Source organism: Lysobacter sp. MMG2 (assembly GCF_016735495.2).
GTDB lineage: Bacteria > Pseudomonadota > Gammaproteobacteria > Xanthomonadales > Xanthomonadaceae > Lysobacter_J.
On the sequence record NZ_JAERQY020000003.1, the window covers coordinates 172110 to 400667 of the forward strand.

At 68.6% G+C, this 228558-nt stretch carries 198 protein-coding genes (2 of these 198 running past the window's edge); 116 read left to right on the forward strand and 82 right to left on the reverse strand.

The genetic code is table 11. The features are described 5' to 3' along the window. The 5 genes from JI752_RS12745 to JI752_RS12765 all read right to left on the reverse strand — a co-directional run. Window positions 1-732, reverse strand: partial view of a stage II sporulation protein M gene (locus tag JI752_RS12745; protein WP_216964633.1) — the 5' portion only. Its footprint begins 279 nt before the window's first position; 732 of the gene's 1011 nt are visible here — the first part of the coding sequence; the start codon lies at window positions 730-732; the stop codon falls past the left edge of the window. A 154-nt stretch (window positions 733-886) separates the two neighbouring features. Beyond that, window positions 887-1567 (reverse strand): RDD family protein, encoded by a 681-nt coding sequence (locus JI752_RS12750; RefSeq protein ID WP_216964635.1) that lies wholly within the window; start codon window positions 1565-1567, stop codon window positions 887-889. Beyond that, on the reverse strand, window positions 1567-2073 hold the full coding sequence (locus JI752_RS12755) for an RDD family protein (protein ID WP_216964637.1): 507 nt from the start codon (window positions 2071-2073) through the stop codon (window positions 1567-1569). The genes JI752_RS12750 and JI752_RS12755 overlap by 1 nt, the downstream gene beginning before the upstream one ends. Before the next feature lie 117 nt (window positions 2074-2190). Continuing rightward, window positions 2191-2709, reverse strand: a complete 519-nt coding sequence (locus JI752_RS12760; RefSeq protein ID WP_216964639.1) for an RDD family protein — start codon at window positions 2707-2709, stop codon at window positions 2191-2193. An 81-nt stretch (window positions 2710-2790) separates the two neighbouring features. Continuing rightward, window positions 2791-3330 carry a gamma carbonic anhydrase family protein gene (locus tag JI752_RS12765; RefSeq protein WP_216964641.1) on the reverse strand — a complete coding sequence of 180 codons (540 nt, stop codon included), beginning with the start codon at window positions 3328-3330 and terminating at the stop codon, window positions 2791-2793. A gap of 116 nt (window positions 3331-3446) precedes the next feature. Here JI752_RS12765 and JI752_RS12770 point away from each other — a divergent pair, with 116 nt between their 5' ends. Then, entirely contained in the window at window positions 3447-4883 is a 1437-nt protein-coding gene (locus JI752_RS12770) for a coniferyl aldehyde dehydrogenase (RefSeq protein WP_216964643.1), read from the forward strand. 4 nt (window positions 4884-4887) lie between these two features. Here JI752_RS12770 and ltaE read toward each other — a convergent pair whose 3' ends face one another. After that, on the reverse strand, window positions 4888-5904 hold the full coding sequence (ltaE, locus tag JI752_RS12775; RefSeq protein WP_216964644.1) for a low-specificity L-threonine aldolase: 1017 nt from the start codon (window positions 5902-5904) through the stop codon (window positions 4888-4890). Between the two features lie 88 nt (window positions 5905-5992). Here ltaE and xth point away from each other — a divergent pair, with 88 nt between their 5' ends. After that, the gene (gene xth, locus JI752_RS12780; RefSeq protein ID WP_216964646.1) at window positions 5993-6760 is read left to right on the forward strand and encodes an exodeoxyribonuclease III; all 768 of its coding nucleotides are present in this window, start codon (window positions 5993-5995) and stop codon (window positions 6758-6760) included. A 269-nt stretch (window positions 6761-7029) separates the two neighbouring features. Here xth and JI752_RS12785 read toward each other — a convergent pair whose 3' ends face one another. Then, on the reverse strand, window positions 7030-7299 hold the full coding sequence (locus tag JI752_RS12785; RefSeq protein WP_216965346.1) for a GlsB/YeaQ/YmgE family stress response membrane protein: 270 nt from the start codon (window positions 7297-7299) through the stop codon (window positions 7030-7032). A 92-nt stretch (window positions 7300-7391) separates the two neighbouring features. Next, window positions 7392-8714 carry an AMP-binding protein gene (locus JI752_RS12790; RefSeq protein ID WP_254200832.1) on the reverse strand — a complete coding sequence of 441 codons (1323 nt, stop codon included), beginning with the start codon at window positions 8712-8714 and terminating at the stop codon, window positions 7392-7394. A 139-nt stretch (window positions 8715-8853) separates the two neighbouring features. On the opposite strand from JI752_RS12790, the gene JI752_RS12795 reads away from it, so the two are divergent. The 11 genes from JI752_RS12795 (at window position 8854) to rpmG (ending at window position 17647) form a co-directional block, all read left to right on the forward strand. Continuing rightward, window positions 8854-9453: a 4'-phosphopantetheinyl transferase superfamily protein gene (locus JI752_RS12795; RefSeq protein WP_216964650.1), complete on the forward strand. Its 600-nt coding sequence runs from the start codon at window positions 8854-8856 to the stop codon at window positions 9451-9453. 112 nt (window positions 9454-9565) lie between these two features. Further along, window positions 9566-10228 carry a 16S rRNA (guanine(527)-N(7))-methyltransferase RsmG gene (gene rsmG, locus JI752_RS12800; protein ID WP_216964652.1) on the forward strand — a complete coding sequence of 221 codons (663 nt, stop codon included), beginning with the start codon at window positions 9566-9568 and terminating at the stop codon, window positions 10226-10228. A gap of 197 nt (window positions 10229-10425) precedes the next feature. Continuing rightward, entirely contained in the window at window positions 10426-11241 is an 816-nt protein-coding gene (locus JI752_RS12805; RefSeq protein ID WP_216964654.1) for an AAA family ATPase, read from the forward strand. Beyond that, on the forward strand, window positions 11238-12149 hold the full coding sequence (locus JI752_RS12810; RefSeq protein WP_216964656.1) for a ParB/RepB/Spo0J family partition protein: 912 nt from the start codon (window positions 11238-11240) through the stop codon (window positions 12147-12149). Before JI752_RS12805 ends, JI752_RS12810 begins: the two co-directional genes overlap by 4 nt. 16 nt (window positions 12150-12165) lie before the next feature. After that, window positions 12166-12591 carry a DUF4279 domain-containing protein gene (locus tag JI752_RS12815; RefSeq protein WP_216964658.1) on the forward strand — a complete coding sequence of 142 codons (426 nt, stop codon included), beginning with the start codon at window positions 12166-12168 and terminating at the stop codon, window positions 12589-12591. Between the two features lie 22 nt (window positions 12592-12613). Beyond that, window positions 12614-13597, forward strand: coding sequence for an NAD-dependent epimerase/dehydratase family protein (locus JI752_RS12820; RefSeq protein ID WP_216964660.1), 984 nt, complete (start codon window positions 12614-12616; stop codon window positions 13595-13597). Further along, entirely contained in the window at window positions 13594-14334 is a 741-nt protein-coding gene (locus tag JI752_RS12825; protein WP_216964662.1) for a glycosyltransferase family 2 protein, read from the forward strand. Before JI752_RS12820 ends, JI752_RS12825 begins: the two co-directional genes overlap by 4 nt. Before the next feature lie 13 nt (window positions 14335-14347). After that, a complete protein-coding gene (locus JI752_RS12830) occupies window positions 14348-14689 on the forward strand; it encodes a lipid-A-disaccharide synthase N-terminal domain-containing protein (protein WP_216964664.1) in 342 nt (113 codons plus the stop codon). A 504-nt stretch (window positions 14690-15193) separates the two neighbouring features. After that, entirely contained in the window at window positions 15194-16930 is a 1737-nt protein-coding gene (locus tag JI752_RS12835) for a DUF885 family protein (RefSeq protein WP_254200835.1), read from the forward strand. 302 nt (window positions 16931-17232) lie between these two features. Further along, the gene (rpmB, locus tag JI752_RS12840; RefSeq protein ID WP_216964667.1) at window positions 17233-17469 is read left to right on the forward strand and encodes a 50S ribosomal protein L28; all 237 of its coding nucleotides are present in this window, start codon (window positions 17233-17235) and stop codon (window positions 17467-17469) included. Window positions 17470-17482: 13 nt separating this feature from the next. Next, on the forward strand, window positions 17483-17647 hold the full coding sequence (rpmG, locus tag JI752_RS12845) for a 50S ribosomal protein L33 (protein WP_115842766.1): 165 nt from the start codon (window positions 17483-17485) through the stop codon (window positions 17645-17647). A 211-nt stretch (window positions 17648-17858) separates the two neighbouring features. Here the strand turns inward: rpmG and JI752_RS12850 are convergent, their stop codons facing one another. Next, window positions 17859-20756 (reverse strand): TonB-dependent receptor, encoded by a 2898-nt coding sequence (locus JI752_RS12850; RefSeq protein ID WP_254200752.1) that lies wholly within the window; start codon window positions 20754-20756, stop codon window positions 17859-17861. 38 nt (window positions 20757-20794) lie between these two features. Beyond that, window positions 20795-21769 carry a helix-turn-helix transcriptional regulator gene (locus JI752_RS12855; protein WP_216964669.1) on the reverse strand — a complete coding sequence of 325 codons (975 nt, stop codon included), beginning with the start codon at window positions 21767-21769 and terminating at the stop codon, window positions 20795-20797. 126 nt (window positions 21770-21895) lie between these two features. On the opposite strand from JI752_RS12855, the gene cls (JI752_RS12860) reads away from it, so the two are divergent. Next, window positions 21896-23323, forward strand: coding sequence for a cardiolipin synthase (gene cls, locus JI752_RS12860; protein ID WP_216964671.1), 1428 nt, complete (start codon window positions 21896-21898; stop codon window positions 23321-23323). A gap of 79 nt (window positions 23324-23402) precedes the next feature. After that, complete coding sequence (locus JI752_RS12865; protein WP_216964673.1) at window positions 23403-26858, forward strand: PAS domain-containing hybrid sensor histidine kinase/response regulator; 3456 nt, start codon at window positions 23403-23405, stop codon at window positions 26856-26858. A gap of 3 nt (window positions 26859-26861) precedes the next feature. Here JI752_RS12865 and JI752_RS12870 read toward each other — a convergent pair whose 3' ends face one another. The 5 genes from JI752_RS12870 to acs all read right to left on the reverse strand — a co-directional run bounded on the left by JI752_RS12870 (window position 26862) and on the right by acs (window position 32402). Beyond that, window positions 26862-28190: a sorbosone dehydrogenase family protein gene (locus JI752_RS12870; protein ID WP_216964675.1), complete on the reverse strand. Its 1329-nt coding sequence runs from the start codon at window positions 28188-28190 to the stop codon at window positions 26862-26864. Between the two features lie 87 nt (window positions 28191-28277). Next, window positions 28278-28721: a VOC family protein gene (locus tag JI752_RS12875; RefSeq protein WP_216964677.1), complete on the reverse strand. Its 444-nt coding sequence runs from the start codon at window positions 28719-28721 to the stop codon at window positions 28278-28280. A 30-nt stretch (window positions 28722-28751) separates the two neighbouring features. Further along, window positions 28752-29576 (reverse strand): helix-turn-helix transcriptional regulator, encoded by an 825-nt coding sequence (locus tag JI752_RS12880; RefSeq protein WP_216964679.1) that lies wholly within the window; start codon window positions 29574-29576, stop codon window positions 28752-28754. Window positions 29577-29624: 48 nt separating this feature from the next. Further along, window positions 29625-30293 carry a response regulator transcription factor gene (locus tag JI752_RS12885; RefSeq protein ID WP_216964681.1) on the reverse strand — a complete coding sequence of 223 codons (669 nt, stop codon included), beginning with the start codon at window positions 30291-30293 and terminating at the stop codon, window positions 29625-29627. A gap of 156 nt (window positions 30294-30449) precedes the next feature. Beyond that, window positions 30450-32402: an acetate--CoA ligase gene (acs, locus tag JI752_RS12890; RefSeq protein WP_216964683.1), complete on the reverse strand. Its 1953-nt coding sequence runs from the start codon at window positions 32400-32402 to the stop codon at window positions 30450-30452. Window positions 32403-32645: 243 nt separating this feature from the next. Between acs and JI752_RS12895 the strand changes: the two genes are divergently transcribed. Both JI752_RS12895 and JI752_RS12900 read left to right on the forward strand, forming a co-directional pair. Further along, window positions 32646-34121, forward strand: coding sequence for a DcaP family trimeric outer membrane transporter (locus JI752_RS12895; RefSeq protein ID WP_216964684.1), 1476 nt, complete (start codon window positions 32646-32648; stop codon window positions 34119-34121). Window positions 34122-34133: 12 nt separating this feature from the next. Further along, window positions 34134-35801, forward strand: coding sequence for an MFS transporter (locus JI752_RS12900; RefSeq protein ID WP_216964686.1), 1668 nt, complete (start codon window positions 34134-34136; stop codon window positions 35799-35801). Between the two features lie 109 nt (window positions 35802-35910). Here JI752_RS12900 and JI752_RS12905 read toward each other — a convergent pair whose 3' ends face one another. The 5 genes from JI752_RS12905 to JI752_RS12925 form a co-directional block, all read right to left on the reverse strand. Then, on the reverse strand, window positions 35911-36333 hold the full coding sequence (locus JI752_RS12905; RefSeq protein ID WP_216964689.1) for an MmcQ/YjbR family DNA-binding protein: 423 nt from the start codon (window positions 36331-36333) through the stop codon (window positions 35911-35913). Between the two features lie 261 nt (window positions 36334-36594). Next, on the reverse strand, window positions 36595-40299 hold the full coding sequence (locus tag JI752_RS12910; RefSeq protein WP_216964691.1) for an indolepyruvate ferredoxin oxidoreductase family protein: 3705 nt from the start codon (window positions 40297-40299) through the stop codon (window positions 36595-36597). Between the two features lie 298 nt (window positions 40300-40597). Next, entirely contained in the window at window positions 40598-41734 is a 1137-nt protein-coding gene (nagA, locus tag JI752_RS12915; RefSeq protein ID WP_216964693.1) for an N-acetylglucosamine-6-phosphate deacetylase, read from the reverse strand. An 83-nt stretch (window positions 41735-41817) separates the two neighbouring features. Beyond that, entirely contained in the window at window positions 41818-42831 is a 1014-nt protein-coding gene (locus tag JI752_RS12920; protein WP_216965349.1) for an SIS domain-containing protein, read from the reverse strand. A gap of 55 nt (window positions 42832-42886) precedes the next feature. Next, on the reverse strand, window positions 42887-43630 hold the full coding sequence (locus JI752_RS12925) for a GntR family transcriptional regulator (RefSeq protein WP_216964696.1): 744 nt from the start codon (window positions 43628-43630) through the stop codon (window positions 42887-42889). 318 nt (window positions 43631-43948) lie between these two features. Here JI752_RS12925 and zwf point away from each other — a divergent pair, with 318 nt between their 5' ends. From zwf to eda, 4 genes are all read left to right on the forward strand, one after another. Further along, the gene (gene zwf, locus JI752_RS12930) at window positions 43949-45397 is read left to right on the forward strand and encodes a glucose-6-phosphate dehydrogenase (protein ID WP_254200847.1); all 1449 of its coding nucleotides are present in this window, start codon (window positions 43949-43951) and stop codon (window positions 45395-45397) included. Beyond that, a complete protein-coding gene (pgl, locus tag JI752_RS12935) occupies window positions 45381-46136 on the forward strand; it encodes a 6-phosphogluconolactonase (RefSeq protein WP_216964705.1) in 756 nt (251 codons plus the stop codon). Before zwf ends, pgl begins: the two co-directional genes overlap by 17 nt. A gap of 4 nt (window positions 46137-46140) precedes the next feature. After that, window positions 46141-47967: a phosphogluconate dehydratase gene (edd, locus tag JI752_RS12940; RefSeq protein ID WP_216964707.1), complete on the forward strand. Its 1827-nt coding sequence runs from the start codon at window positions 46141-46143 to the stop codon at window positions 47965-47967. Between the two features lie 175 nt (window positions 47968-48142). Next, entirely contained in the window at window positions 48143-48769 is a 627-nt protein-coding gene (gene eda, locus JI752_RS12945) for a bifunctional 4-hydroxy-2-oxoglutarate aldolase/2-dehydro-3-deoxy-phosphogluconate aldolase (RefSeq protein WP_345777352.1), read from the forward strand. A 58-nt stretch (window positions 48770-48827) separates the two neighbouring features. Here the strand turns inward: eda and JI752_RS12950 are convergent, their stop codons facing one another. From JI752_RS12950 to JI752_RS12965, 4 genes are all read right to left on the reverse strand, one after another. Beyond that, window positions 48828-49193 carry a hypothetical protein gene (locus tag JI752_RS12950; protein WP_216964709.1) on the reverse strand — a complete coding sequence of 122 codons (366 nt, stop codon included), beginning with the start codon at window positions 49191-49193 and terminating at the stop codon, window positions 48828-48830. A gap of 216 nt (window positions 49194-49409) precedes the next feature. Then, entirely contained in the window at window positions 49410-50726 is a 1317-nt protein-coding gene (locus JI752_RS12955) for a flavohemoglobin expression-modulating QEGLA motif protein (RefSeq protein WP_216964711.1), read from the reverse strand. A gap of 233 nt (window positions 50727-50959) precedes the next feature. Beyond that, the gene (locus JI752_RS12960) at window positions 50960-51991 is read right to left on the reverse strand and encodes a LacI family DNA-binding transcriptional regulator (RefSeq protein ID WP_216965358.1); all 1032 of its coding nucleotides are present in this window, start codon (window positions 51989-51991) and stop codon (window positions 50960-50962) included. A 130-nt stretch (window positions 51992-52121) separates the two neighbouring features. Beyond that, window positions 52122-53432, reverse strand: a complete 1311-nt coding sequence (locus tag JI752_RS12965) for a sugar MFS transporter (protein ID WP_216964714.1) — start codon at window positions 53430-53432, stop codon at window positions 52122-52124. 32 nt (window positions 53433-53464) lie between these two features. Between JI752_RS12965 and JI752_RS12970 the strand changes: the two genes are divergently transcribed. The 7 genes from JI752_RS12970 to JI752_RS13000 all read left to right on the forward strand — a co-directional run bounded on the left by JI752_RS12970 (window position 53465) and on the right by JI752_RS13000 (window position 64671). Next, window positions 53465-53656, forward strand: a complete 192-nt coding sequence (locus JI752_RS12970; protein ID WP_216964716.1) for a hypothetical protein — start codon at window positions 53465-53467, stop codon at window positions 53654-53656. A gap of 151 nt (window positions 53657-53807) precedes the next feature. Further along, window positions 53808-54815: a glucokinase gene (locus JI752_RS12975; protein ID WP_345777353.1), complete on the forward strand. Its 1008-nt coding sequence runs from the start codon at window positions 53808-53810 to the stop codon at window positions 54813-54815. A 130-nt stretch (window positions 54816-54945) separates the two neighbouring features. Further along, window positions 54946-57738: a TonB-dependent receptor gene (locus JI752_RS12980; RefSeq protein ID WP_216964719.1), complete on the forward strand. Its 2793-nt coding sequence runs from the start codon at window positions 54946-54948 to the stop codon at window positions 57736-57738. 118 nt (window positions 57739-57856) lie between these two features. Continuing rightward, window positions 57857-60241 carry a family 20 glycosylhydrolase gene (locus JI752_RS12985; RefSeq protein ID WP_216964721.1) on the forward strand — a complete coding sequence of 795 codons (2385 nt, stop codon included), beginning with the start codon at window positions 57857-57859 and terminating at the stop codon, window positions 60239-60241. 264 nt (window positions 60242-60505) lie between these two features. Then, on the forward strand, window positions 60506-61135 hold the full coding sequence (locus tag JI752_RS12990; protein WP_216964723.1) for a tetratricopeptide repeat protein: 630 nt from the start codon (window positions 60506-60508) through the stop codon (window positions 61133-61135). 176 nt (window positions 61136-61311) lie between these two features. Beyond that, complete coding sequence (ggt, locus tag JI752_RS12995) at window positions 61312-63012, forward strand: gamma-glutamyltransferase (protein WP_216964725.1); 1701 nt, start codon at window positions 61312-61314, stop codon at window positions 63010-63012. A 15-nt stretch (window positions 63013-63027) separates the two neighbouring features. After that, complete coding sequence (locus JI752_RS13000) at window positions 63028-64671, forward strand: putative 2OG-Fe(II) oxygenase (RefSeq protein ID WP_216964726.1); 1644 nt, start codon at window positions 63028-63030, stop codon at window positions 64669-64671. Here JI752_RS13000 and JI752_RS13005 read toward each other — a convergent pair whose 3' ends face one another. Together JI752_RS13005 and JI752_RS13010 are read right to left on the reverse strand one after the other, a co-directional pair. Continuing rightward, entirely contained in the window at window positions 64672-65817 is a 1146-nt protein-coding gene (locus tag JI752_RS13005) for an MBL fold metallo-hydrolase (RefSeq protein WP_216964728.1), read from the reverse strand. It lies immediately after the preceding gene. A 73-nt stretch (window positions 65818-65890) separates the two neighbouring features. After that, window positions 65891-67378: an AAA family ATPase gene (locus tag JI752_RS13010; protein ID WP_216964731.1), complete on the reverse strand. Its 1488-nt coding sequence runs from the start codon at window positions 67376-67378 to the stop codon at window positions 65891-65893. Between the two features lie 320 nt (window positions 67379-67698). Between JI752_RS13010 and JI752_RS13015 the strand changes: the two genes are divergently transcribed. The 13 genes from JI752_RS13015 to JI752_RS13075 all read left to right on the forward strand — a co-directional run bounded on the left by JI752_RS13015 (window position 67699) and on the right by JI752_RS13075 (window position 79536). Continuing rightward, window positions 67699-68610 (forward strand): AEC family transporter, encoded by a 912-nt coding sequence (locus JI752_RS13015; protein WP_216964733.1) that lies wholly within the window; start codon window positions 67699-67701, stop codon window positions 68608-68610. A 125-nt stretch (window positions 68611-68735) separates the two neighbouring features. Continuing rightward, window positions 68736-69368 carry a ParA family protein gene (locus tag JI752_RS13020; RefSeq protein ID WP_216964735.1) on the forward strand — a complete coding sequence of 211 codons (633 nt, stop codon included), beginning with the start codon at window positions 68736-68738 and terminating at the stop codon, window positions 69366-69368. Between the two features lie 72 nt (window positions 69369-69440). Continuing rightward, complete coding sequence (locus JI752_RS13025; RefSeq protein WP_216964737.1) at window positions 69441-69917, forward strand: histidine phosphatase family protein; 477 nt, start codon at window positions 69441-69443, stop codon at window positions 69915-69917. Then, window positions 69908-70519 carry a YceI family protein gene (locus JI752_RS13030; protein ID WP_216964738.1) on the forward strand — a complete coding sequence of 204 codons (612 nt, stop codon included), beginning with the start codon at window positions 69908-69910 and terminating at the stop codon, window positions 70517-70519. Before JI752_RS13025 ends, JI752_RS13030 begins: the two co-directional genes overlap by 10 nt. After that, window positions 70516-72561, forward strand: a complete 2046-nt coding sequence (locus JI752_RS13035) for a phospholipase D family protein (protein ID WP_216964740.1) — start codon at window positions 70516-70518, stop codon at window positions 72559-72561. The genes JI752_RS13030 and JI752_RS13035 overlap by 4 nt, the downstream gene beginning before the upstream one ends. 408 nt (window positions 72562-72969) lie before the next feature. Continuing rightward, window positions 72970-73158 (forward strand): hypothetical protein, encoded by a 189-nt coding sequence (locus tag JI752_RS13040; protein WP_216964742.1) that lies wholly within the window; start codon window positions 72970-72972, stop codon window positions 73156-73158. Between the two features lie 34 nt (window positions 73159-73192). After that, window positions 73193-73378 (forward strand): hypothetical protein, encoded by a 186-nt coding sequence (locus JI752_RS13045; RefSeq protein WP_216964743.1) that lies wholly within the window; start codon window positions 73193-73195, stop codon window positions 73376-73378. Between the two features lie 230 nt (window positions 73379-73608). Further along, the gene (locus JI752_RS13050) at window positions 73609-74055 is read left to right on the forward strand and encodes a hotdog fold thioesterase (RefSeq protein WP_216964745.1); all 447 of its coding nucleotides are present in this window, start codon (window positions 73609-73611) and stop codon (window positions 74053-74055) included. Between the two features lie 112 nt (window positions 74056-74167). Beyond that, entirely contained in the window at window positions 74168-74974 is an 807-nt protein-coding gene (locus tag JI752_RS13055; RefSeq protein ID WP_216965360.1) for a lysophospholipid acyltransferase family protein, read from the forward strand. A gap of 66 nt (window positions 74975-75040) precedes the next feature. Next, window positions 75041-76030: an alpha/beta fold hydrolase gene (locus JI752_RS13060; RefSeq protein WP_216964747.1), complete on the forward strand. Its 990-nt coding sequence runs from the start codon at window positions 75041-75043 to the stop codon at window positions 76028-76030. A 122-nt stretch (window positions 76031-76152) separates the two neighbouring features. Continuing rightward, a complete protein-coding gene (locus JI752_RS13065) occupies window positions 76153-76650 on the forward strand; it encodes a hypothetical protein (protein WP_254200757.1) in 498 nt (165 codons plus the stop codon). Window positions 76651-76756: 106 nt separating this feature from the next. Beyond that, window positions 76757-78829, forward strand: coding sequence for a tetratricopeptide repeat protein (locus JI752_RS13070; protein ID WP_216964749.1), 2073 nt, complete (start codon window positions 76757-76759; stop codon window positions 78827-78829). 80 nt (window positions 78830-78909) lie between these two features. Then, a complete protein-coding gene (locus tag JI752_RS13075; protein WP_216964751.1) occupies window positions 78910-79536 on the forward strand; it encodes a YbhB/YbcL family Raf kinase inhibitor-like protein in 627 nt (208 codons plus the stop codon). 57 nt (window positions 79537-79593) lie between these two features. Here JI752_RS13075 and JI752_RS13080 read toward each other — a convergent pair whose 3' ends face one another. Together JI752_RS13080 and JI752_RS13085 are read right to left on the reverse strand one after the other, a co-directional pair. Continuing rightward, window positions 79594-80433, reverse strand: coding sequence for an META and DUF4377 domain-containing protein (locus tag JI752_RS13080; protein ID WP_216964754.1), 840 nt, complete (start codon window positions 80431-80433; stop codon window positions 79594-79596). A 99-nt stretch (window positions 80434-80532) separates the two neighbouring features. After that, window positions 80533-81387 (reverse strand): undecaprenyl-diphosphate phosphatase, encoded by an 855-nt coding sequence (locus JI752_RS13085; RefSeq protein ID WP_216964756.1) that lies wholly within the window; start codon window positions 81385-81387, stop codon window positions 80533-80535. A 302-nt stretch (window positions 81388-81689) separates the two neighbouring features. Here JI752_RS13085 and glnA point away from each other — a divergent pair, with 302 nt between their 5' ends. From glnA to amt, 5 genes are all read left to right on the forward strand, one after another. Continuing rightward, complete coding sequence (glnA, locus tag JI752_RS13090) at window positions 81690-83099, forward strand: type I glutamate--ammonia ligase (protein WP_216964758.1); 1410 nt, start codon at window positions 81690-81692, stop codon at window positions 83097-83099. Window positions 83100-83202: 103 nt separating this feature from the next. Continuing rightward, the gene (locus tag JI752_RS13095; protein WP_216964761.1) at window positions 83203-83658 is read left to right on the forward strand and encodes a GNAT family N-acetyltransferase; all 456 of its coding nucleotides are present in this window, start codon (window positions 83203-83205) and stop codon (window positions 83656-83658) included. A gap of 182 nt (window positions 83659-83840) precedes the next feature. Continuing rightward, a complete protein-coding gene (locus tag JI752_RS13100; RefSeq protein WP_216964763.1) occupies window positions 83841-84608 on the forward strand; it encodes a TorF family putative porin in 768 nt (255 codons plus the stop codon). A 40-nt stretch (window positions 84609-84648) separates the two neighbouring features. Beyond that, entirely contained in the window at window positions 84649-84987 is a 339-nt protein-coding gene (locus JI752_RS13105; protein ID WP_216964765.1) for a P-II family nitrogen regulator, read from the forward strand. 247 nt (window positions 84988-85234) lie between these two features. Then, the gene (gene amt / locus JI752_RS13110) at window positions 85235-86611 is read left to right on the forward strand and encodes an ammonium transporter (RefSeq protein ID WP_216965362.1); all 1377 of its coding nucleotides are present in this window, start codon (window positions 85235-85237) and stop codon (window positions 86609-86611) included. Window positions 86612-86681: 70 nt separating this feature from the next. On the opposite strand, the gene JI752_RS13115 is transcribed toward amt, so the two are convergent. After that, window positions 86682-88058: an amino acid permease gene (locus JI752_RS13115; RefSeq protein ID WP_254200760.1), complete on the reverse strand. Its 1377-nt coding sequence runs from the start codon at window positions 88056-88058 to the stop codon at window positions 86682-86684. A 166-nt stretch (window positions 88059-88224) separates the two neighbouring features. Here JI752_RS13115 and JI752_RS13120 point away from each other — a divergent pair, with 166 nt between their 5' ends. From JI752_RS13120 to JI752_RS13160, 9 genes are all read left to right on the forward strand, one after another. Beyond that, the gene (locus tag JI752_RS13120; protein ID WP_216964769.1) at window positions 88225-88467 is read left to right on the forward strand and encodes a hypothetical protein; all 243 of its coding nucleotides are present in this window, start codon (window positions 88225-88227) and stop codon (window positions 88465-88467) included. A gap of 249 nt (window positions 88468-88716) precedes the next feature. Next, complete coding sequence (locus JI752_RS13125; protein ID WP_216964771.1) at window positions 88717-89754, forward strand: nitronate monooxygenase; 1038 nt, start codon at window positions 88717-88719, stop codon at window positions 89752-89754. Between the two features lie 125 nt (window positions 89755-89879). Next, window positions 89880-90224 (forward strand): HAD-IA family hydrolase, encoded by a 345-nt coding sequence (locus JI752_RS13130; protein ID WP_216964773.1) that lies wholly within the window; start codon window positions 89880-89882, stop codon window positions 90222-90224. A 94-nt stretch (window positions 90225-90318) separates the two neighbouring features. Beyond that, window positions 90319-91059 carry an endonuclease/exonuclease/phosphatase family protein gene (locus tag JI752_RS13135; protein WP_345777354.1) on the forward strand — a complete coding sequence of 247 codons (741 nt, stop codon included), beginning with the start codon at window positions 90319-90321 and terminating at the stop codon, window positions 91057-91059. Beyond that, complete coding sequence (gene clsB / locus JI752_RS13140; RefSeq protein ID WP_345777355.1) at window positions 91056-92288, forward strand: cardiolipin synthase ClsB; 1233 nt, start codon at window positions 91056-91058, stop codon at window positions 92286-92288. The genes JI752_RS13135 and clsB overlap by 4 nt, the downstream gene beginning before the upstream one ends. Next, window positions 92285-93265, forward strand: coding sequence for a lysylphosphatidylglycerol synthase domain-containing protein (locus tag JI752_RS13145; protein WP_216964776.1), 981 nt, complete (start codon window positions 92285-92287; stop codon window positions 93263-93265). The genes clsB and JI752_RS13145 overlap by 4 nt, the downstream gene beginning before the upstream one ends. A gap of 73 nt (window positions 93266-93338) precedes the next feature. Next, window positions 93339-98876 carry a HAMP domain-containing protein gene (locus JI752_RS13150; protein WP_216964778.1) on the forward strand — a complete coding sequence of 1846 codons (5538 nt, stop codon included), beginning with the start codon at window positions 93339-93341 and terminating at the stop codon, window positions 98874-98876. Next, window positions 98861-100585 (forward strand): response regulator, encoded by a 1725-nt coding sequence (locus tag JI752_RS13155; RefSeq protein ID WP_216964780.1) that lies wholly within the window; start codon window positions 98861-98863, stop codon window positions 100583-100585. Before JI752_RS13150 ends, JI752_RS13155 begins: the two co-directional genes overlap by 16 nt. Then, on the forward strand, window positions 100582-101265 hold the full coding sequence (locus tag JI752_RS13160; protein WP_216964782.1) for a HAMP domain-containing sensor histidine kinase: 684 nt from the start codon (window positions 100582-100584) through the stop codon (window positions 101263-101265). Before JI752_RS13155 ends, JI752_RS13160 begins: the two co-directional genes overlap by 4 nt. A 97-nt stretch (window positions 101266-101362) precedes the next feature. On the opposite strand, the gene JI752_RS13165 is transcribed toward JI752_RS13160, so the two are convergent. Then, window positions 101363-102712 (reverse strand): alpha/beta hydrolase, encoded by a 1350-nt coding sequence (locus JI752_RS13165; protein WP_216964784.1) that lies wholly within the window; start codon window positions 102710-102712, stop codon window positions 101363-101365. A gap of 280 nt (window positions 102713-102992) precedes the next feature. Here JI752_RS13165 and JI752_RS13170 point away from each other — a divergent pair, with 280 nt between their 5' ends. After that, the gene (locus JI752_RS13170; RefSeq protein WP_216964786.1) at window positions 102993-103406 is read left to right on the forward strand and encodes a cupin domain-containing protein; all 414 of its coding nucleotides are present in this window, start codon (window positions 102993-102995) and stop codon (window positions 103404-103406) included. A 9-nt stretch (window positions 103407-103415) separates the two neighbouring features. On the opposite strand, the gene JI752_RS13175 is transcribed toward JI752_RS13170, so the two are convergent. After that, window positions 103416-104357, reverse strand: a complete 942-nt coding sequence (locus tag JI752_RS13175) for a DUF2268 domain-containing putative Zn-dependent protease (protein WP_216964788.1) — start codon at window positions 104355-104357, stop codon at window positions 103416-103418. Window positions 104358-104509: 152 nt separating this feature from the next. Then, window positions 104510-105130, reverse strand: a complete 621-nt coding sequence (locus JI752_RS13180) for a hypothetical protein (RefSeq protein WP_216964789.1) — start codon at window positions 105128-105130, stop codon at window positions 104510-104512. 100 nt (window positions 105131-105230) lie between these two features. Between JI752_RS13180 and JI752_RS13185 the strand changes: the two genes are divergently transcribed. The 7 genes from JI752_RS13185 to JI752_RS13215 all read left to right on the forward strand — a co-directional run bounded on the left by JI752_RS13185 (window position 105231) and on the right by JI752_RS13215 (window position 110400). Then, a complete protein-coding gene (locus tag JI752_RS13185; protein ID WP_216964791.1) occupies window positions 105231-106295 on the forward strand; it encodes an ATP-binding protein in 1065 nt (354 codons plus the stop codon). Next, window positions 106292-107710 (forward strand): nitrogen regulation protein NR(I), encoded by a 1419-nt coding sequence (gene ntrC / locus JI752_RS13190; RefSeq protein WP_216964793.1) that lies wholly within the window; start codon window positions 106292-106294, stop codon window positions 107708-107710. Before JI752_RS13185 ends, ntrC begins: the two co-directional genes overlap by 4 nt. Window positions 107711-107825: 115 nt before the next feature. Continuing rightward, the gene (locus JI752_RS13195) at window positions 107826-108422 is read left to right on the forward strand and encodes a superoxide dismutase family protein (protein ID WP_216964795.1); all 597 of its coding nucleotides are present in this window, start codon (window positions 107826-107828) and stop codon (window positions 108420-108422) included. 84 nt (window positions 108423-108506) lie between these two features. Then, window positions 108507-109001, forward strand: a complete 495-nt coding sequence (locus JI752_RS13200) for a GNAT family N-acetyltransferase (protein WP_254200763.1) — start codon at window positions 108507-108509, stop codon at window positions 108999-109001. Between the two features lie 201 nt (window positions 109002-109202). Next, entirely contained in the window at window positions 109203-109499 is a 297-nt protein-coding gene (locus JI752_RS13205; RefSeq protein ID WP_216964797.1) for an I78 family peptidase inhibitor, read from the forward strand. A 38-nt stretch (window positions 109500-109537) separates the two neighbouring features. Beyond that, a complete protein-coding gene (locus JI752_RS13210; protein WP_216964799.1) occupies window positions 109538-109966 on the forward strand; it encodes a ribonuclease domain-containing protein in 429 nt (142 codons plus the stop codon). After that, entirely contained in the window at window positions 109963-110400 is a 438-nt protein-coding gene (locus JI752_RS13215; RefSeq protein ID WP_254200766.1) for a barstar family protein, read from the forward strand. The genes JI752_RS13210 and JI752_RS13215 overlap by 4 nt, the downstream gene beginning before the upstream one ends. A gap of 195 nt (window positions 110401-110595) precedes the next feature. Here JI752_RS13215 and JI752_RS13220 read toward each other — a convergent pair whose 3' ends face one another. Continuing rightward, on the reverse strand, window positions 110596-111861 hold the full coding sequence (locus tag JI752_RS13220) for a TCR/Tet family MFS transporter (RefSeq protein WP_216964801.1): 1266 nt from the start codon (window positions 111859-111861) through the stop codon (window positions 110596-110598). Between the two features lie 545 nt (window positions 111862-112406). On the opposite strand from JI752_RS13220, the gene gltB reads away from it, so the two are divergent. Together gltB and JI752_RS13230 are read left to right on the forward strand one after the other, a co-directional pair. Then, window positions 112407-116873, forward strand: coding sequence for a glutamate synthase large subunit (gene gltB, locus JI752_RS13225; RefSeq protein WP_216964803.1), 4467 nt, complete (start codon window positions 112407-112409; stop codon window positions 116871-116873). A gap of 172 nt (window positions 116874-117045) precedes the next feature. Next, on the forward strand, window positions 117046-118530 hold the full coding sequence (locus JI752_RS13230) for an FAD-dependent oxidoreductase (RefSeq protein WP_216965381.1): 1485 nt from the start codon (window positions 117046-117048) through the stop codon (window positions 118528-118530). 120 nt (window positions 118531-118650) lie between these two features. On the opposite strand, the gene JI752_RS13235 is transcribed toward JI752_RS13230, so the two are convergent. The 8 genes from JI752_RS13235 to JI752_RS13270 form a co-directional block, all read right to left on the reverse strand. After that, window positions 118651-118932 carry a GIY-YIG nuclease family protein gene (locus JI752_RS13235; protein ID WP_254200767.1) on the reverse strand — a complete coding sequence of 94 codons (282 nt, stop codon included), beginning with the start codon at window positions 118930-118932 and terminating at the stop codon, window positions 118651-118653. Window positions 118933-119182: 250 nt separating this feature from the next. Next, window positions 119183-119773, reverse strand: a complete 591-nt coding sequence (folE, locus tag JI752_RS13240) for a GTP cyclohydrolase I FolE (RefSeq protein ID WP_216964805.1) — start codon at window positions 119771-119773, stop codon at window positions 119183-119185. A gap of 195 nt (window positions 119774-119968) precedes the next feature. Next, entirely contained in the window at window positions 119969-121501 is a 1533-nt protein-coding gene (locus JI752_RS13245) for an efflux transporter outer membrane subunit (RefSeq protein WP_216964807.1), read from the reverse strand. After that, entirely contained in the window at window positions 121495-122247 is a 753-nt protein-coding gene (locus tag JI752_RS13250) for an SDR family oxidoreductase (RefSeq protein ID WP_216964809.1), read from the reverse strand. Before JI752_RS13250 ends, JI752_RS13245 begins: the two co-directional genes overlap by 7 nt. 79 nt (window positions 122248-122326) lie before the next feature. Beyond that, window positions 122327-125512, reverse strand: coding sequence for a multidrug efflux RND transporter permease subunit (locus tag JI752_RS13255; RefSeq protein WP_216964811.1), 3186 nt, complete (start codon window positions 125510-125512; stop codon window positions 122327-122329). Window positions 125513-125743: 231 nt separating this feature from the next. Beyond that, on the reverse strand, window positions 125744-126865 hold the full coding sequence (locus JI752_RS13260) for an efflux RND transporter periplasmic adaptor subunit (RefSeq protein WP_254200770.1): 1122 nt from the start codon (window positions 126863-126865) through the stop codon (window positions 125744-125746). A 71-nt stretch (window positions 126866-126936) separates the two neighbouring features. Then, window positions 126937-127887: an SDR family oxidoreductase gene (locus tag JI752_RS13265; protein ID WP_216964815.1), complete on the reverse strand. Its 951-nt coding sequence runs from the start codon at window positions 127885-127887 to the stop codon at window positions 126937-126939. Then, window positions 127887-128165, reverse strand: a complete 279-nt coding sequence (locus JI752_RS13270) for a hypothetical protein (RefSeq protein ID WP_216964816.1) — start codon at window positions 128163-128165, stop codon at window positions 127887-127889. Before JI752_RS13270 ends, JI752_RS13265 begins: the two co-directional genes overlap by 1 nt. A gap of 162 nt (window positions 128166-128327) precedes the next feature. Between JI752_RS13270 and JI752_RS13275 the strand changes: the two genes are divergently transcribed. Continuing rightward, complete coding sequence (locus tag JI752_RS13275; protein WP_216964819.1) at window positions 128328-129419, forward strand: LysR family transcriptional regulator; 1092 nt, start codon at window positions 128328-128330, stop codon at window positions 129417-129419. An 82-nt stretch (window positions 129420-129501) separates the two neighbouring features. Here the strand turns inward: JI752_RS13275 and recD are convergent, their stop codons facing one another. From recD to recC, 3 genes are read right to left on the reverse strand one after another with little or no spacing between them, the layout of a single operon-like run. Next, complete coding sequence (gene recD / locus JI752_RS13280; RefSeq protein WP_216964820.1) at window positions 129502-131328, reverse strand: exodeoxyribonuclease V subunit alpha; 1827 nt, start codon at window positions 131326-131328, stop codon at window positions 129502-129504. Continuing rightward, a complete protein-coding gene (recB, locus tag JI752_RS13285; protein WP_216964822.1) occupies window positions 131325-134966 on the reverse strand; it encodes an exodeoxyribonuclease V subunit beta in 3642 nt (1213 codons plus the stop codon). The genes recD and recB overlap by 4 nt, the downstream gene beginning before the upstream one ends. Continuing rightward, window positions 134963-138286 carry an exodeoxyribonuclease V subunit gamma gene (gene recC / locus JI752_RS13290; protein WP_254200773.1) on the reverse strand — a complete coding sequence of 1108 codons (3324 nt, stop codon included), beginning with the start codon at window positions 138284-138286 and terminating at the stop codon, window positions 134963-134965. Before recC ends, recB begins: the two co-directional genes overlap by 4 nt. Before the next feature lie 226 nt (window positions 138287-138512). On the opposite strand from recC, the gene JI752_RS13295 reads away from it, so the two are divergent. The 6 genes from JI752_RS13295 to JI752_RS13320 all read left to right on the forward strand — a co-directional run bounded on the left by JI752_RS13295 (window position 138513) and on the right by JI752_RS13320 (window position 142962). Beyond that, complete coding sequence (locus JI752_RS13295) at window positions 138513-139301, forward strand: ABC transporter ATP-binding protein (protein ID WP_216964824.1); 789 nt, start codon at window positions 138513-138515, stop codon at window positions 139299-139301. Further along, the gene (locus tag JI752_RS13300; protein ID WP_216964826.1) at window positions 139301-140050 is read left to right on the forward strand and encodes an MlaE family lipid ABC transporter permease subunit; all 750 of its coding nucleotides are present in this window, start codon (window positions 139301-139303) and stop codon (window positions 140048-140050) included. Before JI752_RS13295 ends, JI752_RS13300 begins: the two co-directional genes overlap by 1 nt. Before the next feature lie 103 nt (window positions 140051-140153). Next, entirely contained in the window at window positions 140154-140717 is a 564-nt protein-coding gene (gene mlaD, locus JI752_RS13305) for an outer membrane lipid asymmetry maintenance protein MlaD (RefSeq protein WP_216964827.1), read from the forward strand. Continuing rightward, complete coding sequence (locus JI752_RS13310) at window positions 140714-141394, forward strand: ABC transporter substrate-binding protein (protein ID WP_216964829.1); 681 nt, start codon at window positions 140714-140716, stop codon at window positions 141392-141394. Before mlaD ends, JI752_RS13310 begins: the two co-directional genes overlap by 4 nt. 2 nt (window positions 141395-141396) lie before the next feature. Continuing rightward, entirely contained in the window at window positions 141397-141672 is a 276-nt protein-coding gene (locus tag JI752_RS13315) for an STAS domain-containing protein (RefSeq protein WP_216964832.1), read from the forward strand. Between the two features lie 75 nt (window positions 141673-141747). Beyond that, window positions 141748-142962, forward strand: coding sequence for a VacJ family lipoprotein (locus JI752_RS13320; RefSeq protein ID WP_254200776.1), 1215 nt, complete (start codon window positions 141748-141750; stop codon window positions 142960-142962). Window positions 142963-143191: 229 nt separating this feature from the next. Here the strand turns inward: JI752_RS13320 and rmuC are convergent, their stop codons facing one another. Together rmuC and JI752_RS13330 are read right to left on the reverse strand one after the other, a co-directional pair. Next, a complete protein-coding gene (rmuC, locus tag JI752_RS13325; protein WP_216964834.1) occupies window positions 143192-144748 on the reverse strand; it encodes a DNA recombination protein RmuC in 1557 nt (518 codons plus the stop codon). 90 nt (window positions 144749-144838) lie between these two features. Continuing rightward, a complete protein-coding gene (locus tag JI752_RS13330; RefSeq protein WP_216964836.1) occupies window positions 144839-146008 on the reverse strand; it encodes a class I SAM-dependent rRNA methyltransferase in 1170 nt (389 codons plus the stop codon). A gap of 113 nt (window positions 146009-146121) precedes the next feature. On the opposite strand from JI752_RS13330, the gene JI752_RS13335 reads away from it, so the two are divergent. The 9 genes from JI752_RS13335 to JI752_RS13375 all read left to right on the forward strand — a co-directional run bounded on the left by JI752_RS13335 (window position 146122) and on the right by JI752_RS13375 (window position 154707). Further along, window positions 146122-146883 (forward strand): rhomboid family intramembrane serine protease, encoded by a 762-nt coding sequence (locus JI752_RS13335; RefSeq protein WP_216964838.1) that lies wholly within the window; start codon window positions 146122-146124, stop codon window positions 146881-146883. A gap of 60 nt (window positions 146884-146943) precedes the next feature. After that, entirely contained in the window at window positions 146944-147525 is a 582-nt protein-coding gene (locus JI752_RS13340) for a hypothetical protein (RefSeq protein WP_216964840.1), read from the forward strand. A gap of 76 nt (window positions 147526-147601) precedes the next feature. Next, window positions 147602-149269 carry a M28 family metallopeptidase gene (locus tag JI752_RS13345; RefSeq protein ID WP_216964842.1) on the forward strand — a complete coding sequence of 556 codons (1668 nt, stop codon included), beginning with the start codon at window positions 147602-147604 and terminating at the stop codon, window positions 149267-149269. Window positions 149270-149291: 22 nt separating this feature from the next. Further along, window positions 149292-150290 carry a hypothetical protein gene (locus JI752_RS13350; protein WP_216964844.1) on the forward strand — a complete coding sequence of 333 codons (999 nt, stop codon included), beginning with the start codon at window positions 149292-149294 and terminating at the stop codon, window positions 150288-150290. Continuing rightward, window positions 150287-151009, forward strand: coding sequence for an ABC transporter ATP-binding protein (locus JI752_RS13355; RefSeq protein ID WP_216964846.1), 723 nt, complete (start codon window positions 150287-150289; stop codon window positions 151007-151009). The genes JI752_RS13350 and JI752_RS13355 overlap by 4 nt, the downstream gene beginning before the upstream one ends. Window positions 151010-151019: 10 nt before the next feature. Continuing rightward, window positions 151020-151715, forward strand: a complete 696-nt coding sequence (locus tag JI752_RS13360) for an aspartate/glutamate racemase family protein (protein ID WP_216964847.1) — start codon at window positions 151020-151022, stop codon at window positions 151713-151715. A 284-nt stretch (window positions 151716-151999) separates the two neighbouring features. Further along, window positions 152000-153022, forward strand: coding sequence for a TIGR00266 family protein (locus JI752_RS13365; protein WP_216964849.1), 1023 nt, complete (start codon window positions 152000-152002; stop codon window positions 153020-153022). Between the two features lie 10 nt (window positions 153023-153032). Further along, window positions 153033-153437, forward strand: coding sequence for a DUF3052 family protein (locus tag JI752_RS13370; protein WP_216964852.1), 405 nt, complete (start codon window positions 153033-153035; stop codon window positions 153435-153437). Window positions 153438-153642: 205 nt separating this feature from the next. Further along, window positions 153643-154707: a patatin-like phospholipase family protein gene (locus JI752_RS13375; RefSeq protein ID WP_216964854.1), complete on the forward strand. Its 1065-nt coding sequence runs from the start codon at window positions 153643-153645 to the stop codon at window positions 154705-154707. 98 nt (window positions 154708-154805) lie between these two features. Here JI752_RS13375 and JI752_RS13380 read toward each other — a convergent pair whose 3' ends face one another. Then, a complete protein-coding gene (locus tag JI752_RS13380) occupies window positions 154806-155936 on the reverse strand; it encodes an acyl-CoA desaturase (RefSeq protein WP_216964856.1) in 1131 nt (376 codons plus the stop codon). 10 nt (window positions 155937-155946) lie between these two features. Beyond that, window positions 155947-157044: a ferredoxin reductase gene (locus tag JI752_RS13385; RefSeq protein WP_216964858.1), complete on the reverse strand. Its 1098-nt coding sequence runs from the start codon at window positions 157042-157044 to the stop codon at window positions 155947-155949. 95 nt (window positions 157045-157139) lie between these two features. On the opposite strand from JI752_RS13385, the gene fabR reads away from it, so the two are divergent. Continuing rightward, window positions 157140-157802 carry an HTH-type transcriptional repressor FabR gene (gene fabR, locus JI752_RS13390; RefSeq protein WP_216964860.1) on the forward strand — a complete coding sequence of 221 codons (663 nt, stop codon included), beginning with the start codon at window positions 157140-157142 and terminating at the stop codon, window positions 157800-157802. Window positions 157803-157807: 5 nt separating this feature from the next. Here fabR and JI752_RS13395 read toward each other — a convergent pair whose 3' ends face one another. Further along, window positions 157808-158284 (reverse strand): Lrp/AsnC family transcriptional regulator, encoded by a 477-nt coding sequence (locus JI752_RS13395; RefSeq protein WP_216964862.1) that lies wholly within the window; start codon window positions 158282-158284, stop codon window positions 157808-157810. 122 nt (window positions 158285-158406) lie between these two features. Between JI752_RS13395 and phhA the strand changes: the two genes are divergently transcribed. After that, window positions 158407-159300 carry a phenylalanine 4-monooxygenase gene (gene phhA / locus JI752_RS13400; protein WP_216964864.1) on the forward strand — a complete coding sequence of 298 codons (894 nt, stop codon included), beginning with the start codon at window positions 158407-158409 and terminating at the stop codon, window positions 159298-159300. A 218-nt stretch (window positions 159301-159518) separates the two neighbouring features. On the opposite strand, the gene JI752_RS13405 is transcribed toward phhA, so the two are convergent. Both JI752_RS13405 and JI752_RS13410 read right to left on the reverse strand, forming a co-directional pair. Then, window positions 159519-160931, reverse strand: coding sequence for an FAD/NAD(P)-binding protein (locus JI752_RS13405; protein WP_216964866.1), 1413 nt, complete (start codon window positions 160929-160931; stop codon window positions 159519-159521). Between the two features lie 133 nt (window positions 160932-161064). Next, window positions 161065-161781: a hypothetical protein gene (locus JI752_RS13410; protein ID WP_216964868.1), complete on the reverse strand. Its 717-nt coding sequence runs from the start codon at window positions 161779-161781 to the stop codon at window positions 161065-161067. A 161-nt stretch (window positions 161782-161942) separates the two neighbouring features. Here JI752_RS13410 and JI752_RS13415 point away from each other — a divergent pair, with 161 nt between their 5' ends. Further along, the gene (locus tag JI752_RS13415; RefSeq protein WP_216964870.1) at window positions 161943-163049 is read left to right on the forward strand and encodes a histidine kinase; all 1107 of its coding nucleotides are present in this window, start codon (window positions 161943-161945) and stop codon (window positions 163047-163049) included. Then, window positions 163046-163678 (forward strand): response regulator transcription factor, encoded by a 633-nt coding sequence (locus tag JI752_RS13420; RefSeq protein ID WP_216964872.1) that lies wholly within the window; start codon window positions 163046-163048, stop codon window positions 163676-163678. The genes JI752_RS13415 and JI752_RS13420 overlap by 4 nt, the downstream gene beginning before the upstream one ends. Before the next feature lie 13 nt (window positions 163679-163691). Here the strand turns inward: JI752_RS13420 and crcB are convergent, their stop codons facing one another. Further along, on the reverse strand, window positions 163692-164072 hold the full coding sequence (gene crcB / locus JI752_RS13425) for a fluoride efflux transporter CrcB (RefSeq protein ID WP_216964874.1): 381 nt from the start codon (window positions 164070-164072) through the stop codon (window positions 163692-163694). A 146-nt stretch (window positions 164073-164218) separates the two neighbouring features. Between crcB and JI752_RS13430 the strand changes: the two genes are divergently transcribed. Then, window positions 164219-165730, forward strand: a complete 1512-nt coding sequence (locus JI752_RS13430; protein WP_216964876.1) for an acetyl-CoA hydrolase/transferase family protein — start codon at window positions 164219-164221, stop codon at window positions 165728-165730. A gap of 270 nt (window positions 165731-166000) precedes the next feature. On the opposite strand, the gene JI752_RS13435 is transcribed toward JI752_RS13430, so the two are convergent. From JI752_RS13435 to JI752_RS13450, 4 genes are all read right to left on the reverse strand, one after another. Next, window positions 166001-166681: a YafY family protein gene (locus JI752_RS13435; RefSeq protein ID WP_216964878.1), complete on the reverse strand. Its 681-nt coding sequence runs from the start codon at window positions 166679-166681 to the stop codon at window positions 166001-166003. Window positions 166682-166745: 64 nt separating this feature from the next. Beyond that, the gene (locus tag JI752_RS13440; RefSeq protein WP_216964886.1) at window positions 166746-168152 is read right to left on the reverse strand and encodes an NIPSNAP family protein; all 1407 of its coding nucleotides are present in this window, start codon (window positions 168150-168152) and stop codon (window positions 166746-166748) included. 83 nt (window positions 168153-168235) lie between these two features. Beyond that, a complete protein-coding gene (locus JI752_RS13445) occupies window positions 168236-169585 on the reverse strand; it encodes an ATP-binding protein (RefSeq protein ID WP_216964888.1) in 1350 nt (449 codons plus the stop codon). Continuing rightward, window positions 169582-170250 (reverse strand): response regulator transcription factor, encoded by a 669-nt coding sequence (locus JI752_RS13450; RefSeq protein ID WP_216964890.1) that lies wholly within the window; start codon window positions 170248-170250, stop codon window positions 169582-169584. Before JI752_RS13450 ends, JI752_RS13445 begins: the two co-directional genes overlap by 4 nt. Before the next feature lie 167 nt (window positions 170251-170417). Between JI752_RS13450 and JI752_RS13455 the strand changes: the two genes are divergently transcribed. The 5 genes from JI752_RS13455 to JI752_RS13475 all read left to right on the forward strand — a co-directional run bounded on the left by JI752_RS13455 (window position 170418) and on the right by JI752_RS13475 (window position 175466). Continuing rightward, complete coding sequence (locus tag JI752_RS13455; RefSeq protein WP_216964892.1) at window positions 170418-170888, forward strand: hypothetical protein; 471 nt, start codon at window positions 170418-170420, stop codon at window positions 170886-170888. Between the two features lie 7 nt (window positions 170889-170895). Beyond that, window positions 170896-171954, forward strand: a complete 1059-nt coding sequence (locus JI752_RS13460) for an MBL fold metallo-hydrolase (protein ID WP_216964894.1) — start codon at window positions 170896-170898, stop codon at window positions 171952-171954. Between the two features lie 43 nt (window positions 171955-171997). After that, window positions 171998-173038: a class 1 fructose-bisphosphatase gene (locus tag JI752_RS13465; protein ID WP_216964897.1), complete on the forward strand. Its 1041-nt coding sequence runs from the start codon at window positions 171998-172000 to the stop codon at window positions 173036-173038. A 220-nt stretch (window positions 173039-173258) separates the two neighbouring features. Next, window positions 173259-174668, forward strand: a complete 1410-nt coding sequence (locus tag JI752_RS13470; protein WP_216964899.1) for a sigma-54 dependent transcriptional regulator — start codon at window positions 173259-173261, stop codon at window positions 174666-174668. Window positions 174669-174743: 75 nt separating this feature from the next. Further along, window positions 174744-175466: a 2OG-Fe(II) oxygenase gene (locus JI752_RS13475; RefSeq protein ID WP_216964901.1), complete on the forward strand. Its 723-nt coding sequence runs from the start codon at window positions 174744-174746 to the stop codon at window positions 175464-175466. A 42-nt stretch (window positions 175467-175508) separates the two neighbouring features. Here JI752_RS13475 and JI752_RS13480 read toward each other — a convergent pair whose 3' ends face one another. From JI752_RS13480 to JI752_RS13490, 3 genes are all read right to left on the reverse strand, one after another. Continuing rightward, window positions 175509-175943, reverse strand: coding sequence for a response regulator (locus tag JI752_RS13480; protein WP_206861921.1), 435 nt, complete (start codon window positions 175941-175943; stop codon window positions 175509-175511). After that, window positions 175943-177079 carry an ATP-binding protein gene (locus tag JI752_RS13485; RefSeq protein ID WP_216964903.1) on the reverse strand — a complete coding sequence of 379 codons (1137 nt, stop codon included), beginning with the start codon at window positions 177077-177079 and terminating at the stop codon, window positions 175943-175945. The genes JI752_RS13480 and JI752_RS13485 overlap by 1 nt, the downstream gene beginning before the upstream one ends. A 160-nt stretch (window positions 177080-177239) precedes the next feature. Further along, the gene (locus JI752_RS13490) at window positions 177240-178328 is read right to left on the reverse strand and encodes a PA0069 family radical SAM protein (protein ID WP_216964905.1); all 1089 of its coding nucleotides are present in this window, start codon (window positions 178326-178328) and stop codon (window positions 177240-177242) included. Between the two features lie 112 nt (window positions 178329-178440). On the opposite strand from JI752_RS13490, the gene cls (JI752_RS13495) reads away from it, so the two are divergent. The 4 genes from cls (JI752_RS13495) to JI752_RS13510 all read left to right on the forward strand — a co-directional run bounded on the left by cls (JI752_RS13495) (window position 178441) and on the right by JI752_RS13510 (window position 181672). Beyond that, the gene (gene cls / locus JI752_RS13495; RefSeq protein WP_216964907.1) at window positions 178441-179877 is read left to right on the forward strand and encodes a cardiolipin synthase; all 1437 of its coding nucleotides are present in this window, start codon (window positions 178441-178443) and stop codon (window positions 179875-179877) included. A 113-nt stretch (window positions 179878-179990) separates the two neighbouring features. After that, window positions 179991-180257, forward strand: a complete 267-nt coding sequence (locus JI752_RS13500; protein WP_216964909.1) for a hypothetical protein — start codon at window positions 179991-179993, stop codon at window positions 180255-180257. A 130-nt stretch (window positions 180258-180387) separates the two neighbouring features. Beyond that, window positions 180388-180861 (forward strand): hypothetical protein, encoded by a 474-nt coding sequence (locus tag JI752_RS13505; RefSeq protein ID WP_216964910.1) that lies wholly within the window; start codon window positions 180388-180390, stop codon window positions 180859-180861. Window positions 180862-180901: 40 nt separating this feature from the next. After that, on the forward strand, window positions 180902-181672 hold the full coding sequence (locus tag JI752_RS13510; protein WP_216964913.1) for a pyridoxine 5'-phosphate synthase: 771 nt from the start codon (window positions 180902-180904) through the stop codon (window positions 181670-181672). 18 nt (window positions 181673-181690) lie between these two features. Here the strand turns inward: JI752_RS13510 and JI752_RS13515 are convergent, their stop codons facing one another. From JI752_RS13515 to dnaA, 11 genes are all read right to left on the reverse strand, one after another. Continuing rightward, window positions 181691-182107, reverse strand: coding sequence for a biopolymer transporter ExbD (locus tag JI752_RS13515; protein WP_216964915.1), 417 nt, complete (start codon window positions 182105-182107; stop codon window positions 181691-181693). 168 nt (window positions 182108-182275) lie between these two features. Then, window positions 182276-182689, reverse strand: coding sequence for a biopolymer transporter ExbD (locus JI752_RS13520; protein ID WP_216964916.1), 414 nt, complete (start codon window positions 182687-182689; stop codon window positions 182276-182278). 15 nt (window positions 182690-182704) lie between these two features. Beyond that, on the reverse strand, window positions 182705-183124 hold the full coding sequence (locus JI752_RS13525) for a biopolymer transporter ExbD (RefSeq protein WP_216964918.1): 420 nt from the start codon (window positions 183122-183124) through the stop codon (window positions 182705-182707). A gap of 46 nt (window positions 183125-183170) precedes the next feature. Next, complete coding sequence (locus JI752_RS13530) at window positions 183171-183923, reverse strand: MotA/TolQ/ExbB proton channel family protein (RefSeq protein WP_216964920.1); 753 nt, start codon at window positions 183921-183923, stop codon at window positions 183171-183173. A 72-nt stretch (window positions 183924-183995) separates the two neighbouring features. After that, window positions 183996-184670: an energy transducer TonB gene (locus JI752_RS13535; protein ID WP_216964922.1), complete on the reverse strand. Its 675-nt coding sequence runs from the start codon at window positions 184668-184670 to the stop codon at window positions 183996-183998. 149 nt (window positions 184671-184819) lie between these two features. After that, entirely contained in the window at window positions 184820-186034 is a 1215-nt protein-coding gene (locus JI752_RS13540) for a tetratricopeptide repeat protein (protein ID WP_216964923.1), read from the reverse strand. Between the two features lie 129 nt (window positions 186035-186163). After that, a complete protein-coding gene (locus tag JI752_RS13545; protein WP_216964925.1) occupies window positions 186164-186967 on the reverse strand; it encodes a M48 family metallopeptidase in 804 nt (267 codons plus the stop codon). A gap of 124 nt (window positions 186968-187091) precedes the next feature. After that, window positions 187092-189557: a DNA topoisomerase (ATP-hydrolyzing) subunit B gene (gyrB, locus tag JI752_RS13550; protein WP_216964927.1), complete on the reverse strand. Its 2466-nt coding sequence runs from the start codon at window positions 189555-189557 to the stop codon at window positions 187092-187094. A 128-nt stretch (window positions 189558-189685) separates the two neighbouring features. Beyond that, complete coding sequence (recF, locus tag JI752_RS13555; RefSeq protein WP_216964929.1) at window positions 189686-190798, reverse strand: DNA replication/repair protein RecF; 1113 nt, start codon at window positions 190796-190798, stop codon at window positions 189686-189688. A 78-nt stretch (window positions 190799-190876) separates the two neighbouring features. Next, window positions 190877-191977 (reverse strand): DNA polymerase III subunit beta, encoded by a 1101-nt coding sequence (dnaN, locus tag JI752_RS13560; RefSeq protein WP_216964930.1) that lies wholly within the window; start codon window positions 191975-191977, stop codon window positions 190877-190879. Window positions 191978-192278: 301 nt separating this feature from the next. Further along, window positions 192279-193610, reverse strand: a complete 1332-nt coding sequence (gene dnaA / locus JI752_RS13565; protein ID WP_216964932.1) for a chromosomal replication initiator protein DnaA — start codon at window positions 193608-193610, stop codon at window positions 192279-192281. A gap of 526 nt (window positions 193611-194136) precedes the next feature. On the opposite strand from dnaA, the gene rpmH reads away from it, so the two are divergent. The 7 genes from rpmH to JI752_RS13595 all read left to right on the forward strand — a co-directional run bounded on the left by rpmH (window position 194137) and on the right by JI752_RS13595 (window position 200553). Then, window positions 194137-194277, forward strand: coding sequence for a 50S ribosomal protein L34 (gene rpmH, locus JI752_RS13570; protein WP_027083663.1), 141 nt, complete (start codon window positions 194137-194139; stop codon window positions 194275-194277). Window positions 194278-194334: 57 nt separating this feature from the next. Then, a complete protein-coding gene (gene rnpA, locus JI752_RS13575) occupies window positions 194335-194766 on the forward strand; it encodes a ribonuclease P protein component (RefSeq protein WP_216964934.1) in 432 nt (143 codons plus the stop codon). A 15-nt stretch (window positions 194767-194781) separates the two neighbouring features. Then, the gene (yidC, locus tag JI752_RS13580; protein ID WP_216964936.1) at window positions 194782-196455 is read left to right on the forward strand and encodes a membrane protein insertase YidC; all 1674 of its coding nucleotides are present in this window, start codon (window positions 194782-194784) and stop codon (window positions 196453-196455) included. A gap of 132 nt (window positions 196456-196587) precedes the next feature. Next, complete coding sequence (locus tag JI752_RS19455; RefSeq protein ID WP_256448141.1) at window positions 196588-196716, forward strand: hypothetical protein; 129 nt, start codon at window positions 196588-196590, stop codon at window positions 196714-196716. Beyond that, complete coding sequence (gene mnmE / locus JI752_RS13585) at window positions 196706-198052, forward strand: tRNA uridine-5-carboxymethylaminomethyl(34) synthesis GTPase MnmE (protein ID WP_216964938.1); 1347 nt, start codon at window positions 196706-196708, stop codon at window positions 198050-198052. The genes JI752_RS19455 and mnmE overlap by 11 nt, the downstream gene beginning before the upstream one ends. Before the next feature lie 87 nt (window positions 198053-198139). After that, window positions 198140-199414, forward strand: a complete 1275-nt coding sequence (gene ubiM / locus JI752_RS13590) for a 5-demethoxyubiquinol-8 5-hydroxylase UbiM (protein ID WP_254200778.1) — start codon at window positions 198140-198142, stop codon at window positions 199412-199414. Between the two features lie 92 nt (window positions 199415-199506). Next, on the forward strand, window positions 199507-200553 hold the full coding sequence (locus JI752_RS13595) for an energy transducer TonB (protein WP_216964941.1): 1047 nt from the start codon (window positions 199507-199509) through the stop codon (window positions 200551-200553). Window positions 200554-200950: 397 nt separating this feature from the next. Here the strand turns inward: JI752_RS13595 and JI752_RS13600 are convergent, their stop codons facing one another. The 5 genes from JI752_RS13600 to JI752_RS13620 all read right to left on the reverse strand — a co-directional run bounded on the left by JI752_RS13600 (window position 200951) and on the right by JI752_RS13620 (window position 206483). Continuing rightward, window positions 200951-202153, reverse strand: a complete 1203-nt coding sequence (locus JI752_RS13600) for an ABC transporter permease (protein WP_216964942.1) — start codon at window positions 202151-202153, stop codon at window positions 200951-200953. After that, entirely contained in the window at window positions 202150-202896 is a 747-nt protein-coding gene (locus JI752_RS13605; protein ID WP_216964944.1) for an ATP-binding cassette domain-containing protein, read from the reverse strand. Before JI752_RS13605 ends, JI752_RS13600 begins: the two co-directional genes overlap by 4 nt. A 4-nt stretch (window positions 202897-202900) precedes the next feature. Next, on the reverse strand, window positions 202901-204427 hold the full coding sequence (locus JI752_RS13610) for an alpha/beta hydrolase (protein WP_216964946.1): 1527 nt from the start codon (window positions 204425-204427) through the stop codon (window positions 202901-202903). Between the two features lie 86 nt (window positions 204428-204513). Next, window positions 204514-205707 (reverse strand): hypothetical protein, encoded by a 1194-nt coding sequence (locus tag JI752_RS13615; protein ID WP_216964948.1) that lies wholly within the window; start codon window positions 205705-205707, stop codon window positions 204514-204516. Then, window positions 205704-206483 carry a ferredoxin--NADP reductase gene (locus JI752_RS13620; protein WP_345777361.1) on the reverse strand — a complete coding sequence of 260 codons (780 nt, stop codon included), beginning with the start codon at window positions 206481-206483 and terminating at the stop codon, window positions 205704-205706. The genes JI752_RS13615 and JI752_RS13620 overlap by 4 nt, the downstream gene beginning before the upstream one ends. Before the next feature lie 90 nt (window positions 206484-206573). Between JI752_RS13620 and JI752_RS13625 the strand changes: the two genes are divergently transcribed. The 4 genes from JI752_RS13625 to panE all read left to right on the forward strand — a co-directional run bounded on the left by JI752_RS13625 (window position 206574) and on the right by panE (window position 210099). Continuing rightward, window positions 206574-207605 carry an ABC transporter ATP-binding protein gene (locus tag JI752_RS13625; protein WP_216964952.1) on the forward strand — a complete coding sequence of 344 codons (1032 nt, stop codon included), beginning with the start codon at window positions 206574-206576 and terminating at the stop codon, window positions 207603-207605. Beyond that, window positions 207602-208408, forward strand: a complete 807-nt coding sequence (locus JI752_RS13630) for an ABC transporter permease (RefSeq protein WP_216964954.1) — start codon at window positions 207602-207604, stop codon at window positions 208406-208408. The genes JI752_RS13625 and JI752_RS13630 overlap by 4 nt, the downstream gene beginning before the upstream one ends. Before the next feature lie 169 nt (window positions 208409-208577). After that, a complete protein-coding gene (locus JI752_RS13635) occupies window positions 208578-209081 on the forward strand; it encodes a hypothetical protein (RefSeq protein WP_216964956.1) in 504 nt (167 codons plus the stop codon). A 76-nt stretch (window positions 209082-209157) separates the two neighbouring features. Then, complete coding sequence (gene panE / locus JI752_RS13640; RefSeq protein WP_216964958.1) at window positions 209158-210099, forward strand: 2-dehydropantoate 2-reductase; 942 nt, start codon at window positions 209158-209160, stop codon at window positions 210097-210099. A 366-nt stretch (window positions 210100-210465) separates the two neighbouring features. Here the strand turns inward: panE and JI752_RS13645 are convergent, their stop codons facing one another. After that, a complete protein-coding gene (locus JI752_RS13645) occupies window positions 210466-212427 on the reverse strand; it encodes a winged helix-turn-helix domain-containing protein (protein ID WP_216964967.1) in 1962 nt (653 codons plus the stop codon). Window positions 212428-212642: 215 nt separating this feature from the next. Here JI752_RS13645 and JI752_RS13650 point away from each other — a divergent pair, with 215 nt between their 5' ends. Beyond that, window positions 212643-212963: a hypothetical protein gene (locus JI752_RS13650; RefSeq protein WP_216964969.1), complete on the forward strand. Its 321-nt coding sequence runs from the start codon at window positions 212643-212645 to the stop codon at window positions 212961-212963. An 8-nt stretch (window positions 212964-212971) separates the two neighbouring features. On the opposite strand, the gene JI752_RS13655 is transcribed toward JI752_RS13650, so the two are convergent. Beyond that, window positions 212972-213769 carry a TatD family hydrolase gene (locus tag JI752_RS13655; RefSeq protein WP_216964971.1) on the reverse strand — a complete coding sequence of 266 codons (798 nt, stop codon included), beginning with the start codon at window positions 213767-213769 and terminating at the stop codon, window positions 212972-212974. 160 nt (window positions 213770-213929) lie between these two features. Here JI752_RS13655 and hrpB point away from each other — a divergent pair, with 160 nt between their 5' ends. From hrpB to JI752_RS13685, 6 genes are all read left to right on the forward strand, one after another. Continuing rightward, window positions 213930-216452, forward strand: coding sequence for an ATP-dependent helicase HrpB (hrpB, locus tag JI752_RS13660; RefSeq protein ID WP_216964973.1), 2523 nt, complete (start codon window positions 213930-213932; stop codon window positions 216450-216452). A gap of 284 nt (window positions 216453-216736) precedes the next feature. Further along, complete coding sequence (locus JI752_RS13665; protein ID WP_216964975.1) at window positions 216737-217729, forward strand: sulfotransferase; 993 nt, start codon at window positions 216737-216739, stop codon at window positions 217727-217729. 149 nt (window positions 217730-217878) lie between these two features. Beyond that, on the forward strand, window positions 217879-218715 hold the full coding sequence (locus JI752_RS13670; RefSeq protein WP_216964976.1) for an AraC family transcriptional regulator: 837 nt from the start codon (window positions 217879-217881) through the stop codon (window positions 218713-218715). Between the two features lie 96 nt (window positions 218716-218811). After that, on the forward strand, window positions 218812-218949 hold the full coding sequence (locus tag JI752_RS13675) for a hypothetical protein (RefSeq protein WP_216964978.1): 138 nt from the start codon (window positions 218812-218814) through the stop codon (window positions 218947-218949). Then, a complete protein-coding gene (locus JI752_RS13680; protein WP_216964980.1) occupies window positions 218949-219839 on the forward strand; it encodes an alpha/beta hydrolase in 891 nt (296 codons plus the stop codon). The genes JI752_RS13675 and JI752_RS13680 overlap by 1 nt, the downstream gene beginning before the upstream one ends. 10 nt (window positions 219840-219849) lie before the next feature. Continuing rightward, the gene (locus JI752_RS13685; protein ID WP_216964982.1) at window positions 219850-220938 is read left to right on the forward strand and encodes a saccharopine dehydrogenase NADP-binding domain-containing protein; all 1089 of its coding nucleotides are present in this window, start codon (window positions 219850-219852) and stop codon (window positions 220936-220938) included. On the opposite strand, the gene JI752_RS13690 is transcribed toward JI752_RS13685, so the two are convergent. After that, the gene (locus JI752_RS13690; protein WP_216964984.1) at window positions 220890-221777 is read right to left on the reverse strand and encodes a methyltransferase domain-containing protein; all 888 of its coding nucleotides are present in this window, start codon (window positions 221775-221777) and stop codon (window positions 220890-220892) included. The genes JI752_RS13685 and JI752_RS13690 overlap by 49 nt on opposite strands. A gap of 109 nt (window positions 221778-221886) precedes the next feature. Continuing rightward, complete coding sequence (locus tag JI752_RS13695; protein WP_216964986.1) at window positions 221887-222582, reverse strand: Fe2+-dependent dioxygenase; 696 nt, start codon at window positions 222580-222582, stop codon at window positions 221887-221889. A 105-nt stretch (window positions 222583-222687) separates the two neighbouring features. Between JI752_RS13695 and JI752_RS13700 the strand changes: the two genes are divergently transcribed. Continuing rightward, window positions 222688-223098, forward strand: coding sequence for a hypothetical protein (locus tag JI752_RS13700; RefSeq protein WP_216964989.1), 411 nt, complete (start codon window positions 222688-222690; stop codon window positions 223096-223098). Between the two features lie 180 nt (window positions 223099-223278). On the opposite strand, the gene JI752_RS13705 is transcribed toward JI752_RS13700, so the two are convergent. After that, on the reverse strand, window positions 223279-224388 hold the full coding sequence (locus JI752_RS13705) for a hybrid sensor histidine kinase/response regulator (protein WP_216964991.1): 1110 nt from the start codon (window positions 224386-224388) through the stop codon (window positions 223279-223281). A gap of 228 nt (window positions 224389-224616) precedes the next feature. On the opposite strand from JI752_RS13705, the gene JI752_RS13710 reads away from it, so the two are divergent. Both JI752_RS13710 and JI752_RS13715 read left to right on the forward strand, forming a co-directional pair. Beyond that, on the forward strand, window positions 224617-225570 hold the full coding sequence (locus JI752_RS13710) for an aldo/keto reductase (protein WP_216965388.1): 954 nt from the start codon (window positions 224617-224619) through the stop codon (window positions 225568-225570). Then, the gene (locus tag JI752_RS13715; RefSeq protein ID WP_216964993.1) at window positions 225567-226544 is read left to right on the forward strand and encodes a DMT family transporter; all 978 of its coding nucleotides are present in this window, start codon (window positions 225567-225569) and stop codon (window positions 226542-226544) included. The genes JI752_RS13710 and JI752_RS13715 overlap by 4 nt, the downstream gene beginning before the upstream one ends. Window positions 226545-226661: 117 nt before the next feature. Here the strand turns inward: JI752_RS13715 and JI752_RS13720 are convergent, their stop codons facing one another. Together JI752_RS13720 and JI752_RS13725 are read right to left on the reverse strand one after the other, a co-directional pair. After that, the gene (locus JI752_RS13720; RefSeq protein ID WP_216965390.1) at window positions 226662-228086 is read right to left on the reverse strand and encodes a nicotinate phosphoribosyltransferase; all 1425 of its coding nucleotides are present in this window, start codon (window positions 228084-228086) and stop codon (window positions 226662-226664) included. Between the two features lie 118 nt (window positions 228087-228204). Then, window positions 228205-228558 carry the 3' portion of a pseudouridine synthase gene (locus tag JI752_RS13725; protein ID WP_216964994.1) on the reverse strand. 180 nt of this gene lie beyond the right edge of the window, so 354 of the gene's 534 nt are visible here — the last part of the coding sequence; its start codon lies beyond the right edge, outside the window; the stop codon is at window positions 228205-228207.

Genomic DNA, 228558 nt, shown 5'->3' on the forward strand with positions numbered 1-228558 from the left:
TATGACGATGGCGGTGAGTTCAGGCGCCGAATGCGCCGCGACGAATCGCCAGAACGGATCGCCATGCCCCACCGCCTGCAGGTGGCCTGCGACGCCGCCGATGATCACACCGTTGACCAGCACGACGACGATCGAGCCGATGCCCGCGAGCAGGCCGCTGGCGAAGGTGCGGAAGCCGATGCTGACGTTGTTCCAGATGTAATGGCCGAACATCGCCACGTCGGTGCCGCTGTCGCGCCCGAGCTTGCGCGCCGGATCGGCCGGGTCGTACATCCGCTCGAACTCCATCAGCTGCACGGGATCGAACAGCGAGGACGACAGCTCCGGCTGGTGCTGGATCGCCGCGAACACGATCACCAGCGGCGCCCAGAACAGGAGGAAGGAGGCGATCATGCAGCCGCGTTCGGCGCGCACCAGGCGCGGGAATCCCGCGATCAGGAACTCCACCGCGCGCCGCCAGCGCGGCGCCGGCGTTCGATAGAGCAGGCCGTGGCCGCGCTGCATCAGCGCCTGCAGGCGGTCGGTCACCAGCGGGCTGTAGCCGCGGCGGCGCGCGAGGGCGAGCTGCTGGCACAGCCGGCGATAGCGCGCGGGCAGTTCGGCGTCCGACAGGCCCTGCCAGCTGCGCCGCTCCATGCGTGCCTTGCGCGCGCTTTCGCCGCGCGCGTCGAGCCAGTGCTCGAAGGCGATCCATTCGGCCTGGTGACGCTGGACGAAGTGCTCTTGCTTCATCGGAATGGCCGGGATTCGGGATTCGAGATTCGGGATTCGATGACGCGACCCGACTGGTTGACGGATTCACGCCGCGCGGATGCTGCGGCACGCGCCACGCGTCGCGCCGCGCTTTTGCGAATCCCGAATCCCCAATCCCGAATCCCGGCCATCCTCATCGCCGCCCCAGCAACCAGTTCGCCATCCCGTACAGGCGCGTCACCGAGAGCGTGCCGCGCGCGCCGGTGAGCGGCTCGGCCAGGTCCGCCAGTTCCGCCTGCCGCGCTTCGCTCAGGCCCGGACCGCGCTCGGCGAAAGCCACCAGTGCGATCTGCTCGTGCGGACGCAGCGCGATCGACGGTGCCAGCGGAGGGTCCGCGCGCGCCGCACGCGCGTCGCGCGGGCGTGCGTCGTGGACCACGAGCGTGCCGGCCACCATGTCGCCCAGCCGACGGCCCCAGGGATCGAGCAGGCTTGCGACCAGGCCGGTCGCGTACGCCAGCGGGAGCATGTCGACCACGCGCAGCAGGTTGCGCGTGAACGCGGCCAGCCAGCCCACGGGCGCACCGTTGGCCGCGATCACGCGCAGGCCGAGCGAACGCTTGCCCGGCGTGCGGCCGTCCCACATCGCCTCGAACACCACCGGGTAGAACCAGAACACGAGGAACATCACCACGGCGTACACGCCCATGCCCACGCGTCCGAACACGCCCAGCACCGTGCCCATCGCGATCATCACGCCGGCACGGATCAGGAAGTCGATCAGCCACGCCAGCGCGCGCGGCACGGGGCCCGCCGCCGGCAGATGGAGGGCGACGCCCTCCGGGGTGACGACTTCCCGATACGTGTCGAGCATCAGACGTTCACGACGATCGTGTCGGCGATGTGGTCATGCAGGCAGCGGCGTTCCTCGCCGAAGATCCACAGGATGTTCGCCAGCGAGAACAGCCCGCCCACGAACGGAATGGCGCCGATCACGGCCGGCACTACGATGCGCAGCCCCAGGATCCGGCCGACGCCGATGGGTTCGCCGCTGCTGCGCACGATGCGGATGCCCTGCTGGCGCTTGCCCCAGGTCTGGCCGTGGCGCGACAGCAGCGTGAGCTGGAAGACCAGCAGTGCCAGCAGCGCGAGGAATCCGATGACGATGAGGACGATGCCCACAACCCGCTTGTCGCCCTCGGCCAGCGTGACGCCGATGAACAGGGGAACCCAGGCGACCATCGCCAACAGGCCGTCTATCAGCGACGCGATTAGGCGCGTGGAACGCTCGGCCTTGCGCGCAGGCGACGACACGAGGGCCGCATCCACGGACAGGTCCGCGGTCGGGGCCGAATAGGGGTTGTGGTCCATTTCGCTCATTTCCCTGTTCCTGACGGTGTGGAGCCATCGACTCTGCATGGCGCGCCGTCGCCGGTGAATCGGACGATTCGCAAATTCCCGCCACTTCGTCGGCGGCCCGCGGGCCGCCGCGTCCGATCAGACGTTCACCACCATCGTGTCGGCGAAATGGTCGTGCAGGCAGCGACGCTCCTCGCCGAAGATCCACAGGATGTTGGCCAGCGAGAACGCCGCGCCGAGATACGGGATGCCGCTGATCAGGCCCGGCACGAAATAGCGCAGGCCGAGCAGGCGCAGCAGCCCGGCGCGTTCGCCGTCGGTGCGCACGATGCGGATGCCGATGACGCGCTTGCCGATGGTCTGGCCTTCGCGGGCCAGCAGGAACAGCGTGTAGACCATCAGCGCCAGCATCGCGATCACCGACAGTCCGATGAGCGAGCCGCCCAGTTCGCCGATGCCGCGTTCGGGCTTGAAGCGCAGGATGCCGATGAAGGCCGGCGCGAGCAGGACCAGGTTGATGCCCAGGTCGATCAGATAAGCCAGCAGGCGCGGCAGGCGCCCTGCTTTCACCAGGCCGTCGTCGTAGTGTTCGATCGGCGCGGTCGGCACCTGCGCGGCGGGCGCCGCGTAGGGATTGCGGTACTCGAAACCTTCCATGTGCTTCCCCGTTCCTGGGACGCCGCTCCGGGCGTCCTGTGGTGCGGTGACCGCGGCCCCCTGCCGCGCCCTGCCGCCCCGTTACCCGGCCATGCCGAGGTAGCGGTCCTTCAATCGTACATAGTGCGCGGCGCTGTAGTGCAACTGTTCGATCTCGCGATCGTCGAGGCGACGCACCAGGCGCGCCGGGTTGCCCACCCACAGCTCGGCCTCGCCGACCTGCTTGCCCGGCGCGACCACGGCACCGGCGCCGACGAAGCCGTGCTTGTGCACGCGCGCGCCGTCGAGGATGCGCGCACCCATGCCGATCAGGCAGAAGTCGTCGAGCGTGCAGGCGTGCAGGATCACGCCGTGGCCGATGGTGACGTCGTTGCCGACCACGGTCGGCAGGCCGCCCGGGCGGGTGAACGGGCCCTCATGGGTGACGTGGACGATGGTGCCGTCCTGCACGTTGCTGCGTGCGCCGATGTGGATCGAGTTGACGTCGCCGCGGATCACGCAGCCGGGCCAGACGGACACGTCGTCGCCCAGGGTCACATCGCCGATCACCACCGCCGACGGATCGATGTAGACGCGCTCGCCCTGGACGGGAAAGGTGTCGAGGTAAGGTCGCGTGGTCATGCTCCGGAGTTTAGCGCGCGAGGCACCTCACCCGGCTTCCGCGCGGCCGCGACGCCCCCCGGACCGCGCCGGTTTGGCCCCTGCGGCCGTCGCGGCCCGGGTCTACACTCGACCGTATGGACATCACCGCCGACACGCCGCTCGACGAACTCGCCACCACCCGCGACGGCCTGCGCCGCGCCTGGCTGGCGCGCAAGCCAGACATCGCCCAGCGCCGCGCCGACCTGCTGCGCCTGCGCAAGGCGTTCCGCGAGCGCATCGGCTCGATGGACGAGGCGATCCGCGCCGACTTCGGCCACCGCAGCGAGCACGAGAACCTCCTGTCGGAGGCGATGATCGTGCTCGCCGAACTCGATCACGCCATCAAGCATCTGCGCCGCTGGACGAAACCGCGCCGCGCCGCCGTGGGCTGGCGCTTCTGGCCGGCCAGCGCGCGCATCGTGCCCGAGCCGGTGGGCGTGGTCGGCATCCTCTCGCCCTGGAACTACCCGGTGAACCTGGCGCTGGTGCCGCTGGTGTCGGCGATCGCGGCCGGCAACCACGTTTACCTAAAGCCGTCCGAACACACCCCGCGTACCAGCCGCTGGCTGCGCGAATTGGTGTCGGAGGTGTTCCCGGCCGACCGCGTCGCCGTCGCACTCGGCGGACCCGAGGTCGGCGCCGCGTTCGCCGCACTGCCCTTCGACCACCTGCTCTTCACCGGTTCCACCGCGGTCGGCCGCAAGGTGATGGCCGCCGCCGCGCCGAACCTGACGCCGGTGACGCTGGAACTGGGCGGCAAGGCACCGGCGGTGGTGTGCCCGGATTTCCCGCTCGACCGCGCCGCCGCGCGCATCGCCACGGGCAAATGGTTCAACGCGGGCCAGACCTGCATCGGGGTGGACTACGTGCTGGTCGACGAAGCGCGCGTGAGCGCATTCGTCGAGGCAGTGCAGTCCGAACTGCGTGCGCGTTATCCCGACTTCGAAGCCACACGCGACTACACCCGCATCATCAACGACGGCCAGTACGCGCGACTGCGCGGCTACGTCGACGATGCCCGCGCGCGCGGCGTGGTCGCGGTGGAACCCGTTACCGCCACGCTCGACGCCGCCGCACGCGAGCGCCTGGCGCGGGAACGACTGTTCCCGCCGACGCTGCTGGTGGAACCTCCGGCGGACAGCGAGGTCATGCGCAACGAGATCTTCGGGCCGATCCTGCCGGTGATTTCCTACCGCGGCCTCGACGATGCCATCGCGCGCATCCGTTCGATGGACCGGCCGCTGGCGCTGTATCCCTTCAGCAACGACGCGCGCGAGGTGAACAGGATCGTCGAAGCCGCGCTCGCGGGCGGTGTCACCGTCAACGACACGCTGCTGCACTTCGGTGCGCACGACCTGCCCTTCGGCGGCATCGGCCCCAGCGGCATCGGCGCGATCCACGGCCGCACCGGATTCGACACCTTCAGCAAGCTGCTGCCGGTGTTCCGCCAGCGCCGCTTCGCCGGCAGCGATCTGCTGAAGCCGCCGTACCGGGGTTTCGTCGACCGCATGGTGCGCTTGCTGGTGCGTTGACGCCTCAGCCGGCGGCGAACGCGCGCAACGCCTGCACCGTGCGCTCCACGCCCTCGTCGTCCACGTCCAGGTGCGTCACCAGCCGGATCGCCGGCGTATAGCCGATCGACACGCGGATGCGCGCATCGTCCAGCGCGCGGCGCAGGGCATCGTGGCGTTCCACCGGCACGTCGATGAACACCATGTTGGTGTGCTGCGCGACGACGTGGATGCCGTCCGCGCCGCGCAATCCTTCGGCGATGCGCGCGGCGCGCGCGTGGTCGTCGGCCAGGCGCGCGACGTGGTGATCCAGCGCGAACGACGCCGCGGCCGCGAGCATGCCCGCCTGGCGCATCCCGCCGCCGACGACCTTGCGCCAGCGCCTCGCGCTTTCGATCAGCTCGCGCGTGCCGAGCAGCACCGAGCCGACCGGCGCGCCGAGCCCCTTCGACAGGCACACCGACACGCTGTCGAAGTGCCGCGCGATCTCGCGCGGCGCCACGCGCAGCGCGACGGCGGCGTTGAACATGCGCGCGCCGTCCAGGTGCAACGACAGTCCGCGGCGATCGCACAGCGTGCGCGCATCGGCGAGGTAGGCCAGCGGCAACGCGCGGCCGTGCCAGGTGTTTTCCAGGCAAAGCAGGCGCGTGCGCGCGAAGTGCGGGTCGATCGGCTTGATCGCGCGCTCCATCGCGTCCAGCGGCAACGTGCCGTCGGGCGCGTGCACGAGCGGCTGCGGCTGGATCGAGCCCAGCACTGCCGCGCCGCCGCCTTCGTACTTGTAGGTGTGCGCGTCCATGCCGACGACGTACTCGTCGCCGCGCTGGCAGTGCGCCATCAGGCCGATCAGGTTGGACTGCGTACCGCTGGGCACGAACAGGCCGGCCTGGAAGCCAAGATCGTCGGCCAGCCGCGCCTGCAGCGCATTCACCGACGGGTCCTCGCCGTAGACGTCGTCGCCCACCGGCGCGCGCATCATCGCCTCGCGCATGGCGACGGTGGGCTGGGTGACGGTGTCGCTGCGCAGGTCGATCCAGTGCATGGCGGGGTCGGCTTCGGGAACTCCATCGAGTATGCCAGCGCACCGCGGCGGACTGGCAGTGCGCGGCCGGGCGGCTACACTTCGCGCCATGAAGATCGCCAGCTGGAACGTCAACTCCCTCAACGTGCGCCTGCCGCACCTGGAACAGTGGCTTGCGCAATCGCAGCCGGACATCGTCGCGCTGCAGGAGACCAAGCTGGAAGACGCACGCTTCCCCGATGATCCGCTCATCGCGATGGGTTACCGCAGCGTGTTCGCGGGGCAGAAGACCTACAACGGCGTCGCCGTGCTCTCGCGCGAGCGTGCCAGCGACGTGCAGGTCGGCGTGCCTGGCTTCGAGGACGAGCAGAAGCGCGTGATCGCCGCGACCGTGGGCGATCTGCGCATCGTCAACCTGTACGTGGTGAACGGGCAGGACGTGGGCACCGACAAATACGCCTACAAGCTGCGCTGGCTGGAGGCCGTGCACGATTGGCTGGCGCAGGAACTCCTCACCCATCCCCGGATGATCGTGCTGGGCGATTTCAACATCGCCCCGGACGACCGCGATGTGCACGACCCGGCGGTGTGGAACGACGACCACATCCTCACCTCGCGGGCCGAGCGCGATGCACTGCGCAGGCTGTATTCGCTGGGGCTGCACGATGCCTACCGCGCGCTCAACCCCGAAGAGGCGCAGTTCAGCTGGTGGGACTACCGGCAGGGCGGTTTCCGCCGCAACCTCGGCCTGCGCATCGACCTGACCCTGGTGTCCGAAGCGCTGCGCCCGCATGCGATGGCTTCGGGCATCGATCGCGAGCCGCGCACGTGGGATCAACCGAGTGATCATGCGCCGGCGTGGGTGGAGCTGGGTTGAGAGGGCTTGCGGTTGTAGCTGTCGCTTGAGCTTGAGCTTCTTGCTGTTGCTGTTGCTGTTGCTGTTGCTGTTGCCTTCGTCTTCTTCGGCAAAGGCCCTGGAGCCAAATCAAAATGGATTCCAGCTTTCGCAGGAATGACGTGACGGAGCGGAATGCGTGACGGCGTGGGTCCCGGCCTTCGCCGGGATGACGGGGAGTTCGGGTTCCCGAGAAAAGCGAAGGCCCGGCAAGCCGGGCCTTTCGCCTTGCACATCGCGTACGACGCGCCTCAGCGCACGCGACCTCGCCGGAACAGATTCACGATCGCCAGCAGCACGATCGCGCCGACCAGCGACATCAGCAGCCCGCTCAGGCTGAAGTCGCCGCTGTTGATATCGCCGCCCAGCCCGAACATCCCACCGAGCCATCCGCCGATGAAGGCGCCCACGATGCCCACGATGATGTTCAGGAACAGGCCCTGCTGCGCGTCGGTGCGCATCACCAGGCTGGCGATCCAACCGATCACGCCGCCGACAATGAGCCAGATCAGGATGCCCAACATGCTCGCGCCTCCTGCGATGAAGGGGGTGCCCCGCGCGGGGCGACGCGAGTCTGTGCCCGCCGATGTGACGGACGCGTGCAGCGACGTGCTCAGGCCGGCGCGTGCGGCTCGTGTGCGTGCAACAGCACTTCCAGCGCGTGGCGCGGGAGCTTGCCGGTCTCGTTGCGCGGCAAGGCGTCCACACGGCGCAGCGGACGCGGCAGGAACACCGGATCCAGCTGTTGCCGCAGCGCGTGGTGGATCGCCGCCTCGTCCAGTGTCGGCGCGACGACCAGCGCGGCGATGCGCCGCACGCCGATGGCGTCTTCCTCGTCGAGCTGGAACATCACGCCGTCCTCGACGCCCGGCACCGCCAGCAGCTTGCGCGTGAGGTCGCCCAGCGAGGCGCGCTTGCCGGCGATCTCGAGCAGGTCGGCGTTGCGTCCGCGCAGCTCGAAACGGCCATCGGCGTGGATTTCCATCAGATCCGCGAGCACCACCGGCTCGGCCAGGTGCGGTGCAAGCACGGCGGTCCCGTCCGGCTGCGGCGCCAGGCGCACGCCCGGCAGCGGCGTCCAGGCGATGTCGCGCGCCGTACGACGGCGAGCGAACACGCAGGTTTCGGTGGAACCGAAGACTTCGCGCACTTCGCAGGCGTAGCGCACTTCAGCCTGCGCGGCGAGCTCCGACGGCAACGGCGCGGTCGCCGAGACGATGCCGGCCAGTGGCGGCAGGTCCAGGCCCGAGGCCACCAGCGCGCGCAGGTGCACGGGCGTGGTGATCAGCAGAGGCGGCGTCGGCGAATCGTGCAGCGCGCGCGCGACGTCGGCCGGGAACAACGGCCGCGCCGCATGCACGGCGACCGGCCCCAGCAGCGGCAGCAGCACCGACATCTCCATGCCGTACATGTGCTGCGGCGGCACGGTGGCGATGACGTGGGTGACGTCCTCGCGCAGCAGGCCGTCGAAAGCGGCGAGGTTCTGCGCGGTGCTGGTGCGGAAGCTGTCCCAGCGCTTGGTGTAGGCGCGCGGCTGGCCGGTGCTGCCGGAGGTGAAGCCGATCGCGACGAGCGCCTGCGCATCCAGGGCCAACGGCGGGCCGTCGAGCTCCTCCAGCTCCGCGGGCATGCGCACGCAGTGCGGCGGAGCGGGCGAGAGTTCGACGTCGGTCAGGCAGTAACTGTCCGGGTAATGCGTCAGCACCTGCTCGACCACGCCCGGCGCGCGCGAGGACGGCATCAGCGTCGTCTGTCCGCGCACCGCCACCGCGCAGAAGGCGACGAGGTAGCGGTAGCGGTCTTCGCACAGGTTCAACGCGTGGCGCGCGGCCGGAAGCCGGGCGGCCAGCGCGCGCACGTGGCGGGCGAACGCGGCGCGGTCGATGGCGTGGCCGCCTTCGTCGAAGGCGATGGGAAGCGATGGCGCACCGTGCATAAGGGGCACGGGCGAGGACGGGACGATGGTGGATTCGACGACCGCGGACATTTGGCGTTTGGCTGTGTTCTGCGGCGACGCCGCTTCCCCTGGCGTTACTTTACGCTGGCGGCCGCCACGGCTCCCCAACGACTGTTTCATGTCCCTGTCCGAACCCGCAACGAAGTGCCGGACCCCGGTGCGCTGGGCCTGGCGGCCGCACCCGCCGCGCGCCCCGGCCGAGCCGCTGGCGCGCGAATGGCTGGCCGCGGAGCTGGGCGTGCCGCCGCCGGCCTTGCCGCTGGGTCGCGACGCGCGCGGCCGGCCGCGGCTGGGCGGCGCCCTGGGCGCCTGGGACTGCAATTGGAGCCACAGCGGCGACGGCCTGCTGATCGCGCTGGGTCACGGCGTGCGGGTCGGCATCGACCTGGAACACCTGCGCCCGCGAGCGCGTGCGCTCGATCTGGCGCAGCGCTACTTCACCGCGCCGGAGCTGGCCTGGCTGCACGCCGCGCCGTCCGCGGCGGTGCGCGACCACGGCTTCCTGCGCCTGTGGTGCGCGAAGGAAGCGGTGCTCAAGGCGCACGGGCACGGCATTTCCTTCGGCCTGCACCGCCTGCGCTTCGCCGAGTCGCCCGACGGTCTGCGCCTGGTCGAATGCGACCCCGCGCTGGGAGCGCCGGGCGACTGGTCGCTGCTCGAATTGCAGCCGGAGCCGGATTACCTCGGTGCGCTGGCGTGGCGAAGCCGGGATTCGTGATTCGTCAGGAGCGGCACGACGGCCCCCAAGGTACCCTGTGCGCGCTTTTACGAATCCCCAATCCCGAATCCCGAATCCCGGGCGTTCCCATTCCCCATTCCCGTTCCACCGCATGAACACCCCCGCCCCCTTCGACCCCTCGCTGCGCCGCACCCTGGACGATGGCCTGCGCGCGCTCGCGCTGGACCCGACCGCGGCCGCGCCGCTGCTGGACTACCTCGCCCTGCTGCTGCGCTGGAACAAGACCTACAACCTCACCGCCGTGCGCGATCCGCACGAGATGGTGGTCAAGCACCTGCTCGATTCGCTGGCGATGCACCCGTACCTGGACGAGCTGGCCGCGCGCGGCGGGCACCTGGCCGACCTGGGCACCGGCCCGGGGCTGCCGGGGATTCCGCTGTCGATCGTCAAGCCGGGCCTGAAGGTCACGCTGGTGGAAAGCAACGGCAAGAAGGCGCGCTTCATGCGCGAAGCGATCCGCCAGCTGGGCCTGCCGGGCGCGCGCGTGGCCGAATCGCGCATCGAAGCGGTGGACGAGCCCGGCGCGTACGACGCGATCACCGCCCGCGCCCTGGCCACGCTGCCGCTGATCCTGGAACTGGGCGGCCACTTGCTCAAGCCCGACGGTCGCCTGCTGGCGATGAAGGGCGTGCACCCGGCCGACGAGATCGCCGCGCTGCCGCCGGGCTGGCGGGTCGAGGGCTCCCATCCGCTGCGGGTCCCGGGGCTTGACGCGGAGCGTCATCTGATCGTGATCGCCCGGGCAGGTTCGTAAACCGGACGCAACCGTCGGTCTACCGGGACCGTCGCAAGTGCTTGATCCGGCGCAGCCCGCGCCCGCAGGCGCATGGCCGGAGCCCATACAGCTACCGGCGAAGGCGCGCGCGAGTTCCCATCCGGGCATAATCACCGGTCCGGCCCCACGCCGGCCTCATTCCGCGCCTTAACCATTACCAGCCCAGGACGAGCCGCATGGCCCGCATCATCGCCGTCGCCAACCAGAAAGGCGGGGTCGGCAAGACCACCACCGCCGTCAACCTGGCCGCCGCGCTCGCGCGCACGCCCAAGCGCGTGCTGCTGGTCGACCTGGACCCGCAGGGCAACGCGACCATGGGCAGCGGCATCGACAAGCGCGAGATCGAGACTTCGATCTGCGACGTGCTGCTGGGCGAAGCCGAGGCCCCGTCGATCCTCAAGCGCACCGCCGAGGAATTCGACCTGCTGCCGGCCAACATCGAGCTGACCGCGGCCGAAATCAGCCTGATGAGCGCCACCGACCGCGAGCAGCGCCTCAAGGCCGCGCTCGCCCCGCTGCGCGCCAACTACGACTACATCCTGATCGACTGCCCGCCGGCGCTGTCGCTGCTCACGCTCAATGCGCTGACCGCGGCGGACTCGATCATCGTGCCGATGCAGTGCGAGTACTACGCGCTGGAAGGCATCAGCGCGCTGCTGGACACCATCGAAGCGCTCAAGGCCAGGCTCAATCCGGCGCTGGAGATCGAAGGCGTGCTGCGCACCATGTTCGACGTGCGCAACAACCTCGCCAACGCGGTCTCGGCCGAACTCACCAAGCATTTCGGCGATCGCGTGTTCCGCACCATCGTGCCGCGCAACGTGCGCCTGGCCGAGGCACCGAGCTACGGCCAGAGCATCGTCGGCTACGACCGCGCCAGCCGGGGCGGCATTGCCTACATGGGCCTGGCCGGCGAAGTGCTGCGCCGCCAGCGCGAGCGCGACACGGCAGCCAAGTCCGCACGCGCCGAAGTTAAGGAGACGACGGCATGAGCGTAGCCAACAAGAAGCGCGGCCTGGGCCGCGGTCTGGAAGCATTGCTCGGGCCCAAGGCCGCCGCCGAGGCGCCGGCCCTGGAGGCCGTGGAAGGCGACGTGCTGCGCCACCTGCCCGTGGACGCGCTGACGCCCGGCAAGTACCAGCCGCGCAAGCATTGGGACCAGGAGAAGCTGGCCGAGCTGGCCGAGTCGATCAAGGCGCAGGGCGTGATCCAGCCCATCGTCGTGCGCGACCTGGGCGGCAAGCGCTACGAGATCATCGCCGGCGAACGCCGCTGGCGTGCGACGCAGCTGGCCGGGCTCAACGAGATTCCGGTCGTCATCCGCGAAGTCGACGACCGCACCGTGGTCGCGATGGCGCTGATCGAGAACATCCAGCGCGAGGACCTCAATCCGCTGGAAGAGGCCACCGCGCTGCAGCGCCTGATCGACGAATTCGACCTGACGCACGCCCAGGCCGCCGAGGCCGTCGGCCGTTCGCGCGCCGCCGTGTCCAACCTGCTGCGCCTGCTGGAACTGCCGGCGGAAATCCGCGTCCTGCTGGAAACCCATTCGCTGGAAATGGGCCACGCCCGTGCCCTGCTGGCGCTGACGCCGCAGGCGGCGATCGCCCTGGCGCGCCAGGCCGCCGAACACGGCTGGTCGGTGCGCGAGGTCGAACACCGGGTGCAGCAGCTGTCCGCCGGCCAGATCCCGACCAGCAGCGCCGCCAAGCCCAAGGCCGCCAAGGCCCGGCCGCAGGCGGACATCGCCGCGCTGGAACGCGAGCTGTCGGAGTCGCTCAACACCAAGGTCAACGTGTTGCACGGCCGCGCCGGCAAGGGCCGGCTGGTGATCCACTACACCGACCTCGACTCGCTGGAAGGCGTGCTCGAGAAGCTGCGCGGTACCGTCACCGAGTAAGGACGAGGCGGCCGGCATGAATCCGTACCGCTACAAGGTTTCCCTGCGCGCGATGCACCCGCGCGACGACCTGCGCCCCCTGTTCGACCAGCTCGGCCTGGCGCCCGTGCGCACCTGGCGCGCGGGCGAGCGTCGCGCCACGCCGTCCGGCGCCGCCCTCGGCGGCGTGTACCGCGAAAGCTACGCCTACACGAATCTGACACATGGATCGCGAAACTGGTCGGATGAGGACCTCCAGGACTACCTGAAGGGCGTGCAGCAGCGGCTGGCGATGCATCGCGACACCCTGCACACGTTCTACATCCGGGGCGGACGTTGCGGCCTGTCGATCGGACTGTCGGGCGAAAGCGGCTTCGGCTTCGAGCTCGATCCGGCATTGGGCGCGGGACTGGCGGACCTCAAACTGACCCTGGGTTTCGATTTCCACGCCGAACCCGACTGACCTCCACCCCCACGGGACCCCGATGGCTGACATTTCCCCCGGCACCATCCTCGTCACCGGCGCCGCCGGCTTCATCGGCGCATACACCTGCCGCGCACTGCAGGCACGCGGCGAGACCGTCATCGGTCTGGACAACTACAACGACTACTACGACCCGAAGATCAAGCGCGACCGCGTGGCCGCGCTGTGCCCGGACGTGGACATCCGCGCGCTCGACCTGACCGACCGCGACGGCCTGGCCGCGCTGTTCGACGAAGTCCGCCCCACGCGCGTGGTGCACCTGGCCGCGCAGGCCGGCGTGCGCTATTCGCTGACCAACCCGCACGCGTATGTCGACAGCAACCTGACCGGCTTCGTCAACATGCTGGAGTTGTGCCGACACCGCGGCGTGCGGCACCTGGCATACGCGAGTTCGTCTTCCGTGTACGGCGATTCGGCGACGCCGCCGTTCTCCGAAGACCAGCGCATCGACCAGCCGCGTTCGCTGTACGCCGCCACCAAGGCCGCCAACGAACTGATGGCCCACACCTACGCGCACCTGTACGGCCTGCGCGCGACGGGCCTGCGCTTCTTCACCGTGTACGGCCCGTGGGGCCGGCCGGACATGGCGCCGCTGCTGTTCTCCCGCGCGGTGCTGGCCGGACGGCCGATCGACGTGTTCAACCACGGCAAGATGCAGCGCGATTTCACCTACGTCGACGACATCGTCGCCGGCGTGATCGGCGCGCTCGACCACCCGCCGGAAGGCGAAGTGCCGCACCGCGTCTTCAACCTCGGCAACCACACGCCGGTGGAGCTGGAGCGTTTCATCGCCGTGATCGAGGCCGCCGCCGGCGTCACCGCGCAGAAGGTGTACAAGCCGATGCAGCCCGGCGACATGATCCAGACCATGGCCGACACGCAGCGCGCGCACGACGCCTTCGGCTTTGATCCGGCCATCTCCATCGAAACCGGCCTGCCACGCGTCGTGGCCTGGTGCCGCGACTACTTCGGCCCGAACGCATGAGCGCATCCCCGCACTTGTCCGTCGTCGTCCCGGTGTTCAACGAGCGCGACAACGTGGCGCCGCTGGTGCACGAGATCACCGCGGCGTTGCGCGGCCGCGCGCCGCAGGACGGCGGCGATTTCGAGATCGTCTACGTCGACGACCAGTCGCGCGACGACACACTCGACGTGCTGCGCGCGCTCAAGGCCGAGGTGCCCGAACTTCGCGTGGTGCACCACGTCACCCAGAGCGGCCAGAGCACCGCGATCCGCAATGGCGTGAAGGCCGCGCGCGGTCAATGGATCGCCACGCTCGACGGCGACGGCCAGAACGATCCGGCGGACATTCCGAAGCTGCTGGCCGAGCGCGCGAAGTCCACGGGCGAGGTGAAGATGTTCGCCGGCTGGCGCGTCAACCGGCGCGACAGCGGCAGCAAGCGCTGGGCGTCGAAGTGGGCCAATGCGATCCGCGCGCGCATCCTGCGTGACGACACGCCCGACACCGGTTGCGGGATCAAGCTGTTCGAGCGCGCCGCGTTCCTGGAACTTCCGCACTTCAACCACATGCACCGCTACCTGCCCGCACTGATGCAGCGCGCGGGCTACAAGACCGTGAGCGTGCCGGTGAACCACCGCGCGCGTTCGACGGGCGTGTCCAAGTACAACAATCTCAACCGTGCGCTGGTGGGCATCAGCGACCTGCGCGGCGTGGCCTGGCTGATCCGACGCGGCAAGGTCACGCGCACTGAAGAAGTCTGACCAGGGGGTTCCAATGGAATACGACTTCATGAACCACCCCATCGCGTGGCTCGAATGGACCGGGCTGCACATGTCGCCGTGGAAGATCATCGGCCTGACCGGCGCGCTGATGTTCGGCGGCCGCTGGCTGGTGCAGTTCGTCGCCTCGCGCAGGCACGGGCGGCCGGTCATCCCGCGCCTGTTCTGGTACATGAGCCTGATCGGCAGCGCGATGACGCTGGCGTACTTCGTGTTCTCGCAGAAGCAGGACTCGGTGGGCGTGATCCAGAACCTGTTCCCGGCCTTCACCGCGGCCTACAGCCTGTACCTGGACATCAAGCATCGCGGGTGGAAGCGGGATCGCGCGACGCATTGAGCGGGTTGGGAATCGGGAATCGGGAATCGGGAATCGGGAATCGGGAATCGGGAATCGGGAATCGGGAAAGCGTCTCCGAAGCCGTCATCCCGGCGAAGGCCCGGGATCCAGGCTGTCACGCGGTCCGACACTTCCCGTCATTCCAGCGAAAGCTGGGTCTCTTTGGCCGCCGCATGGCGGCGCTATCCATTTTGCTGTGCTGCTCACAGGCATCGGGAAGGCGTGAAAAGTCCCTGGATTCCCGCCTACGCGGGAATGACGGTGGGGCGGTTTGCCGGAGAGGAAGTGCCCGTACGCCATAAGGTTGCGGACCTACGTCCCGGCCTCCGCCGCGATGACGGCAACCTTTGGGGTGCGCCACCACCCCGCCCCCTGTGCCAAATGTGTCCATCCGCCCCGCCACCGCGGCCTTCGTCGCGCTCCCGCTTCCGGCCCATGCCATCGCCCCATCCGCGATGCGATCATCCGGCGATCCATCGCCCGGGGAATTCCGTGAAACGCCTCCTGCTCGCGGCCGCGCTGTCGGCCCATGTCGCCCTTGTCTCGTCCGCCGCCCTCGCCGGGCCCGTCGACGACCGCTTCCAGGCCATCTACGACAAGGAATGGACCTGGCGGCAGGCCGAGACCGGAGCCGCCGACGAGGACAATGACGGCTCCAGCGACCGCCACACGCTGCCGTCGATCGACGCGGCCAGCCAGAAGGCGCGGCTGAAGGTGTGGGAAGACGTGCTGCGCCAGCTGGACGGCGTCGACGTCGCCCAGCTCGGCGAACAGAACAAGGTCAACTACGCCGTCTACCGCGCACAGGTGGAGAACCTCGCCGCCGACGTGCGCCTGCGTTCGTACGAGATGCCGTTCAACTCGGACTCCTCGTTCTGGTCGAACCTGGGCTTCATGACGCGCCGGCCGCTGCGCACGACCGCCGACTACGAGGCCTACATCGACCGACTGCGCGACGTGCCGCGCTACTTCGACCAGAACGTCGCCAACATGCGCGCCGGCCTGTCGCGCGGTTTCAGCGTGCCGCGCGCGGTGCTGGACGGACGTGACGTGTCGATCGCGGGCGTCGCGGAGGTGAAGGACCCGCAGCAGTCGAACTTCTACGAGCCGTTCAAGCGCATGCCGGCGTCGATTTCCGCAGACGACCAGGCGCGCCTGCGCGAAGCCGGCGCGGCGGCGATCCGCGATCGCGTGATCCCGGCGTACGCGAAGCTGCTGACGTTCTTCCGCAACGACTACGTGCCGCACGCGCGCAAGACGCTGGGCGCGGAGCAGATGCCGGACGGCCAGGCGTTCTATCGCCAGCAGATCCGCGAATACACTACGCTCGACCTGAGCCCGGAGGAGATCCACCAGATCGGGCTGACGGAAGTGGCGCGCATCCAGGCCGAGATGGACGCGATCATCAAGCAGGTCGAGTTCAAGGGGAGCTTCGCGGACTTCCTGAAGTTTCTGCGCACCGACAAGCAGTTCTACGCGACCACGCCGCAGGAGTTGCTCGACAAGGCCGCGTGGATCTCCAAGCGCGTCGACGGCGAGATCGGCAAGTTGATCGGCACGCTGCCGCGCGGACGGTTCACCATCGTGCCGGTGCCGCCGGACATCGCGCCGTTCTGGACCAGCGGCCGCGGCGGCGCGGGCACGTACTGGGTGAACACCTACAACCTGCCCTCGCGCCCGCTCTACAACCTGCCGGCGCTGACGCTGCACGAATCCGCGCCAGGCCACGCCCTGCAGGGTTCGCTGGCGAAGGAACAGGGCGACCTGCCGGCGTTCCGTCGCGAGACCTACATCTCCGCCTACGGCGAGGGCTGGGGCCTCTACAGCGAGAAGCTCGGCGTGGAGATGGGCATCTACCAGACGCCGTACGAGGACTTCGGTCGCCTGACCTACGAGATGTGGCGCGCGTGCCGCCTGGTCATCGACACCGGCGTGCACCACAAGGGCTGGACCCGCGACCAGGCGCTGGCCTATCTGCGCGACCGCACCGCCCTAAGCGAGCACGAGGTGACCACCGAGGTCGACCGCTACATCTCCTGGCCCGGCCAGGCGCTGAGCTACAAGCTGGGCGAGATCACCATCGTCCGCCTGCGCGCCGAGGCCGAGAAGGCGTTGGGGCCGAAGTTCGACGTGAAGGCCTTCCACGACGCCCTGCTCAGCGAGGGCTCGGTGCCGCTGCCGGTGCTGGAGGAGCAGGTGCGGGCGTTCATTGCGAAGTCGGCCGGGGCCAAGACGGGCTGACCGCCGGCCGCGTCTGGCGGGAGGCGGGCTCCCCGCCTCCCAGCGCGTTCGGCCTGCCCCGCGCGGCGGCGCGCTCGACGCACGGGCTGGCAAATCGTGCCGCGGCGCGGCATAATGCCCGGCTCGCTGCGTCCGGTCTGTCCGTCAGGACTCGACCGGGCGGGGTCCGGAAGCACGATTCCGTCCCGCCGCCGGCAGCCAGGATTCACCACCCGCATCGTGCATCGCTTCCGGAGGTCCGGACGCGGAGGGGCCGCCGCCTCCCTGGCCAAGGGAGACACCATTTACCTTTCGAGGTGCGTATGGCCCGTATTTGCCAAGTAACCGGCAAGCGAACGACGACTGGCAACAACGTCTCGCATGCTATGAACAAGACCCGCCGCCGCTTTCTTCCCAACCTCCACGAGCGCCGCTTCTGGGTCGCTTCGGAGAACCGTTGGGTGAAGCTGCGTGTTTCCAGTGCCGCCCTGCGCACCATCGACAAGAATGGCATCGATGCCGTCCTCGCCGACCTGCGTGCTCGCGGCGAGAAGATCTGAGGAGAACTGACCCATGGCTTCCAAGCGCGACAAGATCCGCCTGATCTCCTCGGCCGGCACCGGCCACTTCTACACCACCGACAAGAACAAGAAGAACACGCCGAACAAGATGGAGGTCAAGAAGTACGACCCCGTCGTTCGCAAGCACGTGATCTACAAGGAAGGCAAGATCAAGTAAGCCGCCTTCCGGCTTGTTGGTTGCAGCAAACGAAAACCCTGCCGCGAGGCGGGGTTTTTGTTGTGCGCAGATCCTAGGTCAGCCCGTGCGTCCAAGCATAGCTTCGCAGTCGGCAACAGGCCGCGTGGTCTCGACCAACCTCCCGATCAAAGCACTACGGCCCCTTTCGGGGCCGTAGTGGAGCCGTCATCTGCAGGAGTCGCCTGCAGTATCAGAAGCTCTGCTGATACTTCAGGTACCAGAACCGGCCAATGTCGAAGCCGCCGTTGTAGACAAAGCTGCTGTCCGGCTTGCTGTACATGATCGGACCTTCGTGGTCGAACACGTTGTTGGCACCGATGGCAACCGTTGCATTCCAAGGCGTGTGGTAGGACACCTGCATGTCGTGGAAGGTGTTCGATCCGAAGTTGCGCACTGCCTGCGCCTGCGTGTACGACGAGACAAACCCGGGATTGTCACAAGATTCGTCGTAAGCACACGCTTCCTTCGCGCCCGAGTAATAGCGCATGTTCCAGTTCGCGCTCCAATCGCCAAGCGTCCACCCCATACCGAGGTTGGAACGCACGCGATAGTTGACACCTTCACTGTCTGCCCAGCCGTTGTACTGCTGGACGGGCGTCACGTCTTCGTTGTCGCGCTTGTACTCGAGGTAATCGACATACGTCGACTTCCAGTCGATCTTGAACTGGCCGAAGGAGGTTTCCGGCAGCTTATAGCTCAGCGCGAAATCGTAGCCGGCCGTTTCCTGATAGCCGCCGTTGATGAGCGTACGGGTAGCATCAATCACCTGGTAGCGCTTCAGGACGTTCCTATTGCCGCCTCCCGCACGTTCGAATCGGTCGCACGACGCCTCAATGCCGAGCAGGTAGCACTGATTCAGGATTGAGGTGACCGTTTCGGAAGCAATCACATTGTCAATGTGGATCTTCCACCAGTCCAAGCTAACGTTGAGCCCCTCGGCGAAGCTGGGGCTCCACACCAGACCAAACGTATAGCTCTTGGAGGTTTCCGGAGTGAGATTGGGATTGGATCCGGACAAGTACGTGTAGTTCGTCTGCGTACCCGGTCCGGTCGCGGCCACCCCTCCCGAGGCTTCCTGTCGGAAGGTACTCGGAATGCCATCCGCAGCGCAGCGGGCGGCCACGGAAGGATTGCGGCTCGCGGCACCGAAGCTGCTATCGCAAGGGTCAGTCAGATTGTCGAACGTCTCCGTCGTTCCGCCATACAGATCACTAACGGTCGGTGCACGGAAGCCGGTTGCGTAGGTACCGCGGACCAGCAGGTCGTCAACCGGCTTCCACTTCAGCCCGAACTTGCTGTTCACCGTGTCGCCGAAGGTGCTGTAGTCGGAATAGCGCCCCGCTACGTTGAAGGTGAGCTCTTTGGCCCCTGGCAGGTCTGCAAGGACGGGAATGAGGAATTCGAGATAGACCTCATCCAGCGAGTAACCGCCGCTGGTCGTGCTTCCGGCGAGATCGGTGGTCAGTCCAGACTGGTCCATCGCGTCCGGCTCAAACAGCGCCTGCTCGCGACGGTGTTCGACACCCGTCGCCATGCTGAGGTCGCCAGCCGGCAATTCAGCCAGTACCCCGGAAATGTTGGCCGAGTAAACGGTCGTTTCCGTATCCGAAGTGCCATGGCTTGTCGGGAAGAGGTAGGCGCGCAGCGCCCCATCGGAGGTGAGCGATCCGGGCGCATTCATGCCGTATGCGGCGAGCGGATTCCACGGCACGCATCCCTCGATTTCCGCTCCCGGCGAGCCGCAATGTATCGCGCCGTCCCGCCCTCGGAACGATGGGCCTACGGCATTCTCGACGTTCGGCAGGAACAGATTCCCCGTGCCGGTTTTAACGCCCTTGTTCTGGTTATAGAGGTAGCCAATGTCCCAGTCCCACGGCTTGTCGGCGATTTCGAAGCTACCTTCGAAGCCACCGGTAAAGCGATAGGTGGTGAGTTCCGAACGCGTCTGGCGCGGCACTTCCCATGTGCGACGCAGGAAGTCGACATCTTCGTCGATCGGATTGAAGTAGCTGTCAGCGGAAAGCGGCGTGCCGTATACAGACGACTGGTACGGGTACCCAGCAATCTGTTGCAGCGTCTCGCGATGCGTGTATAGCGCGTCCGCTTTGAACGCGACCGAATCGTTCACATCGAAGCGGCCATTGGCGAACAGTGAGCGGCGTTCCAGACCGGTCTGGAGAAACATCTGCTGATTCGTATTGGCATAGTCGTGCAGCGGATCGGTAACATGAAAGTCGGCGAAGTTCGTCGGATCTCCATTCGGATTCACCGTCCAGCTGGTGCCGTCGCCGTCGATCATGCGGCCCTTCTGCGTCGTAGCGCTCCAACCGTTTGCACGGATACGGCCGTTGTAGATGTCCGGCACAGGATGACTTGGTCCCATGGGATGTGCACTGAACTCACGATCCTTTGCCAGGACCGGATCTTCCTTGCTGTATTCGACGCCCAACGCTACGGCGCTGCGCTCACCGGAGCTTCCGATCAGGAAGTTGTAGACCTGCTTTGATCCATCGCCCTGATCGTACTGCCCAAGATACGCACTGGCCTCGGCGCCATCAAAGTTCTTGCGGGTGATGATGTTGATCACACCTGCAATGGCATCGGAGCCGTAGATCGCAGATGCGCCATCCGTCAGCACTTCGACACGCTCGACAATCGAAGTCGGGATCGAGGCGAGATCCGAGTAGCCCGCGGACGTAATGCCCATTCGCTTGCCGTCGATCAGCACCAAGGTACGTTCGGGCCCGAGATTGCGCAGGTCGACGTATTGGCCGCCCGTCTCCTCACCCGACGAAAGTGCGTCCGCGCGGCTTATTGCCGGCGTACCTGCGGCGCTAATGTTCTGCACGATGTCGGCGATGCTGGTGAAGCCCTGCTTCTGGATCTCTGCACGAGTCAGGCTGATGACCGGCTGCTGGGTTTCGACATCCGTGCTGCGAATACGCGAACCCGTGACGACGAGGCTGTCCAGCGTGGTCGCGTCCTTGCCAGATTCCTGCGCCATGGCGAACGCCGGCGACAGCGCGACCGCGATGCCCGCCGGCAGCAGGCCGACGCGCACGGCGGTGCGCAAACTACGATGCTTCATTTCTCTCTCCAGATATCTGTTATGGGCGCGTTAAAGCGCTACGAAACCTTATGGCCCGAGTGCGCCGCGACGGTTTCCCGTGCGTAGCGGACGCGCTCGCGACTCGCGGCAATGTGGTTTGCGCGCGAAGGGGCGCACATTTGCGCAGTGGGCTGTTCGCTGTGTGCGATCGAGTTTCGATAGTCCGACGCGGTCATGCCGAAATGCGCGCGGAAGCTGCGGGCGAAGCTGCAGTTGTTGTCGAAGCCACTGGCGATGGCGACCTCGCCGATGGTCATCGGTGTGGTCGACAGCAGGTTCGCCGCGTGTCGCAACCTCAGGTTGGCGCAGGCGGCCTGCGGGCTTTCGCCGTACAGGCGGTGGAACACCTTGGAGAAGTACCACATGGAGAACTGGGTGCGTTCGGCCAGTTCGGAGACGCGGATGATGCGGTCGCAGTTGCCTTCCATGAACAGTCGGGCGCGCTGCATGCGCTCGAACACCTGGCGCTTGCGGGCCAGCGAGGCCCCCGGGCATTGCGGGATGCGGCTGCGGTCGTCGCCCTGCATGGCCTCCAATGCCAGCAGCAGCGAGCGCACGCGCGCCTGGTAGCCCGTCGCGCCGGCCGTGGCTTCGGTGTGGCGTGCGGCGCGGTACCACGCGCGCGCGATCGACCGCGCCTGCGCCGCCGGCACCTGCCCAAGGCCGACGTGAAGGTCGAAGCTGCCGAAGCGCGTCATGGCCTTGAGCGCTTCGTCCGACACGGCAATGCCGATGCACACGCCCTGCGCGTCGGCCTGGACGAGCGGGGCGGAATCGCGGGCGAAGGCGATCCAGTCGCCGGCGCGCAGGTAAAAGCGGCCTTCCTTCGCCTCGACCCAGGCGCTGCCGCGCATCTGGATCCAGATCGACAGCTCCTGCCCGTGGAACTCCACGCTGCCCAGGCGCGAGGCGCCGACGCAACGTGTCCACTGGCCTTGCGCCGGGCCGATGCGCAATAGGTGTCCCCGGTCAGCCCACTTTGCCTTATCCATGAATCTTCATGTCGTGTGAGGGTCCCGCAGGCTGATCGAGCAACGCGAAGGCCGCCACGTGAGAAATTCGCAGGCAGGATCAGCACGTTTTCCGGCCCGATGCGGGCATCCCGGTCTCATGCTCCAATGCCGCCCATGGGCATCGAACTGCACCCGGGCTATTGGCTGTTGCTGCTCGACTGGCTGATCCGCCTCGCCGCACTGGCGTGGATTCCGGTGAAGAGTCCGCCCGCGGCGGCGCGCACCTGGCTGCTGCTGGTCGGCTTCCTGCCGCTGTTCGGGCTGCCGCTTTATCTGCTGCTTGGCCACCCATGGCTGGCGAAGCAGCGCCGGCAGCGTCAGGCACTGGCGTCGCAGCTGATCCGCGACCGCCAGCGCGACCTGTCCATGCTGCGTTGGACGCCGGCGGCGCACGGCATGTCGGCCGACATCGCGCGACTGGCCGAACGCCTGGGCGATTTCATGCCGATGCACGGCAACACGGTCGCGCTGCTGGACGATTACGACGCGTCGCTGGCTTCGCTCATCGCCGATATCGACGCCGCGCAGGACGAAGTCCACCTGCTCTACTACCTGATGTTCGACGACCACGTCGGCCAGGCGGTGACGGCGGCACTGATGCGCGCCAGTGCGCGCGGCGTGCGCTGCCGGCTGCTGCTCGACGCGGTGGGCGCCAAGCCCGGCCTGCGCGCGTTCGCCCGGCCGTTGCGCCAGGCCGGCGTCGACGTACGCGCGATGCTCGCCGGCGGACTGCGCTGGCGCAGCCTCTCGCGCATGGACCTGCGCAACCATCGCAAGCTCGCCCTGATCGACCGGCGCATCGGCTACATCGGTTCGCAGAACCTCGCCGACGCGGAGTTCGTGCGCGAGCGTCCGAATCGTGAGCTTGTCGCGCGCGTGCAAGGCCCGGTGGTGCGGCAGATCGCGGCGCTGTTCGCCAGCGACTGGCTGATCGAGACGGGCGATCGGCTGGTGATCGGCGAATTCCCCACCCTCGTCGAAGGCAGCACACCGGCGCAGTTGCTGCCGAGCGGCCCGGCGTATCCGTTCGAGAACGCACGCAACGTGGTGGTCGCGCTGGTGCAGCGCGCTCGCAAGCGCGTGGTGCTCGTCACGCCCTACTTCGTACCTGACGACATGACGCTGGGTGCATTGCGCGTGGCGGCGCTGTCGGGCATCGACGTGCAGCTGGTCCTGTCGATGAGCAACAACCAGCGCATGACGCGCTGGGCGCAGCGTTCGTACTACGACGAGCTGCTCAAGGCCGGCGTGCGCATCGCGCTGTACCGGCCGCACTTCCTGCACGCCAAGCACCTGAGCGTGGACGACGAGGTGGCGCTGATCGGTTCGATCAACCTCGATTTCCGTTCCTTTGCGCTCAACGCCGAGGCCGGCCTGCTGTGCTACGACCCCGCCGTGGTGGCGCGCCTGCACGAGGTGGAGCGCGATTACCTCGCCGACGCCCAGTGGCTGGACCTGCACGACTGGCGCCGCCGGCCGCGCTGGCACCGCAGCGTGGAGGGCATGGCGCGGCTGGCCGATTCGCTGATGTAGGGCGGCCGGGCGCCGGGGCCGCGCCTGGCCGCCGCCGGCGTTCTACACTCGCCATGTCTACCTGCGAGGCGGGCCTTACGTGATTCCGGGCTGGATTCTGCTGCTGGTGTCGGCGGGCTACGTCGGCGTGCTGTTCGCGGTCGCCTATTTCGGCGACCAGCGCGAGACCACGCCGCGCGCGCGCTGGCTGCGGCCGGCCGTCTATTCGCTCGCGCTGGCGGTGTACTGCTCCTCGTGGACGTTCTACGGCGCGGTGGGCACGGCCGCGCGCACGGGCCTGGGCTTCCTGCCGATCTACCTGGGGCCGCTGCTGATGCTGGCCTTCGGCTGGCGGATCCTGGAGCGGCTGGTGCTGATTTCCGGCGAGCACCGCATCGTTTCCATCGCCGACTTCCTCTCCTCGCGATACGGCCGTGCACCGGGGCTGGCGGCGCTGGTCGCGGCGGTGGCGTTGACCGCGGCTGTCCCGTACGTCGCACTGCAGTTCAAAGCGGTGGCGATGAGCGTGGAGGTGTTGGCCGACGTCCCCAGCGATGCGGGGCTGCTCTCGGACCCCGCGTTCTACGTGGCGCTGCTGCTGGCGGCGTTCGCGATCTTGTTCGGCACACGCCAGATCGACGCGACCGAGCACCATCGCGGCATGGTCCTGGCGATCGCGCTGGAATCGCTGGTGAAGCTGCTGGCCTTCCTCGCCATCGGCCTGTTCGCGCTGATGCACCTGCCGGGCACGGGCAACCTGATGGAACGCATGGTGCAGGCCGCGCCGGTGGTGATGGCGCCGGGGCTGCCGGCGGGATTCGTCGCGCAGACGCTGCTGGCCTTCACCGCCATCGTCTGCCTGCCGCGCCAGTTCCACGTCGCGGTGGTCGAATGCCAGGACCCGTCCGACCTGCGCCCGGCCCGCTGGCTGTTCGGCGGTTACCTGGTGCTGATCTCGCTGCTGGTGGTGCCGATCACGCTGGCGGGGCAATCGCTGCTCGCCGGCAGCGGTGCATCGCCGGACACCTACGTGCTCGCCCTGCCGCTCGCGCTGCAACAGGAGACGCTGGCGCTGATCGTGTACATCGGCGGGTTCTCCGCGGCCACGGGCATGGTGATCGTCGCCAGCGTGGCGCTGGCGACGATGGTGAGCAACGATCTGGTCATGCCGCTGCTGCTGCGCGGCGGTGCACTGCACGAGAGCCAGGGCATCGACAAGCAGGTGCTGTGGGTGCGTCGCATCACGATCTTCGTGCTGGCGATGATGGCCTACGGCTATCACCGCGGCTCGGCCTACTACGCCGAAGGCGAGGACACGCTCGCGCAGCACGGACTGCTGGCGTTCGCGGCGGTGGCGCAGTTCGCGCCGGCGCTGATCGGCGGCCTGTACTGGCGGGGCGCGAGCCGTTCGGGCGCATTCGCCGGTCTGTTCGCGGGCACGGTGCTGTGGCTCTACACGCTGCTGTTGCCGGCGCTGGCGCGCGGTGGCTGGTTTGGCAGCGGCTGGATCGAGCAGGGCCCGCTCGGCGTGGACTGGCTGCGGCCGGAGCAGCTGTTCGGTCTGCACGGGTGGGATCCGCTCACGCACGGTACGTTCTGGTCGCTGCTGTTCAATGTCGGCGTGTTCCTCTTCGTGTCGGTGCGACAGCGCCCGCGACTGCAGGAGCAGCTGCTCGCCGCGCCCTTCCTCGATCCCTACGTGCAGCGCCCCGCGCTCGGTCCCGGTGGCTGGGCCGGCAGCGTTCGCGGCGGCGAACTGCTCGCGCTGGCCGAGCGCATCGTCGGCGAGCGCCATGCGCGTCGTGCATTCGAGGAATACGCCCAGCAACAGGGCCGCGCATGGCAGCCCGAACAACCCGCCGACCGCGCGCTCGCGCAATTCACCGAGCGCCTGCTCGCCTCCGCGATCGGCGCGGCGTCGGCGCGCCTCACGCTCACCACCGCGTTGCGCGGCTCGGGCATGGAGCTGGGCGAAGTGGTCGCGCTGCTCGACGAGGCGAACCAGGAGCTGCGCTTCAATCGCCAGATCCTTTCCACCACGCTGGAAAACATCAGCCAGGGCGTGAGCGTGGTCGACGCGGAGATGCGCCTGGTCGCCTGGAACCGGCGTTATCAGGAGCTGTTCGAGTACCCCGACGGCATGCTCTATGTCGGTCGGCCGGTGAACGACCTCATCCGCTGGAATGCCGAGCGTGGCGAAATGGGACCGGGCAGCATCGAGGACCAGGTGCGTCGTCGCCTCGCCCACCTGCGCGCCGGCGCGCCGCATGTGTTCGAACGCGTGCGCGCCAACGGACAGGTGATCGAAATGCGCGGTCGCCCGCTGCCCGGCGGCTACGTCACCACCTACAGCGACGTCACCGACTACAAGCGCGCCGAACAGGGCCTGCGCGAAGTCAACGAAACGCTGGAGCAGCGCGTGGAACTGCGCACGCGCGAAGCCGAAGCGGCGCAGCAGTCCAAGACGCGCTTCCTCGCCGCGATCAGCCACGACGTGCTGCAACCGCTAAACGCCGCACGGCTGTTCGCAAGCGCGCTTCGCGAGACGCCGGACGCCGTGGAGCAGGCGCACCTGGCCGAACGCGTCGACGCCTCGCTGCGCGCCGCCGAGGACCTGCTCGACGGTCTGCTCGACATCTCGCGCCTGGATGCCGGCGCACTGCGCATCGAGATCACCGACTTCGACGTCAACGAGCTTCTGCGCGAGCTCGTGGCGCAGTACGCGCCGGTGGCCGCCAGCCGTGGTCTGCAACTGCGCGTGCGCGCGCCGGACACACCGCGTCCGGTGCGCAGCGACCGCCGCCTGCTGCGGCGTGCGCTGCAGAACTTCCTGGCCAACGCGTTGCGCTACACGCGCGAAGGCGGCGTGCTGATCGCCGCTCGCGTGCGCGATGGCGCGGTGGAATTGCAGGTGTGGGATACGGGGCCCGGGATTTCCGAGCATCACCTGTCGCAGATCTTCGACGAGTTCCGCCGCTTCGAGCAGCCCAGCACTGCGGGCGAGCGCGGCCTCGGCCTGGGCCTGTCGATCTGCCAACGCGTCGCGCGCACGCTCGAACACCCGTTGCGCGTGCGATCGCGCGTCAACATCGGCAGCGTGTTCTCGATCACCGTGCCCTTCGGACGCACGATGTACGCCGCGCCGACGCCCGAGCCGCACCTGGTGATGGGCGGCGATTCATTGGCCGGACTGCGCGTGCTGTGCGTGGACAACGATCGCGAGATCCTCGACGGCATGCGCAGTCTGCTGCAACGCTGGGGCGTGGTGCCGCTCACCGCCGCCAATGCCGACGAAGCGCTGGCGCTGTTGTCCGAGCATCCGGACGTGGCGCTGGTGGACTATCACCTGCACGACCGTCTCGATGGGCTCGGCGTGATCGATTCGCTGCGTTCGCAATGCGGACGTCCTCTGCCCGCCGCGTTGCTGACCGGCGACGGCAGCGACGCGCTCAAGCTCGCCGCGCGCGAGCATAACTGCCGCGTGCTCACCAAGCCCGTGAAACCGGCCTCGCTGCGCGCCTTCCTCGCCGCGCAGCGTCAGGCCGTGCAGGTGTGACCCTCAGCGCGAAGCACTCACGCGCCACACGGCGTTGCCGACGTCGTCGGCGACCAGCAGCGCACCGTCGCGTGCGATCGCCACGCCGACCGGGCGACCGCGCGCGTTCTCCTGCGCATCGAGGAAGCCGGTGAGCACGTCCACCATCGTGCCGCGGGGTTGTCCATTCGCGGACGGCACGAAGACCACCTTGTAGCCCGACAGCGGTTTGCGGTTCCAGGAGCCGTGCAATCCGACGAAGGCGCCGTCGGCGTAACCGTCGCCCAGTTTCTGCCCGCGCGCGAAGGTCAGCCCCAGCGGCGCCACGTGCGAACCCAGCGCGAAATCCGGCACGCGCGCACGCGCCACCAGGTCCGGCTTCTGCGGCTTCACGCGCGCGTCGACGTGCTGGCCCCAGTAGCTGTAAGGCCAGCCGTAGAACGCATCGGCATCCACGCGCGTGAGGTAGTCGGGCACCAGATCGCTGCCCAGTTCGTCGCGCTCGTTCACCACGGCCCACAGGGCGCCGGTGTTCGGCTCCCATGCCAATCCAACGGGATTGCGCAGCCCGCTCGCGAACACGCGCCGCGAGCCCGTGGCCGGATCGATGACGAGCACGGCGGCGCGGTCGATCTCCGCCTCCATCCCGTTGTCGGCGATGTTGCTGTTGGAGCCCACCCCGACGAACAGCTGCTTGCCGTCCGCAGAGGCCACCAGGCTCTTGGTCCAGTGATGGTTGAGCTGGTCGCCGCTGCCGGGCAGGTCGAGCACCTTCTGCGGGGCGGCGCTGGCCTGCTGCTGCCCCGTGGTGTACGCGAATCTCACCAGCGCATCGGCATTGGCCACGTACAACGTGTCGCCGACGAGCGCCATGCCGAAGGGCGAGTTGAGTCCCTGCGCGAAGACAGAGCGCGTTTCCGCGACGCCATCGCCGTCGGCATCGCGCAGCAACGTGATTCGGTTCGCGCTGGGCACGCCGGAGCCGGCACGCTTCATCACCGATCCCATCACCTTGCCCTTGATCCCGCCGATGCCACGCTTGCCCGGCGGTGCGTTGCTCTCGGCGACCAGCACATCGCCGTTGGGCAGCACGTACAGCCAGCGCGGGTGATCCAGGCCGCTCGCGAATTCCTTCACTTCAAGGCCCGCGGCCGGCACCGGCATCTCGCCCACGCCCCATCCCTTCGCGGGCGCGATGTGCACGGTGGGAATCGCGGAGGATTCCGGCGCCGCGAGCGTCGGCTTCTTCCCGGTGTCTTCGCCGCCACGCAGTTGGGCCTCACCGCCGCAGCCGGCCAGGCTTGCAAACAGTGCGAAGGCGATGGCTTTTCTCACGGCATTCACGGCGCGCATCCGCTACGGAATCGGTCTGCAGCAGTACGCCAGACGGCGTGGATCGGACGTGATCGGTGCAGGCTGCGGTTCAGCGGGATGCGTGGGTCAGCACGGCTCGGTGAGCGCGACGAAACGCCGCTGCATCTCCTGTGCGGTCACGTCCTCGATGCTGTGGCCGATGTTCCAGCGATGGCCCGCAGGGTCGCGCACCACGCCGGAGCGCTCGCCGTAGAACTGGTCGCGCGCAGGCATCACCAACTCGCCGCCGCGGGCCAGGGCGCGCGCGATCACCGCATCGGCGTCGTCCACATGCACATGCAATGTGACGCACGACGGTGCCGACGCCTGCGGCGGCGCGATGCCGTACTCGGGGTACGGCTCGCACAGCATCAGCGTGGTGCCGGCCAGCGTGACTTCGACATGCCCCACGCGTCCGCCGCTGTCGACCAGGCGCAGTGTTTCCTGCGCGTCGAAGACCTCGCGATAGAACGCGACGGCCGCATCGGCATCGGGCACGCACAGGTACGCGAACAGCTCACGGGTGCTCATGGTCGGTCTCCGCAATGAAGGTGGCCCACGCTATCGCGCGGTGCCGCTACGGTCTTGAAGGAAATTGACCTCAACGTGGCGGCCACCGGCCGGATTGCCGGCCCGGTATGTCTGCGGCGTAAGTCCCGAGAGCGCACGGAATTCGCGCGCCAGGTGCGCCTGATCGCTGTAGCCGGCGGCGAACGCGACGTCGGCGAGCGCGCGCTCCGGCATCAGCGCGAGCGCGCGCCGGAAGCGCAGGACGCGCGCGTACTCCTTCGGCGACAGCCCCGTCGCGGCGCGGAAGCGCAGGAGGAAATGGCGATGGCTGAGGCCGCTGTCGGCCACGGTCTCGCGCACGAGCCGACCTTGACGCAACGTCTGCATCGCGCGGGCGATGGCCGGATGCATGGCGCGGATCGGCCGCACCTGCGCAAGCAGCGCCTGCTGCAGCACGATCGCCCGGTGCTCTACGCCGTCCGCGCACGCCACGCGATCGCGCAGGCGCTCCACGTCGAGCGGATTCCACAGGTCTTCGAGCGCGACGTGTTGCCCGTGCAGTGCATCGGCATCGCAACCGAACAGCGCCTGCATCGCACCGGGACGCAGTACCGCGCCGACGGACGCAGCGCCATCGGCGTGTTTCGCGTAGAAGCCGTCGCGTGCCCCGGCCAGCGTCGCCGTACCCGCGCATCGGCCGTGCGCATCGGACGCATCGCGATAGAGCCGCAACGGCGCGTCGAGGCGAACCGACAGGTGCATCGTGCCGGACGGCAGTACGTGTTCGCGATGCGGCGCCACATGCAAGGAAGCCTCACGCGACCAGACGGCCTGCACGAAGGGGCGCAATGCGGCGATGGGGCGCGACGGGCGCATGGTGCGGAGCCTACACCCGGGGCGGGCAAGGCGCCGTCGCGGAGCGGGTCAGTCGACTTCTTCGGGCGGGGGCACGATCGCGCTGGGGTCCAGCGCGAGGCGGCCTGCGATCAGCACCGCCTGGGTGCGGTTGCTGGCGCCGAGCTTGCGCAGGATCGCGGTGACGTGCGCCTTCACGGTGGCCTCCGACACGCCCAGCTCGTAGCCGATCTGCTTGTTGAGCAGACCCGCGCCGAGCATCTGCAACACGCGGAACTGCTGCGGCGTGAGGTCGCGCAGGCGTTGCGCGGCGTCGTGCTCGTCGGCATGCGCGGCCGGCGCGGACAACGCCACCGCCGGCGCCCAGCGGTCGCCGTCGAGCACGCGCGTGATGGCTTCGCCCAGCGTCGCCGCGTCGGCGGATTTTGGAATGAAGCCGACCGCACCGTGGTCGAGCGCGCGACGCATCACCGTGGGTTCCTCGCGCGCGGACACCACCACGATGGGGAGCTGCGGATGCAGCGCGCGCAGGTGCACCAGCGCGCTGAAGCCCTGCGCGCCGGGCATGTTGAGGTCGAGCAGGAGCAGGTCGGCGTCCGGCTCGGCTTCGACCAGCGTGTAGAGCGCCTCGACGCTGTCGGCCTCGCGCAGCTGCGCGTCGGGCAGCACGCGCGCGACCGCGCCGCGCAGGGCTTCGCGGAACAGCGGGTGGTCGTCGGCGATGAGGAGTGTGGGCATGGGGTTGGCTCGTCATTCCCGCGAAGGCGGGAATCCAGGTATCAGAGTCGACTCCGCTCTCCGGCGGGTGTGACGCGGTTCGAGTTGGATCCCCGCCTTCGCGGGGATGACGCAGCGTGCCAGATACGCTGTCTGCGCAGAATCGTCAGCCGCGCCTCACGGCACGCGCCGTTCCTTCACCAGCGATTCCACCACGCTGGGGTCCGCCAGCGTACTGGTGTCGCCCAGCTGGTCCGGCGCGTTCTCGGCGATCTTGCGCAGGATACGGCGCATGATCTTGCCCGAACGCGTCTTCGGCAGGCCCGGCGCCCATTGCAGATGGTCCGGCGTGGCGATGGGGCCGATCTCCTTGCGCACGTGCGCGATCAGCTCCTTGTGCAGTTCATCGGTCGGCACCTCGCCGGCGATCAGCGTCACGTAGGCGTAGATGCCCTGCCCCTTGATGTCGTGCGGGAAGCCGACCACCGCCGCCTCGGCGACCTTCGGATGCGAGACCAGCGCGCTTTCCACTTCCGCCGTGCCGATGCGGTGGCCGGAGACGTTGATGACGTCGTCCACGCGGCCGGTGATCCAGTAATAGCCGTCGGCGTCGCGACGGCAGCCGTCGCCGGTGAAGTACGTGCCCGGGTACGTGCGGAAGTAGGTGTCGATGAAGCGTTGATGGTCACCGTAAACGGTGCGCATCTGGCCCGGCCAGGAATCCAGCAGCACCAGGTTGCCCTCGGCCTCGCCTTCCAGGCGCGTGCCGTTGGCGTCGACCAGCGCGGGCTGGATGCCGAAGAAGGGCTTGGTCGCGGAACCGGGCTTGAGGTCGATCGCCCCCGCCAGCGGCGTGATGAGGATGCCGCCGGTTTCCGTCTGCCACCACGTGTCGACGATGGGGCAGCGTGAATCACCGACCACTTCGTAATACCAGCGCCACGCCTCCGGATTGATCGGCTCGCCCACGGTGCCCAGCAGGCGCAGCGAGGCGCGCGAGGTCTTCTGCACCGGCTCGTCGCCGTCGCGCATCAGCGCGCGGATCGCGGTGGGCGCGGTGTAGAAGATCGTGACCTTGTGCTTGTCGATCACTTCCCAGAAGCGCGACACGCTCGGGTAGTTCGGCACGCCTTCGAACACCAGCGCGGTGGCGCCGTTGGCCAGCGGGCCGTAGACGATGTAGCTGTGGCCGGTGACCCAGCCGACGTCGGCGGTGCACCAGTAGATGTCGTCCTCGCGCAGGTCGAACACCGTCTCGTGCGTGTAGCTGGCGTAGGCGAGATAACCGCCGGTGGTGTGCAGCACGCCCTTGGGTTTGCCGGTGGAACCGGAGGTGTAGAGGATGAACAACGGGTCTTCCGCGTTCATGCGTTCGGGTGCGCATTCGGCCGGCTGGTCGTCGACGACAGCGTCATACCAGCGGTCGCGCGGCATCTGCATGTCCACCGCCGAGCCGGTGTGGCGCACGACGAGCACGGTCTCGACCGTGTTGGTGCCGGGCATCTTCAGCGCGGCGTCCACATTCGCCTTCAGCGGCACCTTCTTGCCGCCGCGCAAGCCTTCGTCGGCGGTGATGATGAGCTTGCTCTGGCAGTCGGCGACGCGGTCGGCGATGGACTGCGGCGCGAAACCGCCGAACACCACCGAGTGGATCGCGCCGACGCGTGCGCAGGCGAGCATCGCCACCACGGCCTGCGGGATCATCGGCAGGTAGATCGTGATGCGGTCGCCCTTGCGCACGCCCAGCGAGCGCAGCGCGTTGGCGAGCTTGCACACGCGCTCGTGCAGCTGGCGGTAGGTGACGTGCTCGGCGGGCTTGGCCGGATCGTCGGCCTCGAAGATCAGCGCGGTCTTGTCGCCGCGTTCGGCGAGGTGGCGGTCCAGGCAGTTGACGCTGGCGTTGAGCTCGCCGTCCTCGTACCAGCGGATGTGGAAATCATCGAGGTTGTAGCTGACATCCTTGATCTTCGTGGGCGCGACGAACCAGTCCAGCCGTTTGGCGACCTTGCCCCAGAACGCCTCCGGATCCTTCACCGATTCGGCGTACTGGCGCTCGTAGTCCTCGCGCGTGACGCGGGCCTTGGCGGCGAAGTCCGGATCGATCGGATAGACGGTGGCGGGGTGGTTCATTGGCGTGCTCCGGGACAGCGTCGAAGTCATGGGCGAAGGGCATTCCCGCCGCCGCGCGGGCGGCCGGCACGCCAGTGTGCCGCATTCGCTGTTAAGCCTCATCCGGCGGGGTTTAGACGTTAGTCGTAAAGCACCGCGCCGGGGCTGCGTCTACGACCAATGGGGAATGGTTGTGCAGTGCGATGGCCCAGCAGGCTCGCTGGAGCCGAGCATCGGGCCCGGCGTTCCTTTGGGAGGGGAATCATGTCCGCAAGCATTGCCACGACGTCGAAGGCCGCGACGCCCCGTCGCCGCCCGCTCGCCGCCGCATTGCTGGTCGCGCTGGCGTTGCCGGGGATGGCCTTCGCGCAAACGGCGAAAGAAAAGGAGCTGGAGGCGCGTGTCGCCCAGCTCGAAGCGATGGTCCAGCAGCTGGTGGCGCAGCAGCAACAGCAGCAGAGCCAGATCAGCGAAGTGAAGACCGCGCAGGCCGCCGCGCCGGCGACACCGGCCGCACCGGCCACGGCAACGGCGGGTGCTCCGAAGGTGCAGCCGATCCAGACCACGACGATCACGCCGAACGCGAACCCCGGGACGCGTTTCTACTACGGCGGCTTCATCAAGCTGGACGCCTCGGTCACCGACACCAACGACGGCGACATTCCCGACGGCACGGTCGGTCGCCTGTTTTACGTGCCCAAGGCGATTCCGGTCGGCGGCGGGCATCTGGCCGAAGGCGGCACCGACACCGACATGGGCGTGAACTTCTCGCGCTTCTGGTTCGGCGCCGACACCGACCTGGACAGCGGCGACAAGCTCAAGGCGTACCTGGAGTTCGACCTGTTCGGCGGCGGCAGCACTGCCTTCACCGGCAACGAGATCGCCACCAACACCTACGCGCTCACGCTGCGCCAGGCGTACGTGCAATGGAACAACTGGCTGGCCGGCCAGACCTGGAGCAACTTCCAGGACACCGCCGCGCTGCCCGACACGGTCGACTTCCTCGGCCCGACGGAAGGCACGGTGTTCGTGCGCCAGGCGCAGGTGCGTTACACCAACGGTCCGTGGTCGTTCTCGATGGAGAACCCGGAAACGGTGTTCACGCCGTTCAACGGCAACATGGCGCAGGTCGCCGGCGACGACGGTCCGATGCCCGATTTCACCGGGCGCTACACGCTCAAGGGTGATTGGGGCCACTTCGGCATCGCGGGCCTGGTCCGGCAGCTGAAGTACCAGGCCGCCGGCGTCGCCGCCACGCCGACCGCGCCGGCGCGTCCGGCCGTGGAAGACGAGAGCACCGGCTACGGCCTGAGCGTCTCGGGCAAGTTCAACCTCGGCAAGAACGACGACATCCGCTACATGATCACCGGCGGCAGCGGCATCGGCCGTTACCTCGGCCTGGCGCTCAACAACGACGCCGTGCTCGATGCGCCGGACACCAACCCGAACCGCGGCCTGGACAACATCGACGTCATCGCCGGCTTCGTCGGCTGGCGCCATGTCTTCAGTCCGAAGCTGCGCACGAACCTGTTCTACTCGCGCGCCGAGTACGACCAGGACACGGACTTCACTGGCCTTGGCATCACCAAGGGCGCGCAGTCGGCGCACTTGAACCTGATCTACACGCCGCTGCCCAAGCTCGATGTCGGTGCGGAGCTGATCTGGGGCCAGCGTGAACTCGAGAACGGCGACCGCGGCGACCTCAATCGCCTGCAGACGCACGTGAAGTACAACTTCTAAGGGGCAACGACCGTGTCCACCATCACCGCAAACAGCTCCAAAGACGTACCGCTGACGCAAGGGCACAAGAAGGTCATCTTCGCGTCCAGCCTGGGCACCGTGTTCGAGTGGTACGACTTCTATCTGTACGGCTCGCTCGCGGCGATCATCGCCAAGCAGTTCTTCAGCGGCCTGAACGAAACCAGCGCCTTCATCTTCGCGCTGCTCGCCTTCGCGGCGGGCTTCGCGGTACGCCCGTTCGGCGCGATCTTCTTCGGCCGCATCGGCGACATGATCGGTCGCAAGTACACGTTCCTGGTCACCATCGTCATCATGGGCCTGTCGACCTTCCTCGTCGGCATCCTGCCCAACTATGCGTCGATCGGTTTCGCCGCACCGGCCATCCTCATCGTCCTGCGCTTGCTGCAGGGCCTGGCGCTGGGCGGTGAGTACGGCGGCGCGGCGACGTACGTGGCCGAGCACGCACCGCACGGCAAGCGCGGCCTGTATACGAGCTTCATCCAGACCACCGCGACGATCGGCCTGTTCCTGTCGCTGCTGGTGATCCTGGGCGTGCGCACCTACCTGGGCACGGAAGAGTTCGAACGCTGGGGCTGGCGCATTCCGTTCCTGCTGTCGATCATCCTGCTAGGCGTGTCGGTGTGGATCCGCATGCAGCTCAACGAGTCGCCGCTTTTCCAGCAGATGAAGGCCGAGGGCAAGCAGTCCAAGGCGCCGATCACCGAGAGCTTCTTCTCCAAGAACGGCAAGATCGTGCTGCTGGCGCTGCTGGGTGCGACCGCCGGCCAGGCGGTGGTGTGGTACGCGGGCCAGTTCTACGCGATGTACTTCCTGACGCAGTCGTTGAAGGTGGACGCCACTACCACGTGGCTGCTGATCGCCGCCGCGCTCGCCATCGGCACGCCGTTCTTCATCGTGTTCGGCTGGCTCAGCGACAAGATCGGGCGCAAGAAGATCATCATGGCGGGCTGCCTCATCGCCGCGCTGACCTACTTCCCGCTGTTCAAGGCCCTCACGCACTACGCGAACCCGGCCATCGCCGAGGCCAGCACCAACGCCCCGGCCGTGGTGCATGCCGATCCGGCGACGTGCTCGTTCCAGTTCGATCCGGTGGGCAAGAAGGTCTTCACCAACTCGTGCGACATCGCCACCGCTGCGCTGGCCAAGGCCGGCGTGCCGTACACGATCCAGCCGGCGCCGCAGGGCAGCGTCGCGCGGATCACCGTCGGCGCGGTGGAAGTCGGCGGCTTCGAAGGCGCCGGGCTCTCCAAGGAAGACAGCAAGGCCAAGACCGATGCCTTCGGCGCGGAACTGAAGAAGGCGCTGACGGCCGGCGGTTATCCGGAGAAGGCCGATCCGGCGCGCATCAACAAGCCGATGGTGCTGTTGATCCTGGTCATCCTGGTGCTCTACGTGACGATGGTCTACGGGCCGATCGCCGCGTGGCTGGTGGAGCTGTTCCCCACGCGCATCCGCTACACCTCGATGTCGCTGCCGTACCACATCGGCAACGGCTGGTTCGGCGGCTTCCTGCCGACGATCGCCTTTGCCCTGGTCGCGGCCACCGGCAACATGTATTACGGCCTGTGGTACCCGATCATCATCGCGCTGATGACGTTCGTGATCGGCTCGCTGTTCCTGCGCGAGACGAAGGACGTGGACATCACCGCGAACGATTGAGGGTGGTGGTTGGTTGAAATGCGACAACGCCGGCCTTGCGCCGGCGTTGTTGTTTATGGCGTTTGGAGCCAGGCATCCTCGCCTCCGTTCACCTCGCCCTTCTCTAACGTCATCCCGGCCTTCGCCGGGATGACGGTGCGAGGTGCGTGCGCGGCCAGCCCTCTTCCGAGGCCTCCTCACCCACCAGCTCCCGTCGCCGCTTCCTGCTCAGCGTTCCAAGCGCACGCTGATACGACCACGTCACCAGCTCGCGCAGATAGTCCTCCGGCACGCGGCGCACATCGACGACCGTCACCCAGTACCAGCGCCCCATCCATCGCGCGGGTTTGATACCCGGCTGGTCGGTGAGTTCGACGAAGCGCTCGGGCGTGGCGCGGAAGCTGAAGCGCCAGCGTTCGGGCTGGCTGGTCTTGAAGTACGCGAACGTCTTGCCGCCGACCGAATAGACGAGGATGTTCGACGGCTCGCCGTGCAGGACCTCCTTCGCCGCGGGGAAGGAGGCGCAGAAGCGTTTCAGACGCGCAGTGTCCATGGGCGCATTGTCGCGCGCGGGCTGCTGACAGCGCAGTGTCAGCAGAGCTGAAGGCCCGGTGCGGGCCCATTGCGAAGCCACGCATGAAGAGCCCTGGGATGTAGCCCGGGTGAGCCGAAGGTGCACCCGGGGCAGGTTTGCGGCGGCCGCCGTCCCGGCTGCGCTTACCCGGGCTACGAGACTTGCGTTCGCGGCGACGCAAATGAAAAACCCCGCCGAAGCGGGGTCCTTCACGCATGCGCCGGCGCATCACGCCACGCCTTACGCCACCTTCACGATCCGCAACGGATTGCTCCATTCCTTCAGCAGCTCCGCTTCGCGCGCCTTGGCCTTGTGCAGGTGGTCTTCCTTGACGTGGCCGTAGCCGCGGATGTGCTCCGGAATCGACGCGATCTCCGCCGCGAGGTCCACGTTGGAACGGTCGAGCTTGCCGAGCAGACCTTCGATCGTCCTGAAGTAGTCCTCGATCAGCTGGCGTTCCATCTTGCGCTCCTCGGTCTTGCCGAAGATGTCGAACGTGCCGCCGCGCAGGAAGCGCAGCTTCGCCAGCCACTTGAACGCGGTGAACACCCACGGGCCGAATTCCTGCTTGATCAGGCGGCCCTGCGCATCCTTCTTCGCCAGCAGCGGCGGCGCGAGGTGGAACTTGAGTTTGTAGTCTCCGTCGAACTGCTGCTCCAGCTTCCGCTGGAAATCGCCACTGGTGTACAGGCGCGCGACCTCGTACTCGTCCTTGTAGGCCATCAGCTTGAACGCGTAACGCGCGACGGCCTCGGTGAGATCGGTCGTGCCGGCGACGTTGCGCTCGGCCGCGTGCACGCGCGCGACGAAATCGCTGTAACGCTTGGCGTACGCGGCATCCTGGTACTCGGTGAGGAACTTGGTGCGACGCTCGACCACTTCGTCCAGCGAACGCGACAGGCGCGCGTCGTCCAGCGGCAGGAAGGCGACGTTGTCGGCGCTGCCGTGCGCGGGCACGTGGCGCAGCTCGTCTTCCTTGCGCGTGGAGCGCGGCGCGGAAGTCGCGCCCCACTCGGTGCTTTCCCACGGGCCCGGCGAGAGCATCGGCAACTCGTGCGGCGTGGCCTCGGCCTGCGTCGGCGCGTTGCGGATCAGGCCGGCGGCTTCGGCGACGGCGTTCGGATCGATCACCGCCAGGCGGCCCCACGCGAACGCGGTCTTGTTCATCTCGATCGCGGCGCCATTGAGCTCGATGGCGCGCATCAGCGAATCCATCGACAGCGGCACCAGGCCCTGCTGCCACGCGTAGCCGAGGATGAACAGATTCGTCGCGATGGCATCGCCCATCAGCGCGGTCGCCAGCTGCGTCGCATCGACGACGTGCGGATCGTTGCCGCCCAGCGCGACCTTCACCGCCGAGATGATGTCGGCCGCCGGGAACTGCATGTCCGGACGCGTGGTGAACGTGCCCGGCATCGCTTCGTAGCTGTTGAGCACGACGTTGGAACGGCCCGCGCGCACCTTCGACAGCGCCCAGTAGTCGTTGACGACGACCATGTCGCAACCGATCACCAGGTCCGCCTCGCCCGCGGCGATGCGCACGGCGTGGATGTCGTCCGGCGACTTCGCGATACGGATGTGCGTGGTGACCGCGCCGCCCTTCTGCGCCAGGCCCGTCTGGTCGAGCACGGAAGAACCCTTGCCTTCCAGATGGCCGGCCATGCCGAGCAGCGCGCCGATGGTGACCACGCCCGTGCCGCCGACGCCGGTGATCAGGATGTTCCAGGGCTGCGAGAGATCGGTGGCGACCTTCGGCATCGGGAGATCGGCGAGGCGATCCTTCGCGCCGGAGCCCCCGCTCTTATTAGGCTTGCCCTTGCGCAGGCCGCCGCCTTCCACCGTCACGAAGCTCGGGCAGAAGCCGTTGACGCAGCTGTAATCCTTGTTGCAGTTGCTCTGGTCGATCTCGCGCTTGCGGCCGAACTCGGTTTCCTTCGGCAGCACGGAAACGCAGAACGACTTCTTGCCGCAATCGCCGCAGCCTTCGCACACGAGCGAGTTGACCATCACGCGCTTCTGCGGATCGACCATCTTGCCGCGCTTGCGGCGGCGACGCTTCTCGGTGGCGCAGGTCTGGTCGTAGATCAGCACGGAGGTGCCCTTGATCTCGCGCAGGCGCTTCTGCACGCTGTCCAGTTCCTTGCGGTCATGGAATTCCATGTCGCCCGGGAAGATCTCGCGCTTGCTCCACTTCGCGATGTCGTCGGAGACGAGGATGATCGTCTGCACGCCTTCGCTGCGCACCTGGTGCGCGATCTGCGGCACCGACAGCGTGCCGTCCACCGGCTGGCCGCCGGTCATCGCCACTGCGTCGTTGTAGAGAATCTTGTAGGTGATGTTGACGCCGGTCGCGACCGACTGGCGGATCGCCAGCGAGCCCGAATGGAAGTACGTGCCGTCGCCCAGGTTCTGGAACACGTGCGGCGTTTCGGTGAACGCCGCCTGGCCCGACCACGTCACGCCTTCGCCGCCCATGTGGGTGAAGGTGTCGGTGCTGCGGTCCATCCACGTCACCATGTAATGGCAACCGATGCCGCCCAGCGCGCGCGAACCTTCCGGCACCACGGTGGAGGTGTTGTGCGGGCAACCCGAGCAGTAATGCGGCACGCGCGGGAACTGCGCGCGCGGCAGGGCGAGTTCGGATTCCTTCTCCGCCATCCATGCCATGACGTTGCGGATGTGTTCGGAATCGTGGAAGCGCTGGATGCGACGGCCGATGACGCCGGCGATGGTCGCGGGCGTGAGTTCGCCGGTGGAGGGCAGGATCCACTCGCCGCTTTCGTCGTACTTGCCGACGATGGACGGGCGCTGGCCGCTCCAGTTGTACATGTACTCCTTCATCTGGCGCTCGATGAAGGCGCGCTTTTCCTCGACGACGACGATGTCCTCAAGGCCCTGCGCGAACTTGGTGATGCCCACCGGCTCCAGCGGCCAGGTCATGCCCACCTTGTAGACGCGGATGCCCAGATCCGCACACGCCTGCTCGTCCAGACCCAGGTATTCCAGCGCCTGCAAGACGTCGAGGTAGCTCTTGCCGGTGGTGACGATGCCCAATCGCGCGCGCGGCGAATCGATGACGACGCGGTCGATGTTGTTGGCCCGCGCGAACGCCTGCGCGGCCTTCACCGCGTACTTGTGCAGGCGCATTTCCTGGTTCATCGGCGGATCCGGCCAGCGGATGTTGAGCCCGCCTTCCGGCATCTCGAAATCTTCCGGCAGCACGATGCGCGTGGCCATCGGATCGACGTCGACCGACGCCGACGATTCCACGGTTTCGGCGATCGTCTTGAAGCCGACCCAGCGGCCGGTGTAGCGCGACATCGCCCAGCCGACCAGGCCCATGTCGAGGATGTCCTGCACGCCGGCCGGGTTGAGGATCGGCATCATCGCGCTGACGAATTCGTCTTCCGAACCGTGCGGCAGCGTCGAGGAACGGCAGGCATGGTCGTCCGCCGCGAGCGCGAGCACGCCGCCGAACTGCGAGGTGCCGGCCGCATTGGCGTGCTTGAACACGTCGCCGGTGCGGTCCACGCCCGGGCCCTTGCCGTACCACATGCCGTAGACGCCCTGCACTTTCGCGCCGGGGAACAGGTTGGTCTGCTGCGTGCCCCAGACCATCGTCGCGCCGAGGTCTTCGTTGAGACCGGGCGTGAACTTCACGCCGGCGTTCTCGAGGAACTTGCGCGCGCGCCACAGCTCCAGGTCGAAACCGCCCAGCGGCGAACCGCGATAGCCGGAGATGAAGCCGGCGGTGTTCAGGCCCAGCGCTTCATCGCGCAGGCGCTGCATCAGCGGCAGTCGCACCAGCGCCTGCACGCCGGACAGATAGATGCGGCCCTTCTCGCGGCTGTACTTGTGCTCGAGCGTGTAGTCGGCATCGAGCACGGAGTTGGTGAGCGCGGTGTTCGCCGAGGACGGCGAGCTGAGTTCGGCGGTGCTGGTCATGCGTGGCTCCGGCGCGGCGAGGACCGCGGAGGTGGCTGCGAACGCCCGGCACCGGGCCTCACGGCCGGCGGGCCGCGAGGTCGAAAGTGCCGAGCAAAGACTCGGAATTGTAGCAGCCCGTCCCAGTCCGGCCCTGACGCGAGGTGCCGGAGAGCGTCGGGAGGTGACGTTGCCTGTTCAGGCATGGACGCCACCCTCCCGAACAAGTAGCCCGGGTAAGCGGAGCGCACCCGGGGCCCGGCGGGCAGAAGTCCCCGGGGTGCGGCTTCGCCTTACCCGGGCTACGGGATCACTGGATTCACGCCTTCCCGGCAATCCAAGTGCCCTGCACCTTCAGGTCCTCGTCGAGCACGACCAGGTCCGCCCGGTAGCCCGGCGCGATCCGCCCCAGCTCGCCGCCCAGGCCGATGAAGTCGGCCGGGTACTGCGACGCCATGCGGCACGCCTCGTCCAGCGGCAGGCCGAGGCGCTGCACGGTATTGCGCACGGCCGAGGCCATGTCGAGCGCCGAGCCGGCCAGCGTGCCGTCGGCGGTGGTGCACTGGCCGTCGCGGCAGATCATCTCCACGCCGTACAGCGAGAACGCCTCGCGCTCGCCGCCCACCGGCGGCATCGCGTCGGTTACCAGCATCATCTTTCCGCGCGGGCGCGCGGCGATGGACACGCGCAGCGTCGCGTCGTGCACGTGGAAGCCGTCGACGATCAGGCCGCACCACGCGTCGGCGTTCTCCAGCGCCGCGCCGACCGCGCCGGGTTCGCGCGAGTTCATCGGCGTCATCGCGTTGAACAGGTGCGTCACGCCGGTGATGCCGTGCGCGAACGCGTCGCGCAGTTGTTCGTAGGTCGCAGCGGTGTGGCCCGCGGCGATGATGACGCCGCGTGCGGCCAGTGCCTGCAACGTCGCGGCATCTAAGCGTTCCGGCGCCAGCGTGACGAGCGTGATGCCGTCGTTCCCGAGCGAGGCGACCAGATCGAGTTCGCCCGCATCGGGCGTGTGGAACTTCGACGGATCGTGCACGCCCTTGCGTGCGGCGTTGAGGTACGGCCCTTCCAGGTGCACGCCGAGCACGCCCGACACCTTCTGCGCGATCGCTTCGCGGGTGGCGTCGATGGCGCGGCGCATCACTTCGACGTCGTCGCTGATCAGCGTCGGCAGCATGCCGGTGGTGCCGTACTTGCGATGCGCGGCGGCGATGCGGCGCAGGCCTTCGACCGTGGGCTCGTCGTTGAGCAGCACGTCGCCGCCGCCGTTGACCTGCGTGTCGATGAATCCCGGCACGAGATAACGACCCGCAAGATCCACCACCTGCGCGTCCTTCGGCGGCGGGCCGGGGAGCACAGCGACGATGTGGCCGTCCTCGACGAGCACGCTGAGGTCGGTCTCGAAACCGCGTTCGGTGAGGATGCGGCCGTGGGTGAAGGCAATCGTGGTCATGGCGATCTCGGGATTAGAGATTCGGGATTCGGGGCGCGCTGATCGGCCTTCGCCTGACCAATCGCGAATCCGGAATCACGGTTTCACACCGTCTCCGTCACCTTGTTCAGATGCGGCGGCACGTCCGGATTGTGGCCACGCGTGACCGCCAGCGCATTCACCGCCTTGTAGAAACTCTGCACGGCCAGCAGCGGGGTGCACGCAGGGTGCGGCGCCAGCGGCATCGGCAGCACGCCTTCGCGTGCGACCGCGCCGGGCCAGGTCAGCCACACCGGCGCGCCGCGCGCGCGGAATTCCTCGGCGACCGCGGCGGTACCGCTGCCGGTGTCGTCATCCTGCGCGAAGGCCAGCACCGGGAAGCCCGGCCCGACGATCGCCATCGGCCCGTGCTTCACTTCCGCCGAGGAGAACGCTTCGGCGTGCAGGCCGCAGGTTTCCTTGAACTTCAGCGCCGCTTCCTGCGCCGCGCCCAGGCCCAGCCCGCGGCCGACGACGAACAGGTTGCGCGCGTCCTTCAAGCCTTCCACCAGCGGCGACCAGTCCTGCTTCCACGCTTCGCGCAGCGCATCGGGCAAGGCGTCGACCGCGGCGAGCAGCTTCGCGTCGCCGCTCCAGCGCGCGGCCAGTTGCAGCAGCGCGGCCAGCGAACACAGATAACTCTTCGTTGCCGCCACGCTCTTCTCGGGGCCGGCGCGCAGCGGAATCACCGTATCGGCGATCTGCGCCAGCGGCGAGTCCTCGACATTCACCAGCGCCACGACCAGCGCGCCACCGGCGCGTGCGATCTCGGCATTGCGCACCAGGTCCGGGCTCTTGCCCGACTGTGAGATCGCGATGAACAGCGCGCCCTGCAAATGCGGGCGCACCGCATACACCGAGCCCACGGACGGCGAGGCCGAAGCCGTCACCAGCCCCAGCGTGGTTTCGAACAGGTACTTCCCGTAGGTGGCGGCATGGTCGGAACTGCCGCGCGCGCAGGTGACGATGAACGCCGGCGGCGACTGCTTCAGGCGCTGCACCAGTGCGTCGATGACCGGCGCGTTCGCGGCGAACTGCCGCGCGATGGCGTCGGCGGCTTCCTGCGCCTCGGCATGCATGCGCGTGGCCGAAGCGGTGAGTGCGACGCTTTCGTTCGACGGTTCGCTCAAGGGATTACTCGCTCTGGAGTTCGGCAACGAAGTCGTAGGCATCGCCGCGGTAGAAGGATCGGGTGTATTCGACGACGCGGCCGTCGTCGAGGAAGGTGCGTCGTTCGATGAAGAGGCCGGGACTGCCTTCGGGCAGGTTCATCAGCCGCGCCTGCTCGGCATCGAAGGCGATCGCACGCAGGCGCTGCAGCGCGCGCGTGGGGCGCAGGCCCATCTTCTGGAAGGTCTCGTACAGCGAGTTCTCGACCAGATTCGGATCCGGCAGCACGGTCTGCGGCACGACGGTGCGCTCCAGCGCCAGCGCCATGTCGTCGGCGATGCGCAGTCGGTAATAGCGCACCACCTGCGCGCCGGGCGACAGGTTCAGCGCCATCGCTTCATCGGGCGTGACTTCGCCGATGCCGCGCTCGATGAAACGCGACTTCGGATCCAGCCCGCGCGCGCGCAGGTCGTCGGTGAAGCTGGTGAGCTTGGAGAACGACTTGACGATGCGCTCGGCCACGAACGTGCCCGAACCCTGGCGCTGCATGAGCAACCCGTCGGCAACGAGACCGGAGATGGCCTTGCGCACGGTGACGCGCGACAGGTCGAGCAGCTTGGTCAGCTCGCGCTCGCTGGGCAGGGCCTGGCCGGGCGTGAGTTCGCCGTTTTCGATCGCGTGCTGCAGCGTTCGGCGCAGGTGCTGGTAGGCCGGGGCGCGTCGGGCGTCCGCCTGGCGGTGGAACTCGTTGACCAGATAGTCCTGCATGGCCGGGGAGAATACCAGTCAGATACCAGTTACGGCAACGGATGCCACGGCGGGAGCAGACCGGCGGCACCTGGCGCTACGACCAAAGTCGAATGAAGGCCCGAGGCGCGCTCCCCGCAGCCGGATTTCGCGCCGCCGTAACTTCAACCGCATGAAATTGCAGGAATATCGGGTGAAGCCGCCCCGCGTCCCCGCCGTTCATCGCGGCCTTTAGCCCCATTTGCACCAGTGGTATCGGACTGGTATCTTCACTGGTATGCCTGTGGTCTTGAAAACCTACCCCTTCCGGAGCGCTCCGTGACCGCCTCCATCGCGCCGATGGCGCCTTTCGACCTGATCATCTTCGGCGGCACCGGCGACCTCGCCCTGCGCAAGCTGCTGCCGGCCCTGTTCCATCGCTACGTCGACGGCCAGATCGTCGCCGGCACGCGCATCTACGCGCTCGCCCGCGACAGCCAGAGCGACGAGGCGTACCGCGAGCGTGTACGCGAGGCGCTGCAGAAGCACCTCTCCTTCGACATGCGCGCGCCGACCGCGCTGGAACCGTTCCTGCAGCTGCTGCACTACCGCCGCATCGACCTGCAGGCCGATGGCGGCTGGGGCGAGCTGGCGGGCGAACTCAACGACGAATCGCGCGTGCGCGTGTTCTACCTCGCCGTCGGCCCCGACCTGTTCGGCAGCGTGGGCGCACGGTTGCAGGCGCACGGACTGACCGGCGCGAACACGCGCGTGGTGGTGGAAAAGCCCATCGGCCACGACCGCGCCAGCGCCGCCGCCATCAACGACGCGCTCGGCCAGGTGTTCGCCGAGTCGCAGATCTATCGAATCGACCATTACCTGGGCAAGGAAACGGTCCAGAACCTCACGGCGCTGCGCTTCGGCAACGCGTTGTTCGAGCCGCTGTGGAAGGCCGAGCACATCGACCACGTGCAGATCACCGTGGCCGAGACCGTGGGCCTGGAGCGCCGCGCCAGCTACTACGACAAGTCCGGTGCGCTGCGCGACATGGTGCAGAACCACATGTTGCAGCTGCTGTGCCTGGTCGCGATGGAACCGCCGTCCTCGCTCGCCGCCGATGCGATCCGCGACGAGAAGCTCAAGGTGCTGCATTCGCTCAAGCCCATCGAGAACGGCACGACCTCGCACGTCACCGTGCGCGGCCAGTACCGTGCCGGCGCGGTCGAAGGCCGCCCGGTGCCGGGCTATCCCGAGGAACTGGGCGCCACCGATTCGCGCACGGAAACCTTCGTCGCGCTCAAGGCCGAAGTGCGCAACTGGCGCTGGGCCGGCGTGCCGTTCTACCTGCGCACGGGCAAGCGGCTGGCCGAGCGCATGTCGGAGATCGTGGTGACGTTCCGCAAGGTCCCGTATTCGATCTTCGGCGATGAACCCATCTCGCAGAACCAGCTCGTCATCCGCCTGCAGCCCGACGAAGGCGTGAAGCTGTGGCTGATGAACAAGATTCCTGGCCCGGGCGGACTGCGCCTGCGCCGCGTGCCGATGGACCTGAGCTTCGCCGAGACCTTCGGCGGTCGCCAGCCGGAAGCCTACGAACGTCTGCTGATGGACGTGGTGCGCGGCAATCCGATGCTCTTCATGCGCCGCGACGAAGTGGAAGCCGCATGGGCGTGGATCGATCCGATCCGCGCCGCGTGGGAAGCCAGCGCCGAAGCACCCAAACCCTATACCGCGGGCAGCTGGGGACCCAGTGCAGCCGTGGCCCTGATCGAACGCGACGGAAGGACGTGGCATGAGGACGCTGTCTAAAAGCGCATTGGCGGAGCGATTGACCGTGCTGACACCTGATCCGTTGCCCGTTCGCGAACACCTCTTCGACGACAAGTCGGAACTCGCCGTCGCGCTGGCGAAAGCCGTCGCCGCCGACCTGCGCGGCGCGATCGCGCGCCGCGGCGCCGCGCGCCTGGCGGTGTCCGGCGGCACCACGCCGCGCGCGTTCCTGAGCGAGCTGTCGAAGCAGACGCTCGACTGGGCGCATGTCACCGTCGTGCCGGTCGACGACCGCTGGGTCGCACCGGACCATCCGCGTTCGAACGAACGCCTGCTGCGCGAGACGCTGTTCCAGGGCGCCGCCGCGCAGGCGCAACTGCTGCCCTTGCGGCGGCCGACGTCGACGCCCGAGGCCGCACTGCTTCCCGTGCTCAGCCAGGTCGCCAACGAGGCGCTGCCGCTCGACGTGGTCGTCCTCGGCATGGGCGAAGACGGACACGTCGCTTCCTTGTTCCCCGATCTCGCGCGTCGCGATATCGGCCTGCAACCCAGCGGCCGTGCACCCGTGCTGGCCATCCGCAGCGCCGCCGCGCCGGAACCGCGCATGACGCTCACGCTCAGCGCGATCTTCACCGCGCCGTCGCTGTACCTGCACATCGAAGGCGCGAAGAAGCGCGACGTGCTCGACAACGCCGCACGCGATCCGCGTTCGACGCTGCCGATCCGCTCGGTGCTGTCCGGTGCGCCGGTGGTGCCGCTGCTGTACTGGAGTCCGTAGTTCGATGTCCAACCTGCATCCCGTCATCGCCGACGTCACCGAGCGCATCCGCAAGCGCAGTGCGCAGCGTCGCGCCGACTACCTGGCGCGCATCGATGCCGCCTGCGGCCGTGGCCCGCACCGAGCCACGCTCTCGTGCGGCAACCTCGCCCACGGCTTCGCCGCGTGCGGCAGCGACAAGGACGCGCTGCGCGCCGGCCATTGCGCGAACATCGGCATCGTCAACGCCTACAACGACATGCTCTCCGCGCACCAGCCGCTGGAGCGCTTTCCGTTCCTGATCAAGAACACCGCGCGCAGCGTCGGCGCAACCGCGCAGGTCGCCGGCGGCGTTCCGGCGATGTGCGACGGCGTGACGCAGGGCCGCGCCGGCATGGAGCTGTCGCTGTTCTCGCGTGAAGTGATCGCGCTGTCCACGGCGGTCGCGCTCTCGCACGACATGTTCGATGCCGCGCTGTACCTGGGCGTGTGCGACAAGATCGTTCCGGGCCTGCTCATCGGCGCGCTGAGTTTCGGCCATCTGCCCGCGATCTTCGTGCCCGCCGGCCCGATGACGTCGGGCCTGCCGAACGACGAGAAGTCGCGCGTGCGTCAGCGTTACGCCGTCGGCGAAGCGACGCGCGAGGAACTGCTCGAAGCCGAGGCGCAGAGCTACCACGGCCCGGGCACGTGCACGTTCTACGGCACGGCCAATTCCAACCAGATGCTGATGGAACTGATGGGCCTGCACCTGCCCGGTTCCAGCTTCGTCAATCCCGACAACCCGCTGCGCGATGCGCTCACGGCCGAGGCCACGCGCCGTGTCGTGCAGATCACCGCGCTCGGCGACGACTACCGGCCGATCGGCCGCATCGTCGACGAACGCGCGATCGTCAATGGCGTGATCGGCCTGCACGCCACGGGCGGCTCGACCAACCATCTGCTGCATCTCATCGCGATTGCCGCGGCCGCGGGCATCGAGCTGCGCCTGGAAGACTTCGACGCGCTCTCCTCCGTCGTGCCGCTGCTGGCGCGCGTGTATCCCAACGGCAGCGCCGACGTGAACCATTTCCACGCGGCGGGCGGCCTGGGGTTCCTCATCGGCGAACTGCTCGACGCGGGCCTGCTGCACGGCGACGTCGAAACCGTCGCGGGCCCGGGCCTTGCGCGCTATCGCGTGGAAGCCAGGCTTGCGCCGGAACAGCGTGTCGATTTCGTACCGGCCACCGGACGCAGCGGCGATCCCACGGTCCTGCGTCCGGTGGCCGAGCCGTTCCGTCCCGACGGCGGCCTGCGCGTGCTGCACGGGCCGCTCGGCACGGCGGCGATCAAGGTGTCGGCGGTGCCGGAAGATCGCTGGATCATCGAAGCACCGGCGCGCGTGTTCTCCGATCAGCCGCAGGTGAAGGCGGCATTCGAGCGCGGCGAGCTCGATCGCGACGTGGTGGTGGTCGTGCGTTTCCAGGGCCCGCATGCCAATGGCATGCCGGAGCTGCACCAGCTCACGCCCACGCTCAGCGTGCTGCAGAAGCGCGGTCATCGCGTCGCACTGGTGACCGACGGCCGCATGTCCGGCGCGTCGGGCCAGGTGCCCGCGGCGATCCACATCAGCCCGGAAGCCGCCGTGGGCGGGCCGCTGGCGAAGCTGCGCGATGGCGACATCGTGCGCGTGGACGCAGTCGCCGGCACGCTGGAAGTGCATGTGCCGGCGGAAGAATGGGATTCGCGCGAGAACGCCACGACCGATCTCACGCCGAGTCATTTCGGCATGGCGCGGGAGTTGTTCGCGGTGTTCCGCCAGGCGGCGGCGCCGGCGCATCTGGGGGGCGGGATTTTCAATCCTGGTGCTTAGTTTTTTGAACTCCCTCCCCTGCTTGCAAGGGAGGGTTGGGGAGGGGTTGCGAAGCCGCACCGCGGCGAGCTCAGCGCTGTCGCGCCTCACACCCCTCCCAGCCTCCCCTGTACGCAGGGGGAGGGGCAAGAAGGCTTCATCCGACACAACACACATACCCAATTGGAGAAGAGAAGTGGGCCTGCTGGAATCCGTATTGCACGTCGCCCCGGTGATGCCGGTGGTGGTGATCGAAGACGCGAAGCACGCCGTGAAGCTTGCGCGCGCGCTGGTGGCCGGTGGCATTCCCGCCATCGAGATCACGCTGCGCACGCGCGCGGCTCTGGATGCAGTGCGCGCGATCGCCAATGAAGTCGACGGCGCCATCGTCGGCGTCGGTACCGTGCGCAAGCCACAGGATCTCCTGGATGCGCAGGCCGCGGGCGCACGCTTCGCCGTTTCGCCGGGCTCGACGCCCGACCTGATCGCCGCCGCGAAGGACGGCCCGCTGCCGTGGCTGCCCGGCACAGGCACCGCCAGCGAGGCGATGACGCTGTCCGAGCACGGCTTCATCTTCCAGAAGTTCTTCCCCGCCGAAGCCGCCGGCGGCGCGCCGGCGCTGCGTTCGCTGCACGGCCCGCTGCCGGAGATCCGCTTCTGCGCCACGGGCGGCATCGGCGCGCACAACGCACGCGATTACCTGGCCACGCCCAACGTCGCCTGCGTCGGCGGTTCGTGGCTGACGCCGTCGCGCCTGGTGGCGGCGGAGGAATGGGGTGCGATCGAAGCGCTCGCGCGCGCGGCAACGCTGCTGCGCGCCTGAGGGCGACACCACACGACGGCGGCGAAGGCGTCCCTGCCTTCGTCGCGCGTCGACGCCGTTACTTCTTCAGCTCGATCACGAGCGTCCTGACGGGCTTGCCGCTCTCGTTCAACGTGTCGTGCGTGACGGGGCCGCTCCAGACCACTTCGCCCGGTTTGCGCTCCATCTCTTTCGTGGTGCCGTCCTCGTTCGTCTGCTTGGCCTTGCCGCCGGTGAGGAAGACGACGAGCTGGTCCGTCGTGTGCGTGTGCACACCGGTGCTGGCGCCGGCCGGCATGTTGAGTTCGATCACGCGCACTTCGTCGTTGTCCAGGACGACCTTGGCGTTCTTGCCTGCGGCCGTGACGAGGTCCTGCGCCGACACGGCCGATACGCACAGTGCGGCGCAAGCGACGGCGAGGGCCGTCGCGGTGAGATGTTTCATGATTGGAACCTCCCTACTCGTGGAAGCGAGCGGGGCGTCCGGCTTCAGGGCATGTCGCGGGGCATGTCGGGGATGGCCGTCGGGCGCTCGCCAGAAGGCCCGACGTTGGGGGATCCGCAGCGTGGGTCGGGTGGCCGCGCCGGGCTTGGATGCAAACGCGGGGCCGTCGCGAGGCAGGCCATGTGGCCCGGATAGCACGGGCCGCCATGCTGGGGATCACGGTATTCCTGATTCCTCGATCAGCTCGTCCTCGAACGCCACGAATCGCTGCAGGTCCAGCCGGTCCAGGCGCAGGCGCTGCACCGCGGTGGAGAAGGCCATCGTCGCCAGCACGCGTTGCGGGTCGCGCGCCCACGGCGGCACGTACAGCGGCGGCGCGATGAGGCCGTTGTCGCGGTAGGGCGCCAGTTCGATCACGTCGGCGGTGGTGAGGCGGCCGGCGAACAGCATCGGCAGCAGGTCGGCGCGGCCTTCCTGCAGCGCCTTGCGCACGAAGACGTGGATCAGCATCACGCCTTCCAGATACGCACCGTCCTTGGTGAAGCACACGCCGCCGCGCACGTCGCCGCCGCGGAACACGCGCTGCGCGCTGCAATAGCTCTCGCGCTCGGTCTGCCCGGCTTCGAGGAAGCCCTTGAACACTTCGATGAAGTCCGCGCCGTCCAGCGCCTGCTTCACCATCACCACGCGCAGCGCGATGCGGCGCAGGCGCGCGATGTCGAGCGCGCCGGTGACGATCTCGGAGAAGGTCGCCAGCCCTTCCTGCACGCGCGTGGTGCGCGGCGCGCCGATGCCCAGCGCATGCAGGTGCGGCTGGTGGATGCCGTTGAGCAGCGTCGCGGTGTGGATGAAGGCTTCGTGCTCGACCAGCTGGTTGAGGTCGCGCTCGGAGAACATCGCGGTGGAGCGCAGGGTGATGCGGCGGCTACCGGCCGTGGCCTTGGAAGGCAGCTCCGGGTCGAGCACCACCTTCACTTCGTCGTGATTGAAGAACGGATCGATGCGCGCGCGCAGACGCTGCGCGAAGTCCTCCGCCGGAATGTCGGCCGGCACGTCGGGCAGCAGGCGGCTGTCGATCAGCTCGTCGGTGATGGTCAGCACTTCGCGCGCGCCGTCGACGTTGGTGATGTCCTGGCTGCGGTAGCGGTAGTCGGGCCGCCCGTACAGCAGCGCCGAGCAGCGCGTGAACTCCGGGGTGCCGATCGCGCCGAGCATGCGCGCGGCAACGGCGTAGCTCCATGCGGTCTTGTACAGCCAGCGGCCGACGGGATGGCGGCGGTCGATCTCGTGCATGAGCGCGTGCAGGCCGGCGATGGTGTCCGACAGGTCCACCGGCACGGTGGTCGGCTGCGGCAGTTCCGGCCGGCCCTGGCGCCACTGTTCCAGGAACCGCGTCTCCATCGAGGCGGGCCAGCCGATGGCCTTGAGCACGCAGACCTTGCGGCCGAGGGCGACCAGCGCCTGGTCCTGTTCAAGCAGCCGGGCGATGCCCGGCTCGTGCAGCACGGATGCGAACTGCGGACTCGCGTTCATGGTCGGCCCCAATCGATGCGCCCGGCTGCGTAGCAGAGCATTGGGGTCGTTTCGCTGCCGTGAGGCCGGTTGCTGAAGCCCCTCTCCCGCCGGGAGAGGGGTTGGGGTGAGGGGCAACGCAGCGGGAACGCCAAACCACCGGAATGGCACTGCGCTGCGAGAGTGAACGATGCCGCTTCGTCCCCCCTCATCCGCCCTTCGGGCACCTTCTCCCGGAGGGAGAAGGAATCACCTCACACCTTCGGCCGCGGCGGCGCGGTCGATCCGCGCACCACCAGCTCCGGGCTGAAGCCCTCGTTCGGCACGGCCTTGGGCGCGTGCTCGCGGATCTCCTGCAACAGGCGCAGTGCCGCGTGGCGCGCGATTTCCTGCGTGGCCTGCTTGGCCGTGGTCAGCGCGGGCCAGCTCTGCTTGGAGAACGGGCTGTCCTCGAAGCCGGCGATCGACAGGTCGTAGGGCACGTTCATGCCACTGGACTTGGCCGCGGCGAGCACGCCCGCCGCGATCTCGTCGTTGCTGCCGAAGATGGCCGTCGGACGATCCGGCAGCGCCAGCAGGCGGCGTGCACCGCGGAAGCCGTCGTCGAACGAGTAATCGCCTTCCACCACCAGATCGGCGTCGAGCGGGATGCCGTACTCGCGCAGCGCGTCCTCGTAGCCCTTGTAGCGTTCCCACGAAGAGCCGTGCGACTTGCCGCCCCACAGGAAACCGACGCGCGTATGGCCGAGCTGGATCAGGTGCTCGGTGATGTCGTAGGCGGCGTCGCGGTCGTCGACGTACACGCAGGCGCTGCCGTCCTGCGGATCGGCCGCAGCGGAGACGATGCGCACCAGATGGATGCCGTGCGCGACCAGCTCGGTGACCAGCTCGTTGCGTTCGGACATCGGCGGCGCGAGCACCAGCCCGGCCAGGCGCGAGTGCTGCACCAGGTCGATGAGCTCGGCGGCGAGGTTCTTCGACGAGGAGTCGCAGGGATGGATCTGCAATCCGTAGCCGGTTTCGCGGCACACCTGCAGCACGCCGTTCTGCACGGCGATGACGTAGTACGGGTTCGGGTTGTCGTACACCAGCCCGAGCGCATACGGCTGCGCGCTGCGCAGGCTGCGCGCCGAGGGATCGGGCTGGTAGCCCAGTTCGGCGATCGCCACCCGCACGCGTTCGCGCGTGCTGGCCTGGACGCTGGGTTCGTCGTTGATGACGCGCGAGACGGTCTTGAGCGACACCTCGGCGCGCTCGGCGACGTCTTTGATCGTGGGTCTGCGCACCTGGGCCTCGCGTGGTTCCGACATCACTGCCGTCGGGAAAGTGCGACTAGCCTAACCACCGGCACCGTCGAAGTGAATGACGTGCGGTGGCGTGTGGTTGGGCGGTCGGCGTGGTTTTGTCGTTGCGCGATCAACTGTGCTGCGATGCCGCCGCGCCGTTGACCACGTCGTGCCGCTGCCCGGCACGGTGCCCGCGCATCGCGAAATACAGGATGTACAGGTAGCACGGCACCATCAGCACGACGAACACCAGCTGGAAGTCGTAGACCTGCTTGAGGTGCACGAACAGCTGCGGGATCACCGCGCCGCCGGCGATGCCCATGATCAGCAGCGCCGAGCCGTACTCGGTGAAGCGGCCCAGCCCCTGGATCGCCAGCGGGAAGATCGCCGGCCACATCATCGCGTTGGCGAATCCCAGCGCGGCGACGAAGCCCACCGAGACGTAGCCCTTGGTGAGGAACGCGCCGATCGCCAGCAGTGCGCCGAGCACGGCGGAGAACGTGAGGTAGCGCTCCTGCGAGATGAAGCGCGGGATCGCGATCAGGCCCACCACGTAGCCCAGCAACATGCCGAACAGAGTGAAGGAGGTGAAGAACTTGGTGCTGTCCGGCGGCAGGCCGAAGCCCAGGCCGTAGGTGCCGATCGCATCGCCGGCCATCACTTCCACGCCCACGTACACGAAGATGCACAGCGCGCCCAGCCACACGTGCGGGAACTGGAACAGGCTGGTCTTGCGCGTGGCGCCGGTGTCGCTGTCGGCGTTGACTTCCTCGGCTTTGATTTCCGGCAGCGGCGAGAACAGGATGCCCACCGCCAGCAGCGCCAGCAGCCCCGCCATGAACATGTAGGGATCGTGGATGCGCGAGGCGAACTCGTTGAGCAGCTGCTCCTTCGTCGCCGCATCGGCGTTGGCCACCTGCGCCGACAGGTCGCCCATGCCGTGCATCACCAGCGTGCCGATGACCAGCGGCGCGAGGATGCCGGCCACCTTGTTGCAAATGCCCATCACCGCGATGCGCTGCGCGGCGCCCTCGATCGGGCCGAGGATGGAGATGTAGGGATTCACCGCGGTCTGCAGGATCGCCAGGCCCGCGCCGATCACGAAGATGCCCGCGACCGCGCCGCCGTACACGCGCTGCGTCGTGTACTGGCCGAACACCACCGCGCCCACCGCCATCAGGAACAGGCCCAGCGCCATGCCCTTCTTCATGCCGGTCTTCTTGAGGATCCAGGACGACGGCAACGCAAGGCAGAAGTACGAGATGTAGAACGCGCTGGGGATCAGGAACGCCAGGCTTTCGCTGACGTTGAAGGCCAGCTGCGCGAACGCGATCAGCGGGCCGTTGAGCCAGGTGACGAAGCCGAAGATGAAGAACAGCGCGCCGATGATCGCGATGGAGCCGTAGTGGCTGCGCGAGGCGGCGGTCGTGGACATGGACATGCGGATTCCCCTCCCAAGGAATGCGTTCGGGGATGGCGTGGGTTGACCTGCACGACATCCGTTGGCGCAACGTTGTCACAACTCGTGTCCGCAAGCCAGAGCACGGGCCAAAAGTCATAAGGACGGCGCTGCGCAAGCGTTTTCTTCCTGCTGCGACGCAGCAAAATCTGCCGTTCGTCGGAACCGTTATTGGTGTTTCTGACAATTTCATAACTTTCGGTTGACAACGTTGTCAGGCCCGCGCCAATCTCGGCCGCGTCGGTGGGAGCCGGCGGTGAGCGGAGGAACCATGCAGTGGGATACGAAGGAAGCACCAGCCCGGCCATGCCTGTCCGCGAGCGCGCAGTCCCTGCGCGGCGTCCGCGGGTGAGCGCCGTGCCGCCGCTGACCCAGGTGGAACCCCGCTTCCTTGCCGCCGACGTGGGCGGCACCCACACCCGCGTCGGCCTGGTCCGTCCGGGCGGGCAGGACGAATCCGCCGTCGTGGTGCTGGCGCACCGCAAATACGTGTGCGCCGACTACCCGAGCCTGGCCGCGATCCTGGCCGACTTCATCGGCAGCCATGGCGCATGCGCGGGCATCGACCGCGTCACGATCGCCTCGGCCGGCGTGGTGCTGGACGACGTCGTCGTCAACGCCAACCTGCCCTGGCGCATCTCGCTGTCGCAGCTGCGCGGCGAACTGCACCTGACCGAACTGCACTACATCAACGATTTCCAGGCCGCCGCCCACGCCGCACAGTGCATGGACCCGGCCGATTCGCTGCTGCTCACGCCCGGCGTGAGCGCCGCCACGCACGGCCCCGTGCTCGTGGTGGGCCCGGGCACCGGCCTGGGCGCGGCCGTTCGCATCCCGCACCACGGCGGCACCGTCGTGCTGCCGACCGAAGCCGGACAGATCGCCTTCGCGCCGGGCAACGCGCGCGAGACGGCGATGCTGGAATGGACGCGCCAGCGCGGTTTCTCGCACGTGCCGACCGAGCGTTTCGTCTCCGGCCCGGGCCTGGTGAACCTGTACGACGCGATCTGCGCGCTGGATGGCCTGGAAGCGGGCCTGCGCGCACCGGCCGCGATCACCGACGCCGCGCGTCACGGCGATGCGCCGGCACGCGAAGCGGTGCTGACGTTCTGCGCATTGCTGGGCAGCGTGATCGGCGACCTGATCACCGTGAGCAGCGCGAAAGCGGTGTTCATCGCCGGCGGCATCCTGCCGCAGCTGAAGGATTTCCTGCCGCACAGCGCGTTCCATGCGCGATTGCTGGACAAGGGCGTGATGCACGCCGCGCTCGAGCGCGTGCCGGTGCGCCTGATCGAGAACGAGCGCCTGGGCGTGATCGGCGCAGCCACCTGGTACCTGGAACACCTGTCGCAGGACGGCGCGTGAGCGTCGTGGGACATCGCACACGAAATACGGCCGCGCGTTCATGCGCGCAGGCCAGGAAACGGGCTCTGTAACGCCGGCGAGCAAGAACCGGCACTGCGGAGTCGTATATCAACCCGTGGGAGGGAGAGCAATGAAACTTCGCAAGACCGCACTATCGGCCAGCATCGTGTTCGCACTGAGCTTCGCCGCAGGCGTGCAGGCCCAGGAGGCCGCACCGCAGACCACCGCTTCACAGGACGCCACCGACCTGGACTCCGTCGTCGTCCGCGGCATCCGCGGGGCGATCGAGCAGTCGCTTGAGACCAAGCGCGATGACGTGGGTCGCGTGGAAGTCATCACGTCCGAAGACATCGGCAAGATGCCCGACAAGAACGTGGCTGACTCCCTCTCGCGCGTGTCCGGCGTGAACATCAGCGCCGCGAGCGCGAACGAGGGTGCGTTCGACGAGAACGATCGCGTCAGCATGCGCGGCACGAGCCCGAGCTTCACCCAGACGCTGATCGACGGGCACAACATCGCCAGCGGCGACTGGTTCGTGCTGAACCAGACCGGTACCGTCGGTCGCAGCGTCAGCTACTCGTTGCTGCCGTCCGAGCTGGTCGACAAGGTCGTGGTGCGCAAGTCGTCGGAAGCCAAGCTGGTGGAAGGTGGTGCCGTCGGCACCGTCGACCTGATCACGCGCAACCCGCTCAATTTCGACACCGGCTTCAGCATCTTCGGCTCCGTTGGCGCCGTGTATGCCGACAACCCGAGCAAGACGGACCCGCAGATCTCGGTGCTGGGCAACTACAAGAACCAGGACGGCAGCTTCGGCATCACCGTCCAGGCCTTCAGCGAAGAGCGCCACCTGCGCCGCGACGGACAGGAGCTGCTGGGCTACGAGCAGATCGCAGCGGGCTCGCCGGTCGCACTTAGCAACCCCGACCTGGCCGGCGTCTACTACCCGACGCTGATCGGCTCGGCGTTGTTCGAGCAGGAGCGCAAGCGCACGGGCGGCATGGTGTCGCTGCAGTTCAAGCCGACCGACTCCACCGAGATCGAGGCCAACTACTTCCGTTCCGACCTGGAAGCCGACAACTACAACCGCAACTACATGCTGTGGGGTGCACGCATCCTCGGCCAGGGTGCCGGTCGCGCTCCGCTGCCAGGCTACGTGGTGCGCAACAACACGCTGGTGAACGCACAGTTCGCTCCGACTCCAGGCGCGGATCCGGCCAACGTCTCGGGCATCTACGACCAGATCTCGCGTCCGGGTGCCGAGTCGAACACGGAGTACTTCTCCCTGGGCGGCAAGTGGGACGTGAGCGAGCGCTTCAAACTGTCCGCCGAGGCCGGCACGTCCGAGGGCCACGGCAAGACGCCGGTGCAGGACGTGGCTGAGTGGGATACCGCGCTCAACAGCGCCGCTGGCTGGACCATCCACGGACCGGGCGCGGCTTCGTGGAATCTTGGCGCGACCAACACCGCGGCGCCGGGCGTTCCCAACGTCGACTACCGCCTGGACTGGATCTTCGGCTTCCAGGACATCGACGTGGAAGACAAGGAGGATTGGGCGCAGATCGACGGCACCTACTTCTTCGACGGCGGCGTGCTGAAGTCGCTCGAATTCGGTGTCCGCGACGCGAAGCACGAGCGCAACCTGGACCAGGTCACTGCGCAGGGCCCGGCATGTCTGGTCAACGGCCAGGTCGACCCGTCGTGCCCGCCGGGCTCGCAGTCGCCGTTCGACGCGGCCAATTGGCCGCAGGGGTTCTCCAACTATCCCAGCGACTTCGCCCAAGGCATCGGTGCCAACTTCCCGCGCGACATCTGGTACTTCTCGCCGGGACAGCTCGCCGATTTCAACCGTTTCACCAACCGCGATCCCGTCACGCGCTTCTACTTCCCGGGCGCTTACGGCCTGGAAGAGCGTAGCTCCGCGGCCTACGCGCAGCTGAACTTCTCCGGCGACCGTTGGGACGGCAACTTCGGCATTCGTTTCGTGCGCACGGAGGACGAAGTCACCAACTACGTGAACACCTCGGCCAACGACCCGGAAGCCATCACCACGTCGCTGTTCGGTCCGTTCAAGACCGTGCTCACGAAGAACACGTACAACGACTGGCTGCCCAGCGCGAACATCAAGTACAACCTCAACGACGAGATGGTGCTGCGTGCAGCTGCCTCGCGCACGCTGACGCGCCCGGATTACTCCGCGCTGGCCGGCGCCGTGTCGCTGCTCCCACCCGCCACCGTCGGCGGCGTCGGCAGCGGTACGGGCGGCAATCCGAACCTGGAGCCGATCCTGTCGACCAACCTCGACCTCACGTTCGAGTGGTACTACGGTGAGCGTTCGTTGATGTCGGCCGGTGTGTTCTACATGGACATCGACAACTACGTCGCGCTGACGCGCGTGCGTCAGCAGTATCTGACGATCGACTCCAACAACCCGCCTCCCGGTCGCATGGTCGACTACGACGTCACGATCCCGTTCAACTCCGGCGCCAAGGTCAAGGGCTTCGAGCTGGCGTGGGAGCAGCCGCTGAGCGACTACTTCGGCATGTTCGCCAACTACACCTACGCCGACGGCGACACGGACGCTGAAGACAACCTGGGCAACCCGCAGCCGATGCTGGGCACCTCGGAGAACACCTTCAACATCGGTGGCTGGTTCGAGAACGAGAAGTTCAACGCCCGCGTGAACTACACGTGGCGTGACCAGTTCTTCAGCGGTCTGGACCGTGCCTCGGCCTTCTGGCAGGACAGTATCGGCAGTCTCTCGGCCTCGGTGGGCTGGACGATCAACGAGAACCTGTCGCTAAGTCTTGATGCGATGAACCTCAACAACCCCAAGACCACCTACTTCGCCGAGAACCGGGACCGCCCGCGTTCGGTGTACGAGAACGGTCGCCAGTACTATCTGAATTTCAGGTTCAAGTACTAACGGCCAAGTACTGATCTACCGTGCGGTAGAGGTGTGATCCACAAGCGGGCCCGGTCATTGCCGGGCCCGTTTGTTTCCGGCGTCGCGAAGACGCCAGCCGAATGAAAGTGAGGGATCGATGAAACGGCAATTCGTACTGGGCGCCGCGAGCGTGGCGCTGGTGATGGGAATGGCGGCCTGCCAGCGCGATGGCGCTCCGGCGCCCGAGGCGGCCAAGCCCGCGACGGCGGCGCCGGCTGGTGGTGAAGCTTCGACGACGGCCCTCTCGGCCAGTGCCGCCGCAACGCCGGTGATCCCGCGCCCGGCGAAGGTGGAAGCGCGCGAAGGCCGCTTCGTGTTCGGTCCGCAGGCGCGCATCGCGGTCGCAGGCGACAACGCCGAAGCGACCCGCATCGCCCATGATTTCGCCGCGCGCGTGCAGCAGGCGCGCGGCTTCACCCCGCAGGTCGGCGGTGCGGGCGACGGCGCCGCCGTCGTGTTCGCGATCGACCCGGCCATCGCGCCCGCGGGCGACGAGGCCTACGTGGTCGACATCACGCCGCAGGGCGTGAAGGTCAGCGCACGCGCGCCGGCCGGCCTGTTCTACGGCGCGGTGACGCTGTGGCAACTGCTCGCCGATGGCGCGCAGGGCGAGGCGTCCATCGCCGCGCAGCGCATCGAAGACGCACCGCGCTTCGGCTGGCGTGGCGTGATGCTCGATGTCGCGCGCCACTTCCGCACGCCCGACGAAGTGAAGGAAGTGCTGGACCAGATGGCGCTGCACAAGCTCAACACCTTCCACTGGCATCTCACCGACGACCAGGGTTGGCGCATCCAGATCAAGCAGTACCCCAAGCTCACGGAGGTCGGCGGCTGCCGCATTCCGGCCGGCGCGGCCGGCGTCGATGCGAAGGGCAAGCCGAAGCCGTATTGCGGCTTCTACACGCAGGACGAGATCCGCGACGTCGTGAAGTACGCCGCCGATCGCTACATCACCGTCGTGCCCGAGATCGACCTTCCCGGCCACGCGCAGGCCGCCATCGCGTCGTATCCCGAGCTGGGCGTGACCGGCAAGGCGCCGCCGGTGTCGCCGGACTGGGGCATCCACACGTGGTTGTTCAACGTGGACGACGGCACGTTCAAGTTCCTGGAGAACGTGCTGGATGAAGTGATGCCGCTGTTCCCGGGCAAGTACATCCACCTGGGCGGCGACGAGGCGGCGAAGGACCAGTGGCAGGCGTCGCCGGCCGTGCAGGCGAAGAAGAACGAGCTGGGCCTCAAGGACGAGATGCAGTTGCAGACCTGGTTCATGGGCCGCCTGGGCAAGTACATCGAAGGCCACGGCAAGCGTCTGCTGGGCTGGGACGAGATCCTCGAAGGCGGCCCGCCGGCCGATGCGACCGTGATGTCCTGGCGCGGCACGGACGGCGCGATCGAAGCGGCGCGTGCCGGCCACGACGTCGTGCTGTCGCCCTCGCCGGCGCTCTACCTCAACCACATCCAGAGCGACGCCGCCGATGAAACGCCGGGGCGCGCGGACGTGATCTCGCTCAAGAGCGTGTACGACTTCCAGGTCGTGCCGGTGCAGCTCAATGCGGAGCAAACCAAGCATGTGCTCGGTGCGCAGGGCAACCTGTGGACCGAGCACCACCGCACGCAGCAGCGCGTGGAACGCGGCCTGTTCCCGCGCGCCGCCGCGCTGGCCGAAGCGACGTGGACGCCGGACGACCGCAAGGACTGGAACGATTTCCTGCAACGCATGGCCTTTGAAACGCAGCGCTACCGGCTGACCGGCTTCGACGCGGCCGACAGTGCGTTCGCCGTGCGCTTCACCCCGCAGCCGGCGGCCGACGGGAAGGCGACGCTGGCGTTGTCGAACCAGACCAACTTCGGCGTGCTTCGTTACACGCTGGACGGCAGCGAGCCGACCGCGCAATCGCCGCAGTACACGCATCCGCTGGAACTGCCGCTGCCGACGACGGTGAAGGCGAACGCCTATGTCGACGGTCGCGCGCTGGCGGCGACGCGCACGTTCGCACTCGATACGCGCAGCGTGCTCGCGCGCAGCAGCAACCGGTTGCGCGCGTGCAAGGGCGATCTGCTCCTGCGCATGGAGGACGACGCACCGGCGCAGGCGGACGGCGAGCGCCAGCTGCTCACGGCCGACGTCTTCGACCCGTGCTGGATCTACGACGACGCGCCGCTGGACGGCATCGCCACGCTGCAGGTCCGCGTCGGCCAGCTGCCGCACAACTTCCAGCTCTGGAAGGACTCCAAGCTGGTGGTGACGCGTCCGGCGAAGATCGAAGGCGGCGCGCTCGAAGTCCGCCTGGGCAGCTGCGAAGGCGAGCCGATCGCCGTCCTGCCGCTGGCCCCGGCTCGCAAGTCCGCCGGCCTGACCACGCTGGAGGCGCCGCTGCCGACGCAGGCCGGCCGCCACGACCTGTGCTTCACCTTCGCCTCGGGCGAGTACAACCCGATGTGGGTCGTGGACGAGGTGACGCTGCTGCCGGCGGCGCGCTGAGCGCCTCCCACAAGTCCTACTCCCTCCCCTGAGTGCAGGGGAGGGTTGGGGAGGGGTACGCGAAGCCGCAACGCGGCGAGCTCGGCGCGGTCGCGCCTGACTACCCAACCTTCCCCTGCACGCAGGGGGAGGAGCAAGAGCACGGCGGGGGCGGGGCTTCGGCTTTCCCCCGCCCGGCCGATAACCCTAATCGGCAAGTTCAAACGCCTCGATCCCGGCCCAGTACGGGTTAGGATTGCTGCGTTGCACAGGGGGATCCACCACATGTTCAGTCGCACTCTTTTCGCGACGGCCCTGCTGGCCGTCACCGGCGCCGCGTCGGCGCAAAGCCTGCCGCGTCCGGCGGAGTTCTATTTCGACGCCGATGCCAACACGCTCAAGCCCGTCGTCGCCGTGCGCGAAACGGGTGACGTTGCCGCGCAGAAGCTGGCCAAGGCCATCGAGCGCAACCCGCACGCCAAGGCCGAAGTCGCGCAGCTCGCGCATCTGGCGATGGCCGCCGGTCGCATCGACCTGGGCAAGCAGCTCTACGCGCGCGCTCTGTCGGCGATCGACCGCAGCGACAGCCTGTGGCGCGCCGTGGTCTGGAACTACGGCTGGGACCTGTACCGCACCGGCGACTTCGAAGGTGCGTTCGCACAGTGGCGTGCGCTGGTGGAATCGCGCAGCGTCACCGCGTCGTGGATGCCGCCGACGCTGGCGCTCTCGCTGTGGTCGATGGGCCGCAAGGACGAGGCCGTGCAGTGGTACGCCGCCGCCGTGCGCAGCGAGCCGCAGCAGTGGAACACCACCGCGCAGTTCGCCCGCCTGCTGCCGGACTGGAGCGACGCCGACCGGACCCTCCTGTCCGAAGTCCAGGCCGCCTGGGCCGCGAACCCGCCCCGCTGGCCCTGATACCGCGCCCGCGTCCATACACCGCCGTACCTTTGAACCCCTCTCCCGCGAGAGGGGTTCTTCGTTGTGGGACAGCCTTTGCCGCTGCGGCGCGTTGACGGCCGCCCCGCCTTCCGGCACGCCCCGCCGCGTGAAGGCCGCGTTAGGATGCGACTTCGTCCCAAGAAGCACCGTCCATGCGCCTGCTGTTCACCGCTGCCCTGCTGAGCCTGCCGTTCACCGCCATGTGCGCCGATCGCATCACCGGAAAGCTTTTCGCTACCCGCAGCGAGGTGTACGCACCGCATGCGATCGCCGCCACCTCGCACCCGCTGACCACGCAGATCGCGCTGGACGTGATGAAGGCCGGCGGCAGCGCGGTGGACGCGGCCATCGCCGCCAACGCCGCGCTCGGCCTGATGGAGCCCACGGGCAACGGCGTCGGCGGCGATCTGTTCGCGATCGTGTGGGACCCGAAAACGAAGAAGCTCTACGGCTACAACGGCTCGGGCCGTTCGCCCAAGTCGCTGACGCTGGCCGAGTTCCAGCGCCGCGGCCTGAAGGACATCCCGCCGCACGGCCCGCTGCCGGTCACCGTGCCGGGCACGGTCGACGCATGGTTCGCCCTGCACGACCGCTTCGGCCGCAAGCCGATGAAGGACGACCTCGCCCCGGCGATCCGCTACGCGCGCGAAGGCCATCCGGTGCACGAGGTCATCGCGTACTACTGGGGCCGCAGCGTGCCGACGCTGTCGAAGTGGCCGGGCTTCACCGAGCAGTTCACGGTCGACGGGAAGCGCGGCCCGCGCACCGGCGAGATGTGGAAGAACCCCAACCTCGCCAGCACCCTGGAAAAGATCGCCAACGGCGGCCGCGACGCGTTCTACAAGGGCGACATCGCGCGCACCATCGACGCCTACTTCAAGGCCAACGGCGGTTTCCTGAGCTACGACGACCTCGCCTCGCACAAGGGCGAGTGGATCGAGCCGGTCAGCACCAACTACCGCGGCGTCGACGTGTGGGAACTGCCGCCCAACGGCCAGGGCATCGCCGCGCTGCAGATCCTCAACCTGCTCGAACCCTACGACCTGAAGTCCTACGGCTTCGGCAGCCCCGAGCACGTGCACCTGTTCGCCGAAGCCAAGAAGCTCGCCTTCGCCGACCGCGCCGCGTCCTACGCCGATCCGGATTTCTACAAGACGCCGGTGGCCAGGCTGATCTCGAAGGACTACGCACGCGAGCGCGGCAAGCTGATCTCGATGGACAAGGCCGCCAAGGCGGTCGAGCCCGGCGTGATCCCGCAGCTCAACGAAGGCGACACCATCTACATGACCGTCGCCGATGCGGACGGAATGATGGTCTCGTTGATCCAGTCCAACTACCGCGGCATGGGCAGCGGCATGGCGCCGCCGGGACTGGGCTTCATCTTTCAGGACCGCGGCGAGCAGTTCGTGCTGAAGGAAGGTCATCCCAATTCCTTCGCGCCGGGCAAGCGTCCGTTCCACACCATCATCCCCGCCTTCGCGACGAAGAACGGCAAGCCGTGGCTGAGCTTCGGCGTGATGGGCGGCGCGATGCAGCCGCAGGGCCACGCGCAGATCATCATGAACCTGGTCGATTTCGGCATGAACCTGCAGGAAGCCGGCGACGCGCCGCGCATCCAGCACGACGGCAGCACGGAGCCGGCGGGCCAGGCGACCGCGATGGAAGATGGCGGCGAACTCGATCTGGAAACCGGCTTTTCGTACGAGACGGTGCGCGCGTTGATGGGCATGGGCCATTCGGTGCGTTTCGCGCTCGGCCCGTACGGCGGCTACCAGGCGATCATGGTCAATCCGAACGGCGGCTACATCGGCGCCAGCGAATCGCGCAAGGACGGCCAGGCCGCGGGCTACTGAGATGGAGGCGCTGACGTGAGCGGCGCCGACGTCACCGCCCTGCTGCGACGCGCGTGGCTCGCACTGCAGCAGGGACAACCGGCGCCCGCGCGCGCCGACTGCGAAACGGCATTGCGCCACGCGCAGGATTCCTTCGACGCATGGCGCCTGTACGCGATGTCGCTGCAGGCGCTGGGCGATGCGGCCGGTTGCCGCGCCGCGTTGCAGCGCGCCCTCGCGCTGCGACCCGACGACGGCGCCACCGCGCTCGACCTGGGCACGATGCAGTTGAACGCGGGCGAGCACGGCGCCGCGATGGCCTCGCTGCATCTGGCCATGCAACGCTTGCCGCAGGAACCGCGCGCGGCGTTCCGCTACGGCACCGCGGCGTTCCTCGCGGGCGATCACGCGCAGGCGGCGCAGGGTTTCGAAGTCGCCGCGCGACTCAAGCCGGACTGGACCGAAGCCTGGAACAACCTCGCCGCCGCACACGGCAAGCAGCAGGACTACGTCGCCGCGATCGCTGCTGCGCGCAACGCGCTGGGCCTTCGCCCGAACGATGCGAGCACGCACCAGGCGCTGGCCGCACTGCAATCCAACCTGTTCGATCGCGAATCGCTGCAGGAGGGTCTGCAGCATGCGCTGCACGCGTTACGGCTCGATCCGTCACTGGCCGAAGCCCATCGCAACGCGGCGATCCTTGCGCGCAAGCTCGGCGACGCCGCCGGCGCCGAAGCCTACGCGCGACGCGCGCTGGAACTCGCACCGGGCGACGTCGAAACCGTGAACACGCTGGGCGAGCAGTTGCAGCTCAATCGCAAGACCGATGAAGCGGTGAGGGTCTACGCGCACGCGCTCGATGCCGGCGTCGAGTCGCCGCTGCTGCGCCGCCAGCACGGCATCGCGCTGCTGCACGACGACCGCGCGGACGCGGCGCGCACGACGCTCGCCCATGCGCTTCGCCAGGCGCCCGACGACCAGCGCGCGATCGCGCACCTGGGCGTCGCGATGGCGCAGGACGATGCGGCGCGCGCGACGCAGTGGCTGGGCCTGCATCGTCATGTGCACGCGATCGCGCTGCCGACGCCGGAGGGCTTTGCCGACGCGGACGCCTTTCACGTCGCGCTCGCCGACGACATCCGCCGCCACAGCCAGCAGCGCTGGGAACCGGCGGGGCTGGCGGCGCGCAATGCGTATCTCAGCGGTGATCTGCTCGCCGATCGCACGCCGGCCATCGTCGGTTTCGAGCAACGGCTGCGCGAGGCGATCGATGCGTTCCTCGCGCGCTGCCGTGAAGCGCGCGCGGGCGACGCCGCATCGGGTGAGGAGGATGTGTTCCTGCGCAACGTGCCCGCGCGCTATCGCATGCACGTCTGGGCGACGCAGGCCGCCGAACGCGGCTTCATCGACACGCACATCCACGAGGATTCGTGGCTCTCCGGCGCGTATTACGTCGAACTGCCGCCGGCGATCGGCGACGACGACGCCACGCACGCGGGCTGGATCGAATTCGGCCGACCTTTCGCCAACCTCCCGTCGCCGCCCGACACCGCGCTGCGCCGCGTGCGCCCGCAGGTCGGCACGCTGCTGCTGTTTCCGTCGTACCTGTTCCACCGCACCCTGCCCTATGCCGGCGAAGGCGAGCGGATCAGCATTTCGTTCGACCTTGCGGCGGTGTGATCAGCCTTCGCCCTGCTCGATCGGCTGCCCTTTCGCTTCCCGGTACGCCGCATCGGTGAAGGGCTGCGTCCAGTAGCGATCGAACCAGCGCGTCAGCCAAGGGTCGTCGCCGACGAACACCGCGCGGTCTGCCGAGAGGTCGACGCGCTTCTTCGCTTCTTCCATGCTCGTGCCCTGCTTCGCCAGTGGTGCTACTGCGTCGCGCGTGTGGCCGATCAGCGCGATGACGCGCCCGGCGTACGCGCTGTCGCGCATCGGCGCACCGTGGCCGGGGATCCACATCGCCGGCCGCTTCGCTTCCAGCGCGCGCAGCGTGGCCTGCCAATCCGCCGGATAGGCGTTGAAGCCGAAGGGAATCGGCGCGACGAGCAGATCGCCCGTCGCCAGCACGCGCTGGCGTGGCAGCCACGCGACGAGATCGCCGTCGGTGTTGCCGCGGCCCGGGTGCAGCAGCTCGACCGGACGCAGGCCGTCGTCCAGCCGCAGCGAATCGCCGAACGTGCGCGTCGGCAATGCGAGCACGAGGCCGCGCGTGTCCTGGCGGTACTGCGCGAACAGGCGGTGCGAGGCTTCGAAACCCGCGCGCTCGCGCTCGGACAGGCCGGGCTTGGCGAGCGTGTCGCGCAGGAAGGTCTCGGCGCCGTCCAGGCGCGCGTCGAACGCAGCCTGCAATGCCGCATCCGGCGCGCCTTTCGGATAGGCCTTCATCGAGCGCCCGCGCAAATGCGCATCGGTGGCATCGGTGGCGACGATCTCCGTCGTCGGCCACGCCTGCGCGATCGCCGACAGACCGAGCACGTGGTCGCCATGCCAGTGGGTGATCGCCACCGCCTTCACTGGCTTGTCGCTGACCGAACGCACCAGCTCGACGATGCGCCGGCCCGCGCCGGGCGAACCGCCGGCGTCGATCAGCACCAGACCATCGGACTGTTCGATGACCACGACGTTGCCGATCGGCTGTATGTGGAACGGCTGCGGTTGCGCGATCAGCCAGACACCGTCGTCGACGCGGACGATCGTCTGGAAGTAGCCGTCCTCGGCCGTGGGGCGCGCGGGCACGTCGGCGGACGGAGCGGCGGACAGCGCGCCCGCCAGCACCAACGCGGCGGCAAGCAGGCCGGCTTGGAATCCCTGGATCGGTCGCATCGACGGAGCTCCGCGTGGACTGCCGCCATGCTGGAGCGCGCCGGGGCCCGCTCGCGCGGCCCGTAGGTCATGCTCAGTCCGCCGGAACCGTCCTTCCCTGCGCCCACTCGCGCAGCTCGTGCACGCGCTCGGCCATCAGCACCGAGAGCGGACGCGTCTGCTTCAGTTCCGCGCGCAGCAGGAAGTCGTTGAGCGGCGCCTTCGACGCATGCGCGGCATAGAGCGAGGCGACGATGGCCTGCTCGATCTCCGCGCCGGAGAAGCCATCGCTCGCGGCCGACAACCCCGACAGGTCGAACGACGCTGCATCCAGCGCGCGGCGACGCAGGTGCAGTGCGAACAGCTGCTCGCGCGCGGCGGCGTTGGGCAGGTCGACGAAGAAGATCTCGTCGAAGCGTCCCTTGCGCAGCAGCTCGGGCGGCAGCGCGTCGATCTGGTTCGCCGTGGCGACGAGGAACACGCGCGATTTGCGTTCGGCCATCCACGTCAGCAGATAGCCGAGCACGCGCCGCGAGACACCGCCGTCACTGTCGCCGCCGTCGCCGGCCAGGCCCTTCTCGATCTCGTCGATCCACAGCACGCACGGTTCCAACTGTTCGGCCGAGGACAGCGCGGCGCGCAGGTTCTTCTCGGTCTCGCCGTGGAACTTGTCGTACAGCGTGCCGAAGTCCAGCCGCACCAGCGGCACGCCGAAGCCGGCGGCGACCGCTTTGGCGAGCATCGACTTGCCGCAGCCCTGCACGCCGAGTAGCAGCACGCCCTTCGGCGGATCGAGGCCCGCCGGCGCGTCGCCGCTGACGAACACGTCGCGACGCTGCTGCACCCAGCGCTTGAAGCGCGAGGCGCCCGCCACGTCGTCCATGCGCGCGGTGTCGTATTCGTAATGCAGATGGCCGCTGCGGTTGAGCAGTTCGAACTTCAGCTTCGCCAGCGCGGGCAGGTCGTCTGGGCCGAGCGCGCCGTCGCTGAAGATCAGCTGGCGCGCGATGCGGCGCGCGTCGATCGGATCGAGGCCGCGCAGATTGCGCACGATCTGCTTCACCGCCTCGCCGTTCACTTCGACGCGACGGCCGCCGTTCTCGCGCGCGTAGTTCTCCGCTTCCTCGCGCACCAGCTTGAGCAGCGCGTTGGCGTCGGGCAGGCGCGGCGTGTAGCGAACGGCGAGCGAATCCAGTTCCGCCGGCAGTTCGACCTTGTGGCCCACCAGCACCAGCACGTGCGGCTGGCAATCGCGGCGCTGCAGGATGTCGCGCAACTGGCGCTGCGTGCCGGCGTAGCCCAGGTACGGGTGGAAATCGAGCAGCACGTAGATGCCGCGCTGGTCGGCGTTGCGGATCGCCTGCAGCGTGTTGGAGGCATCGGGCGCGATCTCGGCCTCGTCCTCGCGGTCCAGGTCGATGCGTCGCAGCCCTTCGGTGATCGACCAGCGGTGCAGCGCGCGCCACACGTGCATGAGCGCCTGGCGGAACAGCTCGACCACGCGGGCTTCGTCGCGGGTCTCGATGACGATGAGCGGGGTGTTGGCGCGGATCAGCGCGGTGAGGTCCTGCAGGTCGGTCATCGTGCTTGAGGGCGTCCGTGTCGGTGCGTGGATGATAGGGGATGGGGCGGCGCGGGCCGGGTTCGGGAATCGGGAATCGGGAATCGGGATTCGGGATTCGGGATTCGGGATTCGGGATTCGGGATTCGGGATTCGGGATTCGCAAGAGCATGTCATTCCCGCGCAGGCGGGAATCCAACTGCGGGAGGCTCACACTCTCCGGAGAGCATGTCGCGGCTGACCTGCGCGGGGATGACGGCATTACGTAGGGCGATCCACCCGCCATTCCTTATCCCCGCCGCCGCTTTTACAGTGGTCGCCCCCGCAATGCGCCCCACCCCATGGCTTTCGACGCCTTCGCCCTCGTGCTGCTCATGCTCGCGCTGGGCTACCTCTTCCAGCGCCTGCGCGTGCTGCCCGGCGATGCCGCGCGCACGCTGAACCTGGTCGTGCTCTATGTCTGCCTGCCGGCGGCGGTGCTGCGCTACGTGCCGCAACTGCATCTGGAACCGGCGCTGCTGGGCGTGATCGCCGTGCCGTGGCTGCTGCTGGGCGTAACCGTGGCGGCGGTGGGCGCGCTGTCGCGCTGGCTGAAGTTCCGGCGCGACGAGACCGCCGTGCTGATGCTCACCGTCGCGCTGGGCAATACCAGCTTCCTCGGCTATCCGCTGACGCGTGCGCTGATCGGCGAGCATGCGCTGCCTTACGCCGTGGTCTACGACCAGTTCGGCACCTTCCTGGTGCTATCCACCTTCGGCTTGTGGACGCTGGCGCATTACGGCGGCGAGCACGCGCCGTCATGGCGCGAGATGGCGTTGCGCGTGGCGAAGTTCCCGCCGCTGTGGGCGCTCGGGGCGGGTTTCACGGTGATGCCGGCCGACCCGCCGGGCTGGCTTGCGAACGGACTGCAACGCCTGTCCGATGCCCTGCTGCCGCTGGCGATGCTGACCATCGGCCTGTCGGTGCGCTTCGCCCTGCCGCGCGACGAACTCAAGCCGCTGGCGGTCGGCCTCGTACTGAAGCTTGCGGTGATGCCCGCGCTGGCCCTGCTGCTGGTGCCGCTGCTGGGCCTGCACGGTCCGATGGCGCGCGTCACCGTGCTGGAGGCCGCGATGCCGTCGATGGTCACCGCCGGCGCGCTGGCCATCGTCCATGGGCTGGCGCCGCGCCTGGCGGCGGCGATGGTCGGGTACGGGCTGCTGCTGTCGCTGGCGACATTGCCGCTTTGGGCCGCCTGGGGCGCCGGGGCCTGACGCCCGGGCGCGGGCTTCACCCACAGCTGAACCTGCCGCGGCGGAGGGCGCACCCGGCCGCACCACGCATGGTTCCGTCGGCCCACCCCGTGTACGCTGCGGCTTCCATCCAGAGGGGAGTCCGCATGAAGACCGTGCTGGTGGCCAGTTCCAAAGGTGGCGTGGGCAAGACCACGATCGCCACGCACCTCGCCGCACAGTCGGCACTGGAAGGCCTGCGCACCGCGCTGGTCGATGCCGATCCACAGGAATCCTCCACCCGTTGGGCCCAGCGCCGGGCCGGGCTGGAAAGTGCCGTGCTGCCGCTCGACGGCACCCGCCGCAAGGCGTGGCGCAAGCAGTTGCCCGACGACACCCAGCGGCTCGTGATCGATGCGCCGGCGGGCTCGATGGCCGACGATCTCGACGTGTTCCTCGAAGAGGCCGACGCCGTCATCGTCCCGGTGCAGCCCTCCGCGCTGGACATCGAGGCGACGGTGCCGTTCCTGGACTCCCTCGCGCGGCACCCGCGGGTGCGCAAGGGCCAGCTGCGGGTCGGACTGGTGGGCAACAAGCTCAAGCCGTGGACCAACGCCTCACAGCAGGCGCTGGAACTGCTGGCCGCCTGGCCGTACCCGGTCGTGGCGCAGCTGCGCGACAGCCAGGCGTACGTCGTGCTGACCGGACTGGGAAAAAGTCTGTTCGACTACCACTCCGTGCAGGTGCGCGAGCACCAGGACGATTGGCAGCCTTTGCTCAAGTGGTTGAAGAAAGGCTGAGCCATCACGTCGTTACGTGATAATGGCGGTCCTTGAACCCGCCTCACCCCAGCGACCCGGAGCCGCGCGCGCATGCGTGAACTGATCCTGCTACGACACGCCCACGCCGAACCCGCCAGCAATGGGCAGGCCGACCTGGACCGCCCGCTCTCCGCCGAAGGCCTGGCCGAGGCCGAGGCGGCCGGCCGCTGGCTGGCGGAGAACAAGCTGATCCCCGACTGCGTGCTGTGCTCGCCCTCGCGGCGCACGCGCGAGACGCTGGAAGCCGTGCTGGCCGCCATCGGCTACGTCGACCAGCGCATCGAACCGTCGATCTACGAGGCCACGCCGGGCACGCTGATCTCGCTGGCCGATGCGCACGGCGAGGTCGAGCGGCTCATGCTGGTCGGCCACAATCCCGGACTGGAGCGGCTGGCAGCGCTGCTGCACAGCGGCCAGTCCGGCGACTATCGCGGCATGCCGCCGTCCGGGATCGCGGTGCTGAGCGTGCCGGCCGGCGTCAGCCTTGAGCCGGGCGTCGCCCAGCTCAGCGCCTTCTGGTGGCCGTGAGGGAACGCACGCCGCGCATAGCCTGTCTACTGCTGCCGTGCCTGCTGGCCCTCTGGCCGGCCTGGGCACAGGGGCCGGCCGATGTCGCCGAAGTGACGGGCAAGCGTTCGTTCGACCCGGCCTACACCCGCTTCGGCTTCGAACTGCGCACGCGCTGGGGTCAGCGCGTGTCGGGCGTGTTCCCGCAGTACGAGGGTGAGGTCAGCACCCTGGCCGACGGCCGTCACCGCGTGCGCATCGTGCTGCGCACCGCCGAGGTGATCGTCGCCGGTTCCGATCGTTACACCGCGCTCGCGCGCGGCCCGAGTTTCTTTGATGCGCAACGCTACCCCTACATCGAATTCGTCTCCGACCCGCACCCCGACACGCTCATCCAGACCGGCGGGCGCATGCGCGGGCGGCTTTCGATGCACGGCGTGACGCGCATGGAGACGTTCTACCTCTCCGACGCGAACTGCGAGCGTCCCGGCACCGATTGCGACGTCCTCGCCAGCGGCAGCATCAGCCGCGACGACTACGGCCTGGACGGCTGGCAGTTCGCGCTCGTCGACCGGGTGCGTTTCATGCTGCGCGTGCGCCTGGTCGAGGCGACGACGCCGTGAGAGCGATTGTGCGGATCGGCGTGGCCGTGCTGTCGCTGGCGCTTGGCGCCTGCGCCTCGCTGTCCGGCGCCCAGCGTGACCGCGCCACGGAAACGGTGGTGCAGGCGCGCTCCACCCAGGTGGATTGCACGCGCATGGACGCGTGCGCCCAGCGTTCGCCACTGCGCGACCTGGCCGCTCGCGCCTTCGCGCAGTCCACTCCAGAGGCGCCGGTGCATTACGCGCTGATCCTGGACCGCGGCCCCGACGCCCTGCTCGCGCGCGTCAACCTGATCCGCAGCGCGACCACCGCCATCGACCTGCAGACCTACATCTTCGACGAGGACGACGCCGGCCGGCTCGTGCTGGACGAACTCCTCGCCGCCGCGCGCCGCGGCGTGCGCGTGCGCGTGCTGATCGACCAGCTCGCCGCGCTCAAGCACGTGGAAACCCTGGCCGCGCTGGCCGGCGCGCACGTCAATTTCGAGTTGAAGCTGTACAGCCCCGTGTTGGGTCGTGCGCAGATCAGCTACCCGCAATACGCGCTGGCGGCGGCCTGCTGCTGGCGCACGCTCAACCAGCGCATGCACACCAAGCTGCTGCTGGTGGACGGCGCGGTCGGCATCACCGGCGGGCGCAATTACCAGGACGACTATTACGACTGGGACGACGAGTACAACTTCCGCGACCGCGACCTGCTCGTCGCCGGCCCCGTCGCGCACGTCATGCGCGATGACTTCGCACTGTTCTGGAACGACCGCCGCAGCACGCCGGTGGAACGCCTCGACGACGTCGGCGGCTGGCTGCTGACCGCCGGCGTGCCGGCGCTGCCGCCCGCGCATTTCGAGCGCCCGCAGCGCGCGCAGGCGATGCTGCGCGATGCCGCCGACAGTGCGTTGATCGAACAGCGCCTGGTGTCGCAGGCGATCCGCGTGGGCCACGTGCGCTACATCTCCGACACGCCGGAGAAGCACCAGGCCGTCAACGCCGACCAGCAGGCGGTGGCTTCGGGCTCGCTGCGCAGCCTGATCGAATCGGCGCGCGAGGAAGTGGTGCTGCAGACGCCGTACCTCGTTCTCTCCGACGCCGCGCAGGACATGTTCCGCCAGCTGCACGAGCGCCCGTTCGACGAGCGGCCGAAGATCATCGTGTCCACCAACAGCCTGGCGGCGACGGATGCGTTCATCGCCTACGCGCTGTCGTACAAGTACAAGCGCCGCTACCTGCGCGAGTTCGGCTTCAACATCTTCGAGTACAAGCCGTTCCCGGAAGATGCGCCGATCGACATCGCCGCCACCGGCGCGGAACTGCCGGACCTGGGGTTCGACGAGGATTCGGCCGCCGACCCGGCGTCCCTCTCCGCCAGCCGCGCGCTGAAGGGCGAAAGCGGCGGCACCGTGGCATCTGCGGCAAGTCCGTCGCAACCGCCGCCGCAGGACCTGAGCCAGACCCACCGCGAACTGCGCGAGCGTTACGACCGCCGCAGCGCGCTGGAGCGCGACCAGTACCGCCGCGCCCTGTCGCGCGAGTACAGCGCGCTGCGCTACAGCTCGCGCGGCGCGAACCAGCCCGTGCCGCTGCAGCGCGCGGGCGTGCGCATCGGCCTGCACGCCAAGTCGATGGTGATCGACGGCCGCATCGGCGTGGTCGGCACGCACAACTTCGATCCGCGCGGCGATCACTACAACACCGAGAGCGCGGTGGTGATCGAAGACCGGCCCTTCGCGCAGGCACTGCGCGCGAGCATCCATCGCGACATCACGCCGGCGAACTCGTGGGTGATCGCGCGGCGCGACAAGCCGCCGGTGTTTTCCGGGCTCAACTATTCGATCGGCAAGATGTTCGAGGCGATGCCCGTGCTGGACCTGTGGCCGATGCGCTACGCCACCAGCTACGAGTTCGTGCCCGGGCCGGACTGCCCGCAGCCCCTGCTGCCCAGCAATCCCGATTTCCGCGCGTGCTACCAACCGGTGGGCGACTTCCCCGAAGTGTCGACGGGCCTGAAGGGCATCACGACGCGGATCTTCACCGCGTTCGGCGCGGGGCTGGCGCCGATCCTCTGATCGGCGATTGAGGGGCTCGCCGCCCCCGGACAACGGGCGGAATCCCCTTCCTCGCGTGCTCGCGCCGGCCCCCGGGCTCGGCCGCCCGGGGCGTTTTTGCGCACTGGCCGCTCCGCCCCCCATGCGGACGAGCGCAGTCACCTTCCTGAATGTGACGGTCTTCACCCTCCCTCTCGTCCCAGCTGGCGACCGCGAGGCGTGTCCGCGTGGGCCCAGGCCGCACCCCTGCCATCAGTCATGGCAACGGTAGCGCCGAAATGTCCATCTATATCAGCAAGTTCCGGCTCCGGCCGTGCCCCGTCAGATAGGTCTTCGGTGGGGTGACTTATGGCCCATGGCGGAATAGATCTGGTGTTGTACTTTACCAACACACCAAGGCAGTAACCCACCCCCACGAAGGACCCCGCCATGAACGCCCTCACCACTTTCGCCCCGTCCGCCAAGTCCGCTCCGGTTTCCCCGCTGGCCCTGATGAACGCCCCGTCGCGCAACCACCGCGAACGCGATTTCGGCGTCGGCTACGGCACCAGCAGTGGCTATGCCAGCAACCGCCGCTACACGACCGAGTGGGCGCCGCCGCGCTTCCGCTTTGCCTGATTCACCACGCAGTACCGAATTCCAGGACACCGCCATGAACGCCTTCCGTGCCATCCCGACCTCCCCCTCCGCCCCGCGCGCGAACGTCGTCATTCCGCTGCCGGTGCGTCACGTCCATCGCGAACGCGACTTCGGCGTGGGCTACGGCAACAGCAGCGGCTACGCCACCAGCCGCCACTACGCCCAGGACTGGATGCAGCCGCGTTTCCGCTGCGCATGACGGCGTCCTCCAGGCCCAGCGCCTGACCGCGCTTCCCCCGGCGCCAAGAACAACTCGTCCGGCAACACCTCGTCTCCCGTAGCAGGACCCATGCAGGAACCGATCGAACCCCAGTCCATCGAAACCATCCCCCATTCCCCCTGGCCCGGAGCCGGTGCGTCGGATTCTCTCCGTAACGACGCACTGACTGCCGGGCCCCTTTTATTCCCCGGCCTCGCTAAAGTGGCCGCATGAGCGACGCCCCCACCGCCCCCCGTTCGCCGTTCCGCACTCCGCCGGATCTGGCCGCCCTCAACGCGATGTCGCGCAACACGGCGATGGAGCCGCTGGGCATCGTGTTCACCGAAGTCGGCCACGACTTCATCCGCGCCACCATGCCGGTCGATCACCGCACCCATCAGCCTTACGGCCTGCTCCACGGCGGCGCCTCCGTGCTGCTCGCCGAAACGCTGGGCAGCAGCGCCGCGATGCAGTGCGTGGGCGAGGACGAGGCCTGCGTCGGCATCGAGATCAACGCCAACCACCTGCGCGGCGTGCGCGAGGGCCATGTCACCGGCACCGCGCGGCCGCTGCACGTGGGCGGTCGCACGCAGGTGTGGGAGATCCGCATCGAGGACGAGCGCGGCAAGCTGGTGTGCATCTCGCGGCTGACGGTGGCGGTGATCGCGCGCCCGTGAGTCGTGTCGCGAAGGCGCATGCGCGCGGCGCATTGCGGAACCTGTCTGGACGCATCGACGCATCCCGCTCATGGCGCTGGTCGCCGCGGCGGTGCTTAGGTATCGTGCATCAATGAATGCGCCGTCTCCCCACGCCGGCGCGACGGCGCCGACCACGGCGCCCGCCGCGCGCGCGCTCCGTTACCTTGTCCGCGTGCCGCTGCTGCTGTGGCACGTGTTCGTCGACCTGCCGCTGACGCTGCTCACCGCCGTGCCGTTCCTGGAGAACGTGCGCGTGGGCGATGAGCCGCTGGAGCATCGCGCCATCCGCGCCTGGTCCGCCGGGCTGATGTGGATCTTCGGCTTCCGCCTGCGTCGCGTCGGCACGCCGCTGCCGGGCGCGGCGATGTTCGTCGCCAACCACGTCAGCTGGATCGACATCGAGACCCTGCACAGCCAGCGCATGATGGGCTTCGTCGCCAAGCGCGAAATCGCCAGCTGGCCGGTCGTGGGCTGGCTGGCCTCGCGCGGCGAGACGATCTTCCACGCGCGCGGCAGCACCGAATCGCTCGGCGGCGTGCTGCACGAGATGCTGGGCCGGCTGCGTGAAGGCCGCTCGGTCGGCGTGTTCCCCGAAGGCGGCACGCGCGGCGGACGCGAGATCGGCCCCTTCCACGCCCGCATTTTCCTGGCCGCCGTCGAGGCCGGCGTGCCGGTGCAGCCGGTCGCGCTGCGCTACGGCGAGCACGGCGATGCCCAGCACGTCGTGGCCTTCCAGCCGGGCGAGAGCTTCCTGGCCAATTTCCTGCGTCTGCTGGGCGAACCGCCACGGCTGGCCGAGGTGCATTTCCTCGAGCCGATCCTGCCCGGCGAGACCGACGGCCGTCGCCGCATCGCCGAGACTGCGCGCTCGCGCATCATCGCGGCCATGACGAGCTGAACTTCACGTTCTTGGGTGTAAGGCACTAGTGCGAGCACTCGATTCCGTACGGCTATGGTCCCAGGCATGCTGACCGCCTCCGACTACTCTCCGCCCCGCTGGCTGCGCAATGCGCATGTCCAATCGGTGCTGGGTTCCAGTCCACTGCGTCGCCGACATGGCGAGCGCAGTCTCGCGGACCTGAATGCGGTCAGCACCCTCCACACCGTCGACGCCGGCGAAGGCGTACGCCTGCAGGGCGTGCATTCCACCCTGCCCGAGCGTCCCTCGCGCGGCCTGGTGCTGCTGCTGCACGGCTGGGAAGGCAGCGTCGATTCCAGCTACATGCGGCTCACCGCGGTGCAGCTGCTGCGCGAAGGCTTCGAAGTCTTCCGCCTCAACTTCCGCGACCACGGCAATACGCACCATCTGAACGAGGGGCTGTTCCACTCCAACCGCATCGACGAAGTGGTGCGGGCGGCGGCGGCGGTCGCGAAGCTGTATCCGGACCGGCCGATGGCGGTGGCCGGTTACTCGCTCGGCGGCAACTTCGCGCTGCGCCTGGCGCTGCGCGCGCCCAGCGCCGGCGTGCGCCTGGAGCACGTCGCGGCCGTCTGCCCGGTGCTGGATCCGGCACGGACGATGGAGTCGATGGAGCAGGGGCTGCCGGTGTACCTGTGGTACTTCGAGCGCAAGTGGCGCGGCTCGCTGGCGCGCAAGCGCGAGCTGTTCCCGCAGACGCACGCCTTCGACGACCAGGTGCTGGGCCTGCGCATGCGCCCGCTCACGCAATGGATGGTCGAACGCCACACCGAATTCGGCACCCTGGAGAGTTACTTCGACGGCTACTCCATCGCCGACCACCGCCTCGCCTCGCTGCAGGTGCCGGCAAGCATCCTGATGGCCGAAGACGACCCGGTGATCCCGGTGGACGGCTTCCGCAAGCTGCAACTTCCGGACAGCGCCCAGGTGGAGATCTCGCCCTGGGGCGGGCATTGCGGCTTCCTGGAAAGCGCGAAGCTGGATGGTTTCGCGGAACGCTGGATCGCGCGCCGCATCGGCAAGGCGCTGGCCTGATCGCGAAGTGCGTGTGTCGTGGATGACACAAAAATGCCCGGTTGCCGACAGCGCGCATTCAAGCGCGCGTTGATAGCGTCGAAGTCGGCGACGCGTCGTTCGCCCGTCCATCGAGACCTGCCATGAAGCGCTCCCCCCTGCGTGCCGTCCTGTTCGCGACCGGCCTGAGCCTGTGCACGGCGGCGATGGCGCAGGACGATGTCGATGCGGCTGCGCTGGACCTGAGCGTGCCGCAGCAGCGCATCGGCTTCACCAGCACCGATCCGGACGTGAGCTATCGCAACGATCCGCCGGGCAGCTGGTACGGCGACCACGGCCGACGCACCACGCTTCGGAGCGCGCAAGGCGACGACCCCAACGACTGGCGCGTGCACGGCAGCGTCGAGGCCGGCATCGGTTACTCCAGCCGGACCGGCAACGCCAACTGGCAGGCCGCCAACATCAACCTCGACAAGACCTACATCGATGACGAAGGCGACGCGAGCCACGTCAACATCGACATCAACGTCGGTCGCAGTGAGGGAGCCCTGTTCGGGCCGGGCTACTACCCTGCCTGGGAGGGCTACGGCCCGATGGGCCCGGGTCCGCGCATGCAGGCACGGCCGCCCTTCATTCGCTGACGCCTGCCCCGCCGTGCGCGGGGCTGCGGACACCGCCCAGCACACAGCGGCGGGCACGGTCGGACATACCGCTACAATCGCGGTTTTCGCCTGATCCGAGCCGTCCATGCACGAATCCATCATCGAGGCCCTGCGCCGCGGCGACGCCGCCGACGCAATCGCCACCGCCCGCGAGGCCATCGCCGCGCAGCCGCAGGACGCCACCTCGCACCGCCTGCTGGCCGCCGGCCTGCGCCTGGGCGGTGACCGCGAAGGCGCGCTGGCCGCGATCGACCAGGCCATCGCCCTGGCGCCGGAAGACGCCACGCTCCACCTCGAACGCGCCGGCCTGCTGCTGCACGAGCGCCAGCTCGACGAAGCCCAGGCGGCGCTTGCCCGCACCACCGGCCTGGACCCGAACCAGTTCCCGGCCTACATCATCCAGGGTCACCTGGCGCTGGCGCGCGGCGATCTGGACGAAGCCGCCCGCCTGTCGCGCACCGCCTCGCGCATCGCGCCGGACCATCCGCACATCGCTGCGCTCGAAGGCGGCCTGGCGATTCGCCGCGGCGACGCCGACCGCGCCCTGTCGATCATCAGCGCCGCCGCCGAACGCGCACCGGGCGACGCGCAACTGCGCCATGCGCTGGGCTTCGCCTACCTCGCCAAGGGCCATTTCGCCTTCGCCGAACAGGCCTTCCGCGGCCAGCTCGAACAGGACCCGACCTCGCGCCCGCTGCGCTTGCTCGTCGCCGACCTGGTCCGTCGCCAGGGCCGTCCGGCCGATGCCGCCGACGAACTCGCTCCGCTGCTGGAAAGCGGCGACGTCACCGTGGCGATGCAGCGCATGGTCGGCGAGCTGGAGCTGGAAGCCGGCCGCAACGAGCGCGCCCTGGAACTGCTGAGCCAGACCTTCGCCGCCGACCCCCAGGATCGTCGCAACGTGCTGCCGCTTCTGGAGGCCTGGCGCCGCACGGAGCGCTTCGAGGAAGCGCGCACGACGCTGGATGCCGCACTGGAAGAACACGTGGCGTCGGCGGACCTGTGGCGCGCGCGACTGCTGTTCGAGGAATTCGCCAGCGAGGAATCGCGCAAGGTGATCGAGCGCTGGCGCGCGGCGATGCCGGATTTCGTCCCCGCGCTCGAAGCGCAGGCCACGCTGCACGATCGCGTCGGCGAATCCGAACAGGCCGAGGCCATCGCCCGCCGCATCGCCGAACTGCAGCCGGGCCACACCCAGGCCGAGCTGCGCATCATCGACGCCCTGCTGCAGCGCGATCCCGACGCCGCCGTGGAGCGCGTGGAAAGCCTGCTCGCGCAGGCGCCGGATGCCGGCGTGAAGCGCGCGCTGCGACAGCTGCTCGGTCGCTGCTTCGACATCGCCGGTCAGCCCGATGCCGCCGTTGCGACCTGGGCCGAGCTGCACGCCGAAGTCGTCGATCAACGCCTGCCTTTGCCGGAGATCAGCGTCGGTGCCCCGCAGTGGCCCGACATGGCGCCGCTGCCGGACCCGGCCGGTGCGGTGCTGCTGCTGTGGGGTCCGCCGGGTTCGCTGGTGGAGCGCATCGCGCTCACCTTCGACCAGGCCGGTGCGCCGCTGCGTGCGGACCGCTTCGGCGCGCAGCCGCCGAACGACCCGCTGCAGCGCTACACGACGGTGCCGGGACTTCTCGACGGCACGCTCGACCCGGCGTACATGATCAGCCTGTGGCGCGCCGCGCTGCCGAGCCGCGGCATCCAGGACGGCAACGTCTTCGACTGGCTGCTGTGGTGGGACAACGCGCTGCTGCTCGCCCTGCGCGCGCACCTGCCCGAGGCCGTGTTGATGGTCGCGCTGCGTGACCCGCGCGACATGCTGGTGGACTGGCTGGCCTTCGGCTCGCCGGTGCCGCTGGCGCTGCCCTCGCCCGACGAGGCCGCGCGCTGGCTCGCCGCGAACCTGGCGCAGATCGCCGATCTGCACGAGCAGGACCTGTTCCCACACCGCCTGATCAAGCTCGACGACATCGCGCAGGACGCCAATGGCATCGCCCAGGCGATCGCCGACGCGCTGCAGATCGGCGTCGCGGTCGCGCGGCAGAACGAGTTGGGCCCGGTGCGCTTCGAGCCCGGCCACTGGCGCCGCTTCCGCGACACGCTGGCCAACGAGTTCGAGCTGCTCACCCCGCTCGCGCAGCGGCTGGGCTATCCGGCGGAGTAAGTCCGGGTTCCCCCCGGATGCGCGGGGGACTCACCACCCCCGCGCCACGCTACCGTTCGATGCGTCACCCGGAGAAACCCATGCAGATCCGCAGCAACAGCTTCCAGCACCGCGAGCGCCTGCCGGCGGAGTTCGCCGCCGGCCAGCCCACCGCCGACGGCTTCGGCTTCGCGCCCAATCGCAATCCGCACCTGGCCTGGGACGGCGTGCCGGCCGGCACGAAGTCCTTCGCCCTGCTGTGCATCGACCCGGACGTGCCGACGGTTGCCGAGATGGTCGGCAAGCCGGGCGTTGAAATCCCCGCCGACCAGCCGCGCGCGGACTTCACGCATTGGGCGATGGCGGACATCCCCGCCGATGTGCGCGAAATCTCCGCCGGCAGCTGCAGCGACGGCGTCGTCCCGCACGGCAAGCAGAACCCGTCCGGCCCGGCCGGCGCGCGCCAGGGCCTGAACGATTACACCGGATGGTTCGCCGGCGATGCCTCGATGGCCGGCGACTGGCGCGGCTACGACGGCCCGTTCCCGCCGCCGAACGACCTGCGCCTGCACCGCTACTTCTTCCGTCTGTACGCGCTCGACGTCGAACGCCTCGACTTGCCGGAACGCTTCACCGCCGGCGACGTGCAACGCGCGATGCACGGACACGTGCTCGACGAGGTGGCGATGTACGGCACCTATTCGCTCAACGCGTCGGTCACGGGCTGAGCGCCCGCGAACCTGGCGTGTGACCCGGGCGCAACGCACCGGGTCACACGGCACGCCTCAAGGGCGAGGCGCCCCGGACACGTCGCTCTCCACCACCATGTCGAGCACATACGCCTGCGACGGCGCGTCGGCCGGCGGGTTCTGGATCGCATAGCGCTTCACGCGCACGACGTTGCGCGTGCCGGCGACGTGCTCGAAACCTTCGATGTCCTGGAACAGCGGCTGCCAGTCGCCCGGCGTGCCCGTGCGCAGGCCCTTCTCGTCGAAGTGCACTTCGCGCACCTGCAGGCACTGCTTGTTCGGAATCAGCGGGTGGCTGCACGGCTTGGGCTGCGCGGCGACTTCGAGGAACACCGTTTCGCCCGGGCCACCGAAGCGCGTTCGCGCGGTGGGTTCACCGCGCAGGGTGAAGGCGTCGCCGTTCGCGCCGGTCAGCGTCAGCACCGGTGTCGCGCCGGATTGCAGCGCGGCCGTGAGTGCGCCCTTCAGGTGCTCGCCAACCGCGCCGTCCAGCGCCATGAGCTTCGGGTCGGTGCAGGCCATCATCGTCGAGGCCATGTCGCCCAGCGTCAGCGTCGCGCCGTCGAGCGTGTAGCGCCCGCTCATGCGGTTGCAGCTGTTCTCCACCGCGACGCGTCCGTCGACGAAGTTCAGGCGCAGTGGCTTGTCGGCGCGGGCGAACAGGGCGTCGATGCGCTGGCCCTTCGCATTGACGGCGTTTTCGAGCACCCAGTGATGGCCGCCGAGCACGGCGGTGTCGATCGCGGCCGTCGGTGCGGCAGGCGTGGCGGGCGAGGTCGCCGCCGGCGTGGCGGCGGGCGAGGCCGGCGGTTCCTGCGGCGCGCGCGCGCAGGCGGCCAGCGCGACGGACAGGGTCAACAGGGCGAATCGCTTCATGGGGCTCTCCTGAAAAAAGGCGACCCATGGAAACGGACCGGCGCTTAGGACGGGGTGAAGCTTCCCCGCTCCGGAAACACGCCCCGTTCAGAAAACGCGTCAGCTTCCGGCCGGCATCAGGTACAGCAGCACCGCGCCGAGGATGAAGCGGTAGATCGCGAACGCCGTGAAGCGGTGGCTCTGGATGTAGCGCAGCAGCCACTTCACCGAGATGAAGGCGGTGATCGCCGAGGCGACGAAGGCCACGCCCAGCGCGGCCCAGTCCTCGTGCGCGGCCTCGCCGTTGTGGAGCACGCTCACCAGCTCGTAGGCGGTGGCGGCGAACATCGTCGGAATGCCGACGAGGAAAGCGAATTCCGTCGCCGCCGCGCGCGAGGTCGTACCGGCCAGCAGCGCCACGAAGATCGTCGCGCCCGAGCGCGACGTGCCCGGGAACACGCCCGCCACCACCTGCGCGATGCCGACCAGGATCGCCACCGTCCAGGTGATCGTCGTGCGCTCGCCCAGCACGGCCGCGCGCTTGGCCGCGAAATGCTCGGCCGCGATCATCCACACGCCGCCCAGCACCAGCGCCCAGGCGATCGGCGTCACTTCATCGGGCAGCTCGAAGCCGAGCTTCTTCACGATCACGCCCAGCACCGCCGTCATGCCGAAGGCCACGGCCAGCTTGAAGGCGTAGTCGCGCGCTTCGGCCGCGTCCATCGGCATGCCCGCCGGGCTGTGCTCGGCCAGCGCGCGCTTGCCCAGGAAGCCCATCGCCAGGTCCCACAGGCGCTGGCGGTAGATCAGCACCACCGCGAGGATCGCGCCGGCCTGGATGGAGATGTTGAACAGATCGCTGCGATGCCCGAGCCAGCGCTCGGCGATGAGCAGGTGGCCCGTGCTGGAGATCGGCAGGAACTCGGTGATGCCTTCGATGATGCCGAGCAGCAGGGCGGCGAGCAGGTCTGTCATTGGGCTGGGGGATTCGGGATTCGGGATTGGGGATTCGCAAAAACGCGGTGCGTCTCGCTGACGGCGAGCGCGGAACGGCGCAGCATACCGGATGGCCATGGACGCACCACCTTGACGCAACCGTCACACCGGCTGCATCGATTTGGTGCAAACAGACGCCAGGTCGGAGCCACGCTCTAGTTGAATCAAGGTGTTAGCCGATCGTAAAAGTTGGCACGACCCATGCGTAAGTAATCCCGTCACCGCCCGCGCGGCCGGCTTTTTCCAATCCCGAATCCCGAATCTCAAATCCCGGAGTCCCCATGTCGATCGAACACGTAGAAAAGCTCATCAAGGACCATAAGGTCGAGTTCGTCGACCTGCGCTTCGTGGACATGCGCGGCGTGCAGCACCACGTCACCTTCCCGAAGTCGATCGTGGAACCGAGCCTGTTCGAAGACGGCAAGATGTTCGACGGCTCGTCCATCAGCGGCTGGAAGGGCATCAACGAGTCCGACATGGTGCTGCTGCCCGATGCCAGCACCGCCTTCCTGGACCCGTTCACCGCCGATCCGACGCTGGTGCTGACCTGCGACATCCTCGACCCGGCCACCATGCAGGCCTACTCGCGCGACCCGCGCGGCGTCGCCAAGCGCGCCGAGGCCTATCTCAAGGCCAGCGGCATCGCCGACCAGGCGTTCTTCGGCCCCGAGCCGGAGTTCTTCATCTTCGATTCGGTCCGCTTCGCCAACGACATGGGCCACACCTTCTTCCACATCGACTCGGAAGAAGCGCACTGGAATTCCGGCCGTGAATACGACGGCGGCAACACCGGCTACCGTCCGATGGTGAAGGGCGGCTACTTCCCCGTCGCGCCGCTGGACACGCTGCACGACATCCGCGCCGAGATGTGCAAGACGCTGGAACAGGTCGGCATGGAAGTGGAAGTGCACCACCACGAAGTGGCCAACGCCGGCCAGTGCGAGATCGGCACCAAGTTCAACTCGCTGGTGAAGAAGGCCGACGAGCTGCTGACGATGAAGTACGTCATCAAGAACGTCGCCCACCGCAACGGCAAGACCGCGACCTTCATGCCCAAGCCGATCGTCGGCGACAACGGCAGCGGCATGCACGTGCACCAGTCGCTGGCCAAGGGCGGCGTGAACCTGTTCTCCGGCGACGGCTACGGCGGCCTGTCGCAGATGGCGCTGTGGTACATCGGCGGCATCTTCAAGCACGCCCGTGCGATCAACGCCTTCGCCAACTCGACGACGAACTCGTACAAGCGCCTGGTGCCGGGCTACGAAGCGCCGGTGATGCTGGCTTACTCGGCCCGCAACCGTTCGGCCTCCTGCCGCATTCCGTACGTCGCCAATCCGAAGGCGCGCCGCATCGAGATCCGTTTCCCGGATCCGATGAACTCCGGCTACCTGGTTTTCGCCGCGCTGATGATGGCCGGCCTTGACGGCATCAAGAACCAGATCGACCCGGGTGCACCGAGCGACAAGGACCTGTACGACCTGCCGCCGGAAGAAGAGAAGAACATCCCGACCGTCTGCCACAGCCTCGACCAGGCGCTGGAAGCCCTCGACAAGGATCGCGACTTCCTCAAGGCCGGCGGCGTGTTCACCGACGACTTCATCGACGGCTACATCGCGCTGAAGATGCAGGAAGTCACGCGCTTCCGCGCGGCGACGCACCCGCTCGAGTACCAGATGTACTACACGATCTGATCCAGCCGCGGCCCGGGGCGAATGCTCCGGGCCGCGTTCGTTCGGCAGTACCGCTTTCGGCAACACCGTCCTTGGCAACACCACGGTCCGAAGGAGATTCGCGATGGAGATCCGCACCGGCGGTCTCGATCATCCCGCTGTCGTCGCGCTGCTGCAGGAGCACCTGCAGGGCATGGCGCAGCTGTCTCCGCCGGAAAGCATCCATGCGCTCGACCTCGACGGCCTGAAGACGCCGGACATCACTTTCTGGTCGGCATGGCAGGACGATGAACTCGTCGGCTGCGGCGCGTTGAAACAGCTCGACGGCACGCACGGCGAGATCAAGTCGATGCGCACCGCATCCCGGCACCGCCGCAAGGGGGTGGCGGCCGCGATGCTGGCGCACATCGTCACCGAGGCCGATCGCCGCACCTATCGACAACTGAGCCTGGAAACCGGCTCGATGCAGGGCTTCGAGCCGGCGCGACGCCTGTACGCGCGCTTCGGCTTTCAGTCGTGCGGTCCGTTCGCGGACTACAAGGACGATCCGAACAGCGTCTTCATGACGCGGGCCGTGTAGCACCCACGACAGCAGCACCGCACCACCACCACAACCAGTGAGGGAAACCAAAACGACGGGCCGCGCCCGCCGCAAGGCGAGTTCGTCCCGGAAAACACGCGGGAATCGACCACACACGCCCGCGTGGCAAGAGCACGAAGCAATGACCGGGGAGGGGCCACCGCTTATGAGGAGCCTGCGTCATGTCGTCTCGCATCCATGCAAGCAATACCGCTGCATCGCTCGTCTCCATCGTCCTGGCTGGCGCGATTTCGTTCGCCCTGCCGAACGATGCGATCGCCGGCGTGTCCGGCTCGGTCGCATTGACCAGCGACTACATCTTTCGCGGCATCTCGCAGAACAACCAGGAACCGGCGCTGCAGGCCGGCGTTGAATACGCCGCCGACAGCGGCTTCTACGTGGGCTCATGGGGCAGCAACGTCAGCTGGCTGTCCGACACGCCCGTCGTGGACAACGACATCTCCAACAGCGTCGAGCTCGACTTCTACGGCGGCTATCGGGGCAAGTTCAACGACACCGTCGGCTTCGATGTCGGCGCGCTGTACTACTGGTATCCCGGCGACTATCCCTCCGGCTTCAACAGCCCGGACACGGGCGAGCTCTACTTCGGCATCAGCGCCGGCGTGTTCTCCGCCAAGTACTCCTATGCACTCACCGATCTGTTCGGCTACGCCGACTCGGACGGCTCGGGCTATCTCGACGCCGCGGTGAACTGGGAGTTCGTCCCCACCTGGACGCTCAACGCGCACGCCGGCAAGCAGTGGATCGAGAACAACGAGGACTTCGAGTACGTCGACTGGAAGCTCGGCGTGACCAAGACCTTCGAAGGCGGCTTCGCCATCGCCCTGGCCTACACCGACACCGACGCCGAAGAGGCCCTCTACACCAACGTGCACAACAACTACCTCGGCGACGACACCGTGGTGCTCACGCTCACCAAGACGTTCTGACCCACCCTTTTTTGAAGCCCCATCCACACGGAGCTGCGAGATGAAACTGATCACCGCGATCATCCGGCCGTTCAAGCTCGACGAGGTGCGCGAAGCGCTCACCGAAGTCGGCGTGTCCGGCATCACCGTTACCGAAGTGAAGGGATTCGGTCGCCAGAAAGGCCACACCGAGCTTTATCGCGGCGCCGAGTATGTCGTCGATTTCCTGCCGAAGCTGAAGGTGGAGTGCGCCGTCGCCGAGGCCACGCTCGAGGCCGCGCTGGAAGCGCTGGCGAACGCGGCACGCACCGGCAAGGTCGGCGACGGAAAGATCTTCGTGCAACCGCTCGAGCGCACGGTGCGGATTCGCACCGGCGAGCTCGATGACGATGCGCTGTGAGGTGGCCGACATGAGCCATCTCCCGACCCTTCCGGCGCCCGATCCGTCATTCCCGCGAACGCGGGAATCCAGCGACTTCGATCCACCCATCCATGCATCCGAAGGGAGACACGACGTGACACGCATCAAGGCACTGGATCCCCGCGTGCGCGGGGATGACGAGATGGGCACTGCGGCGATGTCGGCAACCGACCGCCGTCGCGCCGTCGACATGTTCCGCGGGTCTCGCCTCGCGGCCTGCCTGTCCATGCTCTTCGCGCTCGCCACACCCGCGCTCGCCCTCGCCCAAGACACCGCAGCTGCCGCCGCGCCGACGGCCAACAAAGGCGACGTCGCCTGGCTGCTCGTCTGCGCGGCACTGGTGATCTTCATGACCCTGCCCGGGCTCGCGCTGTTCTACGGCGGTCTGGTGCGCAGCAAGAACGTGTTGTCGGTGCTGATGCAGTGCCTGCTCGTGTTCTCGCTGGTGGCGGTGCTATGGGCGCTGTACGGCTATTCGCTGGCCTTCACTGCGGGCAATCCGTTCATCGGCGGCTTCGACCGCGTGTTCGCGAAGGGACTGGACGCCACCGCGATGGGCGCGACGTTCACCAAGGGCGTCTACATTCCCGAGCTGGTGTTCTTCGTGTTCCAGGGCGCGTTCGCGTGCATCACCTGTGCGCTGATCATCGGCGCGTTCGCCGAACGGGTGAAGTTTGCCGGCGTGATGCTGTTCACCGTGCTGTGGTTCACCTTCGCCTACACGCCGATGGCCCACATGGTGTGGTTCTTCCCGGGACCGGACGCGTTCACCGACAACGACGCCGTGCCGGGCGTGCTGGCGCAGTCGGGCTTCCTGTTCGCGAAGGGCGCGCTCGACTTCGCCGGCGGCACCGTGGTGCACATCAATGCGGCGATCGCGGGCCTGGTCGGCTCATACGTGATCGGCAAGCGCGTGGGTTACGGGCGTGAGGCGATCAAGCCGCACAACCTGACGCAGACGATGGTGGGCGCCTCGATCCTGTGGGTGGGCTGGTTCGGCTTCAACGCGGGCTCCGCGCTGGAAGCCAACGCGGTGGCCGCACAGGCGTTCGTCAACACGTTCCTGGCGACGGCCGCGGCGGTGCTGGGCTGGACGGCGGTGGAGTGGATCAGCAAGGGCAAGCCGTCGATGCTGGGTGCGGCGTCGGGCGCGGTCGCGGGGCTGGTGGCGATCACGCCCGCGGCCGGCTTCGTCGGTCTGTGCGGTGCGCTGATCATCGGCGCGCTCGCTGGCGCGGTGTGCCTGTGGGGCGTGAACGGGCTCAAGCGCCTGCTCGGCGCGGACGATGCGCTGGACGTGTTCGGCGTGCACGGCGTGGGCGGCATCCTCGGCGCGTTGCTCACCGGCGTTTTCGCTTCGCCCTCGCTGGGCGGCGCGGGCATCTGGGATTACGTCACCGAAACCGCACTGCCCGAATACAGCATCGCCTCGCAGGTGTGGATCCAGTTGCAGGGCGTGCTGGTGACGGTGGTGGTTTCCGGCGTGGTCGCGCTGGTCGCGTTCCTGATCGTGAAGTACACCGTCGGGCTGCGCGTGCCGGAGGAATCCGAACGCGAGGGCCTGGACATCACCTCGCACGGCGAGTCCGCCTACGAGAACTGATGCAGTAGAGCACCGAGGCAAAGTGGCGTGCGTAACCCCTCCCGCGCACGCCACGGCAGCGCGCGACGGCTCACCCCGTCGCGCGCTTTTTCCGGTAACGCCGCGCCAGTTCACTCGCCAGTGCGATGCCTGCGGTGAGCGCCGCCATCGACAGGAACTGCGCGCGCGTATCGGCCGACGACAGCAGTAGCGCGAAGATCAACGCCAGGATCGCCAGCGCGGCGACCGTCAGCCACGGAAAGCCGCGCATGCGGAACGGCAGCGGGGTACCGGCGCGATCCGCACGGCGACGCAGGATCAGCTGCGAAAGCAGTGAGATCGTCCACACCAGCAGGCACGTCGAACCGACGACGTTGAGCAGCACCGGCAGCACGCGGTTCGGGTACCACAGCTCGAACACGGTGGCGACGAAACCGAACAGCACGCACGAGAGCACCGCGAGCACGGGCACCTGGCGGCGGTTCAAGCGGGCCAGCCAACGCGGCGCTTCGCTGCGCTGGGCCAGCGAGAAGATCATGCGCGAGGCGCCGTAGAGGTTGGCGTTGAGCGCCGACAGCAGCGCGATCACCGCGATCAGCGTGATCGCCGTCGCCGCGCCCGGAATGCGCGCCGCTTCCAGCACCGCCGCGAACGGCGAGCGCAGCGCCTCGCTGGTCCACGGCACCACCGCGATGATCACGCTCAGCGAGCCGATGTAGAACACCAGGATGCGCCACGCGACCGTGCGGATCGCACGCGCCAGGCTGCGCGAAGGATCGGCGGTTTCCGCAGCGGCGACGGCGACGATCTCCGTGCCGCCGAAGGCGAACACCACCACCAGCAGCGCCGTGCCGATGCCGGCCCATCCCTTCGGCGCGAAACCGCCGTGGCCGGTGATGTTCGAAAGCCCCGGCGACGCCACGCCCGGCAGCAGGCCCAACACCAGCGCTGCGCCGATGAGGATGAAGGCGACGATCGCCGCGACCTTCAGGATCGCGAACCAGAATTCGAACTCGCCGAAGTTCTTCACGCCCATCAGGTTGATGGCGGTGAACATCAGCATGAACGTCAGCGAGGCCAGCGGCACCGACAGTTGCGGCCAGACCGTCGCGAGCAGGCCCGCCGCGCCGACGGACTCGGCGGCGATCACGATCACCAGCTGCGCCCACCACAGCCAGCCGACGGTGGCGCCGGCGGTCGCGCCCATCGCATCGGCTGCGTATACCGAGAAGGCGCCACTGGCCGGCTTGGCGGCGGCCATCTCGCCCAGCGCGTTCATCACGATGATCACCAGCGCACCGGCGACCAGGTACGACACCAGCACCGCCGGACCGGCCGCCTGCACGCCCACTCCGGAACCGAGGAAGAGGCCGGCGCCGATCGCGCTGCCCAGGCCCATCATGATCAGCTGTCGCGGCTTGAGGGCGTGTCCAAGCTCGGGGGCCGGTGAGGCAGTGGGTGCGGGCATCGGGTCGCGTTGAGATTTTTTCGGGGGCGCCACCATACCGCGTTGCGACGGTCCGGCCGCGTGCCGAAGCGGGCGGGCCCGGGCCGGTAGCACCGCCTTCGACGCACGCCGGCGAACATGGGCGCACCTCACGCCCGGCTCTCGTGCGCCGCGCTAACGTGATCGCATGGATACACGCACCCAGACCCTGCCGCCGGGCTGGCGGATCGACGCGACCGGTCCGTTCCCGGGCAGCCGCGCCTGCGTACTGCGGCTGAGTCGCTCGGACGGGCTCGAAGCCGTCTGGCAGCTCGATGGAGACGCGGTGCAGTGCGAGGCGGTGCGGCAGCTGGCGGCCGCCATGGCCCTCACCGGCGAAAGCTATCGCGACGAGGACGAGGACCGTCCGGGTCCCCTGCTGGCGCCTTGATCGGGCTGGATTCTTGCCCCGGCGCCGGGAAGCAGCCGATGGGTATTCGGAAGGGGAAGTTCCGAGGGGATGGGCGTCGGCCTCGACGCCGGGGCCTGTTCAGTTTGAGCCGGTCCCCGCCAGAAGGCTTGTCAGGAAAAACAGAAGCCCCCGTCGGAGCAACCCTGACAGCACCTGCTGCCGGCTTCGGACACACAACCGCCCGATTCCCCGATTCAACCGCCGAAAGCGGCAACCTACATTAGCCCCATGACCCTCCAGACCTTGCTCGGCCTCTCCGTTCCCATCGTCCAGGCGCCCATGGCAGGCGTGCAGGACAGCGCGCTGGCGATCGCAGTGACGCAGGCCGGAGGACTGGGTTCCCTGCCCGCCGCCACCCTCGGCGCGGAGGCGTTGCGGCGCGAGCTGGCGACGATTCGCGAACGCACCGCAGGCCCGGTGAACATCAACTTCTTCTGCCATGCCCCGCCCACACAGGACGCCGCGCGCGAACGCGCATGGCACGAGCGGCTCGCGCCGTACTACGCCGAACTCGGCGTGGATCCCGATGCGGTCCCGGCGGGACCGGCGCGTGCACCTTTCAGCCATGAACTGGCCGATGTCCTGGCCGAGCGGCCGCCGGCGGTGGTCAGCTTCCACTTTGGCCTGCCGGCGCCGGAGTTGCTGGCGCGCGTGCGTGCGACCGGCGCCCGGATCTTCTCCTCGGCCACCACGGTGGACGAAGCACGCTGGCTGGAAGCCCGCGGCGTCGACGCGATCATCGCGCAGGGGCTGGAGGCGGGCGGGCACCGCGGCCATTTCCTCTCCGACGACCTGCAAGCGCAGTCGGGCACGTTCGCGCTGCTGCCGCAGATCGTGCGCGCGGTGCGCGTGCCGGTGCTGGCGGCGGGCGGTATCGCCGATGCGGTCGGCGTCTCGGCCGCTCGCGCGCTCGGCGCGGCGGGCGTACAGGTCGGCACGGCCTACCTGCTGTGTCCGGAAGCCACGACCAGCGCCGTGCATCGGCAGGCGCTCACCGACCAGGCGGGCGAGGCCACCGCACTCACCAACGTCTTCACCGGTCGCCCCGCGCGCGGCATCTACAACCGGTTGATGCGCGAGATAGGCCCCCTGCGCGAGGACGCACCCGCGTTCCCACTGGCCGCGGCGGCGGTGACACCCCTGCGGTCCAAAGCAGAGGCGCAAGGACGAGGGGATTTCTCTCCGCTGTGGGCCGGCCAGAACACCAGCGGCTGTCGTGCCGTGCCCGCAGCCGAGATCACCCTCGCCCTGGCCCGCGGCCTGTAATCGACGCCGGCGCAGTAGCGACGTCGCCCAGCGGCTGATTGCGCGCGGCAGCTCCAGATCGAGCGGACAGGCCATGCGCCGATGCGCCGCGCTTATCCTGCCCCTTCTCCTCCATCCCGGTTCCGATGCCCGACTGCTCCGCCCTGCTGATCGACTTCGACGGCGTGCTGGTCACCAATGCGACCTCACGCCTCCCGCAGGATCTGGCCGCATTGGGCCTCACCCCCTTCTTCCACGGCGTCGCCAACTCGAGCGCGCTCGGCACGGCCAAGCCCGACGCGGCGATCTTCCACGCCGCACTCGCCCTGGCGGGCGTGGCCGCCCACGAGGCGCTGTTCGTCGACGACTCCTCGCGCAATGTCGCGGCGGCGGGCGCGCTGGGAATCCACGCACGCCGATTCGAAGGCCCCGCCACGCTGCGGGCGCTCCTGCACGAGCACGGCGTTACGGGCGTCCCACGCTGGCGCTGAGGCGCGCCGAACGCGCGCACGTCACGGCCGCTCCTCACGCGGCATCGCGGTAGCCGTCGGCACAATGCCGGCCTGTCCCACGTCGCGGTACTGCATGGCCTCGATCAACGTCCTCACCCTCAACATGCACATGGGGTTCAACCTGCTCGGCCGGCGCTTCGTGCTGCCCGAACTGCGCGAGGCGATCCGGGCCGTGTCCGCCGACATGGTGTTCCTGCAGGAGGTGCTCGGTGAACACGCGCATCACGCACGGCGCCACGCCGCGTGGCCCGCAGGACCGCAGTACGAATTCCTGGCCGACACCCTCTGGACGCAGTTCGCGTACGGCCGCAATGCGGTGTATCCGCACGGCCACCACGGCAACGCGCTGATGTCGAAATTCCCCATCGCCTCGTTCGAGAACCGCGACGTTTCCGTGCAGGGCCACGAGCAGCGCGGCCTGCTGCACGCGATCGTGCGGGTGCCCGAAGGCCCCGAGGTCCACACCGTGTGCGTGCATCTGGGCCTGCGCGAGTCGCATCGGCAGAAGCAGATCGGCCTGCTGTGCGGCATCGTCGCCGACGAGATTCCCGCCGACGCCCCGCTCGTCGTCGCCGGCGATTTCAACGACTGGCGCGTTCGCGGCCATGCGCTGCTGCGTCGCTGCGGGCTGGTGGAAGCTTTCGAACACACGCGCGGCCGACTGGCGCGGACCTTCCCGTCGCGCTGGCCGACCCTGCCGGTGGACCGCATCTACCTGCGCAACGCACGCGTCGCACAAGCGCAGGTGCTGTCCACGCAACCGTGGTCGCACCTGTCCGACCACGTACCTCTGCTGGCGAGGATCGACCTGTGAGGTGGTCGCGGGGCATCGATTCGTGCTGGCGCCGCGGCCATCGCGTGCGCCTGCTGGAGAACGGCGAGGACTACTTCGCGCGCGTGTTCGAGGCGATCGATGCAGCGCAGCGCGAAGTGCTGCTGGAAACCTTCATCTGGTTCGAGGACAAGGTCGGGCTGCAACTCAAGGACCGCCTGGTCGCGGCGGCGCAACGCGGTGTGCGCGTGCACTTCCTCGTCGATGCCTTCGGCTCGCCCGACCTGTCCGAGGACTTCGTGCAGGCGCTCACCTCGGCCGGTGTCGAACTGCGCATGTACGACCGCCAGCCGACGCTGTTCGGCATCCGCCTGAACATCTTCCGCCGCATGCACCGCAAGCTGGTGGTGGTGGACGAGACGATCGGGTTCGTCGGCGGGATCAACTACTCGGCCGACCACCTGGCCGATTTCGGGCCGACCGCGAAGCAGGACTATGCGGTGGAGGTCGAAGGACCGGTGGTGGCCGACATGGTGTCGTTCCTGCGCCAGGCGATGGTCACGCGCGGCACCGGCGAGCGCTGGCAGCCCGATGGCGCCGCCGACGCGCGCCAAGCCGCCGGCAGCGCGGACGTGTGCTTCCTGCCGCGCGACAACGGGCGGCGCTCGCGCAGCATCGAATGGGCGTACCGGCAGGCCTTCCGCGAGGCGCGGCGCGAGATCGTCATCGCCAATGCCTACTTCTTCCCCGGCTACGGCTTCCTGCGCGACCTGCGCGACGCCGCGCGGCGCGGCGTGAAGGTGCGCCTGATCTTCCAGGGCGAGCCGGACACGCCGCTGGCGCTGATGGCGGCGCGCGCCTTGTACCGGCATCTGGTCGACGCCGGGGTGTGCATCTTCGAGTACTGCGAACGGCCGTTCCACGGCAAGGTCGCGGTGATCGACGAGGAATGGTGCACCGTGGGATCGAGCAACCTGGATCCGTTGAGCCTGTCGCTCAACCTGGAAGCCAATGTCTTCATCCGCGATGCCGACTTCGCGCGCGAACTCCACGGCCGCCTGCAGGCACTGATCGACCGGCATTGCCGCGCGGTGGATCCGGCCGGCGTGCCGCGCGGGCGCTTCTGGCAGCCGCTGACGCGTCCGTTGCTGTTCCATGTGTTGCGCCGCTTTCCGAGCTGGGCCGGCTGGCTGCCGGCGCACACGCCGCGCACGAAGCTCGTGACTCCGCCCGAGGACGCGTCGCCACAAGGCACGGAACCGCCCGCATGAGCACCTCGCGCCGGCGCTGGCGTCGGGTGCGACGCATCGCCCTGTTCGTCTTCCTGGCGCTGGTGGCGTTCCTGCTGCTGCGCTACGCGCGCTCGGTCGACTGGGCGCAGGTGGGCGCGACGCTGGCGGCGTATGCGCCGAGCACGCTCGCACTCGCCGTCGCGATCACCCTCGCCAGCTACCTGCTGTACGCGTGCTACGACGTGGCCGCGCGGCGCTATGCGCACCACGCGTTGCCGGTGCCGCGGGTGATGGCGATCTCCACCGTCGCCTACGCCTTCAGCCTCAACGTCGGCGCGCTCGTCGGCGGCGCGGGGTTCCGCTACCGGCTGTACTCGCACGCGGGGCTGGCGCTGGGGACGATCAGCCGCATCGTCGCCTTTACCGTCAGCACGAACTGGGTCGGCTACCTGCTGCTGGCCGGCGCGCTGTTCGCATCCGGACGCGTGCGGCCGCCGCCGCACTGGCCGGTGAGCGGCGCCAACCTGCCGTGGCTCGGCGCCGCGATGCTCGTGGCCGTGGCGGCCTACCTCATCGCCTGCCACCTCACGCACGGGCGCGTTTTCCACGTGCGCGGTCATCACTTCCGCCTCCCTTCGGTGCCGCTGGCGCTGTTGCAGCTGGGACTGGCGGCGACCAACTGGGCGCTGATGGCGGCACTGCTGTTCGTGCTGATGCCGGCGGGCGTGACCTACACGGCGGTGCTCGGCGCGCTGCTGGTCGCGGCCGTGGCGGCGGCCATCGCCCACATCCCGGCGGGCATCGGCGTGCTGGAGGCGGTCTTCATCGCGCTGCTCGGCCACGAGGTTCCGCAACCCCAGATGCTGGCCGCGTTGCTGGCCTACCGCGCCTGCTACTACCTGGGGCCGCTGCTGCTGGCGATGGCCGGCTACGCCGTGCTCGAAAGCCGCGTGCGAGGCCGTCAAAGTCCGCCCATCGCAGCCCCCGGCGACGACGGGAACCGCCAACGAACGTGAACATTCCGTCATCGCCGCTGCGATAAGCTCGGGCGATTTTCCGAAAGACGCCGCAGGGCATGGGGGATGTCGGGTGAGCACGGAAACCAAGTCGCGCCGTTCGCAATCGGCGCGCAAGGCGACGCCATCGCCTGCGAAAGCCGTAGCAACGGCAGCGAAGCGGCGTGCAGGGGCCGAGGCCCCGCGCGAGCCGCTGGACATCATCATCGAAGCCATGGACGCCGTGCGCGCCGGCGACTTCTCCGTGCGCCTGCCGCTCAACTGGCAAGGACAGGAAGGCCAGCTCGCGCAGATCCTCAACGAGATCGTCAGCCATAACCGTCGCCTCGCCGCCGAGCTGGCTCGCGTGGGCGAAGCCGTCGGCCGCGAAGGCCAGACGCGCCAGCGCATCAACCCGGCCAACCGCGAAGGTCAGTGGTCGGGCATGGAGGAATCGGTCAACGCGCTGATCGACGACCTGGTCCGCCCGGTCGAGGCGATGGGCGAGGCGATGGCCGGCGTCGCCAAGGGCGACCTCACCCGCACCGTGCCGCTGGAGGCCGACGGCCGCCCGCTGAAGGGCGAATTCCTGCGCTCGGCGAACATCGTCAACCGCATGATCGAGCAGATGGGCGAGTTCAGCTCCGAGGTCACGCGCGTGGCCCGCGAGGTGGGCACCGAAGGCAAGCTCGGCGGCCAGGCGAAGGTGAAAGGCGTGTCGGGCGTGTGGAAGGACCTGACCGACTCGGTCAACCAGATGGCCTCCAACCTGACCGCGCAGGTGCGCAACATCGCCGACGTGACCATCGCGGTCGCCAACGGCGACCTCTCGCGCAAGATCACCGTGGACGTGCGCGGCGAAATCCAGCAGCTGAAGGAAGCCATCAACACGATGGTGGACCAGCTGCGCGGCTTCGCTTCGGAAGTGACGCGCGTGGCGCGCGAGGTGGGCACCGAAGGCAGGCTCGGTGGCCAGGCGATCGTGCCCGGCGTGGCCGGCACGTGGAAGGATCTGACCGACTCCGTCAACGCGATGGCGTCCAACCTCACCTCGCAGGTGCGCAACATCGCCGAGGTGACGACTGCCGTGGCGAAGGGCGATCTCTCGCGCAAGATCACCGTGGACGTGCGCGGCGAAATGCTGGAGCTGAAGAACACCATCAACACGATGGTCGACCAGCTCAACGGCTTCTCGTCCGAAGTCACGCGCGTGGCGCGCGAAGTGGGCACCGAAGGCAAGCTCGGCGGTCAGGCGCAGGTACCCGACGTCGCCGGCACGTGGAAGGACCTCACGGACCACGTGAACTCGATGGCGTCGAACCTGACGCTGCAGGTGCGCAACATCGCCGAAGTGACCACGGCGGTGGCGAAGGGCGACCTCTCGCGCAAGATCACCGTGGACGTGCGCGGCGAAATCCTGGAACTGAAGGACACCATCAACACGATGGTGGACCAGCTCAACGGCTTCTCCTCGGAAGTCACGCGCGTGGCGCGCGAAGTGGGCACCGAAGGCCGACTGGGCGGCCAGGCCGTCGTGCCGGGCGTCGCCGGTACGTGGAAAGACCTGACCGACTCGGTCAACGCGATGGCCTCCAACCTCACCTCGCAGGTGCGAAACATCGCCGAGGTGACCACCGCCGTGGCGAAGGGCGACCTCTCGCGCAAGATCACCGTGGACGTGAAGGGCGAAATCCTCCAGCTGAAGGAAACCATCAACACGATGGTGGACCAGCTCAACGGCTTCGCCGCGGAAGTCACGCGTGTGGCGCGCGAAGTGGGCACCGAAGGCAAGCTCGGCGGCCAGGCGCAGGTACCGGGCGTCGCAGGCACGTGGAAAGACCTCACCGACAACGTCAACTCGATGGCGTCCAACCTCACCGCGCAGGTGCGAAACATCGCCGAAGTGACGACGGCGGTGGCGAAGGGCGACCTCTCGCGCAAGATCGCGGTGGACGTGAAGGGCGAAATCCTCCAGCTGAAGGAAACCATCAACACGATGGTGGACCAGCTCAACGGCTTCGCCGCGGAAGTCACGCGCGTGGCGCGCGAAGTGGGCACCGAAGGCAAGCTCGGCGGCCAGGCGCAGGTGCCGGGTGTGACCGGCGCGTGGAAGGACCTCACCGACAACGTCAACTCGATGGCGTCCAACCTCACCACGCAGGTGCGCAACATCGCCGAAGTGGCGACGTCCGTGGCGAAGGGCGACTTGTCGCGCAAGATCGCGGTCGGCGCGGAGGGCGAAATCCTTCAGCTGAAGGAAACGCTCAACACGATGGTGGACCAGCTCAACGGCTTCGCCGCGGAAGTCACGCGCGTGGCGCGCGAAGTGGGCACCGAAGGCAAGCTCGGCGGCCAGGCGCGCGTGCCCGGCGTGGCCGGTACGTGGAAGGACCTCACCGATAACGTCAACTCGATGGCGTCCAACCTCACCACGCAGGTGCGCGGCATCGCGGCGGTGGTGACGGCGGTGGCGAACGGCGACCTGCACCGCAAGCTGACGGTGGAGGCCAAGGGCGAAGTCGCCGAACTCGCCGACACCATCAACAACATGACCAACACGCTGGCGATCTTCGCCGACCAGGTGACCACGGTCGCGCGCGAGGTCGGCGTGGAAGGCCGTCTGGGCGGCCAGGCCAAGGTGCCGGGCACGGCCGGCATCTGGAAGGACCTCACCGCCAACGTGAACCAGCTCGCCGCGAACCTGACCAACCAGGTGCGCGCGATCGCCGAAGTGGCGACCGCGGTGACGCAGGGCGACCTCACGCGTTCGATCCAGGTGGACGTGCGCGGCGAAGTGTCGGACCTGAAGGACAACATCAACGCGATGATCGCCAACCTGCGCGCGACGACCGAGTCGAACCGCGAGCAGGACTGGCTGAAGACCAACCTCGCCAAGTTCTCCTCGATGATGCAGGGCCAGCGCGACCTGCTCACGCTCGGGCAGATGCTGTTGTCGGAACTGGCGCCGCTGGTCGACGCACAACAGGGCCTGATGTACATCGTCGAAGAAGGCGATGGCGAATCGCCGCGTCTGCGCCAGCTGGCCGGTTACGCCGACACCTCGCCCGCGGTCAGTCGCACACTCGCGTTCGGCGAAGGCCTGATCGGCCAATGCGCCGCCGAGGCGCGCCTGATCCTGCTGGAGGACATCCACGGCATCGACGACGACGCGCAGCGCGTGCGCATCCAGTCGGGTCTGATCGAAGCCACGCCGCGCAGCGTGATCGTGCTGCCGGTGCTGTTCGAGGACCAGGTGAAGGCGGTGATCGAACTGGCGACGCTGCACGAGTTCACGCCTTCCCAGCGCGCGTTCCTCGAACAGCTCTCCGGCAGCATCGGCATCGTGCTCAACACGATCGAAGCGACGATGCGCACCGAGCGCCTGCTGTCGCAGTCGCAGCAGCTGGCCGGTGAACTGCAGACGCAGCAGAACGAGTTGCAGCAGACCAACGAGGAAATCGCGCTCAAGGCCTCGCTGCTGGCCGCGCAGAAGTCCGAGGTGGAGCAGAAGAACCTGCAGATCGAGCATGCCCGTCGCGCGCTGGAAGAGAAGGCGGCCGAGCTGGCGCAGACCTCGCGCTACAAGTCCGAGTTCCTGGCCAACATGTCGCACGAGCTGCGTACACCGCTCAACAGCATCCTGATCCTGAGCCAGCAGCTGGCGGAGAATCCGGAAGACAACCTGAGCGAGCGCCAGGTCGAGTTCGGCCGCACCATCCACGCCGCCGGCACCGACCTGCTGCACCTGATCAGCGACATCCTGGACCTGTCGAAGATCGAATCCGGCACGGTGACCATCGACATCGAAGCCATCAGCTTCGCGCACCTGCGCGAGAACCTGGAGCGCGGATTCCGCCACGAGGCCGAGCGGCGCAAGCTCGATTTCGTCGTGGAGATGGCCAAGGAACTGGGACCGACGCTGCGTTCGGACCCCAAGCGCCTGCAGCAGATCCTCAAGAACCTGCTGTCGAATGCGTTCAAGTTCACCGAGCACGGCAGCGTGCGACTGAGCGCGCGTCCGGTCACGCGCGGCTGGAACGACGAGCACCCGGTGCTGTCGCGTGCGCCGGTGGTGGTCGCCATCGAGGTCACCGACACCGGCATCGGCATCTCGCCGGACAAGCAGCGCATCGTGTTCGAGGCCTTCCAGCAGGCCGACGCAGGCACTGCGCGCAAGTACGGTGGCACGGGCCTGGGGCTGGCGATCAGCCGCGAGATCGCGGGCCTGCTCGGCGGCGAGCTCAAGCTGCACAGCGTGGAAGGCGAAGGCAGCACGTTCACGCTGTACCTGCCGCTCAACTACGTCGGCAGCGGCGACGCCCGCGATGCCGCGCGCGATGCCACGCGCATGTCCAGCCGCGTGCGCGTGGAAGTGCCGGTGCCGGCCGAACACGTGGCCGGCGTGGATGCACCCGCGGCCGAGCGGATCGACGACGACCGCGACGTGCTGATGGCGGAAGTGCCGACCTTGCTGATCGTCGAGGACGACACGCACTACGCCTCCGTGCTGCGCGACCTGGCGCGCTCGCGCGGCTTCCAGGTGCTGCACGCCAATCGCGGCGACGAAGCGCTGCGACTGGTGCGCGAATACCGCCCCACCGCCATCACGCTCGACATCTTCCTGCCGGACATGCTCGGCTGGACGGTGCTGGCGCGACTGAAGCAGGACGCGGCGACGCGGCACATCCCGGTGCAGATCGTCACGGTGGAAGAGAGCCGCCACCACAGCATCGAGCGCGGCGCGTTCTCCTACCTCGCCAAGCCGTCCACCTCGGAAACCATCGGCGAGGCGCTTGAGCGCATCAAGGAATACGCCACGCCGCGCGTGAAGCGCCTGCTGGTGGTGGAGGACGATGCCAACGAGCAGATGAGCATCGTCGAGCTGCTGCGCCACGACGACATCGTGATCGACACCGTCGGTTCCGGCGAGGAAGCGCTGGCGGCGCTGCGCGACGGCAAGTACGACTGCGCGGTGCTCGACCTGCGCCTTCCCGACATGAGCGGCTTCGACCTGCTCGACCGGATCCATGCGGACAATGCATTGAAGCGCGTTCCGATCGTGGTGTTCACCGGCAAGGACCTCAGCGCGGACGAGAGCGATCGCCTGCGCCGCGTGGCGCGCAGCGTGGTGCTCAAGGGCGTGGAATCGCCCGAGCGCCTGCTCGACGAGACGGCGTTGTTCCTGCACCGCGTGATCGGCGACCTGCCCGCGGCCAAGCAGCGCATGGTGCGCAGCCTGCACGAATCCGACGACGGCCTGCGCGGCAAGAACGTGCTGGTGGTGGACGACGACGTGCGCAACATCTTCGCGCTGTCCAGCGTGCTCGAGCGCCACGGCATGCACGTGCACACCGCCGGCAACGGCCGCGACGCGATCACCAAGGTCGGCGACATGCCCGAGCTCGACCTGGTGCTGATGGACATCATGATGCCCGGCATGGACGGCTACGACACGATGCGCGAGATCCGCACGCGCGGCGATCGCCGCACGCTGCCCATCGTCGCGCTCACCGCCAAGGCCATGAAGGGCGATCGTGAAAAGTGCCTGGAGGCCGGTGCCTCCGACTACCTGGCTAAGCCGGTCGTCACCGACCAGCTTCTCGGAGTCCTGCGTCAATGGCTGCAACGCTGAACGATGCCGCGGCCGCCACGGCGGCACCGGTCAAGATCCTGCTGGTCGACGACCAGCCCGGGCGCCTGTTGACCTATCGCACCATCCTGGAGCCGCTGGGCGAAGAGCTGGTGGACGCGCGTTCGGGCATGGAAGCGCTGAAGCTGCTGATGGAGGACGAGTACGCAGTCATCCTGCTCGACGTGAACATGCCGGTGATGGACGGCTTCGAAACGGCGACGCTGATCCACCAGCATCCGCGCTTCGAGAACACGCCGATCATCTTCGTCACCGCCGTGAACCTGAGCGACCTGGACCGCCTGCGCGGCTACAAGCTCGGCGCGGTGGACTACGTCATGGTGCCGGTGATCCCGGAGATCATGCGCACCAAGGTCTCGGTGCTGGCCGAGTTGTACCGCAAGCGGCGCGAGCTGCAGGTGCTCAACGCCAGCCTGGAGAACAAGCACCGCGAGCTGGAGCTGGAGAAGGCGCGCGAGCTGGAACGCCTGAACGCCTCGCTGCGCGCCGCCAACACGGAGCTGGCGCTGCGCAACCGCGAACTGCTGGCCGAGAACAAGGAACGCACGCGCGCCGAGCGCCAGTTGCGCGAGGCCGATCAGCGCAAGGACGAGTTCCTCGCCACGCTGGCGCACGAGCTGCGCAATCCGCTGGCGCCGTTGCAGAACGCGCTCGCCGTGCGACGCCTGCGCGCGCCGGACGACCACGACCCGCTGCTGACGATGATGGAGCGTCAGCTGTCGCTGCTGGTGCGCATGATCGAGGACCTGCTCGACATCGCGCGTATCACGCGCGGCAAGCTCACGCTGCGGCGCGGAACGACCGTGCTGCAGGACGTGATCGCCGCCGCCGTCGATACCGCGCGCCCGCTCATCGACCAGGGCGGCCACAGCCTGCACCTGCAATTGCCCGAGGCGCCGGTGCCGCTGGATGCGGACCATGCGCGTCTGGCCCAGGTGTTCGCGAACCTGCTCAACAACGCGGCGAAGTACTCCGATCCCGACGGCCGCATCGAACTGGGCGCACAGCTCTGCGACGCGGAAGTGCAGGTCTGGGTGCGCGACACCGGCATCGGCCTGACGGCGGAGCAGATGGAAACCGTGTTCGAGATGTTCCGCCAGGTGGACACCACGGTGGAACGCTCGCGCGGCGGCCTCGGCATCGGCCTGACGCTGGTGCAGCGCCTGACCGAGATGCACGGCGGCCGCGTGGAAGTGCAAAGCGAAGGCCCAGGTCACGGCTCGACGTTCCGGGTGCACTTGCCGCAGGCGGGCGTGACCGAAGTGGTGGCGCCTGCGCTGCCGGCCACGCGCGGCATCGCTTCGGCGCCGCGTCGCGTGCTGGTGGTGGACGACAACCGCGACGCCGCCGACACGCTGGCGATGATGGTGCGCCTGCTCGGCCACGACACGCGCGCGGTATACGACCCGCAGACGGTGGAAGCCGAAGTGGCGGGCTTCGTACCGGAGATCGTCTTCCTCGACGTCGGCATGCCCGGGCGCAGTGGTTACGACGTGGCGCGCGCATTGCGCGACGCGCACGGCGCCACGCTGGTGATCGTCGCCGTCACCGGCTGGGGCCAGCCGGAAGACAGGCAGCGCACGCTGCAGGCGGGCTTCGACCATCACCTGGTCAAGCCGCCGGACATCCAGGCCATCATGGACATCTGCAGCAAGGGATTGCGTCCGCTCGCTGAGGACACACCGCAATGAACGGCACCAGCCCACACTGGATGAGCAAGTGGGCGCACGACCTGCGCGGCCCGCTGTCACCGATCCAGTCCGCCCTGTTCCTGCTGCGGCACGGTTCGGCCGACGGGCCCGAGCGCGACGAACTGTTCGAGCTGGTGGACCGGCAGATTCGCCGGCTCACCGGCATGATCGACGAGATCGGCGACTGGGTGCGTTCCGACCAGGGCCGCCTGCTCACGCGCAGCGGGCCGATCGACCTGGCGCTGATCATCGAAGCCAGCCGCGGCATCGGCGCCAACGCGGTGGAGGTCAGCTACGAGGACGGCGCCGACAACGTCTGCCTGGAAGGCGATGCCTCGCGCCTGGCGAACCTGCTTTCCACATTCTTCTGGCTGGTGTCGACGCCGCTGGACACGCCACTGGAAGCGGGCGTCGCGAACGCAACCAAGGGCACGGTGACGGTGCGCCTGGACGACGGCGGCGTTTGGTTGGCCGGGCCGCTGAGTGCGGCGCTGCGTGCGTCGAGCAACGTGGACACGTTGTTCACCGAGCCGCAGCCCGCACCGGCCGGCGACGGCCTGGGCCTGCGGCTGCTGATCGCCAGTGCGATCGCGACGGGGCACGGCGGCGAGCTGGCCACGCGCGCGACGGACGACGGTGGCGTCGACGTCGTGCTGCGGTTGCCGTATCGGCCTGCGTGAGCTTGCGCGTTGGACCCTCTCCCGCGTGCGGGAGAGGGGTTGGGGTGAGGGCGCTTCGCGGCACCTTCTCCCGCGAGGGGAGAAGGAAGAACTCCCGTCACCGCGGCGCCAACCGCTCCGCATTGCCGTACGGCTCGGCGCGCAAGGCGCCATCGCGGATCCAGTCCACCAGCATTGCGTAGTAGCCATCGGCGTAGCGCGTCGCGGTGCGCTCGCCGTCGGCTCCGGTGTCGAACTCGATGATGCCGTGGTCGGTGCCGGGGAACTCCACCACCTCCACGTTCGCGTTCTCGCGCGCGACCGACAGCAAGCGGCGACGCGATTCTTCCGGCGGCGCCTCGGCGTCGCTGCCGGCGATGATCCACAGCAGCGGCACTTTCGTCGCGCGCAACGGCGGCATCGGATCGTGGCTCCACGTGGTGCCTTCGTCGTGCAGCGGACCGAACAGGCGCAGCATCAGCGGCGAATGCTTGACCAGATCGCCGGTGTACTCGCCCTGCATCGCGCTCCACCACGGCTCCTTGCCGTACTTCGCCTTCACCGCTTCCAGCCGATCGAAGCCGTCCTTGAAGCCCGAGGCCATCACCGCGCCGGTGGCGTCGCTGACTTCGCGCGCCTTCACCAGCGCATCGCCGTGGAAGCCGGCCTTGATCAGGTCCAGCTGCACCTGGTCGCGGTCTTCGGCCAGCGGGCTGTCGGCCAGGCCGTAGCTCACCGCGACGAATGCCGGATCGCTGCGCTGCGCGGCGAGCGGTTCGATCCAGCCCGCCTGGCTGCCGCCGCTGTAGCCCACGCGGCCCGCGCGCGAACCGGCGAGGCGACGCGCTTCCTTCAATGCGGCCGCGGCGTCGTCGGCGAGCAGGTGGAAGTCCTGCGAGTAGCGGCCGGTGCTCTCGCCCGTGCCGCGCTTGTCGTACACGAACACGCCGATGCCGTGCGCCGGGAAGATGCGCTGGAACGCGTTGAACGTGCGCGCCGAATAACGCTCCGAGCCGTGCACCATCACCGCGATCGGCACCGGCCCATCGCCCGGCGGCATCACCAGCCGGCCCGCCAGCGTTTCGCCGTTGCCCTGGAAGCGGGTTTCCACGGCCTTGAATTCGAGCCTCGTCCCGCGCTGCCCCTCGAACGAGAACGCCGGCGCTTCGCACGTGCCCAGCGACACCGGCGTGGGATCGGGTCGATCGCTCCAACCGACGGTGCCGGTCCACTTGCCCGCGGCGTCCTGCACCACTTTGCCGGTGCGTCCGTCCATCAGGCGCCAGCGCAGTCCTTCGCCCGACACGGGCGCGAAGTCCACCCAGCGCCCGTCGTCCAGGCGATAGAGGCCGACGTGGCAGGCCATGCGCGGATCGGGCGGCGGGTCGCGCTGCGGGCGCATCCACCAATAGGCGGCGCCGGCCAGCAGCGCGATCAGAACCAGCACGGACACGAGCACCTTGCGCATGAGCGATCTCCCTTCGACGGCGCGAACTGTAACGGCATCGCAGCGATGCCCACATGTGCAGGGATGCACGGTAGGCCGGCAGGGTTTGGACGCGTGTTCATCTCGCGCGCGAGGGGCCGCATTGTTGCGCCCGGCTCAACACGAAGCGTCCCCGCGCGGGGCTACCTGTGCGTGGGGGTGCTTCCTAGACTCCTTGCGCCGAAGGCCCGCGACGTCACGACGCCTCGCCTTCATCACCACTCTCGCCGTGCCCAGTACGGCGGACACCGGAGTTTCCCCCATGCGCATCTACCACTCCCTCGGCCTGACCATCGCGATGCTGTCGGTCGGCGCCGTCGCCCACGGCCAGCACCACAGCGCGGCCCCCGGCCCCGTCGTCACGCCGGTCCTGACCCAGCCGCTGCCCGACTACCCGGGCAAGGAAGGGCACGTGCTCACCGTGACGTATCCGCCGGGCGGCTCCTCGCCGCTGCACCATCACGATGCATACGCGTTCGTGTACGTGCTGGAGGGTGCGGTGACGATGGCCGTGGAAGGCGGCGAGGAAGTCACGCTGAAAGCGGGCCAGGCCTGGACCGAGAAGCCCGGCGACATCCACGCCGTCAGCCGCAACGCCAGCAAGACCGAGCCGGCGAAGTTCGTCGTGTTCTTCCTGAAGGATGCAGGCAAGCCCGCGGTGATGCCCGGGCGCTGAGCGCGCGCCTCAATCGCCCACGGCCAACGCGCCCGGCAGGCTCATGCCGGGCGTCCAGCCGCTGCGCGCCAGGAACGCCTTGGGATCGTCCATCTCGAGGATGTCCTTCACCGCCTGCCTGCGATCGTCCGCGCGCAGGTAATACGCCTTCACGATGCGATAGCCGACCCAGTAGCCCAGGTCGTACGGCGCATCCGAACCGCTGCGGTAGTCGTAGAACCACGCCGACAGGTCGGTGCTGTCCATGTCGCGCGCGAAGGCCGATTCGATCTGCGCTTCCTTGCCCCGCGTCCATCCGGCGTGGCGCGAATTGCCGACGTTGCCCGAGACGAGTTCGGCGATGAACTCGGCCGTGCCTTCGGCCAGCGCCAGGCGCAGCACCGTGGCCTGCGGATCGCCCGGTTCGAACTCGGTCGGCGCGGTCTGCTGGATGTGCGCGTACTCGTGCGCGATGACATGCACGAAGCGGTCCTGCACGTTCGGATTCATGAAATCCGCCGCGCACAGCGCCTCCAGGCCGAGCGTGACGCCGCCCGGATACGTCATGCCCACCGGCCGACCGCGACCGACGACGATGGCGACCGGCGGGAATTTCGCCTGCGGATACACGCTCGCCAGGCGCGCGAACGTGTCGGCGAGCCTTCGTTCGACCGCCGGCAGTTCGGCCAGGCATCGCTTCGCATTGGCATAGACGGCCGGATCGCTCGCCATGCGATCGGCGATGCTCTGCGCGGTGACGCGTCGCAGACGCGCGAACTCGGCCAGGCTCGGCGTGCCTTGGGCGATGTACTCCTGTTGGATCTGTTGCACCGTCGGCTTGCCGTCGGTGGCGTCGTAGAGCGCGTAGAAACGCGTGACGTCCTGCGTGTGGATGTCGGGCCCGCCTGCGAACGCGCAAGTCGGAACCAGAAGCGCGGCGAGAAGCAGCGTGAAGCGCGAACGTGCAGGCATGGATCAATCCCTGAATGAATGCCGCGGAGGATGCAGCGCGAGGCCGCCGATCATGCCAAGGTCCCTGCGGCGATGGCAGTCCCACACGTCACACCTCGTGAGCGGGGCCTGAGCGCTTGCGCGTGCGCGTCGGCGGCTTCGTCGTCGACGCGTCAGTCCTTCCTGGGCTTTTCAGGCGTCGGCTGCGCGGGCGTCTCCGGTTTGGATGGCACGATGGGCGGTGTCGCGCCTGGGATACGCGTCATGGGGGGCACGCCCGCTGCCTTTCGCACACCATCGTCGATGATGATCTTCACATTGGGCCGTGGTCCTTTGTCGTCCTTGTTGAAAGACATGGAAGCCTCCTTCGCATTGATGGCGATGAACGCGGTGGTGAGGAAAACGGCAAGACAGAACGCGGAGCCAGAGGCCCAGTTGAAGATCTCGGTCAGGAGGGCAGGCGTGTTGGGTGAACCCCATGCGCTGGTGTTCTGCTTCAGGTAGTAGTCGTCGGCGATCTCCAAATGCCGTTTCAGCGCAAGCTGTGCCAACAGGTAGGACGCGATCGTAAGCGTGATGCACAGGGCGAATAGCAGCCACGACCCGTACAACAGATAGGCATGCGCAGCCCGGGTCAGCGGCACGAAGTCCTTGAGGAATCCGAGCGAAAGGGCGAGCGCGCCGCTTGCGTAGGTCAGGATTGACCTATCGAAGTTCTCTGAATTTGAAAGCTGCCGCCTGAAGGTTTCTTCCTTCAACTCGGAGAACAGTTTGACGGGCTCGACGGTGGACATCATGGCCTCCCGGTATCGATAACGGGAAAGCCCGAGAGGCCGGTCAGAGTGAGGGGCTCGACCGATCAGCGCGCCCCAGCTTTTGCACTAACATGGTGCAATGCCCACCCCCACCCCGCCCGACACCGCCCGCCCCGAGCTCGACGCGCTGACCACGCCGGTCGCGTGGAGCGATGAGGAAGGGGCGATCGTCGGGTGCAACGCGGCGTTCTCGCGCTGGCTCGGGGTCAGCGCGCGGCGGCTGGTGGGGTGGCCGCTGGCGGGTCTGGACGGTGGCGAGGGCCGGTTGGCCGAGGCGATGGCCCGGCTCGATGCGGCCGACGCCCCGCTGCGCCTGCGCCGCAACCGCCTGCGCTACGCCGACGGCGAGGAGTGTTTCGCCGATGTTTGGCTGAGCCGACGCGACGACGGCGGCTGGTTGCTGGAGGCGCACCCGGTCGATGAGTTCCCCGGCGACGATCCGGCGCTGCTGCTGCCCTCGGCGCTGTCGGCTTCGCTGAAGGGACTGGCCCATGAACTTCGCAATCCGCTCGCGGGCCTCAAGGGTGCCGCGCAATTGCTCGCGCGGCGCATCGATGCCGACAACCCGTCGGGCGATTCGCGCGAACTGGTGGCGATGATCGGTTCTGAAGTCGAGCGCCTCACCGCGCTGGTCGATCGCCTGCTCACGCCCGCGCCGCCGCGTCCGCATGTGCCGCTCAACATCCACGCCGTGCTCGAACGCGTGCTGCGCCTGGCCGAGAGCGAGGCCGGTTGGGCGGTGCGCCTGGTGCGCGATTACGACCCCAGCCTGCCCGAGTTCGCCGGCGACGCCGACCGTTTGATGCAGTCGGTGTGGAACCTGGTGCGCAACGCGATCGAGGCCGGCGCCGCCAACGTCACGCTGCGCACGCGCGCCGAGCACGCGGTGCGCATCGGCGACGCGGTGCATCCGATGGCGCTGCGGCTGGACATCATCGACGACGGCCGCGGCGTGCCTGAGGAACTCACCGAGCGTCTGTTCCTGCCGCTGGTCTCCGGCCGCGCCGAGGGCAGCGGGCTCGGCCTGGCGCTGGCGCAGCAGGTCGCGCGCGAGCACCGCGGCTCGCTGGCGTACCGCTCGCGGCCCGGCCACACCGTGTTCACCCTGCTGCTGCCGATGCAGGTCGAGGAAGAAGCGACATGAGCAACGCCCGCGTCTGGGTGGTCGACGACGACCGCAGCGTGCGCTTCGTGCTGGCCACCGCGCTGCGCGAGGCGGGCTATCGCGTGGACGGTTTCGAGAACGCCCGCGAGGCGCTCGATGCGTTGGCGCAACGCGGCGCGCCGGACCTGTTGTTCACCGACGTGCGCATGCCCGGCGACGACGGGCTGGTGCTGCTCGACAAATTGAAGGCGCAGGCGCCGAAGCTGCCGGTGATCGTGATGAGCGCCTACACCGATGTCGCCAGCACGGCGGGCGCGTTTCGCGGCGGTGCGCACGAGTTCCTGTCCAAACCTTTCGATCTGGACGAAGCGGTCGAGCTGGCCGCGCGCACGCTCGCCACGATCGACAGCGCCGCGCCGCCGCAGCGCGACACGGCCGCCACGCAGGACGACGCGCTGATCGGCGAAACACCGGCGATGCGCACGCTGTTCCGCGCGATCGGCCGCCTGGCGCAGGCGCCGTTGTCGGTGTTGATCACCGGCGAGACGGGCACGGGCAAGGAGTTGGTCGCGCGCGCGTTGCACCGCGAGTCGCCGCGCGCACGCGCGCCGTTCGTCGCGCTCAACACGGCGGCCATTCCCGCCGAACTGCTGGAAAGCGAGCTGTTCGGCCACGAAGCGGGCGCCTTCACCGGCGCGCAGCGTCGTCACGTCGGGCGTTTCGAACAGGCGCACGGCGGCACACTGTTCCTGGACGAGATCGGCGACATGCCGCTGCCGTTGCAGACGCGCTTGCTGCGCGTGCTGGCCGAAGGCGAGTTCTTCCGCGTCGGCGGGCGCGAACTCATCCGCGTGGACGTGCGCGTGATCGCCGCGACGCACCAGGATCTGGAAGCGCTGGTCGAAGCCGGCCGCTTCCGCGCCGACCTGCTGCACCGGCTCGACGTGGTGCGCCTGCGCCTGCCGGCGCTGCGCGAACGGCGCGAGGACGTTCCGCGGCTGGCGGAGCGTTTCCTGCATGCCGCCGCGACGCGTTTCGATGCGCCGGCCAAGCGTTTTTCGCCCGGCGCACTGGAACGCTTGATCGCCTACGACTGGCCCGGCAACGTGCGTCAGCTGGAGAACCTGTGCTGGCGACTGGCCGCGCTCGCACCGGGCGAGACCATCGCGCGCGAAGACCTCGACGACGCGCTTGCGGCCACACCAGGCAAGGACGCTGCGCAAACGGCCGGCGATGATGACTGGGATCGCCGCCTGTCGGCATGGGCGCGAGCGCAGCTGGAACTGGGGCGCGACGACATCCATGCGCAGGCACGCGAGCGCTTCGAGCGCGCATTGTTCGACGCCGCGCTGGAACACACCGGCGGGCGCCGTACCGAAGCGGCGGCGCGGCTCGGCCTGGGGCGCAACACGCTCACGCGCAAGCTCGGGCCGGGACGACGACGGCCTTCATGAGGCCATCACGCTGTTCACCGCTGGCCCACTCACCCATCGCTACGCTGCACGCCACCCCGATGCGCCCGCCGCGCATCCGGTTTCCCCATTCGCAACACCGCATGATCGCAAGGAGATGCCGATGAAGACCCCGCTGATGCCCGCCCTGCTCGCCACCGCCGTCGTGGCGCTGTCGGCCTGCAGTTCGTCGGCGCCGACGAAGAGCACGGCACCGGCGGCGCCGGCGGCGCCGGCCGCGCCGGCCGCGCAGTCCACCGCGAAGGCGGCGACGGTCAACCTCGCTTCGGCGTCGGGCAGCCTGGTCAGCGGCAAGCTGAGCATCGTGCCGATGGGCGACGGCGTGCACCTGACGGGCGAGATCGGCGGTTTTTCGCCGGGCAGCACGCATGCCATCCACATCCACGAGAAGGGCGACTGCAGCGCGGTCGACGCCAGCAGCGCCGGCGGTCACTTCAATCCCTCCGCGCAGCCGCACGGCAAGGTCGGCAGCGGCGCGCACCACGGCGGCGACATGGACAACATCGTCGCCAACGCCGAGGGCGTGGCGCAGGTCAACGCGCATGCGCAAGGCGTGACGCTCGGCGGCGGCGCGGCCAACGACGTCGCCGGCAAGGCGGTGATCGTGCACGCCTCGCCGGACGATTACCGCACGCAGCCCACGGGCAATGCGGGCGGACGCATCGCCTGCGGCGTCATCACCGTTACGCGCTGAGGCCAGCAAGAAGATGTGACGCGTGAGCGCCGGCCACGGGCCGGCGCCGTACACTCGGCGTTCCCCACTCCGGTGCCTCGCGCCATGTCCACGCTGCGCATCCGCCCCGCCCACGCCCACGATCGCGACCTGCTCGCACAGTGGGCGCAGGCCATGGCGCTGGAAACCGAACACAAGCACCTGGACGAAGCCACGGTGCGCGCCGGCATGGAGGCGGGCATCGCCGATCCGGCGAAGGCGCGTTACTTCATCGCGATGCAGGAATCGGCGGTGGCCGGCCGCGAAACCATCGCCGCACCGGCGGGCACGCTGATGCTCACGCGCGAGTGGAGCGATTGGCGCAACGGTGACTGGTGGTGGATCCAGAGCGTGTACGTGGCGCCGCCGTTCCGCCGCCAGGGCGTGTTCTCCGCGCTGTACCGCCATGTCGAAACGTTGGCGCGGCAGACGCCGGGCGTGGTCGGCCTTCGACTGTATGTGGAGCGCGAGAACACCAATGCGTTCAAGACGTACACCGCGCTGGGCATGGTGGATGCGGGGTACGCGATCCTGGAAGCGGAGTTCGCCAAGCGGCCGTGAGCGGCGCGATGCAAAAGATCGCGCCAACCTGCAAACCCTCCTCGTCGCTGAAGCAGACGAGGAAGTTTCGATCCAGCGCAACCTTCGCGTCGCCGCGACCGGCTATCCTCCGCGTTTACACGCTGAACACGCGTCCGGGCGCACGGTGCGCCGCATGAACCCTGCGGGCCCATGGCCCGACCACTTCCAAGGAGATTGACCATGATCCGCAGCAGCCTGTGCCTCGCCGTCCTTGCCCTGTCGCTCGCGGGCTGCGCGTCGACGACGCCGGCAGCGGGTCCTGCGGCGCCCAGTGGTCTGTGCAATGCCGAAGGTGCGCGCTGGGCGATCGGCTCGGCGGTCAACGACGACGTCGTCAACCGCATCCTGCGCGACACCGGCAGCCGCGACGCGCGCGTGCTGCGCCCGGGGCAACCGGCGACGATGGACTTCCGCGAGGATCGCGTGAACGTCGACGTCAACGACCGCGGCGCAATCACCGGCTTACGCTGCGGCTGAGGCAACGGCGCCACGCGCGCCGATCACGGAAACAGCGCATGTCGCGGCATCGTCATTCGATCGTGGTCCTGGCGCTGATCGCGCTGGTCGGCCTGTGGCTGTGGACCAAGCGCGCCGGCGACGGCGAACTGCGCGCGCCGAACGCGCCCGTCGCGACACAGCGCGCGGACGCGGCTTATCCCGCGTTCCTGCCGGCCGAGGCGCACGCGGCGCTCGACCGCATCGCCAGCGGCGCGACGCACCCGTACCGGCAGGACGGCAGCACGTTCCAGAATCGCGAAGGCCACCTGCCACCGCAACCGCGCGGCTACTACCGCGAGTACACGGTGCCCACGCCCGGCGCGGACACGCGCGGTGCGCGCCGCATCATCGCCGGTGGCGATCCGCCGGTGGAGTACTGGTACACCTCGGACCATTACCAGAGCTTCCGCCGCTTCGAATGGTCGCCACCGAAGGACGCGCGATGAACGCCGTGGACCTGCGCAGCATCCTCTCCGACCCCGAACACAGCGGCGCGTATTTCATCGACGAGCGCGACAGCGAGGGCATGGCGCAGACTGCGGACGCGCTCGGCTTCGCGGTGATGCGCGTGGACCTGGCCGGCTGCGAAGGCAAGACTGACCTGATGGCGCGGCTCGCGCAGGCCGGCGGCTTCCCCGACCTGTTCGGCGCGAACTGGGACGCGCTGTCGGACGTGCTGCGCGACATGTCGTGGCGTCCTGCGCCCGGTTACGTATGGCTGGTCGAGAACGCCGGTGCATGGCGCGAGGCCAACAGTGCCGACTTCGACACGCTGCTGGACATCCTCAACGAGGCCGCCTTCGAATGGTCGCGCGAAGAGGTCGCGTTCTGGGCGCTGCTGCCCTTCCCGGGCGATCAGCTGACGACGCTGGAAGACTGAGGCGCGCTGCTGGTTTGCTGGTTTGCTGTTCCCTTCTCCCATCGGGAGAAGGTGCCCTGGACTTGATCCAGGGCGGATGAGGGGGAACGGGGCGGGAACGCATGAACTCTCAGCGCCTCGCCGCACCGGCGCTCCGACTCATTCCCTTCGTTAGCCCTCACCCCAACCCCTCTCCCGGTGGGAGAGGGGCTTTCATCACCGCGCTTCGACCGCTTCGATCGAAGCCGCCGCGGGCACGCGCGCATACCGCCACGCAATGCCCACCGCCACCGCCAGCAGCACGCCGGCGATCAGGAACGGGGCGCCCGGCAGGTGCACCGGTGCGCGCGCATCGATGAAATAGCCGAAGCTGCCGGCGAACACGACCGGGCCGATGATGCCCGCCAGGCTCACCAGGCTCATCAACGCGCCCTGGATGCGGCCCTGCACTTCCGGCCCGACCTGTCGCGTGATCAGCGCCTGCGTCGACGGCGCGGCCAGGCCCCATACGGCGGAGATCGGCAGGCCGATCAGGAACACCCAGCCCACGTCGGCGAACCCGTAGATCGCAAAACCCACCGCACCGCAGGCCAGGCCGAGAATCAGCGCGCGACGCTCGCCCATCGCATGCACGACCTTGCCCACCAGCCCCGCCTGCACGATCACGTTGAGCACGCCGACGATGGCGAGCACGTAGCTCACTTCGCGCGGGCCCCACTGGTACTGGTAGTCGGCGAACAGCACGAACACGCTCGGGTACACGTAATGCGCCAGGTTGGCGATGAACACCACCGCCGCCAGACCGAACACCTGCGGGTAGCGCTTGAGCAGCACCAGCGATCCGAGCGGATTGGCGTGCGACCAGTCGAAGCGCGCGCTGCGGCGCTCCTTCGGCAGCGACTCGGGCAGCACGAACCAGCCGTAGCAGAAGTTCACCAACGCCAGCGCGGCCGCGAACCAGAACGGCAGGCGCAGGTCGATCTCGCCCAGTTGGCCGCCGATCAGCGGCCCGACGATGAAGCCCACGCCGAACGCGGCGCCGAGCAGGCCGTAGCTCTTGGCGCGCTTGTCGGCCGGTGTGATGTCGGCGACGTAGGCGTTGGCCGTGGTGAAACTGGCCGAGGTGATGCCCGAAATGACCCGGCCCACCAGCAACCACGCCAGCGACGGCGCCAGCGCCATGAACACGAAGTCCAGCCCCAGACCCAGGCACGACAGCAGGATCACCGGCCGCCGCCCGAACCGGTCCGACAACGCGCCCTGGATCGGCGAGGTGATGAACTGGATGCCGGCGAACAGGAAGCCGAATGCCGCCACCCAATACGCCGCATGCGCGGTGTCGCCGCCGGCGAACTGCTCGATCAGGTGCGGCAGCACCGGGATGATCAGGCCGAACGAGAGGACGTCGATCAGGATGGTGACGAAGATGAAGGCGAGCGCGGCGCGGCGGCGCGCACCCGTGGCGGGAGCGGTATCGGTCACGAGGGGCCGGGGGCGATCGGGAAGACGGGCAGTTTAGCGCGCTGGCCGCGCGCGCCTCTCTCCGCTGCGTCGACGCATTCCCTCTCGCCTTGCGGCGACCGAAGGGAGTGCAGAGCTGAGAGGAACAACGGCATCGTAGCCCGGGTAAGCGAAGCGCACCCGGGATCGACGTTCCGCAATCCCGCAACGTGCGGGTCCCCGGGTGCGGCCTTCGGCCTTACCCGGGCTACGAAAGGACTGCGTGCGCACCGATCGCGCGAATGGTTTCAACCGTTACCAAACGCCTCCGGATGTCGCGCACCATTCCTCGTCCGATCAATTACTTGTGCCTCCTGACGCGTCCTTGCGCGCGTCGTCCGCAAGACAAATTGCCGCATTGCACAAAGTGTGATTTATTCGGTAGAACCAGGGTGGTGAGGCAGGCCGGACCGCGCGAGCGGACCGTCTTCGTCGTCGCCGGAATCCCCGGTGTGGCGTGTGCCTCAGCCAGGTTCGTTGTCGTGTTTCGCACAGCAACCCAGCGGTGAATCCGCGTTGGAGTGACGATGCAGCAGCAGTACCGTCCCGGCCCAGTCGGTCTCTACGACCCGCGCGATGAGCGCGATGCGTGCGGCTTCGGCCTGATCGCGCAGCTCGACGACGCGCCCAGCCGCGCCATCGTCGATCGCGCGATCGAAGCCCTGGTACGCATGACGCATCGCGGCGGCATCGCCGCCGATGGCCTGAGCGGCGACGGCTGCGGCCTGCTGATCCGCCAGCCGGACGGCTTCCTGCGCGCGCTCGCCCGCGAGGCGAACATCGCGCTCGGCGCGCATTACGCCTCGGGCCTGGTGTTCCTGCCGCACGACGAGGCCGCCGCCGCGCGCGCGCGCGACGAACTGGGCGCGCAGCTGCAACGCGAACGCGTGAGCGTCGCCGGCTGGCGCCAGGTGCCGGTGGACCTGGACGCTTGCGGCGAACTGGCACGGCGCACGATGCCGCGCATCGAGCAGATCTTCGTCAAGCCCGCCGGCGCGTTCGATGCGGCGAGCTTCCAGCGTTCGCTGTTCCTCGCGCGCCGTCGCGCCGAACAGCAGCTGCGCGACCTGCCCGACTTCTATGTCGTCAGCCTGTCCACGGCGAGCATCGGCTACAAGGGCATGGTGCTGCCGAACCGGCTGGCGCAGCTGTATCCGGACCTGCAACGCAGCGACCTGACCGCCAGCGTCGTCGTCTTCCACCAGCGCTTCTCCACCAACACCACGCCGCGCTGGCCGCTGGCGCAGCCGTTCCGCCTGCTCGCCCACAACGGCGAGATCAACACCATCTCCGGCAACCGCGCCTGGGCGCAGGCGCGTGCGCACGTGTGGCGCACGCCGAACCTGGAGCTGACCGAGTTCGACCCGGTCGTCACGCTCGACGGCTCGGACTCGCAGTCGCTCGACAACATGCTCGAACTGCTGCAGGCCGGCGGCATGGACCTGCTCAAGGCGATGCGCATCCTGATCCCGCCGGCGACGCAGTCGCTGGAATACAAGGACGCCGACCTCGCCGCGTTCTACGAGTACTACTCGCTCAACACCGAGCCGTGGGACGGTCCGGCCGGCATCGTCACGGTCGACGGCCGCTACGCGGCGTGCACGCTCGATCGCAACGGCCTGCGCCCGGCGCGCTGGATGCGCACGCGCGATCGCCACTTTCTCATCGCCTCCGAAGCCGGCGTGTGGGAACGCCCGGCGGAGGAGATCGAAGCCAAGGGCAAGCTCGGCCCGGGCGAGATGATCGCGGTCGATCTGTATCTGGGCGAAGTCCTCGACAGCGACGCCATCGACCGCATCAACCGCGCGCGCGCGCCGTACAAGCGCTGGCTCAAGCAGGGCATGACCTACCTGCAGACCGAGCTGATCGATCCCGCGCTGGCCGCCGAACCGTTCGACACCGAAACGCTGACGCGCTTCCAGAAGCTGTTCCAGCTCACCCGCGAGGAACGCGAGCAGGTGCTGCGCCCGCTTGCGGAAACCGAACAGGAAGCCGTCGGCTCGATGGGCGACGACGTGCCGATGGCGGTGCTGAGCCAGCAGGTGCGGCCGCTGTACGACCAGTTCCGCCAGGCGTTCGCGCAGGTGACCAACCCGCCGATCGACCCGCTGCGCGAGGACTGCGTGATGTCGCTGGCGACGCAGCTGGGCCGCGAAGGCAACGTCTTCGTCGACGGTCCGGGCAACGTCAACCACATCCACCTCAACTCGCCGGTGCTGTCGCAGCGCAAGCTGCGGCAGATGCTGGCGATGGAGCAGTACGAACACGCCAACGCGCTGATCCACCTGCATTACGCGCCGGAGGAAGGCCTGAAGGCCGCGATCGAGCGCATCTGCGCCGAAGCCGAAGCCGCCACGCGCGCCGGCAAGGTGCTGCTGGTGCTGAGCGACCGCTATCCCGAACAGGACCGCCTGATGGTGCACGCGCTGCTCGCCACCGGCGCGGTGCACCAGCACCTGGCGCGCGTGGGCCTACGCTGCGAATCCAACCTCATCATCGAGACCGGCACCGCGCGCGATCCGCACCATTTCGCCTGTCTGCTCGGCGTGGGCGCGACGGCGGTGTATCCCTACCTCGCCTATCAGACGCTGCACGACCTGGGCGTGCGCGGCATCCTCAAGACCAAGCACGGGCAGGTCGCGGAGATCGGCCGCAGCTACCGGCGCGGCATCAAGAAGGGCCTGCTGAAGATCATCTCGAAGATGGGCATCAGCACCATCGGCAGTTACCGCGGCGCGCGCCTGTTCGAGATCGTCGGCCTGGACCGCGAAGTCGTCGACCTGTGCTTCGCCGGCACGCCCTCGCGCATCGGCGGCGCGGGCTTCGCTGACCTGCATGCGGATGCGCAGGAACTGGCCGACCACGCCTGGAACGCCAACGCCCTGCCCGCCATCGGCGGCCTGCTCAAGTACACGCCCGGCGGCGAGTACCACCTGTTCAATCCGGACGTGGTGGTGAGCCTGCAACGCGCGGTCGCCACCGGCGAATGGAGCGACTGGCAACGCTACGCGGCGGCGGTGAACGAACGCCCGACCGCGGCACTGCGCGACCTGCTCGAAGTCGACACCTCGAACACGAACGCGATTGCGATCGACGACGTCGAACCGGTCTCGGCAATCGTGCGCCGCTTCGACTCGGCCGCGATGAGCCTGGGCGCGCTGTCGCCCGAGGCGCACGAAGCGCTCGCCATCGCGATGAACCGCCTGGGCGGCCGCAGCAACTCCGGCGAAGGTGGTGAGGATCCGGCGCGTTACGGCACGGACAAGGTGTCCAAGATCAAGCAGATCGCGTCGGGCCGTTTCGGCGTCACGCCGGAGTATCTGGTCAACGCCGAGGTGCTGCAGATCAAGGTCGCGCAGGGCGCCAAGCCCGGCGAAGGCGGCCAGCTGCCGGGCCACAAGGTCAACGAGCTGATTGCGCGCCTGCGTTACGCGACGCCGGGCATCGGCCTGATCTCGCCGCCGCCGCACCACGACATCTATTCCATCGAGGACTTGGCGCAGCTGATCTTCGACCTCAAGCAGGTCAATCCGCAGGCGCTGGTATCGGTGAAGCTGGTCTCGCACGCGGGCGTGGGCACGATCGCCACGGGCGTGGCGAAGGCCGGCGCGGACCTCATCACCGTGTCCGGCCACGACGGCGGCACCGGCGCCAGCCCGCTGTCGTCGATCCGCTACGCCGGCACGCCGTGGGAGCTGGGATTGTCCGAAGCACGCCAGGCGCTGGTGTCCAACGACCTGCGCGAGCGGGTGATCCTGCAAACCGATGGCGGCCTGAAGAGCGGCCTGGACGTGATCAAGGCCGCGCTGCTGGGCGCGGAAAGCTTCGGCTTCGGCACCGCGCCGATGATCGCGCTGGGCTGCAAGTACCTGCGCATCTGCCACCTCAACAACTGCGCGACGGGCGTGGCGACGCAGGACGATGCGCTGCGCCGCGACCACTTCACCGGCCTGCCCGAACGCGTGGAGAACTTCTTCCGCCTGCTCGCCGAGGAAGTGCGCTTCTGGCTCGCGCAGCTGGGCGTGCGCACGCTGGGCGAACTCGTCGGCCGCACCGACCTGCTGCGTCAGCTGGAAGGCGACGGCGACCGTCAGCATGGCCTCGACCTGGCGCCGTTGCTGGCCGGCAGCGGTCTCGCGCACGGCGGCCATTGCGGCGCGCCGCAGCCGACGGCCGATGCGACGGGGCTGGCGGCGCAGCTCGATGTCGATCTGGCGGAGATCATCGCGAACAAGCGCGGCGGCGCCTACACCTACACCATCCGCAACACCGACCGCAGCATCGGCGCGCGGCTGTCCGGCCGGATCGCGCGCGTGCACGGCGATCGCGGCATGAACGACGCGCCGATCGCGCTGCGTTTCGACGGCAGCGCCGGGCAGAGTTTCGGCGCGTTCAACGCCGGTGGCCTGCAGTTCGAACTGCACGGCGAGGCCAACGACTACGTCGGCAAGGGCATGGCGGGCGGCCGTATCGTGATCCGCCCGCCGCACGGCGCGCGCTACACCGCGCACGAGACGCCGATCCTCGGCAACACCTGCCTCTACGGCGCCACCGGCGGCGAGCTTTATGCGGCCGGCCGCGCGGGCGAGCGTTTCGGCGTGCGCAACTCCGGTGCGACGGCGGTCGTCGAAGGCGCGGGCGACCACTGCTGCGAGTACATGACCGGCGGCGTGGTGGCGGTGCTGGGCCGCACGGGTCTGAACTTCGGCGCGGGCTTCACCGGCGGCATGGCGTACGTGCTCGACACCGAGCGCGATTTCGTCGATCGCTACAACCACGAGCTGATCGACATCCTGCGCATCGCCTCCGACGGTTTCGAGAACCACCGCTCGCACCTGCGCGATCTGCTGGAAGCGCACGTGCAACTCACCGGAAGCGTGTGGGCGCGCAAGATCCTCGACGAGATGCGCGACTTCCTCGGCAAGTTCTGGCTGGTGAAGCCGAAGGCGGCGAGCCTGGAATCGCTGGCGGAGAATTTGAGGAGGGCGGCGTGATGTTCAAGAACCGCACTCGCTTTTGCCCCTCCCCCTGCGTGCAGGGGGAGGTTGGGAGGGGGTACGAGGCGCGCCAGCGCCGAGCTCGCCGCGATGCGGCTTCGCGCCCCCTCCCCAACCCTCCCCTGCAAGCAGGGGAGGGCGCTGAGATGCGGAGGAGTCTGTGAGCAAGATGGACAGCAAGAAGCCCGTGTTCGCCTTCCGCGAGACGCCCCGGCAGATGCCGTCGCGCATTCCGCTGGAGCTGCGTCGCAGCGGCGACTGGAGCGAGCTCTACGGCCGCTTCGGCGAGGCCGAGGCGAAGCACCAGGCCAGCCGCTGCCTGGACTGCGGCAATCCGTACTGCAGCTGGAAGTGCCCGCTGCACAACTACATTCCGAACTGGCTGGAGCTGGCGCGCGAAGGCCGGCTGCACGAAGCCGCCGCGCTCGCGCACGAGACCAATCCGCTTCCGGAAATCTGCGGCCGCGTCTGCCCGCAGGACCGCCTGTGCGAAGGCAGCTGCACGCTCAACGACGGCTTCGGCGCGGTCACCATCGGCGCGGTGGAGAAGTACATCGCCGACCGCGCGCTCGCCGAAGGCTGGCGCCCCGATCTGTCCAAAGTGGTCGCGACCGGCAAGCGCGTGGCCGTCGTCGGCGCGGGCCCGGCGGGCCTGTCGTGCGCGGATCGCCTCGCCCGCGCGGGCATCGAGGCGGTGGTGTTCGACCGTTACGAACAGATCGGCGGGCTGCTGCACTTCGGCATTCCCAGCTTCAAACTGGAGAAGTCGGTGCTGCAGACGCGTCGCGAAGTGCTCGAAGGCATGGGCGTGACGTTCCGCCTGGGCGTGGAGATCGGCCGTGATATCGGCATGGATCACCTGCTCGAGGAATTCGACGCCGTGTTCCTCGGCCTGGGCAGCTACCGTTACACCGACGGCGGACTGCCCGGCCAGGACCTGCAGGGCGTGCTGCCGGCGCTGCCGTTCCTGGTGCACAACGGACGTCTGGTGCACGGCGACGACGAAGCGCAAGGCAAGCCCATCGCCGGCTGGGAAGACCGCGTCGCCCTGCCCGACCTGCACGGCAAGCGCGTGGTGGTGCTGGGCGGCGGCGACACCGGCATGGACTGCGTGCGCAGTGCCGTGCGCCTGGGCGCCGCGCGCGTGAGCTGCGCCTACCGTCGCGACGAAGCGAACATGCCCGGCTCCGCGCGCGAAGTCGCCAATGCGCGCGAGGAAGGCGTGCAGTTCCTGTTCAACCGTCAGCCGCTGGAGCTGCTCGGCGAAGACGGACACGTCACCGGCGTGCGCGTGGCCGAGACGCGCCTGGGCGAGCCGGACGAGCGCGGCCGTCGCAATGCCGAAGCGGTGCCCGGCAGCGAGTCGGTGCTGGCGGCGGACGTGGTGATCATCGCGTTCGGCTTCCAGCCCGATCCGCCGGAATGGCTGTCGGCGCAGGGAATCGAGCTGGAAGGCAACGGCCGCATCCGCGTGGCGAATGCGACGGGCGGTTGTGCGTCGCGGCGTTCGGCGTCGGCGGCGCTGCCGTTCCAGACGACGAATCCGCGCGTGTTCGCCGGTGGCGACGGCGTGCGCGGTGCGGACCTGGTCGTGACCGCGGCGTATGAGGGTCGTGAGGCGGCGGTGGGGATTGCGAAGTTGTTGCTGGGGTAACGCGGGGCAGGTTGTATCGGCTCAGCCCGCAGCTTCACCTGGCAACGAACACCGTTCTTCCTGAGCGTAGGTGCCTCAGCACCGAAGTCGAAGGATGGACGGGGCGCAGCCTACACGCGCTCATGCCGATGCTTGCCACGCGCCAAGTCGCCAACGCGCCTCCAATCTCCGTCTACCAACGCCTGTTTCTTCGCGCGACTCCAGCCTTTGATCTGGCGTTCGGCGACCAGCGCCTTCCCGGGTTTCGAATGCCTGCGTGTAGACGAGAACCACGGGGCGGCGCGTCTGGGTGTAGCAGGCGAAGCGGCCTGCGTGGTGCTCGTCGAGGCGTCGTTCGAGATCGTCGGTGTGTCCGATGTAGAAGCTCGCGTCGGCACAGCGAAGGATGTACATCCAGAACATGAGGCTCGTCCTTGAGCTTGCCAGTCCGTCCATCCTTCGACTTCGGCGCTGCGCGCCTACGCTCAGGACGAACGGGGAAGGGCTGCAGGATGGAAGGATGGAAGGATGAAGCGCTCAAGCGCTCAAGCGCTCAAGCGCTCAACGTCAGTATCCTTTCACCGTTCGTCCTGAGCGTAGCGACGAAGTCGCGGAGTCGAAGGATAAACGGGCCGATCGCCTCACGCCGCCAGTCAGCGCGGGCAGCGGACGCCTACCGCCCCGGCCCCACATCGATGAACTGCAAGAACTCCGCCCGCGTCCGCGCATCCTCGCGAAAACTGCCGAGCATCTTCGAAGTGATCATGCTCACGCCACGCTTGTGCACGCCACGCGTGGTCATGCACTCGTGCGAGCCCTCGATCACCACACCGACGCCGCGCGGCTGCAATACGTCCTGGATCACCTGCGCGATCTGCGCCGTCATCTTCTCCTGCACCTGCAGGCGGCGGGCGTAGGTTTCCACCACGCGCGCGAGTTTGCTGATGCCCACCACCTTGCCGTCGGGCAGATAGCCCACGTGCGCCTTGCCGATGATCGGCGCCATGTGGTGCTCGCAGTGGCTTTCGAACTCGATGTCGCGCAGCACGATCATCTCGTCGTAACCCTCGACTTCCTCGAAAGTGCGCTTGAGGTAGTCGGCCGGGTCTTCGGCGTAGCCGCTGAACCAGTCCTGGTAGGCCTTGGCGACGCGCTTGGGCGTGTCGAGCAGCCCTTCGCGCGCCGGATCGTCGCCGGCCCAGCGCAGCAGCGTGCGCACGGCGGCCTCGGCCTGGTCGCGGGTGGGCTTGTCGTCATGCGCCATGGCACGGCCTCGTGATGGGGGACGGAAATGCTACTCCACCCGGCGCGAGCGGAGAAAAAAGACGCCGCCGGGCGGGATGAGGCCACGACGGCGCGAAAGGCTGCGAACAGCCGAGGGTCTGGATCCGAGCAACCGGCGACGCCACGCGTGAGGGAGGGGATCGCGTGACGCCGCCGGCCGTCGGCAGGGGAACGGTCAGCGCGAGGCGACTTCCTCGCGCACTGGAACGCGCGTCGGCCAGCCGCCGGCCAGCGCCTTGTACAGCGCGACCGCGGAACTGGCGCTGCGCGTGCGGCCGTCGGCGAAGGCTTCCTGCGCGTTGAGCTGGGTGCGTTCGGCATCCAGCACTTCGAACAGGTCGGCGGCACCGGCCTCGTAGCGCACGCGCGCCAGGCGCGCGGCGGTGGCGCTGTCGATGGCGGCCTGCTCCAGATGCTGGTCTTCCACGCGCGCACGGGCATAACGGACCAGTGCGTTCTCGGTGTCTTCCAGCGCGAGCAGCACGGACTGCTGGTAGCGCGCCAGTTCGCCGGCGGCGTCGGCATCGGCCGCGGCCATGCGAGCACGCACGCGGCCGATGTCGAGGAACGACCAGTCGATGCCCAGCGCAACGAACCGCGTCTCGCTGTCGCGTTCGAACAGCGCGCTGCTGTCGATCGCCTGGCTGCCGATCAGTCCGCCGAGCGTGAAGCGCGGGAACAGGTCGGCCGTCGCCACGCCGATGCGTGCCGTGGCCGCATGCAGGCGGTGTTCGGCGGCGATCACGTCGGGGCGGTGGCGCAGCAGTTCGCCGGGCGAACCCGGATCCAGCCGCGACGGCAACGCCGGCAGCGGCTGCACGGGCGTGAGCTCGGCGATCAGCGCGTCGGGCGTCTGTCCGGTGAGCACGGCCAGGCGATGCATCGTCACCGCGACCTGCGCTTCCAGCGCCGGCACACGTGCGAGCGTGGCCTCCAGCTGCGCGCGGGCGCGAGACGTGTCGAACTCCGTGCCGCGACCGGCGTCGAAGCGCGCGTTCACCAGGCGCAGCGTTTCGCGCTGGTTCTCGGCGTTGTTTTGGGCGACGCGCAGGCGTTCCTGCAGGCCGCGCAGTTCGACATAGCTGCGCGCGACCTCGCCGACGATGGCGACCTGCAACGCGTCCAGGTCCGACGCGGTGGCCCAGGCTTCCGCGCGCTGCGATTCCACGCCACGGCGCACGCGGCCGAACACGTCCAGCTCCCAGCTGACGTCGGCCTGCACGCTGTAGCTTTCGCCGTCGCGATTGTTGCGCGATACGCCCGGCGCCTGGTCGGCGCTGGCGCGCGAGTCGCTGGCGGTGGCGCTGGCCGTCACGGTCGGGAACCGATCGAGCTTGGCGTTGCGCAGCAGTGCGTTCGCGCGGTCGTAGCTGGCCAGCGCGATGCGCAGGTCGTGGTTGGCGGCCAGCGAATCCTCGACCAGCCGCGTCAGCAGCGGGTCGTTGAAACTGCGCCAGAACTCGTCGTCGGCCTGCGGCGCGGGCACCTGGCTCGATGGCGTATTGCCCGACGAGGTGTCGCCCGACGGCGCCTGCGCCGTGGACGATTCGACGCCGGTGGCGATGTCCACCGCGCGCGCATCCGCGGCGGCTTCATCGCGCGCGAACTTCGCGGGCGTGTCGATGTTCGGCCGCACGTAGTCGGGGCCGACGGCGCACGCGGCGAGCAGTGCCGCCGCGACGCCGAGCGTGAGGGAGCGGATCACCATGGCAGCGTTTCTCCGAGGTAGACGAAGCCGCCGGTGCGGCCGTTGTCGTCCAGCAGCGCCATCTCGACGCTGGTCTTCGCGCCGGTGGGCACGTCGATCTCGCCTTCGCCGGCGTTCATGTCGGTCTTCACGTAACCCGGATGCACGGCGTTGACCTTGATCGGCGTATCGCGCAGTTCGTACGCCAGGTGCACGGCGTAGGAGTTGATGGCGCTCTTGGATGCGTTGTAGGCGGGGATGATCTTGAAGTCGTAGATCGGCGAGGCCGGGTCGCTGTGCGCGGTGAGCGAGGCGAGCAGGCTGGAGACGATGACGATGCGCGCGGCCGGCGCCTTCTGCAGCAGCGGCAGCAAGGCGTTGGTCGTGGCGACCACGCCGAAGACGTTGGTGTCGAAGGTCTCGCGCCACGCGGTGAGCGACTGCTGCGACGGCTTCGTCAGGCTGCGGTCTTCGGCGATGACGCCGGCGTTGTTGACGAGGATGTCGAGCTTGCCGTGCTTGCGTTCGACTTCCGCGACGGCGGCACCAATGCTGGCTTCGTCGGTGACATCCAGCACGATGGCTTCGACCGGCAGGCCTTCGCCCTGCAGCTTCAGCGCGGCGTCGACGGCCTTGGCGCGATCGCGACCGGCCAGCAGCGTGTGCACGCCGGCCTGGGCGAGCTGGCGCACGGTTTCGAAACCGATGCCACGCGTGCCGCCGGTGACGAGGGCGACCTTGGAACCGTTGGAGGATGAAGCGGACATGGGGAACTCCTGTGGGGATCGCGCGGTGTGCGCGGAATTCGATGCCGGCACGGCGTTGGGCCGTGCCGGCGGTTGCGGATCAGAGGTGGGTGGACGCGTGCGCGACGGCGTGCGATTCGACGGTGGACGGGCCGTGGCTCACCAGCGGGCGGTTCGCCAGCTTGCGCAGCGCGACGTAGAACACCGGCGTCAGGAACAGGCCGAACAGCGTCACGCCGATCATTCCGGAGAACACGGTGATGCCCGTGGCCTGGCGGACTTCGGCGCCGGCGCCGTGCGAGAGCACCAGCGGCACGGTGCCGGCGATGAACGCGATGGACGTCATCACGATCGGACGCAGACGCAGGCGGCAGGCTTCCAGCGCGGCTTCGACGATGCCCTTACCCTGCATTTCCAGCTCGCGGGCGAACTCGACGATCAGGATCGCGTTCTTGCACGCCAGGCCCATCAGCACCACCAGCCCCACCTGCACGAACACGTTGTTGTCGCCGGTCAGGTAGACGCCCAACAGTGCGGAGAGCATGCACATCGGCACGATCAGGATCACCGCCAGCGGCAGCGTCCAGCTTTCGTACAGCGCCGCCAGCACGAGGAACGCGAGCAGCACGGCCAGCGGGAAGACGATCAGCGCCGCCTTGCCCTGCGTGGCCTGCTGGTAGCTCAGGTCCGTCCACTCGATGTCCATGCCGTTGGGCAGCACCTTCTGCGCCAGCTCTTCCAGCTTCACCATCGCCTGCGCGGACGAGAGCTGGTTGACGTCGGCTTCGCCCAGGATGTCCGCGGCCGGATAGCCGTTGTAGCGGATCACCGGATCGGGGCCGAACGTCTCGGTCACCTTCACCATCGAACCGATCGGCACCATCTCGCCGCGATCGTTGCGCGTGCGCAGGTTGGCGATGTCCTCGACGCTGTCGCGGAACGGGCCATCGGCCTGCGCCACGACCTGCCAGGTGCGGCCGAACATGTTGAAGTCGTTGACGTACGCCGAACCCAGGTAGGTCTGCAGCGTGTCGAACAGCTCCGTCAGCGGCACACCCTGCGCCTTGGCCTTCACGCGGTCGACCTCGGCGTCGAGCTGCGGCACGTTGGCCTGGTAGCTCGAGTTCGGGAAGCCCAGCCCCGGCGTCTGCGAACCGGCGCCCTGGAAAGCCTGCACCGCGCTCTGCAACGCGCCGTAGCCCAGATTGCCGCGGTCCTCGATGTAGAGCGAGTAGCCCGAACCGTTGCCCAGGCCCTGGATCGGCGGCGGCTGCAGCGAGAAGGCGAAGCCGTCCTGGATGCCGCTGATCTTCGCGCTGAGTTCGGCGTTGATCTCCTCGGCGCTGCGGTTGCGCTGGCCGAAGGGCTTGAGGTTGATGAAGGTCACGCCGTAGTTGGGCGTGTTGCTGAACTGCAACGGATTCAGGCCCGGGAAGGCGACGTCGTTCTGCACGCCTTCGATGGACATGGCGATCTCGCCGATCTTCTTCAGCGCCGCATCGGTGCGTTCGATGGAGGAACCTTCCGGCATTTTGATGCCGGCGATGAGGTAGCTCTTGTCCTGCACCGGCACGAAGCCGCGCGGCACGAGCTGGAACATCAGGCCCGTGGCCAGCAGCAGGCCGGCGTACACCACGAACACCGCGCCGCGACGGCCCAGCACCTTGCTCACGCCGTTCTGGTAACGCTCCGCGGCGGTGCCGAAGAAGCGGTTGAACGGGCGGAATATCCAGCCGAAGCCACGTTCGATGAAGCGGCTCAGTGCATCCTTCGGCGCGCCGTGCGGCTTGAGCAGGCGTGCGGCCAACGCCGGCGAGAGCGTCAGCGAGTTGATCGCCGAGATCACCGTGGAGATGGCGATCGTCACCGCGAACTGCTTGTAGAACTGGCCGGTCACGCCCGACAGGAACGCCATCGGCACGAACACGGCGCACAGCACCAGCGCGATGGCGATGATCGGGCCGGACACTTCCTTCATCGCCAAGTGCGCGGCCTCAAGCGGTGTGTGGCCGTCCTCGATGTGGCGCTCGACGTTCTCCACCACGACGATGGCGTCGTCCACCACGATGCCGATCGCCAGCACCAGGCCGAACAAAGTCAGCGTGTTGATCGAGAAGCCCAGCAGATAGAGCGCGGCGAACGTGCCCACCACCGACACCGGCACGGCGATCAACGGAATGATCGAGGCGCGCCAGGTCTGCAGGAACAGGATCACCACCAGCACCACCAGCAGCGTGGCTTCCAGCAGCGTGGTCACGACCGACTTGATCGAGTCGCGCACGAAGATGGTGGTGTCGTAGATCGACTTGTATTCGATGCCCGGCGGGAAGCGCTTGGCGGCTTCGTCCATGCGACGGATGACCTCGTCGCGGATCTGCAACGCGTTGGCGCCCGGCGCCTGGAAGATGCCGATGGCCGCGGCGTTCTGGCCGTCCAGGCGCGCGCGCATCGTGTAGTCGCCGGCGGCGAGTTCGATGCGGGCCACGTCGGACAGGCGCACGACTTCACCGTCGTTGCCGCCCTTGAGCACGATGTTGCCGAACTCTTCCGGCTTCTCGAGTCGGCCGCGCGCATTGATCAGCGTGAGGAATTCCGACTTGTTCGGCATGGGCTCGGCGCCGAGCTGGCCGGCGGACACCTGGATGTTCTGCTCGCGCACGGCGCGCAGGACGTCGCTGGCGGTCATGCCGCGCGCGGCGACCTTGTCCGGGTCGAGCCAGATGCGCATGGCGTAATCGCCGCCGCCGAAGGGCTGCGCTTCGCCGACGCCGGGGATGCTGGCGAGCTGGTCCTTCACGTGCAGGCGCAGGTAGTTGCGCAGGTACAGCGTGTCGTACTTGCCGCTGGGCGAGGTGAGATGCACGACCATCAGGAAGACGGGCGACTGCTTCTGCGTCGTCACGCCCTGTCGCCGCACGTCCTCGGGCAGTCGCGCGAGCGCCTGGCTGACGCGGTTCTGCACGCGCACCGTGGCCTCGTCCGCGTTCACTTCCGGGCGGAAGGTGACGGTGATCGACAGCACGCCGTCGGAGCTGGCGACCGACTTGACGTACATCAGGCCTTCCACGCCGCGGATGGATTCCTCCAGCGGCGTGGCGACGGTTTCGGCGATGACCTTCGGGTTCGCGCCCGGGTAGACGGTGCGAACGACCACCGAAGGCGGCACGACTTCGGGGTATTCGCCGATCGGCAGCAGCGGGATCGAGATCAGGCCGGCGGCGAAGATCACGATCGACAGCACTGCCGCGAAGATCGGCCGGTCGATGAAGAACTTGGAAAAGTCCATGTGGGGTTCCTTGTGCGGCGGCTTCAAAACGATGTGTTCAGGCCGCAGCGGTCCTGGGCGATGCGTCACGGCGCATCGCCGATTGGGTTCTGCTTTGTCCCCCTCCTCTGCTCACAGGGGAGGGTTGGGGAGGGGTCGCGAGCCGCATCGCGGCGAGCTCGGCGCTATCGCGCCTCAACCCCCTCCCAACCTCCCCCTGCGAGCAGGGGGAGGGGCAGTCATGTCATGCCGTTACTTCATCGCTACTTGCGGCTGCGGTGCCGGCGCGCCCATCGCGATCACCTTCGGCTGCACCGGCATGCCCGGGAAGAAGACCTTCTGCACGCCGTGCACGATCACCTTGTCCGACGGCGCCAGGCCCGAGGTCACCACGCGCAGGCCATCGATCATCGGCCCGAGCTTGATGTCCTTGCGCGTGGCGGCGTTCTTCTCGCCCAGCACGTAGACGTACTTGCGGTCCTGATCGGTCAGTACGGCCTTGTCGTCGACCAGCATCGCCTTGAACTGCCCGGTGCCCTGCAACTGCACGCGTGCGTACAGGCCCGGCGTGAACATGCGGTCCGGGTTCTTCAGCACGGCGCGGGCGCGGATGGTGCCCGTGCTCGGATCAACCTGGTTGTCAACGAAGTCCACCGTGCCTTCATGCGGATAGCCCTGCTCGGTGGCCAGGCCGACGCGCACCGGGTTCTGCGTCGCCGCGCGCTCGCCCTTGCGGGCCAGTTCCTGGTAACGCAGGAAGCTCTGCTCGTCGCTTTCGAAGTAAACGAACACCGGGTCCTGCGAGACGACCGTGGTCAGCAGCGTGGTGTCGGCGCTGGCGAGGTTGCCCTCGGTCACCAGCGCGCGACCGGCGCGGCCGTCGATCGGCGAACGCACCGTGGCGAACTGCAGGTCCAGGCGCGCATTGTCGAGGGCGGCTTCGGCGGCGCGCACGGCGGCATTGCCCTGCGTGCTGGCGGCGCGGCGGGTTTCGAACTCCTCGCGCGAGATGGCCTTGGCTTCCACCAGCGTCTGCGCGCGCTTGTCCTGCATCTGCGCGAGGCGGGCCTCGGCGCGGGCGCGCTCGACGTCGGCTTCGGCCTGCGACAGGCGCGCCTTGTACGGGCGCGGATCGATGACGAAGAGCACATCGCCCTTCTTCACTTCCTGCCCTTCCTTGTACGCCACCTGGTGGACGTAGCCGGACACGCGCGGACGCAGCTCGACCGTCTCGATCGCGGTGACGCGACCGGTGAACTCATCCCAGCGACTGACGTCCTTGTTGAGCACCTGCGCCACGCTGACTTCCGGCGGCGGCGGCATGCCGGCGCCCGGGTCGGCCTGGCTGCTGCACGCGGTGGCGATGGCGGCCATCAACAGGCCTGTCGCCAGAGCGAGGTAGGGAATCCCGGTATACGACCGGGCCAATTCTTTCCGTGGGGAGGTCATGTCGAACGTTCCTGGTTGTTGTTATCTGTTGAGATCAGGTTCCTGAGCAGCGTGCGCGCGTCCTGTAGACAGCGTGATGGCAGCAGTCCTGCCTGCGCGCTCGGCGGCGCGGTCGCGTCGCCAGGCTCGGGGTCCTGTTGAATCGTCGAATCAGCGGACGCCGGATCGACATCCGCCGCGTCCATCGGCAACGGCAACGCCGTCACTTCGGAAAAGTTCACGACCGCCTGCGCCGGCTGCACGCCCTCGGGCTCGACCAGCGCCAGCGCGCGCTGGCCGACCGCGAGCGCGCTGGGCCACTGTTCGCAGGCGTGGGCGCGATTGAGTTCGGTGCACACGGGGCTGTCGATCGCCAGCAACTGCACGCGCACGCCGATCGTGCGGGCTTCCTCGTGCAGCACGCGCGCGAGCATGCGCAGCGCGGCGGTGGCGATGGAGCGGTGGCCGTAACCGGCCCACGGGCGATCCGCGCCCGGCCCGCCGATCAATACATAGGTGCCGGTGCGTCCGGCTTCGGACAGCAACGGCAGCAGGTGCCGCGCGGCGGCGAGGTGCGGGAGCAGGTCGTCGTCGAGCGTCTGGCGCAGGAACGCCGCCGGATGATCGAGCAGCCGCCCGCGCGTGTCGCTGCCGCACACGGCGGCCACGACACCGCCGATGGGGCGGCCCAGCTTGCGCAGGTCGCGCGCCAGGCGTTCGCCGTCGCCGTCGCTGCTGATCGAGCCGGCGACGACGCCGAGGTCGGCATCGGGGAACTTGCCGCGCAGGCACTGCAGGCCGGCCTTGTCGCGGGCGACCGCGATCACCGGCCGGCCGCTGGCCAGCGCGGCCTCGACCACGCCGCGGCCGACGCCACCGGTCGCGCCGAGCACGACGACGGCGGCGCGGGCGATGCGGCGGCTCTGGGCCGTGTTCTGGGCCGATGCCTTGGCGGCGGGCGTCTTCATTATCGGCCCCAATGTCCCGAATCCGGGATTTTTACTCCCGTGAGCGGGACGGTCTCCGGACGGGTCGCGGCGCGCAGGCCGGCGCTGACCACCGGCAGGACCAGCATCGCGCCGGGCAGCGCCAGCACGAACGCCAGCACCCAGGCGAGCAGCCAGAACTCGTCCGGACCGGCCGCCAGCCCCTGCTGGAGGGCGATCAGGGCAACGCCGACCAGGATCGCCATGGCGATCAGCATGACCGGCAGAAAGGCATATCGGGCTTGGCGGGGGGTGAGCATGGCGGCGGGGGTCGGGGGAGCGTGGGGCAGAGATTAGGCTTGCAATCGGCACTTGATTAGTCCGATTTGGAGGGAATAATTGTCCCGTCATCGGTCCAAATGCGACCGGGCGGTTTGCCCGGTCCGTCTGCCCTCCCCGTCCGCGCCCAAGGAACCCCCCACATGGCCCGCGATCTCAACGACACCCTGATCTTCGTGAAGGTGGTCGAGCACGGAAGTTTCATTTCCGCCGCCCGCGCCCTGCAGCTGCCCAAGACCACCGTCAGCCGCAAGGTCCAGGAACTGGAAACCCGCCTCGGCGCGCAGCTGCTGCATCGCACGACGCGCAAGCTCGGCCTCACCGAAGCCGGCAACATCTACTTCGAACATTGCCAGCGCATCTCGCGCGAACTGGACGAAGCCGAAAGCGCCGTCGGCCAGTTGCAGGGCGGCCCGCGCGGCTGGCTGCGCTTCACCGCGCCCTACTCCGTCGGCATCACCTGGATCGCGCCGCTGCTGGGCGAGTTCCATGCGCGCCATCCCGAACTGCGCGTGGACATGGTGCTGACCAACGAACAGCTCGACATCATCGACAAGGAGCTGGACGTCGCCCTGCGCGTGGGCAACCTGCCCGACTCCAACCTCATCGCGCGCAAGCTGGCCACGTTCCGCACGCAGGTCTACGCCAGCCCGAGCTACATCGCGCGCCACGGCGAGCCGCTGCATCCGGACGATCTGGTGCACCACCGCACCGTGGCGATGCAGAAGTCGCGCCGCAACGGTCAGTACTTCTGGTCGCTCAACGACGGCACGCGCACGGTGGACTATCGCGTCGATCCGGTGCTGGTCGCCAACGATCCCGGCCCGCTCAGCGGTGCGCTGCTGTGCGGCGAAGGCCTGATGCTCGCCGCCGACGTCACCGTGAAGGCGTATGCCGAGCAGGGTTACGTGCAGCGCGTGCTCGCCGGCTGGACCGGCCCGGACTACGAGTTCAACGCGGTGTTCCCCCGCGGTCGCGTGCAGTCACCGAAGGTGCGCGCGTTCGTCGACTTCCTGGTCGAGCGCCTGAACTTCGACGCCGACTACATGCAGGTGCTCTGCCCGAACGTGCGTGCGCGCTACAAGGCGGCGGAGAAGTCCGCAGCCGATGCGATCAACGCCGAGTTGGCGAAGGTCGCCCAGCAGCCCGCAGCCGCGGCCGCAGCAAAGGCCAAGCGCAAGGCGAAGGCGGAAGAGCCTGTGGCGGCTGATGCGCATGAGGAAGAAGAGGATTGATTCCGCCCCCTTCGGGGGCACCTTCTCAGCTCTGCACTCCCTTCGGTCGCCGCGAGGGGAGAAGGAAGAGCAGGGCGCGCGATCACCCCACCTGCAACCGCCACGCCAGCCCCGACACGCGCGAGGCATGCCGTACCAGCGCCGCGCGCAGCACGGGCTCGCTTGCGCACAGGTGCAGTTCGCTTCGCGCGCGGGTGACGCCGGTATAGAGCAGTTCGCGTGAGAGCGTGCGCGCATCCTGTCGCGGAAGCAGCAGCCAGACCGCGTCGAATTCCGATCCCTGCGCCTTGTGCACCGTCATCGCGAAGGCGCCGGTATGCGCCGGCAGCGACGCCGGATGGAAGCCGCGAACACCGTCGCTGCCGCCCGCGAACCAGGCCACCGGCACGCCCGTAGCGTCGTGCTGGACCACGCCGATGTCGCCGTTGAACAGTCCGTGGCGGTAGCTGTTTTCGGTGACCAGCAACAGACGCCCGTGGAAATACGGATCGCGCTGGGTGCCGGCGAGCGCGTCCTCGATGCGCTGGTTGAGCGCAGCCGCACCCTGCGCGCCTTCGCGCAGCGCGGTGAGCAGACGCAGGCCCCGCGCCTGTTCCAGCGCCTGCGCGGGATCGTTCGACGCCATCAGCGCGCGCCACGGGGCCAGCAGTGTTTCGCGCGACGCACCGGCGAGTGGGTCGTGCATGTCTTCGTGGAAGCGCACGCCGGCCAGACCGTCGCGAAGCAGCGCGATCGCGCGATCGGCATCGCCCACGCGCAGTGCATCGGCGAGCGGCGCCAGATCGAGCGACTGCGCCTGGCGGTAACCGCGCTGCAACTGCACGCGATGCCCTGCCAGGGCGCCGCCTTCCGACGCGCCTTCCGGCAGCGGACCCAGCAACGGCGCCAGCGCGCGCGTGAGCGACGCCGGCAACGCATCGCCCTCGCCCGCCGCGTCGGTGATCGCGGCCAGCACGTCACCGGCCTCCACCGAAGGCAACTGATCGCGATCGCCCAGCAGAATCAGGCGCGCGCCGTCGGCCACGGCTTCCACCAGCTTGCACATCAGCGGCAGATCGACCATCGAGGCTTCGTCGACGACGATCACGTCGAACGGCAGCGGATGATCGGCGTCGTGGCGGAAGCGCGGGCTGTCGGGAATCGTGCCCAGCAGCCGATGCAACGTACTCGCCGAGTGCGGCAGTGCGTCGCACCATGCCGGATCTATGCCGTGGAGCGCATGCAGGTGCCCGGCGGCGGCGCGCAGGCTCTCGGCCATGCGCTCGGCGGCGCGGCCGGTGGGCGCGGCCAGCGCGATGCGCGGCGCCGGCTGGCCGGACGACATCGCCTGCGCGATCAGCAGCAACAGCACGCGCGCGATCGTCGTGGTCTTTCCGGTGCCCGGCCCGCCCGTCACCAGCAGCAGCGAACGCAGCAGCGCCAGCGCGGCCGCGCGTGCCTGCCGATCCACGTCGCGCGCATGCGGGAAGAGGATGGCGAACAGCGGCGCGAGCGCATGCAGGTCTGCTGTCTGCGGCGTGGCGGCGGCGATCCGGCGCAGGCCTTGCGCGAGCCTGCGCTCGTACTCGCGATAGCGGCGCAGGTAGAGCAGGTTCTTCTCCAGCACCAGCGGCGCCTGCTCACTGGCCTGTGCATGCGAGGGACTGGCAACCCAGCGCGATGCGCCCAGCACTTCGCGCCACTCCTCCGCATCGGGCCATTCGACGGCGGCGTCGCATACGCGCTGCGGGTTTGACAGATCCAGGCCCGCATGCCCGTGCGCGATCGCCGAAGACGCCAGCGCCGCGGCGACCAGCACACGGTCGTCCGCGTCGCCCGTGTCGCGCCCCAGGCGGCGCAGGCTCTGCGCCAACGCATGGTCCACGGGTCGCAGCGCGCCCTGGCGCAGCAGTGCGTCGAGCAGGCTCATGCGAATGCCTCCTCCGGCGTGGCCACGCCGTGACGGAACAGGCCATCAAGCCCGTCGATCAGCGCGCGCGACGGACGCCATGCGTGCACCCCGGGCGAAGCCGCTGACGAAGCATCCAGGCCCCGGCAGAACAGATAGCGGATGCCGCCGAAGTGCGTGTCGTAGTCGTATGCCGCGCCCATCCGGAACCGCAGCCAGCGGTGCAGCGCCAACGCATAGAGCAGCGCCTGGAGCGTGTATTCGCTGTCGTCCATCGCGGTGGCGAGCGTGTCGCGATCGTAGGCGGGCAGGCGGTTGGATTTGTAGTCGAGCACGTAATACCGGCCGGCGTGCGCATAGACCAGGTCGATCTTGCCGGTCATGAGTCCTTCCAGCCGCTGGCGGTTGCCGAAGGCGTGACGCTCGCGCAGCAGTTCGTGCTCGTGCAGCAGTGCGAGCAGGCGCGCGACCGGCGTTGCATCGAGCGCGAAATGGAATTCCATTTCGGCCAGGCGCGCATCGTGCGGCACTTCGCACAGTCGCGCGCCCTCGGGCAGCGCGACGGTCAGCGTATGCCCCACCAGCGGTGCCAGGACCGCGACGCCGTCGTCGATGTCCTCGTCCGCATAGCCTTCGCCATGCAGCGCATCGACCAACGGACGGCGTTCGTCCTCCGGCATTCCGGTCGACAACCATTGCGACCAGGCGCCAAAGTCCACCCGCTCCAGCGCGCCGTGCAGCACGTTGCCGAAGCGGCTGCCGCTGAAGCGCGCGTCGCCGTCGAAGGTGGCGATCACCGGTTCGTCCTGCGCGCCGCCCTCCTCCGCCACCGCACGCGGCGCGGCTTCCACCGCGCCGGTGGCTTCGTTGGCGAGCTGGGTGAAGCTGTAGACCCACCAGTCGCGCGGCACGACGCGGCGCGCGCTGCGGGCGGGCGGAACGGGTTCGTCGCGCTCCGGCGCCAATGCGGCCGGCAGGCGCAGCGGCAAGCTCGGGCGCTGCACGTCGATGGACGCGCCAAGGCGCTGTTCGAGCGCGTCCACATCGCGCAGCATCGGCTCCAGCGGGCTCAACGTGGCATTGGCGAACGGGCCGGTCGCGAGCCACAGCGCATGCCGCGCACGCGTCAGGCCGACGTAGAGCAGGCGCGCGTCCTCGCCGCGTTCCTCGCGATCGTGACGTGCGCGCGCGTCGCTCCATGCGGCGGTGTCCGACGGCGTCGCATCGCTGCGCAGTTGCAGCACGCGGCCGGTGCCGTCGTGGAATTCGCACAGATTGCCGCCGCGGCCTTCGCGTCCGATCGCAACGAAGGGCAGGAACACGAACGGATACTCCAGCCCCTTGCTCTTGTGCAGCGTTAGGATCTGCACGCAGCGCGCGTCGGATTCCAGGCGCAGCTGCTGCGTCTCGTCGCTGTCGTCGTACTCGGCGATGCGCGTGCGCAGCCAGTCGACCAGGCCGTGTTCGCCGATGGCGCGCGTGTCGGCCTCCTGCAGCACTTCGGCCAGTTGCAGCGTGTTGGTGAGGCGACGCTCGCCGTCGGCCAGGGCCAGCAATCGCGGCGCGTGTTCGGCGGCGACGTCACCGAGCATCGCCAGTGGCCCGTGCCGGCGCCAGCGGTCGCGCCAGGCGAGCGCACGCAGCTGCCAGTGCCGATGCAGGGCGGCATCGTCGTCGAATCGCGCGAGCGTGTCGGCATCCAGACCCACCAGCATCGTCGCCAGCGCGCCGCGCAGGCGCGCGTCGTCGTCCGGACGCAACAGCGCTTCCAGCAGCGCGAGCACGTCGTGCGCTTCATCGGTGGAGAACAGGCTGCGTCGACCGGCCGCCACCGCGGCGATGCCGGCGCGCGACAGTGCATCGCGCATCAGCGTGGCCTCGGCGTGGTTGCGCACCAGCACCGCGATGTCGCCCGATTCCGGCGCGCGTTCGCGGCCGCGCTCGTGCAACCGCGCGCGGCCTTCGCGTGCGTCGTGCAGCAGCGAGAGAATCGCCGCCACGCAGGCTTCTCCCGCGAGTTCGCGCGCCTCGCCCACCAGCCACTGCGGCTTGCGACGGCCATCGTCGGGCGGCGGGAGCACGCTGATTTCCAGGGCCGGCGCGGTGCGGCCGTCGCGCTGGAAGTCGGCATCGCTCACCGCGCCGCCGGCTTCGACGTCGCGGAAGCGGATGCGTTCGTCCTCGAAGGCGCCCTCGCCCGCCTGCTCGTACAGTGCCGCGATCGCGCGCAGCAGCGAAGGACGCGAGCGGAAGTTGCGGTCCAGCGCCGGCGCGCGCTGCGCGCGATCGGCGGCGGCCAGGTAGGTGTGCACGTCGCCGCCACGGAAGCGGTAGATGGCCTGCTTGGGGTCGCCGATCAGGAACAGCGCGGGTTCGGCGGCGTCGCCTTCATGCGCGTCGGCCGCACCGAAGATGCGTTCGAAGATCGACCACTGTCGCGGGTCGGTGTCCTGGAATTCGTCCACCAATGCGAACGCGTACTGCGCGCGCAGGCGCTCGACCAGTTGCGCGCCGTGCGGGCCATCGAGTGCGTCGGCCAGGTCGGCGATGAGGTCATCGAACGTCTGCTCGCGGCGCAGGCGTTTGATCGCGGCCAGCCTGCGCGCGGCTTCCTCGCGCACGCGGTGCACGAGTTCGACGCGGCGCGAGGCGAGCCAGAGGCCGCGTTCGCGTGCCGCGTCCAGATACACCTCCACCGCCGCGAACAGCGGCGATTGCGGCGGCTGCAGCGGCGGGCCCTTCTTCGGCTTGTTGGTCTTGTCGGCCAGCATCGCCGGCGTCAGGCGGTCCAGGCGTTCGTGGATCGGCGCGGCGGGATCGTCCTGCAGGCACCATTGCGCCAGCGATTGGCGCAGTTCGGCGATCAGCGTGCGCTTGTAGGTCGTGCCGTTGAGGATCCTGGCGTCGATCGCCGCTTCGACCAAGGCGCAGGCGTCGTGCCCGTGTGCGTGGAACGCGTCGCGCAGGGCCTGCGCGGCGTCGCGAAGGCGCGGCAGCGGGTCATCGGACGGCGGCGGCGGCGCGGGCTGCAGGCGCGGCACGTACAGCAGCTTGCGCAGGTCGCCGGCGAGTTCCTCCGGCGTGCGCCATTGCGCTTGCAGCAGTTCGGCATCGGTGCGCTCGGCGCCGAGCGAACGCCACAGGTCGGTGGCGACGGCATCGACGAGTTCGCGTTCGCTGCCGGTGAGTTCCGGCGCCAGCAGCGGCTGCCCCGCTTCCAACGCATGCTCGGCGAGCGCTCGCGCGCAGAAGCCATGGATGGTGAAGACCGCCGCCAGGTCCATCTCGCGCGCGGCCTGGCGCAGGCGGCGTGCGAGTGCGAGCGGGTCCTCGACGCGCGCCTGGCGCTCGATCAGCGTGCGCGTCACCGCCGCTTCGCTGTCGTCGTCCAGCGTGGTCGGCATCAGCGCGACTTCGTTCGCCAGCCGCGCGGCCAGTTCCAGGCGCAGGCGCAGGCGTTCGCGCAGTTCCTGCGTGGCGGCCTCGGTGTAGGTGACGGCCAGGATCTGGCCGACGCGCAGGCCGCGTTCGATCACCAGCCGCGTCACCAGCGTGGCGAGCGTGAAGGTCTTGCCGGTGCCGGCGCTGGCCTCGATCAGGCGCACGCCGTCCAGCGGCAGGTCGAGGAAGGCGTCGTGCGTGGCGGCTTCGCGGCTCATGCGGCCACTCCGCTGCGACCGTCAGCGACACGTCCGTGCACGAGCGCGTCGAACAGCCGCGTGGCCAGCGCGCGGAAGCGCAGGCCGTCGCGGTCGTCGAGTTCGCCGGCGAACGGATCGCGCCCGCGCAAGGCGAGTTGCACGCCGGGCGTGTTGCCTTCGCCGAAGACCTTGCGCTCGCGGTCGCCCTGCCAGGCTTCGCGCGCGACCTTCCATGCCGCCTGCTCGGCGACTTCATCGCCGTGGGGCATGTCGTACCAGCGCCACGCGGATCGCGCCTGCAAGGGCAGCGGTTCGCGCATGCCCTCGCGGTACAGCGCCAGCAGCTCGCGCAATGCCGCGCGCGCCTGCGGCACCGGAATGGGCGCACGCGTGCGCACGAAAGGCCCCTCCTCCCACAGTGCGAGTTGCGCCAGCGGGCGCGCATCGCCCAGCGCGGACAGCACCAGCCAGTCCAGGCCGTGCGCGATCTGCGCCGGTCCGTGCAGCGTGTCCAGGCGCGTGCGCAATGCGCCTTGCGGATAGAGGCGGTCGAGATGGCCGTAGAGGCGGACACCGTCGACGTCGAGCTCGAACGCACGCGTGTCCGCGTCGCCCTGCCGCCACTGGCGCAGCGCTTGCGCGAAGGGCTGCACCTGCGCCTTCAGCGCGCCGAGCAGGCGTTCGCCCAGCGGACCCGATGGCAGCAGCGCGCGTGCGCGCAATCGCGCGGCGAGGTCGTCGGTTTCATCGTCGGCGCAGGCGTCGAAGACGACCTGTTGGAGCTTCCAGCGTTCGAGCCCGTTCGTCGGTGCGGACAGCGGATCCAGGTCATCGAGCGCATCCACTTCGTCCGGCAGGCGCAGTCCCATGCGCTGGCGCAGGAATTGGCCCGGCGGATCGGCGAGGAAGCGCCGCAGCGCGATGAGCGGCAGTTCGGCCGGTGCATCGATCGCGGGCAAGGCCTCGCCGAACCACGGCGCGGGCGCGCTTCGCGGCGCGCGCAGGGCGTCGGCGGCGGGATGCCACGGCGCCAGATAGCTGAAGTGCCGCGGCTCCGCGCGTTCGCCGAAGGCTCGCGGCGAGAACGGCTGCAACGGATGGTGCAGCACCAGGTCCGCGCGCGCGGAGGCGTCGTGGTGGTAGTGCGCGGCCGCGTCGAGCAACTCCGACACCAGCACCGACGGCTCGCGCGCGCTGCCGTCGCGCGGGTCGGCACCGAGCCAGCTCAGGTGGAACACCTCGCCCGCCGAGGCGAACAGCTGCAGGAACAGGAAGCGGTCGTCCTCACGCAGCGAGCGGTCGCCGAAGCGGCGCGCGGGCGTGGTGAGTTCCTGCGTCATGCGGTTGAGGCCGCCGGAGGCGTCGCGGCGCGGGTAATCGCCGTCGTTCATGCCCAGCAGGCAGATCACGCGGAACGGGATCAGCCGCATCGGCACCATGCGCGCGAAGCTGACGCCGCCGGTGAGCAGCGGCGCGCGCGTGTCGGATTCCGACAGCGCGGTGCGGAAGTATGCGCGGGCGACGTCCGGCGCCACGGGCCGGTCGAACTCGGCCTGGCGCGCGCTCTGCGCGAAGGCGTCGACGTGGCGGCGCAGGCGCTCGATCGCGCGCTGGTCGCCGACGGTGCGCGGGTGTTCGGGCAACAACGCGTCGAGCAACGCGAACAGCGCATCGCGCCATTGCGGCGGCGTCATCGCGCGGCCGAGCAGGCGCTCGTTGCGCGCGAGCACGCGCAGCACGCGGATCAGCGCGTCCAGTGCGTCCAGCGCGCTGCCTTCCAGTTCCGTCCACGGCGCGACGCCGGCGAGGTCGTCGTCCAGGCCGGTGGCGTGGCCGAGCAGCAGCCGGTCGAGGGCGAAGCGCCAGGTGTAGGCGTCGTCGGCGGGCGCGTCGTGGCGCGCACGGTGGTCGGGGTCCAGGCCCCAGCGCGCGCCGGCTTCGTGCAGCCACAGGCGCAGGCGCTCCAGGCCGGCGGCGTCGAGGCCGGCGGCTTCCATCAGCGCCGGGGTGGCGATCAGGTCCAACACTTCGCTCACGCCGAAACGCGCGTCGGGCAGTGCGAGCAGGCGCAGGAAGACGTCGGCCAGCGGCTCGCCCGCCAGCGGGCTCAGGTCGGCCAGCGCATAGGGAATGTAGTCGCGCGTGCCGCCCAGGCCGCCGAACACGGCCTCGATGTGCGGGCGGTACGGATCGATGTCGGGCGCGAGCACGGCGATCTCGCGCGCCTGCAGCGGCGGGTCGAAGCGCGGGTCGTCGAGCAGCGCGCGCAGGCGGTCGTGCAGCACCTGCACTTCGCGCAGACGCGTGTGGCAGGCATGCGCCTGCAGGCTGGGATCGTCGCGATCCACCGACTTGCGCCACGGCCGTGGCGCGCGCCGGTGCAGCAGGTCGCGTTGCAGGCGGCCGAGCAGGCTGTCGCGTTCGGGCGCGTCGTCGGGCAGCGCTTCCGGGTCCGCGTAGCGCTCCTCTTCGGCCGAGGCGTGCACCACGTCGTAGCCGCCGAGCACGGCCATGAAATCGCGGCCGGCCGCGCCCCAGTTGGACAGCAGCGGGTTCTCGTCCTCGCTCTCGGCGGGGTCCTCGCGCAGGCGTTCGGCCCAGCTCGGCAGGTCGCCCCAGTAGCGGCGCGAAGGCGTGGGGACGTGGAAGTGCAGCGTGCCCACGCGCGCCTGCGTGGCGATCACGCGGAGCACGTCTGGCGAGATGTTGAGCGTGGCGAAGGCGAACAGGCGCGCGGGCATGCCGGCCGGCAGCGGCGCGTCGGGCGCGGCGAAGCGCGCGAGGTAGTCGTCGATGCGGCGCGCGCGATGGCGGCGGCCGGCGGCGATGCGGCGCCACAGTTCGGCCTGGGCCTCGTGCGGCTCGCGGCCGGCTTCCCAGTCCAGCAGCCAGTCGCGGCGCCAGGCCTGGTACTTCTCGAAGATGGCGGCGAGTTCGCCGGCCAGCGCCCACGGCTTGAGGGCGTCGTCGCCCGACAGGTACGCCCGCAACGGCGCGAACGCCCGCCCGCCCAGCGCGGCCGGTTCGCTCAACTGCGCGTACAAACGCCACTGGAGCGCGGCGGCGTCGAGGTCGTCGCTGGCGCCGGGCACGTTGGCGTCGAGGGTCTCGCGCACGAACTCGCCCGGCGTGAGGAAGCGCAGGTTCGCGGCAATGCCGTGGCGCTGCGCCAGCGTCGACTGCAACCAGCGGCGCATCGCCACCTGCGGGATCAGCACCACCTCGGGCGCGAGCAAGGCCTGGCCCGGCACGGGCTCGCGCAGCTGGTTGGCGAACAGCTCCGCCAGCACGTCCAGTGCATTGGAGTAGTAGAGGCGGAAGTCGGAGCGGCCGGGCATCGCCGGTATCTTGCCGGAGTGCGGTCGCGCACGACGAGATGCGTTCTTTAAGGCGTCCCCAAAACCTCCTCGCCATGCTGGCCCTCGCCGTGCAGCGCCGACCCTGCCGATCGTCAGGCGGGCAAAGTGCAGCGAACCTGCGACAATGCCGGTCTTCCGGTTCCCATTCAGCCCTAACCGGCCATCCTGCCAGGCTTCACGGCAGCCGGCCGAACACGCCCCGCGCATGACGAACGAAACCCCCATCGTCAGTCTTCGCCAGCTCCGCCTCGATCGCGGCGGACGCACCGTGCTGCGCGACATCACGCTGGACGTGCCGCGCGGCAGCATCGTCGCGGTGCTGGGCCCCTCGGGCAGCGGCAAGTCCACGCTGCTGGCTGCGCTGACCGGCGAACTCGAACCCACGTCCGGCTCGGTCGAAGTCTTCGGCCAGCCCGTGCCGCAGGGCCGTCGCGCGCTGCTCGAGCTGCGCAAGGGCATCGGCGTGCTGCTGCAGGGCAACGGCCTGCTGACCGACCTCACCGCCGCCGAGAACGTGGCCCTGCCCCTGCGCGCGCACACCAAGCTGCCCGACGCGGTGATCCGCCAGCTGGTGCTGATGAAGCTGCATGCGGTGGGCCTGCGCGCGGTGGCCGATTCGTTCCCGCGCGAGCTCTCCGGCGGCATGGCGCGTCGCGTCGCGCTGGCCCGCGCGCTGGCGCTGGATCCGCCGCTGATGATCTACGACGAACCGCTGACCGGCCTGGATCCGATCGCCTCGGGCGTGGTGATGGAGCTGGTCCGGCGCCTCAACGACACCCTGGGCCTGACCAGCATCGTGGTCACCCATCACGTGCACGAGACCCTGCCCGTCGCCGACCACGCCATCGTGATCGCCAACGGCGGGATCGTCTTTTCCGGCACGCCGGACCAGCTGCAGGGCAGCGACGACCCGTTCGTGCGCCAGTTCCTCAACGGCGAGCCCGACGGCCCGATCGCCTTCGACGCCGCGCCGCGCAACTCGGAGGCCGCCTGATGCCCTTCGTCGCCGCCACCCGCTCCCTGGGTCGGGCCGGGCTGTTCTCGCTGTCCGTGCTGCGGGCGTCCAAGCCGACCGCCGACTTTTGGCGCGAGCTGACTCGCGAGATTTACAAGATCGGCGCACGTTCGCTGCCGATCATCGCCGTTGGCGGCGCGTTCGTCGGCCTTTCGGTGACGCTGTTGGGCTATCGCGCGCTCGAGACCTACGGCGCCACCGCCCAGGTCAGCGCCCTGCTCGGCCTGGGCCTGTACCGCGAACTGGGCCCCGTGCTGACCGCCCTGCTCTTCGTCGGCCGCGCGGGCAGCTCGATCGCCGCCGAACTGGGCCTGATGCGCGCCACCGACCAGATCACCGCGCTCGGCCTGATGGCCATCGACCCGGTCGGCAAGGCCGTGGCGCCGCGCTTCTGGGCGGCGGTGATTTCCGTGCCGCTGCTCACCGCGTTCTTCATCAGCTTTGCCATCGCTGCCAGCTACTTCGAGTCGGTCCACGTGATCGGCCTGGACAACGGCACTTTCTGGCAGGTGCTCAAGGACAGCGTCGACTTCGCCGACGACTTCGTCATGGCCTTCGTGAAGGCGGCGGTGTTCGGCGGCACCTCGGCGCTGGTCGCGGCCTACGTGGGCTACCACGCGGAGCCGACCATCGAGGGCACCTCGGTGGCCACGACCCGCGCCGTGGTGAATGCCTCGCTGCTGGTCCTGATGTTCAATTTCGTGATGTCGGCCTTCCTGTTCCAGTAGCCGGGATTCGGGATTGGAGATTCGGGATTCGTAGAAGCCCGCTCCAGCCCGGTCCGTCACCCTCGCTCTTGCGAATCCCCAATCCCGAATCCCGAATCCCGCCATGACCGTCCGAGCCCCAAGAATCGAATTCGCCGTTGGCGCCTTCCTGCTGCTGGCCCTGGCCTCGCTGCTGGTCCTGGCGCTGGCCTCGACCAATGGCCGCTGGGGCGTGGGCGGCGACACCTACGAGGTGACGGCCCGCTTCTCGACCATCGGCGCCCTGCGGCCCAACGCGCCGATCAAGATCGGCGGCGTGGCGATAGGACATGTCGCCAAGATCGACGTCGATCCCGTCAAGTTCGACACCGTTGTCACCCTGGCGATCAACAAGCGCTACGACAAGCTGCCGGCCGACACCGCCGCCAGCATCCTCACCAGCGGCCTGCTGGGCGAGAGCTACGTGAACCTGGCGCCGGGTGGCGATCCCGAGAACCTGAAGCCCGGCGACGAGCTCTACCTGACCCAATCGGCGGTGGACCTGATCCAGCTGGTGGGCAAGTACATGTTCAGCGGCGGTGGCGCGAAGCCTGCCGACAATGCCGGCCAGGCTCCGGACCCGAACGCCGGCGTTCCCGATTACCTCCAGGGCGAAGCCGCCCCCAAGGAAGAGACCAAGACCCCATGAAGCGCATCCCCCACCGCTCCTTGACCGTTTTCATTGCCGCCGCCCTGGCCGTCGCCGCGCCGGGCGCCGTGCTGGCCCAGGCCGCCGACGCGGCGGCCCCGGCCGCCGCGAGCGCCGCCCCGGCCGGCTCGCCGAGCCAGCTGGTGCTGAGCAATTCGACCCGCATCCTGGCGACGCTGGAATCGCGCCGCGCCGAGTTCACCCAGAACCGCGCCGCCCTGCGTGACTTCATCGCCAGCGAGTTCAACGCGATGTTCGACCGCGACTACTCCGCCCGCCTGGTGCTGGGCGTGCACGGCCGCGGCGCGTCCGACGCCGACGTGAAGGTGTTCGCCGACGCGCTCGCCGACAGCCTGATGCAGCGTTACGGCTCCTCGCTGCTGGACCTCAACACCAAGCTCAAGGTGCGCGTGAAGTCGGAAACCCCGCTGCGCGGCGGCGCCATCGTCAAGGTGTCCAGCGAGTACCTGCGCCAGGGCAACGAAGCCGTGCCGGTGGACTACCTCATGCGCAAGGTCGGCACGCAGTGGAAGGTGTTCGACGTGATGGTGGAAGGCGTCAGCTTCGTGCAGACCTTCCGCAACCAGTTCGACGCGCCGCTGAAGCAGAAGTCGATCCCGCAGGTCGCCGCCGACATCAAGGCCGGCAAGCTGCAGGCACAGGCGGCCAGCAACTGACCATGGCCGCTGCGACGGTCCGCCAGGACGGTGACACCCTCGCCTTCGGCGGCGTGCTCGAGCGCGCCGCCGTTGCCTCGTTGTGGTCGCAGCTGCGCGCGGCGAAGGCGCGACGGCTCGACCTGAGCGCCGTGGAATCGGTCGACAGCGCGGGACTGGCGCTGCTGGCCGAGCTCAGCGCGCGCCTGGGGATCGTCGAAGTCGTCGGTTCGCCGCCCGGTCTGTCCGAACTGCGCAGCGCGTACCGCCTGGATTCCACGCTCGCCTTCGCCGGCTGAGCCGCGACACTCCGTTCCGGTCGTGGCCGCGGGCCCGGCCGGCCGAGCATTTCCCGAGCCTTTACACTGCGACCCATGCGCCCCCACGCACCCCTCATCGCATTCGTGCTCGCCGCCGCGCCGCTGCTCGGCCAGGCGCAGATCATTACCCGTCCGCTGTCCGGCGCGCAGAGCGAGGAATTCGATCGCTGCATGAAGGCCGCCGGCACCGACGCCGCGGCCGCGCGCAAGTGCGTGGCCGCAACCATCGACGGCGAGACCGGCCGACCGCCGGCCGAGGCCCAGCCGCCGTCGACGCCGACGCCACCGCCGACGGATGAAACGCAGCCGCCCGCCACGCCGACCGTGCCGCCGCCGTCCGAACCCGTGCCGCCTCCGGTCCCGCCGACCGAGCCGGCCACGACGCCGCCGACGGAGCAGGTGACGCCGCCCGATGCACCGGTGCCGACCGACATCCCGCCCACGCCCGTCGATGCGCCCGAACCGGGCGCCGACGTGCAGGGCGAACCGACCCAGGCCGAGCGCGACTTCGACGACATCTACGGCCAGTACGGCGATCCGAACCTGCCCACGCCGATGGCGCCGCCTGCGGTCTACGACCCGTGGGAGCGCTACAACCGCGGCATGCACAAGTTCAACAATGCGGTCGACCGCACCGTCGCGCGTCCGCTCGCGCGCGGCTACGTGAAAGTGGTGCCGCGCCCGTTCCGCCTGGGCGTCAGCAACTTCTTCAACAACCTCGGCCAGCCGGTGTCGGCGATCAACGCGCTGTTGCAGGGCAAGCCGAAGCAGGCGGGGCAGTCGCTGGGGCGTTTCCTGCTCAACTCGACGCTGGGCATCGGCGGCATCTTCGACCCGGCGTCGGACGCCAAGCTGCCCAACAAGAGCGAGGATTTCGGCCAGACGCTGGGCATCTGGGGCTGGAAGAACTCGCGCTTCGTCGAACTGCCGCTGTTCGGCCCCCGCACGCTGCGCGACAGCTTCGGCATGGTCGGCGACGCGCCGCTGAGCCCGCTGCGCCAGGTCGAGGCCGACCGCGTGCGCATCCCGCTGCAGGGCCTGCAGCTGGTGGACGTGCGCGCGCAGCTGCTGGCGACCGACAGCTTCCGCGAAGGCGCCGAAGACGACTACACGCTGGTGCGCGATGCGTGGATCCAGCGCCGCAACTACCAGATCTTCGGCGACCGCATGCGCGATGAAGACCAGTCGCTGCCGGATTACCTGCGCGACGACACCAACCCGCAGGTGCCGGTGGATGCGATGCCGGTGATGCCGACGGACGGCAGCTGAGTGCGGCCCTTACTGTCGCGATGAAATGCGAAAGCCCCGGTGGAAACGCCGGGGCTTTTCTCTTGAGGACGGGCTTGTGCAGCGCGGCCGCGGCGGCTCGCTTACACCGTCATTCCATCTACCGTCACCGCACCTACCGTCATCCCGCGAAGGCCGGGATCCAGGCCGTCACGCTTCGGACTTCTGTACGGAATGACGGGAAGGGCAGGGCGCAGACGGATGCCGCGCCTCAATCGCCCGATCCCGACCGCTCCAGCGTCAGCGGAAGCACCTGTTCGTCCGGCGCCAGTTCGGCCGACAACGCCTTCTTCCCCTTCACGCCAAGCTCGACGAGTCGGCGCGCGCGCGGGATCACCGCATGCGTCGATTCCGACAGCTTGTTGCGCGCGTTGACGAAGGAGGTGTTGGCTTCGTTGAGCTTGCGGCCCACCTGGTCGAACTCCGTCAGGAAGTTCTGCAACGCGTCGAGCACGCGGCCGCCAGCGTCGCTGATGTCGATGGCCTGGCGCTGGATCTTGTCGCGCGTCCACAGGCGCTCGATCACGCGCAGCACCGCCATCAACGTATTGGGCGAGGCGAACACGATGCCGCGCGCGAACGCGTCCGTCTGCAGCGCAGGATCGGTGCCCAGCGCGGCCGACAGCGCGCCTTCGATCGGCACGAAGGCGACGGTGACTTCCAGCGCCGAATCGCCGACGGCCTTGGGGTAGTTCTTGTCGGCCAGGTCCTTCATGTGCTGGCGCAGCGCGACCGCGTGGCGCCGCAGCGCGTCCTCGTGCTCTTCCGGGGTCTGCGCGTTCATCGCCTGCTCCCAGTCGATGAGGTTGACCTTGCTGTCGACCACGATGCGGCGGTCGCCGGGCAGGCGCACGACCACGTCCGGACGCAAGCGACGGCCTTCGTCGTCCTCGCTGGAGGCCTGGCGATCGTAATGCGTGCCGTCTTCCAGCCCGGAACTGCGCAGCACGCTTTCCAGCATCAGCTCGCCCCAGTCGCCGCGCACCTTGGCGCTGCCCTTGAGCGCGCGCGTCAGCGCCGACGCCTGCGCCGCCATGTCCTGGTTGAGCGTCTTGAGCTCGTTGACCGCGCCGGCAAGCGAGGCGCGCTCCTTGGCTTCCTCGCCGTAGACGGTGTCCACGCGCGTGCGGAATTCGTTGAGCTGGTTGGCGAAGGGCTTGAGCAGCGTCTCGAAGTCGGTGCGCGACTGCTGCGTGGCGGTGCGCACGTTGTTCTCGAACTGGGCGCCGCGTTCCTCGAAGGTCTTGCCGGCCAGTTCGGCGAAGGTGGCCGACAGCTTCGTCTGCGCGGATTCCAGGAAGCCCTTGATCTCGGCCTTGGCCTGCTCGGCATGGGCGAGGTTGGCTTCGGTCTGCGCGGAGCGCTCGCGTTGCAGTGCCAGTTCGGCGCGCAAATGCGACAGCTCACCGCGCTCGGCGTCCAGGCGGGCGCGCAGGTCGGCCAGCTCAGTGTCGCGGGCGCGCAGGTTGGCGTTGAGTTCCGCCGCCGCCGTGCCGTGCCGCTCCGCGCGGGCCTGTGCTTCGCCGCACTCCTGCGCCAGTCGCGAGAGATCGCGCTCGCGCGACGCCAGGTCGGCGTCGCGCTCGGCCAGCCGCACGGTCAGCGCGGACAGTTCGATCGCCTTGGCGCGCTCGGCTTCGCGCAGCGCGGACAGCTCCGCGGCGTTCGCGCTATCGCCCTGGCCGCGCGAGAGCCGCGTCAGCTGCCAGGCCACGTAGGCCAGCATGAGCACGATGACGGCGCCCGCCGCGTAGATCAGCGTGTCCATGGAAGGTTGGCCTCGTGCGGTTCGATACAGGGTCCAGTGTATCGGTGCGCGTCTCAATGGGTGAGACGCGCCACGCGTAGCGAAGCCGCGTCAGTCCACCACGCGGCAGAACACCGCCTTGAGGTAGCGCGATTCCTGCACCTGCGCGAGCCACGGGTGGTCCGCACCGGCGCCCGCGACCTTGAGCACCTGCACCGTGCGCCCGGAATAGAACGCGGCGCGACGCAGCATGTCGAGGAACTGGTCCTCGGCGACCAGGCCGGTGCACGAGAACGTCGCGAACAGGCCGCCCGGCTTCACCACGCCCAGCGCCAGCTTGTTCATGTCCAGGTACTTCTTCAGCGCGGGAATGACCTGCTCGCGGTCGCGCGTCATCTTGGCCGGGTCGAGGATGACCACGTCGTACTGGTCGCCGCGGATGCCGGCGTCGCGCAGCCACGGGAAGATGTCGGCCTGCACGAAGCGCGGGCGCACGTTGTTGAGCTTGGCGTTGCCCTTGGCGATTTCGATCACGTCGGCGTCGATGTCCACGCCGGTCACTTCGGAGGCGCCACGCACGGCTGAGTACACCGCGAAACCGCCGGTGTTGCAGCACAGGTCAAGCACGGTCTTGTCCTTCACCTGCTGCGACAGCCACTCGCGGTTCTCGCGCTGGTCGGCGAAGAAACCGGTCTTGTGCGCGCCGGCCGGGTCGGCGCGGAACTTGATGCCGTATTCGGTGATGACCGCCGGCGGTACGGCTTCGCTGCCGCGGAAGTCGAAGGATTCCTGCTTCTGCACGTGCTCGTCGGCGAAGCTGTAGAAGCGGCAGCCGGGGAACTGCGCCTTGAGCGCCTCGTAGATCCACTCGCGATGGCGGAACATGCCGGCGCTGAAGAACTCCACCACCAGCAGGTCGCCGTAGCGGTCCACGACCAGGCCGGAGAGCCCGTCGCCCTCGCTGTGCACCACGCGCCAGGCGTCGCTCACCTCGTCGAGCTTGAGCACGTCGCGGCGCAGCGAGACGGCCGCGGCGATCTTGCGGGCGAACCAGCCGGCGTCGACCTCGACGTCCGGGTTCGCTTCCAGGATGCGCACGGCGATGCGCGAGTGGCCGTTGTAGAAGCCGCGGCCGATCCAGTCGCCCTCTACGCCCACGACATCGACGATGGCGCCGGGCTTGGGCCGCTGGGCGGGCTTGTCGACGAGGCGCTGGAAGATCCAGGGGTGGGTGGATTTCCAGGCGTTCTTGAGGCGTACGGTGGGGAGTTCGGCGTTCATCCGGGCATTTTACGTGCGCGCCGTCGCATCCGGCCGCATCGACCCGTCGACGGGACGAATCGGCCCGTCCTGGCCGGCTTGCATTCACGCCCGGCGGTCGCAATGTGCTCGGTATGCACCTGCCCACGCCCGAAGCCCTCCCCGACACGCCCGAGCAGCGAAAGGCCGACAAGCGCCGCTGGCTGCGCGCCTTCAACCTCAGTCTGGGCTTCGTCCTGCTGCTGTTCGCGGTGTTCACCGCGCAGGGGCTGTTCGACGTGGCCGCCTGGACGGTGCAGCCGTGGTCGGTCGAGGGGCTTCTGGGCATCCTCACCGCGCCGCTGCTGCACGGCTCCTTCGAGCACGTCGCCGCGAACGCGATCGCCTTGCTGATGCTGGGCACGCTGGCCGGCGGCCTGTACCCGAAGGCGACGATCCGCGCGCTGCCGCTGCTGTGGCTGGGCTCGGGCCTGGGCGCGTGGCTGCTGGGCGATCCCGGCACCCGCCACCTGGGCGCGAGCGGCCTGACCCACGGCCTGATGTTCCTGGTGTTCGTGCTCGGCCTGCTGCGCCGCGACCGCGCCTCGATCGCAGCCGCGATGCTCGCCTTCATGTTTTACGGCGGCATGCTGCTGACGATCCTGCCGCGCGAGCCGGGCGTGTCCTGGCAGGCGCACCTGGGCGGCGCGGTCGCGGGCGTCTTCGCCGCGTGGCTGCTGCGCCGCACCGACCCGCTGGCGCCGCGCAAGCGGTACAGCTGGGAGGACGAGGAGGAGGGCACGATCGCGCCGTTGTCGGATGAGCTGGAGCCGCCCCGGCCGGATGAGGTCCCCGTGCTGTGGCACCGTCCGTCGACAACCCGTGGCGTGGTGAGGCGACTTTCGGACAAGTCCTAGGGTTTCCCCAGGGGGGCGTCGCTAGATTGCGCATTCCCTTCCTGCCCCCCGCGCTTGTGCATGAGCGAGAACCTCTACGCGCCGCCCGCCGCGCCGCTCATCGATCCGGCCCCGCTTGCGTCGCAAGGCAACGAATTCTTCGTCGTCAGCCCCAGGAAGTTCCTGCTGCTGTTCGTGACAACGCTCGGCATGTACCAGCTCTACTGGTTCTACATGCACTGGGCGCGGTTCCGTACGGTGAACCGTCAGAAGATGCTGCCGATCGCGCGCGCCGCCTTCAGCATCTTCTTCACCCATGCCCTGACCCGGCAGATCGACAACCGCCTGCAACGCGATGACCGGCCCTACCCGTGGTCTGCTTCGGGCGTGGCGACCGTGTATGTCGCCCTGGCCGTCACGATGAACATCTTCGACCGCCTGGCATTCCGGGAGATCGGTTCGCCGATCACGGACCTGATCGGGATGGCGCTGGTGCCCGTGCTGGCGGTGACGGGAGTGCGGATCCAGAAGGCCGCCAACCTCGCTTGCGGCGACCCCGAGGGCGAGTCGAACCAGCACCTGACCTGGGCCAACTGGATCTGGCTGGTCATCGGGGCGCTGTTCTGGATCCTCTGCCTGTTGGGATTCTTCCTCCCCGAGTGATGGCGGGTGCCTTGAGGCACTGGCATGGGAGGTGCGGGATGTTAGCGTCGCCGCTAACCAGACACCGGGTCGTTCCATGCGCCGCCTCACGCTGATCAGCCTCGCCCTCGTCCTCGCGGCATGCCAGCGCGAGCAAGCGTCCACCGCACCGGCCAATGCGCCGGTGAAAGAGACTTACGACGCCTCCGCCAGCGCCGACGCGCGCCGCATCGAGGCCGATGTGCGCTTCCTCGCCGACGACCTGCTCGAGGGCCGCGAGGCCGGCACGCGCGGGTACGACCTGGCCTCGCTCTACGTCGCTCAGCGTTTCCGTGCGATCGGGCTGGCACCCGCGGGCGATGACGCAAGCTTCTTCCAGCGCGTGCCGATGCTGCGCGGCGTGCGCCAGGCCGACGGCAACGCACTGGTGATCGTGCGCGACGGCCGCGAGCGGGCGTTGGCCTTCCGCGACGACTTCCTTCCCGGCATCAACTTCAACGAAGCGCAGGCGAGCGTGGAAGCGCCGGCGGTGTTCGTGGGGCAGGGCGTGCACGCGCCGGAACTGCAGCACGACGATTTCGCCGGCGTGGACGTGAAGGGCAAGATCGCCGTGATGTTCAACGGCGCGCCGGCGCGCTTCGACAACGATCGTCGCGCCTTCCATTCTTCCTCGCGCACCAAGGCGGAGGAGTTGGTGCGACGCGGCGCGGTCGGCATCGTGGTGGTGCAGACCGACGACGAGCAGAAGCAGTCGCCGTGGACGCGTACCGCCGGAAACTGGGACCGCCCCGGCATGCGCCTGCGCGGCGAGGACGGCAAGGGCATCGACACGTTCCCGCAGCTGCGCGTGACGGCCACGGTCTCCACCGCACAGGCCGATGCGATGCTGTCCGCGGGCGGGCATATGGCGAAACAGCTCTTCCAGGACCTGCGCGACGGCAAGCTGCGCGCGTTCGACCTTCCCGGGACGCTCCGCCTGGCCGCGCATACGGCGATCACGCCGGTGGATTCACGCAACGTCGTCGCCCGCCTCGACGGTAGCGATGCGGCGCTGAAGAACGAACACGTCGTCTTCAGCGCCCACCTGGACCATGTCGGCATCGGCGCGCCCGTCAACGGCGATGCGATCTACAACGGCGCGCTCGACAACGCGCTGGGCATCGCGGTGATGCTGGAAGCCGCCAATCGCCTGGCCCACGATGCGGCGCCGCCGAAGCGCTCGGTGCTGTTCGTCGCGGTGACGGCGGAGGAGAAGGGCCTGCTCGGCGCGGAGTGGTTCGCGCGCCATCCGACGGTGCCCGCCGGCTCGCTGGTCGCCAACGTCAACATGGACATGCCGATGCTGCTGGCGCCGACGAAGGACGTGGTGCCGATCGGCCTGGAGCATTCCACGCTGCAGCCGCTGGTGCAGCAGGCGGCGAAGGAGATCGGTGTGTCGCTGTCGCCGGATCCGTCGCCGGAGGAAGTGGTGTTCGTGCGCAGCGATCAGTACGCCTTCATCCGCGCGGGTGTGCCGGCGGTGTACCTCGATGGCGGCTACACGGGCGTGGACGGCGATGCGAAGGCGATCCAGGACGCGTTCCTGCGCGATCGTTATCACCAGCCCGGCGACGATCTCACCCAGCCGATCCAATGGGCCGACGCGGCGCGACTGGCCAAGCTAAACGCGCGCATCGGCCAGCTCATCGCCGACGCACCGCAACGGCCGGTGTGGAACGAGGGCGATTTCTTCGGCGAGAAGTTCGGTAAGGCGGCTGCTCGATGATCGAAAGAGCCAGGTGTTGCGCTTGAGCCTGACGGCCTTGCACCCCTGGTTCGGGCAGCGCTGCGAGACGCTGCTGCGGTCCCGTCCCTCGTTGCGAGGCGGGTTGATTTGGACCGCGGCGTTCGCGGGCAGCGCCGGGCTGCTGATGGCGCTGGGTGCGTCGCCTGCGGGCTTCGCGAGCGGATGTCTGCGGCTGATCGCCACATGGCCCTTCGCGAGCGCGATTGTCATTGCGCTGGTGATCGAGACCGTGGCGTCACGCCGGCTTTCACTCCTGGCTTGCGAGCTTCGCTCGGGATGGTTCGCGGCGCTGCCGATCTCGTCGCTGCGCGCTCGCATGGCGCTGCTTGTCGTCGCCATCGGATACGGGCTGATCGGGCTGGGCGCATGGTCGGCCGTGATGGTCGCGGCGTGGTTCGATGCAAGCCGCTTCGTTTCGGGCTCGATGTTGCCGAGCATGACGGGGCTCACGGCCGGTATCGGCATCGGCCTTTGGCGTTCGTTGCGCCCGCCGGCCACGGACCGCACGCATCACGCCGGTCGCCGCGAGCCTTTGTTCACCCGCGCGTTCGTGACAGACGCGTCGCTTGCAGGCGTGTCGCAATGGCAACGTCGTGCTGTCGTCCTGCGCTGGCGGCGGGGGCAGGGCGGGCACTTCTGGATCGTCGGTTCGATGTTCCTGCTGCTGCCCGATCGCTTGGGCCTGAAGCTTGCGGCGGGCGCAGTGTTGATGGTCGTGCCCTGGCTCTGGGCCAGCCTCGCATTGCGCATGAGCCTCGACGTAGCCGGCGAGGCGTGTCAGCTGCTGCGTGCCACGCCGATCCAGGCGCGTGACGGACGCAGGGCAGCGGTGGGCTATCCGTTGATCGCGCTTGCGTGCGCAACGGCGATCGCCTTGCTTGGCAATCTCGTGCTGGGATTTTCCTGGATGCGCATGGTGTGCTGGTTGACCGCGCTGGCGCTGACCTGCCTTCCCGCCGCGTGGCGTCTGCGGCATGCCAGCGGGAGCGCAGGCCGATGAGCGCGCTGCACGTCGAGGCCCTGCGCTACAGCATCCATCGCCAGCCGATCCTGCGCGGCATCGATCTCGTCCTGGCGCCGGGCGAGTTCGCCGCGCTGATCGGACCCAACGGCGCAGGAAAAACCACGCTCATGCAGTGCCTGTCGGGCGTGACCGCAGCCGATTCCGGCCGCGTCCGGATCGGTGGACACGATCTGGTCGCCGATCCCGTGGCGGCCAAGCGCCTGCTCGGAATGTCGATCGATCCGGCCCGCCTTCCACCGCTGCTCAGTGTGCGCGAGTGCCTGCGGCTGTTCGCCGGTGCGCGCGGCCTGCCCGGGATTCCTTCGGCGACGTTGGCCTTGTGCGAGGCGCTTTCGCTGACGCCCATGCTCGACCGCTGGATCGGGCATTGCTCGCTGGGGACCCGGCAGAAAGTCGGCATCGTGCTGGGATTGCTCGGTGAACCGCCGTTGCTGATCCTGGACGAACCGCTCAATGGGCTGGACCCACTCAGCGCCTACGCGTTGAAGGAGCACCTGCGGCGGTTGACGGGCGAACACGGAACGGCGGTGCTGCTGGCTACGCACGCGCTCGACATCGCCGAACGCTTCATCAACCGTGCGATGCTGATGGTGGATGGCACGATGCATCACGACTGGTCACGCCAGGAGTTGAAGGCCATCCGCGACGATCCGGACCGTTGCCTGGAACAGGCGATGGTCGAGGCGATGCGATGAGGAGGTCGCGATGAAGACGCTGGGCCTGATCGGCGGCATGAGCTGGGAATCCACCGTGCCGTACTACCGCTTGATCAATCAGACGGTGAAGGAGCGGCTCGGCGGGCTGCATTCGGCGCGGCTGCTGCTGTACAGCGTGGACTTCGCGCAGATCGAGAAGCTGCAGCATGCCGGTGATTGGGATGCAGCGGGCGCGGTGCTCGCCGACGCGGCGCGTTCGTTGAAGGCCGGCGGTGCGCAGCTGCTGGTGATCTGCACGAACACGATGCACAAGGTCGCCGACGCGGTGGAAGCCGCCAGCGGCCTGCCGCTGCTGCACATCGCCGACGCGACGGGCGAAGAGATCCGGCGTGCAGGGTTGCAACGCATCGGCCTGCTCGGGACGCGTTTCACCATGGAGCAGGATTTCTATCGGAAGCGGTTGATCGAACGGCACGGGCTCGACGTGCTGGTGCCCGAGGCCGACGAGCGCGAGATCGTCCACCGCGTGATCTACGACGAGTTGTGCCAGGGCGCCATCCGCGAAGAATCCCGCGCGCAGTACCGGCGCATCATGGCCGCGCTGGTCGAACGCGGTGCGCAGGGGATCATCCTGGGCTGTACCGAGATCGGTCTGCTGGTGGGGCAGGGCGATGCCAGTGTTCCGCTGTTCGACACCACGGCGCTGCATGCGCGCCACGCGGCGCTGGCGGCGTTGGCCGAGTAGGTCGTTGGCGCGCTGATGGCGCGCGAAACATCACGTCATTCCAACGAAAGCTGGGCTTCGCGGGAATGACGGTGAGGTCGTTTGCCGGCGTGGGAGTGCCCCCGCGTTGCGGGCTTGGGTCCCGGCCTTCGCCGGGATGACGAGGGTGTGGGATGCGGGATGCGGCAACGCTGGACGGCAGTCGACGAGACGATGTTTTCCCGGCGTACCAGTGACCTCCCGCCCATGCGTCGTCAACCGCCGCCGCTACACTCGCCGCTTCCGACTTCCGCAGGACTTCCCCCATGACCCAGTGGTACTTCGTTTCCGCCGGCAACAGCCAGCGCGTCGGTCCGCTCGATGCCGATTCGGCGCAGGCGCACGCGCGCAGGCATCCTGATGACCTGTGCTGGCGCGAGGGCCTGTCGGGCTGGCAGGCGGTGAAGTCGATGCCCGAATTCGCCGAAGCCACCGGCGTGCAACCCGCGCACGTGCCACCGCCGACGCCGTCCGCGGCCGGCCGGCGCAGCGACGACATCGACTTCCGCATCGTCGGCAACGACATGCAGTTCGTCGAAGTGGAACTGGACCCGGGCGAGTGCGCGATCGCCGAGGCCGGCGCGCTGATGTACAAGGACGCGACCATCCAGATGGACACCGTGTTCGGCAACGGCCAGCACACGGGGCAGGGCGGCGGCCTCATGGACAAGATCTTCTCCGCCGGCAAGCGTGTGCTGACTGGCGAGAGCCTGTTCACCACGATGTTCACCCACGCCGGAACCGGCAAGGCGCGCGTGGCCTTCGCCGCGCCGTACCCGGGCACGGTGCTGGCGATGAAGCTGGACGAACACGGCGGTCGCCTGATCTGTCAGAAGGACAGCTTCCTGGCCGGCGCGCGCGGCGTATCGGTGGGCATCGCCTTCCAGAAGCGCATCCTCACCGGCCTGTTCGGCGGCGAGGGTTTCATCATGCAGAAGCTGGAAGGCGACGGCTGGGTGTTCGTGCACGCCGGCGGCACCGTGATCGAGCGCGAACTGCGCGCCGGCGAGCGCCTGGACGTGGACACCGGCTGCGTCATGGCCTACCACCACACCGTGCAGATGGACGTGCGCGCGGTGGGCGGCATCAAGAGCATGCTGTTCGGCGGCGAGGGCATGTTCCTGGCCACGCTGACCGGCCCGGGCAAGGTGTGGCTGCAGTCGCTGCCCTTCTCGCGCATGGCCGGGCGAATGCTCGCGGCCGCGCCGCAGGGCGGCGGGCAGAATCGCGGCGAAGGTTCGGTGCTGGGCGGACTGGGCCGCATCCTGGACGGCGACAACAACTTCTGAGGACGGTGCGATGAGCGGCTACTCCGGCACGCCATTGGCGAAGAAGCTCGGCTTCCGCGATGGCGCGACCGCGTGGACGCTCGCCGCACCGGAGCACTACCGCGCATTGCTGGATCCCCTGCCGCCGGGCGTGCGCTTCGTCGCGCGACTGGCGAAGGGCGTCGACATCGCCCATGTGTTCTGCCGCGAACGCGCCGTGCTGGCCGATGCCCTGGGCAAGTGCCGGAGCACGCTTGCGCCGGACGCGACCGTGTGGGTGTCGTGGCCGAAGAAGGCCTCGAAAGTCCCCACCGACATCACCGAGGACACGGTGCGCGAGGTGGCGCTGCCGCTGGGCTTCGTCGACGTGAAGGTCTGCGCGGTCGACGAGGTCTGGTCGGGGTTGAAGCTGGTGGTTCGCAAGGAATTGCGTTGAGCGTGTGCGCCGGAACGTTCGCCGCTGCGCGGCCTCGCTACCCCTCGCCAGGGCTCCCCTGAAAGCAAGGCAGGACGTTTGGGCGGACGGGCGATGAATGCTCGCCCAGCCTTCCATCGTTCCGCCAAATCCGCCCCGCTATCGCGCCTTGTGCCACGTGTATCCTGCGCCGCTGACCGCCCATCCATCCCACGCCATCGTGACCATGAACCCGCTCCGTTCCCTGCGCCCCGTGCTGCTGGCCTCGCTCGCCGTCCTGCTGGGCGCGTGTGGCGGTGAAGCAGTCAAGCCGACGCCACCGCCGTCCCTCTCGGCTCCGCCCGTGCAGGCACCGAAGGTGCGCATCGGCGTCGCGCTGGGCGGAGGCGCGGCGAAAGGCTTCGCGCACATCGGCGTGATCAAGATGCTGGAGGCCAACGGCTTCCAGCCCGAAGTCGTCTCCGGCACCAGCGCCGGCAGCGTGGTCGGTGCGCTCTATGCCAGCGGCATGGACGCCTTCGCCATGCAGAAGCAGGCCTTCGCGCTGGACGAGGCGTCCATCCGTGACGTCAGCCTGTTCTCCGGCGGCGTTGTGAAGGGGCAGAAGTTGCAGGACTACGTCAACGAGCTGGTCGGCGGCAAGACGATCGAGCGCATGCGCAGGCCGTTCGCGGCCGTGGCGACCAACCTGGAAACCGGCGACCGCACGGTGTTCGTGCGCGGCAACACCGGCCAGGCGGTGCGCGCGTCCAGCAGCATTCCGGGCGTGTTCGAGCCGGTGGCGATCGGCAAGTTCCACTACGTCGACGGCGGCGTCGTCAGCCCGGTGCCGGTGGACGCGGCGCGCCAGCTGGGCGCGGACCTCGTGATCGCCGTGGACATCTCCAGCAAGGCCAGCGGCAAGAACCCGGGCAGCATGCTGGGCAACGTCAACCAGTCGATCACGATCATGGGCCAGCGCCTGGGCGCGCAGGAACTCGCGCGTGCGGACGTGGTGATCCGCCCGAGCGTCAACGAGATCGGCCCGGCCGACTTCGAACAGCGCAACAACGCGATCATGGAAGGCGAGCGCGCCGCGCTGGCGGCGATGCCGCAGATCCGCGCGAAGGTGGCGCAGTGGCAGAAGGCGCGCACCGACGAGGCGAACGCGACGCGACGCGCCGCCGAACTCAAGGCCGAACAGGCCAAGCTGCGCGCGTTCTGCGAAGAGGAAGACCGCAAGTGGCTGTCGAAGCTGCGCCGCGATCCGCAGTGCAAGGCGCTGGCGGATCAGGGCGTGCTGTCGAACTAAGTGCGCTTTCGTAGCCCGGGTAAGCGAAGCGCACCCGGGGTGAAGGTGTGATGCGTCCCCGGGTGCGGCCTTCGGCCCTACCCGGGGCTACAGGTTTTTCAGGCCGCGTCGGTATTCAACACCAGCGGCGCCGCCTTGCGCGGCCGGCTCGGGAACGCGTGGCGCACGATCCGCCAGATCACCTGGCCGAACTGCTTCGGCAACGAACCGGTGTTGTAGTGCTGGCCGTAGCGCGCGCAGATCTCGCGCACCGTCGGCGCCACTTCGGCGTAACGGTTGGCCGGCACGTCCGGGTAGAAATGGTGCTCGATCTGGTGGCTCAGGTTGCCCGAGAGCACATCGATCAGGCGACCGCCGGAGATGTTCGACGAGCCGCGCAGCTGGCGCAGGTACCAGTGGCCGCGCGATTCGTTGCGGATGCATTCCTTCGGGAACGTCTCGGCGTCCGTGGTGAAGTGGCCGCAGAAGATGATCGTGTAGGTCCACAGGTTGCGGATCACGTTGGCCACGACATTGCCCAGCAGCACCGGCAGGAAGAACGGGCCGGCCAGCGCGGGGAACACGACGTAGTCCTTCACGATCTGCCGCCCCATCTTGCGGCCGACCGGCACGAACTTGCGCCACATCTGGCGGTGCGTGATCTTGCCGGCGATCCAGCGGCCGAGCTTGAGGTTCTGGATCGCCACGCCCCACTCGAACAGCACCGCGAACACCACCGCGATCACCGGCTGCGCCAGGTAATACGGGCGCCAGCGCTGTTCCGGGAAGATGCGCAGCAGGCCGTAGCCGATGTCGTCATCCAGGCCGCGCACGTTGGTGTAGGTGTGGTGGCGGTAGTTGTGCGTGTAGCGCCAGTTCTCGGCGGTGCCGACGATGTCCCACTCGTAGCTGCGGCCGTCCAGGTGCGGGTCGCGCATCCAGTCGTACTGGCCGTGGATGACGTTGTGGCCCAGCTCCATGTTCTCGAGGATCTTCGACAGGCCCAGTACCACCGCGCCCAGCACGCACAGCGGCCACAGCAGCGCGGGTGCGAACAGCAGCGAGAATGCGCCGACGTAGAGCAGGCCGCGACCGGCGACTTCGCTCCAGCGCACCCAGGCGACGATGCGCCGGATGTAGTTGGCGTCGCGCTGGCCGAGCGTGGCGACGGTGCGGGCACGCAGGGCGTCGAGCTCTTCGCCGAAGCGGTCGAGTTCGGCAGGGCTGAGGGCGCGGTTGCGGGACGTCATGTCGGGGGGCTCACAGATCGAGTTCGAGATCGCCGGCGGCGGCGTTGATGCACAGGCGCAGCGCCGAAACGGGTTCGGTGCCGACCTTGCCGGTGTTGAGGTCGCGCGTGACGCCGGCGGACTTGCCGCAGGCGCAGGTGTTGCAAATGCCCATGCGGCAGCCCGAGGCGGGCTTGAGGCCCTGTGCCTCCAGCGCCGTCAGCAGCGGCTGTCCGCGCGGCACGGTGAGTGTGCGGCCGCTGCGTTTCAGTGTGATGAGCGCTTCGCCGGTGTCTTCGAGCGAGACCTGCGGCGGCGTGAACGCCTCGGCATGGAAGCTGCGCGCCTGCGTTCCGGTCACCGCGCGCGCGGTCTCGACGAAGCCGCGCGGACCACAGGCGTAGACGTGGCGCTGCTCCGCGTCGGGCACGAGCGAGGCGAGCTGCGCGACGTCGAGGCGACCGGTCGGTGCACCGTCGGTGTCGGATTCGCGCGTGAGGATGCAGTGGACTGCGAAGTCCGGGTGCGCATCGGCCAGCGCCAGCAGTTCGTCTGCGAAGCACAGTTCATCGCGCGTGCGCGCCCAATACAGCAGCGTCAGTGGCGCGGGCATACCGCGCCGGGCGTGTTCGCGCACCAGCGACATCAGCGGCGTGATGCCGCTGCCTGCGGCGAGGAACAGCCAGCCGGCCTCGTTCGCCTGAGGCCAGGTCATCTCGCCGAACGCCGGCCCGACGCGCAGGACGTCGCCGACGCCGGCGCGTTCGAACAGATGGACGCTGAGCTTGCCGCCTTCGATCCGCTTGACGGTGATGGCGACGCGGCCGTCATCGCGCGGTGCGTCGCTGAGGCTGTAGCTGCGCGTGACCGCGACGCCGTCGATCTCGACGCTGATGTTCAGATGCTGGCCCGCGTGGAAGCCGCGCCAGTGACGGTTGGGCTTGAGCACGAGGGTGACGGCATCGCGCGATTCGACGCGACGCTCGACGATGCGGGCCAGCGGGCGGTCCCAGGTCCAGGTGCGATCCAGGCGGGACGCCCAGAAATCGAACACGCTCGGGGCGACGCAGGCATTCAGTAGGCGCCGCAGACCACGCGGACGCTTCGGGGGACGGACGACGGCACTCATGACTGGCACTATACAGACAAGCGCACAGATGTCTATACGACTGTATATTGAGTCCCCGATATGATGTTCAGTCATCCGCCGCCGTGCACGCCCTCGTGAGCCCACAGACCCAGTTCCACGCTGAATCCGAGCACGCGGCAGCCCGAAAGGGCGCGATCTCGCGCGAGGACCTGCTGGCCGCGGCGCTGAAGCTGATCGGCCCGCACCGCAGCGTGTCCACGCTGAGCCTGCGCGAGGTCGCACGCGAAGCCGGGATCGCGCCGAACAGCTTCTACCGGCAGTTCCGGGACATGGACGAGCTGGCCGTGGCCTTGATCGACCTGGCCGGCCTGTCGCTGCAGAAGATCATCGACGCGGCCCGCCTGCGCGCGGCCAGGGACCGCAGCGCGGTGCGCGGCGCGGTCGAGGCGTTCGTGGAGCAGCTACGCGCCGACGACCAGCTGCTGCACGTGCTGCTGCGCGAAGGCACCGCCGGCTCGGACTCATTCAAGCACGCCGTGGACCGGCAGCTGAGCTTCTTCGAAGAGGAGCTGCGCATCAGCCTCATCCAGATCAACGCCGCGCAGGGCGTGGTCCTGCGCGAACCGGCGCTGGTGGCCAAGGCGATCACCCGCCTGGTCTTCGCCATGGGCGCCACGGCCATGGACCTGCCGCGCGAGAAGGACCCGGAGCTGGTCCGTCAGCTCACCTTGATGGTTCGCATGATCATCGCCGGATCCCGGACGTTGGCGACAGAAAACGGCCTAAACCCGACCTGATCGCCTCAGCGCGCGGGCAACGGCACGCCGCTCAGGGCCTTCACGGTCCTCAGCACGAAACTGGAATTCACGTCCGCCACGCCGGCCTGGTTGAGCAGGCGGTCGAGCAGGAACCGCGAAAAATGCTCCAGGTCCTGCACGACGATCTGCAGCAGGTAGTCCATGTCGCCGGTCAGGGCATGGCAGGCGACGACCTCGTCCCACTGGTTCACGAAGTCGCGAAAAGCGGCGATCGCGTCGGCATCGTGCCGTGAAAGCTGCACGCGGACGAAGGCCTGGAGCCCGAGGCCCAGACGCTCGGGATCCACTTCGGCCCGATAGCCCGAGATCACCCCTTCCCGCTCCAGCCGCTGCACTCGTCGCAAGCAGGCGGAGGCGGACAGGTGCACGCGTTCGGCCAGTTCGGCGTTGGTCAGGCGGCCCTGGCGCTGGAGTTCGGCGAGGACGAGCAGGTCGGTGCGATCGAGGTCGACGGCGGGCATCGGATTGCGTCAGTTCGTTATTCGGCGCAATGATCTTGCGCCGTAGCCCATCATGCGCGCAACAACGCAAGCCCATTGCGCGGCGAGGCCGGTAAAGTCGAATTTCGACACAGGAGCGCCGCATGAACCTCGGGACCCCCTCTCGCGTGGAACACCAGCTCACCGACAAGGGCTACGTTCCGGTGTACACGACGGCGGTCGTCGAGCAGCCGTGGTCCTCCTACAGCGCCACCGACCACGAGGTGTGGAGCACGCTGTTCAAGCGCCAGCGCGAGATCCTGGTGGGCCGCGCCAGCGACGAATTCCTGCGCACCCAGGAAGCGATGGGCATGACGCCCGACCGCATCCCCAAGTACGAAGACCTCAACCGCCTGCTGCGCAAGGCAACGGGCTGGGAGCTGGTCGGCGTCGAGGGCCTGCTGCCGGAGCTCACGTTCTTCGACCATCTCGCCAACCGCCGTTTCCCGGTGACGTGGTGGATCCGCAAGCCCGAGCAGCTGGATTACCTGGCCGAGCCGGACCTGTTCCACGACCTGTTCGGCCACGTGCCGCTGCTGATGAACCCCGTCTTCGCCGACTACATGCAGGCCTACGGCCGCGGCGGCGTGAAGGCACACGGGATCGGCCCGGAAGCACTGGTCAATCTGACGCGCCTGTACTGGTACACGGTCGAGTTCGGCCTGATCAAACAGGACGACGGCCTGCGCATCTACGGCAGCGGCATCGTGTCGTCGAAGGGCGAATCCATCCACTGCCTGGAGAGCGCCGCGCCGAACCGCATCGGGTTCGACCTGGAGCGCATCATGCGCACGCGTTACCGCATCGACACCTTCCAGAAGACCTACTTCGTCATCGACAGCTACGAGCAGTTGATGGACGCGACGCGACCAGACTTCACGCCGATCTACGAGCGACTGGGGCAGCAGGAATCCATCCCCGCCGGCAACGTGCTCGCCACCGACACCGTGTTCAACCGCGGCACGGGCGAGGGCTGGGCGACGGATGGGGATGTCTGAGGACGCTGGCGTTCCGTAGGGACGAAGCCGTCATCCCCGCGAAGGCGGGGATCCAACTTCCAGGCGAACCACGTTCGACGGAAAGCTTGAGGTAGTTCGCCGTGGATGGTGCGGCCGTTCGGCAGCCCAAAAGCCCCGCCTTCGCGGGAATGACAGCATGGGCACTCCAGCGCATCCCTCACGCGCGGGAGAAGGTCGTCCCAGCGAACGATGGCACCTCACGGCCGCGCCAGCGCCTCCATCCCACGCTGGATCTCCACGCTCGCACGACGCTCCTGTTGCAGCAGCTGTTTCGCCAGCGCGCGCGCGGCCACGCGCAGCTCCGGCACGGCCGTGATTTCCCACAACTGCGCTCGCAGCAGCGGGCCGAGCGCATAGAGCCCGCGCACGGGCAGCCCACTCCCGTCCAATGCTTCGAAGCGCGGTGAGGCTTCGATGCCCAGCCCCAGCGGATCGGCGGTGATCAGCCCGGAGTCGCGAAGCTGCGCGATCAACGGATGGCTCGTGCGGTCTACATCGGTGTCGAAGCCGGTGGCGCGGATCACCACATCGAACTCCTCGCGGCTGGCGTGCGAGAAGCCGCGCTCGCGGATCAGCACTTCGACCGCGTCGCTGGTACGCCGCGCACGCAACAGCCGGCCCGCGCGCACGCGCAGGCGACCGCGCGTGCGCAGCTCCTCCAGCTCGTGCGCGAGCGTTGGTGCAAGGCGGTGACGCAACACCTCCCAATGCGAGCGCAGGTGACGCAGGAAACGCGCACGCTCCGGCGTGGCCAGGCCGCGCCAGAAGCCCTGCAGGTACGGACGCAATGCATCGATCAGGCTGCGCCAGTCGGGGACGATCGGCGTCAGCGCGCGCAGGGCGCGCACCAGTTCCGGCAGATCGTGCGTGTTGATCGCGTGCAGCACGGTGGGCGGCAATGCGATCGGCGCCGCCGGTTCGTCCGTGTGCGACTGCGGCAGAAGACCATGACGCGACAGCGCGGTGATCGGCCCGCGATGGCCGCGCCGGTGCAGCGTGGCGACCACGTCGGCCATCGTCAGTCCCGTGCCGATGATGAGCACGCGCTGGTTGGGCGCGATGTGGTCGATCGCGCCAATGCCGTCCAGCCCGTTCTGCCACGGCCAGGCGACGTAGCTGGGATGCACCGCCAGGCGCGGCCCGATGCCCGCCAGCGGCTGCGGCGGCAGCGCGCCGACGGTGAGCACGACGCGATCGCTGAGGAAATCCGAACCGTCCGCCAGATGCACGCGGAACGCGCTGCCTGCGCGATCGATCGCGATGGCTTCCTGCGGGATTCGATTGAAGCCGGCCAGCGACAGCTGCGCCGCCGCCTGCAGGCGCGAATGCAGGTACTCGCCATAGACCAGGCGCGGCAGGAAGCTGGTGCGTGCACGCTCGGTCAGATTGAGCCAGTCGGCGAACTCGCCGGGATGATCCGCCGTCGCACCCAGATCGCGTGCGCGCACGTTGAGCAGATGCTCCGGTCGCGCCTCGCCGTAGGCCACGCCTCGGCCGAAGCTGTCGGACACCCCGACCAACTGGATGTCCACGCCGGCGGGTGCGGCGCGGGCCAGTTCGGTGGCCAGCGCGCATCCGCTGAAGCCCGCGCCGATGATGCTGATCCGCATGTCGTTTCTCCCGGGGTCGTCGTGCGCCTATTGGTAGGCGATCGCCGGACGGCGGAAGTAAACGGTGGGTTATGCGGCCGCGTGTTTCACGCAACGCTTCGTCAGTGCTTCATAACCGATCGGAATCTGTCCTTCACGCGCCCTGCGCGCGCGCCGTTGCCGGCCCCGGCGCGCGGGTGGCACGCGGCTTCCAGCGGCGGTCGAGCAGCACCTTGGCGACGATCGCCAGCGCCAGCGGACCGAACCACGCGACGTAGTGGAGCGCGGTGCCGTTCACCGACGGCAGCAGGCGCGGCAGGCCGATGCCGAGGAAGGCGATGTGCGTGGCGATGCCGTTGCCGATCATCGCGGTGTAATGCTCGCTCATCCACCAGCGCGGCGTCGTGCCGAGCGTGGCGTGGCGCAGTCGGCGGCGCAGCATGTCCACGCCGGTGAACAGGCCCACCGCCGAGAAACCGATCAGCAATGCCGCGCCCACCTTCAGGCCCAGCACGAGCACGCCCGCGCCGGACAGCAGCGACAACACGGCGAGCGAGACATAGACCGGCCCCGTAAAGCGCGCCGCGGACGCCTTGTCGCGTATCGCGCGCCACGACACCCACACGCCGGTCGAAGTGATGACGACCAGATACCCAAGGAACGCGGAGGTGACGACGTGCCCGTCCATCCAGCGCGCAATCGCCATCGGCGCGGCGGTCAGGATGATGCCGACCATCGCCAGCAGATAGACACGGCCCGCGCCGCGGTGCGCCGGCGTGCCCTTGCGCAGCAGGCCGGCGGTCCAGAAGGTGATCAGGGCGATGACGCCCACCAGCACATGCACGGCAACCAGCAGCTTGTACGCGGTCATGACGGCGATTCCTGTCGCTGCGTCCTGTGCGGACGTTGACGACACGATGCGCGCCGGCCGCGACGCATCGCAGTGCCCGCCGTCATCCCGCCGACCTGCCGGAAGTCACTTCCTGCATCGGCGGCATTGCGGTGGCGCAGCAGCGGTCGCAGCATGGCGGCATGAACGAACGCGCCCGCCAGGCCCTGCAACCGCTCAATTTCGCCGCCGCCGCCACGCTGCTGGCGGTGGGCTATGGCATGCAGTACGAACTCCAGGGCGCGCGGATGACGCTGGCGTGGGTGCTGCTCGGCCTCACCATGCTGAGCATCCTCGCGCTGGACTGGCTGCCGCGCCGGCCGGTGGCGCGCGCGCTCCTGTACGCGTTGCAGGCGGCGATCGCCTACACGCTGATCGCGCTGGCGCCGCGCCTGGGCATCGCGCCGGTGCTGCTGGTGGTGCTGATCGCCGAGTTGGCGATGGAGTATCGGCCGCGCGTGGTGGTCGCGTTGGCGCTCGCGCTCAACGCGGGCCTGTACTTCGCGCTGGAGAGGGGCGGCCATGCCGCGCCGCTGTTGCAGCTGTCGTTGTATATCGGCTTCCAGTCGTTCGCCGCATTGACCACGCACTACGCGCGCAGTGCCGAGTTGGCGCGCGACCGCCTGGCCCTGGTCAACGCCGACCTGCTCGCCACGCGCGCCCTCCTCGCCGACAGCGCCCGCGACAACGAACGCCTGCGCGTGGCGCGCGAACTGCACGATGTCGCTGGCCACAAGCTCACCGCGATGACCCTCAACCTGCGCGCGCTGGCCGCCGATCCGGCGTTCGCCGGACGGCAGGAGATCGCGCTGGCGCAACAGCTCTCCAGTGAGTTGCTCAGCGACATCCGCGGCATCGTCCAGGCGATGCGCCACGACCAGGGCCTGGACCTGGGCACGGCACTGCGCGCACTCGCTGCGCCGATGCCGAGACCGTCGTTGCGCCTGCGCATCGACGATGCGGTGCGCGTCACCGATCCGGCCACCGCCGAGGCCGTCCTGCGCCTGGTGCAGGAAGCGCTGACCAACAGCGCGCGCCACGGCGATGCCGACGTGGTGGACGTGTCCATCGGTGCGGGCGATGGACGCCTGCGCATCCGCGTGGAAGACAACGGCCAGCTGCGCGGCGCGATCCGCGAGGGCAACGGGCTGTCGGGGATGCGCGAACGCGTGACGGCCGCCGGCGGCGAGCTGGCGCTGAGCCGCTCCGAACACGGTGCGTTGCGCATCGACGCGAGCCTGCCCGCATGACGGCGCCGCGCATCGCGCTGGCCGACGACCAGGCCATCGTCCGCGCCGGCCTGCGCGCCTTGCTGGAGCGCCAGGGCATCACGGTCGTCTTCGAGGCCGCCGACGGCGCGCAGCTGCTGGAACAGTTGGAACACACGCACGTCGACGTCGTCCTCAGCGACATCCGCATGGCCGGGCTGGATGGCATCGAAGCCCTGCGCCGCCTGCGCGCGCGTGGCGACAGCACGCCCGTGCTGCTGCTCACCACGTTCGACGAAAGCGAGCTGCTGCTGCAGGCGACGCAGGCCGGTGCGCAGGGTTTCCTGCTCAAGGACGCCGCACCGGAAGACCTGCGCGACGCGATCGCCCGCGTGGCCGCCGGCGAGACGCTGCTGCAACCGGTCAGCACCGACCCGGTGCGCGCTCGCTACCAGTACCACCAGCAGGAAGCGCCGCGCGAGACCTTCACCGAGCGCGAAGTGGCGATCCTGCGCCTGCTGGCCGGCGGCTATTCGAACAAGGAGATCGCGCGCGCGATGTTCCTCGCCGAAGGAACGGTGAAGAACTATGTGTCGGTGATCCTGGAGAAGCTCGGCACGCGCGATCGTACGCGCGCGGTGCTCAAGGCGATCACGCTGCGTGTGATCTGAAAGCCGCGCGGCTTCAGCTCGCCACGACTTTCACCGTCCACAGCCCCAGCCCCGTCATCGCCAGCGACCCCAGCAGGTGCAGCGCGATCACGCCGAACGCCCAGGCGTAGTCCTGACGCTGCAGCAGATCCACCGTTTCGGCGGAGAACGTGGAGAACGTGGTCAGTCCGCCCAGCAGCCCCGTGATGACGAACAACCGCCATTCCGGCGCCAGCTGCGGCATCTGGGCGAAGCCCGCGACCGCCAGCCCGATGAGGTAACCGCCAACGAGGTTCGCCGCCAACGTGCCCATCGGCACCGCGTGGTGCAGCGGATTCAGCCACAGGCTCAGGCCCCAGCGTGCCCACGCGCCGAACGCGGCTCCGACGGCGATGGCGACCAGCGAGTAGAGCATCGGAACCTCCTTCAGTGCGCAGGTGCGAGCGTACGCGTGCCGCCGCCACCTCGGCCAGTCACGGCAAGCGATCCGCCTCGCACACGGCAAGCCGCCTGCACGGACGCGGGACTAGACTGCGGCTTCCCCCGCACGTGTACGCCCCCATGAACGACCGCATCCGCCACGCCGGCCTGCGCGAAAAGCGCATGTCCGCCGAGCACGCCGCCGCCCTGATCCAGCCCGGCATGACCGTGGCGATGAGCGGCTTCACCGGCGCCGGTTATCCCAAGGCCGTGCCGCAGGCCCTCGCGGCCCACATCGAGGACGCCCACGCACGCGGCGAGGCCTTCCGCGTGAAGGTGCTGACCGGCGCCTCGACCGCGCCGGAGCTCGACGGCGTTCTCGCCCGTGCCGAGGGCATCGAGCTGCGCCTGCCCTACCAGTCCGACCCCAGCCTGCGCGAGCGCATCAACGCCGGCGATCTTCACTACATCGACATGCATCTGAGCCATGTCGCGCAGCACACCTGGTTCGGGTTCTTCGGTGCGGTGGACGTGGCCGTGGTGGAGGTCACCGCGATCACCGACGACGGCCACCTCGTGCCGTCCTCGTCGGTGGGCAACAACAAGACGTGGCTGGAGCAGGCCGACAAGGTCATCCTCGAAGTGAACCGCTGGCAGCCGGCTGCACTGGAAGGCATGCACGACGTCTACTACGGCACCGCGCTGCCGCCGAACCGCAAGCCGATCCCGTTGCTGCACCCGGACGACCGCATCGGCGAGCCGTGGCTGCGCTGCGATCCGTCGAAGGTCATCGCCGTGGTCGAGACCGACGCGCCGGATCGCAATTCGCCGTTCACGCCGCCGGATGCGACCTCGCGCCAGATCGCCGCGCACCTGCTCGACTTCCTCGCCCACGAAGTGCGTCGCGGCCGCCTTTCGCCGCAGCTGCTGCCGTTGCAATCGGGCGTGGGCAACATCACCAACGCGGTGCTGGCCGGACTGGGCGAGGCGGGTTACCGCGACCTCACCGCCTTCACCGAGGTGATCCAGGACGGCATGCTCGACCTGCTCAAGCGCGGCGTGGTGCGCGTGGCCTCGGCGACGTCGTTCTCGCTCAGCCCGGCGGCGATCGACGAATTCCTCGATCACGTCGACTTCTATCGCGAGCGCATCGTGCTGCGCACGCAGGAGATCTCCAACCACCCCGAACTCGTGCGCCGCCTGGGCTGCATCGCGATGAACGGCATGATCGAGGTCGACCTGTACGGCAACGTCAACTCCACGCACGTTGCCGGCACGAAGATCATGAACGGCATCGGCGGCAGCGGCGACTTCGCGCGCAACGCGTACCTGTCGGTGTTCATGTCTCCGAGCACGGCGAAGAACGGCGCGATTTCCTCGATCGTGCCGATGGCCAGCCACGTCGACCACACCGAGCACGACGTGATGGTGATCGTCACCGAACAAGGCGTCGCCGACCTGCGCGGCCTGTCGCCGAAGCAGCGTGCGCAACGCGTCATCGACTCGTGCGCGCATCCGGACTATCGGCCGATGCTGCAGGACTACTTCGACCGCGCCCGACGCGAGAGCTTCGGCAAGCACACGCCGCACCTGCTGGGCGAAGCGCTGTCGTGGCATGAGCGGTTCGTGGAGACGGGGTCGATGCGGGTGTAGTGCGTGCCAGTGCGTCGTCCCTGCCAATAGCGTCATCCGCTCAAGTACCGTCATCCCGGCGAAGGCCGGGATCCAGGCTGTCACGCCCTCCGACACATCACGTCATTACCAGCGAAAGCTGGAATCCATTTCGCTCCGCTGCTCACAGGCCACGGGGATGCGTGGAAAGCCGCTGGATTCCAGCCTTCGCGGGAATGACGGTGCGGTAGTCACCGGAGAAGGAGTGCCCGCGGGTTGCATGCGTAAGTCACCCGCACGCGTCGAGTCGAATCACGACCCACTCACCGCCTTCAAGTACGCCGCCAACCCCCGCTCCCGCGTCTCGACGAACGTCTCCCCCGTCGGCGAATAGCTGACGATGCGATCGGGGCGGAAATTGCGGAAGTCGGCGCGCAGCCGGCACCACGCGCCCAGCGTCCAGCTGCCGCCCCAGAAGGCCAGGCACAGCGGTTCGATCTCACGCTCCGTCGGGCGCGCATCGTTGTCGCGATAGCTCATGCGCAGCACCAGCGCGCCGGTCACCGCCGCGTGCAGATCATCGATGAGCCCGCTGTTCTCGAGCCGGTCCACTTCCGGCGCGAAGATACGCGTGCGCGAACTGCGTTCGCGCAGCTCCGGCGGCAACACTGCTTCGATCTTCAGCAACGCCGCCGCGGCCTCGCGCCCCAGCCGCTTGCCGCCGAAGGCACGCACGAAGCGCGTGCCGACCACCAGGGCTTCGAGCTCGTCGGGCGTGAACATCAGCGGCGGGATGTCCGAGCCTTTACGCAGCAGATAGCCCACGCCCGCTTCGCCTTCGATGGGAACACCGGAGCGCTGCAGGTCGGCGACGTCGCGGTACACCGTTCGCAACGACACGCCGAGCTCCTCGGCCAGTCGCTGTGCGGTGAGAGCGGAACGGCGTCCACGCAGGGCATGGATCAACAGGAAGAGGCGGTCGGCGCGGCGCATGCGCCATGATCGCGCGCCGACGCGCCGCACTCAATCGGCACGACGACGCAGGACGCGACGGCGATCACGCACGCAGCTCCGAACGCTGCGTCGGCGTCAGGCGCAGCCGTTGCGGCGGCTGCTTCAAGCCGTGCAGCAGCGATTGCGCGACGCCGCTTCGCCATTCGCCATCGACCAGCAGCGCGGCTTCGTAGCGATGGTGCGCGTCCGCGTCGGCGAAGCGCGCGAACCACACCAGCGCCTGTTCGCCTTCGCGCACCGGCAGTCGCGGATAGGTGTTAGCGCTCCCTTCGGTGACATACACACCGATCAGCTCCGCACCGGCGGAGCGCAGACGCGGTGCGAGCTGCTCTTCGAAGCGCGCGAGGAAGCCGGCATCGGCCGGTGCATCGAGCAGGCAGATGCCCGCTTCGATCAGACCATCGTCCGTGCGGGCGTCGCCAAGCGCGGGGCGCGGCGATGGATTCGGCGCGAAGCCGGAATCGCGCCGCGCCGGTCGCAGCAGCAGCACGTCGTCGCTGTCGACGATGGTGGCATTGGCTGCTTCACGATGGCGCTTCCAGGTTGGACCGGAATAGAAGCCCTCCAGCGCCTCGGCCCGCACCGGCATGTCGGCGAAGCCACGCAGCCAGACGAAGCGGTCCTGCGCGTCGAGGTCGCGGAACTGCCCGATGACGTGCATGCCCACCGCTTCCTGCGGTTCGATGAATTCACGCTCGAACAGTTCGATCAGCTCGTCGCGGCGCGCGGGCTGCATCGCGTACTGGCGCAGTTCGATCACGCCGTCCTCGTGCAGCAGGCGGCCGTCGTCGTCGGTGCGACGGAACCACATGTGCCAGTTCGTCTCCCACGTTGCGCCCTCGTCGATGGAAAACGCCTGCTGCCAGTGCGCGGTGTTCGCACTCGCCTGGCTCCAGCGGAAGCGAACGCGCACCGGGCGACCTTCGTGCTCGTCGGCACCAAAGAACGTGCCCACGCGCGTGCCTTGCGGCGTGGTATCGAAGGCGCCCGTCATCGGTGCATCGAGCACGCCGTCGTGGTTTCCGGCCCAGTAGATCGACCATTGCTTCGAGTCGGGACTGAACAAGCGCAGCGTCATGCCGATGAAGCGCTCGTCGCTGCCGGGGCGCGTCCAGTCGCTGACGAAGTCGTCGACATTGCCCATGCCGCCGAGCAACGGCTGGCACAGCTGCGTGGCGTGGAAGATATCCCAGTCCCCGGAACCGGCGAGGCGCTGCGTCAGGCGCTCGTTGCGGATGTGCCAGCGGCCGTGGAGGAAGTCGAAGTCGTGCCGGCCGTCCTGGCCGGTGGCGGTGATCATGGTGCTGGTGTCCCCGGTGGTTGCAACGGCGCGCGCCGCCGCGCGGAACGGCAGCAGCCATGCGGTCTGCGCCATCGTGGCCAGTTGCAGGAACAGCCGGCGCTGGCGGCGCCACGCGGGCTCGAGAACGGCGTCGAAGGCGTTGCCCATGGCGGGCTCCGTTACAGTCGTGCGCAATCGCACGACCGCAGAATGGACGGGCGCTGCTGACAGGGTCCTGTCAGCAGGCGCACTCAGACCGCCGGGAAGAACACCGTGACCGCCAGGCCCTTGCCGTCCAGGCCGTCGTCGACATGGATCGTCGCGTGATGGGTGCGGGCGATGCGCGCCACCAGCGACAGGCCGATGCCGCTGCCGCGCTCTGCTCCGCCATTGGCCCGATAGAAGCGATGGAAGATGCTCTCGCGCTCCGCCGCGGGAACCCCCGGGCCGTCGTCGGCCACGCACAGCGCGATGCCGCCGACGCCATCGCGCACGTCGCGGCGGCACATCACTTCGATGCGCCCGCCTTCACCGGCGTAGCGCACGGCGTTGTCGACGAGGTTGCGGATCAGGATGCCGAGCTGGTCGACATCGCCACGGATGCGGCCGTCCTCGGTGCGCAGGCCGATGCGCTGGTGGCGCTCGCGCGCAAGCGTTTCGAAATCGCGCACGACCAGCACCAGCAGCGGCGCCAGGTCCAGCGGCGCGAGCGTGGGCGAGGCGACGGCCGCGTCGATGCGCGCCAGGTCGAGCAGCTGTTCCGACAAGCGCGCCGCGCGCGATACGCCGGCGCTCAGGCGGCGCAGCGCGGTGTTGCGTTCTTCTTCCGTCGCGGCACGGCGGGCGAGGTCGGCGTGCGCGCTCAGCACGGCCAGCGGCGTGCGCAGTTCATGCGCGGCATCGGCGATGAAGCGGCGTTCGTTCTGCACCGCCTGGTCCACGCGCGTGAGCTGGTCGTTGAACGCGTCGACCAGCGGGCTGAATTCGGTGGGAAGTCCCGGCGCCTGCAGCGGCGTGAGATCCAGCGGCTGGCGCGCGCGCAATGCCTCGCGCAACGCCGCGACCGGCCGCAGCGAGCGGCCGATCACCACCCACACCGTCAGCAAGAAGAGCACGAAGATCAGACCCGCCGCGAGCAGACTCAGGCCGATCCAGCGCGCCACTTCGTTGGCGATCATTTCCTTGGAACGTCCCACCTGCACGGTGAGGCCACGGCGTGGATCGGTCAGGCTGTAGACGTGCCAGACCTGACCGGAAATAGTGCGTCGCGCGAAGCCATCGCGAAAATCGGGCTTGAGCGGTTCGTCGGGCGCGGCGATGGAATACACCACGTTGTTGCCCTTCACCCACACCTGCCAGCTCATCTTGTGGTCGCGCTGGCCGGCCGGCAGCGCGGGGCGCTCGCGGGCGGGCAGCAGTTCCAGGCCGTCGGGCATCGACTCCAGGATCTGCGAGGCCACCTCGCGTTGCGACTCGTCCCAGAAGCCGTAGTGCGCGCGCGAAAGCTGCCACGCCTGGCAGCCGAGCCAGATCAGCCAGGCCACCAGCACGCATTTCACCGACACCCACGTCAGCCGCCACCGCAGCGAACGCGCCTTCACGACGACGCTCCTCCGTTGATGCGATAGCCCTGGCCGTGCACGGTGACGATCAGCTGCTCGCCGAGCTTGCGTCGCAACTGGTGCACGTAGACGGCGATGGTGTTGCTCTCGATCGTGCCGGAGCTGCCGTACACCGCTTCCTCCAGTTGTTCGCGCGTGACCACGCGGCCCTGGCGCTCCATCAGCAGCAGCAGGGTGCGGAACTCGTGCGCGCTCAGCGCGACCTGTGTGCCGTCGCGCGTGACTTCGCGGCGCGCGGGATCGAGCACCACGCCGTTGAAGCTCAGCACGGGCGAGACGCGCCCCTGCGTGCGACGCATCACCGCGCGCAGGCGCGCGAAGAGCTCGTCGGGCTGGAAGGGTTTGACGATGTAGTCGTCGGCACCGGCGTCGAGGCCGGCGATGCGGTCGCTGAGCTTGTCGCGCGCGGTGAGGATGATCACCGGCGTCGCGTCGTAGCGGCCGCGCAGATACGTGAGCACGGTCAGGCCGGAACTGCCCGGCAGACCCAGGTCGAGCAGGACGGCGTCGAAGTCGTGTTCGACCAGCGCCGTGCGCGCGAGCGCGGCGTCGCCGGCGGTGTCGACACGGAAGCCGTGCGCGCGCAAGCCGGCGCACAGCGCCTCGGCCAGCATCGTGTCGTCTTCCACCAGGAGCAGGTTCATCGCGGTCCAGTCGTCTCGTGCAGGCGGTCAGTGTCGCCGGTCGCGTTTAAAAAGTTCTTAAAGGACGGCGCGCAGGCTGTGCCTCCCATGCGCCGCGCTCCGCATCGTACCGGGAGGCCACATCCCGGAGATCGCGCGGCGGTCGCTTTTCGCTCCCCCGGTGACCCATGACCGCCACATCCCTGCTGTTCCGCATGCCCGCGCCGGCCGTTTCGCCCGTGTCGGTGCGACCGGTTCGCCCCGAGGACTCGCATACGCTGCTGCGCCTGGCGCGCGCATCGAACCACGACGATGCGGCGTGGACGGACCTGCTGGAGTTCAACGAGGCGCTGTTCGAGGCGCCGGTGCGCGCCTGGGCGTGGCTCGCCTTCGCGGGCGACGCAGCGGTGGGGCATGCGGTCGCGACGGTCGGCTTCTCCCTGCGCGCACGCGGGTACTGCCTGCAGCTGGATTCGCTGCACGCCAGCGAAGAATGGGCGGACGCCGCCGAATCGGCATTGTTCGACGAAGTGCGTGCGATGGCGCGTCGGCTCGGCTGCGTGCAGCTGCACTGGTACGGGCCGCATGACGATGCCGCACGTTTCGACACTCCCGACGCACGGCGCGATGGCCAGCGCCATGTGCTCTCCCTCCTCTGATCGCGCCATGCCGCGCCTATTGCTGGTTGCACTGATGACCACCGGACTGCTTGCTTCCTGCTCCACCACGTCGCCCTATGCCGCCTCGCCACAGTTCCGTGACGGCGGTTTCCGCAATCCCGTCGCGCCGAAACAGGCGGGGCTCGGGCAGATGCCGCGCATGCTGTGGCGCTTCCTGTTCGACAAGCCCGATGACGCGCGACCCGAAGCGCCGCCGCCGGTGAAGCCGCTCACGCGTGCGCAACTGCTGGCCGCGCCGGACGGAACGCTGTTCCGCTTGGGCCATTCGACGATGCTGTTGAAGTTGTCCGGCGGTTTCTGGCTCACCGATCCGGTGTTTTCCGAGCGCGCATCGCCCGTGCAATGGGCCGGGCCGAAGCGCTTCCACGCGCCGCCGATCGCGATGGACCAGCTGCCGCCGATCGAAGGCGTGATTCTTTCCCACGACCATTACGACCACCTGGACCGAGCGGCCGTGCTGGCCCTGGCGGAGAAGACCCGGCATTTCATCGCGCCGCTGGGCGTGGGCGATCTGCTGGTGGAATGGGGCGTGGACCCGGCCAAGGTGCAGCACCTGGACTGGTGGCAGGAGACGCGCATCGCCGGCGTGCGCCTGGTCGCTACGCCCGCGCAGCATTTCTCCGGACGCGGCCTGCTGGCGAAAAACCCGACGCTGTGGGCGTCATGGGTGATCGAGGCCGATGGGTTGCGCGTGTTCTTCAGCGGCGACAGCGGCTATTTCGATGGCTTCCGTACGATCGGCGACCGGTTCGGCCCGTTCGACCTCACGCTGGTGGAATGCGGCGCCTACGACGCGATGTGGAGCGGCGTGCACATGCAGCCGGAGGAAACCGTACAGGCGCACCTGGACCTGCGCGGGCGCCGACTGCTTCCGGTGCACAACGGCACCTTCGATCTGGCGCTGCACGGCTGGCAGGAACCGTTTACACGGGTCAGCGCGAGTGCTGCGCAACACGGTGTCGCGGTCACAACGCCGGGCTTCGGTGAAGCGGTGGACATCCGCAATCCGCCTGCGGAACGCGCGTGGTGGCTGCCCTCGCCGTAGTCATCGGCGACAATGGCGGTCCGTTTCCATCGCGGCACCGCCCATGACGAACACCCCGCAGTCGATTTCCCTCACCCGCTATCTCATCGAAGAGCAGCGTGCCGGCCGCATCAACGCCGACCTGCGCCTGCTGATCGAAGTGGTGGCGCGCGCGTGCAAGACCATCTCCATCGCCGTGGGCAAGGGCGCGCTCGGCGGCGTGCTGGGCGATGCGGGCAGCGCCGGTGAGGCGTCCATCAACGTCCAGGGCGAAGCGCAGAAGAAGCTCGACGTGTTGTCCAACGAGATCCTGCTGGAAGCCAACGCCTGGGGCGGCCACCTTGCCGGCCTGGCGTCGGAGGAGATGGACACCTCGCAGCCGATTCCCGACGTCTATCCGCGCGGCAATTACCTGCTGCTGTTCGATCCCCTGGACGGCAGCTCCAACATCGACGTGAACATTTCCGTCGGCACCATCTTCTCCGTGCTGCGCGCGCCCGATGGCGTGGCCCAGGCGCAGGATGAGGATTTCCTGCAGCCCGGCACGGCGCAGGTTGCCGCGGGCTATTGCACCTACGGGCCGAGCACGATGCTGGTGCTCACCGTCGGCAACGGCACGCACGCCTTCACGCTGGACCGCGAGATCGGCAGCTTCGTGATGACCACGCGCGGCATGCGGATTCCGGAGGAGACGAAGGAGTTCGCCGTGAACATGTCGAACCAGCGTTTCTGGGAAGCGCCGATGCAGCGCTACGTCGGCGACCTGCTCGCCGGCAAGGAAGGCCCGCGCGGCAAGGACTTCAACATGCGCTGGGTGGCCTCGATGGTCGCCGACGTGCACCGCATCCTCACCCGCGGCGGCATCTTCAGCTATCCGCTGGACAGCAAGTGCGCGGCCAAGGGCGGCAAGTTGCGCCTGATGTACGAGGCCAACCCGATGTCGCTGCTGGTCGAACAAGCCGGTGGCGCGGCGAGCACGGGTCGCCAGCGCATGCTGGAAGTGCAGCCGACCGGATTGCACCAGCGCGTGCCGGTGTTCCTGGGCTCGAAGCTCGAAGTCGAAGCCGCGGTGCGTTATCACGCCGAGCACGACGCGTCCGCATGACGGCATCGCACTGCGTTTGATTGAGTGGCGCCCGCCAAGGCGGCGCCACTCACGAACGTGAATCGCATTGGCGCGTTTCATGTCACGTGCCCACACACGGATTCAGAATCACAACGCGTCGTTCTTGACCGCTCATCGTCGGACGGCCCGTTGAATACACTGCGTAACTTCCCGCAGTGGCAGCATCGGTTGCCTCGGATACGCCAGGTATGACATGCCGATGGACGGAATGCAGGAATCCGAAGCGGCGCAGTCCGACGGCCGCGAACTGATCTACGTGACCCGTGGCGGTGCCGGACGCGTGCTGGCGCTGGGTGGCCTGCAGCAGATGGGGTGGAACCTCCGGCGCGCGCCCGATGCGCGCACCGTGCTGCGCATCCTGCACAGCGATGCGCGCAAGCCGCATGCGGCGCTGCTCGACCTGCGTGAAGGCTTCACGCAGCAGGACCTGGCCGAGTTCGGCGTGGCGTTGTCGGCCGGCAATGTCGGTTGGGTGGCGGGCATCGACGCACGCCAGCTCGACGATGGGCCCGTTCGCGATCTCATCCGCGACTACTGCTACGACTACCTCACGCTGCCCTGCCCCGAGTCCGTGCTCAACACGGTCATCGGCCACGCACACGGCATGGCCAGCCTCGCCTGCGAGCGCGGCGACGCGACGAGCGAGGCCGGCTTCGACGGCATGATCGGCGAGAGCCCGGCGATGCGCACCTTGTGCCGCACGCTGCGCAAGGCGGCGTTGACGGAAGCGCCGGTGTTCATCGCCGGCGAGACCGGCACGGGCAAGGAACTGGCGGCGATGGCGGTGCACCGGCATTCGCGCCGCCACGCGCATCCGTTCGTCGCGATCAACTGCGGCGCGATTCCCCACAGCCTGATCCAGTCCGAACTGTTCGGTTACGAGCGCGGCGCCTTCACCGGCGCGCAGCAGCGCAAGCTGGGCCGCATCGAGATGGCCAACAGCGGCACGCTCTTCCTGGACGAGATCGGCGATCTTCCGCTGGAAAGCCAGGCGTCACTGTTGCGCTTCCTACAGCAGGGGAGCATCGAGCGTCTCGGCGGACACGAGCAGATTCCGGTCGATGTTCGCGTCATCTCGGCGACTCACCACGACCTGGACCGCGCGGTCGCCGAAGGCCGCTTCCGCGCCGACCTGTATCACCGCCTGTGCGTGCTGCGCCTGCAGCAGCCGCCGCTTCGCGATCGCGGCAGCGACATCGACCGCCTGGCCGAGTATTCGCTGCAGCGCTATTCGCAGGAAGGCCACCGCACGCTCAAGGGCTTCGCGCCCTGCGCGCGGCAGGCGCTGCACAGCCACACCTGGCCGGGCAACGTGCGCGAGCTGATCAACCGCGTGCGCCAGGCGGTGGTGATGGCGGAAGGGCGCCTCATCACGGCGGCCGATCTGCACATCGAAAGTTCGCTCACGACGCCACCGCCGACACTGGATGAAGTGCGCGACGCGGCCACGCGCGCGGCGATCGAGCGCTCGCTGCATCGCAATCGCGGGCGCCTGGTGGACGTGGCGCGCGAGCTGGGCGTGTCGCGCGTGACGCTGTACCGCCTCATGCAGCGCCACGGCCTGCGTGCGCACGAACCCGAGGCGCCGGGGACGATCCACGTCGCATAGTGCGACCCTGGCGCGTTTGCGCGCCGCTGCGGGCATGCGAGGATGCCGCATCGCCCCTCCAGACGACCCTTGCGCATGCACAGCCAGGACGCTGACGCCGCCGCGGCGGACTTCATCGAGGTCTACGACGATGCGCTCGACCGGGCGCAGTGCGCACGACTGGTGGAACGCTTCAGCGCCAGCGGCGACGCGGTGCCGGGCCGCATCGGCGGCGGCGTACTGCCGGAACTGAAGGACAGCCGCGACCTCACCATCACCGGCCGTGATGACTGGCGCGAAGACGTGGAGTTGCTGCACCGCGTGGTGTTCAAGGGACTGTTGTCGTACCTGCGCCGCTATCCGCACACGCTCATCGCGCCGGTGATGCTGGAAGTGCCGGGCGAAGGCGAAGCGCGTCACCGCCTGACGGCCGAGCGGCTGATCGCGATGGACGACACCGCGCTCGCGCCGGTGGTGCAGACGGTGCTGCGACCGGGCGCGATCAACCTGCAGCGTTACACGGCCGATCGTGGCGGATATCCGTACTGGCATTGCGAGCTGTACCCGCGCGATGCGGCGGGCGAAACGCTGCATCGCCACCTGCTGTGGACGATGTATCTCAACGATGGCTTCCAGGCCGGCGAAACGGAGTTCCTGTATCAGCGCCGGAAGATTGCCCCGCGTACCGGCAGCCTGCTGATCGCGCCGGCGGCGTTCACGCATACGCATCGCGGCAATCGGCCCAGCGGCGGGGACAAGTTCATCGCGACGAGCTGGATCCTGTTCCAGCGGGCGGAGACGTTGTACGGGGCGGGGTAGGCGGGACCCCGACTTCACCTCGCCTGTGCAGGCACTCCGCCCTCACACATGCCGCGGATGGTTCAGCACCAGCCAGTACAGGCCCACCTGCTTGACGGCCCACACGAACTGCTCGAAATCCACCGGCTTCTGGATGTAGCTGTTCACGCCCAGCGCATAGCTGGCTTCCACGTCGAACGGCTCCGCGCTGGTGGTGAGCACGACGACCGGCAGCGTGCGCGTGGCCTCGTTGGCTCGCACGGCCTGCAGCACTTCGCGGCCGTCGACCTTGGGCAGGTTGAGGTCCAGCAGCATGATCGACGGCAGATCATCCGGATCCCGGTCGGCGTACTTGCCGCGCGCGAACAGGTAGTCGAGCGCTTCGGCGCCATCGTTCACCACGACGAGGCGGTTGGCGATCTTGGCCTCGTCGAAGGCGATGCGAGTGAGCTCGACATCGTCCGGGTTGTCCTCGACCAGCAGGATTTCCTTGTGCATCAGGCGTTCTCCTCCGCCACCGCTCGGGCTGGCAATTCGAGGGTGAACGTGGCGCCGGACTCGGGTCGCGAATCGGCGCGAACGCTGCCGCCATGGCGCTCGGCGATGCGTCGGACGATCGCCAGCCCCAGACCGTGACCACCCCCCTGGTCCGGTCCGTGCAGTCGCTGGAAAGGCTCGAACAGCTTGTGCGCGTAGCGCATGTCGAAACCGATGCCCTCGTCACGAATCTCGACATGCAGCATGTCGCCGTCGTCACGACCGGAGACGCGGATGCGGATGGGTTCACGCTCGCGCGAGAACTTCCACGCGTTGTCCATCAGCTGGGTGAGAAGCAGCTTGAGCAGGCGTTCGTCGCCCCAGGCGTGCAGGCTCGGCTGCACCTGGATCTCGGCGCGGCGGCGCGGTTCGGCGTCCTGGAGTTCGGCGCCGACCCAGTCCGCCAGCAGGCTCAGGTCCACATCGGCGGCCTTGAGTTCGGTGCGCGTGACGTAGGACAACTCGTTCAGCGCGCTCAGCAGCCCGCTCATGCGCGAGGCCGCGGCGCGTATGCGGGTAAGGTAATCGCGATCGGTCTCGTCCAGACGTTCACCGGCGCGATCGGCCAGCAAGGCCGAGAAGCTCTCGATCGAACGCAGCGGCGCGCGCAGGTCGTGCGCCACGGCATCGGCGAACAGCTGCAGCTGATGATTGGCGGCGTAGCGCCCGGCGTACTCGGCGTCCGCGCGGGACTTCAACGCCAGTTCCGCCGCATGCTGCGCGCTGATGTCGCGCAACTGCACGAGCAGGAACAGCGGCTGCGCGTGTTCGTCGCGCATCACCGAGACATTGACCTGCGCCCAGATGGTCTCGCCATCGCGACGCACGTAACGCTTCTGGGCATCGAGCACCGGGATGCTGCCGTCCACCAGGCCGCGCAGAAAATGGCGGCTCATGGCGACGTCGTCGGGATGGGTCAGCGAGGACGCGGGCGTGCCGATTACATCGTGCGCGCTGTAGCCGAACATGCGCTCGAAAGCGGGGTTCACTTCAAGCCAGCGGCCGTGCAGATCGACGATCGCCATGCCGACGCCGGAGGCATCCATCGCGAGACGGAAGCGGTCGACGCCCGTGTCCTGACGGGGGGTGTGGCTCATCGAGAGTGTGACTCACGCCGTTTGTCGCGCAGCTAGTGTAGCCAAGGCTGTCGTGACGGTGTGGTGCACGTGCCGGCGCGGCCGTGGCGGCGCATTGCGCGTCCGGGCCGCACTGCAACGCGTGTCGTCGGAATGCCCGCAGCCTCGGCGGCCGTGTCGCTCAGAATAATTCGCCCTGCGGCGACGGTTTGCGCGGCGGAACGAACTGGCGGGTGTCCAGCGGCGCAGGCGGGCCAAAGCCCAGCCGCTTGTGCGCCTTGCGGAAACGCTGCGCGATGAGTTGCGCGAACGGCCCTTCGCCGCGCATGCGCGTGCCGAAGGTGCTGTCGTAATCCTTGCCGCCGCGCATCTGCCGGATCAGGCTCATCACATGATCGGCGCGGTCGGGATAGTGCAGTTGCAGCCATTCGCGCCACACCTGCTTGAGTTCGTGCGGCAGTCGCAGCAGCACGTAGCCGGCGGAAGTAGCACCGTGATCGCGGCAGGCCTCGAGGATGTGCTCGATCTCGCTGTCGTTGATCATCGGAATCACCGGCGCGACCATCACGCCCACGGGCACGCCAGCGTCGGCGAGCGTCTTCATCGCCTTCAGGCGCGCGTGCGGGGCGGACGCGCGCGGCTCCATTCGCGCGGAGAGACGGTTGTCCAGCGAGGTGACCGAGAAGGCGACGCTGGCCAGGCCGCGCCGGGCCATGGGTGCGATGAGGTCGACGTCGCGCACGACGCCGGCGTTCTTGGTGATCAGGCCGAAGGGGTGCGAGCAGGCGTCCAGCACTTCGAGCACCGAGCGCGTGACGCGGTAGCGGCGTTCGATGGGCTGGTAGGAATCGGTGTTGATGCCCAGCGCGAGCGGTACGCACTGGTAAGACGGCCGCGCGAGCTCGGCCTGCAGGCGCTCGGCGGCGTTGGTCTTGGCGAATAGGCGGGTTTCGAAATCCAGGCCCGGCGACAGGTCCAGGTAGGCGTGCGAGGGCCGGGCGAAGCAGTAGACGCAACCGTGCTCGCAGCCGCGATACGGGTTGATCGATGCGCTGTGGCCGATGTCGGGCGAGTCGTTGCGGCTGATGATGCTGCGCGCCCGTTCCTCGGTGACGCGGGTCTGCGGACTGGGCGCGTCGGACAGGTCTTCGTAGACCGAGCCCCAGCCGTCGTCCTCGCCGCGCGCGACCGTCACCGCGTAGCGGCCGTCCACGTACGACGCGGCACCGCGACCTTTGATCGGGGCCTGGGCTTTGCGGGCGTCATCCATCGGCCGTAGCCTACGCGCGCTGCGTCGCAGCCCGTGAGACGGGCAGGGGCGCGAAACGACGACGCGGCGCCGGTGTCCGGCGCGCCTTGCTGAACGAGGAGATTCGCCCGGCATGCAGGACATCCTGAGCAGCGCATGGAGCGCCTTCACCTCGGTTCCCTATCTGGGCCTGTACCTCACGCTTGGGTACCTGGCCTACCTGGTGTGGCTGGGCCTGTGGATCGTGCTGCAGAAGCGCGAACCGGTGGCGACGCTGAGCTGGTTGATCAGCCTGGCGGCGCTGCCGTACATCGGCTTCGTCATCTATTTCTTCTTCGGCCCGCAGCGGATCCGCCGTCAGCGTCTGCGCCGCGTGCGCGCCCGCGCGAGCCTGCCGCCACCGCCGGAAGGGCTGGTGCCCACGCCCGATGCCATCGAGCTGGCGCGTCTGGCCCAGTCCACCACCGGCCTGCCGCCGATCACCTCCACGCGCGCGGATCTGCTCGTGGACGGCGCATCCAAGTACGCCGCGCTCCTGGAAGCGATCGCGCAGGCGCGCGATCACATCCACCTGGAGTACTACATCTACCTGCCCGACCGCACCGGCACGGCATTGCGCGATGCGCTGGTCGAACGCGCGCGGGCCGGCGTGCAGGTGCGCCTGCTGCTCGATGCCGTGGGCTCGGGCAAGACCAAGCGCAAGTTCCTCAAGCCGCTGGTGGAGGCGGGAGCGGAGGTCGCGTGGTTCCATCCGATGAAGTTGCAATGGCTCTGGAAGCGGCCGTGGCTCAACCTGCGCACGCACCGGAAGATCGTGGTGATCGACGGCGAGATCGGCTTTACCGGCGGCATCAACATCACCGATGCGGAAGACGAGCGCCTGCGCAAGGACGCCTACCGCGATCTCCACCTGCGCCTGGAAGGCGACGTGGTGCGCGAGCTCCAGCTGGTCTTCGTCGAAGACTGGGCGTACGCGACCGGGCAGCCGCCGCTGCGCCTGCAACATCCGCCGCCGCGGCGTGGTTCGATTTCGGCACAGGTGGTGGTGTCCGGGCCGGATTCGTCGTGGGAGGCGATCCATCGCGTGCACGTCGCCGCGATCCACTCCGCTCAGCGGCGCGTATGGCTGGTGACGCCGTATTTCGTTCCCGGCGAGGCGGCACGAATGGCGCTGACCTCCGCCGCGCTGGGCGGGCTGGATGTGCGCCTGCTCGTGCCCAAGGTGGGCGACAGCCGGCTGGTCACGCTCGCGGCGCGTTCGTATTTCGACGAGTTGCTCGAAGCCGGGGTGAAAGTGCACGAGTACGGGCCCCGCATGCTGCACAGCAAAGCGCTGCTGTGCGACGACGAGCTGGCGATCATAGGCAGTGCGAATTTCGATCACCGCAGCTTTCGGCTGAACTTCGAAGTCTCGGTGTTGTTCCGCGACAAGGGGGTGGCCGGGGAGCTCGCCCAGTTGATCCAGGGCGAATGCAATCTGGCGCCACGGGTGCGCGCGGACCGGGCGCAACCGCTGTGGCGCACGCGCGTGCCCGAGGGGCTCGCGCGGCTGGTCTCACCGCTGCTGTGATGCACGCAGCGCTTCGGCAGACGGGCGGTCGCCGGCACCCGGCGACCGGACTTCCACCCGTTCGGACGCGCGCTACACTGCGGCCGCTGTCGCACTCACATACGGAGCATCCCATGCACTGGCTGTATCTGCTGCTGGCCCTGGTCGCGCTGGCGATCGCGTTCAAGACGACGTCGGTGGCCGTGCTGGCGGTGTGCCTGCTGGCGTCGCTGGGGTTCTTCCTGGCCTGGGTCCTGAAGCTGCTTGCCTCACGCGTGGACAGCCAGAGCCGCGATTCGTCCCTGATCCTCGATCCGGCCGAACTGCGTCGCCTGCGTGAGCAGGCCGAGGCCTGCCGCGCGGCCGCGGGCACCCCGCCGCCGACCTCGCCGGCCCCCTGATTTCGCCGCCCGTGCGCTCACGGGCGCTGCGCTAGTATCGGCCCGCCGGAAGCCCGGCCAGGCCCGGGCTGTAGTCGCGTTTCCTGCCGCCTGTCGGCGCACCGGCCGCGCCGGCTTCCAGGAGATCGCCATGAAAGCGTTCGGCTGCGTGCTTGCTCCGCTGTTCTTCGTCGCCGGCGCATGCGCCGCATCCGACCAGGCCACTGCGCCCGCGACCGCCGATGCCGCTCCGGGTACGGCCTCGAGTTGCGGCCGCGTCAGCATCTTCGACGTGGCGCCGCGCAGCCAGGATCTTTATCGCGCCAGGGTGATGAACATCGACGGCAAGCTCGCCGGTCCGACCGGGGCGAAGACGTTCCGGCTCGCGCCCGGCAAGCACACATTGCAGGTCGCCGAACTCATCAATTCCGATCAGTTCAACGACGTGCAGCTGCGCCAGCGCGACATGCGCGCCGATCCGTACAAAGACCTGGTGGTCGACGTAGCGCCCAACACCACCTATCTTCTGGCCGCGCACCTGATCGAAGCCAAGCGCAACAACATCACCGACGGGTCCTACTGGGAGCCCGTCATCTATCAGAAGAATTCCGAACCGTGCCACTGATCCGATCGTGCTGGGCGATGCCCGCCAAGGGCCTCGTCCGATGACCGTACTGAGCGTCAACGTCAACAAGATCGCGGTGCTGCGCAATTCGCGCGGCGGCAATGAGCCCGACGTGGTGCGCGCCGCGCGCGCCTGCCTGGACGCGGGTGCGCACGGGATCACCGTGCATCCGCGCCCGGATGCCCGACATATTCGCGCGGACGACGTGTATGCGTTGGCCGAGCTCACGCGCGAGCGTGGCGTGGAGTTCAACCTCGAGGGCAATCCATTCGCGCCACCGCGCGCAGGCTATCCGGGATTTTTCGCCTTGTGCGAATCGGTGCGTCCCGCGCAGGCGACGCTGGTACCCGACGGCGACGCGCAGCTGACATCGGACCACGGTTTCGATTTCGTCCGCGATGCGCAGGCGCTGCGTCCGCATGTGGAGGCACTCAAGGCGATCGGGTGTCGCGTCAGCCTGTTCGCCGATGCGCACACAAAGGCGGGGCGCGAAGGTATCGCCGGGGCGGCGGAAGTCGGCGCCGATCGCGTGGAGTTGTACACCGGGCCCTGGGCGGAGGCGTTCGCGCTCGGCGAAGGCGAGGCGATGGCCACGCAGTTCGCCGAGGCGGCGAAGCGCGCGCAGGGAGCGGGGCTGGGCGTCAACGCCGGGCACGACCTGAGCCAGGAGAACCTGGGCGCGTTCCTGCGCGCCGTGCCTGGAGTGCTCGAAGTGTCGATCGGCCACGCCCTCGTCGGCGAAGCGCTGTATGAGGGCTTCGCCACCACGATCCGCGGGTATCTGGACATTCTGGAAGACGCCCGCCGCTGAGGGCGGGCGCCCGGTGCATCACTGCCAGGCGATGTCGCGCACGCCGTTGTGCTGGGCCTCGGCCAGCGTCCAGGCGAAGTCCTGGTAGTCCGCGTCCGCGTTCGCGCTGATCTGCACGATCGGCCGCTGTTCGGCCTGGGCCAGCTCGCGCAGGGCCTGCGGGAGTTCGGCGCGGGTCAGGGCCACGCCGTCGAGCGTGAAGCGGTCATTGCCTTCGACCTTGAGCTCCACGCGCGGCGGTGGTTTGGTCCGGGTGGACGAGTCAGTGGCTTGCGGGATGCGAAGGTCGATCTGCCCGGTCATCACGGGCGTGGCCACCATGAAGATGACCAACAGGACCAGCATCACGTCGACCAGCGGGGTGATGTTGATCTGGGCGACCTCGACGTGGCCGCGGTGGGAATGCTGGGAATCACGGAAAACGGAAGCAGCCATTGCAACCTCCCGAGGGCCCCATGCCCGGTTCCACGCTAAACCTGGCGCCGCGAAACCCGCAAGGGGACGGGGACGGGGCACAGCCAGTCTGCGTTCACACTCCGGCGCTCGGAGCCCCAAAAGAAAACGCCGCCCGGAGGCGGCGTTTTCACGACAGGTAAGCGTCAATCAGTTCTGAACAAAGCCGATCTTTTCCATATCGGCGTTCTTCGCATGCGCCAGCACCTTCGCCAGGATGCCGTAATCGGCGTCCGGGCTGGTGTCGATCTCGAGCATGGGCTGATTGCTCGGGTCGCGCTGGACCTCCGCCCTCATCATGTCCTGGATCGCGGTGATCGGCTGCGGTGCGTCATTCCAATACACCTGTCCGGACGCGTCGATACGCAGCCTGATCGGCGGCGGCGGTTCGCGCGTTTGCGGCGGTGGGTTCAGCGACTTCTGCGGCAGGTTGACGTCGATCGGATACGTCAGCGGGGGCGCCGTCACCATGAAGATGATCAGCAGAACCAACATCACGTCCACGAGGGGCGTGACGTTCATGTCCGCCATCGGACCGCCACCGGAATTCGATGCAAATGCCATTACTGGGTCTCCGGATCAGCGAGGTTCTTTGAGCGCCATGAAGCCGACCTTGCGCATGCCCTGGGCCTGCGCAATCTGCACCACTTCGGAAACGATGCGGTACTTGGTCGTCTTATCGCCGCGGACGTTGATCGCCGGCTGCGGGGTCTTCTGAGCTTCGATCGACAGACGACTCTCAAGCAGATCCTTGGTCACCGGCTCGTCGTTCCAATACAGGCTGCCGTTGTCTTCCACCGTGATGCTGATCGGCGGAGTGGGCGGAGCCTGATTGTCGCGCTTGTCCAGATTCGCTTCGGGAAGATCGACCTGGACCTTATGCGACATCAGGGGCGCGGTGATCATGAAGATGATGAGCAGAACCAGCATCACGTCCACGAGGGGCGTGACATTGATCTCGGCCATCGGGCCGCCGCTATCGCCAGTACTGAAGGCCATTACGAGACTCCAACCTGCTGCAAGAGGATGTCGTTAGAACGAGTGCTTAGCGCTTCGCAGCCACTTCGCCGACGCGCGAGCCGGTGGCGAAGAAGTCATGCAGGTCGTGCGCGAAGGTATCGAACTTGTTGTTCGTGACGCGGTTGAGGCGGGTGAAGAAGTTGTACGCCAGCACCGCCGGGATCGCGACGAACAGACCGATGGCGGTCATGATCAGCGCTTCACCCACGGGACCTGCGACGGCGTCGATCGAAGCCTGGCCGGTCGCGCTGATGCGGATCAGGGCGTGGTAGATGCCCCACACGGTGCCGAGCAGACCGACGAACGGAGCGGTCGAACCGACGGTGGCGAGCACGGTCAGGCCGGCTTCCAGCTTCGAGGACTCGCGGGTCACGCCCTGGCGCAGCGCGCGGTCAACGAACTCCGAACGGTTCAGCGACTCGACGAGACGCGAACCTTCGTGACGCTGGTGGTGGGCAGCCGCCTGGGCGGCGTCGAGGGCGATCTTCGAGAACGGCTCGAAACGGCCCTGCTCTTCCATGAAACGGATGGCGTCCTGCGCGTTCGGGGTTTCCCAGAACGTGGAGACGACGCGATCCGAACTGGCGCGCAGGCGCAGGTTCTTCACGAAGTTCACAACGATCCAGTAGATCGACAGGATCGACATGATCGCCAGAGTGATGAAGACGACCCAGCCGACGAAGTCGAAGTTCTGCAACAGATGCGCGAAGCTCATCTGCTGAAGTGCCTGGGCGTTGGAGCCTCCAGCAGTCGCAGCGGTGGTGGTTTCCTGCAGCATGACGCTTACCTTTGAAATGTCGTGGAAAAGGAGTGTGTTACGGAGTGCTTGCTACGAATCCCGTGACCCCGATCAGGTCGGCGGGACGAAATCGACCGGGACGCGGACGCGGCTGGTGACGCCAACGCCGTTCTGCATTTCCGGGTTGAACTTCCACTTCCGGGCGGCATCCATCGCAGCACGGTCGAGGTTGCGGTTGCGGCTGGACTTCTCGACCGAGACGTCGAGCACGTTGCCCGAGCCGTCGATGGTGATGATCAGCACGACCGTGCCACCAATACCCTGACGGGCTTCCGTCGGCGGGTACTTGGGCGGGTTGAGCCGCTTCGAGGACGGGTCGACGCTCGAACCAATCGTCGTGGCCGGTGCGGGCGGCGACGGGGGGCTCGGCGGCGGCGCCTGGACGTCCACCGGACTCGGGTCGTCCACCACGATCGGCGGCTCTTCCGGAGGCGGCGGCAACGGCGTCGGTTGCGGCGGAGTGAGCTTCGGCGGTGGCTTCAGCTCCTTCGGCGGTTCCGGCGGCGGCGGCGGCGGCGGCGGGGGCGGCGGCGGCGGCTTGATGAGGTTGACGAACGTAACCTCCTCTTCCTTCTGCTGCTGGGCCGGAGGCGCCATAGGAGCAAGAAGCAGCAGCAGTGCCGCGACGTGGAAGGCGATCGCGATCGTGATACCGGCGATACGCGCCCAGTTCAGACCGTCGCGGTCGTCGTCGTTTCTAGCGTGAATTTCGAGGTCTTGCGTCATGCGCCGTAGCTCGGGAGGTAATTCCGGACGCCAGGGCGCCTCGGGCCGTCAGATACGATTCCCGTGACCCATTCGAGTCGCGGGAACCTCCTAGCATATACCAATTTGCGGCCGTGGAACCACGCAAATCAGTGGATTCGCTTTGCCGATTACTTGCTTGGCAGCGCGAGGATCTTCTTGGCGTCGTCGGGCTTCTTAACTCCCTTGGCGACGGCCTGTTTGGCGGCTTCCTTAGCCTCGGGGACGCGATCTTCCTGCCACAGCACTCGGGCGAGGTTCAGGTAAGCCTCACCATCGGGTGCCAGAGGAGCGGCCTTCTTGTAAGCATCGATCGCCGGGCCGGCCTGATCGGAGAAATAGTACGCCTGCGCCTGGGCCAGGTAGGTCTGGTAGTCGGGCTTGAGGATGCCCTTCTGCAGGCCGTCGTTGATGACCGAGATGGCCTCCTTCTCCTTGCCGTCCATGTTCAGGTACGTGGCGTAGAGCTGGCGGTACTCCTTGTCTTCGGTCAGCTGGCCGCTGGCGCGGAGCTTCTCGAGGACAGCGGCCGACTTGTCGTACTGCTCGCCCTGCTGGTAGACGGCGGCCAGGTTGAGCTGGGCACGCTTGTCGTTCGGGTTCTTGGCAGCGACGGCTTCGGCCATCTTGGCGGCCTCACCGGCGTTGCCGGACTCGGCGTAGGTGGCCATCAGCAACTGCTGCCACTCGGGCTTCGGGTTCGGGCTGGCGTCGATGGCCTGCTTGAGGACCGCGGCGGCCTCCGGGTAGCGCTCCATGCGGTAGAGGGCGTTGCCCTTCACCACGAGCTGCTCCGGCTTGGTGCTCTTGGTCTCGGCGAAGAAGGTGTCGAGGGTCTTCAGCGATTCGGCGTACTGCTCATCCTGCAGCTGCAGCTGGGCGAGCATGTACATGGCGCCGAAATGGCCGTTGTTGTCCAGGCCGTTGAGGGCGATGGCCTTCTGCAGATAAGCCTTAGCGCCAGCGGTGTCATCGGCGTCGTAGGCAATCTGCGCCGCGATCTGAGCGGCGAAGGCACGGTCGTATGCGTTGAAGGCTTCGGTGGCGATGATCTCGTCGGCGGCGGCGCGGGCCTCGGCGGCCTTGTCGTCGTCGTACAGCTTCATCATCTTCTGCAGCTTCGGGCCGCCCTTCGACGAGGCCTTGGCCTCGACCTGGCGCGTGGCGTTCGGGTACTCGTCGGCCGGCTTGCTGGCGGTCTGCTTGCTTTCCGCGTGGCGCGAGCGGCGCTCCTCGGCGCGATCCTGCGCGGACTGCGCATTGACCTGGCTGACCGCACCGAGCACCAGGACGGCACCAATGGCCGCGGTCAGGATGCTGCGGTTGCGGAGGGAAAACTTGTTCATCGAACACCTCAGATCTGCTGCCGCCCGTATGGACAGGGCGGGACGATGGCACCGGGGCCAGGGGGGCGTCACGCTAACAGAAACTCGCGGGCCTGTGATACGGGGTTGTGTGCCGGATTCGCGGGTTCGTTAACCGCACTTCGGCGTATGGCCCGAGGCGCGGGCCTGCTCGAAGGTCGGCATCAGGCTGCCCGCCCGTGCGCCCAGCTCGCTGATGCGCGATTGCGGGTCCGGGTGGGTCGAGAGCCACTGCGGCGGGCGGCTGCCCCCCGCGGCGATCATGTTTTCCCACAGATTCACGGCCTGGCGGGGGTCGAAGCCGGCCTTGGCGGCGAGCTGCTGGCCCACCACATCGGCCTCGGACTCCTGCGTGCGCGAGTTGGGCAGCAGGTAGAAGGTCTGCGCCGCGGCGCCGCCGACCTGGCTGGCCGCATTGCCGGCGCCTGAGCCATAGGCCGTCCCGAGGATCGCGCTGCCGATGCCCAGCAGCGTGGAGGTGCCCTGCTGGCGCGTGATGCGCTCGTCATGGTGGCGGGACACGACGTGGCCGATCTCGTGGGCGATCACCGCCGCGAGCTGGTCCTGGTTCTTGGCCACGGTGAAGATGCCGGTGTTCACGCCGATCTTGCCGCCGGGCAGGGCGAAGGCGTTCGGCGAGCTGTCATCGAACACGGCGACTTCCCACTGGCTCTGCCAGCCGGCCGGCAGCTGGGCCGTGATGGCATTGGCGACGCAGCGCACGTAGGCGTTCTGGCGCGCATCCGCGCTGAGCTTCTGCTTGGCCTTGGCCTCGGTAAAGGCCTGCGCGCCTAGCTGGTTCAGCTGGTCCTGGGAAACCGCGCCGACGTACTGGGTGCGGCCGGTGGGTGAGGTTGTGGTCGCGCAGGCGACCACCAGGCTGGCAACGGCAAGGCCAAGCAATACGCGTTTCATGGGGGCACCCTGAAGTGGCTGTTGGGGTTGTAGCCCCCGCCGGATTAACACGTCGTCAATGGGCTGAACGGCCGCGCGCGGCGGGGCCGGGGCCGTTCAGGCGCCCCGGCATGCAGCGCGGGCATCAAACGTCGAGGTTGGCGACCTTGAGCGCGTTGTCTTCGATGAACTCGCGACGCGGTTCGACGACATCGCCCATGAGCGTGGCGAAGATCTGGTCGGCCGCGACGGCATCCTCGATCCGCACCTGCAGCAGGCGGCGGGTCTCGGGATTGACCGTGGTCTCCCACAGCTGCTCGGGGTTCATTTCGCCCAGGCCCTTGAAACGCTGGATCTGGCGGCCCTTCTTGGCTTCTTCCAGCAACCAGGTCTGCGCCTGGGCGAAGCTGTTGATGGGCTGGGCGCGGTTGCCACGCACGATCTGCGCGCCCTCGCGGATCAGCCCGTGCAGTTGGGCGGCCGCTTCGCGCACCGAACGCAGCTCGCCGGCTTCGAAGATCGACAGCGGCAACACCTGCGTCAGTTCCTCGCCCATGTGCAGGCGCTTGACCAGCAGTGCCGGCTGGCCGGCGCCTTCGTGCAGCTCGAGCTTGTAGCGCGGCCTGCCCAGGCCGCCGCGGTTGAGGCGACCTTCCAGTGCGTCGAACTCGCGGCGCAGCGCGGCATGGTCGGACAGCGCGGCGGCATCGAGCGGGATCGAATCGATCAGCGCTTCGATCACGCTCGGGTCGTAGCGATGCGCGTTGCGTGCGATCGCCTCGCGCGCATGGGCGTAGGCCAGCAGCAGCCTCTCCAGCGCGGCACCTTCGATCGCGGGCTCGTTGACGGCCGGCACCAGCGAAGCGCCTTCGACGGCGTTGTTCGCCAGGTACGCATCCAGCGCCGCGTCGTCCTTGAGGTAGAGCTCGTTCTTGCCCTGCTTGATCTTGTACAGCGGCGGCAGGCCGATGTAGACGTGGCCGCGCTCGATCAGCTCCGGCATCTGCCGGTAGAAGAACGTCAGCAGCAGCGTGCGGATGTGGCTGCCGTCCACGTCCGCGTCGGTCATCAGGATGATGCGGTGATAGCGCAGCTTGTCCGGGTTGTACTCGTCCTTGCCGATGCCGGTGCCGAGCGCGGTGATCAACGTGCCGACTTCCGCGCTGCCGAGCATGCGGTCGAAGCGGGCGCGCTCGACGTTGAGGATCTTGCCCTTGAGCGGGAGGATCGCCTGCGTCTTGCGGTTGCGGCCCTGCTTGGCCGAGCCGCCTGCGGAGTCACCCTCGACGATGAAGAGCTCGGACAGCGCCGGGTCCTTCTCCTGGCAGTCGGCCAGCTTGCCGGGCAGGCCGGCGATGTCGAGCGCACCCTTGCGACGCGTCAGGTCGCGCGCCTTGCGCGCAGCCTCGCGTGCACGGGCGGCGTCGACGATCTTGCCGGCGATGGCACGCGCCTCGTTGGGGTGTTCCTGCAGGAACTCCTCCAAACGTGCGCCGAACGTGCTTTCAACCACCGGGCGAACCTCGGAACTGACCAGTTTCTCCTTCGTCTGCGAGGAGAAGCTCGGGTCGGGCACCTTCACCGACAGCACGGCGATCATGCCTTCGCGCATGTCGTCGCCCGACAGCGTGATCTTCGCCTGCTTGGCGATGCCGTTCTGTTCGATGTAGTTCGACAACGTGCGCGTGAGCGCGGCACGGAAGCCGATGAGATGGGTGCCGCCGTCCTTCTGCGGGATGTTGTTGGTGAAGCAGAACATGGTTTCCTGGTAGGCGTCGGTCCACTGCAGGGCGACGTCCACCGTGATGCCGTTCATTTCGCCGGACACCGAGATGACGTTGGGATGCAGCGGGTTCTTCAGCTGCGCCAGGTGTTCGACGAACGAGGCAATGCCGCCGGCGTACTGGAAGACATCGCGCTTGCCTTCGCCGCGCTCGTCGGTGAGCGTGATCTTGACGCCGGAATTCAGGAACGACAGCTCGCGCAGACGACGGGCCAGGATGTCGTAGTGGAATTCGATGTCGGTGAAGATTTCCTTGGCCGGCAGGAAGCGCAGTGTCGTGCCGCGACGATCCGAGGCTTCAAGCTGCTTGAGCGGGTAAACCGGCTCGCCCAATGCGTATTGCTGCTGGTAGTGGTGGCCGTCGCGCCAGATGTCCAGCCACAGCGTTTCGGACAGCGCGTTGACGACGGAAACGCCCACACCGTGCAGGCCGCCGGAAACCTTGTAGCTGTTGTCGTCGAACTTGCCGCCTGCGTGCAGCACGGTGAGGATCACCTCAGCCGCCGAAACGCCTTCTTCCTTGTGGATGTCCACCGGAATGCCGCGGCCGTTGTCGGACACCGAGCAGGAGCCATCGACGTGCAGCGTGACCGTCACTTCGTCCGCGTGGCCGGCAAGCGCCTCGTCGATCGAGTTGTCGACCACTTCGAACACCATGTGGTGCAGGCCGGTGCCGTCGTGCACGTCGCCGATGTACATGCCCGGACGCTTGCGCACGGCTTCCAGACCACGCAGGACCGTGATCTTGCTGGAGTCGTAGGTCTGGGGGGCAGCGACGGGGGTAGCGACGGACGGATCTTGCGAAGGATCGTGCTCGATGTGGGTCATGCGGCAACAGGCTCCGTCGACGCGGTCGTCGGCGGGGCCGGGCGCGTCGAAACACATTAGCTATAGTGATTGAGAGTATAGCAGTCGGACTCCGGACGCTGGTTGACCCAGCAGTCGGGAGGGATGGATCAGGATTCAACGGCGACGACTGCGCCTTGTTCCACGTGGAACATATGAATCGGCGTATCCATCGAAAGCCCCGGTGGGCGCTCGGTGCCGGTGATGAACACCTGCGCGCCGCTGGCCTGGAGGCGAGCCAGGACCCTACCTTGATGGTGGCGATCCAGTTCGGATGCAAGGTCGTCCAGCGCCACCACCGGCCATTCGCCCTGCACCGCATCGTGGTGCTCCGCCTGCGCCAGCAAGGCGGCCAGGGCGGTCAGCTTCGATTGCCCGCGCGACAGGGCCTCCCGGCCGGGAAGGGCACCGAACACGACCCGCCAATCCGCACGGTGCGGGCCGACACTGGTGAAGCCCGAGGCCACGTCGCGGTCGCGTGCCAGCAGGAGCGCGTCGGCTAACGACATCTCGTCCCGACGCCAGCCCGGGATGTACTCCATCCGGCTCAGGCCCAACGCCGGGGCCAGCTCGGCGAGCAAGGCTTCGAACCGGGGCTGGAGGAGATCGAGGTAGCGCTCGCGGAAGCGGCCCAGCGGCTCGCCGGCTTCTGCCAGCTCATGATCCCAGGCATCAAGCTGTGCATCGCGGGCCCGCGCCTTCAGGAGCGCGTTGCGCTGCTTGAGTGCACGGTTGTAGCGCCGCCAGATCAACAGGAAGTCATGTTCCACGTGGAACAGTCCCCAATCGAGGTACCTCCGGCGGAATTCACCACCGCCGGTGATAAGCGCATGGCTCCCGGGCTCAAAGGTCACCACTGCCAAGGCCGCACAGAGGTCGCCCAGCTGGCCGACGCTGGCTCCGTCTAGCCGGCCGGTCCATTCCTGCCCGGTATGTCGAAGGCCCGCGCGGCGCGTCCGTGCGCCTGAAGGCGTTGAAGACAGCGCTCCCAGACGTTCCTGCCATTCGACAAAGACCTCCAGGCCCGGTTCGCCCGCCCGGATCAAGCCATCCCGCACGCGCCCCCGGAAACTGCGGCCGTAGGCCATCAGATGCAGGGCTTCGAGCACGGACGTCTTGCCCGCGCCGTTGTCGCCGGTGATGAGGTTCAGGCCAGGGGCGGGATCGAGGCGGACTTCCTGGAAACGGCGCAGTTGGCGCAGCTCGAGTCGGGTGACGTGCATTGGGCCCAGTTTAGCGGAGCGACAAAACAAAACGCCCGGCACAAGGCCGGGCGTCGATGTTCCACGTGAAACGTCGCGTCAGAGGCGTAGCGGCATCACGACATGGCGGCAGCGATCGTTAGCGGCTTCCCGCACCAGGGCCGAGGAGTTGGCGTCGCGCAGGGCGATGACCACGTGCTCGTCCTTCAGCGCGCTCAGCGCGTCGAGGAGGTAGTTCACGTTGAAGCCCACCGCCAGGTCGTCGACTCGGGTGTCGGCTTCGACTTCTTCCTGCGCCTCTTCCTGCTCCGGGTTATGGGCGCTGATCTTCAGCTGGCCCGGCGAGACTTCCAGCCTCACGCCGCGGTACTTCTCGTTCGACAGGATCGCAGCGCGCTGCAGCGACGCACGCAGCACTTCGCGGTCGATGCGGATCTCGCGGTCGGCGCCGATCGGAATCACCGCTTCGTAATCCGGGAAACGGCCATCGATGAGCTTGCTCGTGAAGGTGACATCGTCCCGCTTCACGCGCAGATGGCCACGGCCCATCTCCAGTTCCACCTCGCGCTCGCCGCCTTCCAGCAGACGCTGCAGTTCCTGCACACCCTTGCGCGGCACGATCAGCTGGCGCTTGGTCTGGCCGCCGTTTTCCAGGGGCGACTCGCACAGCGCCAGGCGATGGCCGTCGGTGGCCACGCAGCGCAGGGAGGACTCGCGCAGGTCGAACAACAACCCGTTGAGGTAGTAGCGCACGTCCTGTTGCGCCATCGCAAACGCGGTGCGCTCGATCAGTTCCTTCAGTGCCGCTTCCGGCACGCGGACGCGCTCGTTGGCCTCGACCTCGTCGATCGACGGGAAATCATTGGCCGGCAGGCTCGACAGCGTGAAGCGCGAACGTCCCGCTTGGACGGTGATCTTTTCCGCCGACTGCGAGACGGTGACCTTGCTGCCGTCGGGCAGGGCACGAACGATCTCGAACAGCTTGCGTGCCGGGATCGTGGTCTCGCCGTCTTGCGCGTCGTCCACCAGTACGCGAGAGACCATCTCCACTTCCAGGTCGGTACCGGTCAGCGAGAGCTGTCCGTCCTTCACCTGTACCAGCAGATTGGCCAGCACCGGCAGGGTCTGGCGGCGCTCGACGACGTTGACGACTTGAGCGAGCGGCTTGAGAAAGACTTCGCGTTGAAGGGAAAAACGCATGCGGACCCCGTCCCCGTGCCATTACTAAGTATGTGGAATAAATCAAAAGCATGGTGGTGATGGTGTCGCCGAAAATCCGGGAAAACCACCCCAAGCTATTGATTACCAAGATTTTTATTGCTGTTGAAACTTCGGTAGAACTGGCCCTGCAACCAGCGGACAAACTGTGGACAACTCTAGCGCACCGGCGCGATGTCGAAACTGTCCACAACTTGTGCCCGCACCATACACGGCTTGCCCCGCGCGAACGGGGATAAGTATGTATCGGCGGCCGCCGCTTTGCGCTGCGACCGCTTCGACCTCACTCGCTGAGCTTGCGGATCAGCTTGTCCCAGTCTTCGCGCAACTTGCCGTCGGTCTCCATCAGCGTGCGGATCTGACGGCAGGCATGCAGCACCGTGGTGTGGTCGCGGCCGGCGAAGGCGTCGCCGATCTCCGGCAGGCTGTGTTCGGTCAGTTCCTTGGCCAGCGCCATCGCCATCTGGCGCGGGCGCGCCAGCGAGCGCGTGCGGCGCTTGGACAGCAGATCCTTCATCTGCAGGCCGTAGTAGTCCGCCACGGTCTTCTGGATGTTGGGAATGCCGATGGCCTGCTGCTGTGCGCGCAGCAGGTCGCGCAGGGTTTCCTGGGCGAACTCCACCGTGATCGCGCGGCCGGTGAAATTGGCGCGCGCGGCAAGCGTGTTGAGCGCACCTTCCAGATCGCGCACGTTGCTGCGCATCTTCTTGGCGATCAGGAACGCGACTTCCTCGGGAATGTGCGCGCCGCGCTCCTGAGCCTTGGACAGCACGATCTGCGCGCGCGTCTCGAAGTCCGGCGGCTCGATCGCCACGCTCAGGCCCCAGGCCAGGCGCGACTTCAGGCGCGGCTCCAGGCCTTCGACTTCGCGCGGGTAACGGTCGCAGGTGAGGATGATCTGCTGCTTGCCGTCGAACAGCGCGTTGAAGGTGTGGAAAAACTCCTCCTGCGTGCGGTCCTTGCCGGCGAAGAACTGGATGTCGTCGATCAGCAGCGCGTCGACCTGCTGGAACTGGCGCTTGAACGCGTCCATGGTCTTGTCCTGCAGCGCCTTCATCATCGCGCTGAAGAACTGCTCGCTGCGCAGATAGAGCACGCGCATCTTCGGGTTCGCCGCGCGCATGGCGTTGCCGGCGGCGAACATCAGGTGCGTCTTGCCCAGGCCCGTGCCGCCGTACAGCAGCAGCGGGTTGTGGGAGCGGTCGCCCGGCTTGAGCGAGGCCTGCCAGGCGGCGGCGCGGCCGAGCTGGTTGCTTCGGCCCTCGACGAAATTCTCGAAGGTGTAGTGGTTGTCGAGGTGGCCGTTGAACGGCTCGCTCGGCACGGCACGCGTGGTGGGCGCGACCAGTGCGGCCGGCTCCGGCGCGGGCGGCGCGGCGCGCGGGAGGGAACCGATCTCCAGGCTCACCTCGCCGCTGCCGGCGAAGTAGGCCAGCAGCTCGCGGATACGCGAGAGGTAGCGTTCGCGCACATGTTCGACGACGAAAGCGTTGGGTGCGTAGAGCACCGTCATGTCATCGCGCTGGGTCGCCTGCAGGGGCTTGAGCCAGGTGTGGACATCCTCGGCCGGGAGTTCGGCTTCAAGGCGTTCGAGGCAGCGGGGCCAGGCATCCATCGGTTCGGAAATCTTCTTCTCTTGAGCGACCGGCGACGAAGCGCCGGCAAACCACGGCGAAAAGCATCCCGCCGCGCGATGTACGAATCGCGGCGAACGGGTCGGGGGGTGGCGGCCAGACTAACACCGCGACCGGGCGCGGAACAGGACTTGTCCACAGGTCCGTTAACAGGTAGTCCACAGGCGCGGCCGGCTCCGCCGGCTGCGCCCCCAAAGTTCGCGTTGCGAACTTTGGGCCCCATGCCCGCACTCCCAGACCCCGCTCCGCGCTGCGCGCGAAGCGCCCCCTGACTCAGGGGGCTGGGTCCCTTCGTTCCGATCGAGATGCCGCGTCGGCATGTTGTTTCGTGGCGCAATCCGACGAATGGCGTTGCCCTGCGCGGTTCCCCTTGGGTCGCACGAATCCCCGGTACACTGCGCACCCGCGCCGTGCCCGCACGTTGCGGCCCGGACGCCGGGTTGACCGGATTGTCCAAAGCCCGCTAGAATCCGCGGTCCATTTACGTCGTTTACGCAGAGCCGGACCATGGCCACCAAGCGCACCTATCAGCCCAGCAACCTCAAGCGCAAGCGCGACCACGGCTTCCGTGCCCGCATGGCGACCGCCGATGGCCGCAAGATTCTTGCCCGTCGTCGCGCCAAGGGCCGCAAGCGTCTCACCGCCTGAGCGCCGCCGCTGCCGTTTCACGGCAGCAGCCCACCGGCCCCTCGCCGGTAACGCTTCATGACGTCGGCCCGCTTCCCGCGCAGCGCGCGGGTCCGCGCGCGATCCGATTTCGACCGCATCTTCCAGCACGGCCGGCGCGTTGCGCTGCCCGTGCTGGCTTTGCATTGGCAAGCCAGCGACGTGCCCGCACGCCTGGGACTGGCCGTGTCGCGCAAGGTCGATCCTCACGCCGTCGGCCGCAATCGCATCAAGCGCGTCCTACGCGATACCTTCCGTCACCTGCGCGACCAGCTCGCCGCGGGTGATTACGTCGTGGTCGCACGACCGGCCGCACGCGCCGCCAGCGGCCCGGAACTCGTGGCCGCCTTCCAGGGTCTGCTCCAGCGCAGCGGGGCCCTCACGCCCGCCGCGTTGCCCCTGTCACCCGCGCCCGGCACAATGCCGGCCGCTTCCCCTTCCGCCCCTGCGCCGCACGTTGATCGCGGCTGAGCCTGCCTGTCGCCCATGAACCAGACCCGTGTCTTCCTGATCTTCGCCTGGCTGATGGTGGCGACCCTGCTGTGGATGGAGTGGGGCAAGGAGAAGGCCGCCCCGCCGGTCCAGGCCCAGACGACGACCGCCGTCGCCGGCGGGCCCGTTCCCGCCGCGGCCGATGGCACCGGCGCGATTCCGTCCGCATCCGGCGCGCTGCCCGCGGCGACGCCCGCCGCATCCGCCACGGCGGCCGTGCCCACGGTGACGGTCACCACCGACGTGCTCAAGGTCGTCATGGACGGCGGCGAACTGCGCCAGGCCGATCTGTTGAAGTTCCCGATGACGGCCGACCGCGACAGCCCGCCGGTCCGCCTGTTCGCGGACGACGCCACCAACTTCTTCGTTGCCCGCAGCGGCTGGATCGAGCAGGGGCCTGCGGCGACGCGCTCGGTGTTCGTGCCCGAAGGCGCCGCGCGCGAGTTCACCCTCGCGCAGGGCGAGCGCAACGTCTCCGTGCCGTTCGTGTGGAACGGCCCGAACGGCGTGACCATCCGCCGCACCTTCACCTTCACCCGCGGCGATTACGTGGTGAAGATCAAGGATGAAGTCGTCAACGCCGGCACCGCGCCGTGGCAGGGATACGTCTATCGCGATCTCAGCCGCGTCCCGCGCGCGCTGGTGAAGAAGGGCCCGATGAGCGCCGAGCAGTACAGCTTCCAAGGCGCCGCGTGGTACACGACCACCGACAAGTACGACCGCCGCAAGTACGAAGACTTCGCCGGCGACGGTCCGCTCGACCAGCAGAGCACCGGCGGCTGGATCGGCATGCTCCAGCACCACTTCTTCAGCAGCTGGATCCCGCAGCCCGACCAGGCCGCGCTGTTCTCGCTGAGCCAGGCCGACGGCCGGTACACGATCTCCGCCAAGGGCCCGGCCTTCACCGTGGAGCCGGGCAAGTCGGTGGAAACCTCCGCGCGCCTGTGGGTCGGCCCGAAGCTGGTCAAGGCGATCGAAGCGCAGAACGTGCCGGGCCTGGACCGCGCGATCGACTTCAGCCGCTTCAGCGTGATGGCCACCATCGCCGGCTGGCTGTTCTGGGTGCTGGAGAAGATCTACGGTCTGGTCGGCAATTGGGGCTGGGCGATCGTCGGCCTGGTGTTCCTGATCAAGCTGGCGATGTACCCGCTGTCGGCCGCGCAGTACAAGTCGATGGCGAAGATGCGCAAGTTCCAGCCGCGCATGGCGCAGCTCAAGGAGCGCTACGGCGACGACAAGCAGAAGCTCCAGATGGCGATGATGGAGCTGTACAAGAAAGAGAAGATCAACCCGGTCGGCGGCTGCCTGCCGATCCTGCTGCAGATGCCGGTGTTCCTGGCGCTGTACTGGATGCTGTCGGAGTCGGTGGAACTGCGCCACGCGCCGTGGATCGGCTGGATCACCGACCTGACCTCGCGCGACCCGTACTTCATCCTGCCGATCATCAACGTCGCGGTGATGTGGTTCACGCAGAAGCTCAACCCGACCACCGGCATGGACCCCATGCAGGCCAAGATGATGCAGTTCATGCCGCTGGTGTTCGGCGTGATGTTCGCCTTCTTCCCGGCCGGTCTGGTGCTGTACTGGGTCACCAACGGCGCGCTGGGCCTGCTGCAGCAGTGGTGGATGATCAAGAAGTACAGCGACGCGCCGGCCAAGGCGGCCTGATCGTCCGGACTGGACAGTGAAGATGGAAGCCCGCCGCAAGGCGGGCTTCTTTTTTGCGGGCCGAAGCTGTTCTAACTTTGGTCGGCGGATCCGGGCGATAAAAGAACTGTTACTCACATCCGGAGTAACAGCATGGATCACCCGTTCGAAGGACGGCCCAACCCGCACGACTGGCTGCACGAAATGGTCTTCGAGGATGAAGAATCGATGGACCAGGCACGCCGATTCCTCACGGAGTACCCCGACCCCAATGCCGACTGATGCACACCGCGACACCATCGCAGCCATAGCCACCGCACCGGGCGCAGGCGGTGTCGGCATCGTGCGGCTGTCGGGTCCGCGTTCGCGCACCATCGCCGAAGCCGTGGCCGGCCGCGCGCTCACGCCGCGCCAGGCGCACTACGTCCGCTTCCACGATGCGCAGGGCGAGACCCTCGACGACGGCATCGCGCTGTTCTTCGCCTCGCCCGCCAGCTACACCGGCGAGGACGTGGTCGAGCTGCAGGCGCACGGCAGTCCCGCGGTGCTGCACGAGCTGGTCGCGCGTTGCGTCGCGCTCGGCGCACGCCGCGCGCGACCGGGCGAATTCAGCGAGCGCGCCTTCCTCGAAGGCCGCCTCGACCTCGCCCAGGCCGAAGCCGTCGCCGATCTCATCGCCGCCGCCGACGTGCGCGCCGCGCGTGCGGCACGCCGCGCGCTGGACGGGGAGTTCTCGCGCCGCGTGGACGCCATCGGCGAGGAACTGCTCGCGATCCGCGTGCATGTCGAAGCCGCGATCGACTTCGCCGACGAACCCATCGACACCCTCGGTGGCGCCCAGCTGCGCGCGCGCCTGGCCGACACGACGCTCGCGCTCGAGGAACTGCTCAAGGCGGCCGAACGCGGCCGCCGCCTGCGCGACGGTGTCCACGCGGTGATCGTGGGCCCGCCCAATGCCGGCAAGAGTTCGTTGCTCAACGTGCTCGCCGGCAGCGACCGCGCCATCGTCACCGACATCGCCGGCACCACGCGCGACCTGCTGCACGAGACGATCCGCATCGACGGCGTCGAGCTCACCCTGGTCGACACCGCCGGCCTGCGCGACGGCGGTGATGCGATCGAGCGCGAAGGCATGCGCCGCGCACGCGGTGAACTCCAGCGCGCCGACCTCGCCCTCGTCGTGCTCGATGCACGCGATCCGGGCGGCGGTCGCGCGGCGGTTGCCGACGCCATCGCCGACGTGCCGCTGCGCGTGTGGATCCACAACAAGGCCGATCTGCTCGACACCGTTGCGCCCGGCGAGCCCGATGCACTGCAGGTGTCCGCGCGCACGGGCGCCGGCATCGACGCGCTGCACGCGAAACTGCGCCAGCTCGCACAAGGCAATGCGGAGGAGGCGGGCGAAGGTGCCTTCACCGCACGCGCGCGCCATGTCGACGCGCTCGCCATCGCGCGCGAACACCTCGCCCAGGCCCGCGTCGAGCTGGACCGTGAAGCACTCGACCTCGCCGCCGAATCGCTGCGCCTGGCGCACGACGCGCTCGGCGAAATCACCGGCCGCGTCCACGCCGACGATCTGCTGGGCCACATCTTCTCCAGCTTCTGCATCGGGAAATGAGGCCCGCCCGGGCGCTTTGACGCGGATCAAGGCACCGGCAACCCACGCGGGCGCACAGTGCGGGCCGGTTCCCCGCGCGAGTGCGACATGCAGACCATCGACACCGACGTAACCATCATCGGCGCCGGCCCCGCGGGGCTGTGCCTGGCCCGCGCGCTTTCCGGGACCGGCCTGCGCATCACCGTGCTGGACCGCGAGCCCGAAGCCGCATTGCGCGCGCCGGCGTTCGACGGCCGCGAGATCGGCCTCACGCAGCGATCGGTGCGTTTCCTGCAACGGTTGCAGCTGTGGAATCGCTTGCCGGCCGACCAGACGCATCCGCTGCGCCAGGCCCGCGTGTTCAACGGCGCGAGCCACGACGCACTGGAGATCGGCCCTTCCGATCCCGGCGCCGACCCGCTCGGCTGGCTGGTGCCGAACCACGCGATTCGCGCGGCGGCGTTCGAGTGCGTAGCCGCCTCGCCCGATGTCGAATTGCGGGCCGGCGTCCGTGTGGCCGCCGTCGACACCGACGCCGCGACCGCCCGGGTCCGCCTCGACGACGGGCGCGTGTTCGCCTCCCGCCTGTTGGTCGCCGCCGACGGTCGTTTCTCCGAGACGCGTCGCGCCCTGGGCATCGCCACGCGCATGCACGACTTCGGCCGTTCCATGCTCGTGTGTCGGGTGACGCACGAGCGACCGCACGAAGACATCGCCTGGGAATGGTTCGATCACGGCCACACGCTCGCGCGCCTGCCGTTGGGTCGAGCCGCACCGGAAGGCCGCCGCTCGTCGATCGTGCTCACCCTGCCGGGCGCGCAGATGCGCGCTGTGCAGGCGCTGGACGACGAGGCCTTCGCCACGGAGATCGAGCGCCGGTGCGATGGCCGGCTCGGCGCCGTCTCGGAGGTCGGCACGCGTCACGTCTACCCGCTGGTCGGCGCCTGGGCGACGCGATTCGCCGCCACGCGCGTGGCGCTGGTGGGCGACGCCGCCGTCGGCATGCATCCGGTCACGGCGCACGGATTCAACCTGGGGCTGCTCGGCGTGGAACGGCTCGCGGGGCTATTGCGCAATGCGGCCGCCAGCGGCGCCGATCCCGGCGCATCCGCGCTGCTGGACCGCTACGACCGGGGCCATCGCCGGGCCACCGCGCCGTTGCATCTGGCCACGCGCGGCGTCGTCGGGCTGTTTACCGACGATCGCCCCCCGGCCCGCGCCCTGCGCGCCGGGGTGCTGCGCGCCAGCGCTTCTTTTCCGCCATTCCGGCGTCTGCTGGCGGCGTTGCTGGCCGATCGGGACCCTGCCGGAAGCCGCGTTACAGGACGCCATGACCGCACTGAACAGGGCGATGGCCGGCCACGAGCGGCCGACCGATGGTAGGCTCAAGGCGTCGTTCGCTTGACAAACATGGGCCGCTCACGCGATCTAGTGCCCGTGTGCTCGTGACGGCGCACTTCAGGGGAGCTTTGCCAATGACGTTCGTTAATCCACAAGACCGGCGTGCGCGCCGATTGTCTGTCGTATCGCAGCTGTCCGTCGCGCTTGCCCTGTGCTGCGCGCTGGCCGCCTGCCAGAAAGAAGAGCCCGCACCGGAAGGCGCGGCTGCACCGGTCGCCACGGCGGCCGCTCCCGCGGTAACCGCGGAAACCGCGGTATCGGCCAAGGTGTCGGCCCTGACCGCGGACCAGCTGCGCGAGGCCGCCCGCAAGGCCTACGCGGAGAACCGCCTGTACGCACCGGCCGAGGACAACGCGGTCGAGTACTACCTGGCGCTGCGCGACAAGGCGCCGGGGGACGCCGCGGTCTCCAGCGCACTCACCGACCTGCTGCCGATGACGGTCATCGCCATCGAACAGAGCGTCAATCGTGAGGACTTCATCGAAGCCCAGCGACTGGCCGCCCTGCTCGAGAAGGCCGATGCCCAGCATCCGGCCCTGGCCCGACTGAAGACCAGCATCGCCGCGCAGCAGGACGCGACGACCAAGCGTGCGGCCCAGCAGCAGCTGACCGCCGAGGAAGAGGCCAAGAAGAAGGTCGAACTCGAGAAGAAGCGCCTGGAAGACCAGAAGAAGCAGCAGGAAGACGCCGCCAAGCAGCTCGCCGCGCAGCAGGCCGCCAGCAAGCAGGCCGACGACAAGGCCGCCGCCGACCGCGCCGCCGAACAGCAGCGTGCCGCCGAGGCCCGCGCTGCCGAACAGCGCGCCGCCGACGCCCGTGCCGCCGCCGCCCGCCAGGCCGCCGCGACGCCGGCCACCGCGGATGCCAGCGACCTGCGTCCGCTGTCGATGCCGCCGCCGCGTTATCCGCCGGAAGCACTCCGCGCCGGCACCTCGGGGGAGGTGCAGGTCGAGTTCACCGTCGGCACCGACGGCTCGGTCACGGCCGCGCGCGTGGTGCGTTCCAACCCGGCGCGCATCTTCGACCGCGAAGCGGTCAACGCCGTGCGCAAGTGGCGCTTCCAGCCGGTGGATGCACCGGTCACCACGCGCCGTACCATCGGCTTCAACCCGCAGAGCTGATCGCCGCGCGGCGAGCGAAGGTTGGGGGACTGACGCTCACCGCGGGCGCTCCGCGAAGCACGTTGCAAGGGAAGGCCCGGCGCAAGCCGGGCCTTTTTCTTTGTGCGCATTCCGCGTTAGCGGCGAAGCCCCCTAAACGTCATCCCGGCGAAGGCCGGGACCCAGGCCCGCAACGTCCGGGCATTTCGCCATGGGCCCTGCCACCGTCATTCCAGCGCAAGCTGGAAACCATCTGCTGCCGCGTGGTGAAGCAACTTCGAACAGGAGGCTGCCGCCGTCCATGGCGCGACGCACCCGGCCCCGGACAGCCCGGCCCGGCCATCCATGGCCGGTCGTCCGGCCAAGCACGCGGCAGCGCCGCGTAAGCGCTTGGTCTCACCCGCGCAAGCGCTTGGTCTCACCCGGAGATCGCCAACCGCTCCTGGTGATAACGCCGCACCGCCGCGAACCACAGCAGCGCCGCCACGGCGAATCCCGTGCCCAGGTAAATCGCCCAGGTGCGCAGGTCGATGACCTCGCCGCGGATCACCTTCAGCAGCATCTGGTTCTGCGCGAGGAAGGGCACCATGAACTGCCACGGCTGCGTCTTCACCGGATTCACCATCAGCGCGATCGTCGGAATCATCGGCAGCAGCATCAGCCAGGTCATGTGGCTCTGCGCTTCCTTCATGCTCTTGGCCGCGGCCGACAACCACGTCAGCAGCGTGGTACCGATGAACAGCATCGGCAGCAGCACCAGCAGCATGCGGCCGATCGCGGTGAAGCTCACATCGAACATGCGGCCCACGCCCGTGCCCATCTGCGCACTGATCTTGAATGCCAGCAACGTCAGCACCAGCGAGAGCAGTCCCATCGCACACGCCGCCGCGATCTTGCCGCTGACGATGGCGCCACGCGAAGCAGGCGTGGCCAGCAACGGTTCGATGGACTGACGTTCGCGCTCGCCGGCGGTGGCGTCCATGATCAAGTGCGCGCCGCCGATGAAGGACAGCAGGATCAGCAGGTACGGCATGATCGCCGACAGCAGCAGCCCGCGCTTGGCGTCCTCGCTGGCCAGGTCGCGGCTGCCCACGCTGACGGCGCGCGTGATCGACGGATCGATGCCGCGCGCCAGCAACCGCAGCGCGCCGACCTGATCGCGGTACGCCGCCAATGCGGCGCGCACGCGCGCGCCGGGAATCTCACTGTCGCGACGCGTCGTATCGGAGACGATCTCCACCAGCGCCGGCTTGCCCGCGCGCCAGTCGTTGCCGTAGTCCGGATCGATGCGCAACGCCACGTCCACTTCCTGCCGCACGATCGCCGCGTCCACGTCCTCCGGCGCCTTCACCGCGCGGATGCCCTGCGTGGCAAGGAACGCCACCAGGTTCGGCGCGCGTTCGATGCCGACGGTGGGCACCTCCAGCACGCTGTCGAGCTGCGTGCGTGCGCGCGATTCGGCGAGCGAACTCATGCCGATCATCAGCGCCGGATACAGCAGTGGCCCGAGAAACAGCGCCAGCGCCAGCGTGCGCCGGTCGCGCGAGATGTCGCGCAGCTCCTTGCGCATCACCGCCCACATCGCGGCGAACATTCCCGAGCGGGTCGTCGTCGCACTCATGCGTGCAGGCCCTCGTCCGAGCCGATCGCCTTGACGAACGCGTCCTCCAGGTTCGACTCGCCCGTCTGCGCGCGCAGCTCATCGGCGGTGCCGGAGGCGACGACCTGGCCCTGCGCGATGATCACGATGCGATCGCACAGCGCCGCCACCTCCTGCATGATGTGACTGGAGAAGATCACGCAGCGTCCTTCCTCGCGCAGTTGTTGCAGGAACCCGCGCATCGCGCGCGTGGTCATCACGTCCAGGCCGTTGGTCGGTTCATCCAGGATCACGTTGCGCGGGTCGTGCACCAGGGCGCGCGCGATCGCGGTCTTGGTGCGCTGGCCCTGCGAGAACCCTTCGGTCTGGCGATCCAGGATGTCGTGCATCTGCAACGCATCGGCCAGCACCTGCGTGCGCTGCGCGATGGCCTGCTTCGACATGCCGTGCAGCTCGCCGAAGTAGGCGATGTTCTCGCGCGCTGTCAGGCGCTTGTACACGCCGCGCGCGTCCGGCAACACGCCGAGCGCGCGCCGCACTGCGGCCGGATCGCGCGCGGCATCCACGCCGTCCACCAGCACCTGTCCGGCATCGGGCGTCATCAGCGTGTAGAGCATGCGCAGGGTCGTGGTCTTGCCGGCGCCGTTGGGGCCGAGCAGGCCGGTGATCTCGCCGTCGCGCGCCTCGAAGTGCACGCCATCGACGGCGCGCACGGGCCCGGTGCGGGTCTTGAACGTCTTGTGCAGGTCCTGGGCGAGGATCATGCGGTCACGGCTCCCATCCGTTGAACCCGGTGAACGGCGGCACGTAGCCGATCGAATCCAGGCAGCGCGCATCGAGCGACTTCGCATCGAGCGATTCGATGAACTGGCCCACCAGCTTGGGCAGGCATCCCACCGCGCCGACGTTGTGGCCCTGGCCGCGCAGCACGAAATGGCGGCCGTTCGGCAGACCCTTCAGCACGCGCTCGCCATAGGCCGGCGGCGTGACCGGATCGATCTCGCCCGACAGCAACAGCGCCGGCACGTTGGAACGAAGCGGCGTGTCGAAATCCGCCGGACGCGTGCCGTGCGGCCACGCCTTGCAGGCAGCGAAGAACGACGGACCCGTTTCCGCGCCGAGCACGGTATCGGCATCCTTCGGGTCCGGATGGAAACGATCGGCATCTTCGGCGCAGATCACCGACCACTGCATCGCACGCGACATGCGCCCGTCCATGCTGCGCGTGGCCAGCTGCGCCAGCGCCATCAGCGGCGCGTACTCGCCGCGGTCGGCCTCGTCGATCACCACCGGCATCAACGACATCATCTGCGGCATGTACGAGAACAGATGCGTGAGCCCGACGACGGTATCGGCGGTGAGCGTATCGCGCCGCTTCTGCGCCGTGGCCGGATCGCGGAACTCCACCTGCACCGGCGCCGTTTCCAGGCGCGTCTTCAGCCCGCGCAGCTGCGTGCGCAGATCGCGCGGGTAGCGCTTGCTGCAACTGGGCAGCGACTGGCACTGCGCCGACTGCAACTCCAACGCACGCTCGAAGGTGCGCGCGAACTCGCCGCCCACCACCAGATCGTTCGGCGCGACACCGTCGAGCACCAGCGAACGCGTATGACGCGGGAAGCGCGCGGCGAACTGCTGCGCCACGCGCGTGCCGTAGGAAACGCCGACGAGGTTCACCTGCTCCACGCCCAGCGCCGCGCGCACGGCATCCAGGTCCGACACCGCCTGCGTGGTGGTGTACAGACGCGGATCGGCCTTGTCCTGCAGCGCCTGTGCGCAACGCGCGGCGTAGGCGGCGATGGCATCGGCGTCGGCTTCGTCCTGCGTGGACAGCGAAAGCTCGCGGCCGTTCGCATCGCGACACACCAGCGGGCTGAGCCTGCCCGTGCCGCGCTGGTCGATCAACACGATGTCGCGGTGCTTGCGCACTTCGCGCAGGGCCATGTCGATCTCGGCGGCATACTCCGTCGCCGCCTGCCCCGGCCCGCCGGCGAGGAAGAACACCGGATCAGGCGCGGTGCTGCCCTTGTCGCTCGCGGGCAGCCACGCGATGTTCAACGCGATCTTGCGGCCGTCGCGCTGCTGCGGATCCTCGAGCACGTCGAAGCGCGCGCATTGCGCGTCGATGCTCGATGGCGCCAGCGGGCTGGAGAGTGTGCAGGGTTCGAATGCGATGGAGCCGAAATGCCGGATCGCGGCATCGGTGGACTTCGCGGAGTCGCCCGGCGCCGTCCCGCCGCAGCCGGCGAGTAAACAGGCCGCGACGAGCGCTGCGATGCGTGAGGGATGGACGTGCATTCGTTCCTCTGCGATGGACGGCTGCCGAGCAAGCGTGACAGAGCGACGGCGCGGCGGGAACGCCTGCCGCCATCGCAGTGCCGAGCTTACGTGGTGGGCAGCGCGGGTTGCACGCTGCTGCTTCGCGCGCGCTGGATGCGCACGTCCAGCGCGTCGAGGTGCTCGGCCAGGATCCGCGCGCCGGCGATGTCATGCATTCGCGCCACCTCCAGCCGCGCGAATGCGACGCCGACGCAAGCCGCCTCGAACTCTCCCGCATCGACGGCCAGCGCGGCATCGAGCCACGCGCGTCCGGCGCCCATATGCAGCAGGCCGCCGTCGCAGTAAGGCCGCCATGCGCGCGCCGCGCCGCCATCGCCGGAGCGAATGGCATGTCCCGCAAGTGCGAGCGCGAGGTGCGGACGCAGCGCGGCCGGTGCCGTCCAGAAGCCATCCGCCAACGCGGCCGCGGCGCGATCCGCCAACGCGCGGTCGCCTGCATCGTCGGCCCATCCCAGGTGCATCAGCAACGCATTGGCGCGCAGCGGGCCAGTGTCCGGGATATCGAAGGGCACCACGTCGGCCGGCCAGTCGCGGGGCCGCACGCCGGCGAGCGAGAGCGCGGCGGCCGCGCGCAGACGCTGCGCCACCAGGGCATTCGGACGTCCGAGCATCAGGTCCAGCAGCAGGCGGCCGTCGTTCTGCCAGCCGTGGACCGTCAGGGGCATCAGGTTCACGGCGACACCGGGAACGCCGATCACGGCGATGGCCAGGAAGAACGCACGCGACGCCGAAGGGATCTCCATCGACGACACCATCGCGATCGCCGCGACCGTCACGGCCAGCGTCGTCAGCGGACCACCCAGCGTGTACAAGGCGGCATCGCGACGACGATGGCCGCGTCCACCGGCCGGCAGCAGCATCGCGAAGCCACCCACGCCGGCGATCGCGCCGCCATGGCGCCAGCGCCAGCCGGACAGGCCGCGTTCGAAACGGAACGCGCCGATGCCGAAGGCGATCGGGCGCATGCCGCACGCCATGCCGGCCAGCGCGTGACCGGATTCGTGCAGCACGATGTGCAACCAGTACGACGGCACCAGAAGGAACAGCACCGTGAGGACTTCGCCGTCCTTGAGGTAGGACGCGCCGGTGATGAGCGCCAGCGACAGGCCGGCGCTCAACAACCACAAAGCGAACTTCCACCATCGCCAGTGCCGGCGAGGAACCACGACGGGTTCGGCCCCGGGCCACGGCACCGGCCCCGATTCGCGATCCATCGCGTCGGCCGGGGCCTGGCTCATTTGCTGCTGACGTACTTCTCGCGACGCACTTGCGGCACCGGCAGGCCGTGGCCCTTCAACGCTTCGAAGCAGGCATCGACCATGTTGGGGTTGCCGCACAGGTAGGCGATGTCGTCGGTCGCGTTCGGGCCGAACTCATCCAGGAACTGCTGCACGTAGCCGCGGCGCACGTCCTCGTGCGCATGCGGCGAGCCTTTGGCCGGCAGCTCGCGCGAGAAGCACGGCACGAAGCGGAAGTGCTCCGGGTGCTTGTTGGCGAAGGCGCGGAACTCCTCGCCGTACAGCAGTTCTTCCGGGTTGCGTGCACCGAACAGCAGCACCACGCGCACGCCGCGCTCGCGGATCAGCGCTTCCAGCTGCGGCAGCATCGCGCGATACGGCGTGACGCCGGTTCCGGTGCCGATCAGCAGATAGCGCGCATTGGTGTCGCCCGGCATCAGGCAGAAGCGCCCGAACGGACCGCTTGCATCGACGCGGCCGCCGTCCTCCAGTCCCTCGAACAGCGCCGTCGCCGCGCCGCCGGGCACGTAGCTCACCGCGATCTCCACCGCCTCGCCCGGGCCCAGCGCGTGCTCGTGGATGGTCGCCAGCGAATAGCTGCGCTTGGTCGCGGCGCCGTCGGCGTACTGGAAATGCACCTGGATGAACTGGCCGGGGATGAAATCCAGTGGCTGCCCGTCGTCACGCACGAACGTGTAGTGGCCCACGCTGGGGGCCAGCATGCGGCGGGAGACGAGTTTGAGCGGGAAGTGCTGGATGGCCACGGCGGTACCAATGAAGCTGCAACAGTCTGTGGCCGGAGTGGCCACGCGCGGGCGCCTATACTACCGTCTATCGCCGCGAGGCCGCGGCGCAGGCCCTCTCGAATGACCCCGGCAACCCCTGTTCCTGCGCACGTTTCCGCGCACACCGGTGCGGTCCCCACCGCTCCCGCCCTTTCCGTGCGCGACCTGCGCAAGACCTACGACCTCGGCGCCGGCAAGAAGGGCGTCCAGGCGCTCAAGGGCGTTTCGCTCGACGTCGCCCCTGGCGATTTCTTTGCCCTGCTCGGCCCCAACGGCGCCGGCAAGAGCACGCTGATCGGCATCGTCAGTTCGCTGGTGAACCTCAGCGAAGGTTCGGTCTCCATCTTCGGTGTCGACCTGGCGCGCAACCGCGATGCGGCGATGCGCCTGATCGGCCTGGTGCCGCAGGAGCTGAACTTCAACATGTTCGAAAAGCCGCTCGACATCCTCGTGAACTACGCGGGCTTCTACGGCGTGCCGCGCGCGCAGGCGATCGAGCGCGCCGAAGTGGAACTCAAGCGCGCGCAGTTGTGGGAGAAGGCGACGGTGATGAGCCGCACGCTCTCCGGCGGCATGAAGCGCCGGTTGATGATCGCGCGCGCAATGATGACGCAGCCGCGTCTGCTGATCCTGGACGAACCCACCGCGGGCGTGGACATCGAGATCCGCCGCGGCATGTGGAAGACGCTGAAGGAGATCAACGCCGCCGGCACGACGATCATCCTCACCACGCATTACCTGGAGGAAGCGGAAAGCCTGTGCCGCAACCTCGCCATCATCGACCGCGGCCGCATCGTCGAGCAGGGCCCGATGAAGGCGTTGCTGGCCAAGCTCGACGTGGAAGGCTTCCTGCTCGACATCGACGGCACGCTGCCCGCGCAGTTGCCTGTCATCGAGGGCACGACGCTGACCGCCACGGACGACCACACGCTCGACATCGAGATGCCGCGCGCGATGGACCTCAACCGCGTGTTCGCCGCGCTGGGCGATGCGGGCATCCGCGTGCGCTCCATGCGCACCAAGTCGAACCGGCTGGAAGAACTGTTCGTCCGCCTCACCGGCGAGAACGCGCAGGACAGCACCTCGCAGACGCCGCCGGAGCAGGTGGCATGAACGACATGACGCAGACCACCACGGAAATTTCCAACGCCCAGCGCAACCTCGTCGCACTGGGCACCATCGTGCGCCGCGAGGTCAACCGCATCCTGCGCATCTGGGGCCAGACGCTGGTGCCGCCGGCGATCACCATGACGCTGTACTTCCTGATCTTCGGCGGCCTCATCGGCTCGCGCGTGGGCACGATGGACGGCATCAAGTACATGGACTTCATCGTCCCGGGCCTGGTGATGATGAGCGTGATCCAGAACAGCTACGGCAACATTTCCTCCTCGTTCTTCGGCGCCAAGTTCGGCCGCCACGTCGAGGAGCTGCTGGTCAGCCCGATGCCGAGCTGGGTGATCCTCACCGGCTACGTGTCCGGCGCGGTGCTGCGCGGCCTGATGGTCGGCGTCATCGTGCTGATCATTTCGATGTTCTTCACGCGCGTGAGCATGCCGCACCCGTTCGTCACCTTCACCACGGTGCTGCTGGGCGCGACGATCTTCTCGCTGGCCGGCTTCGTCAACGCGGTGTACGCCAAGAAGTTCGACGACATCGCCATCGTGCCGACTTTCATCCTCACGCCGCTGACCTACCTGGGCGGCGTGTTCTACTCGGTGAAGCTGCTGCCGCCGTGGGCCGAGGCGCTGACCCATGCCAACCCGATCTTCTACATGGTCAACGCGTTCCGCTACGGCCTGCTCGGCGTGTCGGACGTGCCGCTGTGGGTGTCGTACAGCCTGATGCTCGGCTTCGTGGCCGCGCTCAGTGCGCTGGGCCTGTGGCTGCTCAAGCGCGGGGTCGGCCTGCGCAGCTGAGGCCCTGCTTCCTCTCCATTGCCCGCGCCGGGACGCTTCGGCTACAAAGGCGCGGGGGAAATGCGCGGGCCCCGGCCCGGGCGGGGGCATGCATGCCCGGTCGCCAATTGCCGCGATCCATCACAGGGGGAGAGGTATGAACTTGAAGGGAATTCTGGCGGCTGTGTTCGTGAGCAGCCTGTTGGTCGGCTGTACGGCGACGGTGCCGATCAACTACGCACCCAGCTCGGTCCTGACCGCGCAAGGCACCACGCAGGTCACCGCCTTCGGCTATGGACCGGCGCAGGCCGGCAAGGTCAAGCCGAATCAGGTGCGCAACACCGCGATGGGCAACATCTACTTCGAGAAGGACGTCTCGGTCATCATGCGGGACGCCGTGTTTTCCGAGTTGCGCTTCGTCGGGGTGAAGGTCGGCACCGAAGGCAACGTGCTGTCCGGCAACATCGAGGAGTTCCTCATCGACGACCTGGGCTACAGCGTCGACTGGACGCTGCGTGTGCGTTACACCGTCAAGGATGCCGCCGGTAAGGTGGTGTACGAGCAGGTCAAGAACACGCAGCGCAACACCAACAAGTTCGCCAACGTGTTCGGCGCGCTGAACGAGACGATCAAGCTCAACGTGGAAGAGATCATCAAGGATCCTTCCTTCCTCGGCGCGATCAAGGGCGCGTGAAACCCGGTGGCGTCCGCGCAAGCGGGCGCCACTTTTTGCGGTAACGTGCACGCAGGTTTTTGCGGACGGAGTTTGCATGCGCGTGCTCGTGCTCGGTGCCGGCGGCACCGGCGGTTACTTCGGCGGGCGCCTGGCCCAGTCCGGCGCGGATGTCACCTTCCTCGTACGCCCCGCGCGTGCGGCGCAGCTGGATGCGCATGGCCTGCAACTGCGCAGTCCGCTTGGCGACGCCGACCTGCGCGTCGCGCACACCACGGCCGATGCATTGCCTTCGCTCGCGGCGGCGCGCCCGTTCGACATGGTCCTGCTGAGCTGCAAGGCCTACGACCTGGACAGCTCGATGGAGGCCATCTCGCCTGCGATGGGCGAGGGCACGTGGGTTCTGCCTATCCTCAACGGCCTGCGCCATTACGCACCGCTGGATGCGCGCTTCTGTTCCGATCGCGTGGTCGGCGGTCTGTGTTTCATCAGCGCGATGAAGGGCGCCGCGGGCGAAGTTCGACACCTCGGACAGCCGGCCTCGATCACCTTCGGCGAGCGCTCGGGCGAGGCCGACAGCGCACGCACCGCGGCGTTCGCAGCGCTGTGCGCGGGTGCGCACGTCGATCACGTGCGTTCGCTACGTATCGCCCGCGAGCAGTGGAGCAAGTTCACCTTCCTCGCCACGCTCGCCGCGGCCACCTGCCTGATGCGCGCGCCGGTGGGCCGCATCAATGGCAGCGAGGGCGGTGAGGCGTTCATGCGCGCGCTGTATGCCGAATGCGTCGCAGTGGCTGCCGCAGAAGGCGAGCCGATCGACGCGCAGGCGCAGCAGACGGCGCTTTCCACGCTGACGGCTTCGGGCTCGCCGTTGAAAGCGTCGATGCTGCGCGATCTGGAAGCCGGGCAGCCCGTGGAGGCGTTGCAGATCGTCGGCGACATGCACCTGCGCGCGGAAGCGGCGGGATTGCACGCGCCGCTGCTGGCGACGGCGTGGGTGCATTTGCAGGCGTATGAGGCATCGCTCAACAAGGCGTGATGCCGCCTATGTGCCCTCACCCGCACCGTCATCCCGGCGAAGGCCGGGACCCAGGCTCGGGGCGCTGAGTAATCCTTCCTTCGGGCACTCTATTGCCGCTGAATTCTTCCTCATCGTCATTCCCGCGAAGGCGGGAATCCAGGGACTTTCCATGCTTTCGCAGCAAGCTGTCCGAATGGGTGATCGATCGCAACGGTTGCGAACATAGGCTACCGGCAAAGCGTGAAGAGGCCCTGGATTCCCCCCTTCGCGGGAATGACGGTGGAGTGGTTCACCGAAGAGGGAGTGCTCCTACGTTACGGGCCTGGGTCCCGGCCTTCGCCGGGAGGACGGTGAGAGTAGGCGTACGGTCAAGCGGCTCACCGCTCAATCACACCGCGCCCCATCCCCCTCCGCCCGGCACTGCGCCGGAAACCCATGCTCGCGCCAGTACGCCAGCAAACCGCTGCGCTGCAGGTACTGCGCGAAGGCCGGGTCGCGACGCAGCTCGCGCGATTCGGGTTGCCAGAACACCCACTGGTATGACGCATACCCCGACCGCTGCACCGCATCCAGCCCGGCGATATCGCGTGCGTAGTCGCGTCGCGGCAGCAGCAGGCGCGTGAAGTCGTAGGGCACCTGGCCGTATTGCGATCCGCGCTCGGCCTGCTCGATCAGCGGCAGCACCGCCGGCCAGCGCGACGGGTCGCGCAGTGCCGCCACCGCCGCCAGCTCCGATGCGCGCCACGGCATGTCGGCCGGCAGGCTCGAGGCAATGCGCTCGGCATCGTCGTAATCGCCGCGCCAAACCGCGTTGAAGAACAGCCCGGTGACCGACAGGCCCGGGTCGCCGAGGACGAGGTGACGGCGCGCTTCCTCATGCCGGCCCAACGTGTCGAGCACGCGGCCGCGCCAGAAATGGATGATCGGATCGAACGGCGCGATCGCCAGCGCCGCGTCGATCTCGCGCTGCGCCTCGTCGATGTAGCCCATCGTCGCCAGCCGCCAGGCATGCGTGCCGCGCACGACCACGTCCGACGGCGCCAGCACGAGCGAACGCCGCGACAGCGCCATGCACTCGTCCCACCGCTGCGCGCGGCAGGCGCGTTCGGCGAGCACGGTGTGCGCATCCGACTGGTCCGGGTCCAGCTGCAACGCACGCGCCGCGGCCTGCTCGGCCTGTGCGCGCAGTTCGTCGCGACCCGGCATCGGCGCCGTGGCCCGCTGCGACAGGATCGCCGCCAGCGCGCCCCACGCACGCGCGTAATCCGGATGCTCGCGCAGCATCTCGCGCAGCTCCTTCTCGGCGGTCATCAGCGCCGGTGTCGTGGATTTCTCGCCGCGCTGGCTGTAGCGGATCAGCAGGTATTGGCGGTACAGCGCCGGATCCTCGTTCGCGCCCGCGCTGCTCGGCGACAGGCCGAGCTGGAGCTGCAACGCGTTGGCGATCGCATAGCCGATATTGCGTTGGAGTTCGAAGATGTCGCGCAGCTCGCGGTCGAAGTCCTGCGCCCAGAGCGTGCGATCGGTACCGGCCTCGATCAGCCGCAGGTTGATGCGCAGGCGCTCGCCGTCCTGGCGCACGCTGCCTTCCAGAACGTGCGTGGCTTGCAGGCGGCGGGCGATGTCGGACACCGGCAGTCCGGCGTCGCGGAAGCGGAAGGCCGAGGTGCGCGAGGTCACGCGCAGGCCATCGATGTGGGCGAGCAGGCCGGCGAGTTCCTCGCTCAGGCCGTCGGCGAAGGCCTGGCTGCGCGGGTCGTCGCCCAGGGCGCGCAGCGGCAGGACGGCAAGCACCGGTGCGGCGGCCGAGCCCGGGGCGGAGGCGGGGGGCGGCGGCGGCGTGTCGCGGGACGCCCACCAGCTCCATCCCAGGCCCCCGACCGCCAGGGCCAGCACCGCCGAAAGCGCCCACAGCCATGCCCGACGCCGGGCGGGCGGCGCTCCATCGGCCGCGCCCACGTCATCTCCGGGTGCGCGCGAGGCGTCGGCGCTGTCGGCCATCGCTTCGGCCGGGTCGTCCCTTACGGGTGCTGTCGGGGTCGCGGCTGCCAGCGGGCGGTCGAACCGGTACCCGTAGCCATGCACCGTGTGCAGGTAGCGCGGGTGATGGGCGTCCTCGCCCAGGGCGTGGCGGAGCAGGGTGATGATCCGGTTGAGCACGCCCGGGGTGATGTGGCGGTGGCCCCAGACCGCGTCGAGGATCTCATCGCGCGAGAACACCTGCCCCGGCGCCCGCGCCAGCAGGCACAGCACGGCGAAGGCCTTGGGCTCCAGCGGCTGCAGTTCGCCCGCGCGCAGCAGGCGTCGGCCGGCGAGGTCGAGGGTGATGTCGTCGAATTCGAGCACGGGCGGGTCGGGGCAGGTCATCGGCGCGCGGGGGAAGAGCCCATTTACGGATACGCGGCCTGCCCGCTGACGCGGCCTAAGGTTTTCCCAAGCTTGGGATGGATCCCTCGCGATGCCCCCATGCCGCCCTCACCGCGCCCTCAAGACCCGGCGCGGCCTGGGCGCGACGCTGGCCCCACGGTCGGCCCTTCCGCGCCGCCCCCGAGGAGATCGCCATGAACGCTTCGTCCTTTTCGTTCCGGCCCGCCGCCGTCGTTCCCCTGGCCGCCGCCGCCCTCGCGCTCGCCGCCGCGCTGGCAGCCGCCCCCGCCTCCGCCCAGGAGACCGGCCCGGTGACGCTGGAAATCGACTGCGCCCGCCCGGCGCTGCCGAGCCAGCAGGACATCACCCGCCTCACCGGCGTGGCCAACTTCAGCCAGGCCTACGCCGTGCGCGCACGCCTGATGGGCGACGCCAAGCGCGCCTGCCAGTCGGCCGACAAGGTGCGGTTGGTGCTGGACGTGGAAGCCGACACACGCCAAGTGGCGCGCAGGTGATCGGCGCCTCAGCGCGGCGGCGGCAGGCGGAAGAACGCCCGCGCCGTCGCGGTGGTCGCAGCGGCGGTGGTCGCCACGTCCTCGCCGCGGTCGCGGGCCAGTTCCTCGACGATGTGCGCCAGGAACATCGGCTCGTTGCGGCGGTGCGCCGGCGCCGGCCGGATCGTGCGCGGCAGCAGGTAGGGCGCGTCGGTCTCGATCATCAGCCGGTCGGCCGGGATGTGCTTCACCAGCTCGCGCAGGTGCTGGCCGCGGCGTTCGTCGCAGAGCCAGCCGGTGATGCCGATGTGCCAGTCGCGGTCGAGGCAGTCGAACATCTCCTCGCGCGTGCCGGTGAAGCAGTGCACCACCGCCGGGCCGAGGCGGCCGTCGAAGTTGCGCATCATCGACATGAAGTCCGCGTGCGCATCGCGCTGGTGCAGGAACAGCGGCTTGCCCGTCTCGGCGGCGATCTGCAGCTGCAACTCGAACGCACGGCGCTGCGCCGGGCGCGGCGAGAAGTCGCGGAAGTAGTCCAGCCCGCATTCGCCCACCGCGACCACCTCCGCATGCGTGTGCAGCTCGCGCATCTCCGCGTCGCACTGCGCGGTGTACTCGGTGGCGTGGTGCGGGTGCACGCCGGCGGTGGCGAACAGCTCGCCCGGATGCCGCCTGGCCAGCTTCAGCGCCTGCGGCGAGTGCTCGCGGCTGGCGCCGGTGATCACCATCTGCGCCACGCCGGCCTCGCGCGCGCGGGCCAGCACCGCGTCGCGGTCGGGGTCGAAGGAGTCGTGGGTGAGGTTGGCGCCGATGTCGATCAATTCCATGCGCCCAGTTTAACGGCGGCGACGCGGCGCACCCGCGGTGTTGCATGGCCGCGTTCGGCCTGACGGGATACGGCGCGCAAACCAGCCCCGTCGGCGTCGAGCGCGGCCATGCAACGCCACGGGCAGGGATCGCCCGCAGCCGTCCCGTATCCTTGCGCGCGTGAATCGCACCGCCTTCCCCATCGACGAGCTGCTGCCGCGCATCCGCGCCAGCCTGGCCGAACACCCGCGCCTGGTCCTGGAAGCCCCGCCCGGCGCCGGCAAGACCACGCAGGTGCCGCCGGCGCTGCTGGACGAACCCTGGCTGCAAGGCCGCAGGATCGTGATGCTGGAACCGCGCCGCGTGGCCGCGCGCGCCGCCGCGCACTTCATGGCGCGCCAGCGCGGCGAGGAGGTCGGCGGCACCGTCGGCTACCGCATCCGCTTCGAGAACAAGGTGTCGGCCGCCACGCGGATAGAAGTCGTCACCGAGGGCATCCTCACGCGCATGCTGCAGGACGATCCGATGCTCGAAGGCGTCGGCGCGCTGCTGTTCGACGAGTTCCACGAACGCCACCTCTCCGCCGACCTCGGCCTCGCGCTCGCGCTGGACGTACAGGCCGGACTGCGCGAGGACCTGCGCATCGTGGTGATGTCGGCCACGCTGGACGGCGAACGCCTGGCGGACTTCCTCGACGCCCCGCGCCTGAGCAGCGCCGGCCGCAGCTTCCCCGTGTCGATCGCGCACTTCCCCGCGCGCCGCGAGGAAGCGCTGGAACACCAGGCGCGCCGCGCGGTGGAGCACGCGCTGGCGCAGCATCCCGGCGACGTGCTCGTCTTCCTGCCGGGCCAGCGCGAGATCGCGCGCGTGCAGGCCGCGCTGGAACAGGGGGCGTCTCCCGGCGCCGCCGACATCCTCACGCTCCACGGCGAACTTCCCGTCGAACAGCAGACGCGCGTGCTCCAGCCCGATCCCGACGGCCGCCGCCGCATCGTGCTGGCGACCAACGTCGCCGAATCCAGCGTGACCCTGCCGGGCGTGCGCGTGGTGATCGATTCGGGCCTGGCGCGCGAGCCGCGCTACGACCCCAACAGCGGCTTCGCGCGGCTGGACGTGGTGAACATCGCGCAGGCCTCCGCCGACCAGCGCGCCGGCCGCGCCGGTCGCGTCGCCGACGGTTGGGCCTGGCGGCTGTGGCCGGAATCGCAGCGCTTGGAACCGCAGCGCCGTCCGGAGATGGCGCAGGTCGAACTCGCCGGCCTCGCGCTCGAACTGGCCGCCTGGGGCGATGCGAACCTGCGCTTCGTCGATGCCCCGCCGCCGGGCGCGCTCGCCGCCGCGCGCGAACTCCTGCAGCGGTTGGGGGCGCTCGACGGCGCCTCGATCACGCCGCTGGGGCGGCGCATGCTCGCGCTCGGCACGCACCCGCGGCTGGCGGCGATGCTGCTCGCGCCGAACGACCGCAGCGAACAGGCGCTGGCCTGCGACCTCGCCGCGCTGCTGGAAGCGCGCGATCCGCTGCGGCCGTTACCGGGCAAGCAGCGCAGCGACTCGGCGGCCGAACGCTGGCAGGCGCTGGCGGCCTTCCGCGCGGGGCGTGTCGCACCGGATGCCTCGCGTTCCTCGCTCGCCGCGCTCGACCAGGCCGCCAAGCAATGGCGTCGCCGCCTGCGCCTGGACGCCGCACCGCCCACCAACGCGCCCGCGCACCGGCTCGGCGACGTGCTGCTGCACGCCTTCCCGGACCGCATCGCGCGTCAGCATCCGTCCGATCCGTACCGCTACCAGCTCGCCAACGGCCGCAGCGCGAAGCTGTTCGACGACAGCACCTTGTACGGCGAGCGCTGGATCACCATCAGCGAACTGCGCGACGACCCGCGCGATGCACGCATCCTGCGCGGCGCGCCGCTGGACGAGGCGCGCTTGCAGCGCGACTTCCCGCAGCGCTTCGTCACCCAGGACCGCGTGGTCTGGGACGCGAACGTGCGCGGCATCGCGGCGGTGCGCGAAACGCGCTTCGACCGCATCGTCATCGAGAGCAAGCCGCTCGCCAAACCCGACCCCGCGCGCTACGCCGATGCGCTCGTCGATGCGGTGCGCCAGCTCGGCCTGCGCGCGCTGCCGTGGACGGCGTCGCAATCGCAATGGCGTGCGCGCGTGCGCTGTCTGCGCGCATGGATGCCGGACCTCGACGGCCTGCCCGACCTGTCCGACGCCGCGCTGCTGGAATCGCTGGACGAGTGGCTCAAGCCCGCGCTCACCGGCAAGACGCGGCTGGACGCGCTGGACGAAGCGGCCTTCGGCGAGGCGCTGAAGTCCGCCACGTCCTGGGCGACGCGGCAGAAGATCGACGCGCTCGTGCCCACGCGCATCGTCGTGCCGTCGGGGATGGAACGCGGCATCGAGTACGCGTTCGACGGCGAGGCCGACGCGCCCGTCGCGCCGGTGCTGGCGGTGAAGCTGCAGGAGTTGTTCGGCCTGGCCGACACGCCGCGCATCGCCGATGGCCGCGTGCCGCTGACGCTGCACCTGCTCTCGCCCGGCGGCAAGCCGTTGCAGATCACGCAGGACCTGAAGGGCTTCTGGGACCGCACGTATCCTGAAGTGAAGAAGGAAATGAAGGGCCGCTACCCCAAGCATCCGTGGCCCGACGATCCGTGGAGCGCGACGGCGACGCATCGGGCGAAGCCTCGCGGGACGTAGGGCGATCCGTCATCCCGGCGAAGGCGGGGACCCAGGCGCTCAAGCTTCGCCGCGCCCAAGACGTCATCCCCGCGAAGGCGGGGATCCAACTCCCAGGCGGATCACGCTCGACGGAAGGCATGAGGCTGTTTGCCTTGGATGGGGCTGCCGTTCGGCAGCCCAAAAGCCCCGCCTCCGAGGGAATGACGGCATTGTGCTGCCCTCAGCCCAACCCCTCTCCCGCGAGCGGGAGAGGGGCTTCACCGCGTCATCCGCACCGGCGACCCAGCGCCTAAACTCGCGCCATGACCCTCTCGCCGCTCGACCAGCCCGAATTCCTGCCGTTCAAGCTCGACCTCGTCGGCCGGCGCGTGCTGTGGCTGCGCTTCGATGCCGCGCAGCGGCGCGAGGCCGCCTTCCTCGACGATCGCGCGATCCCGCCCAACGCCGAGGGCGGCTGGCTCCCGCTCGACGCGCTGCTCACGCATCGCGTGCCCGCGTCGCCGCCGGCGCACGCGATCTTCCACATCGGCCACTGCGGCTCCACGCTGCTCAGCCGCCTGCTCGAAGCCTGGCCGCAGGTGCAGGGACTGCGCGAACCGCTGCCGCTGCGCACGCTCGCCGAGGCATGGCCGACGCTGGAGGAACCCGTTTCGCGCCTCTCGCCGATGCAGGCCGAACAGGCGCTGCACGCGCTGTGGTCGCGTTGGTCGCAGGCATTGCCGCCGCAGTCGCGCAGCGTGGTGAAGGCGACCAGCAGCTGCAACGGCCTGATCGCACCGCTGCTGGAGGGCCAGCCCGGCCTGCGCGCGGTGCTGCTGGACATGCCGCTGCGTGCGTACCTGGCCACGCTGCTGAAATCGCCCGCGTCGGTGTTCGATGCCGCCAGCGCCGCGGCCGAGCGCCTGCGTTACCTCCAGTACCACGGCGTCGCGCGCCACCTCGCGCTGCACCAGATCCCGCTGCACCGGCAATGTGCGATGGGCTGGCTGGCCGAGCAGATGCGCTTCGACGCCATCGCGCGCGGGCACGACGGCGATCGCGTGATCCGCATGGACTTCGAGGCGCTGCTCGCCTCGCCGCAGCGCGAGCTGCATCGTGTCGCGGTCCACTTCGGCCTCGATACGGAACGCGTGGACGAGGCGGTCGCGTCGCCGGCGTGGGGTCGCTATTCCAAAGCCCAGTCGCACGGTTACGGACGCGACGACCGCGCGCACGACCTGGCGCTGGCGATGCAGACCTTCGCCGACGACATCGCCGACGCGGAAGCCTGGGTCGCGGCGCTGGCGGCGATCTAAAGATTCCGACAGCGTCGCGGCGGGCGGCGCGCTCCAATAATGTGCGAGTAACCAATGCCGACCCCGTCACCCACCCTGGAGGCGCCATGCGCCGTGTTCATCCGGCCCCGGCGCCCGCGCCACGGGCCCTGCGCTAAGCTGCGCCGCGCATGTCCGACTTCGCCGTCCACACGCTCATGGACACCGGCACCGTCAAGGTGAAGGACGTGTTCTGCGCGGGCACCTGCCGTCATCGCAGCGCCGAGGAATGCGCGGCGGCGACGCACCTGGTGTTTCCGTATCGCGGCCTGTACGCGCGCCACGTCGGCGCCGATCAGGCCGTCGCCGATGCGAACCACGTGCTGTTCTTCAATGCGGGGCAGGGCTATCAGGTCAGTCACCCGGTGGACGGTGGCGATGCGAGCCTGGTGCTCGCGGTGGCGCCGGAACTGCTGCGCGAGCTTTCGCCCTCCGGTCTGATGCAGCGCCACGACGAGCCTTCGTATCGACTGCAATCGCTGCGCATCGATGCACGCGCGCAGGCGCTGGTCGCGTTGTTGCGTCACAGCCTGCGGCACGGCGGCATCGAACCGCTGGAAGCCGAAGTGCTGGCGGTGACGCTGGTTTCGCGCAGCCTCGGCCCGCGCACGGCGCACGAAACCACGGCCACGCAGGCGCGGCGGCGATTGGTGGATCGCGTGAAGGTATTGCTCGCCAGCGACCTGGGCCGGCAATGGAAGCTGGCCGACATCGCCGCGCAGATCGGCGGCTCGCCGGTGTACCTCACGCAGGCCTTCGCGCAGGTCGAAGGCATGCCGCTGCACCGCTACCACCTGCAGCTGCGGCTGGCGCGCGCGCTGGATCGCGTGGCGCAATGCGAGGACATGTCGGCGCTGGCGCAGGACCTGGGCTTCTCCAGCCACAGCCATTTCAGCGCGGCGTTCAAGCAGGCCTACGGCCGCACGCCGAGCGCGTTTCGCACCGCGGCGCTCGCCAAGAGCGCCTGACGCGCCGCGCGATCGCTAAAGAATCCGACAGCGCGCCACGCGCGCAGATGGTCTCCTGACGTTGCCCGGAATCGCCGGGCCTGAAAGGAGCGTGTCATGAGCGAGAACACCTGCGCCGTCTGCGATTACCCGCTGGACGAGAACCGCGTGGAAGTGACCATCGGCGGGCGCGCCGTGGAAGTGTGCTGCGAGGAATGCGCGCAGAAGCTGCGCGAAGCCGAGCGGAGCCGCTGATGAACGCGTCCACCTTCCCCGCCGCGCGCCGCAGCGTGGCGACTCCGTCGGGCACCATTGCGTACATCGAACACGGACGCGGCCCGGTGGCATTGTTCGTCCACGGCGTGCTGCTCAACGGCCATCTGTGGCGGCACCAGCTCGATGCACTGAACGACGTGCGTCGCTGCATCGCGGTCGACCTGCTCGCGCACGGCGACACGCAGGCCGCCGACGGCCAGGACGTGTCCGTCACCGCGAACGCGCACATGCTCGCGCAGTTCCTCGACGCGCTGGGCATCGATCGCGTCGATCTAGTCGGCAACGACAGCGGCGGCGGCATCTGCCAGATCTTCGCCGCGCTGTACCCGCAACGGCTGCGCAGCCTCACGCTGACCAACTGCGATGCGCACGACAACTGGCCGCCGGAAGCGTTCCAGGGGTTCGTGGCGATGGTCGCGGCGGGTGGTCTTGCGGACACGCTGCGCGCGATGGTGGACGACAAGGACGTGTACCGCGCCGCGCTCGCGCCGGCCTACGAGCGCGCGGACCTCGTCACCGATGCGACGATCGACACCTACCTTCAACCGTTCGTGCGTTCGCCACGGCGACTGGCCGAGCTGGAGCGTTTCGTCAACGCGTTCGATTGTCGGCACACGTTGGCCATCGAGGACGGCCTGCGCAGGTTGCAGGCGCCGACACTGATCGTGTGGGGCACCGACGACGTCTACTTTCCGCTGGAGTGGGCGGGCTGGCTGGAACGCACGATCCCGGGCACGACGCGCCGCATCGACTTCGAAGGTGCGCGGATCTTTTTCCCGGAAGAGCGCGCGGCAGAGTTCAACCGCGAACTGCGCGCGCACCTGCTGGCGGTGCAGGCGCGTGCGCCGCTTGCCGATGCCACGGCGTGAGGTGTCGGCGATGAACGATGCGCGCAATGTGAACGGACCGGTCGTCGTGTATGGCGCGACCGGCCACACCGGACGCTTCATCGTCGCCGAACTGCTGCGACGCGGCCGCACGCCCGTGCTGTGCGGCCGCGACGTGGTACGGCTGGCGGAAATGGCGCGCGCGCATCCTGGGCTGCGTTGCCACGTGGCCGCCGTGGACGATGCGGACGCACTGGACGCGGCGTTTGCCGGAGCGGTGGCCGTGATCAACGCCGCGGGGCCGTTCCTGGACACCGCCGTGCCGGTGATCGAAGCGGCGCTGCGTGCCGGCGCGCACTACTTCGACACCAGCGCGGAGCAGCGCGCCGCGCATGACGTGTTCGCGCACTACAACGAACGCGCGCGCGCGGCGGGCGTGGTGGCGATGCCGTCGGTCGCGTTCTACGGCGCATTCGCGGACCTGCTGGCGACCGCCGCGATGGGCGATTGGGACGAGGCCGATGCGATCGACATCGCCGTCGGCCTGGACGGCTGGCATCCCACCGCCGGCACGCGCGTCACCGGAGAGCGCAACACCTGGCCGCGTTGGATCGTCGAAGGCGGGCAATTGCAGGTGCTGCCCGATCCACCGCCCGTTCGCGAATGGGACTACCCGCCGCCGCTGGGAACGCAGGACGCGGTGATGCTGTCGCTGTCGGAGATCGTCGCCATCGCCCGCCACGTGCGCTGTCCGCGCGTGCACGCCTACATGAACCTGGCCCCGCTACGCGACCTGCGTGATCCGTCCACGCCGCCGCCGGAAGCGGCGGACGAACGCGGCCGCTCGGCGCAGTGCTTCGTGCTGGACGTGCGTGTGCGCCGTGGCGCGCAGGTCCGGCGAAGCGTGGCGCAGGGGCGCGACATCTATGCGGTAACCGCACCGTTGATCGTGGAAGCGCTGGAGCGCGTGCTCGCCGGACACGCGCCTGGTGCGGGCGCGTGGTCGCCCGGCGAGGCGTTCGATGCGTGCGATTTCCTCGACGCGTTGTCGCCGGAGCACTTCGCCTGGCGCGAAGAGGACGGCGGTGCGGATCAGTGTTCGCGTCGCAGGAACACTTCCCAGCCGCCCACCAGTCCGTAATGGTGCGGAAACAGGCGCCCGGGCCACTTCAATGCATACGCCAGCACGGTGCGCGCGAAGTGCCGGTCGATCGTGGTTTCGACGATCGACGGCGCCGAACGCAGGATGCGGTAGTCGTGCGCCATGCCCAACCGGTCCAGCGCGCCGTCCCAGAATCGCGCACCCATGTCGTGCACGTGCCCGGGGTAGGTGAAATCAAGCGAGGTGCCGAGCGTGCGGGCCAGCTTCATCAGCGGCACCACGTGCGGCGTGCGCGCGTAGAAGATGCCGCCGGGCTTCATCGCCGAAAGCAGGTGCAGCAGTACCGGTCGGGGTTCGGGGATGTGTTCCAGGACGGCGCTTGCCAGCACGATGTCGGCCATGCCCGGCGCAATGCGTTCGACGTCTGCCACGCGCTCGAACTGGATGCGGGCATCGCCGGGATCCGCCGTGGACGGTGAGTGGTCCACCAGTTCGATGCGTACGCTGCTCGCGCCGTGCGCGAGGAGCTCGCGCGCGATCAGCGCCGAGTGAGTGCCGTCACCGCCACCGAAGTCCACCATCCGCAGCGCACGTCCCTCCAGGGCACCCAGGTGCGGCCCGCCATGGCGGTACACGTGACGCGCGAAGCGGGTGGGCCGATCGAAGGTGACGCCTTCCTCGCCGTTGTCGTAGTAGCCGGCGTAGTAGCGGTCCAGCACGTCGGGGCGCGGCATCCTGGAGGCCGATGTCGCCTCGCAGTCGAGGCAGTGCATCAAGGCGACGTCGGGACTTTCCTGCAACGGCAGCACGCTGCGGCGATTGCGCGAGCCGCAGATCGGACAGTCGGGCCGCGTGGCCTCCAGGTCCGCCTCGTCCATGTGGGCAGAGCAGTGGTACGCGGCAGCGCGCATAGGCGGCGAATTCCGGTGGGATCCGCCGACAGTATCCCGGCGCCTGTGCAGGCCAGGACAAGACGCGCGTCACGCCTCAGGTGTCGGCCCACATCCGGAACAGGTTCGTCCGCAGCGATTCCAGCAGCACCTGCAGGCGCTTTGGGTCGCCGCCGCCGGAGGCGATGGCGCGCGCTTCCTCCAGCTGCACCAGCAGTTCGCGCCGGCCGGCGTCGGCGACCCAGCTTTGCAGCCAGGTGATCGCCGCGATGCGCACGCCGCGCGTGACCGGCGTGACGCGGTGGATCGTCGTGGAGGGATACAGGATCGCGCTGCCCGCATCCAGGCGGTACGACAGCTCCTGTGCGCCGAGCTGGATTGTCAGCTCGCCGCCGTCGTACTCGGAGGGATCATTGAGGAACACGGTGCACGACAGGTCGCTGCGGATCGGCGGCGTGGATGGGAACAGCGCTTCATCCACGTGCCAGCCGTAGTTCATGCCCGGCTCGTAGCGCACACAGGTGGTGCGCGCCATCGTGCGCGGCTGCGCGAACACGCGCAGCTCCGGCACGCGCATGAGCGCGTCGCGGGCCATCAGCGCGATGCGCTGGTTGACCGGATCGTCCTGCGGCGCCTGCAGGTTCTGCTTGATCGTGGAGTCGGGGTTGGTCATGCGCCCGTCGCCGAAGCGGATCTGCGGCAGCAGCTCGCGCACCGTCTGCAATTCCGCGGCGGAGAGCACGTTGGGCAGGACTCGGATCATGGCGGCGCCGCGCGGTGTGGGTGCGGCCATGATCGGCATTCAGCCGGGGGCCGGCAACCGGGCCCCGCGCTCACACCGCTTCAACGATGGCTTGCCGACACTGCACTCCGCTTTTCGCGAAATGGAATGGGCACCATGACGAAGCTGACTTCGCTCCCCGAACGCGCGCTCGACCTGGCCTCGCTGGTCGGCGAGAACCTTCGCCACGTTGGCGAGAACCTGCGCCACACGGTTCCCTCGGTAACGCAGCACGCCGGCCAATGGCTGGAAACCGGCGCCAAGCTGGGCGCACTCAAGACGGGCGCGCGCGTCGCGGGCGGCTTCGTGCGGCGCAATCCGGTGCTGGTCGCGGCAGCCGTCGCGGGCGCGGGGCTGCTCTGGTACGCCGCCAAGCGTCGTGCGCGCCGGGCCGAGGAAGAGCTGAATGGCCAGGAGGCGATCGAAGGCAGTTCGCGCCGGGTCGAAGCGCGTCGTGGCAGCGGCCGTCGCGCGCCGGCGGCGCGTCATCGCAACGCGACGACGCGGGAGTCGCACGTCGAGCATTGAATCGCGCGGAACCATGACGCCAGGCGAATGGACCCAAAGCTGTCATCCCCGCGAAGGCGGGGATCCCGCGTTCCGACGCAACCCCGCTCGCCGGAGGCCGTGACTGACGCACAGTCGGGTTCCCGCCTTCGCGGGAACGACAGCTTCATGCACTAAAGCGAGGCAGCCTGTTGGCCGCGATCACACCGTCGTCGGCGACGGCACTTCCGGCAGCTCGATGATGAAGCGGGCACCGCCGTTGCGGCGCGGTTCGTACCAGAGCTGGCCGCCGGCACGCGCGATGATGCGCTTGGCCAGCGACAGCCCGAGCCCGTTCGACAGCCCGTTGTATTGCGGGTCGTCGTGCAGGCGCACGAAGGGCATGAACAGCTCCTTCTGACGCTCGGGCGGAATGCCCGGGCCGCGGTCGGCCACGATCAGCTGCCAGTAGCCCGGCGCGCCCGTGCGCGCGGTGAGCAGCAATTCCGAATCCGGCGCGTACTTCATCGCGTTGGTGACCAGGTTTTCCGCCACCTGGCGCAGCACGCGCGGGTGGATGTTCACCTGCGCCAGCCCCGCCGGCGGGCGCAGTTCGACGCGGATGCCGCGCGCTTCCAGCTGCATCTCGTAGCGCTTGTGCAGCCATTCCAGCGTTTCGCCCAGGTCCGCGCGCCCACCGCTGGCGGCTTCGTCCGGACGCGGATCGGACTGGCTTTCCAGGTAATGGTGGATGTAGCCCAGTGCGTCGTCCGCGCTCTCGTGGATCATCTGCAGGTAGCGCGGAATGCGCTCGGACTTGCACAGGCCGCTGCGCAGCAGTTCGGCGGCGAAGACCACGCTGCTCAGCGGGTTCTTCAGATCGTGCGCGACCAGGTTGACCAGCTCTTCGCGCTCGCGCGCCACGCGTTCCAGGCGGTCGCGCGTGAGCTTGAGGCCGACATGCGCGTTCACGCGCGCCAGCAGTTCTTCCGGCAGGAACGGCTTGGTGACGTAATCGACCACGCCCGCGTCGAAGGCGCGCAGCAGCAGGTCGCGGTCGTGCGCGGCGGTGACGAAGACCACCGGCACCTGCAGCGGTCCCAACTCGTGCAGCGCGGCGATGACATCGAAGCCGTCCATGCCCGGCATCATCATGTCGAGCAGGATCAGGTCCGGCGGGCTTTCGATGTAGCGCTGCAGGGCTTCTTCGCCGGAACTGGCGGAAATGACTTCGTAACCCTGACGCGCCAGCAGCGTGCCGACCACGCGCAGGTTTACGTTCTGGTCGTCGACGACCAGGATCCGGCCCGAATTGCCTGCGGCTATGACCATGCTGCGTCCCTGTCCCCGGGGCAGCGCAGCCCCCCTTCGCGCCGCGGTTTCATTGAGGCAGACGGTAGCAGAAAGGCGGCCGATTGCGTGCATGGCGTCCCCGGAAGAGCGGTTGAGCGCGCCCGGACCCTCCATGGGCCGGATCGGCAACACGGCGTTGCAAACGCATCCGCCCCGTCGCATAGAACGCATCGCATCATGTGTCCCCCTACTCGCGTGCCGACCCCCATGCGCCCCGATCGTCGCCCCCTTGGCCGATCCTCCCTGCGTGTCGCTCCGTTCGCCCTGGGCGGCAACGTGTTCGGCTGGAGCGCCGACGAGGCGACCACCTTCGCCCTGCTCGACGCCTTCGTCGACAGCGGTTTCGACCTCGTGGACACCGCCGATTCGTACTCGTACTGGGTGCCCGGCCACCAGGGCGGGGAGTCGGAAACGCTGCTGGGCCGCTGGTTCGCCCGCAGCGGCAAGCGCGCGAAGGTGATCGTGGCGACCAAGCTGGGCAAGTGGGAGCGCCATCGCGGGCTCGCCCCGGACACGATCCAGGCGGCCGTGGAGGGTTCGTTGCGGCGCCTGCAAACCGACGTGATCGACCTCTACCAGGCCCACGAGGACGACGCGTCCACGCCCCTGGCCGACACGTTGGGAGCGTTCGCCCGCTTGATCGAGCAGGGCAAGGTGCGGGCGATCGGCGCGTCCAACTACTCCGCCGCGCGTCTGGGCGAGGCCCTGGACGTGGCGGAGCGCCACGGCCTGCCGCGCTTTGAGACCCTGCAGCCGGAGTACAACCTCTACGCCCGCGCCGGCTTCGAGGCCGCGCTGCAACCGCTGGCGCGCGAGCGCGATGTCGCGGTGATCCCGTACTACGGCCTGGCCAGCGGTTTCCTCACCGGCAAGTACCGCAGCGAGGCCGACCTGGGCAAGAGCGCGGCCCGTGCCGGCGCGATCGGCAAGTACCTCAACCCGCGCGGACTGCGCATCCTGCAGGCGCAGGACGATGTCGCCTCCGACCTGCGCGCCACGCCGGCGCAGGTCGCCCTGGCGTGGCTGATGGCGCAGCCGACGGTGGCGGCGCCGATCGCCAGCGCGACCAGCGTGGCGCAGCTGCACGAGTTGCTCGCCGCGGCGCGGTTGTCGCTGGGCGCCGCGCAGCTGGCGCAACTGGACGAGGGCAGCGCGGAATGAGCACGACCGTCTCCACCGCGCACCCGCACGCGGCGCGCCGCGTCGGCCTGGCGATGGCCGCCACCGGCGCGATCCTGTTTTCCGCCAAGGCGATCCTGGCGAAGTTCCAGTACCGGCACGGCATCGACGCCCTCGATGTGCTGGCGCTGCGGATGTTGTTCTCGCTGCCGCTGTTCGTAGCGCTGGGCATCCGCGAGACGCGCCGGCCCGGTCACGCGCGCATGACGCGCCGGGATTTCGGCCTGATCCTCATCCTGGGCGTGCTCGGCTATTACCTGTCGAGCCTGTTCGACTTCTGGGGCCTGGAGTACGTGCCGGTCTCGCTGGAGCGGCTGATCCTGTTCCTCAACCCCACCTTCGTGCTGCTGATCGGCGTGTTCGCGTTCAAGCGAAAGGTCGCGCGGCGCGAATGGATCGCGCTGGCGGTGAGCTACGCGGGCGTGGCGCTGGTGTTCGTCGAGAACCTGCGTGTGGAAGGCGAGCACATCCTGCTCGGCAGCGGCCTGGTGCTGCTGGCGGCGCTGAGCTACGCGCTGTACCTGTCGATGTCGGGCCAGCTCATCGCGCGCATCGGCTCGCTGCGCCTGGTGGCGTATGCGATGTGCGTGTCGACCGCGGCGACGCTCACCCACTACGTCATCGCACGCGATCCCTCGCACCTGCTGGAACTGACGCCCACGGTGTATGGACTGGCCGCGATCAACGCGTTCTTCTGCACCTTCCTGCCGGTGACCTTCACGATGGGCGCGGTGGCGCGGCTCGGTGCGGGCACGACGGCGCAGCTGTCGGTGCTGGGGCCGGTGTCGCTGGTGTTCCTGGGCGCGTGGTTGCTGGGCGAGCCGATCACGGCCGTGCAGTTGGTCGGCACGGCGGTCGTGGTGGGCGGCGTGCTGCTGCTGACGCGGCGCGGGGCGAACTCGGTGCCGGTGCCGGTGGAGGAGGAGGCGCGGTCGAGTCCGCAGGCTTCGCGCTAATTGCGCTTGGGGCAACGCTCTTCGTCATTCCCGCGAAAGCGGGAATCCAGCGCCTTGCGCTTTCAAACGTCTGAAGTCGCTGGATCCCCGCTTTCGCGGGGATGCCGACGATGGGGCCTAAAGCCGTTCGGCGTCGGCGCGCTCGCGTACCTGGGCCAGCGTCCAGTCGCTCAGAAGTTCGCCGTCTTCCCACACGGTGACCAGCGCGTCCTCGCAACCGGGCGGCGCGTGCGCGGCGTCCAGCGAAACGGCCTCGCCCGGCAGCGCGATCGTGCGGTACTCACCGGATCCGGCATGCCGCACCAGCGTCATGCGCCCGCGCTTGCTCGCCTTGCCCTTGTCGGTGACAGGGTCCTTGTAGACGTCGATCCACCGGCCGTCCACGCGCGCGGCGGAGCACTTCAGCGCGAACTTCTGCGTGTCGCGATCCAGCCGTTGCAGCAGCGCGCCGCCCATGCCGAAGGCGAGGTTGTCGGTGGCGTAGCCGGCGCGCGTGGCGCGTTCGAGGATGGCGCGGATGCTGGTCGGGTTGATGCCGTCGCCCTGGATCACGCGCACGTGCCGCAGCACGCGGTAGCCCTTTGCATTCACGTCGTGGCCGAAGGCCTCGTCCAGCCGCAGCAGGCACTGGTGCACCACCTCGACCGGATCGCCGGAATCGGGCCGGATCACCACCGTCGCGCCGGAGGCGATGACTTCATCGCGCAACGTGCGGCCCCAGTGCTCGGACACGGCGCGGTAGATGTCGTAGCTGTCCGAGACCACCGCGACGATCGCCCCCGGACGCGCGAACTGACGCAGCATGTTGCGGTAGGCATCGACCTCGCGTTCGCGGCCCCAGGCGGTGATCGTGCTGTGCTCGGCGGCGGGGATGGAATGGGCCGCCATCGGTTCGTGGTAGTAGGCACGCGCCGCGAGCAGGCCGGACACCGTGTCGGTGCCCCTGAAGTTCACCAGGTGCGAGAGCCCGCCGATCGCCGCCGATTCCGTACTCGACACGCCGCGCGCGCCGAAGTCGTGCAGCTTGTACGGCAACTGGCCTTCGGGATCGTCGCTGGTGCGTTCCAGGAACTGGCGGATCGTCTGCTTCGCATGCCAGCTCGTCGTCGCCACGGTCACCGGATACCACAGCCGCAGCAGCAGCGTTTCGACGTAGGAGGGCACCCAGCATGCGTGCGGATCGGTGGATTCGATCGTTACCAGCGCCTGGTGCGTGGGCACCACCGTGCCTTCGGGAACGGCGCGGATGCGCAGCGGCAGGCGGCCGTCGTGGCGTTGCACGATGTCGCGCCAGCCGGCCTCGTTGAACGGCTCGCCGTGCGCGGCGAAGAGCTCGCGCGCCTGGTCGATGTCCTCGTGCGTGATGCGCCGCGACAGGTACTGCTTGAGGATCGTCTGCAATCCGAAGAACACCGTGCGGTCGTACAGGCCGCCGCGCGACTCGACGTAGAAGAACGTCGCGTCCGTGCCCGGCGGGTACTGCAGCCAATGGCTGGCTTTGTAGCTGTCGGTGTTGAGGAGCAGGTTGTCGAGGAAATCCATGGCGTCGTATCCGGGCGGTGCGGCGATGGTGTCCGGTGGCGCCACGGGCGCGCTTGATCGGACGCAACGATCGGCGACGGCATCGTGCGCTGCGCGGCGTCATGGCCGCGCCATTGCATTACACGGCGCGCCACTCGCCCGGCGCGAGGCCCTCGAGCCGATGCGCACCCACCGCCACGCGCACCAGCCGCAGCGTCGGCAGGCCGATGGCGGCGGTCATGCGTCGAACCTGTCGGTTGCGGCCTTCGGTGATGGCGATCTCCAGCCACGCATCGGGCACGGTCTTGCGGAAGCGCACCGGCGGATCGCGCGGCCACAGCGCCGGAGGCTCGATGCGCTTCACCTTCGCCGGGCGCGTCGGTCCATCGTTGAGCACCACGCCGTGCCGCAGTGCGTCGATCTTCGTCTCGTCCGGCTCGCCTTCCACCTGCACCCAATAAGTCTTGGGCTGCTTGTGGCGCGGGTCGGTCAG

What these genes read in the sequence shown, in the direction of transcription:
- JI752_RS13185 (WP_216964791.1), top strand. Translation starts at nt 105,231, where the DNA reads ATGCCCACCCCCACCCCGCCCGACACCGCCCGCCCCGAGCTCGACGCG.
- JI752_RS13690 (WP_216964984.1), bottom strand. Translation starts at nt 221,777, where the DNA reads ATGGACGAGGCGGACCTGGAGGCCACGCGGCCCGACTGTCCGATCTGC.
- JI752_RS13545 (WP_216964925.1), bottom strand. Translation starts at nt 186,967, where the DNA reads ATGAAACGCGTATTGCTTGGCCTTGCCGTTGCCAGCCTGGTGGTCGCC.
- JI752_RS13095 (WP_216964761.1), top strand. Translation starts at nt 83,203, where the DNA reads ATGGAGATCCGCACCGGCGGTCTCGATCATCCCGCTGTCGTCGCGCTG.
- JI752_RS13205 (WP_216964797.1), top strand. Translation starts at nt 109,203, where the DNA reads ATGATCCGCAGCAGCCTGTGCCTCGCCGTCCTTGCCCTGTCGCTCGCG.
- JI752_RS13480 (WP_206861921.1), bottom strand. Translation starts at nt 175,943, where the DNA reads ATGCACAAGGAAATCCTGCTGGTCGAGGACAACCCGGACGATGTCGAG.
- JI752_RS13080 (WP_216964754.1), bottom strand. Translation starts at nt 80,433, where the DNA reads ATGAAGCGATTCGCCCTGTTGACCCTGTCCGTCGCGCTGGCCGCCTGC.
- pgl (WP_216964705.1), top strand. Translation starts at nt 45,381, where the DNA reads ATGAGGACGCTGTCTAAAAGCGCATTGGCGGAGCGATTGACCGTGCTG.
- JI752_RS13135 (WP_345777354.1), top strand. Translation starts at nt 90,319, where the DNA reads ATGGCCTCGATCAACGTCCTCACCCTCAACATGCACATGGGGTTCAAC.
- JI752_RS12815 (WP_216964658.1), top strand. Translation starts at nt 12,166, where the DNA reads ATGAATCCGTACCGCTACAAGGTTTCCCTGCGCGCGATGCACCCGCGC.
- JI752_RS12810 (WP_216964656.1), top strand. Translation starts at nt 11,238, where the DNA reads ATGAGCGTAGCCAACAAGAAGCGCGGCCTGGGCCGCGGTCTGGAAGCA.
- JI752_RS12990 (WP_216964723.1), top strand. Translation starts at nt 60,506, where the DNA reads ATGTTCAGTCGCACTCTTTTCGCGACGGCCCTGCTGGCCGTCACCGGC.
- JI752_RS13270 (WP_216964816.1), bottom strand. Translation starts at nt 128,165, where the DNA reads ATGCTCACCCCCCGCCAAGCCCGATATGCCTTTCTGCCGGTCATGCTG.
- JI752_RS13615 (WP_216964948.1), bottom strand. Translation starts at nt 205,707, where the DNA reads ATGAGCCAGGCCCCGGCCGACGCGATGGATCGCGAATCGGGGCCGGTG.
- JI752_RS13380 (WP_216964856.1), bottom strand. Translation starts at nt 155,936, where the DNA reads ATGACGTCCCGCAACCGCGCCCTCAGCCCTGCCGAACTCGACCGCTTC.
- JI752_RS13315 (WP_216964832.1), top strand. Translation starts at nt 141,397, where the DNA reads ATGGCCGCTGCGACGGTCCGCCAGGACGGTGACACCCTCGCCTTCGGC.
- JI752_RS12895 (WP_216964684.1), top strand. Translation starts at nt 32,646, where the DNA reads ATGTCCGCAAGCATTGCCACGACGTCGAAGGCCGCGACGCCCCGTCGC.
- JI752_RS12985 (WP_216964721.1), top strand. Translation starts at nt 57,857, where the DNA reads ATGAAACGGCAATTCGTACTGGGCGCCGCGAGCGTGGCGCTGGTGATG.
- JI752_RS13085 (WP_216964756.1), bottom strand. Translation starts at nt 81,387, where the DNA reads ATGACAGACCTGCTCGCCGCCCTGCTGCTCGGCATCATCGAAGGCATC.
- JI752_RS13525 (WP_216964918.1), bottom strand. Translation starts at nt 183,124, where the DNA reads ATGGCCTTCAGTACTGGCGATAGCGGCGGCCCGATGGCCGAGATCAAT.
- JI752_RS13335 (WP_216964838.1), top strand. Translation starts at nt 146,122, where the DNA reads ATGCACCTGCCCACGCCCGAAGCCCTCCCCGACACGCCCGAGCAGCGA.
- recB (WP_216964822.1), bottom strand. Translation starts at nt 134,966, where the DNA reads ATGAGCCGCGAAGCCGCCACGCACGACGCCTTCCTCGACCTGCCGCTG.
- JI752_RS12825 (WP_216964662.1), top strand. Translation starts at nt 13,594, where the DNA reads ATGAGCGCATCCCCGCACTTGTCCGTCGTCGTCCCGGTGTTCAACGAG.
- JI752_RS13320 (WP_254200776.1), top strand. Translation starts at nt 141,748, where the DNA reads ATGCGCCCCCACGCACCCCTCATCGCATTCGTGCTCGCCGCCGCGCCG.
- JI752_RS19455 (WP_256448141.1), top strand. Translation starts at nt 196,588, where the DNA reads ATGGATCACCCGTTCGAAGGACGGCCCAACCCGCACGACTGGCTGCAC.
- JI752_RS12980 (WP_216964719.1), top strand. Translation starts at nt 54,946, where the DNA reads ATGAAACTTCGCAAGACCGCACTATCGGCCAGCATCGTGTTCGCACTG.
- JI752_RS13105 (WP_216964765.1), top strand. Translation starts at nt 84,649, where the DNA reads ATGAAACTGATCACCGCGATCATCCGGCCGTTCAAGCTCGACGAGGTG.
- rmuC (WP_216964834.1), bottom strand. Translation starts at nt 144,748, where the DNA reads ATGGACACGCTGATCTACGCGGCGGGCGCCGTCATCGTGCTCATGCTG.
- JI752_RS12820 (WP_216964660.1), top strand. Translation starts at nt 12,614, where the DNA reads ATGGCTGACATTTCCCCCGGCACCATCCTCGTCACCGGCGCCGCCGGC.
- JI752_RS12885 (WP_216964681.1), bottom strand. Translation starts at nt 30,293, where the DNA reads ATGCCCACACTCCTCATCGCCGACGACCACCCGCTGTTCCGCGAAGCC.
- JI752_RS13705 (WP_216964991.1), bottom strand. Translation starts at nt 224,388, where the DNA reads ATGGTCATAGCCGCAGGCAATTCGGGCCGGATCCTGGTCGTCGACGAC.
- JI752_RS13180 (WP_216964789.1), bottom strand. Translation starts at nt 105,130, where the DNA reads ATGTCCACCGTCGAGCCCGTCAAACTGTTCTCCGAGTTGAAGGAAGAA.
- JI752_RS12880 (WP_216964679.1), bottom strand. Translation starts at nt 29,576, where the DNA reads ATGCGCCCGTCGCGCCCCATCGCCGCATTGCGCCCCTTCGTGCAGGCC.
- JI752_RS13145 (WP_216964776.1), top strand. Translation starts at nt 92,285, where the DNA reads ATGAGCACCTCGCGCCGGCGCTGGCGTCGGGTGCGACGCATCGCCCTG.
- JI752_RS13120 (WP_216964769.1), top strand. Translation starts at nt 88,225, where the DNA reads ATGGATACACGCACCCAGACCCTGCCGCCGGGCTGGCGGATCGACGCG.
- JI752_RS13520 (WP_216964916.1), bottom strand. Translation starts at nt 182,689, where the DNA reads ATGGCATTTGCATCGAATTCCGGTGGCGGTCCGATGGCGGACATGAAC.
- rnpA (WP_216964934.1), top strand. Translation starts at nt 194,335, where the DNA reads ATGACGTCGGCCCGCTTCCCGCGCAGCGCGCGGGTCCGCGCGCGATCC.
- JI752_RS13075 (WP_216964751.1), top strand. Translation starts at nt 78,910, where the DNA reads ATGCAGATCCGCAGCAACAGCTTCCAGCACCGCGAGCGCCTGCCGGCG.
- JI752_RS13530 (WP_216964920.1), bottom strand. Translation starts at nt 183,923, where the DNA reads ATGCTGCAGGAAACCACCACCGCTGCGACTGCTGGAGGCTCCAACGCC.
- mlaD (WP_216964827.1), top strand. Translation starts at nt 140,154, where the DNA reads ATGACCGTCCGAGCCCCAAGAATCGAATTCGCCGTTGGCGCCTTCCTG.
- JI752_RS13355 (WP_216964846.1), top strand. Translation starts at nt 150,287, where the DNA reads ATGAGCGCGCTGCACGTCGAGGCCCTGCGCTACAGCATCCATCGCCAG.
- JI752_RS13405 (WP_216964866.1), bottom strand. Translation starts at nt 160,931, where the DNA reads ATGCGGATCAGCATCATCGGCGCGGGCTTCAGCGGATGCGCGCTGGCC.
- JI752_RS13130 (WP_216964773.1), top strand. Translation starts at nt 89,880, where the DNA reads ATGCCCGACTGCTCCGCCCTGCTGATCGACTTCGACGGCGTGCTGGTC.
- mnmE (WP_216964938.1), top strand. Translation starts at nt 196,706, where the DNA reads ATGCCGACTGATGCACACCGCGACACCATCGCAGCCATAGCCACCGCA.
- JI752_RS13165 (WP_216964784.1), bottom strand. Translation starts at nt 102,712, where the DNA reads ATGCGCAAGGTGCTCGTGTCCGTGCTGGTTCTGATCGCGCTGCTGGCC.
- rpmH (WP_027083663.1), top strand. Translation starts at nt 194,137, where the DNA reads ATGGCCACCAAGCGCACCTATCAGCCCAGCAACCTCAAGCGCAAGCGC.
- JI752_RS12770 (WP_216964643.1), top strand. Translation starts at nt 3,447, where the DNA reads ATGGACATCACCGCCGACACGCCGCTCGACGAACTCGCCACCACCCGC.
- nagA (WP_216964693.1), bottom strand. Translation starts at nt 41,734, where the DNA reads ATGACCACGATTGCCTTCACCCACGGCCGCATCCTCACCGAACGCGGT.
- crcB (WP_216964874.1), bottom strand. Translation starts at nt 164,072, where the DNA reads ATGCTCTACTCGCTGGTCGCCATCGCCGTCGGAGCCGCGTTCGGCGCG.
- JI752_RS13695 (WP_216964986.1), bottom strand. Translation starts at nt 222,582, where the DNA reads ATGGCCGCACCCACACCGCGCGGCGCCGCCATGATCCGAGTCCTGCCC.
- ubiM (WP_254200778.1), top strand. Translation starts at nt 198,140, where the DNA reads ATGCAGACCATCGACACCGACGTAACCATCATCGGCGCCGGCCCCGCG.
- JI752_RS12870 (WP_216964675.1), bottom strand. Translation starts at nt 28,190, where the DNA reads ATGCGCGCCGTGAATGCCGTGAGAAAAGCCATCGCCTTCGCACTGTTT.
- JI752_RS13605 (WP_216964944.1), bottom strand. Translation starts at nt 202,896, where the DNA reads ATGATCCTCGCCCAGGACCTGCACAAGACGTTCAAGACCCGCACCGGG.
- JI752_RS13470 (WP_216964899.1), top strand. Translation starts at nt 173,259, where the DNA reads ATGGACGGAATGCAGGAATCCGAAGCGGCGCAGTCCGACGGCCGCGAA.
- JI752_RS13655 (WP_216964971.1), bottom strand. Translation starts at nt 213,769, where the DNA reads ATGGAATTGATCGACATCGGCGCCAACCTCACCCACGACTCCTTCGAC.
- JI752_RS13450 (WP_216964890.1), bottom strand. Translation starts at nt 170,250, where the DNA reads ATGAACCTGCTCCTGGTGGAAGACGACACGATGCTGGCCGAGGCGCTG.
- JI752_RS13160 (WP_216964782.1), top strand. Translation starts at nt 100,582, where the DNA reads ATGAACGGCACCAGCCCACACTGGATGAGCAAGTGGGCGCACGACCTG.
- JI752_RS13255 (WP_216964811.1), bottom strand. Translation starts at nt 125,512, where the DNA reads ATGGACTTTTCCAAGTTCTTCATCGACCGGCCGATCTTCGCGGCAGTG.
- JI752_RS12970 (WP_216964716.1), top strand. Translation starts at nt 53,465, where the DNA reads ATGGCGTGGGTTGACCTGCACGACATCCGTTGGCGCAACGTTGTCACA.
- JI752_RS13300 (WP_216964826.1), top strand. Translation starts at nt 139,301, where the DNA reads ATGCCCTTCGTCGCCGCCACCCGCTCCCTGGGTCGGGCCGGGCTGTTC.
- ggt (WP_216964725.1), top strand. Translation starts at nt 61,312, where the DNA reads ATGCGCCTGCTGTTCACCGCTGCCCTGCTGAGCCTGCCGTTCACCGCC.
- rpmB (WP_216964667.1), top strand. Translation starts at nt 17,233, where the DNA reads ATGGCCCGTATTTGCCAAGTAACCGGCAAGCGAACGACGACTGGCAAC.
- JI752_RS13415 (WP_216964870.1), top strand. Translation starts at nt 161,943, where the DNA reads ATGAACGAACGCGCCCGCCAGGCCCTGCAACCGCTCAATTTCGCCGCC.
- JI752_RS13125 (WP_216964771.1), top strand. Translation starts at nt 88,717, where the DNA reads ATGACCCTCCAGACCTTGCTCGGCCTCTCCGTTCCCATCGTCCAGGCG.
- JI752_RS13015 (WP_216964733.1), top strand. Translation starts at nt 67,699, where the DNA reads ATGGCTTTCGACGCCTTCGCCCTCGTGCTGCTCATGCTCGCGCTGGGC.
- ntrC (WP_216964793.1), top strand. Translation starts at nt 106,292, where the DNA reads ATGAGCAACGCCCGCGTCTGGGTGGTCGACGACGACCGCAGCGTGCGC.
- dnaA (WP_216964932.1), bottom strand. Translation starts at nt 193,610, where the DNA reads ATGGATGCCTGGCCCCGCTGCCTCGAACGCCTTGAAGCCGAACTCCCG.
- JI752_RS13675 (WP_216964978.1), top strand. Translation starts at nt 218,812, where the DNA reads ATGAGCGAGAACACCTGCGCCGTCTGCGATTACCCGCTGGACGAGAAC.
- JI752_RS13650 (WP_216964969.1), top strand. Translation starts at nt 212,643, where the DNA reads ATGAACGCTTCGTCCTTTTCGTTCCGGCCCGCCGCCGTCGTTCCCCTG.
- JI752_RS13395 (WP_216964862.1), bottom strand. Translation starts at nt 158,284, where the DNA reads ATGCCCGCCGTCGACCTCGATCGCACCGACCTGCTCGTCCTCGCCGAA.
- ltaE (WP_216964644.1), bottom strand. Translation starts at nt 5,904, where the DNA reads ATGCACTGGATCGACCTGCGCAGCGACACCGTCACCCAGCCCACCGTC.
- JI752_RS12875 (WP_216964677.1), bottom strand. Translation starts at nt 28,721, where the DNA reads ATGAGCACCCGTGAGCTGTTCGCGTACCTGTGCGTGCCCGATGCCGAT.
- JI752_RS12905 (WP_216964689.1), bottom strand. Translation starts at nt 36,333, where the DNA reads ATGGACACTGCGCGTCTGAAACGCTTCTGCGCCTCCTTCCCCGCGGCG.
- folE (WP_216964805.1), bottom strand. Translation starts at nt 119,773, where the DNA reads ATGGCGCATGACGACAAGCCCACCCGCGACCAGGCCGAGGCCGCCGTG.
- JI752_RS12925 (WP_216964696.1), bottom strand. Translation starts at nt 43,630, where the DNA reads ATGCAGGACTATCTGGTCAACGAGTTCCACCGCCAGGCGGACGCCCGA.
- JI752_RS13055 (WP_216965360.1), top strand. Translation starts at nt 74,168, where the DNA reads ATGAATGCGCCGTCTCCCCACGCCGGCGCGACGGCGCCGACCACGGCG.
- JI752_RS13375 (WP_216964854.1), top strand. Translation starts at nt 153,643, where the DNA reads ATGAACCCGCTCCGTTCCCTGCGCCCCGTGCTGCTGGCCTCGCTCGCC.
- xth (WP_216964646.1), top strand. Translation starts at nt 5,993, where the DNA reads ATGAAGATCGCCAGCTGGAACGTCAACTCCCTCAACGTGCGCCTGCCG.
- JI752_RS13595 (WP_216964941.1), top strand. Translation starts at nt 199,507, where the DNA reads ATGACGTTCGTTAATCCACAAGACCGGCGTGCGCGCCGATTGTCTGTC.
- JI752_RS13210 (WP_216964799.1), top strand. Translation starts at nt 109,538, where the DNA reads ATGTCGCGGCATCGTCATTCGATCGTGGTCCTGGCGCTGATCGCGCTG.
- JI752_RS13505 (WP_216964910.1), top strand. Translation starts at nt 180,388, where the DNA reads ATGAAAGCGTTCGGCTGCGTGCTTGCTCCGCTGTTCTTCGTCGCCGGC.
- dnaN (WP_216964930.1), bottom strand. Translation starts at nt 191,977, where the DNA reads ATGCGTTTTTCCCTTCAACGCGAAGTCTTTCTCAAGCCGCTCGCTCAA.
- JI752_RS12805 (WP_216964654.1), top strand. Translation starts at nt 10,426, where the DNA reads ATGGCCCGCATCATCGCCGTCGCCAACCAGAAAGGCGGGGTCGGCAAG.
- JI752_RS12850 (WP_254200752.1), bottom strand. Translation starts at nt 20,756, where the DNA reads ATGAAGCATCGTAGTTTGCGCACCGCCGTGCGCGTCGGCCTGCTGCCG.
- JI752_RS13700 (WP_216964989.1), top strand. Translation starts at nt 222,688, where the DNA reads ATGACGAAGCTGACTTCGCTCCCCGAACGCGCGCTCGACCTGGCCTCG.
- JI752_RS13265 (WP_216964815.1), bottom strand. Translation starts at nt 127,887, where the DNA reads ATGAAGACGCCCGCCGCCAAGGCATCGGCCCAGAACACGGCCCAGAGC.
- JI752_RS13610 (WP_216964946.1), bottom strand. Translation starts at nt 204,427, where the DNA reads ATGCACGTCCATCCCTCACGCATCGCAGCGCTCGTCGCGGCCTGTTTA.
- JI752_RS13235 (WP_254200767.1), bottom strand. Translation starts at nt 118,932, where the DNA reads ATGTTCTGGATGTACATCCTTCGCTGTGCCGACGCGAGCTTCTACATC.
- amt (WP_216965362.1), top strand. Translation starts at nt 85,235, where the DNA reads ATGCTCTTCGCGCTCGCCACACCCGCGCTCGCCCTCGCCCAAGACACC.
- JI752_RS13045 (WP_216964743.1), top strand. Translation starts at nt 73,193, where the DNA reads ATGAACGCCTTCCGTGCCATCCCGACCTCCCCCTCCGCCCCGCGCGCG.
- JI752_RS13460 (WP_216964894.1), top strand. Translation starts at nt 170,896, where the DNA reads ATGCCGCGCCTATTGCTGGTTGCACTGATGACCACCGGACTGCTTGCT.
- JI752_RS12955 (WP_216964711.1), bottom strand. Translation starts at nt 50,726, where the DNA reads ATGAACGCGAGTCCGCAGTTCGCATCCGTGCTGCACGAGCCGGGCATC.
- JI752_RS12755 (WP_216964637.1), bottom strand. Translation starts at nt 2,073, where the DNA reads ATGAGCGAAATGGACCACAACCCCTATTCGGCCCCGACCGCGGACCTG.
- edd (WP_216964707.1), top strand. Translation starts at nt 46,141, where the DNA reads ATGTCCAACCTGCATCCCGTCATCGCCGACGTCACCGAGCGCATCCGC.
- JI752_RS13195 (WP_216964795.1), top strand. Translation starts at nt 107,826, where the DNA reads ATGCCGATGAAGACCCCGCTGATGCCCGCCCTGCTCGCCACCGCCGTC.
- JI752_RS13715 (WP_216964993.1), top strand. Translation starts at nt 225,567, where the DNA reads ATGAGCACGACCGTCTCCACCGCGCACCCGCACGCGGCGCGCCGCGTC.
- JI752_RS12830 (WP_216964664.1), top strand. Translation starts at nt 14,348, where the DNA reads ATGGAATACGACTTCATGAACCACCCCATCGCGTGGCTCGAATGGACC.
- JI752_RS13340 (WP_216964840.1), top strand. Translation starts at nt 146,944, where the DNA reads ATGAGCGAGAACCTCTACGCGCCGCCCGCCGCGCCGCTCATCGATCCG.
- JI752_RS12795 (WP_216964650.1), top strand. Translation starts at nt 8,854, where the DNA reads ATGTCCCTGTCCGAACCCGCAACGAAGTGCCGGACCCCGGTGCGCTGG.
- zwf (WP_254200847.1), top strand. Translation starts at nt 43,949, where the DNA reads ATGGCGCCTTTCGACCTGATCATCTTCGGCGGCACCGGCGACCTCGCC.
- JI752_RS13500 (WP_216964909.1), top strand. Translation starts at nt 179,991, where the DNA reads ATGCACTGGCTGTATCTGCTGCTGGCCCTGGTCGCGCTGGCGATCGCG.
- JI752_RS13115 (WP_254200760.1), bottom strand. Translation starts at nt 88,058, where the DNA reads ATGCCCGCACCCACTGCCTCACCGGCCCCCGAGCTTGGACACGCCCTC.
- JI752_RS13245 (WP_216964807.1), bottom strand. Translation starts at nt 121,501, where the DNA reads ATGGTGATCCGCTCCCTCACGCTCGGCGTCGCGGCGGCACTGCTCGCC.
- JI752_RS13175 (WP_216964788.1), bottom strand. Translation starts at nt 104,357, where the DNA reads ATGCCTGCACGTTCGCGCTTCACGCTGCTTCTCGCCGCGCTTCTGGTT.
- JI752_RS13455 (WP_216964892.1), top strand. Translation starts at nt 170,418, where the DNA reads ATGACCGCCACATCCCTGCTGTTCCGCATGCCCGCGCCGGCCGTTTCG.
- JI752_RS13310 (WP_216964829.1), top strand. Translation starts at nt 140,714, where the DNA reads ATGAAGCGCATCCCCCACCGCTCCTTGACCGTTTTCATTGCCGCCGCC.
- JI752_RS13345 (WP_216964842.1), top strand. Translation starts at nt 147,602, where the DNA reads ATGCGCCGCCTCACGCTGATCAGCCTCGCCCTCGTCCTCGCGGCATGC.
- JI752_RS13295 (WP_216964824.1), top strand. Translation starts at nt 138,513, where the DNA reads ATGACGAACGAAACCCCCATCGTCAGTCTTCGCCAGCTCCGCCTCGAT.
- JI752_RS12950 (WP_216964709.1), bottom strand. Translation starts at nt 49,193, where the DNA reads ATGAAACATCTCACCGCGACGGCCCTCGCCGTCGCTTGCGCCGCACTG.
- JI752_RS13720 (WP_216965390.1), bottom strand. Translation starts at nt 228,086, where the DNA reads ATGGATTTCCTCGACAACCTGCTCCTCAACACCGACAGCTACAAAGCC.
- recC (WP_254200773.1), bottom strand. Translation starts at nt 138,286, where the DNA reads ATGCCCGGCCGCTCCGACTTCCGCCTCTACTACTCCAATGCACTGGAC.
- JI752_RS13670 (WP_216964976.1), top strand. Translation starts at nt 217,879, where the DNA reads ATGTCCGACTTCGCCGTCCACACGCTCATGGACACCGGCACCGTCAAG.
- JI752_RS13070 (WP_216964749.1), top strand. Translation starts at nt 76,757, where the DNA reads ATGCACGAATCCATCATCGAGGCCCTGCGCCGCGGCGACGCCGCCGAC.
- JI752_RS13250 (WP_216964809.1), bottom strand. Translation starts at nt 122,247, where the DNA reads ATGTCCGCTTCATCCTCCAACGGTTCCAAGGTCGCCCTCGTCACCGGC.
- acs (WP_216964683.1), bottom strand. Translation starts at nt 32,402, where the DNA reads ATGAACCACCCCGCCACCGTCTATCCGATCGATCCGGACTTCGCCGCC.
- cls (WP_216964671.1), top strand. Translation starts at nt 21,896, where the DNA reads ATGCCGCCCATGGGCATCGAACTGCACCCGGGCTATTGGCTGTTGCTG.
- JI752_RS13515 (WP_216964915.1), bottom strand. Translation starts at nt 182,107, where the DNA reads ATGGCTGCTTCCGTTTTCCGTGATTCCCAGCATTCCCACCGCGGCCAC.
- JI752_RS13625 (WP_216964952.1), top strand. Translation starts at nt 206,574, where the DNA reads ATGACCCCGGCAACCCCTGTTCCTGCGCACGTTTCCGCGCACACCGGT.
- JI752_RS13065 (WP_254200757.1), top strand. Translation starts at nt 76,153, where the DNA reads ATGAAGCGCTCCCCCCTGCGTGCCGTCCTGTTCGCGACCGGCCTGAGC.
- JI752_RS13060 (WP_216964747.1), top strand. Translation starts at nt 75,041, where the DNA reads ATGCTGACCGCCTCCGACTACTCTCCGCCCCGCTGGCTGCGCAATGCG.
- JI752_RS13260 (WP_254200770.1), bottom strand. Translation starts at nt 126,865, where the DNA reads ATGGCCGCCATCGCCACCGCGTGCAGCAGCCAGGCCGACCCGGGCGCC.
- JI752_RS12910 (WP_216964691.1), bottom strand. Translation starts at nt 40,299, where the DNA reads ATGACCAGCACCGCCGAACTCAGCTCGCCGTCCTCGGCGAACACCGCG.
- JI752_RS13490 (WP_216964905.1), bottom strand. Translation starts at nt 178,328, where the DNA reads ATGGATGACGCCCGCAAAGCCCAGGCCCCGATCAAAGGTCGCGGTGCC.
- JI752_RS13010 (WP_216964731.1), bottom strand. Translation starts at nt 67,378, where the DNA reads ATGACCGACCTGCAGGACCTCACCGCGCTGATCCGCGCCAACACCCCG.
- JI752_RS13485 (WP_216964903.1), bottom strand. Translation starts at nt 177,079, where the DNA reads ATGAGCCACACCCCCCGTCAGGACACGGGCGTCGACCGCTTCCGTCTC.
- gltB (WP_216964803.1), top strand. Translation starts at nt 112,407, where the DNA reads ATGCAGCAGCAGTACCGTCCCGGCCCAGTCGGTCTCTACGACCCGCGC.
- glnA (WP_216964758.1), top strand. Translation starts at nt 81,690, where the DNA reads ATGTCGATCGAACACGTAGAAAAGCTCATCAAGGACCATAAGGTCGAG.
- JI752_RS13040 (WP_216964742.1), top strand. Translation starts at nt 72,970, where the DNA reads ATGAACGCCCTCACCACTTTCGCCCCGTCCGCCAAGTCCGCTCCGGTT.
- rsmG (WP_216964652.1), top strand. Translation starts at nt 9,566, where the DNA reads ATGAACACCCCCGCCCCCTTCGACCCCTCGCTGCGCCGCACCCTGGAC.
- JI752_RS13685 (WP_216964982.1), top strand. Translation starts at nt 219,850, where the DNA reads ATGAACGATGCGCGCAATGTGAACGGACCGGTCGTCGTGTATGGCGCG.
- JI752_RS13440 (WP_216964886.1), bottom strand. Translation starts at nt 168,152, where the DNA reads ATGGGCAACGCCTTCGACGCCGTTCTCGAGCCCGCGTGGCGCCGCCAG.
- JI752_RS13215 (WP_254200766.1), top strand. Translation starts at nt 109,963, where the DNA reads ATGAACGCCGTGGACCTGCGCAGCATCCTCTCCGACCCCGAACACAGC.
- JI752_RS13540 (WP_216964923.1), bottom strand. Translation starts at nt 186,034, where the DNA reads ATGAACAAGTTTTCCCTCCGCAACCGCAGCATCCTGACCGCGGCCATT.
- JI752_RS13100 (WP_216964763.1), top strand. Translation starts at nt 83,841, where the DNA reads ATGTCGTCTCGCATCCATGCAAGCAATACCGCTGCATCGCTCGTCTCC.
- JI752_RS12965 (WP_216964714.1), bottom strand. Translation starts at nt 53,432, where the DNA reads ATGTCCATGTCCACGACCGCCGCCTCGCGCAGCCACTACGGCTCCATC.
- yidC (WP_216964936.1), top strand. Translation starts at nt 194,782, where the DNA reads ATGAACCAGACCCGTGTCTTCCTGATCTTCGCCTGGCTGATGGTGGCG.
- cls (WP_216964907.1), top strand. Translation starts at nt 178,441, where the DNA reads ATGCAGGACATCCTGAGCAGCGCATGGAGCGCCTTCACCTCGGTTCCC.
- JI752_RS13630 (WP_216964954.1), top strand. Translation starts at nt 207,602, where the DNA reads ATGAACGACATGACGCAGACCACCACGGAAATTTCCAACGCCCAGCGC.
- JI752_RS12855 (WP_216964669.1), bottom strand. Translation starts at nt 21,769, where the DNA reads ATGGATAAGGCAAAGTGGGCTGACCGGGGACACCTATTGCGCATCGGC.
- JI752_RS13535 (WP_216964922.1), bottom strand. Translation starts at nt 184,670, where the DNA reads ATGACGCAAGACCTCGAAATTCACGCTAGAAACGACGACGACCGCGAC.
- JI752_RS13330 (WP_216964836.1), bottom strand. Translation starts at nt 146,008, where the DNA reads ATGAACGCCGAACTCCCCACCGTACGCCTCAAGAACGCCTGGAAATCC.
- recF (WP_216964929.1), bottom strand. Translation starts at nt 190,798, where the DNA reads ATGCACGTCACCCGACTCGAGCTGCGCCAACTGCGCCGTTTCCAGGAA.
- JI752_RS13710 (WP_216965388.1), top strand. Translation starts at nt 224,617, where the DNA reads ATGCGCCCCGATCGTCGCCCCCTTGGCCGATCCTCCCTGCGTGTCGCT.
- rpmG (WP_115842766.1), top strand. Translation starts at nt 17,483, where the DNA reads ATGGCTTCCAAGCGCGACAAGATCCGCCTGATCTCCTCGGCCGGCACC.
- JI752_RS12765 (WP_216964641.1), bottom strand. Translation starts at nt 3,330, where the DNA reads ATGACCACGCGACCTTACCTCGACACCTTTCCCGTCCAGGGCGAGCGC.
- JI752_RS13360 (WP_216964847.1), top strand. Translation starts at nt 151,020, where the DNA reads ATGAAGACGCTGGGCCTGATCGGCGGCATGAGCTGGGAATCCACCGTG.
- gyrB (WP_216964927.1), bottom strand. Translation starts at nt 189,557, where the DNA reads ATGACCCACATCGAGCACGATCCTTCGCAAGATCCGTCCGTCGCTACC.
- JI752_RS13155 (WP_216964780.1), top strand. Translation starts at nt 98,861, where the DNA reads ATGGCTGCAACGCTGAACGATGCCGCGGCCGCCACGGCGGCACCGGTC.
- JI752_RS13420 (WP_216964872.1), top strand. Translation starts at nt 163,046, where the DNA reads ATGACGGCGCCGCGCATCGCGCTGGCCGACGACCAGGCCATCGTCCGC.
- JI752_RS13170 (WP_216964786.1), top strand. Translation starts at nt 102,993, where the DNA reads ATGCGCATCTACCACTCCCTCGGCCTGACCATCGCGATGCTGTCGGTC.
- JI752_RS13025 (WP_216964737.1), top strand. Translation starts at nt 69,441, where the DNA reads ATGCGTGAACTGATCCTGCTACGACACGCCCACGCCGAACCCGCCAGC.
- JI752_RS13365 (WP_216964849.1), top strand. Translation starts at nt 152,000, where the DNA reads ATGACCCAGTGGTACTTCGTTTCCGCCGGCAACAGCCAGCGCGTCGGT.
- JI752_RS12790 (WP_254200832.1), bottom strand. Translation starts at nt 8,714, where the DNA reads ATGCACGGTGCGCCATCGCTTCCCATCGCCTTCGACGAAGGCGGCCAC.
- JI752_RS12760 (WP_216964639.1), bottom strand. Translation starts at nt 2,709, where the DNA reads ATGGAAGGTTTCGAGTACCGCAATCCCTACGCGGCGCCCGCCGCGCAG.
- JI752_RS13465 (WP_216964897.1), top strand. Translation starts at nt 171,998, where the DNA reads ATGACGAACACCCCGCAGTCGATTTCCCTCACCCGCTATCTCATCGAA.
- JI752_RS13005 (WP_216964728.1), bottom strand. Translation starts at nt 65,817, where the DNA reads ATGCGACCGATCCAGGGATTCCAAGCCGGCCTGCTTGCCGCCGCGTTG.
- JI752_RS13410 (WP_216964868.1), bottom strand. Translation starts at nt 161,781, where the DNA reads ATGACCGCGTACAAGCTGCTGGTTGCCGTGCATGTGCTGGTGGGCGTC.
- JI752_RS13020 (WP_216964735.1), top strand. Translation starts at nt 68,736, where the DNA reads ATGAAGACCGTGCTGGTGGCCAGTTCCAAAGGTGGCGTGGGCAAGACC.
- phhA (WP_216964864.1), top strand. Translation starts at nt 158,407, where the DNA reads ATGAACCTCGGGACCCCCTCTCGCGTGGAACACCAGCTCACCGACAAG.
- panE (WP_216964958.1), top strand. Translation starts at nt 209,158, where the DNA reads ATGCGCGTGCTCGTGCTCGGTGCCGGCGGCACCGGCGGTTACTTCGGC.
- recD (WP_216964820.1), bottom strand. Translation starts at nt 131,328, where the DNA reads ATGAGCCTGCTCGACGCACTGCTGCGCCAGGGCGCGCTGCGACCCGTG.
- JI752_RS13275 (WP_216964819.1), top strand. Translation starts at nt 128,328, where the DNA reads ATGGCCCGCGATCTCAACGACACCCTGATCTTCGTGAAGGTGGTCGAG.
- JI752_RS13430 (WP_216964876.1), top strand. Translation starts at nt 164,219, where the DNA reads ATGAACGACCGCATCCGCCACGCCGGCCTGCGCGAAAAGCGCATGTCC.
- JI752_RS12920 (WP_216965349.1), bottom strand. Translation starts at nt 42,831, where the DNA reads ATGCATGCCGAGGCGCAGGAAGCCGCCGACGCCATCGCGCGGCAGTTC.
- JI752_RS13680 (WP_216964980.1), top strand. Translation starts at nt 218,949, where the DNA reads ATGAACGCGTCCACCTTCCCCGCCGCGCGCCGCAGCGTGGCGACTCCG.
- JI752_RS13665 (WP_216964975.1), top strand. Translation starts at nt 216,737, where the DNA reads ATGACCCTCTCGCCGCTCGACCAGCCCGAATTCCTGCCGTTCAAGCTC.
- JI752_RS13600 (WP_216964942.1), bottom strand. Translation starts at nt 202,153, where the DNA reads ATGAGTGCGACGACGACCCGCTCGGGAATGTTCGCCGCGATGTGGGCG.
- JI752_RS12750 (WP_216964635.1), bottom strand. Translation starts at nt 1,567, where the DNA reads ATGCTCGACACGTATCGGGAAGTCGTCACCCCGGAGGGCGTCGCCCTC.
- JI752_RS13385 (WP_216964858.1), bottom strand. Translation starts at nt 157,044, where the DNA reads ATGAGTGCCGTCGTCCGTCCCCCGAAGCGTCCGCGTGGTCTGCGGCGC.
- JI752_RS13435 (WP_216964878.1), bottom strand. Translation starts at nt 166,681, where the DNA reads ATGCGCCGCGCCGACCGCCTCTTCCTGTTGATCCATGCCCTGCGTGGA.
- JI752_RS13230 (WP_216965381.1), top strand. Translation starts at nt 117,046, where the DNA reads ATGGACAGCAAGAAGCCCGTGTTCGCCTTCCGCGAGACGCCCCGGCAG.
- JI752_RS13370 (WP_216964852.1), top strand. Translation starts at nt 153,033, where the DNA reads ATGAGCGGCTACTCCGGCACGCCATTGGCGAAGAAGCTCGGCTTCCGC.
- JI752_RS13050 (WP_216964745.1), top strand. Translation starts at nt 73,609, where the DNA reads ATGAGCGACGCCCCCACCGCCCCCCGTTCGCCGTTCCGCACTCCGCCG.
- JI752_RS13200 (WP_254200763.1), top strand. Translation starts at nt 108,507, where the DNA reads ATGTCCACGCTGCGCATCCGCCCCGCCCACGCCCACGATCGCGACCTG.
- JI752_RS13475 (WP_216964901.1), top strand. Translation starts at nt 174,744, where the DNA reads ATGCACAGCCAGGACGCTGACGCCGCCGCGGCGGACTTCATCGAGGTC.
- JI752_RS13510 (WP_216964913.1), top strand. Translation starts at nt 180,902, where the DNA reads ATGACCGTACTGAGCGTCAACGTCAACAAGATCGCGGTGCTGCGCAAT.